The organism is Micromonospora violae (genome assembly GCF_004217135.1).
Classification (GTDB): Bacteria; Actinomycetota; Actinomycetes; order Mycobacteriales; family Micromonosporaceae; genus Micromonospora; species Micromonospora violae.
Genome location: NZ_SHKK01000001.1, coordinates 4,696,181 through 4,922,505, shown reverse-complemented (window position 1 = coordinate 4,922,505; position 226,325 = coordinate 4,696,181). Strand labels below are relative to the sequence as shown.

216 protein-coding genes, 4 pseudogenes and 1 riboswitch (2 of these 221 running past the window's edge) are annotated in these 226,325 nt (G+C 70.9%); of the genes and pseudogenes, 133 read left to right on the top strand and 87 right to left on the bottom strand.

Features of this window, described 5'->3' with window-relative positions; translation table 11 throughout:
* From rplV to truA, 27 genes are all read left to right on the top strand, one after another.
* Positions 1-439: the 3' portion of a 50S ribosomal protein L22 gene (rplV, locus tag EV382_RS21950; RefSeq protein ID WP_007465297.1), read on the top strand. It extends 20 nt beyond the left edge of the window; the window shows 439 of its 459 coding nt (coding positions 21-459); its start codon lies off the left edge, out of view; it ends in the stop codon at positions 437-439.
* Positions 439-1,308, top strand: a complete 870-nt coding sequence (gene rpsC / locus EV382_RS21945) for a 30S ribosomal protein S3 (RefSeq protein ID WP_091402401.1) — start codon at positions 439-441, stop codon at positions 1,306-1,308. Before rplV ends, rpsC begins: the two co-directional genes overlap by 1 nt.
* 3 nt (positions 1,309-1,311) lie before the next feature.
* Positions 1,312-1,737 carry a 50S ribosomal protein L16 gene (gene rplP / locus EV382_RS21940; RefSeq protein ID WP_007465292.1) on the top strand — a complete coding sequence of 142 codons (426 nt, stop codon included), beginning with the start codon at positions 1,312-1,314 and terminating at the stop codon, positions 1,735-1,737.
* Entirely contained in the window at positions 1,737-1,973 is a 237-nt protein-coding gene (gene rpmC / locus EV382_RS21935; protein WP_007465283.1) for a 50S ribosomal protein L29, read from the top strand. The genes rplP and rpmC overlap by 1 nt, the downstream gene beginning before the upstream one ends.
* Positions 1,970-2,248 carry a 30S ribosomal protein S17 gene (rpsQ, locus tag EV382_RS21930; RefSeq protein WP_030329894.1) on the top strand — a complete coding sequence of 93 codons (279 nt, stop codon included), beginning with the start codon at positions 1,970-1,972 and terminating at the stop codon, positions 2,246-2,248. The genes rpmC and rpsQ overlap by 4 nt, the downstream gene beginning before the upstream one ends.
* A 97-nt stretch (positions 2,249-2,345) precedes the next feature.
* A complete protein-coding gene (rplN, locus tag EV382_RS21925; protein WP_007073026.1) occupies positions 2,346-2,714 on the top strand; it encodes a 50S ribosomal protein L14 in 369 nt (122 codons plus the stop codon).
* A complete protein-coding gene (gene rplX / locus EV382_RS21920; protein ID WP_007465276.1) occupies positions 2,711-3,031 on the top strand; it encodes a 50S ribosomal protein L24 in 321 nt (106 codons plus the stop codon). The genes rplN and rplX overlap by 4 nt, the downstream gene beginning before the upstream one ends.
* Positions 3,031-3,597 carry a 50S ribosomal protein L5 gene (gene rplE, locus EV382_RS21915; protein WP_030329896.1) on the top strand — a complete coding sequence of 189 codons (567 nt, stop codon included), beginning with the start codon at positions 3,031-3,033 and terminating at the stop codon, positions 3,595-3,597. The genes rplX and rplE overlap by 1 nt, the downstream gene beginning before the upstream one ends.
* A 1-nt stretch (position 3,598) precedes the next feature.
* The gene (locus EV382_RS21910) at positions 3,599-3,784 is read left to right on the top strand and encodes a type Z 30S ribosomal protein S14 (RefSeq protein WP_007465272.1); all 186 of its coding nucleotides are present in this window, start codon (positions 3,599-3,601) and stop codon (positions 3,782-3,784) included.
* A gap of 116 nt (positions 3,785-3,900) precedes the next feature.
* Complete coding sequence (rpsH, locus tag EV382_RS21905; protein ID WP_007465270.1) at positions 3,901-4,308, top strand: 30S ribosomal protein S8; 408 nt, start codon at positions 3,901-3,903, stop codon at positions 4,306-4,308.
* A 16-nt stretch (positions 4,309-4,324) separates the two neighbouring features.
* A complete protein-coding gene (gene rplF / locus EV382_RS21900) occupies positions 4,325-4,867 on the top strand; it encodes a 50S ribosomal protein L6 (RefSeq protein ID WP_130404729.1) in 543 nt (180 codons plus the stop codon).
* On the top strand, positions 4,864-5,253 hold the full coding sequence (gene rplR, locus EV382_RS21895) for a 50S ribosomal protein L18 (RefSeq protein ID WP_091402381.1): 390 nt from the start codon (positions 4,864-4,866) through the stop codon (positions 5,251-5,253). Before rplF ends, rplR begins: the two co-directional genes overlap by 4 nt.
* A 33-nt stretch (positions 5,254-5,286) precedes the next feature.
* Positions 5,287-5,901 carry a 30S ribosomal protein S5 gene (gene rpsE, locus EV382_RS21890; protein WP_013288621.1) on the top strand — a complete coding sequence of 205 codons (615 nt, stop codon included), beginning with the start codon at positions 5,287-5,289 and terminating at the stop codon, positions 5,899-5,901.
* A complete protein-coding gene (gene rpmD, locus EV382_RS21885) occupies positions 5,901-6,083 on the top strand; it encodes a 50S ribosomal protein L30 (RefSeq protein ID WP_030329904.1) in 183 nt (60 codons plus the stop codon). Before rpsE ends, rpmD begins: the two co-directional genes overlap by 1 nt.
* A complete protein-coding gene (gene rplO, locus EV382_RS21880; RefSeq protein WP_130404727.1) occupies positions 6,083-6,526 on the top strand; it encodes a 50S ribosomal protein L15 in 444 nt (147 codons plus the stop codon). Before rpmD ends, rplO begins: the two co-directional genes overlap by 1 nt.
* A gap of 233 nt (positions 6,527-6,759) precedes the next feature.
* A complete protein-coding gene (gene secY / locus EV382_RS21875; RefSeq protein WP_130404725.1) occupies positions 6,760-8,088 on the top strand; it encodes a preprotein translocase subunit SecY in 1,329 nt (442 codons plus the stop codon).
* On the top strand, positions 8,089-8,742 hold the full coding sequence (locus EV382_RS21870) for an adenylate kinase (RefSeq protein WP_088950228.1): 654 nt from the start codon (positions 8,089-8,091) through the stop codon (positions 8,740-8,742).
* Positions 8,743-8,829: 87 nt separating this feature from the next.
* Complete coding sequence (map, locus tag EV382_RS21865; RefSeq protein ID WP_130404723.1) at positions 8,830-9,681, top strand: type I methionyl aminopeptidase; 852 nt, start codon at positions 8,830-8,832, stop codon at positions 9,679-9,681.
* A gap of 144 nt (positions 9,682-9,825) precedes the next feature.
* Positions 9,826-10,359, top strand: coding sequence for a DUF1707 SHOCT-like domain-containing protein (locus EV382_RS21860; protein WP_130409074.1), 534 nt, complete (start codon positions 9,826-9,828; stop codon positions 10,357-10,359).
* 336 nt (positions 10,360-10,695) lie between these two features.
* On the top strand, positions 10,696-10,917 hold the full coding sequence (gene infA / locus EV382_RS21855; RefSeq protein WP_007073013.1) for a translation initiation factor IF-1: 222 nt from the start codon (positions 10,696-10,698) through the stop codon (positions 10,915-10,917).
* Between the two features lie 91 nt (positions 10,918-11,008).
* Positions 11,009-11,122 (top strand): 50S ribosomal protein L36, encoded by a 114-nt coding sequence (rpmJ, locus tag EV382_RS21850; protein ID WP_012184307.1) that lies wholly within the window; start codon positions 11,009-11,011, stop codon positions 11,120-11,122.
* 261 nt (positions 11,123-11,383) lie between these two features.
* Positions 11,384-11,764, top strand: a complete 381-nt coding sequence (rpsM, locus tag EV382_RS21845; RefSeq protein ID WP_007465236.1) for a 30S ribosomal protein S13 — start codon at positions 11,384-11,386, stop codon at positions 11,762-11,764.
* 88 nt (positions 11,765-11,852) lie between these two features.
* Complete coding sequence (gene rpsK, locus EV382_RS21840; protein ID WP_007073011.1) at positions 11,853-12,260, top strand: 30S ribosomal protein S11; 408 nt, start codon at positions 11,853-11,855, stop codon at positions 12,258-12,260.
* Positions 12,261-12,273: 13 nt separating this feature from the next.
* Positions 12,274-12,900, top strand: a complete 627-nt coding sequence (gene rpsD, locus EV382_RS21835) for a 30S ribosomal protein S4 (protein ID WP_030489600.1) — start codon at positions 12,274-12,276, stop codon at positions 12,898-12,900.
* A 98-nt stretch (positions 12,901-12,998) separates the two neighbouring features.
* Positions 12,999-14,021: a DNA-directed RNA polymerase subunit alpha gene (locus EV382_RS21830; RefSeq protein ID WP_007465227.1), complete on the top strand. Its 1,023-nt coding sequence runs from the start codon at positions 12,999-13,001 to the stop codon at positions 14,019-14,021.
* Between the two features lie 34 nt (positions 14,022-14,055).
* Entirely contained in the window at positions 14,056-14,613 is a 558-nt protein-coding gene (gene rplQ, locus EV382_RS21825; RefSeq protein ID WP_130404721.1) for a 50S ribosomal protein L17, read from the top strand.
* A 68-nt stretch (positions 14,614-14,681) separates the two neighbouring features.
* Positions 14,682-15,512 carry a tRNA pseudouridine(38-40) synthase TruA gene (gene truA / locus EV382_RS21820; RefSeq protein ID WP_130404719.1) on the top strand — a complete coding sequence of 277 codons (831 nt, stop codon included), beginning with the start codon at positions 14,682-14,684 and terminating at the stop codon, positions 15,510-15,512.
* A gap of 12 nt (positions 15,513-15,524) precedes the next feature.
* Here truA and EV382_RS21815 read toward each other — a convergent pair whose 3' ends face one another.
* Positions 15,525-16,604, bottom strand: coding sequence for a hypothetical protein (locus EV382_RS21815; protein WP_244236781.1), 1,080 nt, complete (start codon positions 16,602-16,604; stop codon positions 15,525-15,527).
* A 130-nt stretch (positions 16,605-16,734) separates the two neighbouring features.
* Here EV382_RS21815 and EV382_RS21810 point away from each other — a divergent pair, with 130 nt between their 5' ends.
* Genes EV382_RS21810 through EV382_RS21795 form a run of 4 tightly spaced genes read left to right on the top strand, consistent with a single transcriptional unit; the run spans position 16,735 to position 20,858 of the window.
* The gene (locus tag EV382_RS21810) at positions 16,735-17,340 is read left to right on the top strand and encodes a class I SAM-dependent methyltransferase (RefSeq protein WP_130404715.1); all 606 of its coding nucleotides are present in this window, start codon (positions 16,735-16,737) and stop codon (positions 17,338-17,340) included.
* 41 nt (positions 17,341-17,381) lie between these two features.
* Positions 17,382-19,061 (top strand): ABC-F family ATP-binding cassette domain-containing protein, encoded by a 1,680-nt coding sequence (locus tag EV382_RS21805; protein WP_130404713.1) that lies wholly within the window; start codon positions 17,382-17,384, stop codon positions 19,059-19,061.
* Positions 19,058-19,858: a nucleotidyltransferase domain-containing protein gene (locus EV382_RS21800; RefSeq protein ID WP_130404711.1), complete on the top strand. Its 801-nt coding sequence runs from the start codon at positions 19,058-19,060 to the stop codon at positions 19,856-19,858. The genes EV382_RS21805 and EV382_RS21800 overlap by 4 nt, the downstream gene beginning before the upstream one ends.
* Before the next feature lie 37 nt (positions 19,859-19,895).
* On the top strand, positions 19,896-20,858 hold the full coding sequence (locus EV382_RS21795) for an aldo/keto reductase (protein ID WP_208758467.1): 963 nt from the start codon (positions 19,896-19,898) through the stop codon (positions 20,856-20,858).
* 418 nt (positions 20,859-21,276) lie between these two features.
* Here the strand turns inward: EV382_RS21795 and EV382_RS21790 are convergent, their stop codons facing one another.
* Together EV382_RS21790 and EV382_RS21785 are read right to left on the bottom strand one after the other, a co-directional pair.
* Positions 21,277-21,963, bottom strand: a complete 687-nt coding sequence (locus EV382_RS21790; RefSeq protein ID WP_208758466.1) for a hypothetical protein — start codon at positions 21,961-21,963, stop codon at positions 21,277-21,279.
* Between the two features lie 71 nt (positions 21,964-22,034).
* The gene (locus tag EV382_RS21785; protein ID WP_244236780.1) at positions 22,035-27,806 is read right to left on the bottom strand and encodes a ThuA domain-containing protein; all 5,772 of its coding nucleotides are present in this window, start codon (positions 27,804-27,806) and stop codon (positions 22,035-22,037) included.
* Positions 27,807-28,176: 370 nt separating this feature from the next.
* Positions 28,177-28,286: riboswitch (TPP riboswitch) on the top strand.
* On the opposite strand from EV382_RS21785, the gene thiE reads away from it, so the two are divergent.
* The 7 genes and pseudogenes from thiE (at position 28,281) to thiC (ending at position 34,343) form a co-directional block, all read left to right on the top strand.
* Positions 28,281-28,907, top strand: a complete 627-nt coding sequence (gene thiE, locus EV382_RS21780) for a thiamine phosphate synthase (protein WP_130404707.1) — start codon at positions 28,281-28,283, stop codon at positions 28,905-28,907. Its footprint overlaps the riboswitch before it by 6 nt.
* On the top strand, positions 28,901-30,064 hold the full coding sequence (gene thiO / locus EV382_RS21775; RefSeq protein ID WP_208758465.1) for a glycine oxidase ThiO: 1,164 nt from the start codon (positions 28,901-28,903) through the stop codon (positions 30,062-30,064). The genes thiE and thiO overlap by 7 nt, the downstream gene beginning before the upstream one ends.
* Positions 30,055-30,255 carry a sulfur carrier protein ThiS gene (gene thiS, locus EV382_RS21770; RefSeq protein WP_130404705.1) on the top strand — a complete coding sequence of 67 codons (201 nt, stop codon included), beginning with the start codon at positions 30,055-30,057 and terminating at the stop codon, positions 30,253-30,255. The genes thiO and thiS overlap by 10 nt, the downstream gene beginning before the upstream one ends.
* The gene (locus EV382_RS21765; protein ID WP_130404703.1) at positions 30,252-31,031 is read left to right on the top strand and encodes a thiazole synthase; all 780 of its coding nucleotides are present in this window, start codon (positions 30,252-30,254) and stop codon (positions 31,029-31,031) included. Before thiS ends, EV382_RS21765 begins: the two co-directional genes overlap by 4 nt.
* A gap of 83 nt (positions 31,032-31,114) precedes the next feature.
* A pseudogene (locus EV382_RS21760) lies at positions 31,115-31,687 on the top strand (thiamine phosphate synthase); the annotation flags it as partial.
* A 260-nt stretch (positions 31,688-31,947) separates the two neighbouring features.
* Positions 31,948-32,733, top strand: coding sequence for a bifunctional hydroxymethylpyrimidine kinase/phosphomethylpyrimidine kinase (thiD, locus tag EV382_RS21755; protein ID WP_130404701.1), 786 nt, complete (start codon positions 31,948-31,950; stop codon positions 32,731-32,733).
* Positions 32,734-32,750: 17 nt separating this feature from the next.
* The gene (gene thiC / locus EV382_RS21750; RefSeq protein WP_130404699.1) at positions 32,751-34,343 is read left to right on the top strand and encodes a phosphomethylpyrimidine synthase ThiC; all 1,593 of its coding nucleotides are present in this window, start codon (positions 32,751-32,753) and stop codon (positions 34,341-34,343) included.
* A gap of 134 nt (positions 34,344-34,477) precedes the next feature.
* Here the strand turns inward: thiC and EV382_RS21745 are convergent, their stop codons facing one another.
* The 4 genes from EV382_RS21745 to EV382_RS21730 all read right to left on the bottom strand — a co-directional run bounded on the left by EV382_RS21745 (position 34,478) and on the right by EV382_RS21730 (position 39,483).
* Positions 34,478-37,363, bottom strand: a complete 2,886-nt coding sequence (locus EV382_RS21745; protein ID WP_130404697.1) for a hypothetical protein — start codon at positions 37,361-37,363, stop codon at positions 34,478-34,480.
* A 76-nt stretch (positions 37,364-37,439) separates the two neighbouring features.
* Positions 37,440-37,748, bottom strand: a complete 309-nt coding sequence (locus EV382_RS21740) for a cupin domain-containing protein (RefSeq protein WP_130404695.1) — start codon at positions 37,746-37,748, stop codon at positions 37,440-37,442.
* Positions 37,745-38,695, bottom strand: a complete 951-nt coding sequence (locus EV382_RS21735) for an LLM class F420-dependent oxidoreductase (RefSeq protein ID WP_130404693.1) — start codon at positions 38,693-38,695, stop codon at positions 37,745-37,747. Before EV382_RS21735 ends, EV382_RS21740 begins: the two co-directional genes overlap by 4 nt.
* A 2-nt stretch (positions 38,696-38,697) precedes the next feature.
* A complete protein-coding gene (locus tag EV382_RS21730; protein ID WP_130404691.1) occupies positions 38,698-39,483 on the bottom strand; it encodes an ABC transporter ATP-binding protein in 786 nt (261 codons plus the stop codon).
* Between the two features lie 268 nt (positions 39,484-39,751).
* Here EV382_RS21730 and EV382_RS21725 point away from each other — a divergent pair, with 268 nt between their 5' ends.
* Together EV382_RS21725 and EV382_RS21720 are read left to right on the top strand one after the other, a co-directional pair.
* Positions 39,752-40,780: an ABC transporter substrate-binding protein gene (locus EV382_RS21725; protein ID WP_130404689.1), complete on the top strand. Its 1,029-nt coding sequence runs from the start codon at positions 39,752-39,754 to the stop codon at positions 40,778-40,780.
* Positions 40,781-40,883: 103 nt separating this feature from the next.
* Positions 40,884-41,741, top strand: coding sequence for an ABC transporter permease (locus tag EV382_RS21720; protein WP_130404687.1), 858 nt, complete (start codon positions 40,884-40,886; stop codon positions 41,739-41,741).
* Between the two features lie 230 nt (positions 41,742-41,971).
* Here EV382_RS21720 and EV382_RS21715 read toward each other — a convergent pair whose 3' ends face one another.
* Positions 41,972-43,150 (bottom strand): ABC transporter substrate-binding protein, encoded by a 1,179-nt coding sequence (locus EV382_RS21715; protein ID WP_130404685.1) that lies wholly within the window; start codon positions 43,148-43,150, stop codon positions 41,972-41,974.
* Between the two features lie 444 nt (positions 43,151-43,594).
* Between EV382_RS21715 and EV382_RS21710 the strand changes: the two genes are divergently transcribed.
* The 4 genes and pseudogenes from EV382_RS21710 (at position 43,595) to EV382_RS21695 (ending at position 48,184) form a co-directional block, all read left to right on the top strand.
* Positions 43,595-46,723 (top strand): sensor histidine kinase, encoded by a 3,129-nt coding sequence (locus EV382_RS21710; protein ID WP_130404683.1) that lies wholly within the window; start codon positions 43,595-43,597, stop codon positions 46,721-46,723.
* Positions 46,720-47,127, top strand: a complete 408-nt coding sequence (locus tag EV382_RS21705; RefSeq protein ID WP_030329975.1) for a roadblock/LC7 domain-containing protein — start codon at positions 46,720-46,722, stop codon at positions 47,125-47,127. Before EV382_RS21710 ends, EV382_RS21705 begins: the two co-directional genes overlap by 4 nt.
* Before the next feature lie 89 nt (positions 47,128-47,216).
* Positions 47,217-47,579 carry a DUF742 domain-containing protein gene (locus tag EV382_RS21700; protein WP_130404681.1) on the top strand — a complete coding sequence of 121 codons (363 nt, stop codon included), beginning with the start codon at positions 47,217-47,219 and terminating at the stop codon, positions 47,577-47,579.
* Positions 47,560-48,184, top strand: a pseudogene (locus EV382_RS21695) (GTP-binding protein). Before EV382_RS21700 ends, EV382_RS21695 begins: the two are co-directional and overlap by 20 nt.
* A 44-nt stretch (positions 48,185-48,228) precedes the next feature.
* Here the strand turns inward: EV382_RS21695 and EV382_RS21690 are convergent.
* The 7 genes from EV382_RS21690 to EV382_RS21660 all read right to left on the bottom strand — a co-directional run bounded on the left by EV382_RS21690 (position 48,229) and on the right by EV382_RS21660 (position 56,573).
* Entirely contained in the window at positions 48,229-49,317 is a 1,089-nt protein-coding gene (locus EV382_RS21690; RefSeq protein WP_130404676.1) for a uroporphyrinogen-III synthase, read from the bottom strand.
* A complete protein-coding gene (gene nirD, locus EV382_RS21685; RefSeq protein ID WP_130404674.1) occupies positions 49,317-49,664 on the bottom strand; it encodes a nitrite reductase small subunit NirD in 348 nt (115 codons plus the stop codon). The genes EV382_RS21690 and nirD overlap by 1 nt, the downstream gene beginning before the upstream one ends.
* Positions 49,661-52,183 (bottom strand): nitrite reductase large subunit NirB, encoded by a 2,523-nt coding sequence (nirB, locus tag EV382_RS21680; RefSeq protein WP_130404672.1) that lies wholly within the window; start codon positions 52,181-52,183, stop codon positions 49,661-49,663. Before nirB ends, nirD begins: the two co-directional genes overlap by 4 nt.
* Positions 52,180-53,619: an FAD-dependent oxidoreductase gene (locus EV382_RS21675; RefSeq protein ID WP_130404670.1), complete on the bottom strand. Its 1,440-nt coding sequence runs from the start codon at positions 53,617-53,619 to the stop codon at positions 52,180-52,182. Before EV382_RS21675 ends, nirB begins: the two co-directional genes overlap by 4 nt.
* Positions 53,616-55,820: a molybdopterin oxidoreductase family protein gene (locus tag EV382_RS21670; protein WP_130404668.1), complete on the bottom strand. Its 2,205-nt coding sequence runs from the start codon at positions 55,818-55,820 to the stop codon at positions 53,616-53,618. The genes EV382_RS21675 and EV382_RS21670 overlap by 4 nt, the downstream gene beginning before the upstream one ends.
* Positions 55,821-56,025: 205 nt before the next feature.
* The gene (locus EV382_RS21665) at positions 56,026-56,301 is read right to left on the bottom strand and encodes a hypothetical protein (RefSeq protein ID WP_130404666.1); all 276 of its coding nucleotides are present in this window, start codon (positions 56,299-56,301) and stop codon (positions 56,026-56,028) included.
* Positions 56,298-56,573, bottom strand: coding sequence for a hypothetical protein (locus EV382_RS21660; protein WP_130404664.1), 276 nt, complete (start codon positions 56,571-56,573; stop codon positions 56,298-56,300). Before EV382_RS21660 ends, EV382_RS21665 begins: the two co-directional genes overlap by 4 nt.
* Before the next feature lie 489 nt (positions 56,574-57,062).
* On the opposite strand from EV382_RS21660, the gene EV382_RS21650 reads away from it, so the two are divergent.
* The 9 genes from EV382_RS21650 to glmM all read left to right on the top strand — a co-directional run bounded on the left by EV382_RS21650 (position 57,063) and on the right by glmM (position 63,637).
* Complete coding sequence (locus tag EV382_RS21650) at positions 57,063-57,830, top strand: helix-turn-helix domain-containing protein (RefSeq protein WP_130404660.1); 768 nt, start codon at positions 57,063-57,065, stop codon at positions 57,828-57,830.
* Entirely contained in the window at positions 57,821-58,021 is a 201-nt protein-coding gene (locus tag EV382_RS21645; protein WP_130404658.1) for a DUF397 domain-containing protein, read from the top strand. Before EV382_RS21650 ends, EV382_RS21645 begins: the two co-directional genes overlap by 10 nt.
* Positions 58,022-58,157: 136 nt before the next feature.
* On the top strand, positions 58,158-58,853 hold the full coding sequence (locus EV382_RS21640; protein ID WP_130404656.1) for a class I SAM-dependent methyltransferase: 696 nt from the start codon (positions 58,158-58,160) through the stop codon (positions 58,851-58,853).
* A gap of 89 nt (positions 58,854-58,942) precedes the next feature.
* On the top strand, positions 58,943-59,200 hold the full coding sequence (locus EV382_RS21635) for a DUF6364 family protein (protein ID WP_130404654.1): 258 nt from the start codon (positions 58,943-58,945) through the stop codon (positions 59,198-59,200).
* Complete coding sequence (locus tag EV382_RS21630; RefSeq protein WP_130404652.1) at positions 59,190-59,483, top strand: hypothetical protein; 294 nt, start codon at positions 59,190-59,192, stop codon at positions 59,481-59,483. Before EV382_RS21635 ends, EV382_RS21630 begins: the two co-directional genes overlap by 11 nt.
* 151 nt (positions 59,484-59,634) lie before the next feature.
* Positions 59,635-61,017 (top strand): MFS transporter, encoded by a 1,383-nt coding sequence (locus EV382_RS21625; protein WP_130404650.1) that lies wholly within the window; start codon positions 59,635-59,637, stop codon positions 61,015-61,017.
* A 209-nt stretch (positions 61,018-61,226) separates the two neighbouring features.
* Positions 61,227-61,670, top strand: a complete 444-nt coding sequence (gene rplM / locus EV382_RS21620; RefSeq protein ID WP_007465158.1) for a 50S ribosomal protein L13 — start codon at positions 61,227-61,229, stop codon at positions 61,668-61,670.
* A 20-nt stretch (positions 61,671-61,690) separates the two neighbouring features.
* Positions 61,691-62,164 carry a 30S ribosomal protein S9 gene (rpsI, locus tag EV382_RS21615; protein WP_130404648.1) on the top strand — a complete coding sequence of 158 codons (474 nt, stop codon included), beginning with the start codon at positions 61,691-61,693 and terminating at the stop codon, positions 62,162-62,164.
* 117 nt (positions 62,165-62,281) lie between these two features.
* A complete protein-coding gene (glmM, locus tag EV382_RS21610) occupies positions 62,282-63,637 on the top strand; it encodes a phosphoglucosamine mutase (protein ID WP_130404646.1) in 1,356 nt (451 codons plus the stop codon).
* Between the two features lie 14 nt (positions 63,638-63,651).
* On the opposite strand, the gene EV382_RS21605 is transcribed toward glmM, so the two are convergent.
* A complete protein-coding gene (locus tag EV382_RS21605) occupies positions 63,652-66,480 on the bottom strand; it encodes an FtsX-like permease family protein (protein WP_130404644.1) in 2,829 nt (942 codons plus the stop codon).
* Between the two features lie 92 nt (positions 66,481-66,572).
* On the opposite strand from EV382_RS21605, the gene EV382_RS21600 reads away from it, so the two are divergent.
* Positions 66,573-67,205 carry a PadR family transcriptional regulator gene (locus EV382_RS21600; protein WP_165435842.1) on the top strand — a complete coding sequence of 211 codons (633 nt, stop codon included), beginning with the start codon at positions 66,573-66,575 and terminating at the stop codon, positions 67,203-67,205.
* Positions 67,206-67,255: 50 nt separating this feature from the next.
* On the opposite strand, the gene EV382_RS21595 is transcribed toward EV382_RS21600, so the two are convergent.
* Both EV382_RS21595 and EV382_RS21590 read right to left on the bottom strand, forming a co-directional pair.
* Complete coding sequence (locus EV382_RS21595) at positions 67,256-68,002, bottom strand: ABC transporter ATP-binding protein (protein WP_130404640.1); 747 nt, start codon at positions 68,000-68,002, stop codon at positions 67,256-67,258.
* 6 nt (positions 68,003-68,008) lie between these two features.
* On the bottom strand, positions 68,009-70,834 hold the full coding sequence (locus EV382_RS21590) for an ABC transporter permease (RefSeq protein ID WP_165435841.1): 2,826 nt from the start codon (positions 70,832-70,834) through the stop codon (positions 68,009-68,011).
* A gap of 73 nt (positions 70,835-70,907) precedes the next feature.
* Here EV382_RS21590 and EV382_RS21585 point away from each other — a divergent pair, with 73 nt between their 5' ends.
* A complete protein-coding gene (locus EV382_RS21585) occupies positions 70,908-71,540 on the top strand; it encodes a PadR family transcriptional regulator (protein ID WP_130404636.1) in 633 nt (210 codons plus the stop codon).
* Here the strand turns inward: EV382_RS21585 and EV382_RS21580 are convergent.
* Positions 71,506-72,699 carry a pyridoxal phosphate-dependent aminotransferase gene (locus tag EV382_RS21580; RefSeq protein WP_130404634.1) on the bottom strand — a complete coding sequence of 398 codons (1,194 nt, stop codon included), beginning with the start codon at positions 72,697-72,699 and terminating at the stop codon, positions 71,506-71,508. The genes EV382_RS21585 and EV382_RS21580 overlap by 35 nt on opposite strands.
* Before the next feature lie 43 nt (positions 72,700-72,742).
* Positions 72,743-73,315: a hypothetical protein gene (locus EV382_RS32870; RefSeq protein WP_165435840.1), complete on the bottom strand. Its 573-nt coding sequence runs from the start codon at positions 73,313-73,315 to the stop codon at positions 72,743-72,745.
* A gap of 443 nt (positions 73,316-73,758) precedes the next feature.
* On the opposite strand from EV382_RS32870, the gene glmS reads away from it, so the two are divergent.
* A complete protein-coding gene (gene glmS, locus EV382_RS21575) occupies positions 73,759-75,672 on the top strand; it encodes a glutamine--fructose-6-phosphate transaminase (isomerizing) (RefSeq protein ID WP_130404632.1) in 1,914 nt (637 codons plus the stop codon).
* A gap of 59 nt (positions 75,673-75,731) precedes the next feature.
* Here the strand turns inward: glmS and EV382_RS21570 are convergent, their stop codons facing one another.
* Positions 75,732-77,345: an alpha/beta hydrolase gene (locus EV382_RS21570; RefSeq protein WP_130404630.1), complete on the bottom strand. Its 1,614-nt coding sequence runs from the start codon at positions 77,343-77,345 to the stop codon at positions 75,732-75,734.
* Positions 77,342-77,638 carry a hypothetical protein gene (locus EV382_RS21565; protein WP_130404628.1) on the bottom strand — a complete coding sequence of 99 codons (297 nt, stop codon included), beginning with the start codon at positions 77,636-77,638 and terminating at the stop codon, positions 77,342-77,344. Before EV382_RS21565 ends, EV382_RS21570 begins: the two co-directional genes overlap by 4 nt.
* On the opposite strand from EV382_RS21565, the gene EV382_RS32865 reads away from it, so the two are divergent.
* The 7 genes from EV382_RS32865 to ung all read left to right on the top strand — a co-directional run bounded on the left by EV382_RS32865 (position 77,637) and on the right by ung (position 83,261).
* Positions 77,637-77,780, top strand: coding sequence for a hypothetical protein (locus EV382_RS32865; protein ID WP_165435839.1), 144 nt, complete (start codon positions 77,637-77,639; stop codon positions 77,778-77,780). The two genes, EV382_RS21565 and EV382_RS32865, sit on opposite strands and share 2 nt — an antisense overlap.
* Positions 77,781-77,812: 32 nt before the next feature.
* On the top strand, positions 77,813-78,181 hold the full coding sequence (locus EV382_RS21560) for a holo-ACP synthase (protein ID WP_130404626.1): 369 nt from the start codon (positions 77,813-77,815) through the stop codon (positions 78,179-78,181).
* 55 nt (positions 78,182-78,236) lie between these two features.
* Complete coding sequence (locus EV382_RS21555; protein ID WP_130404624.1) at positions 78,237-79,706, top strand: NAD(P)H-hydrate dehydratase; 1,470 nt, start codon at positions 78,237-78,239, stop codon at positions 79,704-79,706.
* 90 nt (positions 79,707-79,796) lie between these two features.
* The gene (alr, locus tag EV382_RS21550; RefSeq protein WP_130404622.1) at positions 79,797-80,915 is read left to right on the top strand and encodes an alanine racemase; all 1,119 of its coding nucleotides are present in this window, start codon (positions 79,797-79,799) and stop codon (positions 80,913-80,915) included.
* Positions 80,912-82,015 carry an alpha/beta fold hydrolase gene (locus tag EV382_RS21545; RefSeq protein ID WP_130404620.1) on the top strand — a complete coding sequence of 368 codons (1,104 nt, stop codon included), beginning with the start codon at positions 80,912-80,914 and terminating at the stop codon, positions 82,013-82,015. Before alr ends, EV382_RS21545 begins: the two co-directional genes overlap by 4 nt.
* The gene (gene tsaE, locus EV382_RS21540) at positions 82,012-82,494 is read left to right on the top strand and encodes a tRNA (adenosine(37)-N6)-threonylcarbamoyltransferase complex ATPase subunit type 1 TsaE (RefSeq protein WP_130404618.1); all 483 of its coding nucleotides are present in this window, start codon (positions 82,012-82,014) and stop codon (positions 82,492-82,494) included. Before EV382_RS21545 ends, tsaE begins: the two co-directional genes overlap by 4 nt.
* A gap of 65 nt (positions 82,495-82,559) precedes the next feature.
* Positions 82,560-83,261 (top strand): uracil-DNA glycosylase, encoded by a 702-nt coding sequence (gene ung / locus EV382_RS21535; protein WP_130404616.1) that lies wholly within the window; start codon positions 82,560-82,562, stop codon positions 83,259-83,261.
* Positions 83,262-83,314: 53 nt separating this feature from the next.
* On the opposite strand, the gene EV382_RS21530 is transcribed toward ung, so the two are convergent.
* Positions 83,315-84,019 carry a helix-turn-helix domain-containing protein gene (locus EV382_RS21530; protein ID WP_130404614.1) on the bottom strand — a complete coding sequence of 235 codons (705 nt, stop codon included), beginning with the start codon at positions 84,017-84,019 and terminating at the stop codon, positions 83,315-83,317.
* 532 nt (positions 84,020-84,551) lie between these two features.
* Between EV382_RS21530 and tsaB the strand changes: the two genes are divergently transcribed.
* Genes tsaB through EV382_RS21505 form a run of 4 tightly spaced genes read left to right on the top strand, consistent with a single transcriptional unit; the run spans position 84,552 to position 87,013 of the window.
* A complete protein-coding gene (gene tsaB, locus EV382_RS21520) occupies positions 84,552-85,229 on the top strand; it encodes a tRNA (adenosine(37)-N6)-threonylcarbamoyltransferase complex dimerization subunit type 1 TsaB (protein ID WP_130404612.1) in 678 nt (225 codons plus the stop codon).
* Positions 85,226-85,708: a ribosomal protein S18-alanine N-acetyltransferase gene (gene rimI / locus EV382_RS21515; protein ID WP_130404610.1), complete on the top strand. Its 483-nt coding sequence runs from the start codon at positions 85,226-85,228 to the stop codon at positions 85,706-85,708. The genes tsaB and rimI overlap by 4 nt, the downstream gene beginning before the upstream one ends.
* Positions 85,701-86,747 carry a tRNA (adenosine(37)-N6)-threonylcarbamoyltransferase complex transferase subunit TsaD gene (gene tsaD / locus EV382_RS21510; RefSeq protein WP_130404608.1) on the top strand — a complete coding sequence of 349 codons (1,047 nt, stop codon included), beginning with the start codon at positions 85,701-85,703 and terminating at the stop codon, positions 86,745-86,747. The genes rimI and tsaD overlap by 8 nt, the downstream gene beginning before the upstream one ends.
* Positions 86,748-86,758: 11 nt before the next feature.
* Positions 86,759-87,013 carry a hypothetical protein gene (locus EV382_RS21505; protein WP_053660576.1) on the top strand — a complete coding sequence of 85 codons (255 nt, stop codon included), beginning with the start codon at positions 86,759-86,761 and terminating at the stop codon, positions 87,011-87,013.
* Positions 87,014-87,045: 32 nt separating this feature from the next.
* On the opposite strand, the gene EV382_RS21500 is transcribed toward EV382_RS21505, so the two are convergent.
* The 8 genes from EV382_RS21500 to EV382_RS21465 all read right to left on the bottom strand — a co-directional run bounded on the left by EV382_RS21500 (position 87,046) and on the right by EV382_RS21465 (position 94,614).
* Complete coding sequence (locus EV382_RS21500) at positions 87,046-87,786, bottom strand: DUF4142 domain-containing protein (protein ID WP_130404606.1); 741 nt, start codon at positions 87,784-87,786, stop codon at positions 87,046-87,048.
* A gap of 125 nt (positions 87,787-87,911) precedes the next feature.
* Positions 87,912-88,208, bottom strand: a complete 297-nt coding sequence (locus EV382_RS21495; RefSeq protein WP_130404604.1) for a DUF1707 SHOCT-like domain-containing protein — start codon at positions 88,206-88,208, stop codon at positions 87,912-87,914.
* 19 nt (positions 88,209-88,227) lie between these two features.
* Positions 88,228-89,409 (bottom strand): ROK family protein, encoded by a 1,182-nt coding sequence (locus tag EV382_RS21490; protein ID WP_130404602.1) that lies wholly within the window; start codon positions 89,407-89,409, stop codon positions 88,228-88,230.
* A gap of 22 nt (positions 89,410-89,431) precedes the next feature.
* On the bottom strand, positions 89,432-90,694 hold the full coding sequence (locus EV382_RS21485; RefSeq protein WP_130404599.1) for a sugar ABC transporter permease: 1,263 nt from the start codon (positions 90,692-90,694) through the stop codon (positions 89,432-89,434).
* On the bottom strand, positions 90,691-91,509 hold the full coding sequence (locus EV382_RS21480) for an ATP-binding cassette domain-containing protein (RefSeq protein WP_130404597.1): 819 nt from the start codon (positions 91,507-91,509) through the stop codon (positions 90,691-90,693). The genes EV382_RS21485 and EV382_RS21480 overlap by 4 nt, the downstream gene beginning before the upstream one ends.
* 115 nt (positions 91,510-91,624) lie before the next feature.
* Positions 91,625-92,713, bottom strand: a complete 1,089-nt coding sequence (locus tag EV382_RS21475) for a sugar ABC transporter substrate-binding protein (protein WP_130404595.1) — start codon at positions 92,711-92,713, stop codon at positions 91,625-91,627.
* Positions 92,714-92,892: 179 nt separating this feature from the next.
* Entirely contained in the window at positions 92,893-93,372 is a 480-nt protein-coding gene (ybaK, locus tag EV382_RS21470) for a Cys-tRNA(Pro) deacylase (RefSeq protein WP_130404593.1), read from the bottom strand.
* Positions 93,373-93,432: 60 nt separating this feature from the next.
* Positions 93,433-94,614: a THUMP-like domain-containing protein gene (locus EV382_RS21465; protein WP_130404591.1), complete on the bottom strand. Its 1,182-nt coding sequence runs from the start codon at positions 94,612-94,614 to the stop codon at positions 93,433-93,435.
* A gap of 259 nt (positions 94,615-94,873) precedes the next feature.
* Here EV382_RS21465 and groES point away from each other — a divergent pair, with 259 nt between their 5' ends.
* From groES to EV382_RS21450, 3 genes are all read left to right on the top strand, one after another.
* Positions 94,874-95,188: a co-chaperone GroES gene (gene groES, locus EV382_RS21460; RefSeq protein ID WP_130404589.1), complete on the top strand. Its 315-nt coding sequence runs from the start codon at positions 94,874-94,876 to the stop codon at positions 95,186-95,188.
* 70 nt (positions 95,189-95,258) lie between these two features.
* Complete coding sequence (groL, locus tag EV382_RS21455) at positions 95,259-96,899, top strand: chaperonin GroEL (RefSeq protein ID WP_130404587.1); 1,641 nt, start codon at positions 95,259-95,261, stop codon at positions 96,897-96,899.
* A gap of 134 nt (positions 96,900-97,033) precedes the next feature.
* Positions 97,034-98,743, top strand: a complete 1,710-nt coding sequence (locus EV382_RS21450) for a molybdopterin-dependent oxidoreductase (protein WP_130404585.1) — start codon at positions 97,034-97,036, stop codon at positions 98,741-98,743.
* Between the two features lie 648 nt (positions 98,744-99,391).
* On the opposite strand, the gene EV382_RS21445 is transcribed toward EV382_RS21450, so the two are convergent.
* Together EV382_RS21445 and EV382_RS21440 are read right to left on the bottom strand one after the other, a co-directional pair.
* Entirely contained in the window at positions 99,392-99,955 is a 564-nt protein-coding gene (locus EV382_RS21445; protein WP_130404583.1) for a hypothetical protein, read from the bottom strand.
* A 1,030-nt stretch (positions 99,956-100,985) separates the two neighbouring features.
* Positions 100,986-101,369, bottom strand: a complete 384-nt coding sequence (locus EV382_RS21440; protein WP_091406539.1) for a WhiB family transcriptional regulator — start codon at positions 101,367-101,369, stop codon at positions 100,986-100,988.
* Between the two features lie 253 nt (positions 101,370-101,622).
* Between EV382_RS21440 and EV382_RS21435 the strand changes: the two genes are divergently transcribed.
* A complete protein-coding gene (locus EV382_RS21435; RefSeq protein ID WP_130404581.1) occupies positions 101,623-102,438 on the top strand; it encodes a helix-turn-helix transcriptional regulator in 816 nt (271 codons plus the stop codon).
* A gap of 85 nt (positions 102,439-102,523) precedes the next feature.
* Here the strand turns inward: EV382_RS21435 and EV382_RS21430 are convergent, their stop codons facing one another.
* Positions 102,524-102,943, bottom strand: coding sequence for a DUF5319 domain-containing protein (locus EV382_RS21430; RefSeq protein WP_130404579.1), 420 nt, complete (start codon positions 102,941-102,943; stop codon positions 102,524-102,526).
* A gap of 185 nt (positions 102,944-103,128) precedes the next feature.
* Here EV382_RS21430 and guaB point away from each other — a divergent pair, with 185 nt between their 5' ends.
* The 4 genes from guaB to EV382_RS21410 all read left to right on the top strand — a co-directional run bounded on the left by guaB (position 103,129) and on the right by EV382_RS21410 (position 108,985).
* Positions 103,129-104,691 (top strand): IMP dehydrogenase, encoded by a 1,563-nt coding sequence (guaB, locus tag EV382_RS21425; protein WP_130404577.1) that lies wholly within the window; start codon positions 103,129-103,131, stop codon positions 104,689-104,691.
* A 30-nt stretch (positions 104,692-104,721) separates the two neighbouring features.
* A complete protein-coding gene (locus EV382_RS21420; RefSeq protein WP_130404575.1) occupies positions 104,722-105,840 on the top strand; it encodes a GuaB3 family IMP dehydrogenase-related protein in 1,119 nt (372 codons plus the stop codon).
* Between the two features lie 173 nt (positions 105,841-106,013).
* On the top strand, positions 106,014-107,420 hold the full coding sequence (locus tag EV382_RS21415) for a M1 family metallopeptidase (protein WP_130404573.1): 1,407 nt from the start codon (positions 106,014-106,016) through the stop codon (positions 107,418-107,420).
* Between the two features lie 110 nt (positions 107,421-107,530).
* Positions 107,531-108,985: a M1 family metallopeptidase gene (locus EV382_RS21410; RefSeq protein WP_130404571.1), complete on the top strand. Its 1,455-nt coding sequence runs from the start codon at positions 107,531-107,533 to the stop codon at positions 108,983-108,985.
* A gap of 7 nt (positions 108,986-108,992) precedes the next feature.
* Here the strand turns inward: EV382_RS21410 and EV382_RS21405 are convergent, their stop codons facing one another.
* Entirely contained in the window at positions 108,993-110,111 is a 1,119-nt protein-coding gene (locus EV382_RS21405) for an LCP family protein (protein WP_130404569.1), read from the bottom strand.
* Positions 110,112-110,256: 145 nt separating this feature from the next.
* Between EV382_RS21405 and EV382_RS21400 the strand changes: the two genes are divergently transcribed.
* Complete coding sequence (locus EV382_RS21400) at positions 110,257-111,954, top strand: FAD-dependent oxidoreductase (RefSeq protein ID WP_130404567.1); 1,698 nt, start codon at positions 110,257-110,259, stop codon at positions 111,952-111,954.
* Positions 111,955-112,020: 66 nt separating this feature from the next.
* On the top strand, positions 112,021-113,577 hold the full coding sequence (gene guaA / locus EV382_RS21395; protein WP_130404565.1) for a glutamine-hydrolyzing GMP synthase: 1,557 nt from the start codon (positions 112,021-112,023) through the stop codon (positions 113,575-113,577).
* A 7-nt stretch (positions 113,578-113,584) separates the two neighbouring features.
* On the opposite strand, the gene EV382_RS21390 is transcribed toward guaA, so the two are convergent.
* Positions 113,585-113,953 carry a PspC domain-containing protein gene (locus tag EV382_RS21390; protein WP_130404563.1) on the bottom strand — a complete coding sequence of 123 codons (369 nt, stop codon included), beginning with the start codon at positions 113,951-113,953 and terminating at the stop codon, positions 113,585-113,587.
* 143 nt (positions 113,954-114,096) lie between these two features.
* Here EV382_RS21390 and EV382_RS21385 point away from each other — a divergent pair, with 143 nt between their 5' ends.
* The 3 genes from EV382_RS21385 (at position 114,097) to EV382_RS21375 (ending at position 117,584) form a co-directional block, all read left to right on the top strand.
* On the top strand, positions 114,097-115,047 hold the full coding sequence (locus tag EV382_RS21385) for an NUDIX hydrolase (protein ID WP_130404561.1): 951 nt from the start codon (positions 114,097-114,099) through the stop codon (positions 115,045-115,047).
* A 290-nt stretch (positions 115,048-115,337) separates the two neighbouring features.
* On the top strand, positions 115,338-116,288 hold the full coding sequence (locus EV382_RS21380; RefSeq protein WP_425271917.1) for an NUDIX hydrolase: 951 nt from the start codon (positions 115,338-115,340) through the stop codon (positions 116,286-116,288).
* Between the two features lie 345 nt (positions 116,289-116,633).
* Positions 116,634-117,584: a CDP-alcohol phosphatidyltransferase family protein gene (locus EV382_RS21375; protein ID WP_130404559.1), complete on the top strand. Its 951-nt coding sequence runs from the start codon at positions 116,634-116,636 to the stop codon at positions 117,582-117,584.
* A 57-nt stretch (positions 117,585-117,641) separates the two neighbouring features.
* On the opposite strand, the gene EV382_RS21370 is transcribed toward EV382_RS21375, so the two are convergent.
* From EV382_RS21370 to EV382_RS21360, 3 genes and pseudogenes are all read right to left on the bottom strand, one after another.
* Positions 117,642-118,895: a phosphatidylserine decarboxylase gene (locus EV382_RS21370; protein ID WP_130404557.1), complete on the bottom strand. Its 1,254-nt coding sequence runs from the start codon at positions 118,893-118,895 to the stop codon at positions 117,642-117,644.
* Positions 118,896-119,462: 567 nt separating this feature from the next.
* A pseudogene (locus EV382_RS21365) lies at positions 119,463-119,702 on the bottom strand (hypothetical protein); the annotation flags it as partial.
* Positions 119,699-121,498 (bottom strand): PspC domain-containing protein, encoded by a 1,800-nt coding sequence (locus EV382_RS21360; RefSeq protein ID WP_130404555.1) that lies wholly within the window; start codon positions 121,496-121,498, stop codon positions 119,699-119,701. The gene EV382_RS21360 and the pseudogene EV382_RS21365, both read right to left, overlap by 4 nt.
* A gap of 183 nt (positions 121,499-121,681) precedes the next feature.
* Here EV382_RS21360 and EV382_RS21355 point away from each other — a divergent pair, with 183 nt between their 5' ends.
* The 7 genes from EV382_RS21355 to EV382_RS21325 all read left to right on the top strand — a co-directional run bounded on the left by EV382_RS21355 (position 121,682) and on the right by EV382_RS21325 (position 129,919).
* Complete coding sequence (locus EV382_RS21355; protein ID WP_130404553.1) at positions 121,682-122,920, top strand: PspC domain-containing protein; 1,239 nt, start codon at positions 121,682-121,684, stop codon at positions 122,918-122,920.
* A gap of 2 nt (positions 122,921-122,922) precedes the next feature.
* Entirely contained in the window at positions 122,923-123,609 is a 687-nt protein-coding gene (locus EV382_RS21350) for a response regulator (protein ID WP_130409065.1), read from the top strand.
* Positions 123,610-124,185: 576 nt separating this feature from the next.
* Positions 124,186-125,823: a peptide ABC transporter substrate-binding protein gene (locus tag EV382_RS21345; RefSeq protein ID WP_130404551.1), complete on the top strand. Its 1,638-nt coding sequence runs from the start codon at positions 124,186-124,188 to the stop codon at positions 125,821-125,823.
* 148 nt (positions 125,824-125,971) lie between these two features.
* Positions 125,972-126,898 (top strand): ABC transporter permease, encoded by a 927-nt coding sequence (locus EV382_RS21340; protein WP_130404549.1) that lies wholly within the window; start codon positions 125,972-125,974, stop codon positions 126,896-126,898.
* Positions 126,891-127,859 carry an ABC transporter permease gene (locus EV382_RS21335; RefSeq protein WP_130404547.1) on the top strand — a complete coding sequence of 323 codons (969 nt, stop codon included), beginning with the start codon at positions 126,891-126,893 and terminating at the stop codon, positions 127,857-127,859. The genes EV382_RS21340 and EV382_RS21335 overlap by 8 nt, the downstream gene beginning before the upstream one ends.
* Positions 127,860-127,884: 25 nt before the next feature.
* Positions 127,885-128,913 carry an ABC transporter ATP-binding protein gene (locus EV382_RS21330; RefSeq protein WP_130409063.1) on the top strand — a complete coding sequence of 343 codons (1,029 nt, stop codon included), beginning with the start codon at positions 127,885-127,887 and terminating at the stop codon, positions 128,911-128,913.
* Positions 128,906-129,919: an ABC transporter ATP-binding protein gene (locus EV382_RS21325; protein ID WP_130404545.1), complete on the top strand. Its 1,014-nt coding sequence runs from the start codon at positions 128,906-128,908 to the stop codon at positions 129,917-129,919. The genes EV382_RS21330 and EV382_RS21325 overlap by 8 nt, the downstream gene beginning before the upstream one ends.
* A gap of 141 nt (positions 129,920-130,060) precedes the next feature.
* Here EV382_RS21325 and EV382_RS21320 read toward each other — a convergent pair whose 3' ends face one another.
* Complete coding sequence (locus tag EV382_RS21320) at positions 130,061-130,450, bottom strand: chorismate mutase (RefSeq protein WP_130404543.1); 390 nt, start codon at positions 130,448-130,450, stop codon at positions 130,061-130,063.
* 323 nt (positions 130,451-130,773) lie between these two features.
* Here EV382_RS21320 and pcrA point away from each other — a divergent pair, with 323 nt between their 5' ends.
* A complete protein-coding gene (gene pcrA, locus EV382_RS21315; protein ID WP_130404541.1) occupies positions 130,774-133,215 on the top strand; it encodes a DNA helicase PcrA in 2,442 nt (813 codons plus the stop codon).
* 78 nt (positions 133,216-133,293) lie between these two features.
* On the opposite strand, the gene EV382_RS21310 is transcribed toward pcrA, so the two are convergent.
* A complete protein-coding gene (locus EV382_RS21310) occupies positions 133,294-134,052 on the bottom strand; it encodes a M23 family metallopeptidase (RefSeq protein WP_130404539.1) in 759 nt (252 codons plus the stop codon).
* 273 nt (positions 134,053-134,325) lie between these two features.
* Complete coding sequence (locus EV382_RS21305; RefSeq protein WP_130404537.1) at positions 134,326-135,033, bottom strand: M23 family metallopeptidase; 708 nt, start codon at positions 135,031-135,033, stop codon at positions 134,326-134,328.
* A 472-nt stretch (positions 135,034-135,505) separates the two neighbouring features.
* Between EV382_RS21305 and icmB the strand changes: the two genes are divergently transcribed.
* The 3 genes from icmB to sucD all read left to right on the top strand — a co-directional run bounded on the left by icmB (position 135,506) and on the right by sucD (position 138,398).
* Positions 135,506-135,910, top strand: a complete 405-nt coding sequence (icmB, locus tag EV382_RS21300) for a coenzyme B12-dependent isobutyryl CoA mutase small subunit (RefSeq protein WP_130404535.1) — start codon at positions 135,506-135,508, stop codon at positions 135,908-135,910.
* A 419-nt stretch (positions 135,911-136,329) separates the two neighbouring features.
* Positions 136,330-137,508 carry an ADP-forming succinate--CoA ligase subunit beta gene (gene sucC / locus EV382_RS21295; RefSeq protein WP_130404533.1) on the top strand — a complete coding sequence of 393 codons (1,179 nt, stop codon included), beginning with the start codon at positions 136,330-136,332 and terminating at the stop codon, positions 137,506-137,508.
* A gap of 2 nt (positions 137,509-137,510) precedes the next feature.
* On the top strand, positions 137,511-138,398 hold the full coding sequence (sucD, locus tag EV382_RS21290; RefSeq protein ID WP_130404531.1) for a succinate--CoA ligase subunit alpha: 888 nt from the start codon (positions 137,511-137,513) through the stop codon (positions 138,396-138,398).
* 72 nt (positions 138,399-138,470) lie between these two features.
* On the opposite strand, the gene EV382_RS21285 is transcribed toward sucD, so the two are convergent.
* Positions 138,471-138,734 carry a DUF4190 domain-containing protein gene (locus EV382_RS21285; protein WP_130404529.1) on the bottom strand — a complete coding sequence of 88 codons (264 nt, stop codon included), beginning with the start codon at positions 138,732-138,734 and terminating at the stop codon, positions 138,471-138,473.
* 201 nt (positions 138,735-138,935) lie between these two features.
* Between EV382_RS21285 and EV382_RS21280 the strand changes: the two genes are divergently transcribed.
* Entirely contained in the window at positions 138,936-140,240 is a 1,305-nt protein-coding gene (locus EV382_RS21280; RefSeq protein ID WP_130404527.1) for a cell division protein PerM, read from the top strand.
* Between the two features lie 54 nt (positions 140,241-140,294).
* On the opposite strand, the gene EV382_RS21275 is transcribed toward EV382_RS21280, so the two are convergent.
* Together EV382_RS21275 and EV382_RS21270 are read right to left on the bottom strand one after the other, a co-directional pair.
* Positions 140,295-140,822 carry a DUF4190 domain-containing protein gene (locus EV382_RS21275; RefSeq protein ID WP_130404525.1) on the bottom strand — a complete coding sequence of 176 codons (528 nt, stop codon included), beginning with the start codon at positions 140,820-140,822 and terminating at the stop codon, positions 140,295-140,297.
* 25 nt (positions 140,823-140,847) lie between these two features.
* Complete coding sequence (locus EV382_RS21270; protein WP_130404523.1) at positions 140,848-141,042, bottom strand: hypothetical protein; 195 nt, start codon at positions 141,040-141,042, stop codon at positions 140,848-140,850.
* A 68-nt stretch (positions 141,043-141,110) separates the two neighbouring features.
* Between EV382_RS21270 and purN the strand changes: the two genes are divergently transcribed.
* Positions 141,111-141,731, top strand: a complete 621-nt coding sequence (gene purN / locus EV382_RS21265; RefSeq protein ID WP_130404521.1) for a phosphoribosylglycinamide formyltransferase — start codon at positions 141,111-141,113, stop codon at positions 141,729-141,731.
* A complete protein-coding gene (gene purH, locus EV382_RS21260) occupies positions 141,728-143,299 on the top strand; it encodes a bifunctional phosphoribosylaminoimidazolecarboxamide formyltransferase/IMP cyclohydrolase (protein WP_130404519.1) in 1,572 nt (523 codons plus the stop codon). The genes purN and purH overlap by 4 nt, the downstream gene beginning before the upstream one ends.
* A gap of 171 nt (positions 143,300-143,470) precedes the next feature.
* Here the strand turns inward: purH and EV382_RS21255 are convergent, their stop codons facing one another.
* The 5 genes from EV382_RS21255 to EV382_RS21235 form a co-directional block, all read right to left on the bottom strand.
* On the bottom strand, positions 143,471-144,505 hold the full coding sequence (locus EV382_RS21255; RefSeq protein ID WP_130404517.1) for an ABC transporter ATP-binding protein: 1,035 nt from the start codon (positions 144,503-144,505) through the stop codon (positions 143,471-143,473).
* Positions 144,486-145,517 (bottom strand): ABC transporter ATP-binding protein, encoded by a 1,032-nt coding sequence (locus EV382_RS21250; protein ID WP_130404515.1) that lies wholly within the window; start codon positions 145,515-145,517, stop codon positions 144,486-144,488. Before EV382_RS21250 ends, EV382_RS21255 begins: the two co-directional genes overlap by 20 nt.
* Before the next feature lie 70 nt (positions 145,518-145,587).
* Positions 145,588-146,544, bottom strand: a complete 957-nt coding sequence (locus tag EV382_RS21245) for an ABC transporter permease (protein ID WP_130404513.1) — start codon at positions 146,542-146,544, stop codon at positions 145,588-145,590.
* Between the two features lie 6 nt (positions 146,545-146,550).
* Complete coding sequence (locus EV382_RS21240; RefSeq protein WP_130404511.1) at positions 146,551-147,489, bottom strand: ABC transporter permease; 939 nt, start codon at positions 147,487-147,489, stop codon at positions 146,551-146,553.
* 197 nt (positions 147,490-147,686) lie between these two features.
* A complete protein-coding gene (locus tag EV382_RS21235; protein ID WP_130404509.1) occupies positions 147,687-149,288 on the bottom strand; it encodes a peptide ABC transporter substrate-binding protein in 1,602 nt (533 codons plus the stop codon).
* Between the two features lie 484 nt (positions 149,289-149,772).
* Here EV382_RS21235 and EV382_RS21230 point away from each other — a divergent pair, with 484 nt between their 5' ends.
* Both EV382_RS21230 and EV382_RS21225 read left to right on the top strand, forming a co-directional pair.
* Positions 149,773-150,633, top strand: a complete 861-nt coding sequence (locus tag EV382_RS21230; protein WP_130404507.1) for a bifunctional methylenetetrahydrofolate dehydrogenase/methenyltetrahydrofolate cyclohydrolase — start codon at positions 149,773-149,775, stop codon at positions 150,631-150,633.
* 126 nt (positions 150,634-150,759) lie between these two features.
* On the top strand, positions 150,760-151,710 hold the full coding sequence (locus EV382_RS21225; RefSeq protein WP_130404505.1) for a malate dehydrogenase: 951 nt from the start codon (positions 150,760-150,762) through the stop codon (positions 151,708-151,710).
* A 155-nt stretch (positions 151,711-151,865) separates the two neighbouring features.
* Here EV382_RS21225 and EV382_RS21220 read toward each other — a convergent pair whose 3' ends face one another.
* Entirely contained in the window at positions 151,866-152,015 is a 150-nt protein-coding gene (locus tag EV382_RS21220; RefSeq protein ID WP_244236778.1) for a hypothetical protein, read from the bottom strand.
* A 137-nt stretch (positions 152,016-152,152) separates the two neighbouring features.
* Between EV382_RS21220 and EV382_RS21215 the strand changes: the two genes are divergently transcribed.
* Complete coding sequence (locus EV382_RS21215) at positions 152,153-153,370, top strand: NADP-dependent isocitrate dehydrogenase (protein WP_130404503.1); 1,218 nt, start codon at positions 152,153-152,155, stop codon at positions 153,368-153,370.
* Between the two features lie 283 nt (positions 153,371-153,653).
* Here EV382_RS21215 and galT read toward each other — a convergent pair whose 3' ends face one another.
* From galT to EV382_RS21195, 4 genes are all read right to left on the bottom strand, one after another.
* Entirely contained in the window at positions 153,654-154,730 is a 1,077-nt protein-coding gene (gene galT, locus EV382_RS21210) for a galactose-1-phosphate uridylyltransferase (protein ID WP_130404501.1), read from the bottom strand.
* Positions 154,727-155,551 (bottom strand): DeoR/GlpR family DNA-binding transcription regulator, encoded by an 825-nt coding sequence (locus EV382_RS21205; protein WP_130404499.1) that lies wholly within the window; start codon positions 155,549-155,551, stop codon positions 154,727-154,729. Before EV382_RS21205 ends, galT begins: the two co-directional genes overlap by 4 nt.
* A gap of 112 nt (positions 155,552-155,663) precedes the next feature.
* Positions 155,664-157,193 (bottom strand): adenylyl-sulfate kinase, encoded by a 1,530-nt coding sequence (cysC, locus tag EV382_RS21200; protein WP_130404497.1) that lies wholly within the window; start codon positions 157,191-157,193, stop codon positions 155,664-155,666.
* Between the two features lie 88 nt (positions 157,194-157,281).
* On the bottom strand, positions 157,282-158,787 hold the full coding sequence (locus EV382_RS21195) for a glycosyltransferase family 2 protein (RefSeq protein ID WP_244236777.1): 1,506 nt from the start codon (positions 158,785-158,787) through the stop codon (positions 157,282-157,284).
* A gap of 248 nt (positions 158,788-159,035) precedes the next feature.
* Here EV382_RS21195 and EV382_RS21190 point away from each other — a divergent pair, with 248 nt between their 5' ends.
* The 5 genes from EV382_RS21190 to EV382_RS21170 all read left to right on the top strand — a co-directional run bounded on the left by EV382_RS21190 (position 159,036) and on the right by EV382_RS21170 (position 163,208).
* On the top strand, positions 159,036-159,950 hold the full coding sequence (locus EV382_RS21190; RefSeq protein ID WP_130404495.1) for an ABC transporter ATP-binding protein: 915 nt from the start codon (positions 159,036-159,038) through the stop codon (positions 159,948-159,950).
* The gene (locus EV382_RS21185; RefSeq protein WP_130404493.1) at positions 159,943-160,848 is read left to right on the top strand and encodes an ABC transporter permease; all 906 of its coding nucleotides are present in this window, start codon (positions 159,943-159,945) and stop codon (positions 160,846-160,848) included. Before EV382_RS21190 ends, EV382_RS21185 begins: the two co-directional genes overlap by 8 nt.
* Entirely contained in the window at positions 160,848-161,759 is a 912-nt protein-coding gene (locus EV382_RS21180; RefSeq protein WP_130404491.1) for an ABC transporter ATP-binding protein, read from the top strand. The genes EV382_RS21185 and EV382_RS21180 overlap by 1 nt, the downstream gene beginning before the upstream one ends.
* On the top strand, positions 161,760-162,470 hold the full coding sequence (locus EV382_RS21175) for an ABC transporter permease subunit (RefSeq protein WP_130404489.1): 711 nt from the start codon (positions 161,760-161,762) through the stop codon (positions 162,468-162,470).
* Between the two features lie 93 nt (positions 162,471-162,563).
* A complete protein-coding gene (locus tag EV382_RS21170) occupies positions 162,564-163,208 on the top strand; it encodes a hypothetical protein (RefSeq protein WP_130404487.1) in 645 nt (214 codons plus the stop codon).
* Between the two features lie 44 nt (positions 163,209-163,252).
* Here EV382_RS21170 and valS read toward each other — a convergent pair whose 3' ends face one another.
* From valS to EV382_RS21130, 8 genes are all read right to left on the bottom strand, one after another.
* On the bottom strand, positions 163,253-165,817 hold the full coding sequence (valS, locus tag EV382_RS21165) for a valine--tRNA ligase (protein WP_130404485.1): 2,565 nt from the start codon (positions 165,815-165,817) through the stop codon (positions 163,253-163,255).
* 82 nt (positions 165,818-165,899) lie between these two features.
* Positions 165,900-167,780 (bottom strand): ABC transporter ATP-binding protein, encoded by a 1,881-nt coding sequence (locus tag EV382_RS21160; protein WP_130404483.1) that lies wholly within the window; start codon positions 167,778-167,780, stop codon positions 165,900-165,902.
* A complete protein-coding gene (locus EV382_RS21155; protein ID WP_130404481.1) occupies positions 167,777-169,633 on the bottom strand; it encodes an ABC transporter ATP-binding protein in 1,857 nt (618 codons plus the stop codon). Before EV382_RS21155 ends, EV382_RS21160 begins: the two co-directional genes overlap by 4 nt.
* Positions 169,634-169,670: 37 nt before the next feature.
* A complete protein-coding gene (locus EV382_RS21150; RefSeq protein ID WP_130404479.1) occupies positions 169,671-170,180 on the bottom strand; it encodes a methylated-DNA--[protein]-cysteine S-methyltransferase in 510 nt (169 codons plus the stop codon).
* The gene (locus tag EV382_RS21145) at positions 170,177-171,685 is read right to left on the bottom strand and encodes a DNA-3-methyladenine glycosylase 2 family protein (RefSeq protein WP_130404477.1); all 1,509 of its coding nucleotides are present in this window, start codon (positions 171,683-171,685) and stop codon (positions 170,177-170,179) included. Before EV382_RS21145 ends, EV382_RS21150 begins: the two co-directional genes overlap by 4 nt.
* 78 nt (positions 171,686-171,763) lie before the next feature.
* Positions 171,764-173,215 (bottom strand): FAD-binding oxidoreductase, encoded by a 1,452-nt coding sequence (locus tag EV382_RS21140; RefSeq protein ID WP_130404475.1) that lies wholly within the window; start codon positions 173,213-173,215, stop codon positions 171,764-171,766.
* 189 nt (positions 173,216-173,404) lie between these two features.
* A complete protein-coding gene (locus tag EV382_RS21135; protein ID WP_130404473.1) occupies positions 173,405-173,857 on the bottom strand; it encodes a hypothetical protein in 453 nt (150 codons plus the stop codon).
* Entirely contained in the window at positions 173,854-174,363 is a 510-nt protein-coding gene (locus EV382_RS21130) for a SigE family RNA polymerase sigma factor (protein ID WP_130404471.1), read from the bottom strand. Before EV382_RS21130 ends, EV382_RS21135 begins: the two co-directional genes overlap by 4 nt.
* Before the next feature lie 139 nt (positions 174,364-174,502).
* Here EV382_RS21130 and EV382_RS21125 point away from each other — a divergent pair, with 139 nt between their 5' ends.
* The 3 genes from EV382_RS21125 (at position 174,503) to ychF (ending at position 177,114) form a co-directional block, all read left to right on the top strand.
* Positions 174,503-175,006, top strand: a complete 504-nt coding sequence (locus EV382_RS21125) for a hypothetical protein (RefSeq protein WP_244236776.1) — start codon at positions 174,503-174,505, stop codon at positions 175,004-175,006.
* A 122-nt stretch (positions 175,007-175,128) separates the two neighbouring features.
* Entirely contained in the window at positions 175,129-175,863 is a 735-nt protein-coding gene (locus EV382_RS21120; RefSeq protein ID WP_130404469.1) for a Type 1 glutamine amidotransferase-like domain-containing protein, read from the top strand.
* 165 nt (positions 175,864-176,028) lie between these two features.
* Complete coding sequence (ychF, locus tag EV382_RS21115) at positions 176,029-177,114, top strand: redox-regulated ATPase YchF (RefSeq protein WP_130404467.1); 1,086 nt, start codon at positions 176,029-176,031, stop codon at positions 177,112-177,114.
* Between the two features lie 33 nt (positions 177,115-177,147).
* Here the strand turns inward: ychF and EV382_RS21110 are convergent.
* Together EV382_RS21110 and EV382_RS21105 are read right to left on the bottom strand one after the other, a co-directional pair.
* Positions 177,148-177,449, bottom strand: a pseudogene (locus EV382_RS21110) (aquaporin); the annotation flags it as partial.
* Complete coding sequence (locus EV382_RS21105) at positions 177,446-177,820, bottom strand: ArsR/SmtB family transcription factor (protein ID WP_130404465.1); 375 nt, start codon at positions 177,818-177,820, stop codon at positions 177,446-177,448. The gene EV382_RS21105 and the pseudogene EV382_RS21110, both read right to left, overlap by 4 nt.
* An 81-nt stretch (positions 177,821-177,901) precedes the next feature.
* Between EV382_RS21105 and EV382_RS21100 the strand changes: the two genes are divergently transcribed.
* The 4 genes from EV382_RS21100 (at position 177,902) to EV382_RS21085 (ending at position 180,585) form a co-directional block, all read left to right on the top strand.
* Entirely contained in the window at positions 177,902-178,360 is a 459-nt protein-coding gene (locus EV382_RS21100) for an ArsI/CadI family heavy metal resistance metalloenzyme (RefSeq protein WP_130404463.1), read from the top strand.
* A gap of 120 nt (positions 178,361-178,480) precedes the next feature.
* A complete protein-coding gene (locus tag EV382_RS21095) occupies positions 178,481-179,191 on the top strand; it encodes a hypothetical protein (RefSeq protein ID WP_130404461.1) in 711 nt (236 codons plus the stop codon).
* A 227-nt stretch (positions 179,192-179,418) separates the two neighbouring features.
* The gene (locus EV382_RS21090) at positions 179,419-180,189 is read left to right on the top strand and encodes a class I SAM-dependent methyltransferase (protein WP_130404459.1); all 771 of its coding nucleotides are present in this window, start codon (positions 179,419-179,421) and stop codon (positions 180,187-180,189) included.
* Positions 180,190-180,228: 39 nt separating this feature from the next.
* A complete protein-coding gene (locus EV382_RS21085; protein WP_208758464.1) occupies positions 180,229-180,585 on the top strand; it encodes an HflX GTPase family protein in 357 nt (118 codons plus the stop codon).
* A gap of 11 nt (positions 180,586-180,596) precedes the next feature.
* Here EV382_RS21085 and EV382_RS21080 read toward each other — a convergent pair whose 3' ends face one another.
* From EV382_RS21080 to EV382_RS21065, 4 genes are all read right to left on the bottom strand, one after another.
* On the bottom strand, positions 180,597-180,971 hold the full coding sequence (locus EV382_RS21080) for a VOC family protein (RefSeq protein WP_130404457.1): 375 nt from the start codon (positions 180,969-180,971) through the stop codon (positions 180,597-180,599).
* 252 nt (positions 180,972-181,223) lie between these two features.
* Entirely contained in the window at positions 181,224-181,955 is a 732-nt protein-coding gene (locus EV382_RS21075) for a class I SAM-dependent methyltransferase (RefSeq protein WP_130404455.1), read from the bottom strand.
* Positions 181,956-182,175: 220 nt separating this feature from the next.
* Positions 182,176-182,538: a PH domain-containing protein gene (locus tag EV382_RS21070; RefSeq protein ID WP_030337500.1), complete on the bottom strand. Its 363-nt coding sequence runs from the start codon at positions 182,536-182,538 to the stop codon at positions 182,176-182,178.
* 81 nt (positions 182,539-182,619) lie between these two features.
* Positions 182,620-183,504 carry a LysR family transcriptional regulator gene (locus EV382_RS21065; RefSeq protein ID WP_130404453.1) on the bottom strand — a complete coding sequence of 295 codons (885 nt, stop codon included), beginning with the start codon at positions 183,502-183,504 and terminating at the stop codon, positions 182,620-182,622.
* 113 nt (positions 183,505-183,617) lie between these two features.
* Here EV382_RS21065 and EV382_RS21060 point away from each other — a divergent pair, with 113 nt between their 5' ends.
* The gene (locus EV382_RS21060; protein ID WP_130404451.1) at positions 183,618-183,971 is read left to right on the top strand and encodes a DUF1801 domain-containing protein; all 354 of its coding nucleotides are present in this window, start codon (positions 183,618-183,620) and stop codon (positions 183,969-183,971) included.
* Positions 183,968-184,384 carry a VOC family protein gene (locus EV382_RS21055; RefSeq protein ID WP_130404449.1) on the top strand — a complete coding sequence of 139 codons (417 nt, stop codon included), beginning with the start codon at positions 183,968-183,970 and terminating at the stop codon, positions 184,382-184,384. Before EV382_RS21060 ends, EV382_RS21055 begins: the two co-directional genes overlap by 4 nt.
* Here EV382_RS21055 and EV382_RS21050 read toward each other — a convergent pair.
* A complete protein-coding gene (locus EV382_RS21050; protein ID WP_124773755.1) occupies positions 184,371-184,679 on the bottom strand; it encodes a 4a-hydroxytetrahydrobiopterin dehydratase in 309 nt (102 codons plus the stop codon). The genes EV382_RS21055 and EV382_RS21050 overlap by 14 nt on opposite strands.
* A gap of 183 nt (positions 184,680-184,862) precedes the next feature.
* On the opposite strand from EV382_RS21050, the gene EV382_RS21045 reads away from it, so the two are divergent.
* Positions 184,863-185,321 carry a (deoxy)nucleoside triphosphate pyrophosphohydrolase gene (locus EV382_RS21045; RefSeq protein ID WP_130404443.1) on the top strand — a complete coding sequence of 153 codons (459 nt, stop codon included), beginning with the start codon at positions 184,863-184,865 and terminating at the stop codon, positions 185,319-185,321.
* Between the two features lie 114 nt (positions 185,322-185,435).
* On the opposite strand, the gene EV382_RS21040 is transcribed toward EV382_RS21045, so the two are convergent.
* The 6 genes from EV382_RS21040 to EV382_RS21015 all read right to left on the bottom strand — a co-directional run bounded on the left by EV382_RS21040 (position 185,436) and on the right by EV382_RS21015 (position 192,900).
* Entirely contained in the window at positions 185,436-186,497 is a 1,062-nt protein-coding gene (locus tag EV382_RS21040) for a succinate dehydrogenase/fumarate reductase iron-sulfur subunit (protein WP_130404441.1), read from the bottom strand.
* Positions 186,494-188,422, bottom strand: coding sequence for a fumarate reductase/succinate dehydrogenase flavoprotein subunit (locus EV382_RS21035; protein ID WP_130404439.1), 1,929 nt, complete (start codon positions 188,420-188,422; stop codon positions 186,494-186,496). The genes EV382_RS21040 and EV382_RS21035 overlap by 4 nt, the downstream gene beginning before the upstream one ends.
* Before the next feature lie 12 nt (positions 188,423-188,434).
* Complete coding sequence (locus EV382_RS21030) at positions 188,435-189,241, bottom strand: hypothetical protein (RefSeq protein WP_130404437.1); 807 nt, start codon at positions 189,239-189,241, stop codon at positions 188,435-188,437.
* Positions 189,242-189,488: 247 nt separating this feature from the next.
* Positions 189,489-190,886, bottom strand: coding sequence for a TldD/PmbA family protein (locus EV382_RS21025; RefSeq protein ID WP_130404435.1), 1,398 nt, complete (start codon positions 190,884-190,886; stop codon positions 189,489-189,491).
* The gene (locus tag EV382_RS21020; protein WP_130404433.1) at positions 190,883-192,319 is read right to left on the bottom strand and encodes a TldD/PmbA family protein; all 1,437 of its coding nucleotides are present in this window, start codon (positions 192,317-192,319) and stop codon (positions 190,883-190,885) included. The genes EV382_RS21025 and EV382_RS21020 overlap by 4 nt, the downstream gene beginning before the upstream one ends.
* Before the next feature lie 32 nt (positions 192,320-192,351).
* Positions 192,352-192,900: a Uma2 family endonuclease gene (locus tag EV382_RS21015; RefSeq protein ID WP_130404431.1), complete on the bottom strand. Its 549-nt coding sequence runs from the start codon at positions 192,898-192,900 to the stop codon at positions 192,352-192,354.
* 278 nt (positions 192,901-193,178) lie between these two features.
* Between EV382_RS21015 and EV382_RS21010 the strand changes: the two genes are divergently transcribed.
* The 5 genes from EV382_RS21010 (at position 193,179) to EV382_RS20990 (ending at position 199,130) form a co-directional block, all read left to right on the top strand.
* On the top strand, positions 193,179-194,234 hold the full coding sequence (locus EV382_RS21010; protein WP_165435935.1) for an ABC transporter ATP-binding protein: 1,056 nt from the start codon (positions 193,179-193,181) through the stop codon (positions 194,232-194,234).
* Positions 194,231-195,241 carry an ABC transporter ATP-binding protein gene (locus EV382_RS21005; RefSeq protein ID WP_130404427.1) on the top strand — a complete coding sequence of 337 codons (1,011 nt, stop codon included), beginning with the start codon at positions 194,231-194,233 and terminating at the stop codon, positions 195,239-195,241. Before EV382_RS21010 ends, EV382_RS21005 begins: the two co-directional genes overlap by 4 nt.
* Entirely contained in the window at positions 195,238-196,245 is a 1,008-nt protein-coding gene (locus EV382_RS21000) for an ABC transporter permease (protein WP_130404425.1), read from the top strand. Before EV382_RS21005 ends, EV382_RS21000 begins: the two co-directional genes overlap by 4 nt.
* Before the next feature lie 10 nt (positions 196,246-196,255).
* The gene (locus EV382_RS20995; protein ID WP_130404423.1) at positions 196,256-197,242 is read left to right on the top strand and encodes an ABC transporter permease; all 987 of its coding nucleotides are present in this window, start codon (positions 196,256-196,258) and stop codon (positions 197,240-197,242) included.
* A gap of 145 nt (positions 197,243-197,387) precedes the next feature.
* A complete protein-coding gene (locus tag EV382_RS20990) occupies positions 197,388-199,130 on the top strand; it encodes an ABC transporter substrate-binding protein (RefSeq protein WP_130404421.1) in 1,743 nt (580 codons plus the stop codon).
* Positions 199,131-199,391: 261 nt separating this feature from the next.
* Here the strand turns inward: EV382_RS20990 and EV382_RS20985 are convergent, their stop codons facing one another.
* Positions 199,392-200,795 (bottom strand): serine/threonine-protein kinase, encoded by a 1,404-nt coding sequence (locus tag EV382_RS20985; protein WP_165435838.1) that lies wholly within the window; start codon positions 200,793-200,795, stop codon positions 199,392-199,394.
* Between the two features lie 242 nt (positions 200,796-201,037).
* A complete protein-coding gene (locus EV382_RS20980; RefSeq protein ID WP_425271914.1) occupies positions 201,038-201,781 on the bottom strand; it encodes a helix-turn-helix domain-containing protein in 744 nt (247 codons plus the stop codon).
* 153 nt (positions 201,782-201,934) lie between these two features.
* On the opposite strand from EV382_RS20980, the gene EV382_RS33560 reads away from it, so the two are divergent.
* Together EV382_RS33560 and EV382_RS20975 are read left to right on the top strand one after the other, a co-directional pair.
* The gene (locus tag EV382_RS33560; protein WP_244236775.1) at positions 201,935-202,099 is read left to right on the top strand and encodes a hypothetical protein; all 165 of its coding nucleotides are present in this window, start codon (positions 201,935-201,937) and stop codon (positions 202,097-202,099) included.
* 22 nt (positions 202,100-202,121) lie between these two features.
* Entirely contained in the window at positions 202,122-203,273 is a 1,152-nt protein-coding gene (locus EV382_RS20975) for a helix-turn-helix domain-containing protein (RefSeq protein ID WP_244236774.1), read from the top strand.
* A 115-nt stretch (positions 203,274-203,388) separates the two neighbouring features.
* Here EV382_RS20975 and EV382_RS20970 read toward each other — a convergent pair whose 3' ends face one another.
* Both EV382_RS20970 and EV382_RS20965 read right to left on the bottom strand, forming a co-directional pair.
* Positions 203,389-203,814, bottom strand: a complete 426-nt coding sequence (locus EV382_RS20970) for an SRPBCC family protein (protein ID WP_130404413.1) — start codon at positions 203,812-203,814, stop codon at positions 203,389-203,391.
* An 18-nt stretch (positions 203,815-203,832) separates the two neighbouring features.
* The gene (locus EV382_RS20965; protein WP_130404411.1) at positions 203,833-204,843 is read right to left on the bottom strand and encodes an aldo/keto reductase; all 1,011 of its coding nucleotides are present in this window, start codon (positions 204,841-204,843) and stop codon (positions 203,833-203,835) included.
* A gap of 138 nt (positions 204,844-204,981) precedes the next feature.
* Here EV382_RS20965 and EV382_RS20960 point away from each other — a divergent pair, with 138 nt between their 5' ends.
* Positions 204,982-205,881 (top strand): LysR substrate-binding domain-containing protein, encoded by a 900-nt coding sequence (locus EV382_RS20960; protein WP_130404409.1) that lies wholly within the window; start codon positions 204,982-204,984, stop codon positions 205,879-205,881.
* Positions 205,882-205,977: 96 nt separating this feature from the next.
* Positions 205,978-206,847 (top strand): AraC family transcriptional regulator, encoded by an 870-nt coding sequence (locus EV382_RS20955; RefSeq protein ID WP_130404407.1) that lies wholly within the window; start codon positions 205,978-205,980, stop codon positions 206,845-206,847.
* A gap of 34 nt (positions 206,848-206,881) precedes the next feature.
* Here the strand turns inward: EV382_RS20955 and EV382_RS20950 are convergent, their stop codons facing one another.
* On the bottom strand, positions 206,882-207,616 hold the full coding sequence (locus tag EV382_RS20950) for a VOC family protein (RefSeq protein ID WP_130404405.1): 735 nt from the start codon (positions 207,614-207,616) through the stop codon (positions 206,882-206,884).
* Positions 207,617-207,642: 26 nt separating this feature from the next.
* Between EV382_RS20950 and EV382_RS33835 the strand changes: the two genes are divergently transcribed.
* The gene (locus EV382_RS33835; RefSeq protein ID WP_341870172.1) at positions 207,643-207,879 is read left to right on the top strand and encodes an AAA family ATPase; all 237 of its coding nucleotides are present in this window, start codon (positions 207,643-207,645) and stop codon (positions 207,877-207,879) included.
* Here EV382_RS33835 and tnpB read toward each other — a convergent pair.
* Positions 207,816-209,195 carry an IS607 family element RNA-guided endonuclease TnpB gene (gene tnpB / locus EV382_RS20940; RefSeq protein ID WP_130404403.1) on the bottom strand — a complete coding sequence of 460 codons (1,380 nt, stop codon included), beginning with the start codon at positions 209,193-209,195 and terminating at the stop codon, positions 207,816-207,818. The two genes, EV382_RS33835 and tnpB, sit on opposite strands and share 64 nt — an antisense overlap.
* Entirely contained in the window at positions 209,192-209,470 is a 279-nt protein-coding gene (locus tag EV382_RS20935; protein ID WP_130404401.1) for a recombinase family protein, read from the bottom strand. The genes tnpB and EV382_RS20935 overlap by 4 nt, the downstream gene beginning before the upstream one ends.
* Positions 209,471-209,510: 40 nt before the next feature.
* Between EV382_RS20935 and EV382_RS20930 the strand changes: the two genes are divergently transcribed.
* A complete protein-coding gene (locus tag EV382_RS20930; RefSeq protein ID WP_130409057.1) occupies positions 209,511-209,933 on the top strand; it encodes an AAA family ATPase in 423 nt (140 codons plus the stop codon).
* A gap of 136 nt (positions 209,934-210,069) precedes the next feature.
* Complete coding sequence (locus tag EV382_RS20925; protein ID WP_425271997.1) at positions 210,070-210,438, top strand: nuclear transport factor 2 family protein; 369 nt, start codon at positions 210,070-210,072, stop codon at positions 210,436-210,438.
* Between the two features lie 9 nt (positions 210,439-210,447).
* On the opposite strand, the gene EV382_RS20920 is transcribed toward EV382_RS20925, so the two are convergent.
* Positions 210,448-212,592 (bottom strand): S9 family peptidase, encoded by a 2,145-nt coding sequence (locus EV382_RS20920; protein WP_130404397.1) that lies wholly within the window; start codon positions 212,590-212,592, stop codon positions 210,448-210,450.
* 86 nt (positions 212,593-212,678) lie between these two features.
* Here EV382_RS20920 and mshB point away from each other — a divergent pair, with 86 nt between their 5' ends.
* The 3 genes from mshB (at position 212,679) to EV382_RS20905 (ending at position 214,641) form a co-directional block, all read left to right on the top strand.
* Positions 212,679-213,605 (top strand): N-acetyl-1-D-myo-inositol-2-amino-2-deoxy-alpha-D-glucopyranoside deacetylase, encoded by a 927-nt coding sequence (gene mshB, locus EV382_RS20915; protein ID WP_130404395.1) that lies wholly within the window; start codon positions 212,679-212,681, stop codon positions 213,603-213,605.
* A 17-nt stretch (positions 213,606-213,622) separates the two neighbouring features.
* A complete protein-coding gene (locus tag EV382_RS20910; protein WP_130409055.1) occupies positions 213,623-214,060 on the top strand; it encodes a hypothetical protein in 438 nt (145 codons plus the stop codon).
* A 116-nt stretch (positions 214,061-214,176) separates the two neighbouring features.
* Positions 214,177-214,641 carry a hypothetical protein gene (locus EV382_RS20905; protein ID WP_130404393.1) on the top strand — a complete coding sequence of 155 codons (465 nt, stop codon included), beginning with the start codon at positions 214,177-214,179 and terminating at the stop codon, positions 214,639-214,641.
* 567 nt (positions 214,642-215,208) lie between these two features.
* Here the strand turns inward: EV382_RS20905 and EV382_RS20900 are convergent.
* A complete protein-coding gene (locus EV382_RS20900) occupies positions 215,209-216,372 on the bottom strand; it encodes a GNAT family N-acetyltransferase (RefSeq protein ID WP_130404391.1) in 1,164 nt (387 codons plus the stop codon).
* 79 nt (positions 216,373-216,451) lie between these two features.
* On the opposite strand from EV382_RS20900, the gene fdxA reads away from it, so the two are divergent.
* Both fdxA and dapC read left to right on the top strand, forming a co-directional pair.
* The gene (gene fdxA / locus EV382_RS20895; RefSeq protein WP_007464872.1) at positions 216,452-216,778 is read left to right on the top strand and encodes a ferredoxin; all 327 of its coding nucleotides are present in this window, start codon (positions 216,452-216,454) and stop codon (positions 216,776-216,778) included.
* Positions 216,775-217,878: a succinyldiaminopimelate transaminase gene (gene dapC, locus EV382_RS20890; protein ID WP_165435933.1), complete on the top strand. Its 1,104-nt coding sequence runs from the start codon at positions 216,775-216,777 to the stop codon at positions 217,876-217,878. Before fdxA ends, dapC begins: the two co-directional genes overlap by 4 nt.
* Positions 217,879-217,923: 45 nt before the next feature.
* On the opposite strand, the gene EV382_RS20885 is transcribed toward dapC, so the two are convergent.
* Positions 217,924-219,765, bottom strand: a complete 1,842-nt coding sequence (locus EV382_RS20885) for a M48 family metallopeptidase (RefSeq protein WP_130404387.1) — start codon at positions 219,763-219,765, stop codon at positions 217,924-217,926.
* 227 nt (positions 219,766-219,992) lie between these two features.
* On the opposite strand from EV382_RS20885, the gene EV382_RS20880 reads away from it, so the two are divergent.
* The 3 genes from EV382_RS20880 to EV382_RS20870 are packed head-to-tail and all read left to right on the top strand — an operon-like array spanning position 219,993 to position 222,316.
* Complete coding sequence (locus EV382_RS20880) at positions 219,993-221,012, top strand: prephenate dehydrogenase (RefSeq protein ID WP_130404385.1); 1,020 nt, start codon at positions 219,993-219,995, stop codon at positions 221,010-221,012.
* A gap of 9 nt (positions 221,013-221,021) precedes the next feature.
* On the top strand, positions 221,022-221,669 hold the full coding sequence (locus tag EV382_RS20875; RefSeq protein WP_130404383.1) for an SIMPL domain-containing protein: 648 nt from the start codon (positions 221,022-221,024) through the stop codon (positions 221,667-221,669).
* Positions 221,669-222,316 carry a nucleoside/nucleotide kinase family protein gene (locus EV382_RS20870; protein WP_130404381.1) on the top strand — a complete coding sequence of 216 codons (648 nt, stop codon included), beginning with the start codon at positions 221,669-221,671 and terminating at the stop codon, positions 222,314-222,316. Before EV382_RS20875 ends, EV382_RS20870 begins: the two co-directional genes overlap by 1 nt.
* Here EV382_RS20870 and EV382_RS20865 read toward each other — a convergent pair.
* Positions 222,313-222,849 carry a sugar O-acetyltransferase gene (locus tag EV382_RS20865; RefSeq protein WP_208758642.1) on the bottom strand — a complete coding sequence of 179 codons (537 nt, stop codon included), beginning with the start codon at positions 222,847-222,849 and terminating at the stop codon, positions 222,313-222,315. The genes EV382_RS20870 and EV382_RS20865 overlap by 4 nt on opposite strands.
* A 116-nt stretch (positions 222,850-222,965) precedes the next feature.
* On the opposite strand from EV382_RS20865, the gene EV382_RS20860 reads away from it, so the two are divergent.
* A protein-coding gene (locus EV382_RS20860) for a S8 family serine peptidase (RefSeq protein WP_130409051.1) crosses the window boundary here: on the top strand, positions 222,966-226,325 show its 5' portion. Its footprint extends 39 nt past the window's final position; the window shows 3,360 of its 3,399 coding nt (coding positions 1-3,360); the start codon lies at positions 222,966-222,968; its stop codon lies off the right edge, out of view.

Below are 226,325 nucleotides of genomic sequence, written 5' to 3'. Positions count from 1 at the left end.
TCCGGTGCTTCCGGGCGCGCGGGCGGTTGCGCGGCACGTGCGCATCTCGCCGATGAAGGCGCGCCGGGTGGTCAACCTCGTCCGCGGCCTGCCCGCGAAGGAGGCGCTCACGGTGCTGCAGTTCGCGCCGCAGGCTGCGAGCGAGCAGGTGTACAAGGTGCTCGCTAGCGCGATCGCCAACGCGGAGAACAACGAGCGGCTGGACCCCGACGCGCTGCTCGTCAGCGAGGCCTTCGTGGACGAGGGCCCGACGATGAAGCGGTTCCAGCCGCGGGCGCAGGGTCGGGCGTACCGAATCCGCAAGCGCACCTGCCACATCACCGTGGCGGTCGAAGCGGTCGCGCCGGCAGCGCCGAGGAAGGCCGCGGCGAAGAAGGCCGCCCCGGCCACGGAGGCCGCACCGGCCGAAGCGCAGAGCAAGACGGAGGACGCCGAGTAATGGGTCAGAAGGTTCACCCCACTGGGTTCCGGCTCGGCATCTCGACCGACTGGAAGTCACGCTGGTTCGCGGACAAGCTCTACAAGGACTACATCGGCGAGGATGTCAAGATCCGCCGCATGATGTCCAAGGGCCTCGAGCGTGCCGGGATTTCCAAGGTCGACATCGAGCGCACCCGCGACCGGGTCCGCGTCGACATCCACACCGCCCGGCCGGGCATTGTCATCGGCCGTAAGGGTGCGGAGGCCGACCGGATCCGCGGCGAGCTGGAGAAGCTCACCGGCAAGCAGGTTCAGCTGAACATCATCGAGGTGAAGAACCCCGAGTCGGACGCTCAGCTGGTCGCGCAGGGCGTGGCCGAGCAGCTGTCCAGCCGGGTCAGCTTCCGTCGGGCGATGCGCAAGGCCATGCAGTCGGCGATGAAGAACCCGGTCTGCAAGGGCATCCGGGTTCAGGTTTCGGGTCGCCTCGGCGGCGCCGAGATGAGCCGCACCGAGTTCTACCGTGAGGGCCGGGTTCCGCTGCACACGCTGCGGGCCAACATCGAGTACGGCTTCTTCGAGGCCCGTACCACGTTCGGTCGGATCGGTGTGAAGGTCTGGATCTACAAGGGCGACGCCGTCCCGGGCCGGGAGGCTCCGGCCGAGGCCGGTCCGTCCCGCCCGCGTCGTGGTGAGCGCGGCGACCGTCCCGAGCGTCCGCGCCGTGGCCGGTCGGGTTCGTCCGGCACCACGGCTGGTGGCACCGAGGCCGGCCGGGCTGCTGCGACCACCATCGCGCAGCAGGCCGAGACGCCGAGCGGCGAGCCGGTCGACAGCGCAGCTGTCGCCGCCACTGCTGCTCCGGCAGAAACGCAGCAGGAGGGCTGACAGATGCTGATGCCGCGCAAGCCCCCGAAGGGCTTCCGCAAGCCGCACCACCCGGACCGCAGTGGCGCGTCCAAGGGTGGTAACCGGGTGGTGTTCGGCGAGTTCGGGATCCAGGCTCTCGAGCCGGCGTACGTGACGAACCGGCAGATCGAGTCGGCACGTATCGCGATGACTCGCCACATCAAGCGTGGTGGCAAGGTCTGGATCACGATCTTCCCGGACCAGGCCCTCACCAAGAAGCCTGCCGAGACCCGGATGGGTTCCGGCAAGGGTTCGCCCGAGTGGTGGGTCGCCAACGTCAAGCCGGGGCGGGTTCTCTTCGAGATGTCCTTCCCCAACGAGCAGATCGCGCGAGAGGCCATGCGTCGCGCGATCCACAAGCTCCCGATGAAGTGCCGCATTGTTACGCGCGAAGTGGGTGAATCCTGATGGCAGCGGGCGTTAAGGCGACCGAGCTGCGTGAGCTCTCCGAGGAGGAGCTGGTCACGAAGCTGCGGGAGGCCAAGGCGGAGCTGTTCAACCTCCGCGTGCAGGCCGCAACCGGGCAGCTGGACAACAACCGGCGGTTGCAGGTCATCCGTCGGGAGATCGCCCGGATCTACACGATCATGCGCGAGCGCGAGCTGGGGCTCTCGGCCGCGCCGACTGAGGTGACTGCATCATGACCGAAGAGACCGCCACCGCCGCCGCGCGGTCCCGCCGCAAGGTCCGTGAGGGCCTGGTGGTCAGCGACAAGATGGACAAGACCGTCGTGGTCGAGGTCGAGGACCGGGTTCGGCACGCGCTGTACGGCAAGATCATGCGTCGTACGAGCAAGCTGAAGGTGCACGACGAGCAGAACGCCGCTGGCACCGGTGACCGGGTTCTCATCATGGAGACCCGGCCGCTGAGCGCCACCAAGCGTTGGCGGATCGTGGAGATCCTGGAAAAGGCCAAGTAGCGAAGGCTCGAGCTCGCCCGGCGTTGCGTCGGGCGTTGGTTCCGCCAGGCTCCGGCCGCTACGGCGGCCGGAGAACCGGCAGACATAGGAGATAGACGTGATTCAGCAGGAGTCGCGACTGCGCGTCGCCGACAACACGGGTGCTCGGGAGATCCTGTGCATCCGGGTTCTCGGTGGCTCGGGTCGGCGCTACGCGAGCATCGGCGACGTCATCGTGGCCACGGTCAAGGACGCCATCCCGGGTGCCGGTGTGAAGAAGGGCGACGTCGTCAAGGCGGTCGTCGTTCGCACGGCCAAGGAGAAGCGCCGTCCGGATGGCTCGTACATCCGCTTCGACGAGAACGCCGCCGTCATCATCAAGGACGGCGGGGACCCGCGTGGAACCCGTATCTTCGGCCCGGTGGGCCGGGAGCTGCGGGACAAGCGGTTCATGAAGATTATTTCCCTCGCGCCGGAGGTGTTGTGACCGTGAAGGTCAAGAAGGGCGACACGGTCGTCGTCATCGCCGGCAAGGACAAGGGTGCCAAGGGCAAGGTCATTGCGGCCTACCCGCGGCAGGACAAGGTCCTGGTCGAGGGCGTGAACCGGGTCAAGAAGCACACCCGCATCAGCACCACCCAGCGTGGCGCCAAGACCGGCGGCATCGTCACTCAGGAGGCCCCGATCCACGTCTCGAACGTGCAGGTCCTGGACTCCGACGGCAAGCCGACCCGCGTCGGTTACCGGATCGACGACAACGGCCAGAAGGTCCGCATCGCGCGTAGCACCGGTAAGGACCTGTGATGACCACGGCTACCGAAAAGACCCTGCCGCGCCTCAAGGAGCGGTACCGCAACGAGATCGTGGCCCAGCTGCGTGAGCAGCACAGCTACGGCAACCCCATGCAGGTGCCGCGGCTGGTCAAGATCGTCGTCAACATGGGTGTCGGCGAGGCTGCTCGCGACGCCAAGCTGATCGATGGTGCGGTCCGCGACCTCGCCACGATCACCGGCCAGAAGCCGCAGGTGCGGCGGGCGACCAAGTCCATCGCGCAGTTCAAGCTCCGCGAGGGCATGCCGATCGGCGCGAAGGTCACCCTTCGTGGCGACCGGATGTGGGAGTTCCTGGACCGGCTGCTCTCCATCGCGCTGCCGCGTATCCGCGACTTCCGCGGCTTGGACGGGCGCAAGCTGGACGGGCACGGCAACTACACGTTCGGTCTGACCGAGCAGTCGGTGTTCCACGAGATCGACCAGGACAAGATCGATCGGCAGCGGGGCATGGACATCACGGTGGTTACGACCGCCACGACCGACGACGAGGGCCGGGCGCTGCTCAAGCTCCTGGGCTTCCCGTTCAAGGAGAACTGAGATGGCCAAGAAGGCGCTGATCATCAAGGCGGCCGCGAAGCCGAAGTTCTCGGTTCGCGCGTACACCCGCTGCCAGCGGTGCGGGCGTCCGAAGGCGGTCTACCGCAAGTTCGGGCTCTGCCGGGTCTGCATCCGGGAGATGGCTCACCGCGGTGAGCTGCCGGGCGTGTCCAAGGCTTCCTGGTAAGGGCGACCGCGTCCCGGCCGTCGGCTGGGAACTCCTGCACCGATTAGGTATTGCTCTTCGCCGTAGGCCCGGGGCTGATGCCCCGGGAACCCCGGCGAGAAAGGCTGACGAAATCCATGACGATGACCGACCCGATCGCAGACATGCTCACGCGTCTGCGTAACGCCAACCAGGCGTACCACGATCAGGTGAAGATGCCCTACTCCAAGATCAAGGCGAACATCGCCGAGGTCTTGAAGGCCGAGGGTTACATCGCCACCTGGTCGGTCGAGGAGCCCGAGGAGGGCGCCGTCGGCAAGCGACTGGTCGTCGAGCTGAAGTACGGCCAGAACCGCGAGCGGAGCCTGGCCGGCATCAAGCGCGTGTCCAAGCCCGGTCTCCGGGTGTACGCCAAGTCGGACGGGCTCCCACGGGTGCTCGGTGGGCTGGGCGTGGCGATCATTTCGACGTCCCAGGGGCTGCTGACCGACCGGCAGGCCCGCAAGCGGAGTGTTGGCGGGGAAGTCCTCGCCTTCGTCTGGTAACGGGAGACAGGTAGAAATGTCGCGAATTGGACGTAAGTCGATCCCGGTACCAGCCGGCGTCGATATCACGATCGACGGGCAAACCGTCAAGGTCAAGGGGCCCAAGGGCCAGCTTGAGCACACCCTCGCCGAGCCGATCACGATCGAGCGGGCCGAGGATGGGCAGCTGAGCGTCAACCGGCCGAACGACGAGCGCAAGGCCAAGGAACTCCACGGCCTGAGCCGTACGCTGATCGCCAACATGATCGTCGGGGTCACCGAGGGCTACCGCAAGAGCCTGGAGATCGCCGGCACCGGTTACCGGGTCACCGCCAAGGGTTCGGACCTCGAGTTCGCGCTCGGGTTCTCGCACCCGGTGGTCGTGTCCGCCCCGGCGGGCATCACCTTCACGGTGGAGCGGCCGACCCTGTTCCACGTGGCTGGCATCGACAAGCAGCAGGTCGGTGAGATCGCCGCCAACATCCGGAAGATCCGCCCGCCGGAGCCCTACAAGGGCAAGGGCGTCAAGTACCAGGGCGAGGTCATCCGCCGCAAGGCTGGAAAGGCAGGTAAGAAGTGAGCGCCACGCTGCTCAAGCGCCGCCGCGGTGTCGCCGCCAAGCGCGCCGTTGGGCGTGCGCGTCGACACTTCCGCGTCCGCAAGAACGTCAGCGGTACGGCCGAGCGTCCGCGCCTGGTCGTCACCCGCTCGCTGCGGCACATGGTCGCCCAGGTCGTCGACGACACCAAGGGTCACACCCTGGCGTCGGCGTCGACCCTGGACGCCTCGCTGCGCGGTGCGGAGGGCGACAAGAGCGCCCTGGCTGGCAAGGTGGGCGCGCTGCTCGCCGAGCGGGCCAAGGCCGCCGGCGTCTCCAAGGTCGTCTTCGACCGCGGTGGCAACCGGTACGCGGGGCGAGTCGCCGCGCTTGCCGACGCCGCCCGCGAAGCCGGGCTCGAGTTCTAACAACCCCGTCACGAGAGAGAAGGAAGGCTGCTGATGCCAGGTCAACAGCGCCGTGGCGGCGGGTCCGGTGGCAACGAGGGTGGTCGCCGCGACAACCGCCGTGAGGGCGGCCGCGGAAACGCGCCCGTCGAGAAGACCCCGCACCTTGAGCGGGTCGTCGCGATCAACCGCGTCGCCAAGGTCGTGAAGGGTGGTCGTCGCTTCAGCTTCACCGCCCTGGTGATCGTGGGCGACGGCGACGGCACGGTCGGCGTGGGCTACGGAAAGGCCAAGGAGGTGCCCGCGGCCATCGCCAAGGGTGTCGAGGAGGCCAAGAAGCACTTCTTCAAGGTCCCGCGGATCGGTCAGTCGATTCCGCACCCGGTGACGGGTGAGGACGCTGCCGGTGTGGTGCTGCTCAAGCCGGCCTCGGCCGGTACGGGTGTCATCGCCGGTGGACCGGTGCGTGCCGTGCTGGAGTGCGCCGGGATCCACGACGTGCTCTCCAAGAGCCTCGGCTCGTCGAACCCGATCAACATCGTGCACGCCACCGTGGCGGCCCTGAAGGGGCTTGAGTCCCCCGAGCAGGTCGCGGCGCGTCGTGGTCTGCCGGTGGAGGACGTCGCGCCGGCCGCCATGCTGGCGTCGCGGGCGGGGGTGGCGTCCTGATGGCACGCCTGAAGGTCACCCAGCTCCGGTCCGGTATCGGGACCAAGCAGAACCAGCGTGATTCGCTGCGTTCGCTCGGTCTCAAGCGGATCAACGACGTGGTGGTCAAGGAGGACCGGCCCGAGATCCGCGGCATGATCTTCACGGTCAACCACCTCGTGAAGGTCGAGGAGGTCGAGTAATGACGATCAAGGTGCACCACCTGCGCCCGGCGCCCGGTTCCAAGACCGCGAAGACCCGTGTGGGTCGCGGTGAGGGTTCCAAGGGCAAGACCGCTGGTCGCGGTACCAAGGGTTCCAAGGCCCGCAAGAACATCTCGGCGGCGTTCGAGGGTGGGCAGATGCCCATCCACATGCGCCTGCCGAAGATGAAGGGCTTCAAGAACAAGTTCAAGGTGGTCTTCCAGGTGGTCAACCTGGACCGACTCGCTGAGCTGTTCCCGAACGGTGGCCAGGTCGGCCCGCTGGAGCTGGTTGAGTCCGGCGCGGTCCGCAAGGGTCACCCGATCAAGGTCCTCGGCACCGGGGACCTCGGCGGTGTGGCGCTCCAGGTGTCTGCGCACGCGTTCAGTGCGTCGGCCAAGGAGAAGATCGCCGCTGCCGGTGGCTCCGCCACCGAGCTGTAAGGCGTACGAACCATGGCGCTCGTCCAGTTGAGAACAACTGGCGGGCGCCATGGTCTGCCTGGGGCCTGAGCGCCCGGTAACATCGGAATCGATTTATGTAGTCGGGCGCATCTGCCCGGACCGGGGTGAGGCTGTTAGAGTCCCATCCCAGCCATGGAATGCGGGCACTCGCCCGTGATCCACCCCGACCCGCCAGGGATCACCGGCGGCCCGCCTCGCGCAGGAGGAAGAAGTTGCTGTCCGCCTTTCTCAGTGCGTTCCGTACGCCTGACCTGCGCAAGAAGCTGCTGTTCACAGTAGGCATCATTGCGGTCTACCGGCTGGGTGCAACGCTCCCCAGCCCGGGCGTCTCGTACGGCAACGTGCAGAAGTGCCTCGACACCATCCAGGGTGACACCACCGGGGTGGTGAACCTTCTCAACCTCTTCTCCGGCGGAGCGCTGCTCCAGCTCTCGGTCTTCGCGCTGGGCATCATGCCCTACATCACCGCGTCGATCATCCTGCAGCTGCTGACCGTCGTGATCCCGCGCCTGGAGCAGCTCCGCAAGGAGGGCCAGGCCGGTCAGGCGAAGATCACCCAGTACACGCGCTACCTGACCCTCGGCCTCGGTGTGCTGCAGGCGTCGGCGTTCGTGGCCCTGGCCCGCTCGGGCCAGCTGTTCCAGAACCGCTGCGACCAGTTCCCGATCATCCCGACGGGCACCGGCATCCCGGACTGGCTGACGCTGTCCATCCTGGTGATGACGATGACCGCCGGCACCGGCATGGTCATGTGGCTCGGTGAGCTGATCACCGACCGTGGCGTCGGCAACGGCATGTCCGTCCTGATCTTCACCTCGATCGCGGCGCGGCTGCCCAGCGAGGGTTGGCAGATCAAGACCAGCAAGGGCTGGGACATGTTCGCCCTGGTCATCGTGCTGGTCCTGGTGGTCATCACCGCGGTCACCTTCATCGAGCAGGCGCAGCGCCGGATCCCGGTGCAGTACGCCAAGCGGATGATCGGCCGGCGGATGTACGGCGGCACCTCGACCTACATCCCGCTCAAGGTGAACCAGGCGGGTGTGATCCCGGTCATCTTCGGCTCGTCGCTGCTCTACCTGCCGCAGCTGGCGCTGCAGTTCTTCGACCAGACCGACCCGGGCAAGACGCAGGCGTGGATCCAGAACAACCTGGTCAACCCGAGCAGCCCGATCTACATCTCGGTCTACTTCCTGCTGATCATCTTCTTCACGTACTTCTACGTCTCGATCACGTTCAACCCGACCGAGGTCGCGGACAACATGAAGAAGTACGGCGGGTTCGTGCCGGGCATCCGGCCGGGCAAGCCGACCGCCGACTACCTGGACTTCATCCTCAGCCGGATCACCCTGCCGGGCGCGATCTACCTGGGTGTCATCTCGATCCTGCCGAACTTCTTCTTCATCTGGCTGGACAACCAGCAGTACCAGAACTTCCCGTTCGGCGGCACCGCTGTGCTCATCATGGTCGGCGTCGGTCTGGAGACCGTGAAGCAGATCGAGAGCCAACTCATGCAGCGGAACTACGAAGGGTTCCTGCGGTAGATGAGACTCGTTCTGGTTGGCCCGCCGGGCGCGGGCAAGGGCACGCAGGCCGAGTTCATCGCCGCGCACCTCTCGGTGCCGAAGATTTCGACCGGAGACATCTTCCGGTCGAACGTCACCCAGGGCACGCCGCTCGGTGTCGAGGCGAAGCGGTACATGGACGCGGGCGAGCTGGTTCCGGACGAGGTCACCATCAACATGGTCCGGGACCGGCTGGCCGAGCCCGACGCCAGCGAGGGTTTCCTGCTCGACGGCTTCCCGCGGACGACTCCGCAGGCGGCCGCTCTGGACAAGCTCCTCGCCGATCTGGGCACCGCCCTGGATCTGGTCCTGGAGCTGGTCGTCGACGACGACGAGGTGATCCGGCGGCTCTCCGGTCGGCGTACCTGCCGGGGCTGCGGCAAGATCTGGCACGTCGAGTTCGACGCCACCACCCGGCCGGGGATCTGCGACAGGTGCGGCGCCGAGCTGTTCCAGCGCGACGATGACAAGCCGGAGACGATCGCCACGCGGCTTCGCGAGTACAGCGAGAAGACCGCACCCCTGGTCGACTACTACGGCGCTCAGGGCAAGCTGGTCGGGATCGACGCCACCGGCCCGGTGGAGGACGTCACCACCCGGGCCATCGACGCGCTGCGGTCGTACGGCGGCTGAGGTCCCGCCGGGCCACGGCGGATAGAGTGCGAACAGCGGGGTACGCGTTATGTGCCCCGCTGAACGGCCACGAAAGGTAATCGCTCCATGCGTCGTCCCCAGCTGGACATCCAGCTGAAGAGCCCTGACCAGATCGAGAAGATGCGCGCCGCCGGGTTGGTGGTGGCCGAGGCGCTTCGCCGGATGCGGGAGGCTGTCGCCCCCGGCGTGAGCACCGCCGATCTGGATGCCATCGCCGAGGCGACCATCCGCGAGGCGGGTGCCGTTCCGTCGTTCAAGGGCTACCACGGTTTCCCGGCGTCGATCTGCTCCTCCGTCAACGAGCAGATCGTGCATGCCATCCCGTCGCCGAAGCAGGTGCTCCAGGACGGTGACCTGATCTCCATCGACTGCGGCGCGGTGCTGAACGGCTGGCACGGCGACTCCGCGATCACGGTCGGGGTCGGCGACGTCGACCCGGCGCTGCTGAAGATGGCCGAGGTCGCCGAGGACGCGATGTGGGCCGGCATCGCCGCCGCGGCGCGCGGCGCGGCCAGCGGCAAGGGCCGCCTCACCGACATCTCGCACGCGGTGGAGACCGCCGTCCGCAAGGGTGGTCGGTACGGCATCGTCGACGGTTACGGCGGGCACGGCATCGGCACCGAGATGCACCAGGACCCGCATGTGCTCAACCACGGTCGGCCGGGCAAGGGTCCGCGACTGGTCCCCGGAATGGCGCTGGCCATCGAACCGATGATCACGATGGCGTCCCCGCGTACCGTCGAATTGGCCGACGGCTGGACGGTCGTCACCCGGGACGGCTCGAGGGCCGCGCACGTTGAGCACTCGATGGCGCTGCTGCCGGACGGGGTCTGGGTGCTCACCGCGTTCGACGGGGGCCGGGCCCGGCTGGGCGATCTGGTCACCGCACGCCAACCAGCCACCTCCAAAACCCCCTAACCCCCGCCACTCCCCGTTGATCATGAAGTTGTTGCGCTGACACGCCGGTCACGCTGGCGACAACTTCATGATCGACCGAGCCTTGGGGGCGGGCGGAAGTGGCGCGGCGGTGGCATGCTTGCCGGCATGGACGGGCGGGACGGGATGCGAGCCTCGGACTCGGACCGCTCGGCGGTCGCCGACCGGCTGCGGGTCGCACTGAACGAGGGTCGGCTGGATCTGCACGAGTACGACGAGCGGTTGCAACGGGCCTACGCGGCCCGCACCTACGCCGACCTTGAGGTTCTGCTCACGGATCTGCCGCCGGTGACGCCCGCGCAGCGGTCGGGCCTGGCGCCGGCCGCCGCGTCGACGGTGAGCCTGCCGGGCGACGAGGCCGGTCAGGTCCCCGTCCGGGGTGTCACCGCCCGCTGGTTGGCCGAGGTGTGGTCCCCGTACCTGCGGGTGATCGCCATCGTGGTGACCATCTGGGCGGTCACGTCGTTGCTCAGCCAGGACCTGCTGTACTTCTGGCCGGCCTGGGTGGCGGGGCCCTGGGGCGCGGTGCTGGTGGTCCGCACGGTAACGGGGTTGGCCGGGGCGGAGCCCCGACGCGAGGCCATCAGGCGCCAGCGCCGCCGCGAGCGTAAGCGGACAAAACGTGCCCTCAACCCCAACGACCCCCCATCCGGCCTCTAACCCCACCCACCCCAGTCCCCGGAACCCCCACCCGACCCGTTGATCATGAAGTTACTGCCGTCAGTGCCGGCGTGTCCTGGCCATAACTTCATGATCAACGAGGGCCAGGGGTGGGGGTGTGGAGGGGTTGGTTGAGTTGGGGGGTGGTCGGTTTGGCGGGGGAGTGCAGGCCGGCGTACACTTTCAGATCGGCGCACAGCGTCCACTCCGGCATGCCCACCCTGCGCTTCGGTGGGAGCTGGAGCCGCGGCTGGCGCGGGCTTCTGATTCTGATCAGATTTCCGTGTAAGACGTTGTGGGCCGCCCGGAGCAATCGACGTCAGGACAGCGGAGGACATGCCGAAAAAAGACGGAGCCATTGAGATCGAGGGTCGGGTCATCGAGCCCCTGCCGAACGCCATGTTCCGGGTGGAGCTCGCGAACGGCCACAAGGTGCTCGCTCACATCAGCGGGAAGATGCGGCAGCACTACATCCGCATCCTTCCTGAGGACCGGGTCGTCGTCGAACTTTCGCCGTACGACCTGACCCGCGGGCGCATCGTCTACCGCTACAAGTAGTCCTGACGACGGCCGGGAAGTCCCGTGTCCGTCTTCGACGTCCGGTGTCGCGCCTCGCGCGTCTCCGGGCCAGATGGGAAGTAAGGCAACCGTGAAGGTCAAGCCGAGCGTCAAGAGGATCTGCAACAAGTGCCGGGTTATCCGCCGGCACGGCCGGGTCATGGTCATCTGCACCGACCCGCGCCACAAGCAGCGCCAGGGCTGACTCAGCCCTTCCGGCCACGGCCGGATGGCGTTGGTCCACGCAGATCCCCAGCGACACACACATCACACATGCTCGTCCCAGCCGCGAGCGGTACGCCAGACGTACCTCTGCGTGGCTGACCCCCGGTCGGAGGCCGGGGCCCGCTCGGGCAGCGACCGATCCCGGTCGCCGGCGCTCACCGCGTCGGAAGGACGGGACGGCCGGTAGCGGGGTGGGACGGGTCCACACCTCCGCCACACATTACGAGGAGTACGCCCGCACATGGCACGTCTAGTCGGCGTGGATCTCCCCCGCGAGAAGCGGATGGAGATCGCGCTCACCTACATCTTCGGGGTCGGTCGCACCCGCGCCCTGGAGACACTCGCCGCCACCGGCATCTCGCCGGACAAGCGCGCTCGGGACCTCACGGACGAGGAGCTCGTGCAGCTCCGCGACCACATCGAGGGCAACTACAAGGTTGAAGGCGACCTGCGCCGCGAGGTCGCCGCTGACATCCGCCGCAAGGTTGAGATCGGCTGCTACGCCGGCATCCGGCACCGCCGGGGCCTGCCCGTGCGTGGCCAGCGGACCAAGACCAACGCACGGACCCGCAAGGGCCCGAAGCGGACCGTCGCCGGCAAGAAGAAGCCCGGCAAGAAGTAAGACGTAGACCGGAATACGGGTCTGGGTCCGCCGAGCTAGGCCAGGCCGCAACCTGTATCGGGAAGTCAACTAGGAGCGCAGAAGACTTATGCCACCGAAGGCTCGTGCCGGAGCCGCTGTCAAGAAGGTCCGGCGCAAGGAACGCAAGAACGTCGCCCACGGGCAGGCGCACATCAAGAGCACGTTCAACAACACCATCGTGTCCATCACGGACCCGACCGGTGCGGTTATCTCCTGGGCCTCCGCCGGCCAGGTTGGCTTCAAGGGCTCGCGTAAGTCGACTCCGTTCGCCGCGCAGCTGGCCGCCGAGGCCGCCGCGCGTCGCGCCATGGAGCACGGCATGCGCAAGGTCGACGTGTTCGTCAAGGGTCCCGGTTCCGGCCGGGAGACCGCCATCCGTTCGCTGCAGGCCGTGGGCCTCGAGGTCGGGCAGATCTCCGACGTCACCCCGCAGCCGCACAACGGGTGCCGTCCGCCGAAGCGTCGCCGGGTCTGAGAGGTAGAGAGAGATGGCTCGTTACACCGGTGCAGACTGCCGCCGTTGCCGGCGGGAGAAGATGAAGCTGTTCCTCAAGGGCAGCAAGTGCGATGGTCCGAAGTGCCCGTTCGAGTCCCGGCCGTTCCCGCCCGGGCAGCACGGCCGCGGCCGCACCAAGGAGACGGAGTACCTGCTCCAGCTCCGTGAGAAGCAGAAGGCCCGCCGGGTTTACGGCGTGCTGGAGAAGCAGTTCCGCGGTTACTACGAGGAAGCCGTTGGCAAGCAGGCCAAGACCGGTGAGGTCCTCCTGCAGATCCTCGAGTCGCGGCTGGACAACGTCGTTTACCGGGCCGGCTACGCCCACTCGCGGGACATGGCCCGCCAGCTGGTCAAGCACGGTCACTTCACGGTGAACGGCAAGAAGGTCGACATCCCGTCGTACCGCGTCAAGGAGCACGACATCATCGAGGTTCGGGGCAAGAGCAAGGAGCTCACCCCGTTCATCGTCGCGCAGGCTCAGGCCGGCTCGAAGACGGTTCCGGCGTGGCTTGAGGCCATCCCGAGCCAGATGAAGGTGCTCGTGCACTCCCTCCCGGCCCGGCAGGTCATCGACACGCAGGTCCAGGAGCAGCTGATCGTCGAGCTCTACTCCAAGTAGTCCGAGCTCGTTCGGTGGTCCGCCCTTCGGGGCGGGCCACCGGAACAGTTTGTGTCGTGGGCGTCAAATAGCGGGCGCCCCGGAAGAGAAGAGAAAAGATGCTCATCAGCCAGCGACCCTCCCTCTCCGAGGAGTCGATCAACGAGACCCGGTCGCGGTTCGCCATCGAGCCGCTCGAGCCGGGCTTCGGCTACACCCTGGGTAACTCGCTGCGGCGCACGCTGCTGTCGTCGATCCCGGGCGCGGCCGTCACCTCGATCAAGATCGACGGTGTGCTGCACGAGTTCACCACGATCCCCGGTGTCAAGGAGGACGTGGTCGAGCTCGTCATGAACATCAAGGAGCTGTGCGTCAGCTCCGAGCACGACGAGCCGGTCAGCATGTACCTGCGTAAGCAGGGCCCGGGCGACGTCACCGCGGGCGACATCCAGCCGCCGGCCGGCGTCTCGGTGCACAACCCGGACCTGAAGCTCGCCACCCTGAACGGCAAGGGCCGGCTCGACATGGAGCTGACCGTCGAGCGGGGTCGCGGCTACGTGACGGCGGCGCAGAACAAGCAGTCCGGCGCCGAGATCGGCCGCATCCCGGTCGACTCGATCTACTCGCCGGTGCTGAAGGTGACCTACCGCGTCGAGGCGACCCGCGTCGAGCAGCGCACCGACTTCGACCGGCTGATCATCGACGTCGAGACCAAGCCGTCGATGGGTCCGCGCACCGCGCTGGCCTCCGCCGGTTCGACGCTCGTGGAGCTGTTCGGGCTTGCCCGGGAGCTGGACGAGACCGCCGAGGGCATCGACATCGGGCCGTCCCCGCAGGACGCCCAGCTGGCGGCGGACCTCGCTCTGCCGATCGAGGAGTTGGACCTCACCGTCCGCTCCTACAACTGCCTCAAGCGCGAGGGCATCAACTCCGTTGGTGAGCTCATCGGGCGTACCGAGGCCGACCTCCTCGACATTCGCAACTTCGGTCAGAAGTCGATCGACGAGGTCAAGATGAAGCTCGCCGGGATGGGTCTCGGGCTGAAGGACTCGGCTCCGAACTTCGACCCGGCGCACGTCGTGGACACCTTCGGCGAGGCCGACTACGACACCGACGACTACCGCGAGACCGAGCAGCTCTAGTCCGCGCTGCCGCCACAACTGAGGAGCACCAAAAATGCCCACGCCCACCAAGGGCCCCCGCCTCGGCGGCAGCCCCTCGCACGAGCGGCTGATGCTGGCCAACCTGGCGACCGCGCTGTTCCAGCACGGGAAGATCCAGACCACCGAGACGAAGGCCCGGCGGTTGCGCCCGCTGGCCGAGCAGCTCATCACCAAGGCCAAGCGCGGTGACCTCGCCTCGCGGCGTCGGGTGCTGGGTGTCGTCAAGGACAAGGACGTCGTGTACGCCCTGTTCGACCAGATCGCGCCCCGGTACTCCAACCGCCCCGGCGGTTACACCCGGATCGTGAAGACCGGTCCGCGCAAGGGTGACAACGCTCCGATGGCCATCATCGAGCTGGTGGAGGAGCTTCAGGTCGCCGAGCCGAAGGTGAACAAGAAGACCGCCGCCCGCAAGGCCGCGCAGCAGGACAAGGTCGAGGCGCTCGCCCCGGCCGACGAGGCCCCGCAGTCGGCCCCGGCCGACCAGGACTCCGAGGCGCCGGTGTCGGTGTCCGGTGACACCGCCGCCGCCCGCGAGGACAGCGACGAGGCCACCGAGAACAAGGCCTGATCGAAGGGCATTCTCGGGCCCGGCACCCCCCTGGGGTGCCGGGCCCGACCCGTAACAGGAGGTACGAGGTGGACGAGCGGATCCGGCTACGGCTGGACGTCTCGTACGACGGCACCGGCTTCTCCGGCTGGGCTGCCCAGCCGACCCGTCGTACCGTCGCGGGGGTGCTCGTCGAGACCCTGGACCTGGTCCTCGGCGCCGGTACGGCCACCGGGCTGACCGTGGCCGGGCGGACCGACGCGGGGGTGCACGCCACGGGGCAGGTGTGTCATGTGGACCTGCCGGTCGAGGTGTGGCGACAGCACGAGGGGCGGCTGCTGCGTCGCCTGGCCCGGCTGCTCCCGACCGACGTGCGGGTACGGGCGATGACCGAGGTGCCGGCCGACTTCGACGCCCGGTTCTCGGCTACCTTCCGGCGCTACGAGTACCGGGTCACCGATGCGCCCTTCGGTGCCGAGCCGCTGCGCCGGCACGAGGTGCTGGCCTGGCCGAAACCGTTGGACCTGGCCGCGTTGAATGCGGCCGCGACCGGGCTGGTGGGGGAGCACGACTTCGCCGCGTACTGCCGGCGCAAGGAACACGCGACGACGCTGCGCGAGGTGACCCGACTGGACTGGCGTCGCGACCCGGACGGCATCCTGGTCGCCACCGTGCAGGCCGACGCGTTCTGCCAGGCGATGGTGCGCAGCCTGGTGGGGGCCATGCTGGTGGCCGGGGACGGCCGTCGCCCGGTCGAGTGGCCGGGCACCCTGCTCAGCCAGCGGGAGCGGTCCAGCGAGGTGACTGTGGCCCCCGCGCACGGGCTGACCCTGGTCGCCGTCGGCTACCCGGCCGATCCGGGCGAGTACGCCCACCGCGCCACCCTCACCCGCCGGTTGCGGGTCCCGATCGAGGGTTGACCGCCCGCCGGGTCAGTCGCCCGGCAGGCCGTCGTCCTGGTTCGCGTTATTGCCGGTCGGGCCCGCTGTCGGTTGTGCGGCGGTGCCACCGTCGGCCCGGCTCTGGAGCACGCCCCGGCTGAGGTGCAGCTCGATCATGTCGAACAGGATCTCGCGGACCTTGGCGTCACCCGCCTTGATCACCACCCCGTCCTCGCGGACCACCAGGGCGTACGCCAGGTAGTGGCCCCGGACCTGCCAGCCGACGCGGGCCGGAGCGCTGGCCAGGACCTCGGTGCCGTCGACGTCGTCGGCGGTGAGGCCACGGAACCGGCCCTGCCGCTCGTCGAGAACCTGCCGGAGCCGGTCCCGGGCTCGTTCCGCGCTGACCTTGTCGGTGAGGTTGAACAGGCCGGTGGTGACCAGGTGGTCGCCGTCGGGCGTACTCAGCGTGGCTCGGACGACCTGGTTGCAGCCGAGCCGGACCAGCAGGTCGGCCACCTCGTCGGTGGCGGCAACGGCGCAGCTTCCGCTGGACTGGGTCTTGAGCACCTGATAGCTCGGCTGTCCGTCGGTGAGCTTCAACTCCTTGCCGGGGAAGAGTTCCTTGGCGGTGAGCGGGGCCTGGTCGGTGTCCCGGGAGTCGAGGGCCAGCCGTTCCGACGTGTGCGTTGTGGGTGCGGCGTTCGGCTGGTATGTCGGGTTGGTCTGCGGCTGTTCGTTGCGGTCGATGAGAAACGCGGCGGCACCGAGACCGCAGAGGGCGAGCAGCACGAGGACGGCCGCGCCGCCGATGAGGACCTGCCACAGTCGGCCGCCGCTGCGCCGGGTGGGCGGCTCCGCGGGCGTCGCCGAGGAGTAGATCTGGCTGTGGGGTGGGGCGGGCGGGATGTCGGCCCGGGTCGGCGCGGGCTGCGGAACGTCGATCCGAGTCGGCGGTGGCTGCGACGACGGCAGCGAGAGCTGGTTCGGCCGGGGCAGCGACGGCGTGGGGAAGCGTGACGGAGAGGGCCCGGCCGGTGGGGGCGGACCGGCGCCGAGCGCCGACAGATCGGACCCGGGCTCCGGGTACTCCTCGAAAGCGTCCTCATCGGACTGGTACCGATACACCATGTCGCCCAGAGTAGGAGCCATTGTCCCTTTAGGGGGTAATTTCGGGTAATTGTACGTGCGGGTCGCGCCAGGTCCCCGGGGAAGAGGATCGCCCCGACGATCACCCGCAGGCCGATGCGAGAATTGCCAGGTGACCGGCGACCACTACTTCACCGCTCAGCCCACCAGCGACGCCCCGGCGCGCGAGGTCGAGTTCTCCGTCGCCGACCGCGACTACCGGCTCGCCTCGGCCGGCGGGGTCTTCTCCGCCAGCCGACTCGACCCGGGCACCGCCGTGCTCCTGCGCAAGGCTGAGCTGCCCGCCGCCGACACCGGCGGCGACCTGCTCGACCTCGGCTGCGGATTCGGGCCGATCAGCTGCGTGCTGGCCGACCTCGCCCCCGCCAGCACAATCTGGGCCGTCGACGTCAACGCCCGGGCCCGCGAGCTGACCGCCGCCAACGCGGTCCGGGTCGGCGCCGCCGACCGGGTCCGGGTCAGCGCACCGGACGACGTTCCGGACGACGTCCGCTTCGCCCAACTCTGGTCCAACCCACCCATCCGGATCGGCAAGGACGGGCTGCACGACCTGCTGCTGCGCTGGCTGCCCCGACTCGCCCCCGACGGCGTCGGCTGGCTGGTCGTCGCCCGGCACCTCGGCGGCGACTCGCTGCAACGCTGGCTCACCGAGCAGAGCTGGCAGGTCGAACGGTACGCCAGCCAGAAGGGCTTCCGCGTGCTGCGCGTCACCCGGTAATTGGATGTACCCCCCGCCCCTGACTGGGGCAGGATCCCGGCGTGGGATACGTGGACGTGGCAGCGGTCGGGCACATCCTGCCCGACGGTCGGGAACTCTTCGCCGACGTGTCGTTCCGGGTCGGGGAGGGCAGCAAGGTCGCCCTGGTCGGCCCCAACGGCGCGGGAAAGACGACGCTGCTGAGGATGGTCGCCGGTGACCTGCCGGTGCGCACCGGCGTCGTCGCACGCGCCGGCGGGCTGGGCGTGATGCGCCAGTTCATCGGCATGATCGGCGACGAGTCGACCCTCGCCGACCTGGCGCTGTCGCTGGCCCCGCCGGCGCTGCGCGACGCAGGCCGGCGGCTCGGCGAGACCGAGGCGGCCATGCGGGCCGCCGAGGCGCGCGGCAAGTTCAGCAACGCCGCGGGCAAGGCCCAGCTGGCGTACGCCGATGCGCTCGGCGCGTGGGGCGAGGTCGGCGGGTACGACGCCGAGGTGCTCTTCGACACCGTCGCGACAATCGTGCTCGGCCAACCCTGGGACGCCGTCCGGGACCGGCCGGTGCGGACCCTCTCCGGGGGCCAGCAGAAGCGCTTCGCCCTGGAGCTGCTGCTGCGCGGCCCGGACGAGGTGCTGCTGCTCGACGAACCGGACAACTTCCTCGACGTGCCCGGCAAACGCTGGCTGGAGGCGCGACTGCGCGAGTCGACGAAGTCGGTGCTCTACGTCTCGCACGACCGCGAACTGCTGGCCCAGAGCGCCGACCGGGTGGTCGCCGTCGAGGGCGGCAGCGCCTGGGTGCACCCGGGCGGCTTCGCCAGCTGGCACGAGGCGCGGGTGGCCCGGCACGCCCGCCTCGACGAGCTGCGTCGGCGCTGGGACGAGGAGCACCAGAAGCTGCGCGAGCTGATGCTGATGTACAAGCAGAAGGCGGCGTACAACGACGGGTTGGCCTCCCGTTACCAGGCCGCCCAGACCCGGTTGCGCAAGTTCGAGGAGGCCGGGCCGCCGCCCGTACCGCCGAAGGACCAGGACATCCGGATGCGGCTCAGCGGCGGGCGGACCGGCAAGCGCGCGGTCGTCTGCGAGCAGCTGGAGCTGGACGGCCTGACCTTCCCCTTCGACCTGGAGATCTGGTACGGCGACCGGGTGGCGGTGCTCGGTGCCAACGGCACCGGCAAGTCGCACTTCCTGCGGCTGCTGGCCCGCGGCGGCACCGACCCGGACCCGGCGAACGGGCCGGTCGACGGCGCGGGCGCGCTCGCTCCGGTGGCACACGACGGCACCGCCCGGCTCGGTGCCCGGGTCCGTCCCGGGCACTTCTCGCAGACCCACGACCGGCCGGAACTGATGGGCAAGACGCTGGTCGAGATCCTCTGGCGGGGCGACGACCACCGCACCGGGATGGACCGGCACGCGGCGATGGGCGTGCTCAGTCGCTACGAGCTGGCCGCGCAGGGCGACCAGCGCTTCGGCACGCTCTCCGGCGGGCAGCAGGCCCGATTCCTGGTGCTGCTGCTGGAGTTGTCCGGGGCGACCCTGCTGCTGCTCGACGAGCCCACCGACAACCTCGACCTGGCCAGCGCGGAAGCTCTCGAAGCGGGCCTGAACGCCTTCGAGGGGACGGTGATCGCGGTCACCCACGACCGGTGGTTCACCCGCTCCTTCGACCGGTTCGTGCTGTTCCGAGGCGACAACGAGGTGGTGGAGACCCCGGAACCGGTCTGGGACGTCGGGTGATCCCCGTCGACCTGCCCGATCGGCTGTGCGCCGTCCGGGGGGTGGTCGCCGTGGCGCTCGGTGGTAGCCGGGCGCGCGGTGAACACCGTCCCGACTCCGACTGGGACCTGGGCCTGTACTACCGGGGTGAGCTGGACCTGCCGGCGCTGCGTGCGGTCGCCGCGACGGTCGCCGACGACACCGACGTCGCGCTCACCGCCCCCGGCGGTTGGGGCCCCTGGGTCGACGGGGGCGGTTGGTTGCGGATCGGCGGGGTCGCCGTGGACTGGATCTACCGGGACCTAGACCGGGTGCAGCGCGTCTGGACTGACTGTCAGGCCGGCCGGTACGAGGTCGGGGTGCAGGCCGGGCACCCGCTCGGGTTCTACTCGTCCGCCTACGTCGGGGAGGTGGCGTTGTGCCAGGTGCTGGCGGACCCGACCGGCCAGCTGACCCGCCTGCGGGACCAGACCCGGGACTATCCGCCCGCGCTGGCCGACACGCTGGTGGCCGGCGGCTGGGAGGCCGGGTTTCTGCTGGCCGGAGCGGCCAAGGCCGCCATCGGCGGGGACAGCGGATACGTCGCCGGGTGCCTGTTCCGGGTGGTCGGGGTGCTCGCCCAGGTGCTGCACGCCCGCGCGGGCCGGTGGCTTGTCAACGAGAAGGGGATGATCGCCGCCGCGGGGCGGCTGCCCGGGGCCCCACCACACTTCGAGCAGCGGGCGCAGGCTCTGCTCAGCGCCGTCGGCCGTAGCCCCGCCGAGCTGACCGCAACCCTGGGCGCCGCCCGTGAGCTGGTCACCGAGGTGGTCGGTTGAGCCGCCGCCGGAGTGGCCCGCACCCGACCGGCATAGGGTGGATCTCGTGACTGACATGACCTATCGCCGGCTGGGCGACTCCGGGCTCGTGGTGTCCGTGGTCGGCATCGGCTGCAACAACTTCGGCCGCAAGCTCGACCTCGACGGCACCCGGGCGGTGGTGGACGCGGCCCTGGACGCCGGGATCACCCTGTTCGACACCGCCGACATCTACGGCGAGCCGCAGGGCGGCTCCGAGGAGCTGCTCGGGCAGGCGCTCAAGGGACGCCGCGACGACGTGGTGGTGGCCACCAAGTTCGGCATGGACATGAACGGCCTGAACGGGCCGGACTTCGGGGCCCGCGGTTCGCGGCGCTACATCGCCCGCGCGGTGGAGGCGTCGCTGCGTCGGCTCGGCACCGACCACATTGACCTGTACCAGATGCACGAGCCCGACCCGGGCACCCCGATCGACGAGACCCTCGCGGCCCTGGACGACCTGGTCCGGGACGGCAAGGTGCGCTACCTGGGCAACTCCAACTTCGCCGGCTGGCAGATCGCCGACGCGGACTGGGTCGCCTCGTCCAACGGCCGGTCCCGCTTCATCAGCGCGCAGAACCACTACAGCCTGGTGGAGCGTTCGGTGGAGGCCGAGGTGATTCCGGCGTGTGAGCGGTTCGGCCTCGGCATGCTGCCGTTCTTCCCGCTCGCCAACGGGCTGCTCACCGGCAAGTACAAGCGCGAGGCTCAGCCGCCGGCCGGCAGCCGACTCTCCGGTGGTGGCCGGTACGCGGAGCGGCTCGCCGCAGCCGACTGGGACACCATCGAGGCGATCGAGGCGTACGCGGCCGAGCGGGGTCTGACCATGCTCCAGGTGGCGATCGGTGGGCTGGCCGCCCAGCCGGCGGTGACCTCGGTGATCGCCGGTGCCACCACGCCCGAGCAGGTGCGTGCCAACGCCGCCGCTGGCACCTGGGAGCCCAGCGACGACGATCTGGCGGCGCTGCGCGCCATCCTCTGAGCAGAGCGGCTGGGCTCGGTGCGGCCGGGCTCGGTCCGGCTGGGCTCGGTCCAGCCTGGCTCGGTGCGGTGCGGTGCGGTGCGGTGCGGTGCGGTGCGGTGCGGTGCGGTGCGGCCGACGCGGCGCCTTGATCGACTCGTGTTCCTGAAAGTCGGGGTGACCTGGGGCCGGGGAAGGCGCGGTTTCAGGAAAGTCGAGTCGATCATGCCGGGCGGGGCAGCCAGGTGACGCCAGCGAGGGCTGGCGGTGACCGACCAACCCCGGTCTGGTGGGTGAGATGACGACGGGCCGGGCCGCTGGTTGCGGCCCGGCCCGTTTCGCCGTCAGTGTCGGTCAGGCGGCCGCTCCGGCGAGATCATCGTGGTCCGTCGGTGCGGCGCGATCTTCGTGGTCCGTCGGTGCGACGGGATCGTCTTCGTCAGTCGGTGCGGCGGCGGCCGAACAGCATGGCCACCCCCATCGCCGCGGCCACCAGGACGAGACCGGCCGCCGCGAACGGCCACCAGTCGGCACCTGCACCGCCTGCCCCGTCCGTCGGCTTGGTCACCGCGACCGGCTCGGGAGCGGGCGGCGTCTGGGCCGCTCGGGCCTGCACCGTGGCGGTGGCCTCGCCCTGCAGGGGAGCGGGGGACTTCACCGTCACCTTCCACGTGCCGGCCGAGAGCACCGGCCCACTGCTGTAGAAACCGTGCCCCTCAGGCTGCGGCTCCAACTGCACCGGCCCGATCCGCTGCCCGTCCGGGCCGGTGGCGGTGAGGACCAACCGCACCACCTGCTCCAGCCGGCGGCCGTCGGGGTGGGTGGCCTGGATGGTGACGCCCTCGGCCCCGTCGCCGGCCACCGTGAGTTTGAGCTTGTCGGCCTGCGCCGCCGGGGCGGCCTGCGCCGCCGGGGCGGCCTGCGCCGCCGGGGCGGCCTGCGCCGCCGGGGCGGCCTGCGCCGCCGGGGCGGCCTGCGCCGCCGGGGCGGCCTGCGCCGCCGGGGCGGCCTGCGCCGCCGGGGCGGCCTGCGCCGCCGGGGCGGCCTGCGCCGCCGGGGCGGCGGCGAACAGGGTCAGTGCCAGTCCGACGAACACGGCGGCGAACGCCTTGCGGATGACCGTCACGGACATCTCCTCCCTACCGATGAGGGAGGCCCCTCCCCAGCGCCGTAGCGCCGGGGAGGGGCCTCGTCGGATCAGAGCTGGCGACCGGGTGCCAGCCGGGTGGCATCGCCACCGAGCCGCCCGGCACCCTTGACCGAGTCGCCGTCGTTCGCCTTGACCCCGGCCTTGCTGGCCGTGCCGCCGAGCCGAACGATCATGGCGTCGGCGTCCCGGATCAGGACGTCCCGGATCTCCGCCTCAGTCACCAACGTGGTGTCGGAGGCGAGCGTCCGGAACGCGGTCAGCTGCCGGACCGCCGCCTTGTCGTCGCCGGCCGCCTCGGACGCCCGGACGTTGTCGAGCTTGTTCGACAACTGCCGGTGCGCCTTGGTCGAGAGCCGCCCCGTTGCCTTGAACCGGTCCAGCAGACTCTGCATGTCCCGGAACGAGGTGGTGACGAAGAACCGGACCGTCGAGGTGGTCTCGTTGCCCGCCTTGTCGGTCGCGGTCACGGTCAGCTCGTGCAGGCCGAGCGACAGGTCGTACATGGCCTGCAGCGTGCCGCTGGCGTACGCCTGACCGTCGAGCTTGCCGACCACGCTCGCGATGCCCGAGGTCGGGTCGACGGCCTGCCACGACACCCGGACGTCCTGGCTGTCGCCGTAGAGCTGACCGTCGGCGAGCCCGGACACCAGCAGCGTCGGCTTGGTGCCGTCGATGCGCACCACCGCCGACTTCAGCGTCTCGGCGTTGCCGGCCTTGTCCGTCGAGCGGAACAGCAGCTCGTGCTCCCCGTCACCGGTCACCTCGACCGGCGTCGAGTACGGCGTCCACGTGCCACCGTCCAGCGACCACTCCACCGTGTTGACGCCGGAACCGGCGTCGGTCGCGGCCAGCACCACCGGGATCGTCCCGTTGTGCCAGCCGGCGTCGTTCGCCGGAGCGAACGTCGCCGAGGTCACCGGCGCGGTGGCGTCGATCTTGACCGAGACGGTCTTCGTCGCCTCCACGTTGCCGGCCTTGTCCGTCGAGCGGAACCGAAGCTCGTGCTCGCCGTCCCCGCTGACCGCCACCGCAGCGGTGTACGCCGTCCAGGTGGTGGCGTCGTCCAGCTGATACTCCGTGCTGGCGAGGCCGCTACCGCCCTCGTCGGCGCCGGTGAGCGTGATCGTCACCGGCTCGGTGTGCCACCCCTCGGTCGGGGTGCCGGAAACCGCCGCCGTGGTCACCGGTGCGGTCTCGTCGGCCACCTCCGTGCTGAGCCGGAAGTAGTCGAACGCGGCCGTCTTCGACGCCGTCTGGTTGGCGCCGAGGGTGAACAACCCGACCTTCGGGGTGGCCCCGACCGCGCTGTTGGTCAACGACTCCAACGCGGTCCAGGTCGTCCCGTCGGCCGAGTACGACGCCGTGAACGTGTCGCCGGTGCGAGCCAACCGCAGGAACCACTCGGCGGTGGTCAGTCCGGTCACCTCCGGCTGCGGGTTCTGCACCGCCCCGGCGATCTCGCTGCGGAACTCGATCCGCCGCGTCACCGCCGAGCCGGCCTGGTTGTCCGCGATGAAGTCGAACTTCAGGTAGTTGTCGTCGTCGGCCTGCACGAGCAGACCGGCCTGCTGGTACTGCTCGTTCAGCAGGCTGCCGTCGACCTTCGTCTCCAGGGTCCAGTCGCCCGACGGCGCGGTCTGGAGGATGAAGTTCTTCGGCCCGGTGTTGTCGGTGCCGTAGATGTCACCGTTGGGCACGTCGATGCGCAGCGCGCCACCGGTGACCCGGTAACCGGTCGGGTCCTCCCGAAGGATCGCGTCCCACCGGCACTTGTCCAGCGTGTCACCGTTGAACTCGTCCGACGGGTCGACCGGGCCGGCCGGGGCGTCCGGCGTGACCTGGAACGAATCGAAGGCCGCGTTGACGACCGGTGCCTCGGTGCCGCCGTTGAGGGCGAAGACCCCGATGCGCGGGTTGGTGATGCCGGCGAGCGCGGCCGAACGGCCGACCGCGGTGAAGGTCTGCCCGTCGGCCGAGACGCCGGCGGTCAGGTTCGTCCCGTCGCTGGTGACCCGCAGGTACACGGTGTCACCCGCCGGAGCGGCGATCCTGTCGGCAGCCTCGTTGCGCGGCGTGGCGGCGGTCTCCCGGATGAACTCCACCGACCGGCTGCCGTTGTACAGCAGGTCCAGCTTGGCGTAGTTGTCGTCGTCGCCGTACACCAGCAGACCTGCCTGCTGGTAGTTGGCCGTCACCGGGAGCGTGACCTTGGTGGTCATCTCCCAGGCGCCGGTCGGGGCCGCCTGGAGCACCAGGTTCGTGGCGTCGTTGCGAGCGCCGTAGAGGTCACCCACGGCAGTGGGCAGCAGGAGCGCGCCGCCACTGAGCGAATAGAGCTGGTTCTCGCGGATGACGCTGGTCCAACGCTCCTTGTCGAGGCTGTTGCCGTTGAAGTCGTCCGAACGCGCCCCGAAGCAGGACGTGTCCGGAGCGTCGACCCGCACCGGCACGGTGGCGTACGCCTTGGCGCCCTTGCTGTCGGTCACCGTGAGGGTGGCCGTGAAGAGGCCCGGGCTGGTGTAGGTGTGGCTGGCGTCCAACGTGGTCGCCGTGCCTCCGTCACCGAAGTCCCAGGCGTACGTCAGCGGGGTGTCGCCATCGGCGTCGGTGGCCGTGCCGTCGAACTCGACGGTGACCGGTGCGGTGCCGGTGGCCGGGGTGGCCGTGGCGCTGACCACCGGCGGCGCGTTCTCGGTGACACCGCGGCCGATGAAGTCCATCCAGTTGACGTTGAACAGCGAACCCGTTCCGCCGTTCGGATCACGGGCCAGGAAGTACAGCGAGCCGCTCGCAGCACCGGTGACCGGGGCGCTCACGTCCGTGTACGTCTGCCACGCGCCGGTCGACGGTACGACGGCCGTGGCGACCACCGGTCCGTCAACCGCACCCGCACGGACCTCGATCCGACCGCCAGTGGTGGCCGAGGCGGCCCGGAACCGGATCTCGGTGATGTTGGTCAGGTCCGCCGGGGCGACCGACCACCAGTCACCGTCCTCGATGAAGGCGATGTTCTGGCCGCCACCGGCGCTGTCGGCGCCGGCTTCCCGCTGCACGCCGGGGTCTCCGCCGCCGGTGCTCACCGGGGCACGCCCGGTGGCGGTGAAGTACTCGGCCTGCTTCTGCTTCGGCTGGAGCACCTCGATGTGCCGGCCGGTCAGCGCGCCGGACCCGCCGGCGCCACCCTCGTCGGTGTAGGTGGCCTCGAAGACCGCGAAGACGTTCGCCTCGGCGCCGTGCCCGGAGGCGAGCGACGTCTGCACGGTGCCGGTGCAGCCGGTGTGCTGCTCCAGCGGGTGGGCGTGCTCGTCGTGACCGAGCAGCACCTGGAGCTGCACCTTGTCACAGTCGATCTGCCCGTCCTCGGGGTCGGTCACCTTGATCGAGTAACGGACCTGGTCGCCCCAGTTGAAGAAGCCGCCGTCCGGTGGGAACTCGATGGAGACCGTCGGCGCGGTGTTGCCCACGGTCACCGGCACGTTGGCCACCGCGGTACGACCCTTGGGGTTGGTGACGGTGAGCTGGGCGGTGTAGTTGCCCGCCGTGGCGTAGGTGTGCGTCGGGTTGGCCTCGGTCGAGGTCTGCCCGTCGCCGAACGTCCAGGCGTAGGTGAGCGTGCCACCGTCCGGGTCCCGGGAGCCGGTGCTGGAGAACGTGACAGCCAGCGGCGCCGGGCCCGAGGTCGGGTTGGCGGACGCCACCGCGATCGGCGCACGGTCACCGGCGGTGTAGTCGATCCGGTAGACGCCGGAGTTGTCGTTGTTGCCGCCGAAGCCGCTGCCCCACTCGATCAGGTACAGCGCGCCGTCCGGACCGAACTCGAAGTCCATCGGGCGGATCATGCTCATGCCGGTGAGCAGCTGGTTGATGTCCACCAACGACTTGCCGTCGGGGGTCACCTGCATGGTGTACATCTTGTTCTGGTTCCACTCGCCGAGCAGAGCCTTACCGTCGTAGTACGCCGGCCACTTCCGGTTGGAGTTGAGGTCGGCGTCGTAGCGGTAGACCGGGCCGCCCATCGGGGCGCCACCGCCGCCGATCTCCGGGTAACGCGCGTCACCGGCGTACCCGTAGTCGACGGTCGCCGGGACCACCGGCGGGAGGTTGGTCAGGCCGGTGTTGTTGGGCGAGTTGTTCACCGGCGCGGCGCAGTCGAACTTCGGGCCGCTCGGACCGGACGGGAACGTGTAGTCGTTGTACGCCTCGTTCGTGCCCGTGCAGTACGGCCAGCCGTAGTTGCCCGGGGTGACGATGTTCCACTCGACCAGACCGCGGGGGCCGCGGTTCGGGTTGTCCGAGTTGGCGTCCGGCCCGTAGTCCCCGACGTACAGGGTGTTGGTCTTCGGGTCGGTGCCGATCCGGAACGGGTTGCGGAAGCCCATCGCGTAGATCTCGGGACGGGTCTTCTCGGTGCCCGGCGCGAAGAGGTTGCCGTCCGGGATGGTGTACGTCCCGTCGTCCTCGGGGTGGATCCGGATCACCTTGCCGCGCAGGTCGTTGGTGTTGGCGGAGGTGCGCTGCGCGTCGTAGTCCTGGCGACCCGACCGCTCGTCGATCGGCGAGTACGAGTTCGACTCGAACGGGTTGGTGTTGTCGCCGGTGGCCAGGTAGAGGTTGCCCTCGCCGTCGAAGGTCATGCTGCCGCCCGCGTGGCAGCAGGTGTTGCGCTGGGTGTCGACCCGCAGCACCTGCTTCTCGCTGGCCGGGCTGATGGTGTCGCCGGTCACCGTGAATCGGGACAGCAGGTTGCGGGTGACCCCGTCGTTCGGGGCGTAGTACAGGTACACCCAGTTGTTCGTGGCGAAGTCCGGGTCGAGCCGGATGCCGATGAGGCCGTCCTCGTTACCGGTGAAGACGTCCAGGTCGATGGCGGTGACGGTGTTGCCGGTGTCCGGCTTCACGATCTGCACGCGACCGTCGCGCTCGATGTAGAAGACCCGCCCGTCGGGGGCGATGTCCAACTCCATCGGGTTGCTGGTGTTGCTGTCCAGCGTGACCTTCTCGAAGTTGGAGGTCTTCGAGGCGCCACAGTCGGCGTTCTCGACGCCCGCCGCGGTCCGGATGCCGCCGAGCAGGTGGGAGAGGAACTGGGGCTCGGCGTACGACTCCCGGGTGTGCCCCAGACCGGTGTACCAGGAGCGGCCACCGTCGTAGTCCTGACACCAGGCGACCGGGTGGTCCGCACCCATCGCGCCAGCGCCGGGGGTGTAGCTCTTCTCGTCCAGGCTGGCCAGCACGTGGACGTCCGGCCGGGGGTTGCTCTGGTAGTTGTACCACTCGTCGAACCGCGACCAGCGGTCCGGCAGTTCGGCGGTGGACGGGTGGGCGTGGTCCTCCACCTTGACCGTGGCCGTCTGGTTCTGCGGGTGGTTGGCGAAGTACGCGCCGACCAGGTCGCCGTACCAGGGCCAGTTGTACTCGGTGTCCGACGCGGCGTGGATGCCGACGTAACCGCCGCCGGCCTTCACGTAGCGCTCGAACGCCGCCTGCTGGTCGGCGTTGAGCACGTCACCGGTGGTGGAGAGCCAGATCACCGCCTTGTACTTCGCCAGGTTGGCGTCGTTGAATGCGGCGCCGTCCTCGGAGTTGTCCACGGTGAATCCGTTGGCGGCACCGAGCTGCTGGATGGCGGCGATGCCGGTGGGGATGGAGTCGTGCCGGAAGCCGGCGGTCTTGGAGAAGACGAGGACGGAGAAGGGATCGGCTGCGGCCTGTGCCGCCTTCGGGGCCACCTGGCTGACCGGGGCTGCCGCCTGGGCATCCCGGGCGGGGGCCTGGGCGGCCGCCTGGGCAGGCGCGCCGAACAGGGTTGTCGAGGCCATGGCCAGGGAAACTAGGGTTGCGGTGATGGGTACGCGGGCACGACGAGAACGGGACACGCCGCCTCCTGTGTCGTAGTGACAGAGATCGCGGGAGTCGGCTCGCCGAATGCCGTCCCTGATGGAGCCGGTGGATCACACCGTGCCAGGGTGCCCCCACCGACATTTTGTCGAATCGCTGAACAAATTAATTCGGCTGGCTCGATGTCGGGCAAGATGCAGACGGGTAACGGTTCTGCAACGGTGGGCGACATTCCGAACAGGACCACATGAAGTGCCCCATGGATCTTGCTCGTTTTTTGCCCGGCCGGTCCGCCGGCCGTCGCCCACCCCGCGCCTTGGCAGGCCGGCGGATCTGTCGTACGGTGACACGCAAGTAACCCACGGGAGCCCGGTGTACCGGGCTGAGAGGGGGGCTGACAGCCCCCGACCGTCGAACCTGATCCGGGTAATGCCGGCGCAGGGAGGAGCGTTGCCGTGCCGTCCCTGGCTCGATTGCATCTCATCACCGACACCCGACCCGGTCGCGACCCACTCAGCGTGGTGCGCGCCGCCCTCACCGTGGCCGGAGCCGACCTGGTGGTGCAGGTCCGGGTCGAGGACTCCGCCACCGACCGCGAGGCGTACGACCTGACCCGGAGGGTGCTGGCGCTCTGCGCGCCGTACCGGGCGACCTGCCTGGTCAACGACCGGTTGCACGTGGCGCTGGCGGTCGGCGCCGCCGGCGGGCACGTCGGCGCCGACGACCTGCCGGTCGCCGCCGCCCGCCGGGTGCTCGGCCCCACCGCCGTGCTCGGCGCCACCGCCCGCGCGCCGGGCACGGCGAACGAGGCCGTCGCGGCGGGAGCCAGCTACCTCGGCGTCGGGCCGTGCCACCACACCGGCACCAAGACCGGCCTACCCGATCCCATCGGACCCGCCGGGGTGCGCGCCGTCGTCGACGCCGTGGACGTTCCGGTCATCGCGATCGGCGGCGTCACCGCCGCCCGGGTGCCGGCGCTGCGGGCCGCCGGGGCGTACGGGGTGGCGGTGGTCGGTGCCGTCTCCACCGCCGCCGACCCGGCACGGGCCACCGCCGCGCTGATCGAGGCCCTGACGTGCTGACCGGCCGGTCCCCGTCAGCGCCGTCGAGCGACCGGGTCCGGCCGGACGTGGCAGTGGTGGGAGCGGGGCCGATCGGGCTCGCGATCGCCTGGCGGTGCGCCCTGCGCGGGCTGCGGGTGGTGGTGCACGATCCGGCACCCGGCTCGGGGGCGTCGGCGGTGGCCGCCGGCATGCTCTCGCCGGTCGCCGAGGCGTACTTCGGGGAGCGGCAACTGACCGAGTTGCTGCTGGCGTCCGCCGCCCGCTGGCCGGCGTTCGCCGCCGAGCTGACCGAGACGACCGGCATCGACATCGGCTACCGCACCGAGGGCACCCTGCTGGTCGGGCTCACCGGCGACGACCTGGCCGAGGCGCGCCGGCTCTGGGCGTACCAGCAGGGGTTGGGGCTGCCCGTGACGCCGCTGCGCCCCAGCGAGCTGCGCGACCGCGAACCGGCGCTCGCCCCACGGGTGCGCGGCGGTGCGATCGCGCCCACCGACCACCAGGTCGACCCCCGACTGCTGGTGCCGGCACTGCGCGCGGCCGCGCGGCGGGCCGGCGCGGTGCTCGTCGCGCAGTCGGTCCGACGGCTGTCCGAGGTGGATGCCGAGGTCACCGTGGTCGCCACCGGCTGCGGGGCCGCCGCGCTCACCGGCCTGCCGGTGCGACCGGTGAAGGGCCAGATCCTCCGACTCCGCGCGCCCGACGGCGTCGCGCCGGGCTTCCGGCACGTGATCCGGGGGTACGCCGACGGCGAGCCCATCTACCTGGTGCCCCGCGTCGACGGCGAGGTCGTGCTCGGCGCGACGGTCGAGGAACGCTCGGACACCACGGTCACCGTCGGCGCGGTCCAGCGGCTGCTCCGCGCCGGGATCGACCTGCTGCCCGAACTGGCTGAGTACGACCTGGTCGAGGCGGTCGCCGGGCTGCGCCCGGGCACCCCGGACAACACGCCGATCGTCGGGCCGCTGCCCGACCGGCCGAACGTCCTGGCCGCCACCGGCCATCACCGGCACGGCATCGTGCTCACCCCGATCACCGCCGACCTGATCGCCGATCTGGTGCTCGGCGGCGTACCCGATCCGCTGCTCACGCCGTTGCGGGCCGACCGCTTCGACCTGGCCGGTGTCGCGGTGGGCGGACCTGAACCGACGATGGAGGGGGACCGGTGGAGTTGACGGTGAACGGGGCCGGGCGCAGCGTCCCCGCTGGGGCCTCGGTGGCGGACCTGGTCCGCGACATCGTGGCGCACCCACGTGGGGTGGCGGTCGCGGTCAACGGCGAGGTGGTGCCCCGGACCGGCTGGCCGGCCCGGGCGCTGCGCGACGGTGACCGCGTCGAGGTGCTCACCGCGGCGCAGGGCGGGTGAGCGGCGTGCCGTTCGAACTGGGCGGGGAGACCTTCACCTCACGGCTGATCCTCGGCACCGGCGGCGCCGCGAACCTGCACGTGTTGGAGCAGGCGATCCGGGCTTCCGGGACCGAGCTGGTCACCCTGGCACTGCGCCGGGTGGGCACGGCACCGGGTTCCACCGGTGGGCTGCTGGAGCTGCTGGACCGGTGCGGCGTACGCCTGCTGCCCAACACCGCCGGCTGTCACACCGCGACCGAGGCGGTGAAGGTGGCCCGGCTGGCCCGGGACGCGTTCGACACCGACTGGGTCAAGCTGGAGGTGATCGGCGACGAGCGGACGCTGCTGCCCGACGGGGTGGAGCTGCTCCGCGCCGCCGAGGAGTTGGTCTCCGACGGCTTCACCGTGCTGCCGTACACCAGCGACGACCCGGTGCTCGCCCGCCGCCTCGCCGACGTGGGCTGTGCCGCGGTGATGCCGGCCGGCTCGCCGATCGGGTCGGGGCTCGGCGTCGGCAACCCGCACCACATTCGACTCATCCGGCAGGGTGTGGACGTGCCGGTGATCCTCGACGCCGGCATCGGCACCGCGTCCGACGCGGCGCTGGCCATGGAGCTGGGCTGTGACGGGGTGCTGCTGGCGAGCGCGGTCACCCGCGCCGCCGACCCGGTGGCGATGGCCACCGCGATGCGGTACGCGGTCGAGGCGGGCCGGCTGGCCGCCGGCGCCGGGCGGATCGCCCGCCGGTTCCACGCGCTCGCCTCCACCCCCGACGAGGGTCGACCCGAGCTGTGACCCCCGGCCGCGCCCACCCCGCACCCCACCCGGCAGCAGATCTTGGAAGCAATCTGCCCCTGGAGGGGCCCATTCCTTCCAAGATCCCGGCGGGGGTTGTCGTGTTGACCGATCGGCTGGTCGCTCGCGGTCGGCTTGAGCGGGTTGTGGCGGGGGCCGTGGCCGGGGGAGTGCGCTGGGTGGTGTTGCGGGAGAAGGACCTGCCCCGCGCCGAACGGGCCGCCGTCGCCGCCGACCTGCGCGCGATCCTCGCCGACGTCGACGGGACCCTCATCGTGGCCGGCCCCGACCCGCTCGGCGGTGACGCCGTGCACCTGCCCGCCGCCGGCCCGTACCCGCCGCCGACCCACCCGCTGGTCGGCCGCTCCTGCCACGACCACACCGAGCTGACCCGCCTCACCACCGAGCACTACGCCACCATCTCCCCAATCTGGCCCACAAGAACGAAACCGGGCTACGGCCCACCCCTGGGCATTGCAGGGCTGGGCAGCCTGGTTCGGACCAGTCAGGTTCCCGTGCTGGCCCTCGGCGGAGTCGAGACCCCGGAGCAGGTAACCGCCTGCGTCCAAGCAGGAGCCACCGGCGTAGCAGTCCTGGGCGCACTCATGCGAGCAGAAGACCCCACCGAAACAGCGGCGAGTCTGACCAGCGCTTATGCCAAGGCGGTCACCCCCAAGCTCGTTAAAGCCGGCGCGGAGTCAGCCAGGTCCCCACGATCGGGGCTGCGGCCGACCGTGCCCATGCAGGGATCAAGCCTGACCGCCCGGAGTGGGCACGGTCGGCCGCAGCCCCCAACCGGAACCAGAAACGGCCCGCCGCAGCCCCCAACCGGAACCAGAAACGGCCCGCCGCAGCCCCCAACCGCAACCAGAAACGGCCCGCCGCAGCCCCCAACCGCAACCAAAGGCGACGGAAAATGACCCCGCGCACCATCCTCACCATCGCCGGCTCGGACTCCGGCGCAGGTGCCGGTATCCAGGCCGACCTCAAGGTCTTCGCCGCGCTGGGCGCGTACGGCACCAGCGTCCTCACGGCCGTCACCGCGCAGAACACCCGAGGTGTCGACGCGGTGCTGCCGCTGCCGCCGCGCACGGTCACGGAGCAGTTGGACAGTGTGCTCACCGACTTCGCCGTCTGCGCGGTGAAGACGGGGATGCTGGGCACCCCGGCGATCGCGGACGTGGTGGCGGACGCGGCTCGGGACGGCCGGCTGCCTCAGCTCGTCGTCGACCCGGTGCTGGTCGCCACGAGTGGTCACCGGCTCGGCGTGGTGGGCGCGGTGGAGCGGCTGCTGCCGTACGCCAGGGTGGCGACCCCGAACTGCGCGGAGGCCGCGGCGATCACCGGACGCCCGGTGGACGACGTGGCCGCGATGGTCGTGGCCGCCGAGGCCCTGGTGGCCGGCGGCCCGGAGTACGTGGTGGTCACGGGCGGTGACCTCGACGGGGGTGAAGCGGTCGACGTGCTGCACGGCGGCGGCGTCACCACCCTGTTGCGCGCACCCCGGGTGGCGACCCGGCACACCCACGGCACCGGGTGCTCGTTCTCGGCGGCGATCGCGGTGCGGCTCGGTCTGGGTGATCCGGTGCCGGCTGCGGTGGGGGCCGCAAAGGAATACGTGCTCCGTGCGCTGACCGGCGCGCGGGGCTGGGAGCTGGGCGCGGGGCGCGGGCCGTTGAACCACTTCGGCTGGTCCGCTTGATCACCAAGGAGGCTGTCATGCACGCACGAGGCAAGGTGTACGTCGAGGGTTCCCGGCCGGATGTCCGGGTGCCGTTCGCGGAGGTGGGGCTGACCGGAGATTTGCCGCCGGTGCGGCTCTACGACACGTCCGGCCCCGGTTCGGACCCGGAGGTGGGGCTGCCGCCGCTGCGTGGGCCGTGGATCGCCGAGCGGGGTGACGTGGCACCGGTGCGGGGTGCGGGCACGCCGCTGGCCGGGCTGGACGGTCGCCGGCCCACCCAGCTCGCGTACGCGCGGGCCGGTGTGGTGACGCCGGAGATGGAGTTCGTGGCGATCCGGGAGAACGTCGACCCGGAACTCGTGCGGGCTGAGATCGCCGCCGGTCGGGCGGTGCTCCCGCTCAACGTGAACCACCCGGAGTGCGAGCCGGCGATCATCGGTAAGGCGTTCCTGGTCAAGGTGAACGCCAACATCGGCACCTCCGCGGTCAGCTCGTCGGTCGCGGAGGAGGTGGAGAAGCTGACCTGGGCCACCCGCTGGGGTGCGGACACCGTGATGGACCTGTCCACGGGCAAGCGGATCCACGAGACCCGTGAGGCGATCGTGCGGAACTCGCCGGTGCCGATCGGGACGGTGCCGATCTACCAGGCGTTGGAGAAGGTCGGCGGCGACCCGGTGAAGTTGAGCTGGGAGGTGTTCCGGGAGACCGTGATCGAGCAGGCCGAGCAGGGCGTGGACTACATGACGGTGCACGCCGGGGTGCTCCTGCCGTACGTGCCGCTGGCCGTGGACCGGGTGACCGGAATCGTGTCCCGAGGCGGTTCGATCATGGCGGCGTGGTGCCTGGCGCATCACGAGGAGAACTTCCTCTACACCAACTTCGAGGAGCTCTGCGCGCTGCTCGCGCGCTACGACGTGACGTTCTCCCTCGGCGACGGGCTGCGCCCCGGTTCGATCGCCGACGCCAACGACGAGGCGCAGTTCGCCGAGCTGCGCACGCTTGGTGAGCTGACGAAGATCGCCTGGGCGCACGACGTCCAGGTGATGATCGAAGGGCCTGGCCACGTGCCGATGCACAAGATCAAGGAGAACGTGGACCTGCAGCAGGAGTGGTGCCACGAGGCGCCGTTCTACACGCTCGGTCCGCTGACCACCGACATCGCACCCGCGTACGACCACATCACCTCGGCGATCGGCGCCGCGATGATCGGCATGTTCGGCACGGCGATGCTCTGCTACGTCACGCCGAAGGAGCACCTCGGCCTGCCGGACCGGGACGACGTGAAGGCGGGCGTCATCGCGTACAAGATCGCGGCGCACGCGGCGGACCTGGCCAAGGGACACCCCGGCGCGCAGGCCTGGGACGACGCCCTGTCGAAGGCGCGGTTCGAGTTCCGTTGGGAGGACCAGTTCAACCTCTCGCTGGACCCGGAGACGGCGCGCTCGTACCACGACGCGACCCTGCCGGCCGAGCCGGCGAAGACCGCGCACTTCTGCTCGATGTGCGGCCCGAAGTTCTGCTCCATGAAGATCACCCAAGAGCTCAAGGAGTACGCGGCGCGCGGCATGAAGGACAAGTCGGAGGAGTTCGTCTCCGGCGGCGGACGGGTCTATCTGCCGCTCGCCTGACCGCGCGGGTGACCCTGCGGCGATCGACTCGGGTTCATTGAAGTCGGGGTGTCCGGGCGGGCGGTTCAGCCCGGTTTCCGTGAACCCGAGTCGATCAGCCGGTCGGTGTCTGCGGGCGGCGTGCGGCGGCCGGGTCAGTCGCGGTGGTGGCGACCGGTGGAACGCAACGACCGTCGGCCGTTCTCCCGCTCGGGCTCGTTGTCCGACACCGGCTTGCTCAGGCCGGCGACCCAGTCGACGAACTCCTCGTCCTGGGTCGCCAGCGGCTCCGCGTCGTCTGACGTCTTCGGGCTCTCCTCGTCGGCGCGGGAACGGTTGCGGCGGAACAGCCCGCCGAGCCGCCCGCGCCGGGAGGGCTGCTCCGCCACCTTCGGCGGCGTCGATATGACCTCGGTAGCCGCCACCTCACCGGTGCCGCTGTCGCTGGCGGTGCTGTCGCTGGTGGTGCTGGCGGCGGCGGGCGCGCCCATCGTGCCGGGAGAGCCCGGCGAGCCCGGGGGCTCGGCCGCAGGGGTGGTCGGGCTGGCTTCGGCCGCCGTGGAGCTGTCCTGCGATCGCGTCGACCGGGCGCGCCGAGACGTGTCGAAGGCGTTCCAGGTGCCGGCCTGGCTCAGGTCCGGCAACGAGGGACGATGCCGGGGCCGGGGCGTCGACCCGCTCGGCTCGCCCGAACCGCTCGACCCCTCCGATGCCGTCGGCCCCGGCTCGGCGGCGTGCGGTGGCACAGCCCACGTCGAGGTGACCGGCCACGCCGACGGCGCGGGCGTCCACAGGTCCGCGTCCGAGTCGCCGGCGGCGCTGACCCCGAACAACCCGGCGGTGGGCACGCCCTCGACGGCAGAACGTGCGCTGTCGGTGCCACCAGCCCCGGCCGTTGCGGAATCGCTGGTCGAGGAGGTCGCGCCGGTCGGCGCTGCGCTGCTGTCCAGGCCAGCCTTCGGAACGTCCGGGCCAGCCTTGGGAACGTGCGGGGCAGCAGCGGCCTCCGCGCCGGAATGGCCGGTCGAGGTGGGTAGCGCCGGCGTCCGCTTCGCGCCAGTCGTGGTGGCCGGCGCTGGAGTCACGCCGGTCGGTGCCTCGGTGGTTTCGGCGGGTGTGCTCGGGGACTCCGGGTCGGCCGGCACCTGCGTCGCCTCGCTTGCGGCGGTCGCCGGTGCTCGCTTCGCGGCGGTGCCGGCTGCTGCCGTACCCGAGGCGACCTCGGTCGTCGGGCCGGACCGCTTGCCCCGGCCGGGTGCCGGGGCGTCGGTGGCCGCGTCGGGGCCGGTGCTGCTGCCGGCGGACCTGGCCGACCGGCTGCCCTTCCTTGCGGGGCCGGTGGGCGTCTCGTCAGTGGTGGCCGCTGATTCGGTGGCCCCCGCGTCGGTGGTTGCCGAACCGGCAGGGGAAGTGTCGTCAGCCGGCTCGGAGGCGGTGGCGTCCGGATTGGCTTTCGACTTACGGGTCCGGCGCGGCCTGATCGTCCGCGGAGCTTCGGGCGTAGCGTGGCCGGCCGCCTCCGTGCCGGTCGCGCCGGCCGCCTCCGTGCCGCTGGTGCCGTTGTCCGCACCGCCGCCCGTGCCGCTGTCCGTGCTGGTCGGGGCGGCGGTGGTCCCGGCCGTACGGCCGGTGTCGGAGCTGGTCGCGTCCGAGCTGGTCGTGCCGGTCGCCGTGCTGCCGATCGGCTCGTCGACCGCTCGGTCATCCGTCGCGGCTGCGGCGTCGACGCGACCGGCCGCGGCGCTGGTCGGGGTGGCGTCGGTGCGGTCGCTGACGTCGGCGCGGTGGCTGACGTCAGCGCTGGTTGAGGGCTCGGTCGTGGCCGGGACATCATCTCGGCGCGCCGAGGACGTCTGCCCGGCGGCGGTGAACTCACCGGTCGGCGCGGTCAGCCAGGCCGCGGGCTGGGCCGGGGCGGCGGGAGTCGGACCGTGCTGGCCACTCGCGGTGGTCTCCGGCCAGTCCCAGTGGGCCGGGACGGTGCGTACGCCATCGGGCTCGCCAACTGCCCGCGGACCCGCCACGACGCCGCCACGCTGCGCGCCGGTGGACAGTGCGGCGTTGGCCGACTCGGAGTCGGTGCGCTCGGCGGTGTCCCGGTCGTCCCCCGACGCGGCGCTGGGCAGCGCCGGGCCGGCGGGCAGCGGCCGCAGAATGGCGGTGGGCTCGATCGTCTGCGGATCGGCGGCACGGGTGACCGGCCAGCGCAGCAGCGCGGCGGCGGCCGCGCCGAGCGCCCCGGCGAGGATCGCGATCAACGCGCCGTAGTAGGGGGTGGCCTGGTATCGGTCCACCGCGTCGCCCGGACCGGCGGTCAGGTAGGCGAACGCCACCAGCACCGGACCGGCCACCCCGGTGGCCCCACTGACCAGTGGTGGCTGGCCCCGCCAGCGAGCCAGCCCGGCAGTTGCCGCGCCGGCCAGCAGCGCCACGGTCGGGAGTAGGAGCAGCGCCAACCGTTGGGCGGCGGCGTCGTCGAGCCAGCTCGGCTCCAGGACGCCGAGCCGGACGGTCGGCAGTGGGCCGGCCGTGCCGAGCGACGGCAGGACGGAGATCAGCGCCAGCAGCCAGACCGCGCCGGCCACGGCGGCCATGTTCCAGCCCAGTTCGGGCCGGAGCAGGACGGCGATCGCCGCGCCCGCCCCGATCACCGCACCGACCACGGCGCAGATGCCCACCGCCCAGACCGGGTCAACGGAGATCAGCTCCGCGGCGCGGGCGGGTTGCATGCAGAGCGGGGCGATGACGGTGGCGCCGAGCGCCGCCGCGCCACCGACCGCCAACTGCCGGCTGGTGCTGGCCGCCGGGGCGTCGCGGTGAGCGAGGCGTCCGGTCAGGACGGCGCCGGCGACGGCGGCGTTCGCGGCGAACCAGCCCACCCAGACGAGTTGGGCCGGCCACTGGTTGACGGTCGTGCCGGTGAATGCGCCGGTCAGGCGGACGATGCCGAAACCGTACGCGACGCCGAGCTGGCCGGCTCCGGCCAGCACGCTCACCCCGAGCGCCGTGAGCAGCAGTCTGCCCCAGGTCCGAAAGGCCATGTCCGGCACGTTACGCACCTGGTACACCCGATAGCCACCGGCGCGCCGCACGGCGCGCCGGTGGCTATCGGCGGGCCTACTTGAGCTCGACCAGCCGGGCCAGGTAAGTCGTATCCCCGACATTGGTGAGCATGTGCACCGCGCCCGGGTCCCGGTAGACCACTCCGCCGGTGGGCTCGTCGGCGTCGATCCGGGTCCCGTCGACGGTCTGTATGACGTTCTTGGCCCCCTCGACCGCCACCACCAGGTAGGGGTGGTCGTGCCGGTGCAGCGGTTGCCCCTCGCCGGGCTCGAGGCGGATGTGCCAGACACGGACCCGGTCGTTCTCGTACACGATCTCCTGACCCACCGGTCCGAGTTCGGTTCCGTCGATCACGTTGGTCATCGTGCTCCGTCCAGTTGGGGCAGCACCTCGGCGGCGATCAGCTCAAGGTGGTCGAGATCATCGAAGTCGATCAGGCGGAGGTGCACCCGGGTGGTGCCGATCGCGGCGAACTCACCGAGGCGCTGCACGAGCTGCGCGGGGGAGCCGACCACCGGGTCCTCCGGTGGCAGGGCGCTCTTCACGTGCAGGGGGGCGGCCCGACGCTGGGCCTCCGCGTCGGTCCGGCCGATGGCGACGACGATCCCGGCGGAGAGCACCAACGGCTCGCGCCCGGACTCCGTGCGGCCCGCGCGCTCACACGCCTCGCGCACCCGGTCGTACGCCTCGGCGGTGGCGGCCACGGACTTGAACGGCATGTTGAACTCGCTGGCGTACCGGGCGGCCAGTTCGGGTGTGCGCTTGGGGCCGCGCCCGCCCACGATGATCGGCGGCCCGGGCACCTGCACCGGCTTGGGCAGGGCGGGGGCGTCGACCAGTTGGTAGTGGTCGCCGGTGAAGCTGTAGGTCTGCCCGGGTGGGGTCGCCCACAACCCGGTGATCACCTCAAGCTGCTCGGCCAGCCGGTCGAAGCGCTCGCCGACCGCCGGGAACGGGATGCCGTACGAGGTGTGCTCGCGCTCGTACCAGCCGGCACCGATGCCCAGGTCGACCCGGCCGCCACTCATCTGGTCGACCTGCGCGACCATCACCGCGAGGGGGCCGGGCAGGCGGAACGTGGCCGACGTCACCAGGGTGCCGAGCCGGATCCGTTCGGTCTCCCGGGCCAGCGCGGCGAGGGTCAGCCAGGCGTCCGTCGGGCCGGGCAGGCCCTGGTCGGCGCCCATCGACTGGTAGTGGTCAGCGCGGAGGAAGCCCTCGTAGCCGCAGGCCTCGACCAGCCGGGCGAACCGGAGCTGCGTGTCGTAGCTGGCGCCGCGGTTCGGCTCGGTGAAGACCGACACCCGCATGGTCAGTGTCCTTCCGGGCCGGTGGGTACCGGCTGCTCGCGTTCCATCAGCAGTTCGTGCAGGTCCGCACTGACCTGGGCGACGTCGGCCAGGTGGGCGTTGCGGCCCAGGGTGCGGGGCCGGGGGATGGTCACGTCGACGACCTTGCGGATGCGGCCCGGGCGGGGGCTCAGCACGACCACCCGGTCGGCGAGCAGCACCGCCTCGTCGATCGAGTGGGTGACGAAGACGATGGTCGGCTTGTTCTCCATGTGCACCCGCTGGAGTTCGCCGGACAGTTCCTCGCGGGTGAGCGCGTCCAGCGCGGAGAACGGCTCGTCCATCAGCATCACGCGGGGCTCGCCGATCAACGACCGGCACAGTGATACCCGCTGCTGCATGCCGCCGGAGAGCTCGTGCGGCAGCCGCTTCTCGAAGCCGGCCAAGCCGGCCACGTCGAGCAGTTGCCGGGCCCGCTCCCGGTGCTTGGCGCGGCTCCAGCCGAAGATCTCCACCGGGAGCAGGACGTTGTCCAGCACGGTGCGCCAGGGCAGCAGCGCCGGCTTCTGGAACAGCATGGCGATGTCCTGGCGCGGGCGGGTGATCGGCGTGCCGTCGACGGTGATCTCACCGGCGGTCAGCGGGAGCAGCCCGGCGATCAGCCGCAGCAGGGTGGACTTGCCGCAGCCGGAGCGGCCGAGCACGGCCACGAACTCGCCCTCGGCGACGTCGAGGTCGATGCCGCGCAGCGCTTCCACCCGGCCGGACCGGCCCTCGAAGGTGCGGGACACCCCGGACAGTCGGATCATCTCCGGCGCACCTCCGCTGAGTCGACGGTCAGGAATCCGACAAAGGCTAGCTGGCCCGTCGAGGTATGACACCGCCTGGGGTCGTCGTCAGGTTGTTTCCGTTCCGCAACCCGATGCACCTGGCGTCACAACTGTGGGTTTCTCGTACGCTGTGCCCGCGAAGAGTCCCCTCACGACGGCGGCGTCCGGCTTCCGCCCCTCCCGCCGGCCCGTCAATAACCCCCTCCGGTGGCCTGCCGGCCCCGGTCGGAAAGGACATGGTGCACTGATGAGAAGGTTGACCCGTACGGTCGCTACGGCCGCGCTGGCCACCGCCCTCGCCCTTGTCTCCGCCTGCAGCAGCGGGTCGGATTCGGCCGACGCCAAGGGCGGCGACAGCAAGACGCTGGAGAAGGTGACCTACCTCACCTCGTTCGGCAACTTCGGCCGTGACTCCTACGCCTGGGTGGCGAAGGACAAGGGCTTCTTCAAGGAAGCCGGCTTCGACGTCGAGATCAAGGCCGGCCAGGGCACCGGTGGCGTCATCCAGACCGTCGTCGGCGGCCAGGCCGACTTCGGCCCGATCGACCTCACCGGCGGTCTGCTCCAGCTCGGCAACGGCCAGGCGAAGGACTTCACCGCGGTCGCCGCGATCCAGCAGCGCACCATGGCGGCCATCGCCACCGTCGAGGGCAAGAACATCAGCTCGCCGAAGGACCTGGAGGGCAAGAAGCTCGCCGACACCCCCGGGTCCGTGGTCCGCAACCTCTTCCCGACGTACGCCCGGCTCGCCGGCGTGGACGTGAACAAGGTGACCTGGGTCAACGGTGAGGCGCAGAACCTGATCGGCACCCTGGCCGCCGGTTCGGTGGACGGCATCGGTCAGTTCGTCGTCGGTCAGCCCACCATCGAGGGCGTGGCCAAGAAGAAGGCTGTCATGCTGCCGTACAGCAACGTGATGCAGGACCTCTACGGCAACGTGCTGATCACCTCCTCGAAGATCGCCAAGGAGAAGCCCGAGATGGTGAAGCGGTTCACCGCGGCGCTGCTCAAGGGCCTCGAGTACAGCCTGGCGAACTCCAAGGAGGCCGCCGAGATCCTGAAGAAGAACGTCGACGCCACCAACCCGGTCTCCGCCGCCGCCGAGCTGGACCTGATGGCCGCGTACGTCCGCTCCGGCAACACCGGCACCGCGATCGGCACCCTGGACAGCGGTCGGGTCGCCAAGAGCATCGCCATCCTGCAGGGCGCCGGCGCGCTGAAGCAGAACATCACCCCCGAGCAGATCATCGACTTCAGCCTCGCGCCGAAGGCCTGATCGTCCGGTCGTCATCAGGGGGTACGTCCCGCCGCACCCGGTGGGGCGTACCCCCGTCGCCCGTCGGCCCCCGGCGGGCCGTGGGATTTCGAGGAGGACAGAGATGACCGACGTCCGGTCAGCGGACCCGGCGGTGGCGGAGCCTTCGCCCCCGAGTGCCAGCCCCGACGCGGGGCGCACGGGTCGAGGTGCCGGTCTCCGGGCCGGGGCCGATACGGTGCTGCCCGCGGTCGGCCTCCTGGTCGCGTTGGCGGTGTGGTGGTTGACCGCCCGGCTGGAGCTGATCCACCCCGCAGCTCTGCCCCCACCCGGCGAGGTGCTCACCGCGTTCGTCGACAAGCCGGCCCAGTTGCTGGAGCACACCTGGGACACCATGCTGGAGATCCTGACCGGGTTCGCCCTCTCGGTGGCCGCCGGTGTCCTGATCGGACTCTCCCTGGCCAGCTCCCGCACGGTCGAGCGGATGTTCACGCCGTTGCTGGTCGCGGTGAACGCGGTGCCGAAGATCACGTTGGGCCCGCTGCTGGTGGTGGCGCTCGGCTGGGGTCAGAAGCCGATCCTGACCATGGTCTTCCTGCTCTGCTTCTTCCCGATCGTGCTCTCCACCGCGACCGGGCTGACCACCACGCCGGCTGACCTGGCCGAACTGGTGCGTTCCTGGAACGCCTCCCGTTGGCAGGCGTTCCGGAAGGTGCGTTTCCCGGCCGCCCTGCCGCAGATCTTCGTCGGGCTCAAGGTGGGCATGCCGCTGGCCGCGATCGGCGCGGTGATCGGTGAGTTCCAGGCCGGCGAGAGCGGCCTCGGTTACGTCATCACGCAGTACGCCGGCATCGGCGACACCGCCACCGCCTGGGCGGCGATCATGCTGGTGGCGCTGGTGAGCATCCTGCTCTACTCGGCGCTCGTGCTGATCGAGCGGATCGCCCTGCCGTGGGTGAGAGAAACCACCAGCAGTCGCTGAAGGCAGACCACCAGCAGGCCAAGATCAACCCCAGGAAACGCAAAGGGCCGGCCCCCCCGATAGGAGGCCGGCCCTTGTGCGTCGAAGCCGCAGGCGAGCTGGGTGTGGCCGACCGTGCCCGGCGGAGGGATCAAGCCTGACCGCCCGGAGCCGGGCACGGTCGGCCACACCCCCCACCCGGCACCCCGACAAACCCGCCGGACCAGCGAGCCACACGAGGCCCAGAGCCGTTACCCCGCCAACCGCCAGCGACCATTGCGGGCGACCAGCGTGGTGAGCGCCTGCGGCATCAGACCGCTGTGGTTGTCCGGCGTGATGCGGATCGGGCCGGACAGGCCGTCCATCTGGGACGTCTCCAGCACGTCCCGAAGGCCGTCGCGGTTGACCTTTCCGGCCTCGCCACCGGCGCGCAGTTCGGCGTCGGCGATCAGCTGGACGGCGTCCGCCGCGAAGGACGAGGACCCGTTGTAGCCACCGAAGCGGGCCGTGTAGTCCTGGAACCACTGCCGCCGCGCCGCCTTGGCCGGCGTGGTCGCGATAACGTCATCGATCACCATCGTCTGCGTGAAGATCAGCGTGGCCTTCTCGGTCGCCTTGGCCGCCGAGCCGAGGAAGAGTTCCCCGGCGGCCCCCGCGTCGAAGTAGATCGACCCCCGGAAGGTGGTCTGCTGGGCGCTGGTGGCGGCCAGCGTGGCCTGCTCCGGCGGGGTCCAGAAGACCATCGCGTCGGGCTTGCCCGACGCTAGCTGCTGCACCTGCTGGCTGACATCGGTGTCGGTGGTCTTGACCCGCTGCTGGCGGAGCGAGATGTCGGCCTTGTCCAGCTCGCTCTTGAGCGCGCTCGTGCCCTCCCGGCCGTAGTCGTCGTCGCTGACCAGCATCCCCACCTTGCGGATGTTGTTGCGGCGCAGTTCGGTGGTGAGTGCCGCGGCGCTGTCCGCGGCGTTGGGGCCCAGCTTGAACACGTAGCGCCGTTCGGCGACCGGGCTGGCGATCGAGCCGGAAGCGGCGAGCGCAATGGTGGGAATCCGCTTCTCGTTGATGGTCCCCACAGCACCGAGCGCGCATTCGTTGCAGCCGCCCATGATGATGGCGCTGACCCGAGAATCGCTGCTGAAGTCGGCGATGTTGCGAAGCGACTCGGCGGCGTCGGAACGGTTGTCCTTGACCAACAGATCGATCTTCCGGCCGTTCAGCGCTCCGGAGGAGTTCAACTGCTCGACCTTGAGTTTCAGGGCCCGCTGGTATGTCTGACCGACCAGGGCCGAGGCCCCGGAGAGTTCGAGATCGGCGGCGATCACGATCGGACTCGTGTCCTTCTCCGCTCCGCCGAACTGGCAGCCGGTGAGCGTGGTGGCCACTACGGCCGATGCGAGCGCCGCGATGGTCGCGGAGCGGATGGGGCTCAACTCAGTCCTCCAGGTGCGGGCGCGGGCGCTGCCCGGTCACCGCCGCTAATCCGTCCTCAGTGGAGGACGGGATCTCCTCTGCCGTACGGTGTGCGCGAAGCCTGCAAAACCTTGCCAATGGCCGGCGCTGTGGTCAAGCGCGGACCCCGGCTGCATTTTCGGGACGGCCATCCCACATGCTGGGGTAACGCAATGTTTGCAAAAGCTCACTTTGCACACACGCGTGACCACTCTGGAGTTACATGCCCTGATCAGGGGCTTGCGGAAATGAAGGTATCAGTTGACCGGAACACGGGATGCGCTCCGTCCGACCGTTTCCTACCTCACTGCGGCTTCCCAAACAGGATCTTCTCTGATGAAATCGCGGCCGTGCCGCGCGTGGTCCCCTCCGCTTACGGCATGGCTCGGCGGCTCAGGCGGGGAAGAAACGACGGAGGCGATGTCGTGAGCACCGGACCGACGAACCTGCCCGCGCTCGGCGACAGCGGTCGGCGTACGCGCCAACGGATGCCGAGACTGCGTGACGCTCGGATCCGGTCGAAGTTGGCGCTGATTCTGGTCGTCCCGGTGGCGGCGGTGATCGCGCTGGCCACGGTCCGGCTGATCTCCGTCGGCGAGGGTGCCTTCGACGCCACCCGGGCCCGGTCGCTGACGGCCCTCTCCATCGACGTCAGCGCCCTCACCCAGGACCTCCACGCCGAACGGATGGCCGCGGCCGCGTACCTGGCCAGCCCGCAGCAGTCCGCCGACGCGTACAACCTGCGGGTCCGCCAGACGCAGCAGCGGGTGGACGAGTACCGCGCTGAGCGGGGCCGGATCGGCGAGGTGCCGGCCGCCCTGCGGACCCGGCTGGTCGCCATCGACGACCACCTGGCCACCCTGGACGGCACCCGACAGGAGGTGCTGGACCGCCGGCAGATGGCGGTCGCCGAAGCGGTGCTCCGCTACGGGGTCATCCTCACCGACCTGGTCTCGTACGGCGACGGCCTGGCCCAGCTGCCCGGCGACGAGAGCCTGGCGGACAGCCGCCGCGCGGTCTCCGCCTTCGCCCGCGCCAAGGCCGCCGTCGCCGAGGAAGAGGCCGTCGCCTTCACCGCGCTGATCGCCGGCCAGCTCGACTCGGAGCAGTTCTCCTCGTTCGTGGCAACGTTGACCGGTCAGCAGGAGGCCCTGGTCGCGTTCTCGCTCGCCGCCGATCCGGTGCAGCGCGCCCTCGTCGACAGCACCGTCTCCGGCGACGCGGTCGGCCTGTCCGACCGGGTGGCCAACGACATCACCCGCTCGGTCGGGCAGCGCCCGCTGGTCAGCGCGCAGGACGCCACCGCGGCCATCGGCGCCGTGAACGACCTGATGCGCTGGGCTGAGATCCAACTACAGGACCGACTGCTCCAGCAGGCCGACCAGGCGCGCTCGGACGTCATCCGGCAGGCTGCGATCGAGTCGATCCTGGTGCTGCTGACCCTGATCATCGCGGTGACGCTGGCCGTGGTGCTGGCCCGCTCGCTCAACCACTCGCTGCGCCGGCTGCGCGAGGGCGCTCTCTCGGTGGCCAACCACGACCTGCCCGACGCGGTGCAGCGACTGCAGAACATGGGCAGCGTGGGTGACGGCGGCGTGGACGAGATCGTCCGACAGGTCCGGGACCCCATCCAGCTCAACACCCGCGACGAGGTCGGTCAGGTGGCGCTGGCCTTCAACGTCGTACACCGGGAGGCGGTGCGGGTCGCCGCCGAGCAGGCGGCGCTACGTACCAGCGTCTCGGCGATGTTCCTCAACCTGGCCCGCCGCAGTCAGACCCTGGTCGACCGGATGATCGGCGAGCTGGACGCGATCGAGCGCGGCGAGGAGGACCCGAAGCGGCTCGCGCAGCTCTTCGAACTGGACCACCTCGCCACCCGAATGCGCCGCAACGACGAGAACCTGCTGGTCCTGGCCGGCGCCGACTCCGCCGTACCGCGTCGCGACGACGCGCTGGTGGTGGACGTGCTGCGCGCCGCCCAGTCCGAGGTGGAGCTGTACAACCGCATCGAGTTCGGCACTGTCGACACCGACATCTCGGTGGCCGCGCACGCGGTCAACGACGTGGTGCGCCTCGTCGCCGAGCTCCTCGACAACGCCACGCGGTTCTCTCCGCCGAACACCACGGTGGTCGCCGACGGTCGCCGGATCCGCGACTACGTCCTGATCCAGATCGAGGACCGCGGGCTCGGCCTCACCGACGAGCAGCTCGACTCGCTCAACCGGCGACTGGCCGCCCCGCCGAGCGTCGACGTCGCCGCGTTCCGGCTGATGGGTCTGGCCGTGGTGAGTCGGCTCGCCTCCCGCTACGGCATCCGGGTGGAGTTGCGCCGCAACGTCGAGGGCGGCACCGTCGCCCAGGTGACGCTGCCCGCCGCCACCGTGGTGCTGCCCACCAACCGTGGCCGCGAGCAGGCGCTCACCCGGCCGCGTCAGCCGATGGCCGTGGAGCAGACGCCGCTCACGCCGGTCGGTCACGCCGAGCAGTTCGCCGGTGCCGCCACGTCGGCGGCGACGCTGCCCGACCAGTGGCGGACCAGCACGCCGGCACCCGCCCCGTGGCAGTCGCCGCTGGACTCGCGCGACACCACCCCCGCCGTGCAGGCGGGTGGTTACACCGGGCCGCGCTCGACCATGCCACCCGCACCCGCACCCGCACCCGCGGCCCCGGCCCCGGCTGCCCCGCTCCCGCCGGCGCAGCCGACCTACAACAGTGCGGCGGGCGCCTCACTGGGCAGCCCGACCGTGGCCTACCCGACCGTCGACCCGCTACCTCGGCGTGGTTCCGCCACTGATGGCGCCGATGCGCTCGGCGTCCAGGGCCTCCCGGTCGGGCCGGTCGCCGGCCCGGGCGCGGTGGCACCGCCGGCCGCACCGTCGGTGCCCGCCGTCCCGGTCAGCACCCGGCCCGACTTCCCCGCCGAGGCGCCGATCTTCCGGGAGATGGAGGCGGTCTGGTTCCGGTCGCACGGTGACGACGCCACCGCGATCTTCACCCGGCCCAACTTCGACGAACCGCCAGCGCCCGCCGCCGCCGACGCCGGGCTGCGCCCCGGCAACGGCGGCCGGCCGAGCGCCGCGTCCGTGCCGGCCGCACCGCCGGCCCGACCGAAACTGCCGACCCGCACCCCGGGCAACGCCAACACCGACGGTACGACCACCGCGCGCGCCGGGGACCTCGGCGGCAGCACCGACGGGTACGGCGCGGCGCCGTCGGCACCGCCGTCGTACTCCCCACCCCCGGCCGCCCGGCCGGCTCCGGCCGCACCCGCCGCCGACCCGAATGCCTGGCGTACGGCGGCGGACGAGGGTTGGTCCCGGGCCAGCAGGGCTGCCGAACCGGCCCCCGCCGGGACCACCCGTTCCGGACTGCCCAAGCGGGTGCCGCAGGCACAACTCGTGCCCGGTGGCATCGAACCGAAGAGCGGCCGGGACCGCAGCCGGCGGACCCCGGATGAAGTACGTGGTCTGCTGTCGGCCTACCACCGTGGCGTGCAGCGCGGTCGGACGGCCGGAACGGACCTGAACAGCACCTCGACCAAGGAGAGCCGATGAACAGGCCAGCTGCCATGCAGGACATGGGTTGGCTGCTCACCAACTTCGCCGACAGCGTGGCCGGTATCGCCCACGTGGTGGCGGTGTCCGCCGACGGGCTGTTGCTTGCGTCCTCCCGGGATCTGCCGGCGGACCGGGCGGACCAGCTCGCCGCGATCACCTCCGGGGTGGTGAGCCTGACCGAGGGCGCGGCCCGGATGTTCAGCGCGGGCGGGGTGTTGCAGACAGTCATCGAGATGGACAGCGGGTACCTCTTCCTGATGTCGATCAGCGACGGTTCCTCGATGGCCGTGCTGGCCGCGCGCAGCTGCGACGTGGGCCAGGTGGGCTACGAGATGGCGCTGCTGGTCGAGCGGGTGGGTGCCGCGCTGGTGCCGCTGCCGCGCGACGCGGTGCGCTCGTAGCACCGGAGGGCGGCGCTCGCACCGAGCGCCGGACCAGGGACGCGAGTCGGCACCGGCCGGCTCGGTAGGGGACGAGGAGGTGATCGGGGATGGACCAACGACGTGACCCGCGTGGCGCGCTGGTACGTCCGTACGCGGTCACCCGTGGCCGTACTGAACCCCGGCAGGACATCGCCCTTGAGGCCGTCCTCACCGCCTCGCCCACCCAGGTCGCCGAGTCCCGCTTCGCCGGGCATGACAAGCACCGCATCGCCACGGTCTGTGAGGGCCGAGCGCAATCGCTGGCGGAGATCGCCGCGTACACCCGGATGCCGCTGGGCGTCGCCCGGGTGTTGGTCGCCGACATGGTGGCCGAGAGCCTGCTGACGTTACACACTGCTGCTCCCGCCGAGGGGTTCGAGGAGCGGATGGAACTGCTTGGAAGGGTGCTAAGTGGACTTCGCAGGCTATGACCCCGCAGGGGGGGCGGCCGAACCGGGGAATCGTCTCCGCGAAGATCGTCGTCGCGGGCGGCTTCGGCGTTGGCAAGACGACACTGGTCGGGGCGATCTCCGAGATCACACCGCTGACCACCGAGGCGTTGATGACCGCGGCGGGCGTCGGCATCGACGATCCGTCCAAGGTGCCGGGCAAGGAGACCACCACGGTCGCCATGGACTTCGGCCGAATCACCATGGCCCAGGACCTGATCCTGTACCTCTTCGGTACCCCCGGTCAGACCCGGTTCTGGTTCATGTGGGACGAGATCATCCGCGGTGCGGTGGGTGCCGCCGTGCTGGTGGACACGCGCCGGATCACCGACGCGTTCGCCCCGCTGGACTACTTCGAGAACCGCAACCTGCCGTACGTGGTGGCGCTGAACAAGTTCGACGGCGCTCCCCAGTACGAGGCGGAGGAGGTCCGCGAGGCGCTGGCCATCTCGCCGCAGGTGCCGCTGGTGATGACCGACGCCCGGCAGCGGGACTCGGTCAAGCAGGTGCTGGTGACGGTGGTCGAGCACGCCATGCTCCGGCTCCAGTCCGAGCACGGGCGGGGCTTCCCCACGCCGGTCGGCTGAACCGTCGCGTCACGGCCGGCGCGTGACGCCCGGCCGTGACGCGTTCAGTCGACCCGCAGCCGGTAGCCGCGCTTCACCACGGTCTGCACCACGCGGGGCGCGCGCAACCCGGCCCGGAGCCGGGCGACGGCCATCTCCACGGCGTGCTCATCCGCGCCCCGAGGCAGCGTCCGCAGCAACGCGGTGCGGGACAGCACCCGACCCGGGGACTGGGCCAGCGCCCGTAGCACCGCCATCGGCGCGGGCGCGAGGGGCCGCAGCTCACCGTCGATCACCGCGGCGTGCCCGCGCAGGGTGAGCAGGTGCCCACCGGCCTTGAACGTCACGGTCCGGCGGGGCAGTTCGTCGACGATGGTCCGCACCAGCGCGCCCAACCGGGCCCGACCGGGCGCGCTCACCGGCACCCCGCGTCGCAGCAGCGGTTCGGCGGTCACCGCGCCGACACAGCTGGCCAGCACATCACTGCGCAACGCGGACAGCACCGCTTCGCTGCGGTCCCCGGCGGCCCGCAGCAACGCCTCGGCCGCCGGCGCCGACGTGAACGTCACCGCGTCCACCAGCCGGCCGGCGATCAGGTCGATCAACCGGTGCAGCGGTGCCGGGTCGGTCGGCGGTGCCCAGCGGTAGACCGGCACCTCGATGACCGTGGCGCCCGCCGCCTCCAGCGCGAGCGTGCAGTCGGGCTGCCGCTCCCCGTGCAGCTGCATGGCGATCACCTGCCCGGCCACGCCGCGCCGGCGCAGGTGATCGACCACCTCGTCGCAGCTCTCCGAGGCGGGCGACCACTGGTCGTGCAGTCCGGCCGCCCGGATCGCGCCGCGTGCCTTCGGACCCCGCGCCACCACGTACGAGCCGGCCAGCACGGAGCGCAGCGGCTCGGCCAGCCCCCAGCCCTCAGCCGCCTCCAGCCAGCCGCGCATGCCGATGCCGGTGTTGGCCATCAGGATGTCCGGCGGCTGGTCGAGGCAGGCGCGGGTCGCCTCGCGCAGCTCGGTGTCGTCGGAGAGCGGCACGATCCGCAACGCCGGGGCGAGCACCACCCGGGCACCCCGTCGTTCGAGCAGCGCGGCCAACTCGTCGCGCCGCCGGTCGGCGGTCACCCCGATGGTGAAGCCCGCCAGTTCTTCGCGCATCAACCCTCCTGTCGCAGCCGCACCTCGACCAGCCCGTTGCGGCACCGCGCGTCGTGGCGGGCCACCGCCACCCCGGGCAGGTCGAGGCAGTGCCCGCTGCGCAGGTCGTACACCTGCTTGTGCAGCGGTGAGGCGACCGTCGGCACCCCACCCCGGCTGCCGACGATGCCGCGCGACAGCACGTACGCCCCGGAGACCGGGTCGCGGTTGTCGATCGCGAACAGCCCGTCGGCGGTCCGGAACAGGGCTATCTGGACGCCGTCGACCAGGGCGGCGACACCCCGGTCCGGTTCCAACCGGTCGAGACGGCAGACAGTGGTCCAGGTCAGCGTCAGGGTCTGGGTCATCGCCGTACCTCCGGTAGGCCGAGAGTGACGGGTTGCGGACGGTGACCGCCGGGCGGACCGTCAGCGCGTACGGGAACGGGTTGGCCGCGTTCCCGGGTGAAGGTGATCGACGGGTCCGGCACGTCAGGGGCGTTGACGAAGGACGTGTAGCGGCGCAACCGGTCCGGGTCGTCCAGGACGTCGCGCCACTCGTCGGAGTACGACGACACGTGCCGGGCCATCGCCGCGTCGAGGTCCGCGCAGAGCCCGAGCGAGTCGTCCACGATCACCGAGCGCAGGTGATCCAGGCCGCCGTCCATCGCCTCGATCCAGCCGGCGGTGCGTTGCAGCCGGTCGGCGGTGCGGATGTAATAAATTAAAAATCTATCGATTAGTCGAATCAGGGTTTCTGTTGACAAATCAGTGGCGAACAGGTCGGCGTGCCGGGGCCGGAAGCCCCCGTTGCCGCCGACGTAGAGGTTCCAGCCGGTCTCGGTGGCGATGATGCCGAAGTCCTTGCTGCGCGCCTCCGCGCATTCCCGAGCGCAACCGGAGACCGCCGACTTGAGCTTGTGCGGTGCCCGCAGCCCGCGATACCGCAGCTCCAGCGCGACGGCCAGCCCCACCGAGTCCTGCACCCCGTACCGGCACCACGTCTCGCCCACGCACGACTTCACCGTGCGCAGCGCCTTGCCGTACGCGTGACCGGATTCGAAGCCGGCGTCCACCAGCCGCCGCCAGATCTGCGGCAGCTGCTCCACCCGTGCCCCGAACAGGTCGATCCGCTGCCCGCCGGTGATCTTCGTGTAGAGCTGGAAGTCCCGGGCCACCTCACCGATCACGATCAGCTTCTCCGGGGTGATCTCGCCGCCCGGTATCCGGGGCACCACCGAGTAGCTGCCGTCGCGTTGCAGGTTGGCCAGGAAGTGGTCATTGGTGTCCTGCAACGACGCCTGTTCGCCGTCGAGCACGTGCCCGCTGCCCAGCGAGGCGAGGATGGACGCCACCACCGGCTTGCAGATGTCGCAGCCACGGCCCTGACCGTGTTCGGCGACCAGCCGGGAGAAGGTGCGGATGCCGCGTACCCGGACGATCTCGAACAGCTCCCGCCGGCTGACGTCGAAGTGTTCGCAGAGCGCGCTGGACTGGGCCACCCCGGCCGCGTCCAGGAGCTGCTTCAGCATCGGCACGCAGGAGCCGCAGCTGGTGCCGGCCCGGGTGCACGCCTTCAACGCCGCCACATCCGCGCAGCCGTCGGCGATGGCGGCATCCACATCACCCCGGGTCACCGCATTGCACGAGCAGACCTGCGCGGTGGCGGGCAACGCCCCAGCGTCCGCGCCGCCACCGTCGGGAGCGAGTAGTGCCAGCGGTGCCGCCGGCAGCGGGCCGCCCACGCTGGCGCGCAGCGTCGGGTACGCGCTGGCGTCACCGACCAGCACCCCGCCGAGCAGGGTGTGCGCGTCGTCGGAGAGGACCAGCTTCGCGTAGACCCGGGTGGCGGGGTCGGTGAACGTGACGTCCAGGCAGCCCTCGGTCGCGCCGTGGGCGTCGCCGAACGAGGCCACGTCGACGCCGAGCAGCTTGAGTTTGGTGGCGGTGTCCGCGCCCGGGAAGGTCGCCGCGCCACCGACCAGCCGGTCGGCCACCACCTCGGCTGTCGCGTACCCCGGCGCGACCAGACCGTGACAGGTGCCGTCGACCGCCGCGCACTCGCCGACAGCCCAGATCCGCTCGTCGGCGGTACGGCACGTCGCGTCGACCAGCACCCCGCCGCGTGGACCCAGCGGCAGATCGGCATCCCGGGCCAACTGGTCGCGGGGCCGGATGCCGGCGGCCACCACCACCAGGTCGGCGTCGATGGCGGTGCCGTCGGAGAGTTCCAGGGCGTCCACGGCGCCGTCCGGGCCCGAACGGATCGCGGTGGTCGCCACCCCGAGATGGGTGCGTACGCCCAGATCGTCGACGTAGCGGCGAAGCATCGCGCCGCCGGCCTGGTCCACCTGCACCGGCATCAACCGGGGGGCGAACTCGACCACGTCGGTGCTCAGCCCCAGCAGTCGCAGGGCGTTCGCGGCCTCCAGACCGAGCAGCCCGCCACCGATCACCGCGCCGGCCCGCCGACCCTGGGCGTACGCCCGGATCGCGGCCAGGTCGTCCAGCGTCCGGTAGACGAAAACCCCGGGCAGCTCCGCGCCGGCCACCGGCGGCACGAACGGGTACGACCCGGTGGCCAGCACCAGCGCGTCGTAGCGGTACTCGCCGACGGCGGTGGTCACCACCTGACGGTCCCGGTCGATGGCCGTGGCCGGCTCACCGAGTCGCAGCCGCACCCCGTCGTGCGGTGTGTACAGGTTGAGTTCGCTCTCACTCACCCCGTCGAAGTACGCCGACAGCCGCACCCGGTCGTACGCCGGACGTCCCTCCTCAGCCAGCACGGTCACCCGCCAGCTGCCCTGTGGGTCACGGGCGTGCAGCGCGTCCACGAAACGCTGCCCGACCATGCCGTTGCCGATGACGATCAGGTCGCCGCCGCTCATCGCGTCACCTCCACCGATTCCGCCTGGCTCAGCCAGTCGACGATGCCGCTCACCGCGTCCCGGCATCCGCCGCATCCGGTGCCGGCCCGGGTCGCGGCCACCACCGCATCGACCGTCCGGGCCCCGGAACGCCAGTTTCTGACCAGTGCGCCCTTGCTCACCGTGTTGCACTGGCAGACCGTGGCCGCGTCCGGCATCAACGCCGGTGAGGCGGCCGGGGTCGCGCCGACCGCGCCGAGTGCCCGGCCCAGCAGCAGCGCCCGCCGGTCACTCGGCACCGGCTGACCACGGTCGAAGAGTTGGATCACCGTGCCGACCGCCGGGTTGTCGCCGAGCAGGATCGCGCCGATCAGCCGCTCGTCCCGGATCCGCAACCGGGCGTACGTGCCGCGGGCCGGGTCGGCGAAGGTCAGCTCCTCGCCAGGCCCGCCACCGGCCGCGTCCCCCATCGAGGCCAGGTCGATCCCGGCGGCCTTCAGCCGGGTCACCACCGGTCGGGGCCGGTACCGGGCCAGTGGGTCCGTACCGGTCAGCACGTCGGCGAGCACCTTGGCCTGGGCCCAGGCGGGCGCGACCAGCCCGGTGAGCACACCGTCGTGCTCCGCGCAGTCGCCGATCGCCGAGATGGACCGGTCGTTGGTGCGCAGCCGGTCGTCCACCACCACGCCGCGGCGCACCGTCAGACCGGCGGCCTGCGCGAGGGCGGTGTCCGGGCGTACGCCGCAGGAGAGCACCAGCAGGTCGGCCCGGATCGATCGGCCGTCGGCCAGGTCGAGGCGGACGCCGTTGGCGTCGGCGGCCACGCCGGTCGCCGACACCCCCAGCTCGACGGTGATGCCGAAACCGGTGAGCGTGCCCGCGAGCACCGCGCTGGCCGCCGGGTCGAGTTGCCGTTCCATCAGGTGTTCGCTCGGGTGCACGACGGTGGTGGCCAACCCGCGCGCGGCCAGCCCCCGGGCGGCTTCCAGGCCGAGCAGCCCGCCGCCGAGCACCAGGGCGCTTCGCGCGCCCTCCGCGGTGGCGAGGATCCGCCGGCAGTCGTCCAGGGTCCGGAAGGGAACCACCCGCTCCGGCAGCGCCGCCGGGTCGAGGCCGGGCAGCGGTGGCACCACCGCGCGGGCACCGGTGGCCAGCACCAGGTGGTCGTAGCCGATGCGTTCGCCGTCGTCCGTGCGGACCTCCCGCGCGGACCGGTCGATGGCGGTCACCGGTACGCCGCTGCGCAGGTCGACGCCGTGCCCGGCGGCCTCGGTCAGCTCCACGTCGGGCTCGTCGATCCGGCCGGCCAGCAGGGTGGAGAGCATGATCCGGTTGTACGCGCGGTGCGGCTCGGCCCCGAGCACGGTGACCTTCCGGTCGCCCTCGCGGGCATGCAGTTCGCCCGCGAGGCGAGCGCCCGCCATCCCGTTGCCGACGATGACCACCCGGGCCGTCATGCCTTCTCCACCCGGACCGCGCAGATCTTGAATTCGGGCATCCCGGAGATCGGGTCCACCGCGTCGTTGGTCACCGAGTTGGCGCGACCGGCCCCCGCGTAGTGGAACGGGGCGAACACGGTGTCCGGTCGGATCCCGGCGCTGAGCCGGGCCGGGGCGCTGAACTCACCTCGGCGTGAGGTGACCCGTACCGGGTCGCCGTCGTCGATGCCCAGCCGGGTGGCCAGGTCGGGGTGCAGTTCGACGAACGCCTCCGGGGCGGCGCGCCGCAGCGCGGCCACCCGCCGGGTCTGGGTGCCCGACTGGTACTGGGCCAGCACCCGACCGGTGGTGAAATGCAGCGGGTACGTGGCGCACACCTCCTCGGCGGCGGGCCGATGGTCGACGGCGTGGAACCGGGCGCGGCCGTCCGGGGTGGCGAACCGGTCGGCGAAGAGTCGCGGAGTGTCCGGCCCGTCCTCGGTCGGGCAGGGCCAGTAGACCCCGTCGTTGGCGTCGATCCGGTCCCAGCTGATGCCGGCGTAGTCGGCGGCCCCACCAGCGGACGCGCGGCGCAGCTCGGCGAACACGGCAGCCGGGGCGGCCGGGAACCGGGCCGCCGCGACGGCCTCCGGTCGCGTGCCGGCTGGTCCGGTGCTGGTTGGTTCGGTGCCGGGCGGTCGCGCGGCGGGTGGTTGGGTGGCGGGCGTCTCGGCGGTCGCCAGCCGCGCCGCCAGGTCGGCGATGATGGCGAGGTCGGTCCGGACGCCCGGCGGGGGCGGCCGTAGCGCGCGCCGACGCAGCACCCGACCTTCCAGGTTGGTCATGGTGCCGTCCTCCTCGGCCCACTGCGCGGTGGGCAGCACCACGTCCGCCAGCGCGGCCGTCTCGGACAGCAGGAGGTCGGCGACGACCAGCAGGTCGAGGTCGCGCAGCCGGCCCTCGATCCGGGCCGCCCGGGGTGCCGAGACCACCGGGTTCGACCCGAACACCAGCAGCGCGCGCGGACCGCCCGGGGTGCCGAGCGAGTCGAGCAGTTGGTAGGCGGGCACTCCCGGGCCGGGCAGCTCGTCGGCCGGCACACCCCAGACCCCGGCGACGTGTTCCCGGGCCGCCGGGTCGTCGATCCGCCGGTAGCCGGGGAGTTGGTCGGCCTTCTGCCCGTGTTCCCGGCCGCCCTGGCCGTTGCCCTGGCCGGTGAGGCAGCCGTACCCCGAGCCGTCCCGACCGGGCAGGCCGAGGGCGAGGGCGAGGTTGACGTACCCGGTGACCGTGTCCACCCCCTTGGCGTGCTGCTCGGCACCGCGCGCGGTCAGGATGATCACGCGACCGCCGGTGCCCAGCGCGCGGGCGGTCGCCTCCAGGTCGGCCACCGGCACCCCGGAGAGTTGTTCGGCACGGGCCGGCCACCAGGCGGCGACGCCACGGCGGACCGCGTCGAATCCGCTGGTGCGGTCGGCCACATAGGCCCGGTCGACCCACCCCTCGGTGAGGGCGATGTGCAGCAGCGCGTTCGCTACCGCGAGGTCGGTGCCGGGCAGCGGTTGCAGGTGCAGGTCGGCCTGGCGGGCGGTGGCGGTGACCCGGGGGTCGACGACGATCAGTTGGCCGCCGTTGCGGCGCTGCTCGGTGAGCCAGCGCACCAGCGGCGGCATGGTCTCCGCCGGGTTCGCCCCCACCAGCAGCAGGGTGTCGGCCCGGCCCAGGTCGGCGAGGGGGAACGGCAGCCCGCGGTCGATGCCGAAGGCGCGCATCCCGGCGGCCGCCGCCGAGGACATGCAGAACCGTCCGTTGTAGTCGATGTGCCGGGTGCGCAGCCCGATCCGGGCGAACTTCCCCAGCGCGTACGCCTTCTCGTTGGTCAGGCCGCCACCGCCGAAGACGGCGACCGCGTCCCGGCCGGCGTCGTCCTGAACTGCGCGGATGCCGGCGACCACCCTCTCGAGCGCGGTGTCCCAACTCGCCGGGAGCAGTGCGCCGGTGGCCGGGTCGCGCACCAGCGGGGTGGTCAGTCGCTCCGGGTGGTCGAGCAGTTCGGCGGCGGTCCACCCCTTCTGGCAGAGCCCGCCCCGGTTGGTGGGGAACTGGCGCGGGAGGACCGTCACCCCTGCGTCGTCCTCGCGCAGCGTCATCCCGCACTGCAGTGCGCAGTACGGGCAGTGCGTCGCCACTTCTCGGGGCGTCAGCCCCGGTGGAGTTGCCGACCGTGCACCGTCTGTCATGTCGGGAAAGCGTGCCGCCGGGCGGTTTCCGGTCCGGGTCCCTTCTGTTTCGGTCCTGTCAAGTGGGGCTCACACCGCACCGGGGCAGCGAGCGCGTTGGAGGGTGCGAGTCGGAGCCTTTGGAGCTGAATCGCTGACGACATCGGCGGTTGACTTGTTTGCGACATCAGCTCTGAAGGGCAGCGCACTTCCTCCTTGCGGGCGGTCAGCGCAGATCGGCCCGGCGTGGTCGGCGGGTGAGAGACAGCCAGCCCAGGAAACGGGCGTGCAGTGCTCGCGGGTCAGGACGAAGGCCCAGGGAGTACAGGTCGTCGATCGCGTCCTGCATGGTCGCCGCCAGGTAGAACGCCAGGGCGATCGAATGGCCGTAGAACTCGGTCGCGAGGTGCAGTTGAGCCGCCGAACACGGCCAGGGAGCGGCGCAGTTACGGCAGAGCCACGCCGGGCGCATCGGCTGGTGCGGACGAGGACGTCTGGTCATCCGACCCGCACCGGAGGGCGCTTGACGGGCCTGCGGGTGGTTGAGCGCGGGGCGGGCGGGTCCGGCCAGATCAGGCCCGCGGGCATCACGAACAGTGACCGGCGCGCGACTGCGTCGCCATTCGCGGCCAATTCGTAGGCGTCAATCCACAGCCACCCGTCGTACGTCGGCCAGTCCAGTACGCGAATCACGCGGACGAAGATCGGGCGGAAGAATTGCACACTCGCGGTGCGGGTCAGGTGCAGGACCTCACCCGTGCGCGGTGTCCGCACCGACCCGCTCGCGCGTTCACCGATCCGTCGCCGGGAGTGCGGGCGAGCCGGTTCGCCGCCCGCTGAGGAACGGCCCCCGGTGCCCAGGGCACGCCCGACGACGGCGGCCCGGCCGGTCATCGGCCTCGGTTCGGGCCTCGGTTCGGGCTTCGCTTCGGGCTTCGCTTCGGGCTTCGCTTCGGGCTTCGCTTCGGGCTTCGGATCGGGCGGCTTGTCCGGCACGGTGCTCCCCCTAGTCGTCCTGGGAAGGGGCCGCCTTTGCTGCTCGCCGCTCGAGATCTTGGACAGTTTCCGTTAGCCCGCCGAGCTAACGGAAACTGTCCAAGATCTACCCGGTGGGGCGAGGGCGGCCCCGGTACGAACGCGACCGCCGGGTTCGAGTCCCTACCGGCCGCGCCATCTGCCGGTTACATTGCCGAGAGCGATGGGATCAGTACACGACGTAGCTCTATTCCCAGGGACGTTCGGGACGTTCGTCTTGGAGGCGGGATGAATCATGCACTTCAGGCGGCCATGGCTGAAGCTGGCGAGACAGCCGAAAGCCTGGCAGCTCAGACGGGGGTGGATCCGAAGACGGCAGCGCGGTGGATAAGCCCGGGACGCGTGCCGCAGCCCCGTCGGCGCGCAAAGCTGGCCGCGCTCCTCGGGAGGGACGTTGGGGACCTCTGGCCGGATGTCCTCAAACGACGTGAGCCGCAATGGCTGCGCGAGTGGGTCGACTGGGAACGCGAAGCCCTTGCAATCCGCTGGTTCGAGCACACCTGGGTGCCCGGTCTTTTGCAGACTGAGTCGTATGCGCGGGCGACGTTGGCCGGCGAAGCGTTGACGATGGGCGAAGTCGACGATGTGGTCGCCTCCCGCATCGACCGGCAGGCCATCCTCCGCCGTGAACGCCCGCCCCTGCTGGTCGCGGTCGTGCACGAACTAGTCCTGTACCAGTCGGCATACGGCGACCGGTTGCTGATGCGTGAGCAGGTTGCCCATCTCGCCGCGTGCGCGGTTCTGCCCATGGTGCAGGTGCTCGTGGTGCCGCAGGACGTCGGGATGTATCCGGGCCTTGGTGGGGGCTTCATCGTGGCCGAGCTGCCCGACGGCGAGCAGGTCGCGCATATTGACAGCCAGGTGCGAGCGCAGATCGTGAATGGAACTGCGGACGTTGTTACGCTGAATCGCAGATGGGAACGCATCAGGAGCGAAGCCCTTTCCCGTCAACAGTCCCTCGACCTGATCAGGAAAGCAGCGGGATCATGGACCTGACCGGCGCACAGTGGCGTAAGAGCACGAAGAGCGGAAACAACGGAGGCTCGTGTGTCGAGGTTGCTGACAACATCCCTGGCGTTGTCCTCGTTCGTGACACCAAAGACCGCGACGGCGGGACGCTGACCTTCGAGCCGGCGGCATGGTCCGGCTTCGTCGACCTGGCGAAGTCAATCGGCCCCATCGGCTAACCAACGCAGCACGCACAGCCCTCGGTGTCCTGGATATCTCAGGAAGCCGGGGGCCTTTCGTGTGTTCGGGGTGCGCGGCTTTGACGCGGCAGCGCCTATAATATGGGAAATCTGTCTCAAATTATGGGAGGCTGCGATGGGCGTGACTGACGTCTTCGACGCGGTGGCCGGCACGTACGACGAGGCGCGGCGTCGGCTCATACCCTGCTTCGACAGCTTCTACGGCACCGCCGTCGCAGTGGCCGCGCCGCCGCTGCGGGCCGCGCTCGCCGCCGGGCGTACCCCGGAGGTGTTGGATCTGGGAGCGGGCACCGGGCTGCTCTCGCTGCTGCTCGCCGCGGCGGTGCCCGGAGTGCGGCTGACCCTGGTGGACGGCGCGCCGGCGATGCTCGCCCGGGCCAGCGAGCAGTTGGACGCCCGGGGTGTGCCGCACCGGACGGTCCGGGCCGACCTGGCCGACGAGTTGCCGCCCGGCCGGTACGACGCGGTGGTCAGCGCACTGGCGATCCACCACCTGGACGACGCCGGCAAGCGCGCGCTGTACGGGCGGGCCGCCGCCGTGCTGGCACCGGGCGGGGTGTTCGTCAACGCCGAACAGGTCGCCGGCCCGACCCCGGTGCTGGACCGGCGGTATGACGAGGTGTGGCTGGAGCGGATTGCCGAGCTGGGCGCGTCTCCCGACGAGATCGCGGGTGCCCAGGAGCGGATGCGCCACGACCTTCCGGCGACCGTGGCCGACCAGTGCCGGTGGCTCGCCGAGGCGGGCCTGGTCGACGTCGACTGCTACTTCAAGGAGTGGCGCTTCGCGGTGTTCGGCGGCCGGGTCGGGTAAACCCGGTGGAATGTGCGTTTCGTCGCCGGGGGAGGAGTCGGTGAGCGCGGGGATGACTGTCGGTCACACCGCTGGGTAATCTGCTCGGCATGACTGCCAAGGTGACTCTCTCGTTCACCGACGAGACGATCGAGGAGGCGCGGCGGTTCGCCAAGCGCGAAGGGCTGTCGCTCTCCGCGTGGATGGACCAGGCCGCCCGGGAGAAGGCGCTGCGCGAGGTCTTCACCGCGCATGCCGCCGCCGTGGGTCGCGCCAGCCTTGATCTGGAGTCCGCCGCTCTCGCCGACGCCCGCGAGGCGGGCATGGTCAACGACCTGTTCTCCGGCGGACGGCCGCGTGCTGCGTAGGGGTGAGATCTGGCGCATCGAGGGCGCCCGGGAACGCCTCGGTCTCGTGATCAGTTCGGACGTCTACAACTCCACCGACGTGCCCATCGTGATCGTGGCCGAGGTGGTGGAGGAGTCGCTGCTGCGAGACTCGCCGCTCGCCGTGTCGATGGGCCGGTACGTGGTGATGCCCGACCGGATCTCCTCACCCATGAAGAAGTGGTTCACCGGGTGCGTGGACGTCGCCGACACCGACACCATGCTCCGGGTCGGCCGCGCCCTGCGCATCCTCCAACAGCTCTGACCCGCCGGCCGCGCCGGCAGCTCTGGCGTGCTCACCACCGTCGCTGGCCGGTGGTGCGATAGCCGTTTCCGGCCCGACCCGCGACGGGCACTGCCAGGTAACCGGGCGTTCCTAGCGTTCGTCCTCGTCACATCGACGAGGAGGAGCCGCCGTGAGCACGCTCACCAGCACCGCAGTCACCGCCGAGCCGCCCGCCGTCACCGGCCGCCGGCAACCGCTGCACGACTGGCGCCCCGAGGACCCGGACTTCTGGGCGGCCGGCGGCGAATCGATCGCCCGGCGCAACCTCTGGGTCTCGATCTTCGCGGAGCACGTCGGCTTCTCGGTGTGGAGTCTCTGGTCGGTCACCGTGCTCTTCCTCGGCCCGGCGTACGGCATCGACCCGGCTGGGAAGTTCCTGCTCACCGCCGTGCCGGCCGCGTTGGGCGCGGTGCTGCGGCTGCCGTACACGCTGGCGGTGGCCCGCTTCGGCGGACGACGCTGGACGATCATCAGCGCACTGCTGTTGCTGGTGCCCGCCGTGCCGATGACGGTGCTGCTGGAACCGGGGGTGTCCTACTCCACCCTGATGGTCCTCGCCTGCCTCACCGGGGTCGGCGGCGGCAACTTCGCCTCCTCGATGGCGAACATCAACCTGTTCTATCCGCAACACCTCAAGGGGCGGGCGCTCGGGCTCAACGCTGGTGGCGGCAACCTGGGCGTACCCGCCGTGCAACTGGTCGGCCTGGCGGTCCTCGCCACCGCGGGCGCCGCGTACCCCCGGTTGGTGCCGGCGGTCTACCTGCCGCTGATCGTGCTGGCCGCGCTGGCGGCGGCCCGCTGGTTGGACACCGTGCCCGGGGCGCGCAACGAGCCGGGCGCGTTGCGCGCGGCGGCCCGTGACCCGCACACCTGGGTGATGTCGCTGCTCTACATCGGCACCTTCGGCTCGTTCATCGGCTTCGGTTTCGCCTTCGGCCAGGTGCTTCAGCTCCAGTTCGCCGAGCGGTTCCCCACCGCGGTCGACGCCGCCTGGTTGACTTTCCTGGGCCCACTGGTCGGCTCGCTGATCCGCCCGTTGGGCGGGCACCTCGCCGACCGGCTGGGTGGGGCCCGGGTGACGTTCTGGAACTTCGTGGCGATGGCGGCCGGCGCGAGCACGGTGCTGTACGCGGCCCGGGAGCGCTCCTTCGGGCTCTACCTGGCCGGGTTCATCGCTCTCTTCGTTTTCTCCGGCATCGGCAACGGCTCCACGTACAAGATGATCCCGGCGATCTTCCGGGCGCGGGCGGCGGACGCCGTGGCCACCGGCCAGCGTGATCCGGAGGCCGCCGCGCGGTGGGCGCGACGGATGACCGGCGCGTTGATCGGCATCGCGGGGGCGATCGGCGCCTTCGGTGGGGTGATGGTCAACATCGCGTTCCGCCAGTCGTTCCTGAGCTCGGGTAACGCCGACGCCGCCTACCTGGCCTTTATCGGCTGGTACGCGTTGTGCTTCGCGATCACCTGGGTCGTCTACCGTCGGCCGAGGGCGGGTCGGCTCGCTGGCGTGTGAGCCGGGTCACCCCCGGCGCGTCGCCGCGCGGCACCGTACCCCCGTTTTGACCTGCGGTCGGGGCGGCGGGTATCGTTGCCTGCTGTTGTACGACATCCAGAGGCGTGCCCCATCAGGTACGCTTGGTCGTTCGTGCGCGCTGGTCCGGCCTGCTAACTCTGGTCACCTCGGCGCGCGACCCCAGACCGACGACGAGACAAGGTAGACCTGTGCGTACGTACAGCCCGAAGCCGGGTGAGATCGAGCGTCAGTGGCACGTCATCGACGCCTCTGATGTCGTGCTGGGCCGCCTGGCCACCCACGCCGCCACGTTGCTGCGTGGTAAGCACAAGCCGACTTTCGCGCCGCACGTCGACACGGGCGACTTCGTCGTCATCGTGAACGCGGGCAAGGTTGCGTTGACCGGCAACAAGCGCCAGACCAAGGTCGCTTACCGCCACTCCGGTTACCCGGGTGGTCTGAAGCAGGTCGGCTACGACGAGCTGCTGACCAAGCGTCCCGAGCGGGCCATCGAGCTGGCTGTGAAGGGGATGCTCCCGCACAACAAGCTCGGCCGTCAGCTGATCAAGAAGCTGAAGGTCTACGCCGGTGCCGAGCACCCGCACCTCGCGCAGCAGCCGGTGCCGTTCGAGATCAAGCAGATCGCGCAGTGAGCGCGGGCGAAGGAAGCAGCATGACCGACATCATCGAGACCGAGGTCGCCCCGGAAGCCCCCGAGGCCACCGAGGCGCCGGCGCCCGTTGCCCGCGCGCCTCGTGGTGACCGGCCGATCCAGACCGTGGGCCGCCGCAAGGAGGCCATCGTCCGGGTCCGTATCGTCCCGGGCACCGGCAAGATCACCTGCAACGGTCGCGACCTTGAGTCGTACTTCCCGAGCAAGGTGCACCAGCAGCTCATCAAGGACCCGCTGGTCACCGCCGAGAAGCCCGAGCAGTTCGACGTCATCGCCAACCTGCGTGGCGGCGGCACCACCGGCCAGGCCGGTGCGCTGCGGCTGGCCATCGCCCGCGCGCTGATCGTCAACGAGCCGGACGACCGCCCGGCCCTGAAGAAGGCCGGCTTCCTCACCCGTGACGCCCGGGTCAAGGAGAGCAAGAAGTACGGCCTCAAGAAGGCCCGTAAGGCTCCCCAGTACTCGAAGCGCTGATCTTTCCCAGCGCGTTGTACTTCTGACGGACGGCCGGTCCGCCTCCCCACTGCGGGGAGGTGGGTCGGCCGTTCCGCTTTCTCCTCACAGGCAGTGCTCATTCGGAGGTTGGCGGGTATGGGTCGGTTGTTCGGCACGGACGGCGTACGCGGGCGGGCAAACGCGGACCTCACCCCGGAGTTGGCGCTGGCGCTCGCGGTGGCCGCCGCGCACACGCTCGCCGAGACGGACCGCAGCCATCCGCCGCTCGCCGTCGTCGGCCGGGACACCCGCGCCAGCGGCGAGATGCTGGAGGCCGCCGTTGTCGCTGGTCTGACCAGCGCCGGCGCGAACGTGGTGCGGGTCGGCGTGCTGCCCACCCCCGCGGTGGCGTTCCTCACCGCCGAAGCCAAAGCCGACCTGGGTGTGATGCTCTCCGCATCGCACAACCCGATGCCGGACAACGGCATCAAGCTCTTCGCCGCCGGTGGGCACAAGTTGCCCGACGAGATCGAGATGCAGATCGAGGCGGCCGTCGAGACGAACGCCACCACCGCCTGGGACCGCCCGATCGGCGCGGGTGTCGGCCGCGTGCACGACCTGCTCGACGGCGCCGACCACTACGTCCAGCACCTGGTGGGCACCATCCCGCACCGGCTCGACGGGATCAAGGTCGTGGTCGACTGCGCCAACGGCGCTGCCGCCGAGGTCGCCCCCGTCGCCTACCGGGAGGCCGGCGCGGAGGTCATCGCCATCCACGCCGAGCCCGACGGGCTGAACATCAACGACGACTGTGGCTCCAACCACATCGAGGCGCTGCGCGAGGCCGTGGTCGAGCACGGCGCGCACCTGGGCATCGCCCACGACGGCGACGCCGACCGCTGCCTGGCGGTCACCGCCGACGGCGACGAGGTGGACGGCGACCAGATCATGGCGATCCTCGCGCTGGCCATGCGGGACGCCGGCACGCTCACCCAGGACACCCTGGTGGCGACCGTGATGAGCAACCTCGGGCTACGGCTCGCGATGTCCGCGCAGGGCATCCGCCTGATCGAGACCAAGGTCGGCGACCGGTACGTGCTGGAGGAGCTGCGCGCCTCCGGGCTGGCGCTCGGCGGTGAGCAGAGCGGCCACATCGTCATGCCCGCCCATGCCACCACCGGCGACGGGGTGCTCACCGGTCTGCACCTGATGGCGCGGATGGCGGCCACCGGGCAGTCCCTCGCCGAGTTGGCCTCGGTGGTCACCAAGCTGCCCCAGGTGCTCATCAACGTGCCGGTCGGCGACCGCACCATCGGTGCCGCCGCGCCGGCCGTGCGCGCCGAGGTCGAGCGGGCCGAGGCGGAGCTCGGGGAGACCGGTCGGGTGCTGCTGCGCCCGTCGGGCACCGAGCCGCTGGTTCGGGTGATGGTCGAGGCGGCCACCGAGGCGACCGCCCGCGAGGTCGCCGAGCGGATCGCGGAGCTGGTCCGCACCGCGAGCCCGGTCGCCTGAGGTCACCTCCCTCGTCACTCCTCCGCGAGTAGCCGTGCGGTCGGGAGCCGGCGCAGCAACGCGGCCGGCACCAGCGCCGCCAGACAGGTGAGCAGCACCCCGCCGAGCGCCACGGCGGCAGCGACCATGATCAGGGCGGTCGGCAGACCACCGACCAGCCAGGCGGCCCCGGCGAGCCCGAGCCCCGCGCCGGCCACCGCCCCGAGCGTGCCGATGAGGAGCCCTTCGTAACCCACCAGGCGGCTCAGCTCGGTGTCCGTCCAGCCGACAGCACGCAGCGTGGACAACTCGGCGGCGCGGTCCCGGACGTTCAGGTACAGCACGTCGGCGACGGCACCCGCGCCCAGCACGACAGTGACGACTGCGGCCAGGGTGTCCGCGCCCCGTACGTTCAGTGAGACGGCGTCGCCGAGCAGATTGCCGACGATCGCGCCACGGAAGGCGTAGGCAGCGGCGCTGACCAGGGTCAACGCGGTCAGCCCGATGGCGAGCGCTCCGGCCCCGAGCAGGGTGCGCCCGGGGGTGCGGACCAGGTTGACCAGGGCCATCCCGAACAGGTTGCGGGGCCGCCGCACCCACCGGGCCGGGGCGACCATGGGCCGCAGCGCGGCGGCCGGGTGCGCGCCCGCAGCCCGCAGCGCTGGGACCACGCCCGCCACCAGCGCCAGCAGCAGAGCCACCGGTACGGCGAGCGCTGCCTGATACCAGCTGATCTCGATGCCCAGCGCGGCGGCCAGGGGCAACGCCAGCCCGAGGGCCAGCAGACCGGCGGCGAGCCCCAGCGCGGCCACCTCGCCGAGGACCAGCGCCGCGATCCGCCGGGCTGACCAGCCCAGGCAGGCGAGTACCGCCAGTTCGGGGCGGCGGTCCCGGACGGCGGCGGAGACCGCGTTGCCGAGGAACAGCGCGCAGACCACCAACACCAGCCCGAACAGAACGAGGCTCTTACGGTCGACCGCCTTGGTGATGACCGAGGCGATCCCGAGTGCGGACCACGGTTCGGCCAGCCGCAGGTCGGGCCGGCCCAACGAACCCGCAGGCAGCTCGATGGTCTGCGGGGCGGGGGACGAGCCGATGGTGAGATCGACGTCCAGCCCGGTCGTGTCGGCGATCCGCTCGGCGATGAGTCGGACCCGCTCGGCGGACCGTTCGGTGTAGCCGGCGACGTCGGCGACCCGGATCCGGATCGCGCTGATCGGCGCCGTCCGGGTGGGGCTGGGGCTGCCCTCCATCAGCTTCGGCACCGCCGCCAGGCTGGTGAGCAGCAGGGGCGGCGCGGAGACGTAGCCGGCCGGGTTGCCGCTCGGTTCCAACGGCTGGCCGCCCAGGGCCTGGCGGCTGCGCTCGTCCGCGCCGTCGAGGCGTGGCGGCTCGTACGTCTCCAGCGGCAGCCGGGACAGGTCGCTGAAGCCGCTCAACTTCTCGGGATCGAAGATGCCGACGGTCCGCCAGTTCCGAACCTGGTCGATTGTTGCGCCTGTCGGCTGCATGGGGACCGAGGTCAGCGGGCGGAAGCCGGTGTCGTCGGCCGACCACGGACGTCCGTTGAAGTTGTACATGTTCTCGGTGCCGAAGGTCTTGGCCGCCAACGGCGCTCGGGTGACTGCGCGGAGGGTGCCGTCGGGGAGTCGGTCGTACTCCGGGGCACCCGCTTGAAAGATCGTCTGCAACTCGCCCCAGCAGCAGCCGGTCGGGGAGATCCCCGCGGCCAGCAGGTCGAGGTACCCGTCGGCGAGCGCGTACTCCTCGGTCCCGACCTTGACCCCGGTGGCGCCGGACAGCGCCTGCTCCAGGTCGGGGATGCTCAGCCCGGCGGGGCGCGCCTGCGGCAGCCGGGTGAGGGCGGACCGCACGGTGGCGTCCAGGTAGGGGCGGCTGGTGCTCAACACCGGGATGGACCGCTCGGGCACATGCATGGGGAGATGGGTGTCGATGGCCGTGTCGTCGGGTCGCAGAGCGCGGCCCTCGATCACCGCGTCGTCGAGGCCGACGAGCCGCTGCTCCGCGTCGGGGTCGACGGCGGCCAGCAGGAACGGCACCGTCACCCGGTAGGTGGCCACCAGTTGGTCGGTGGCGACGCGCTCGGCGCGACCGGACAGCCAGCGGTTCTGTTCAAAACGTCCATCGGGCAACAGTCGAACGGTGTCGACGCTCCAGTTCTCCCGTTCGGAGGTCCATCCATCGTCCGACGACCTCCCGATCGTGTGTGGGTTGCAGATCGGCTGGGTCCGCCCGTCCGGAAGCACCTCCCGTGGGACATCCCCGCACTGCAGGTCGTACGGGTACATCCGGCCGTCCGAGTACGGGATCGAGGAGGCGTTCGGGTCGCCCCCCTCGGGGTAGAGCAGCGGGCGCTTGGTCACGTACACGTAGCGTGGACGGCTCGGGGCCGTGGAGAGCCCTCGTTCGGCGGTGAAGGTGGGGTCGACCCGGATGACCTGCTGGTCCAGGGAACGATCGACCGCGTCGGTCAGGTCGAACCGGACCGACACGGACGAGGTCGAGTAGCCCAGCATGGCGATCGGCGCGGCCACGTCAACGCCGGCGACCTGTTTCACCTGCTCGTACTGCGCGGGAGTGATGCCGCCGAAGAGGCCGGAGAGGTAGTTCGGGCGAACCAGTCCACGTTCGACCTCCAGCGGCGTGCGTGCCCCGTGGGGACGGACGAGGATGTCGTAGGCGGCCCGGGTGTCGCGTTCGACCGCGCCGGTGACCTCGAGGCGGGAGGTGGTGGTGGCGCCGGTCAGGACGACGAAGCCGGTGGTCGCCACCAGCACGCCCGTCAGCAGCGCCGCCGACCGACCAGCACGGCCGCGTAGCTGCGCCCAGATGAACCCGAGCATGTTGTGCCTCCCCGTGTGCTTCCCACACTCTGCGCGTTACATTGTCACAATGCAAGGCCTGACCCGGTCGGTCAGTGGGATCGGAGGAGACAGTGGCGATCCAGCACGCGGTCCTCGCGTTACTCGTGCGCGGCCCAAGCTACGGCGATGAGTTGAAGAGCGCCTTCGAGGCCGCCGCCGGTCCACAGTGGGGGCCACTCGACATCGGCTACCTGTACCAGATCCTCGATCGGCTCTCCCGGGACAGCCTGGTCGTCGCCGAGCGGCAGGCCCAGCAGGTCAAACCCGACCGGGTGGTCTACCAGATCACTCCCGCCGGGCGGGCCGAACTCGGCCGCTGGCTCGACGAGCTGAGCCCACGCAGTGGCGGCTTCCGGGACGACTTCTTCCGCAAAGTCACCGCGGCGGCCCGATCGGGTTCCGCGCAGACCGCCCGCACCGTGCTCAGCAACCAACGCGGCTATCTGCTTCGGGAGTTGCGCAATCTCGACGGGTTGCGCCGCCAGGCAGCCGACGCGGTGGTGGGGCTGCTGCTCGCCGCAGCGAGCCGGCACGTCGAGGCGGACCTCGCCTTCGTCAACGATGCCGAGGCGGTGTCATCCGCCGACGGCGGCGCGTTGCTCGCCACCCTGGCGGTCACACCGTCGGAGGCCGGGTCGTCCGCTGTCGACGCATCCTCGCCCCCATCGGCGGACGGCACCGGCCCGGCCCACGCCGCCGGCTGACCCCGCCGGTCAGCGACGCTCGGCCATACCGCGCAGTCGGCTGACCGGCGTCACAACCGCAGTTGGGTCGCCCGTCCGTACGTGTCGGCTGGGTCTTCGCCGTCGGTGAGGTCGAGGTCCTCGGCCACGCGTCCGTCGGTCAGTCGGACCAGTCGGTCGCAGCGGGCGGCGATGGCTTGTTCGTGGGTGGCGAGCAGGATAGTCATGCCGTGCTGGTCGCGGAGGTCGAGCAGCAGGTCGAGGATCTGGCTGCCGGTGGTGGAGTCGAGGTTGCCGGTGGGTTCGTCGGCCAGCAGTAGGCCCGGCGCGCCCATCAGTGCGCGGGCGATGGCGACCCGTTGCTGCTGGCCGCCGGAGAGCTGCGCGGGTAGGGCGCGCTCCCGCCCGGTGAGGCCGACCGCGTCGAGTAGTTCGCGGGCTCGGGTGGTGTGGTCGGTGCGGCCCCGGCGGGGGAGGACGGGCGCGATCACGTTGTCCAGGACGGTGAGCGCGGGCAGCAGGTGGTAGCGCTGGAACACGAATCCGACCCGTTGCCGGTAGCGGGCCAGCGCGGCCCGACGCAGCGAGGTGATCTCCACGTCGTCGACCGTGACGGTGCCGCTGTCGGCCTGCTCGATCGCACCGATCAGGTGCAGCAGTGTCGACTTGCCCGACCCACTCGGCCCGGTCAGCGCCACCACCGACCCGGCCGCGATCTCCAACGACACGTCGTCGACCGCGGTCAGTTGGTCCGCGCCGGCGCCGAATCGTCGGGTCAGGTGGTCGACCGAGATCGCGCTACCGATCTGCTCGCTCATGAACTGCTACTCCTCTGCCAGAAGTCGGGCGGGTCGTAGGCGCGGCAACAGGGCGGTGGGCACCAGCGCGGCGGCGGCGCTCACCAGCGCGCCCGCCAGCGCGACCAGCGCGGCCACCAAAAGCAGCACGCCGGGAAGGGCGCCGATCAGCCAACCCGCGCTGGCCAGGCCAATCGCAGCGCCGGTCGTCGAGCCGACAAGCCCCAGCGCCAGCCCTTCGTAGCCGACGAGCCGGCCGAGTTCGGCGTCCGTCCAGCCGATCGCCCGCAGGGTGGCCAACTCGGCGGCCCGGTCACGGATGTTCAGGTAGAGCACGTCCGCCACCGCGGCGGCACCGAGCAGCACGGTGGCCGCGGCGGCCACGGTGTCCGCGCCGCGCACGCTCAGTGAGACCACGTCGCCGAGCAGACTGCCGACGATCGCGCCCCGGAACGCCCACGCTGCGGCGGTGACCAGCGTCAGCGCGGCCACCCCGATCGCCAGCGCTCCGGCGCCGAGGAACGTGCGCCCGGGGGTGCGGGCCAGATTCACCAGCGCCAACCCGAAGAGGGTGCGTGGCCGGCGTACCCAGCCGGCGGGAGCGACGATCGGGCGGAGGGCGGCGGCCGGGTGGGTGCGCGCGGCCCGCAGCGCCGGCACCAGGCCCGCGGCCACCGCGAGCAGCAGGGCGACGGGTACGGCCAGGGCGGCGCGCCGCCAGTCGACGTCGATGCCAAGCGCGATGCCCAGCGGAATCGCGAGGACCAGCGCGAGCAGACCGGCGACGAGCCCGAGCAGGGCGACCTCGCCCAGGATCAGCGCCGCGATGCGGCGGACCGGCCAGCCGAGACAGGAGAGCACCGCCAGTTCGGAGCGCCGGTCGCGGACGGCGGCGCTGACCGCGTTGCCGAGGAAGAGGACGCAGACCACCAGGACCAGCACAAAGAGCACCATGCTCTTGCGGTCCACCGCCTGGGTGATGACCGATGCCACGCCGAGTGCCGACCAGTTCTCGGTCAGCCGCAGCATCGGCCGGCCGAACGAGCCGGCGGGCAGCTCCACGGTCTGCGGCGCCCCCGACGAGCCGAGTGTGATGTCGACGTCCAGTCCGGTGCGTGCCGCGATCTGCTCGGCGACCAGTCGGACCTGCTCGGCCGACCGCTCGCTGTAGCCGCCCACGTCGGCCACCCGTACCCGGATCGCGCTGATCGGGGCCTTGGCCTGTGACCCGCCGCCACCCGTCAGGAGTTTCGGCACGCTGCCGAGGTTGGTGAGGAGCAGCGGCGGCGCGGAGAGATAACCGGCCGGATTGCCGCTGGGGGTCAGCGGCTGACCGCCGAGCGCTGCCCGGCTGCGGTCGTCGGCACCCTCTGCCGTCGGTGCCTGGTAGGTCTCCAGCGGCAGTTGGCCGAGGTCACTGAACCCGGCCAGCCGGCCCGGATCGAAGACGCCGACGGCTCGCCAGAAGCGATTGGGGGTGCTCGCGCCGGTGGGTAGCGGCAGCGCCCGGATCGATCGGGAACCGGTGTCGTCGGCGAGCCAGGGTCGGGGCAGCGGGTTGAACGTCTCCATCCTGCCGTACACCTGGGGGTCGCCGGGCGGTTGTGGGCGGGCCCGCAGGCTGCCGTCGGGTAGCTGGTCGTACTGCACCTCGGCCGACTGAACGACCGTCTGAAGTTGGCCGCGGCAGCACCCGGCCTGGAGAAGCTCCTCGGCGAGCATCGCCCCGTGCCCGGCGGTGAGGTCGTACCGACCGGACCCGGCGGGAGTGCCCGCGGGGCGGCTCAACGTCTCCTCCAGGTCGATCACCTCCACCCCTGCGGGGCTGATCGCGAGCCGGCTGAACCTGGCCGTCAGCGACACGTCGATGAAGGGTCGGTTGGTGACGAGGACCGGGATCTGGTGGTAATCCACTGTGCCCCCGCGATTGACGGCGACCGTGTCGTCGGTGCGGATGGATCGACCCGTGACCACGGCGTCGTCGAGTCCGACGAGTTGTTCCTCGGCAGCTGGGTCCACAGCGGCCAGGAGGAACGGCACGGTCAGGTCGTACGCCATCACCAGGCGGTCGCTGGGTGCCGAGGTGTTGTCCCGGTCGGTAGCGAGGACGGAGGAGTCGGCTTGGAACCGGCCGTCGGGCCGCAGGTGGACGGCGTGCAGGGACCAGTCCTCGCGCTCGGAGTAGGTGCCCGGGTTGCCCAGCAGCGCGTATCCCGGATCGCAGATGGGGAGGCTGCGCCCGTTCGGCTGCACCTCACGGGGGACCGGCCCGCAGGTGTCCGACGCGGGGTAGGACCGCCCATCGGAGTACGGCACGGCGGCACTGTCGAAGCCCTGTTCGATCCGGGGGTAGATCAACGGCTTCGTGGTCACGTACACGTACCGGGGTTTGCCTGGTGCGCTGGAGAGACCGCGTTCGGCGTGAAAGGTCGGGTCGACCCGGATGACCTGCTGGTCCAGCGAGCGGTCGACGGCCTCGGTCAGGTCGATCGGCGTCGGCAGCAGAGTGGTGGAATAGCCGAGCATCGCGATCGGGGCCGCCACCTCGATGCCGGGGACCTGCTTCACCTGCTCGTACTGCTCGGTGGTGATGCCGCCGAAGAGCCCGGAGAGATAGTTGGGGCGGACCAGCCCGCGCTCGGCCTCCAGCGGCGTGCGGGTCCCGTGCGGACGCACCAGGATCTCGTAGGCCACCTGGGTGTTGCGCTCGACGGTGCCAATGACGTCCAGGTGAGAGGTGGTGGTGGCGCCAGTCAGGACCACGAAGCCGGTGGTGGCCACCAGCACGCCGGCCAACAACGCCACCGACCGCCCCGCACGACCGCGCAGCTGCCTCCAGATGAAGCCAAGCATCGCGCCTCCCCGTGTGCTGGCTCCCACTCTGCGCGATACATTGTGACAATGCAAGACCCGTACCGGAGGTGACATGGCGATCCAGCACGCTGTCCTCGCGCTGCTCACTGGTGGCCCCAGCCACGGCTACCAGCTCAAGAGCGCGTTCGAGGCCGCCGTCGGCCCACAGTGGGGCCCGTTGAACATCGGTCACCTCTACCAGATCCTCGACCGGCTCTCCCGGGACGAGTTGGTCGTCGCCGAACGGCAACCGCAGCCGATCAAACCGGATCGGGTGGTCTACGAGATCACCCCTGCCGGCCGCGCGGAGTTGGCCCGGTGGCTGGCCGAGCCGAGCCCCCGCAGCGGCGGATTCCGGGACGACTTCTTCCTCAAGGTCACCGCCGCCGCCCGGTCAGGCTCCGCGGCGACGGTTCGCGCGGTGCTGAGCAACCAGCGTGGGCACCTGCTGCGCGAACTGCGCAACCTGGACGGCCTGCGGCGTGCCGCCGAGGACCCGGTGGTCGGGTTGCTGCTCACCGCGGCCAGCCGGCACGTGACCGCGGACCTGTCGTTCGTGGACGACGCCGAGTCGGCGCTGCTCGGTGACGAAGGCCAACTGCTCGCCCGACTCGCGGCGGCGGTGGCGGATCAGTCGGCTACCGACCCGGAGCCGATCGACTCTGGGCGGGTCAGCGGCTCGGGGCCAGAGCGCGCAGCCGGGTGACCGCCTCGCTCAGCACCTCGGGACGCTTGCAGAAGGCGAACCGGACCAGCCGCCGCCCCGCGTCGGTGTCGTCGTAGAAGACCTGCGTGGGCACCGCCACCACACCGCAGCGCTCCGGCAGCGACCAGCAGAACTCCACCCCGTCCCGGCCACCGAGAGCGGTGATGTCGGCGGTGACGAAGTATGTCCCCTCCGAGTCGAGCACGTCGAAACCGGCGTCGGTGAGACCACCGACGAGCTGGTCACGCCGCTGCTGGAGGCTGTCCCGGAAGCCGGTGTAGTAGTCGTCCGGCAGGGCCAGCGCCACGGCCACCGCCGGTTGCAGTGGCGCGGCGTTGACGTAGGTGAGGAACTGCTTCACCCGCAGCACCGCCGAGACCAGCGCCGCCGGGCCGCTCGCCCAGCCGACCTTCCACCCCGTGCAGGAGAACGTCTTGCCGGCCGACGAGATGCGCAGCGTCCGCTCCCACATCCCGGGCAGGCTGGCCAGCGACACGTGTGGGCTCGCCGCGTCGGTGAAGACCAGGTGCTCGTACACCTCGTCGGTGACCGCGTACGTGCCGAACTCCTGGCACAACTCGGCGATCTGCGCCAACTCGGCCGGGGTGAAGACCTTGCCGGTCGGATTGTGCGGTGAGTTGAGCAGCACCAGCCGGGTGCGGGGGCCGAACGCCGCGCGCAGCGCTGCCGGGTCGAAGGCGTACCGACCGTCGGCCGATGGGCGCAGCGTCACTGGCCGGCGGACCGCGCCGGCCAGTGCGATCGAGGCGGCGTACGAGTCGTAGTACGGCTCGAAGCAGACCACTTCGTCGCCCGGTTCGCAGAGGGCGAGGATGCTCGCGGCCACCGCCTCGGTCGCGCCGGCCGTGATCACGATCTCGCTGTCCGGGTCGTACGCCAGGTCGTGGAACCGCCGCTGATGGGCGGCGACCGCCGCACGCAGGGCGGGGATCCCCGGGCCGGGCGGGTACTGGTTCTGCCCGCCACGCAGCGCCTCGGCGGCGGCGGCCAGCATCTCCGGCGGACCGTCGGTGTCGGGAAACCCCTGGCCGAGGTTGACCGCGCCGGTGCGCACGGCGAGGGCGGACATCTCGGCGAAGATCGTCGTGCCGAACGGCCGCATCCGGGCCACCAGCGGGTCGACATCGGTGCTCGTCATCACCCGCGCCAGCCTACGGCCACCCACTGCCCGAGCCCTAGCGTCACCTGGCTCTCACCGTCGACCCCGATGCTGGTTCGTCGGGAACGACCCAGGGCTCCTCGGAGAACGAGTCCTGACTGCCGTCGTCGAGCAGCAGGCTGCCCGCGCAGAGGCAGCCGCAGACGGCCAGCACCAGCGCCACGAAGACGGCGATGACGATCCCGACCGCCCGGCCGCTGTGCGTGGTCGGAGCGCCGCCGGCCTGGGGAGGGCCGGGGTAGGCGTACGGCGGCGGATAACCGGGCGGGGGCGGATACCCGGGCGGGGGCGGATACCCGGGCGGGGGCGACCACCCGCCGGGCGGCCCGGTGGGCGTGGGCCAGCCGGTGGGCGTGGGCCAGCCGGTGGGCGGCAACCCGGTTGGCTGCGGCCAGGTGGCGGCCGGCGGGTAGGTCGGCGGCTCGCCGCTGGGCGCGGGGCCCTCGTCGGGCGTGGGCCAGCCGGGTGACGGTGGCCCGGCGGGCGTCGACTCGGAGGCATCGGGTGGCGAGGGCGGCGTCCCGGGCGCGGCGGGCGGTTGGGGCGTCCACTGGGTCGCCGGCGGCGGCGGTGCCCACGGCGCGGACGGTGGCACCGGCGTCCACGGTGCTGGTGTCCACGGTGCCTGTGGTGCCCAGGGTTGGCCCGGGGCCAGTGGGTCGGGTGGCGGGAACTGAGCCGCCGGCGGTGCTGCCGGATCTGCGGCCGGAGAGCCCGCGCCCGGGGGCCCCGACGCGTTGCCGGCTGGCGGGTCCGGTGGGGGAGCGGGGGACGGATCGGGCGGGGGCGCGTCGGACATGGCTGCTCCGGGCGGGAGTGGGTATGGGACGAACGAGCCGTGGAGCGGCACGCCGAACCCGCCGAGAGACTGTCGTACCCGAAGGCGTGCCGCAACCCCCTCGTCCCCGGCGGACCCGAGGTGGGCCGCGTAGGTCGTCCCGGTTTGCGGCCCGCCGGCCCTCGATCGCTCAGATTCCGTGATTGATAACCCGACTTTCGAGCACACATCATGAGTGAAACTGGGTTAGGCTGCGGGCCATGTGTGGAATCGTGGGATACGCGGGCGCACGCCCCGCACTCGGCATCGTCCTCGACGGGCTGCGGCGGCTGGAGTACCGCGGCTACGACTCGGCAGGCGTCGCGATCGTCTGCGAGGATCAGCTGCTGACCGAGAAGAAGGCCGGCAAGCTGGCCAACCTGGAGAAGGTGCTGTCCGAGCGGGCCGCCGACGACCCGACCTCCTGCGCGGCCAGCCCGATCGGCATCGGTGACGGCACCACCGGCATCGGGCACACCCGGTGGGCCACCCACGGCGGCCCGACCGACCGCAACGCCCACCCACACGTCGCCGCCGACGGGCGGGTCGCGGTGATCCACAACGGCATCATCGAGAACTTCGCCAAGCTCCGCGCCGAGCTGGAGGCCGACGGCGTCCAGTTCAGCAGCGACACCGACACCGAGTGCGCCGCGCACCTGCTCGCCGCCGCACTGGCCGAGCTGCGCGCGGCCGGCCAGCCGGACAGCCCGCAGCTGCTCTCCGCCGCCATGCGGGTGGTCTGCCAACGGCTGGAGGGCGCGTTCACCCTGCTCGCTGTGGACGCCGCCGTGCCCGGTGCGGTCGTCGGCGCCCGCCGCAACTCGCCGCTGGTGGTCGGCCGGGGCGACGGGGAGAACTACCTGGCCAGCGACGTTGCCGCGTTCATCGAGCACACCCGGGAAGCGGTCGAGCTGGGCCAGGACCAGATCGTGCTGATCACCAGCGACACCATCGAGATCACCGACTTCGAGGGCCAGCCCGCCGCCGGCAAGGACTTCCACATCGACTGGGACTCCTCTGCCGCGGAGAAGGGCGGCTACGACTGGTTCATGCTCAAGGAGATCGAGGAGCAGCCGCAGGCCATCGCCGACACGCTGCTCGGCCGGCTCACCGAGAGCGGAGAGATCGCCCTCGACGAGGTCCGCCTCAGCGACCAGGATCTGCGCGACGTCGACAAGATCTTCATCGTGGCCTGCGGCACGGCGTACCACGCCGGCCTGGTCGCCAAGTACGCCATCGAGCACTGGACCCGGATCCCGTGCGAGGTGGAGCTGGCCAGCGAGTTCCGCTACCGCGACCCGGTGCTCGACCGGTCCACGCTGATCGTGGTCATCTCGCAGTCCGGCGAGACGATGGACACCCTGATGGCGCTGCGCCACGCCAAGGACCAGAAGGCCCGGGTGCTGGCGGTCTGCAACACCAACGGCTCGACCATCCCGCGCGAATCCGACGCCGTGCTCTACACCCACGGTGGGCCGGAGATCGCCGTCGCCTCCACCAAGGCGTTCCTCACCCAGGTCGTCGCCTGCTATCTGATCGGCCTGCACCTGGCCCAGGTGCGCGGGATCAAGTTCGCCGACGAGGTGGGCGCGGTGGTCGCGCAGTTGCAGGAGATTCCCGGCAAGCTGCGCGAGCTGCTCGACCGGATCGAGCCCGTCCGCGAGCTGGCCCGGGAGCTGAAGTCCGAGCCGACGGTGCTGTTCATCGGCCGGCACGTCGGCTACCCGGTGGCCCTGGAAGGTGCGCTGAAGCTCAAGGAGTTGGCGTACATGCACGCCGAGGGCTTCGCGGCCGGTGAGCTGAAGCACGGCCCGATCGCCCTGATCGACAAGGGCACCCCGGTGATCTGCGTGGTGCCTTCGCCGGTCGGCCGGGGCATGCTGCACGACAAGGTCGTCTCCAACATCCAGGAGGTCCGGGCCCGTGGCGCGCGGACCATCGTCATCGCGGAGGAGGGCGACCAGGCCGTCGTCCGGTACGCCGACCACCTGATCTACGTGCCGCGGACGCCCACCCTGTTGGCCCCGCTCGTCACGACCGTGCCGTTGCAGGTGCTCGCCGCCGAAATCGCCGACGCCCGGGGGCACGACGTGGACCAGCCCCGCAACCTGGCCAAGTCGGTCACCGTCGAGTAACCACCGTTCACCTCCCGGAACCCCGGTCACCGCACCCCACGGCGGCCGGGGTTCCGTCGTCACAGCGGGCGGCCCAGCACGACCCGGGCCATCCCGTCCAACGCCGGGTTTCCCGCCTCCCAGTAGCCGGTGTGCCCACCGCGACCACTCGGGAACACCCGCCCACCGAAACCGGGGTCGGCCGGGTCGTGACCGAACCACAGCTCGTGCCCCGTGCGACCGGGCCAGCCCAGCACCGCGGCGAGCGGTGCCGCGCCGAACAGGGCCCGTCGCCCCAGCTCGTCCACGGGCCGAGCCGCCCGGATCACGTCGTCGGGAGCGCTGCTCGCCCAGACCTCCCCCGGTGGCACGCCCAACTCGGCGGCGTGCGACGTGCCCACACCGGGCGAACCCACGAAGATCAGCGCGTCGGCGGCGAGCCCGTGCTCCCGGGCCGCCACACCCACCACCAGCGACCCGTAGCTGTGCCCGAGCACGGTCTGCCGGGCCGGTGGCCCGTCGTGGCTGACGCGCAGCCCCTCCTGGAAGCGGTGCAAGGCCGGGCCGGCGTCCCGGGCCTGACCCGCCGAAGCGGCCTCGGTCAGCAGATCCGGGGCGTCGTAGTCCAACCAGAGCACCGCCGCGCTGCGCTCACCCGGGGCGAGCGCCGCGCACCGGCCCAGCACCCGGGCCGCCCTGCCCAGCTCGCCGGGGGCGTCGTCCAGGCCGGCGGTCATCCCCGGCACATAGGTCAACACCCGGTCGGCGTGGTCCGGGTCGCCGAGCGCCACCACCGCCCGCCCCTCACCGGCCGGATCCAACCCGAGCAGGTACGCGCGCGGCGCACCGCCGGACGTCAGCCGCTCGACCAGCGCGTCCAGGCCGGCCAACCGTCCGGACACCCCGTGCAGCCGGATCGCCGCGAGCGGCCCCGGCGGCACCCGGGACAACAGCCGACGCCGCTCGGCCAGCAACTCCGCCCGCCAGCCGTCGAGCCGCAACCGATTGGCCTGGTCGCGGGCGGCCGCCGGCAGCCCATCCAACCGGCCGACCAGGGCCGGCTCACGGCCGATCAACCACCGTCGCTGCGCCGGGGTCAACCCGGACCACCAGGCGCTCACCAGCGCGGGCGCGGCACCCGGGGCCGGTCGGCCCGGCGGCGGTGGGGACGCCCAGCCGGTGTCGGCGGCCCGGGCCAGCTCAGCCAACCGGTCGGCGGCGACCCGGTCGGCCGCCGCCGCCCCGTCGAGCGCGGCCCCCAGGGCCGCGGCCACCCCAGCCGCCGCCATCGCCGCCGCTGCCACACCTGCCCGGTCGGTGGGCCGGACCCGGGCGGGATCGAGGTGCACCCGGCCCGAGCGGTCCACCAGCAGGCCGGCCGCATCGGCCTGCGCGACCGCCTCGGTGAGCCGTGCCTTCGCCCCGGCCAGCCGACCGGCCAACTCGGCCAGCACCTGGTCGACCTCGATCAGCGCGGGTGCGACCGACGCCAGCTCGTCACGGAGACCGGCGAGCCGGGTGTCCGCCGCCGTGGCTGCCCCGCCCGACCAACCGCCCCGCAACCGCCCTCCGCTGGTCCGCAGCCCGTCGACGCGCCGGTCGAGCGGCCCGCTCAAACCCGCCCACGCCGCACCGGCGGTCCGCCACCCGTCCGGGTCGACAGCCCACAGCTGTCGGTAGCCGACGCCGCTCACCGGGGCAGCGCGGCGAACCGGTCGGCGGCCCGGTCGTCCACCGTCTCGTACGCCTCGGCAGATGCCCGAACCCCGTCGGAGGCCGCCGCGACCCGGGCGCCCAGCCGGCAGAACCAGGCGTGCCCGGCCGCCTCCAACCCGGCCAGGGCCGCGCCCGCTCGCCAGTCGGGCGCCGCCACCACCAGCCCGGGAGACCCCGCGAGGCCAACCGCCAACCGGCGCGCCTCGTCGTCGAGCAGGACGGCCACCGCCCGCAACTCCTCCGGCCGGACGGCTAACGGCTCGTCGGTCATGACCACACCCCCGTGGACGATCGGCATCGACGCGCTGACGCTAAGCGCGTACCAGCAGGTGCGGGATGCCATGTGGACAGCCGACGTCGCCGCGTACCCCGGGCTGTCCACAGGCGTTGCCCAGCGCGAGCCCGACGGCTAATCTGCGGCCCGCACCGCCGGTAGGGTGGTGTGGTGATCGTCGCTGTCGGCATCGACGTCGTCCTGGTCGACCGGTTCGCCCGGGCCCTGGCACGGACGCCGCTGCTCGCCGGCCGGCTCTTCACCGAGGCCGAGCGGCACACCCGCGCCGGCAACCCGCGCTCGCCCGAGTCGCTCGCCGCCCGGTTCGCCGCCAAGGAGGCGGTGGCCAAGGCGCTCGGCGCCCCGGCCGGGCTGAACTGGCACGACTGCGAGATCGTGGCCGACCCGGATGGCCGCCCCTGGCTGGCGGTCTCCGGCACGGTCGCGGCGGCAGCCGAGGCGCGCGGGGTCAACCACTGGCATCTCTCGTTGTCGCACGACGGCGGGATCGCGTCGGCGATGGTGGTCGCGGAACGATGACGTCGGCCGGGCGGGCCGATGCGGTCCGCCCGCGAACGGAATGGGACACGGTGGCATGAGAGCGGTGTGGCGGGTGGCCGACGTACGGGCGGCCGAGGCGGGGTTGATGGCCACGCTGCCGGAGGGGACGCTGATGCAGCGGGCCGCCGCCGGCCTGGCCCGCCGTGCCGCGCTTCTGCTCGCCGAGCGGGGCGGTGTCTACGGGGCTCGGGTGCTGCTGCTGGTCGGCTCCGGCGACAACGGCGGCGACGCGCTGTACGCGGGGGAACGGCTGGCCCGCCGAGGCGTCCACGTGTCCGCCCTGCTGCTCACCCCCGGGCGGGCACACGCCGCCGGTCTGGCCGCGCTGCGCGCCGCCGGCGGCCGGCTGGTGCCGGATCCGGCCGGCCCCGTCGACCTGGTCCTCGACGGGATCGTCGGCATCGGCGGCACCGGCGGGCTACGGGCGAACGCGGACGAGCTGGTCCAGCGCCTCGGTGACCTGCGCGGCAGCGACGGACAGCGGGCCACCGTGCTGGCGGTCGACGTGCCCAGCGGGGTCGCTGTCGACACCGGTCACGTGCCGCTGTCCGCGTCCGGCCGGCCCACCGCGGTCCGCGCCGACGTGACGGTGACCTTCGGCGCGCTGAAGCCCGCCCTGGTGGTCGGGCCGGCCGCCGCGCTGGCCGGGCAGGTCGAGCTGGTCGACATCGGGTTGCGGCCGTGGCTGCGCGGCACCCCGGCGATGCGGGTCACCGAGTGGTCCGACCTGGTCGACTGGTGGCCCGAACTGGGCCCGGCATCGGAGAAGTACACCCGCGGGGTGGTGGGGGTGGCGACCGGCTCGGCGACCTACCCCGGTGCGGCGGTGCTCTCCGTGGGCGGCGCGCTGGCCGGGCCGACCGGTCTGGTCCGTTACGCCGGCAGCGCCCGCGCCGAGGTGCTGCACCAGCACCCCTCGGTGATCGCCAGTGATCGGGTCGCCGACGCGGGCCGGGTGCAGGCCTGGGTCTGCGGCTCCGGGCTGGGCACCGGTGCCGACGCGGCGGCCGAGCTGCGTGCCGTACTGGCCGCCCCGGTGCCGGTGGTGCTCGACGCCGACGCGCTGACCCTGCTGGTGGACGGCTCGCTCGCCGACCGGTTGCGGGGTCGGGACGCGCCGATCGTGGTCACCCCGCACGACCGGGAGTTCACCCGTCTCTGCGGGGAGGAGCCGGGCGCCGACCGGGTCGGCTCCGCGCTGCGACTGGCCGCCTGGATGAACGCGGTGGTGCTGCTCAAGGGCGATCGCACGGTGATCGGCACGCCGGACGGTCGGGCGTACGTCAACCCGACCGGAACCCCGGCGCTGGCCACCGGCGGCACCGGCGACGTGTTGGCCGGGCTGCTCGGCTCGCTGCTGGCCGCCGGGGTGCCCGCCGACCGGGCCGCGGCGTCGGCCGCGTACCTGCATGGGCTCGCCGGGCGGGAGGCGGCCCGGGGCGGGCCGGTGACCGCGCCCGACGTGGCGACCGCGTTGCGCCCGGTGCTGGCCCGGTTGGGCTGATCGGGTCGGCTCCTGGCGCGGTGACCGGATTGCCACGTCGGCACGTGCGTCGCCGCCCGCGGTGATCACGGCGGAAAGTAGGCTGGGTGCATGTGGCAGGCCGAGGTACGCGTCGATCTTGACGCCATCCGCGAGAACGTGAGCAAGCTCCGCTCCGGCACCACCGCCGAGTTGATGGCGGTGGTGAAGGCCGACGGGTACGGCCACGGCATGCTTCCGGCCGCCCGCGCTGCGCTCGACGCCGGCGCGAACTGGCTCGGTGTCTGCACCCTCGACGAGGCGCTCACCCTGCGCCGGTCCGGGGTGACCGTGCCGGTGCTGGCCTGGCTGCTCGCACCCGGGTTGCCGCTGCACGAGGGGGTCAGCGCCGGGGTGGACCTGGGCACGGCCAGCCTGGCGCAACTGGACGAGATGATCGAGGCGAGTCGCCTCGCCGGGCGTCCCGCCCGTCTGCACCTCAAGATCGATACGGGGTTGTCCCGGGGCGGCGCGACCGTCGCCGACTGGCCCGCGCTGCTCGACGCCGCCGCGAAGGCGCAGGCCGACGGCCTGGTCGAGGTGGTCGGCGTGTGGAGCCACTTCGTGTACGCGGACTCGCCCGGCCACCCCACCACCGACCGTCAACTGGCCGTCTTCCACGAAGGGCTGGCCATGGTCGAGCGGGCCGGGCTACGACCGCGCTGGAGACACCTGGCGAACTCGGCCGCCACCCTCACCCGCCCGGACACCCACTTCGACCTGGTCCGCCCCGGCCTGTCGATCTACGGGCTCTCCCCGGTGGCCGGCGAGACGTACGGGCTGCGGCCGGCGATGACCGCCCGCGCCCGGGTGATGCTCACCAAGCGGGTGCCCGCCGGCACCGGCGTCTCCTACGGGCACGCCTACACGACGGAAGCCGCCGCGAACCTGGCCGTGGTGCCACTCGGGTACGCCGACGGGGTGCCCCGGCACGCGTCCAACACCGGCCCGGTGCAGCTCGGCGGCGTACGCCGGACGATCTCCGGGCGGGTCTGCATGGACCAGTTCGTGCTCGACTGCGGCGACGACCCGGTGGCCGACGGCGACGTGGCGACGCTCTTCGGCAGCGGCGTCGACGGCGAACCGACCGCGGACGACTGGGCCGACGCGGTCGGCACGATCAACTACGAGATCGTCACCCGGTTCGGCGGCACGCGGGTGCCCCGGGTCTACGACGGCGACCGGCCATGAGTTACCGCATTCCGCGTCCCCGGACGGCCGCGGGTCGGGTCGCGGGGATCGTCGGCGCGGCGGTGGGGGTGGCCGCCGCGGGTCTGGCGGCCGGGGTCGCGACCGAACGGACCCTGGTCCGCCGGCTCAAGGCCGACCCGGCCGACCGCTACGCGCACGAGACGTTCGACAATCAGCGGTACGACGAGGCGTTCCGCCTCGAGTTGCCGGACGGCACGGACATCCACGTCGAAGTCGTCGAGCCGACCCGGCCGGCGCCGGGGCACCCGACGGTGGTGCTGGTGCACGGCTTCTGCCTGGACATGGGGACGTTCCACTTCCAGCGCCAGATGCTCGCCGCCCGCGGTGACTACCGGATCGTGGCGTACGACCAGCCCGGTCACGGCCGGTCCGGCCGGCTGGAGACCGGCGAGTACGACCTCACCGTGCTCGGCCAGACGCTGCGCCAGGTCATCGACCGGACCGCGCCGGACGGGCCGCTGGTGCTGGTCGGCCATTCGATGGGTGGCATGACCATCATGGCGTTCGCCGAGTTGTTCCCGGAGTTGTTCGGTGACCGGGTGGTGGGCACGGTGCTGATGGCCACGTCGGGCGGGCTCGTCGCGGAGACCAAGCTGGTCGCGCCCGCGCTGCTCGGCCGGGTCGGTGGCCCGGTGCTGTACATGGTCAGCAACGCCACCCGCTACGGCGGGCCGGTGATCGACAAGGCCCGCAAGTCGACGTCGAACGTGGCCTGGCTGTTGACCCGCAAGTACGGCTTCGGCACCCGCAAGCCCAGCCCGTCGCTGGTGTCCTACGTGGAGACGATGAACTCCCGGACGTCGGCCGATACGGTGACCCGCTACCTGCGCACCCTGGCGACCCACTCGCGCTTCCCGGCGCTGGCGGCGCTGGCGGCGACTCCGGTGCTGGTGGTCGTCGGCGACAAGGACATGATCACTCCGGTGACGCACTCCGAGGAGATCGTCCGCCGGGTGCCGCATGCCGAGTTCGTGAAGATCAAGGACAGCGGTCACGTGGTCATGTTGGAGCACGCGGACGAGGTCAACGCCGCCCTGGCGCGGTTCCTGGAGTCATTGCAGAGCGTGGAGGAACGGTGAGTCACGTCGTCAAGCTGCCGACCGTCGAGGACACTCGGGACTTCGGCCGGCGGCTGGCCGGGCTGTTGCGCCCCGGCGACCTGGTGCTGCTGACCGGTCCGTTGGGCGCCGGTAAGACCGCGCTCACCCAGGGCATCGGTGCTGGGCTCGGTGTCCTCGGGGACATCACTTCGCCGACCTTCGTGATCGCCCGGGTGCACCGCCCCGATCCGACCCGAGGCGGCCGGGCGGCACTGGTGCACGCCGACGCGTACCGGTTGGGTGCCGCCACCGACCCGCGCGCGGAGATCGACGACCTGGACCTCGACGCGTCGGTGGACGACTCGGTAACCGTGGTGGAGTGGGGCGAGGGCCTGGTGGAGCAGCTGGTGGACGCGCACCTGCGGGTTCGCATCGACCGCCGCGACGACGACACCCGCATCGTCGAACTGGACCCGGTCGGCGGCGACTGGGCCCGGCGGCTCGCCGACCTGGGCTAGTTCGGCTGGTGTCGTACCCGGTGCCTAGAGTGCGGGGGACCGACCCGCGCTGTGAGAGGTTGCCAATGCCCGACGACGTTCCCGCCCTGGATCTGCTGGCCCTGCTGCCGGAGCAGTGGCGTGCCGTGCTCACCCCGCACCTCGACCCGGCACGCACCGCCGCGCTGGGCGAGTTCGTCTCACGGGAGTACGCGACGCAGACCGTCTTCCCGCCCCTGGAGGATCTGTTCTCGGCATACCGGCTCTGCCCACCGCAGGGCACCCGGGTGCTGATCCTCGGGCAGGATCCCTACCACCGGGCCGGGCAGGCACATGGGTTGAGCTTCAGCGTCCGCGACGGTGTGACGGTGCCGCCGTCGTTGCGCAACGTCTTCAAGGAGTTGGGCGAGGACGTGGGCGTCCCGAAGCCGCGCAGCGGCAACCTCGACGGTTGGGCCGCCCAGGGTGTGCTGCTGCTCAACGCGGTGCTGACCGTCCGTCAGGCCACCCCGGGCTCGCACGCCAACGCCGGTTGGGAAGAGTTCACCGACGCGACCATCCGAGCCCTCGACGCGGCACCCGAGCGGGTGGTCTTCCTGCTCTGGGGTGGCTACGCCCGTAAGAAGGCGGCGCTGGTCACCAATCCGCAGCACGTGGTGCTGGAGGCGGGCCACCCCAGCCCGATGAACCCGCGCGGTTTCCTCGGCAGTCGTCCGTTCAGCGCCGCCAACAAGGCACTCGCCGACGCCGGCCTGCCCACCATCGACTGGGAGCGCACCGCAGGCTGAGCGGGCGCACTGCCGGCTTAGCCGGTGCACGGCGGGTTCGACCGGCAGTTGGGTCAGCGGTCGCTGGCCAACTGCTGGTCCCGGTAGCGGCGCAACAACTCGGCGGCGCGCGGCTCGCTCAGTTCCAGTTCGACAAGTGGCACCACCTGGTAACTCCGCCCGCCGTGGCGTACCTCGATCGTCTCGGGTAGCTCGTCGCACATCGTGGCCCTGATCTCCCCGTACCGGGTCGACCACAGGTGTTCGCCGGGCTCCTCGGGCTCCAACCAGACTCCACCGAACTCACCCCAGCGGGCGTTCCACCGCTGGCCGTAGTTCGTCTCCAGCCAGCGGGTGAACGGTTTGCTGTCCTGCCAGCGCAGGGCGATCTCCAGCGCGTCGACCGGCACCGGTGCGCCCTGCAACAGTGCTGCGGCGCATCCGGTGATCACCTGCGGGAAGTCGGTGAGCCGGTCCAGCAGCCGATCCAGGCAAAGCGCGTCTATCCGCTCGGCGATCGGCCGGGCGGCCAGGTCGTCGATCTGGGTGTCGAGGTGCGCGTCCAACGGCTCGACCCCGATGACCAACTGCACGTCCATCGCGGCAAACAGCCGCTCCAGCACCGGGATGGTCGGGGCTCGCTCACCGCGTTCGAACCGGGCCACCGCTGCCTGGTCGACACCGGCCAGCGCGGCCAACTGACGCTGGTTCAGGTCGCGTAGGTGTCGTTGATGCCGCACGGCAGCGCCGAGAAGGGTGACGAGGCGAGTCGATGACATCCCGGCATGGTGGACCTGAGGGCGAGATGCCTGCGGTCCCGTTGCGGCAAATCGGGGACTCATGCTGGGCCGAAGCCCCACCTAGCCGCCGGAGCCCTCGGCGCAGGGCCGCCCGGCCGCCGTAGCCCCTCGGCGCGGCCGGGCCGCCGCCACAGCCCTTCGGCGCGGCCGAACCCACCCCACAGCCCCTCCGCGCAGCCGGGCCCGCCGCCTAGCCCGGACGAGCGGTGGCGCCACATTCCCCGATGAGCCTGATGTCTGTGAGTCATCACGATGACTCACAGACATCAGGCTCATCGGCGTAAGGCCCACCATCCGCCGGCGGCGTCCATCGTGCTGGCCATGCCCGGGGCTCCCGGAGGGCGGGATGGGCTACGGCGGGGCTCCGGCGGTGGGGCGGCTCTGCGGCGGGGCGAGGGCCGTGGGCGGTGGTGGGGCGGGGCGTGACCGGGGCGTGGGGGCGGGGCGTGACTGCGGCGCGGGGGCGGGGCGTGACCGGGGCGTGGGGCGGAGGCGGCTAGGCTGACTTACCGTGCTCGTACTCGTGGTGGACAGCTCGACCCCTGCGGTCACCGCGGCGCTGATGGACGTCTCGGCAGACGGCGTGGCGTCGCGGGCCCAGCGGTGCACGGTCGATGCCCGCGCGCACGGTGAGTTGCTCGCGCCCCAGGTGGATGCGGTCCTCGCCGACGCTGACGCGCGCCCGCGTGACCTGACCGCCATCGTCGCCGGGCTCGGCCCGGGGCCGTTCACCGGGCTGCGGGTCGGCCTGGTCACGGCCGCGACCATGGGTCAGGTGCTCGGCATCCCCACCTACGGCGTCTGCTCGCTCGACGCCATCGGCTACCCGGCTGCGTCCGGCGCGCCGGTGTTGGCTGCCAGCGATGCCCGGCGCAAGGAGCTCTACTGGGCCGTCTACGACGGTGCCGGCGAGCGGATCGTCGGGCCCGAGGTGTCCGCGCCGGCGGTGGCCGCCGCGCGCGCCCGCGAACTGGGCGCGGCGATCGCGGTCGGCGACGGTGCGCACCGGTACGCCGAGGTCCTGGACCTCCCCGTCCGGGTCGAGCCGCGCTATCCGGACGCGACCGTGCTGGCCCTGCTCGCCGCCGAGCGGATCCGGGCGGGCGCGTCCGGTGAGCGGCTCACCCCGCTCTACCTGCGCCGCCCCGACGCGGTGGCGGCGACCGGCCGCAAACCGGTCCTGCCGTGACAGCGGTACGGCTCGAACCGTTCCGCTGGTGGCACATCGTCGACGTGCTGCCGATCGAGGCGGACCTGTTCGGCGCCGAGCAGTGGTCGCCGGCCATGTTCTGGAGCGAACTCGCCAACGGGCACCACTACCGGGTCGCCGTCGACGCGGACGGTTCGGTGCTCGGCTACGCCGGGCTCGCCGGTGTGCCGCCGGACGAGGTCTGGGTGCAGAACATCGCGGTCCGCCGGGACGCCCAGCGGCGCGGCGTGGGCCGCGCCCTGCTGGAGGAACTGCTCGCCGAGGGGGACCGGCGCGGCGCCCGAAGCACCCTGCTGGAGGTGGCCGTGGACAACGCCGCCGCCCAGCGGCTCTACGCGACGTACGGGTTCGAACCGATCGGGGTACGGCGCGGCTACTACCAACCGAGCAACACCGACGCGCTGGTCATGCGGCGCGACACCGAGCCGACCGGGGACGGACCACACGACCATGGCTGACGAACCACTGATCCTGGGTATCGAGACCTCCTGCGACGAGACCGGCGTCGGCATCGTGCGGGGGCACACCCTGCTGGCCGACGCGCTCGCCTCCAGCGTCGAGGAGCACGCCCGGTTCGGGGGTGTGGTGCCGGAGGTGGCCAGCCGGGCGCACCTGGAGGCCATCGTGCCGACCATGGACCGGGCCCTGACCGAGGCCGGCGTCACGCTGGCCGACATCGACGCGATCGCGGTCACCTCCGGGCCTGGGCTGGCCGGTGCGCTGCTGGTCGGCGTCGCCGCCGCGAAGGGGTACGCGCTCGCCGCCGAGAAACCCGTCTACGGCGTCAACCACCTCGCCGCCCACGTCGCGGTGGACACCCTCGAACACGGCCCACTGCCCGAACCCGCCATCGCCCTGCTGGTCTCCGGCGGCCACTCGTCCCTCCTGCTCGTCGACGACCTGGCCCGCGGTGTCACCCCGCTGGGCGCCACCATCGACGACGCGGCCGGGGAAGCCTTCGACAAGGTCGCCCGGCTGCTCGGGTTGCCGTTCCCGGGCGGTCCGCCCATCGACCGCGAAGCCCGGGCCGGCGATGCCACCGCGATCGGCTTCCCCCGCGGCCTGACCGCCGCGAAGGATCTCGCCGCGCACCGGTACGACTTCTCCTTCTCCGGGCTGAAGACCGCGGTGGCCCGGTGGGTCGAGGCCCGTCAGCGTGCCGGCGAGCCGGTGCCGGTGGCGGACGTGGCCGCGTCCTTCCAGGAGGCGGTCTGTGACGTCCTGACCAGCAAGGCGCTCGCCGCCTGCCGCGCGCAGGGCATCGAGACCCTGGTCATCGGCGGGGGAGTGGCGGCGAACTCGCGGTTGCGGGCGCTGGCCGAGCAGCGGGCCGAGAAGTACGGCATCCGGGTCCGGGTACCCCGGCCGAAACTGTGCACCGACAACGGGGCGATGGTGGCCGCGCTCGGTTCGCACCTGGTCGCCGCCGGGGTCGCTCCGAGCCGGCTGGACCTGCCAGCCGACTCGGCGCTGCCGTTGACCACGGTCAGTGTGTGACGGGGGCGGACATGATCGTGCGGATGTGGGAGGCGCGGGCCGAGGCGTACGGGGTCGCCGACCTGATCACCTGGGTGTGCGACACCGCCCTGCCCGAGTTGGAGCATGACCCGCTCCACGTCTCCAGTGAGGTCTTCTCCTCCACCGACCACCGTGTGGTGGTCATCTCCAAGTGGCGCAGCAACCCGCGCCCCCTGCCGGACCCGCCCGCCCTGTTGGTGGCCCGCGCCCCGCACTCCTGGGACTTCACCCAGGTCGACCGGTGACGCGAGCCGCCAACCACTGCCGCCGCTGACCGTCAGCTGCGGCGCAACATCCGGTACGTGGCGATCCCGCCCGTGCCCAGCGCGGCGAGGAAGACCAGCCAGACGACGGTGCTGCTGACCCCGACCTGCGGGCCGGTGTTTGCGGAGGCGGCGGCCAGCAGCCCGTCCTCACCCGGGGCGGGCAGCGCGGCCGGCGGCAACTCCGGCCAGCGGACCAGGCCGGTGCTCTCCAGCATCTGCATGTGGTGCTGGACGAATCCGTTGGCGTCCTCGCAGAGCTTGCGGACGGTGGCGTCCCGGGTGCTGGCCCGTACCGCCCCGATCACCGGGAAGATCTTGCCGTGGGCGACCCGGAGCCGGGTGACGAAGATCTGGTCGAAGCGGGCGCCGGACGCCTTCTGCATCTCGGCCAGCCAGCCCTTCTGCTCGGCCGTCGGCTCGGAGGGGATGGTCGCGCCGAGTTTGTTGGCCGCCTCCACGACGAGTTCGTCGAGCTTCTGGTGCTCGGTCGCGATGCCGGCGCCGATCTCCCGGACCTTCGCCGACTGTCCCTTCTCGGCGGCCATCTGGCCGGCTGGCATCTCCCACAGTCCGGCCAGCCGTACCCCGTTGAGCAGTGTCATGTCGGCGGCGTTGAGCTGTTGACCGCCGGCGGGCGCGGCGACGGCCACTCCGGGCAGGACACCGACCCCCGCGATGATCGCGATGAGCAGCAACGCCGCTCGGTGGGTCCGGGTGCCCAGTCGGCGATGGGCGGAGCTGAGCGGTGCCATGTCTGTGGTGCCTCCTCGGTCCGGACCGGAACGCGTCTGGACCGGGCAGCCGTAACCTGCCGGTTGCCCGTCCGCCCACTGGTACGGACTGATCGCGTGATCAGTTCATCGCAGCGCGACCCGGATCAGCGGGTGACGGCGAGCAGGCCGCCGAGCAGCAGCAGGGTGAGCGCCGCGGCGGCGAACACCATCAGCAACTCCTGACGCCCGCGCGCGACCGGGCCGGCGTCGACGACCGGGGCCGGCAGGGCGGGGAGGTCGCGGGTCAGCGCGGCCAGGTCACCGAGGGTGCGGGCCGTCCACACCGCCCCCGCCCGTTCGGAGAACTCGTCCAGCGTCAGCCGGCCCGCCGCGGTGTGCTGATGCAGCACGGCGACCACCCGGTTGCGGTCGTCGTCGGAGGCGCGCAGCTCGACATCCACGCCGGACAGCGTACGCGGGTCAGCCCACGTCGAGGGGGTCGGCGAGGAGCCGTTCAAAGGCCAGCTCGGCGGCACCGATCAGCGGCGCGTCCGCACCCAGTTTCGGGGTACGCAACCGGACGTGTTCCAGGCAGGCACCGAGTGCGTTGGAGTTGAGTCGGCTGCGGATCTGGGCCGCCGCCGCCAGGTAGAGGTCACGCATGGTGCCACCGAAGATGACCATCTCGGGGTTGAAGACGTTCACCAGGTTGGCCACCCCGAAGCCGAGCCAGTCGCCGGCCTGTCGGACCGCCGTCTGGGCCCGTGCATCTCCCCGGTCGGCGGCGTCGAAGACCTCCAGCAGCGCGTCGCGGCCCCGGGCGTCGGAGCGTCCGGCGGCGCGCAGGAGGCCGTGCTCACCGATCTCGGTCTCCCAGCAGCCCCGTGCGCCGCACTCGCAGGGCCTGCCGTCGCGGACCACCTTCATGTGGCCAACTTCGCCGCCGTACCCGCCGTGCCCGGTCAGCCGACGCCCTCCGGCGATGATGCCGGCACCCACGCCGACGTCGCCGTACAGGTAGAGAACGTTGTCGCAACCCGCCGCCACACCCCGTGCGTGTTCGGCGAACGCGGCGACGTCGGCCACGTTGCCCACGGTGATGGGCACGTCGATGCCCAACTCGTCGGCGAGGGCCGCGCCGATCGGCTCGTCCACCCAACCGGTGGCGGGGCCGAGTCGGACCAGGCCGTCGTCCCGGCGGACCATGCCGCAGACCGCGACGCCGGCACCGACGCAGATCGCGTCCGGCGGCACCAACTGCTGCATCTCCTTGACCGCGCCGGCCAGCAGCGGCGCGGCCTCCGCGGCCAGCAGGCCGCGTGGCCGGTCCAGATCCCGGCGGTCCAGGACCGCGCCGCCCAGCCCGACGCGTGCGGCGCGCAGCCGGTCGACCTCAATGGAGTACGCGTACGCGTAGACCCGGGCCGACTCGGGCCGGACGACAAGTGACGGTCGTCCGGCCCGGCCGGTCTCCTTCGGTGCCCCCTCACTGACCAGCCCCACTGCGGACAGGTCGGCGGTGAGCGCGCCGATGGTGCTGCGGTTGAGCCCGAGCGTGGTGGTCAGTTCGGCACGCGTGGTCGCCCCGTGGACGTGCACGTGCCGCAGCAGGGCCCCGAGGTTCTGCCGTCGGACGTCATCCTGGCTCGGTCCTGGGCGCATGCTGGTGCTACCTCCCGCGCGGTCAGCGGGTGCCGGTGGCTGCCGCGCGGCGGCGGGAGAGCGCGTCGACGCTGGCGGCCAGCAGCAGCACGACGCCGGTGACCACGTACTTGACTCCCGCGCTGTACCCCATCAGGCCCATTCCGTTTTCGATGACCGCGACCACCGCGCCGCCGAGCACGGCGTCGAGGACGCGACCCTTGCCACCGAAGAGGCTGGTGCCGCCGATCACCGCTGCGCCGACCGCGTAGAGCAGTACGTTACTGCCCCCGGTGTTCGGGTCGACCGAGTTGGCCCGGCTGGCCGCCACGATGCCACCGATGGCGGCCATCGACGAGCAGATCATGAAGACCGAGATGCGGATCCGGTCGACCTCGATGCCGGCCCGGCGGGCCGCTTCCCGGTTGCCGCCCACGGCGTAGATGTGCCGGCCGTAGCTGGTGCGTTGGAGCACGAAGGTCCCGATGACCAGCAGCACCGCGATGATGGGGACCACGATCGGCACACCCTTGAGCGACGTGATCAGGACGTTGCGGCTGCGCTCCAGGTTGAGCACGTACACCGCCGTGCCGAGGATGACGGCGAGCCCGCCGATCCGCAGCGCCACCACCGCGATCGGGTCGGTGATGAGGCCGCGGGCCACCCGGTTTCGGTGACGCAGCAACTGCACCGCCGCGTAACCGACGACCGCGACGGCGGTCAGCGCCCAGCCCAGCGTGGGGGCGAGGTTGCGGTTGGCGATGGCGACCAGCACCTCGTCGCGTACGGAGATGTTGGTGCCTTCCTTGACCAGCAGCAGCACGACGCCCTGGAAGGCGAGGAAACCGGCGAGGGTGACCACGAAGGACGGAATGCCGATCTTCGCGACGAGCATGCCGAGCGCGGTGCCGATGACCACACCGGTGGCGACCGCGGCGAGCACGGCGACCCACCAGGGGTAGCCGAGGACGGTGACCACATTGGCCAGTACCGCCGCGCAGACGCCGCTGGCGAAGCCGGCGGAGAGGTCGATCTCGCCGAGGAGCAGCACGAAGACCAGGCCCATCGCGATCAGCGTGACCGCCGCGCCCTGGGTGAAGAGGTTGGCGAAGTTGCCGGCGGAGAGGAACGACGACGGCCGCATGATCGCGAAGACGGTGCAGAGCACGATCAGGCCGAGTACGGCCGGCAACGCCCCGACGTCGCCACCGCGTACCCGACTCAGGTAGTTGCGGACGTGGCCCCCGACGGTCGGTGCCGGTGTGACGGCCGCGGGACCGTCCTTCCGCACGGCGGTGGTGGTCATCGGGCGCCTCCTGAGATCGAGTCGGCCGGCTGCGGGCCGTCGCCGTTGCTGCCCGGGTCGGCGGCGATGCCGAGCCCGCCCGAGCGCCCGGCGGTGATCAGCTCGACCACCTGCGCGTGGGTGATGTCGGTGGTCTTCACCTGGGCGACCATCTGGCCGAGGTACAGCGCGGCGATCCGGTCGGAGACGGCGAAGACGTCGTTCATGTTGTGCGAGATGAGCACCACGGCCAGGCCGTTGTCGGCGAGACGGCGGACCAGTTCGAGCACCTGGGCGGTCTGTGCCACACCGAGTGCCGCGGTCGGCTCGTCCAGGATGACCAGTTTGCTGTTCCACAGCACCGCCTTGGCGATGGCCACGGTCTGGCGCTGACCACCGGAGAGGCTGGACACGTGTTGGCGCAGCGAGGTGACGGTGCGGATGGACAGCCCTGCCAGGGTTTCGGCGGCCAGTTGTTCCATGGTCGGCTCGTCGAGGACGACGCCGCTGCGCTTCTCCCGGCCGAGGAACATGTTCTGCACGATGTCCAGGTTGTCGCAGAGCGCGAGGTCCTGGTAGACGACCTCGATGCCGAGCGCGGCGGCGTCGCGGGGGCTGCCGATGTGCACCGGTTCACCGTTGAACAGGAACTCGCCGGCATCGGTGGGGTGGATGCCACTGATGCACTTCACCAGGGTCGACTTGCCGGCGCCGTTGTCACCGACCAGTGCGGTCACTTCGCCTGGGTGGACGGTCAGGGCGACGTCGCGGAGCACCTGGACGGGACCGAAGCTCTTGTCGATCCCGCGGAGTTCCAGCAGGGGGGTCGCGGACACGGGGGTCTCCTTCTTAAGGGAGTGTCGGGGCCCGTCCGGCGGGCGCCGCCCGGCACGGGAGAGGTGCTCCCGTGCCGGGCGGCGGTTGTCGTCCCGGCGGGTACTGCGGCGTCGGTCAGCTGATGCCGGCGTCGGCGCAGAGCTTGGCGTACGCCCCCGCGCAGACCTCTTCCTTGGTCACGTAGCCGTCGGCGATGACGTCCTTGACGTTCTCCTTGTAGATGGCCTTCGGGGTGAGCAGCACCGCAGGGACGTCGCGGTCGCCGTCCTTGACCGTCTGGCCGGTTTCCTTCTTCTCGCCCTTGGCGAGCGCGATGGCCAGGTCGGAGGCGGCCTTGGCCTCTTCCCGGACCGCCTTGTAGACGGTCATGCACTGGTCGCCGGCGAGGATGTTCTGCAGGCCCTCGGTGCTGGCGTCCTGCCCGGTCACCGGCACCTTGCCGTTGAGCTTGTTCTTCTTCAGGATCGAGATGGCCGCGTTGCCGAGACCGTCGTTGGCGGCCAGCACGCCGTCGATCTTGCCGTTGGCCTTGGTGAGCTGCTGCTCGAAGATCGTCGCGGCCTGCGCGTTGTCCCACGCCGGCACCGCGTCCTCGGGGCCCTTGACGTACTCCTTGGAGTCGAACTTCGGCTTGAGCACCGAGTCGTAGCCGGCCTTGAACAGGGTGGCGTTGTTGTCGGTGGGGGAGCCGTTCAGGTACGCCACGACGGGGTTCTTGGCGCCCTTCTCGGTGAGGCACTTCGACAGGCCCTCGCCCTGGAGCTTGCCGACGGTCTCGTTGTCGAAGCTGACGTAGTACTGGGCGGAGCCGCCGAGGGTGAGCCGGTCGTAGTCGATGGTGGCGACGCCCTGCGACTTGGCCTTGTCGAGCACGGCCTTGCCGGTGCCGGAGTCCAGGTTGACGATCATCAGAACGGTGACGCCGCCGGTGATCATCTGGTCGGCGATGGTCTGGAAGGCGGTCTTGTCGTTCTGGGCGTTCTGGATGTCGGCCTGGACGCCGGCGGCCTTGAACGCCTCCTCCAGGAATCGACGGTCCGCGGTCTCCCAGCGGACGGATGACTTGCTGTCCGGGAGGATCACGCCGATCTTGGGGGTCTTGGCGGAGCCGGTCGAACCAGGGTCGGAGTCTTCGCTGCAAGCGGTCAAGCCACCGGTCGTGAGCAGACCCACGGCGGCGATGGTGAGGAGCCCCTTACGCATGTGCAGGGTCCTTTCGGAGGTGGGGGAGGTGTTGTTTTGTTGCGTCCGGCAACGTATTTCGCGTCACACCGGCTCCACAAGACCGCGCAGGTGCCAAGTTTGTTGGGGGCGATAACAATTCAGCAACGCGACTGTTACTCCGCGGGTATCCCACGGAGCAATCGACGTAACGAAGGTCGTCAGTGGGTCTGCAACGGCGCGGTGCGGGCGTCGGTCAACGCCACCAGATCCGCCGCGGCCAGTTCGAGTTGCAGACCGCGCCGACCAGCCGAGACGTAGATCGTCGGGAGATCCAGCGCGGATTCGTCCAGCACCGTGGGCAGCCGCCGGCGCTGCCCGAGCGGACTGATCCCCCCGCGCACGTAGCCGGTGGCCCGCTCGGCGACCGCCCGGTCGGCCAGCGCCGCCCGCTTGCCGCCAACCGCTGCCGCGAGCGCCTTCAGATCCAACTCACCGGTGACCGGAACGACCGCCACGGTGAGTGCGCCGTCGACCTCGGTCACCAGCGACTTGAACACACGCTCCGGCGCCACGCCGAGCGCCACCGCCACCAACGCGCCGTAGTTCGGGGCGTCCGGCGCCACCCGGTACGGATGGGTGCGATGCGCGATCCCGCGCTTAACCAACAGTGCCGTCGCCGGCGTGCCCTGTCCCGCCACAGCGACGAGGCTAGTCGACCGGCTGGCCGGGACGCGTTACCCGACGGGCCGGCCGACGCGTTACTCGACCGGCTGGCCGATCAGCACCGTCGGTGCGCCGTCGACCCGGGTGAGCACGAGGCTCGCCGCCGCGTCCCCGGCCAGCCGCAGGTCCCGCCGGAGCTGCTCCGGGGTGAGCGCCGAACCCCGCTTGAGGATCTCCACCCGGCCCACGCCGCGCTCGCGCAGCAACGCCCGCAGGCGCTTGAGCGAGAACGGCAGCACGTCGGTGATCTCCAGACAGCGCGCGAACGGGGTACGGATCGGATGGTCGGCGTAGAGGTAGGCGATGCTCGGATCGCCCAGGGTGGCGTCCAAATCGGTGGCCAGTTCGGCGACGAGGTGCGCGCGGACCACCGCCGGGTCCGGGTCGTACAGGTAGCGGCGCGGCGGCCCGACCGGCGCCTCGGCGGCACCCGAGCCGGTGAGCTGGTGGATCCCGGTGCGGAACACGCTGGCCCGGCGGGGCACCTCCGCCAGCGCGCCGCACCAGAGCGCCGCCTCGACCAGGTCGCCGTCCACGCCGACCCACTCCGCTTCCGCGCCGGCCGGGATGAGCGCGTGATCCAGGCCGGGGGCCACCTTCACCACGGTGTGCGGCACCCGCTCGGCCAACCCGGTGACGAAGTCCCACGGTGGCGAGTAGGCGCGCGGGTCGAAGATCCGCCGCCCGGTGCCGGTCGTGCGACGGGCCGGGTCGCAGAAGACCCCGTCGACCCGGGACACGTCGAACCTGGTCGCGTCGCCGCACTCCACCGTGAACAGCTCGGCCAAGCCGGCCGCCTCGGCGTTGGCGGCGGCCATCGCGGCGGTCACCGGGTCGGCCTCCACCCCGTACACCCGGATGCCGGCGCGGGCGGCGGCCAGCGCGTCGGCCCCGAGCCCGCACCCGAGGTCGGCCAGGGTGCGCACTCCGGCCGCGGACAACCTGGCGGCCCGCCGGTCGGCGACCACCCGGCGGGTGGCCTGCTCCAGGCCGGGGCGGGTGAGGAACATCCCGGCGGCGGCCGGACCGAACTTGCCCACCGCCCGGTGGCGCAGCTCGGCCTGGGTGAGGGCCGCCGCGGCCAGCGACGGCGGCACCCCGGCCGCGCGCAACGCCGACGCCGCGGCCAGTGGATCACCGCCGGCCAGCCCGGCCGCCGCCGTGAGCGCGGCCGACCCCTCAGGGGTACGCAGCGCCGCCAGCTGTTCGAGATCCACCTGGCCATTGTCCCGGTCGAGCCCAAAATCCTGCCTGGCGGGGCGCGACGCGCTGGCACTCTCCTTGACGGAGTGCTAGCCACGGAATAACCTGCGATTAGCACTCTCACCCTGAGGGTGCCAGCTTCCGGGTCTCACGACCCGGGTGCGCACGCCAGGCGGACCGGCACCCGCGACGACGGCACCGCCCGGTGGCATGAGGCAGATTGACGCTGGTCAGCCCCGCTGGTCAGCAACGAAACCAGTACCCCAGGAGGGTATGCCCGTGACTACCGCGACCAAGGTTGCGATCAAGCCGCTCGAGGACCGCATCGTGGTCCAGGCGAACGAGGCTGAGACCACCACGGCGTCGGGCATCGTGATCCCCGACACCGCCAAGGAGAAGCCGCAGGAGGGCACCGTCCTCGCTGTGGGCCCGGGGCGCGTCGACGACAACGGCAACCGGGTTCCGGTTGACGTGAAGGTCGGCGACACCGTCCTTTACTCGAAGTACGGCGGCACCGAGGTCAAGTACGCCGGCGAGGAGTACCTGGTGCTCTCCGCCCGCGACGTCCTCGCGGTCATCGAGAAGTAAGCAACCGATCAGTTCCATTGCCCCGGTCCGGCTCGCCGGGCCGGGGCAATGGCGCTTCGAAGGGACATTGATGGCGAAGATCCTGAGCTTCTCGGACGACGCCCGACACCTGCTGGAGCACGGTGTCAACACCCTCGCGGACGCGGTCAAGGTCACCCTCGGCCCGCGCGGGCGCAACGTCGTCCTGGACAAGAAATTCGGTGCGCCGACGATCACCAACGATGGTGTGACCATCGCCAAGGAGATCGAGCTCACCAACCCGTACGAGAACCTTGGCGCGCAGCTGGTCAAGGAGGTGGCGACCAAGACCAACGACGTCGCCGGCGACGGGACCACCACCGCGACCGTGCTGGCCCAGGCGATGGTGCGCGAGGGCCTGCGCAACGTCACCGCCGGGACCAACCCGGCCGGCCTCAAGCGGGGCATCGACGCGGCGGCCGTCAAGGTCTCCGAGGCGCTGCTCGGCCGGGCCGCCGAGGTCACCAGCAAGGAGTCGATCGCCAACGTGGCGACGATCTCCGCGCAGGACTCCACGATCGGCGATCTGATCGCCGAGGCGATGGAGCGGGTCGGCCGCGACGGTGTCATCACCGTCGAGGAAGGCTCGATGCTCACCACCGAACTGGACGTGACCGAGGGTCTCCAGTTCGACAAGGGCTTCATCTCGCCGAACTTCGTCACCGACCTGGAGAGCCAGGAGTCCGTCCTTGAGGACGCGTACGTCCTGGTCACCACCCAGAAGATCTCGGCGATCGAGGAGCTGCTGCCGCTGCTGGAGAAGGTCCTGCAGAACAGCAAGCCCCTGCTGATCATCGCCGAGGACGTGGACGGCCAGGCGCTCTCCACCCTGGTGGTCAACTCGCTGCGCAAGACCCTCAAGGTCTGCGCGGTCAAGGCTCCGGGCTTCGGTGACCGGCGCAAGGCGATGCTCCAGGACATCGCGATCTCCACGGGCGCCGAGCTGGTCGCCTCGGAGCTGGGCTACAAGCTCGACCAGGTCGGCCTGGAGGTGCTCGGCACCGCCCGGCGCGTCGTGGTCGACAAGGAGAACACCACGATCGTCGACGGCGGTGGCCAGAAGGCCGAAGTCGCCGACCGGGTGGCCCAGATCCGCAAGGAGATCGAGGCCTCCGACTCCGAGTGGGACCGGGAGAAGCTGGCCGAGCGGCTGGCGAAGCTCTCCGGTGGCATCGCCGTCATCAAGGCCGGCGCCGCCACCGAGGTCGAGATGAAGGAGCGCAAGCACCGCATCGAGGACGCCATCGCGGCGACCAAGGCCGCGGTCGAGGAGGGCACCGTGCCCGGCGGCGGCGCCGCCCTGGTGCAGATCCTCTCGGTGCTCGACGACGACCTGGGCTTCACCGGTGACGAGAAGGTCGGCGTCTCGGTCGTGCGCAAGGCGCTCGTCGAGCCGCTGCGCTGGATCGCCCAGAACGCCGGCCACGACGGCTACGTCGTGACGCAGAAGGTCGCCGACCTCGACTGGGGCAACGGCCTCGACGCCGCCAAGGGCGAGTACGTCGACCTGGTCAAGTCCGGCATCATCGACCCGGTGAAGGTGACCCGCAACGCGGTCACCAACGCCGCCTCGATCGCCGGTCTGCTGCTCACCACGGAGAGCCTCGTGGTGGACAAGCCGGAGCAGGCCGAGCCGGCCGCCGCCGGCGGGCACGGCCACGGCCACGGTCACCAGCACGGCCCGGGCTTCTGATCCGGTAGCGACACCAAGGGGCACACCGTCGTACGGCGGTGTGCCCCTTGTCGTTCTCCGCGGGTCCGCACTGAGGTCTTACCGAACGCTGACGTTGTTGGCGGCCGGGCAAGATGATCGCGCACACTGGGCCGATGAGCACCACGTCACGGCGGTACGGCGCGTTGGCCGGAATCACCGCCGCCGCCGTCGCGATCGGGATCGCCGAACCGGTCGCGGTGTTGACCGGCCCCCGGTCGGCGCCCCTGGTCGCGGTCGGCGGGGTCGTCGTCGACGCCGTCCCCGAGTCGCTGAAGCAACTCGCCATCGACATCTTCGGCACCGCCGACAAGATCGCGCTGCTGGTCGGCACGGCCGTACTGCTCGGAGGCTTCGCCGCGCTCCTCGGCGTACTCGCAATTCGCCGGCTGGCACTCGGCCTGGCCGGCATTGCCGTGTTCGGCGCCATCGGTGTGGCCGCCGCGGTGACCCGTTCCGGCGCGGACCTCGCCGACGCGCTGCCATCCCTGGTCGGCGCGAGCCTCGGCGCACTGGTGCTCTGGCTGTTCATCGCCGGACCGTTCGAGCTGAACCCCTGGTCCTGGTCACCACCCACGCCGAACATCGCTCCGGCGTCGTCTGGCGGACCGGTTTCGTCCGGCGCTGCGGTGTCAGCATCGTCCGCTGGGCCGGCTTCGCCCGCCGGGCCGGTGCCGGTGTCTCCCGCTGGGCCGGTGCCGGTTGCCCCTGCCAGGCCGGCAGGGGCGGTCGAGCCGGTCGGGCCTGCGGGCGTGGACCCGGAGTCGCGGCGGCGGTTCCTCACCGGGAGCGGGGCCCTGCTCGGCACGGCCGTGGTGGCCGGTCTCGGCGGGCGCTGGCTGGCGGGTCGGCGCGGCGTGTCCGCAGCCCGGGACGCGATCCGCCTGCCCGCGCCGGTCGCCCCCGCGCCAGCCGTGCCGGCCGGCGCGAACCTCGCGCTGACCCAGCTCGCGCCGTACGTCACCCCGAACTTCGGGTTCTACCGGATCGACACCGCGCTGGTGGTGCCGCAGGTCGACCCGGACACCTGGCGGCTGCGGATCCACGGGCGGGTTGGTCAGGAGCGCACCTACAGCTACGCCGACCTGCTGGCCCGACCGCTGGTCGAGCGGTACGTCACACTGGCCTGCGTCTCCAACGAGGTGGGCGGGGACCTGATCGGCAATGCCCGCTGGCTCGGCGTACCCCTGCGTGAACTGCTCGACGAGGTGGAACCCGACGACGACGCCGACCAGGTCGTTGGTCGGTCGGTCGACGGCTGGACCTGCGGCACCCCCACCGCCGTGCTGCGCGACGGACGAGACGCCCTGCTGGCCGTCGGGATGAACGGTGAGCCGCTGCCCGTCGAGCACGGCTTCCCGGTCCGGATGGTGGTGCCGGGCCTCTACGGCTACGTGTCGGCCTGCAAATGGGTGACCGAGCTGGAGTTGACCCGGTTCGCTGACTTCGACGCGTACTGGGTGCCGCGCGGCTGGTCCGCCCAAGGGCCGATCAAAACCCAGTCGAGGATCGACACCCCCCGCAGGCGCAACCGACTGACCGCCGGGCCGGTGACCGTCGCCGGCGTAGCCTGGGCGCAGCACCGGGGCATCAGCCAAGTCGAGGTACGCGTCGACGACGGCCAGTGGCAGGAAGCCGTGCTGGCCCCGACCGTCTCCGTGGACACCTGGGTGCAATGGTCCTGGCGCTGGGACGCCACGCCGGGCGAGCACCAGCTCCAGGTCCGAGCGACGGACGCGACCGGTGCAACCCAAACCGAGCGTACGCAGGACGTCGCCCCGGACGGCGCCACCGGCTGGCACACGGTCACCGTCACCGTCCGCTGAGCCTGCCGCAGCGTCGCGCCCGGGTTTTCGGCGGCCGGCGGTCGCGCCCCGCTCATCGGGTCGTTAGGCGGCGTCTGCGCCGTGGTCCGCGGGGCCGGTAGGCGGCGTCTGCACGTGGTCTGTGGGTTCGGTCGGCTGTGTCGGCGGGGTGGTCCGTGGGTCAGTGCGACTGTCCGTCGAGTCGACGAACCAACTGACTGAGCGGCGGTAATCAGCTCATGAACGTAGATCTTGGACACTTTCCGTTCTGCCGCCAGAACGGAAAGTGTCCAAGATCTACAGATAGCCACCGCCCAAACCGCCCGCCCCGCGCCCGCGGGGATCGGGCACCGCTGCCCGGGCAAGACATCGGGCATTGCGCCTCGGACCGCGTGACCGCGACGCGTGACCGCGACGCGTGACCGCGACGCGTGACCGCGACGCGTGACCGCGACGCGTGACCGCGACGCGTGACCGCGACGCGTGACCGCGACGCGTGACCGCGACGCGTGACCGCGACGCGTGACCGCGACGCGTGCCGGCGGCGCCGGACGCGGAAGTGCCGCTGGCCGGCACCCCGGGTTGCGGGTGCCGGCCAGCGGTCGGTGTCCTGCTGTGCTGCTGTCGTGCGGTGGTGCCATCGTGCGGGTGGTGCGGTGGTGTTGTGGGTCAGCTGTTCCAGTGCTGGGTGACGAGGTCGGTGGCCTGCTGCTCCCACTGGGCGTAGGCGTCCGGGTAGGCCGAGACCTGTACGGTCTGCGCGGCCTGGGTCAGGGGCATGTCCTGCCACCCGTCGACCTGCTTGAGGCCCTTGAGGAACGCGGTGGTGGCGTACTCAGGGTTGGTGATCTGCTCCGGGGTGCCCCAACCACTGGACGGGCGCTGCTGGAACAGGCCCAGCGAGTCGTGGTCGTTCATGTCACCCAGGTGACCCAGGTTCTCCAGCTTCGACTCCTGCAGGCTCGTCGCGATGGAGATGACCGCGGCCCGCTCGGGCATACCGGCCTTCTTCGTGGCGGCGATGATCGCCTTCACGTTGGCGGTCTGCTCGTCGTTGAGGGCGATGTGGGACTGGTCGCCCTGCGGCTTCGGTGCCGACTGCACGGCCATAGCGACCGGCTTGGCGTCCACGGTCGGGGTGGCGGCGTGGGCGGCAATCGGGCCGGCGAAGACACCACCGGCGAACGCGAGACCAGCAACGGACAGCACGCTCTTACGGATGATCGTGTTCATGAGGGGTAGCTCCTTCGGGGGTAGGAACACCCGAACCACCAAGGGGGGGCGGCGGCAGGGGTGTGAGCACCTCGTCCGGCGCTGCACAAACAAGAGGGAAAGTCTTGGGGGGTGACGCCCCGCTGGGCGTCAGGGGTCGGCGACCTCACGGGCGGAGGGCTCGTGGCGCCGGGTCCCTGTGTAACGACCAGCCGGCGGGGGTCATTCCCGGAGGTTGGCCCACCTGCCAGGCACCCTCATCGAGGCGGTGCGGTCGGTCGTGGGGACTGCAACGACCGGGCGGCCGAGGTCATTCCCGGGGCGGCCCACCCGCCGGCACCCTCATCGGGGTGCGGTTGGTCGTGGGGACTGCAACGACCGGGCGGCCGGGGTCATTCCCGGGGGTTGGACCACCTGCCGGGCACCCTCGTCGAGGCGGTGCGGTTGGTCGTGGGGACTTCAACGACCGGGCGGAGGCTGGCATTCCAACCAGCCGGGACCGGCGTCCCGCACTCGTGAGGGGCGGCGGTGGTGCTGCGAGCGTCAGGGTGTGTAACGACCCCGGGCCCGCCACGATTCCGGCCCACGGGTGCACCCGACCACACCCCACAACCACCCGCCACCGGACAAACCACCCACACCACGTCAGGCCGACGGCGTCACATCGGCCCTCACTTGGGTGATCCACTCGGGTTCATGGAAACCGGGGGATCCGGGACGCCGGGACACCCCGACTTCATGAAACCCGAGTCGATCAAGAAGTTTGATCACAGCTCGACGTGTCGGACTCGCGATAAATGTGGCAAACCGCCCACCAGGCGACCCGAGCGGACCTCCGCGCGCGGTGCCCTGCGTCGGCTGGCATGGAACGCGCGAAACCGCGCCTCCAGGTGGGGGCGCGGTTTCGCGGATGTGGGTCCGCCCGGCCGATCAGGACTTCCGCGTCGAACGGCGCGTGCAGTCGAACGGCGCGTGCAGTCGAACGGCGCGTGCAGTCGAACGGCGCGTGCAGTCGAACGGCGCGTACAGCGGTGGCCGGGGCTGGTGAAGGTCAGGCGACGTTGCGTTGGGCCGGGACGGTGGACTTGTGCGGCCGGCCCAGGCGGGCCTCCAGCCGGGCGACGTCGACTCGGGCGTGGCGGCGGTCTGCCAGGTCCTCCCAGCCGACGGCGAGCAGTCGCAGGCGTTCCGACTCGCTGAAGCCGCCCCACACGCCGTACGGTTCGCGTACGGACAGTGCGTGGGCTGCGCACTCGGCGCGTACCGGGCAGGCGCGGCAGACTGACTTGGCGGCGGATTCGCGGCGCAACCGGGACGACCCACGCTCGCCGTCAGGGTGGAAGAACTGGGCGCTGTCGCGTCCTCGGCAGGCACCGAGTCGCTGCCAGTCCCAGAGATCGACGATGGGTCCGGGCAGTCTACGTACGTTCGACATCAGCACCCCTCCTCCCGCGCGGCTCCGCGAGAATCCTTATGGCCGGCGTCCGGGCGGCGGGCCGCGCAGGCGCACCGTTCCCGGCCTGGATCTCCCGGTACCCGCACTGTTGCCAACTCACACGTCTGTGATCGAAAACGTCCGGGAAATTGCGGCTTTTGCCCCATCTGTCGGAAAAGTTCGAAGGATTGCCGGGAACCCCCTCCCCAGCCGACCGCGTCATGGTCTGCTCGTTGGCGGAGAGGAGACCACAGTGCGTACCGTTCTTGTGTGCGTTCGGACACCACTCGCGGCCCAGCACCTTACTTCTGCTGCCGCGCGGCTGGGGTTGTCCGCGATCGTTCGTACCGCCGTCTCTGATCCCGAGGTGATGCTGCGGCTGGCCGAGCGACCGGCCGACGTGGTGCTGGCCGACACGGCCCTCACCCGGCCGGACAGCGCCGGCTTCGTCCGCCGGGTGTTGGCGCGTGCGCCGCAGGCGGCGGTGCTGCTGCTCGGCACCGAGGAGTCCGAGGCGGCGGCGGCCACCATCAGCGCTGGTGCCCGGGGGTTGATCCAGAACGTCGACCATGACCTGACCAGCGCGGTGGCGAAGGCTCTCCTGCTGCTGACCGCGCCCGGCCGAGCCTCCCGGCAGCGGATCACCGATCCGGCCCGCGATGCCGCGGCGGTGGGTGGCTCCGGTCGTTCCGGGCCGTCGCCGCGTGGCTCTGGTGAACCCGGCTGGGCGGCCTCGACCGCTGACGGGCCGGCCGGTCTGGCGTCGGTGCCGGTGCAGCGCGGTGACGACGAGGCGGAGGCGGGCACCGGCGAGCCGGCGGCGCAGTCGGACCCGGGCCGTCCCGCCCCGAACACCCGACCCAGTCGGGCGTCGATCGGCCTCACTGAGCGTGAGCTTCAGGTGCTACTCGGCATGGCCGAGGGCAAGAGCAACGCGGAGATCGGCCGGGAGCTGTTCGTCTCGGAGGACACCGTCAAGACGCACGCCCGCCGGCTGTTCCGCAAGCTTGGCGCCCGGGACCGGGCACACGCGGTGGCGGCGGGGTTCCGGGCCGGCCTGGTCGCCTGACGTACGCGCGGCGCGGCAGCACGGCAAGACCCACTGGGGTACGGCGGCGAGCCACCCACCGCGAGGCCGCGCGGCGCGGCCGGTGTCACTTGGCGGCGGTCGGGGCGCCCGGTTCGTCTTCGGTGCCCTCGGACAGGGTGTCGTGCACGCCGTCGGCGTACCCCCGGGCGTAGTCCCAGGTCACATAGTGGTCCGGGTCGGGGTCGTACGCGGGCTCGTGCACCCGGGGCCGACCGGAGTTGAGCAGGTGGCGCAGGTTGCCGCGGAGCAGGTCCCAGTCGAAGTAGTGCGGCTCCCGACAGTCCTCGCATTCGATCACCAGCCCGCGGACCCCGATGGGGGCCAGTAGAGCCTGGTAGATCTCCAGGTCGGCGAGGTCTTCCAGCACATCCTGCCGCTCGACGTCGGTCAGCGGATCCGGCGTCGGGTCATCGCCCGGGTCGTCCAGACCCGCGGTCGGATCGGCCGGGTCGCCGTTGAACGGGTCGATGGGCTCGTCGTGCACCCCCTCACCGTAGACCCAACGCGGCGCGAACGTCCGCCCCCCGGCCTCCGTGCCGGCCGGCCTGCCACGGACAGGTCGCCCAGCTCACTGGGTACGATGAGGCGACGTGCTAGCACCGTGGCGCGCTCCGGTGCCCGCGCGCGCCACCTCGCTGAAGCCCATCCGAGCAGCTCAGGGGAGCAATCGTGGAAATTTCGCCCAGCACCGATCTTCCGGCCGGCGTCGAGCACGCCGACCTGGGCGGCCACCTGCCCGAGTTGCCGGCTGGCTCCGCCCGGGTGGTTCCGCTCGGTCTCACCTTCGATGACGTGTTGCTTCAGCCGGGCGAGTCGGACGTGGTTCCCAGCCGGGTCAACACCCGGACGAAGCTCACCCGCAACATCGAGTTGTCCATTCCGCTGCTGTCCAGCGCGATGGACACGGTGACCGAGGCCCGGATGGCGATCGCCATGGCCCGTCAGGGTGGCATCGGCGTGTTGCACCGCAACCTCTCTCTGGAGGATCAGGCGCTCCAGGTCGACCTGGTCAAGCGCTCCGAGTCCGGCATGATCACCAACCCGGTGACCGCCAGCCCGAACGACACCCTGCGTGAGGTCGACGAGCTGTGCGGGCGTTACCGCATCTCCGGTGTTCCGGTGGTGGACGGCGACGGCCAGTTGGTCGGCATCGTCACCAACCGGGACATGCGCTTCGTCTCCGAGCCGAGCACTCCGGTCCGCGAGATCATGACCCGCACCCCGTTGATCACCGCACCGGTCGGGGTGAGCAAGGACGACGCCCTGGCGCTGCTGCGTCAGCACAAGGTCGAGAAGCTGCCGATCGTCGACGACTCGGGTCGGCTGCGCGGTCTGATCACCGTCAAGGACTTCACCAAGAGCGAGCAGTACCCGGACGCCAGCAAGGACGACGCCGGTCGCCTGCGGGTCGCCGCTGCCATCGGCGTGGGCGAGGACGCCTACAAGCGGGCCCGTGCCCTGGTCGACGCCGGCGTCGACGTGCTGATCGTGGACACCGCGCACGGTCACCAGCGGGCTGTGCTGGACATGGTCCGCCGGCTCAAGGCCGACGTCACTGTCGACATCATGGGCGGCAACGTGGCCACGTACGCCGGCGCGAAGGCGCTTGTCGACGCGGGTGCCGACGGCGTCAAGGTGGGTGTGGGGCCGGGCGCGATCTGCACCACCCGGATCGTCGCCGGGGTCGGCGTGCCGCAGGTGACCGCGATCATGGAGGCGGCCCGGGCCGCCCGCCCGGCCGGCGTGCCGGTGATCGGCGACGGCGGCATCCAGTATTCCGGCGACATCGCCAAGGCCCTGGTGGCCGGCGCCGACACGGTGATGCTCGGCAGCCTGCTGGCCGGCTGCGAGGAGAGCCCCGGCGAGCTGATCTTCGTGAACGGCAAGCAGTTCAAGACGTACCGCGGGATGGGGTCGCTCGGCGCGATGCAGTCCCGGGGCCAGGCCAAGTCGTACAGCAAGGACCGCTACTTCCAGCAGGACGTGCTCAGCGACGACAAGCTGGTCCCCGAGGGCGTGGAGGGTCAGGTGCCGTACCGGGGGCCGCTCTCCCGGGTGGCCCACCAGTTGGTCGGCGGTCTGCGTCTGGCCATGGGGTACGCCGGTGCGGAGAACATCCCCGATCTGCACCGCCGGGGCCAGCTCATCCGGATCACCGCGGCTGGCCTGAAGGAGAGCCACCCGCACGACATCCAGATGACCGTCGAGGCGCCCAACTACCACACCCGCTGACCCACCACCCCCAACCACCTGGAGTCCCCCATGCGTGACGTGGTCGAGATCGGGCTGGGCAAGACCGCGCAGCGCGGCTACCACCTGGACGACATCGCCATCGTGCCGAGCCGCCGCACCCGGGACGTCGATGACGTCTCGACGTCGTGGCAGCTCGACGCGTACCCGTTCGGCATTCCGTGCGTCGGCCACCCCTCCGACGCCACCATGAGCCCGTCGTCGGCGGTGCGTCTCGGTCAGCTCGGCGGCCTCGGCGTGCTCAACGTCGAGGGGCTGTGGACCCGCTACGAGAACCCGACGAAGGTGCTGGACGAGCTGGCCGGCCTCGACGAGGACGCCCGCGCGACCAAGCGGCTCCAAGAGGTGTACGCCGAGCCGATCCGCCCGGATCTGATCGCGGAGCGGGTCCGCGAGCTGCGCGCCGGCGGTGGCACGGTGGCGGTGCGGGTCTCCCCGCAGCACACCCTCGCGCTGGCACCGGTGATCCTGGACGCCGGGGTGGACATCCTGGTCATCCAGGGCACCATCGTCTCGGCCGAGCACGTGTCGACCACCGACGAGCCGTTGAACCTCAAGGAGTTCATCGCCGACCTGGACCTGCCGGTGATCGTCGGTGGTTGCACGGACTACAAGACGGCGCTGCACCTGATGCGTACCGGCGCGGCCGGCGTGATCGTGGGCATCGGTGGCGACGAGTGGTCGACCACCGAGTCGGTGCTGGGCATCCGGGTGCCGATGGCCACGGCGATCGCTGACGCCGCGGCGGCCCGCCGTGACTACCTGGACGAGACCGGCGGCCGGTACGTGCACCTGATCGCCGACGGTGACATCCAGACCTCGGGCGACATCGCCAAGGCGCTCGGCTGTGGCGCGGACGCGGTGATGCTCGGTGAGCCGCTGTCGCTCTGCGATGAGGCCCCCGCCGGTGGTGCCTGGTGGCACTCGGCGGCGAGCCACCCGTCGTTGCCCCGGGGTGCCTTCGAGGTCTCGGGTGAGCCGCTCGGGTCGATGGAGCAGCTGCTCTTCGGGCCGGCGGACGAGGCCGACGGTCAGCTCAACCTGTTCGGTGGGCTGCGCCGGGCGATGGCCAAGTGCGGTTACCGCGACCTGAAGGAGTTCCAGAAGGTCGGTCTGGTCCTGGACCGCTGACCGACCCGTCAGACGCCGGAAGGCCGGCCCCGCGCTGCTGCGGGGCCGGCCTTCGTCGCGTTCAGCCGGGGCCGGACCGAGTTACTGATACTCACCGCATGGCCGGCGATGCTGACTACGCTCGTCCTGACCGGACGGCCGCCACCGGCCGCATTGCCGCAGGAGGGGTACGCATGGTCCTGACCGGACGGAGACTCCGCGTCGCCGCCACGCTGGCCGGCGTGCTCGGGCTGGTCGCCGCCGGTTGTACGGGTGACGACCGCGACGGCTTCCGGCCCGGTGCGGCCGACGTCGGCGACCCGTACGTGCCGGGGCACGGTAACGGCGGCTACGACGTCTCGCACTACGGCCTCGACGTCCGCTACGACCCGTCGACCGACCAGCTGACCGGTCGAGCCGTCATCACGGCCACCGCCACCCAGAACCTGTCCCGGTTCAATCTGGACCTCTCCGGCCTGGAGGTCCGCACCGTCACCGTGGGCGACGCGACGGCCGACCACCGGCGCGGCGACGGCGAGTTGGTGGTGACGCCCCGCGGCGGCCTGCCGCGCGGTCAGCAGTTCACCGTGACGGTCGAGTACGCGGGCGTGCCCACGGCCGTCGACGACGGGGCGCTGGGCAGCGGCGGTTTCCTGCACACCGCCGACGGGGCCGTGGCGCTCGGCCAACCCGATTCTGCTGCCACCTGGTTCCCGGTGAACGACCACCCGTCGGACAAGGCCACCTACGACCTGGCGGTGACCGTCCCGGACGGCCTGGCCGCGCTGAGCAACGGCGTACCCGGGCCGAAGAGCAGCGCCGACGGCTGGACCACCTGGCGCTGGTCGGAGCGCGCACCGATGGCCAGTTACCTGAGCACGCTCGTGATCGGTGACTACCGGGTGGTGACCGGCACCCACGCCGGTCGGCCGATGGTCACGGCGGTGGCCGCGAGCCTTCCGGCCAGCGGCGGCGCGGCCACGTCGCTGGCCCGCACCGGCGCGATCGTCGACTTCCTGGCCAGCCGCTTCGGCCCGTACCCGTTCGACTCGTACGGGGGGATCGTGGTCGCCGACGACCGGATCTCCTACGCGCTGGAGACCCAGTCCCGGCCGGTCTACGGGCCTGCCTTCTTCTCCGACGACCGGCCGAACCCGAGCGTCGTCGCGCACGAACTGGCGCACCAGTGGTTCGGCGACAGCGTGTCGCTGACCCGGTGGAGTGACATCTGGCTCAACGAGGGCTTCGCCAGTTACGCCGAGTGGCTGTGGGAGGAGCACGACGGCGGCCGGACCGCCCAGCGCAACTTCGAGATTCAGTACGCGGCGACCGACTGGACGCAGCCGTCGGTCGAGCCGGGCCGGGAGCAGATGTTCGGCACGGCCGTCTACAAGCGGGGGGCGCTCGCCGTACACGCGTTGCGCCGGACCGTCGGTGACGACGTCTTCTTCCGCATCCTGCGCACCTGGACCACCGAGCGGGCGGCGGGCAACGCGACCACCGAGGACCTCGTCGCGCTCGCCGAGCGGGTCGCCGGACGGCACCTGCGTCCGCTCTTCGACGCCTGGTTGGTGGGCGGGTCGGCCCCCACACTGCCGTGACCCGGCCGGCTCGGCCGATCGATATGCTGCCGCCTGCGAGCGGCGGGTGAGTGGTCGTTCGCGCGGAGCGGCGGAGGCCGTGACCGGTCACCGTGCGGAAAGGGTGTGGGATGCGGGGGACGCGGCACAGACTGCGCAGGGGTGCCGGCCTGCTGGTGACCGGTGCGCTCGCACTGTCCGGATGCGACTCGGCGGCCCCGGCGACGGCGCTACCGAGCGCGTCCCCCACACCGTCGCGGACGTTCACGGCGGGCGCCGACGGGGTCGGCGACGCCTACTTCCCGACGTACGGCAACGGCGGCTACGACGTCGGGCGGTACACGGTGAAGGTGCGCTACGACCCGGCCAAGGACCAGTTGACGGGTACGACCACAGTGCGGGCCACCGCCACGGCCGACCTGTCGACGTTCAACCTCGACCTGGCCGGCCTGACCGTCAGCGCGGTCACCGTGGACGGCGCACCGGCGACCCACCGCCGCAAGCGCAACGAGTTGGTGATCAAACCGGCGTCCGGCCTGATCAACGGCAACGGGTTCGTCGTCGAGATCACCTACGCGGGTAAGCCGAAACCGTTGCAGAACGAGGCGCTCGGTGACGGCGGCTTCCGGCACACCACCGACGGTGCCATCGCGCTGGGGCAGCCCGAGTCGGCCAGCACCTGGTTCCCGGTCAACGACCACCCGTCGGACAAGGCGGCCTACGACTTCGAGGTCACCGTCCCGGACGGGCTGACCGCGGTCAGCAACGGCGTTCCCGGCGGGAAGACCAGCTCGGGCGGGTGGACCACCTGGAAGTGGTCGGAGAAGTCGCCGATGGCCAGTTACCTGAGCACGCTGGTGATCGGCAAGTTCCGGATCACCACCGGTGAGCACAAGGGCCGCCCGGTCTACAGCGCGGTCACCACCACCCTGGCCGAGGGGAACGCGGACGCGTCCATCGCGCAGACCACCGTGGTGGCCGACTACCTGGAGAGTGTGTTCGGGCCGTACCCGTTCGACGCGTACGGCGGTGTGGTGATCTCCGACAGCCGGATATCCTACGCGCTGGAGACGCAGAGCCGGCCGGTCTACGCGGCGAGCTTCTTCCGGCAGGGCGAGAACACCGAGGTCGTCGCCCACGAGCTGGCCCACCAGTGGTTCGGCGACAGCGTCGCGTTGGCCACCTGGGAGGACATCTGGCTCAACGAGGGCTTCGCGACGTACGCGGAGTGGCTCTGGGCCGAGCACACCAAGGCGTACACCGCCAAGGAGGCGTTCAACCGCCGGTACGCCGAGGTGTCCGCACAGGTGTGGAGGACACCGCCGGGCAAGCCGGGCGTGGACAAGCTGTTCAGCGAGTCGGTCTACCAGCGCGGCGGGATGACCCTGCACGCCCTGCGGGTGGCCGTCGGTGACAAGGCGTTCTTCGAGATCGTCAAGACGTGGGCGGCGGAGAAGCGCGACGGCACCGCCACCACGGCCGAGTTCGTGGCCCTGGCCGAGCGGATCTCCGGCAAGCAGCTCGACGCGCTCTTCGACGACTGGCTCTACGGCACCGAGAAGCCCGCCCTGCCCAAGCGGCTCTGAGCTGCGGTCAGTTCTTGACCACCAGCTTGGGGTGGGCGGCCAGGTACGCGTCGGCGCGGCCGGCACGCAGCTCGGTGAGGAACTTCCGACCCTCGGTGGTCAGCTGTTCGCCCCGGTAGGCGCTGCCCTTGCCGACGCCGGAACCGGGCAGCCCGACCAGCGTGAAACGGTTCTCCGGCAGGCCACTCAGGGCGTACGCGATATTGACGATCCGTCGTCCGCCCACATAGACCAGCGTGTCGCCCAGCGCGGAGACGACCTGGTCGACCCGCTCCGGTTGCCGGGCCAGGCCCTCGTCCAGGATCTTGCGGGTCATCGCCCGGATCAGCTGCTGCTGGTGACGTTGCCGGGCGTAGTCGCCGCCGGTGATGTAGCGCTGCCGCGAGTAGTCCAGCGCCTGCCAGCCGTTGAGGTGCCGTTGGCCCTTCTCGTAGACCTGCTGCGGCCCGATGTAGCCGCCCGGCCCGCTCTCCCGGTACTTGCCGTCCGGTCGGCGGTGCCGCGACTCGACCCGCTGGTCGACGTAGATGTCCACCCCGCCCAGGGCGTCGACCAGCCGGTCGAACCCGTTGAACGTGAGCACCGCGCCCGCGTCGATGCGCAGCCCGGTGTAACCGCTGACCGTGCTGCGCAGCAGCTCGTACCCCTGGGCTGTGCTCGGTTGTTTGGGTTTGCCCGGCACCCGGCTACCGAAGCTCATCGCGTGCGTGAGTTTGGTCTTGCCGCCCTTGTAGCCGGCCTTCGGGAACGCCGGGATGTCCACCACCAGGTCGCGGGGGAGCGAGAAGAGGTACGCCCGATCCAACCCCTTGGGTACGTGCAGCACCAGCACGGCGTCCGAGTGCGGCTCCCAGCCGGGCACGCTGACCCGGGTGTCCACACCGACCAGCAGCAGGTTGAGCGGGCCGGTGATGTCCGCGCCCGGTGGCGGACCGCTGGGGCTCGGGGTCGGCGTACCGACCGGTGACGGGGTCGACGAGCCGGCCACCGGAGCGCCGCCCGGCTTGTCGTCGCCGGTCAGTCGGGTGACCACCACCGAGCCGGCCGCGATCAGCGCGACGACGGCGAGGGCCGTCAACCCCAGCAGCAGCCACCGTCGGCGCGGCGCCATCGAGCCGAGAACCATCCTGGTTTCCTTCCACCCGTCCGGTGAACAACGCTCCGACGGGTGCTCCGGGTTGCGGCCGGGAGGCGCCGGGTCGGTCGGCCGGAGCATGATCGCGCGAAAAGTGCCGCTGGCGCGAGCGCTACTCGCGAGTAATGATGCCTCCATGCGGTACGACGTGGTCGTCATCGGATCCGGCTTCGGTGGCAGCGTCACCGCGCTCCGACTGGCCGAGAAGGGTTACTCGGTCGCGGTGCTGGAAGCCGGCCGCCGCTTCGCCGACGACGAGTTCCCGCAGACGTCGTGGCGGTTCCGCCGTTTCCTCTGGGCGCCCAAGCTGGGCTGCTACGGCATCCAACGGCTCACCCTGCTCCGCCCGGCCGACCGACGCTCCGGCGGCGGGGTGCTGGTGCTCTCCGGGGCCGGGGTGGGTGGCGGCTCGCTGGTCTACGCGAACACTCTCTACGAACCACTGCCGGCCTTCTACGACGACCCACAGTGGCGCGACATCACCGACTGGCGCGACGAGTTGGCCCGCCACTACGACCAGGCGAAACGGATGCTCGGCGTCACCACGTACCCGGTGGACACCGGCGCGGACCGGGCCATGCGCGCGGTGGCCGAGCGGATGGGAGTGGGGCACACCTTCCACGCCACCCCGGTGGGCGTGCACATCGGCCGGCCCGGCCAACGGGTCGCCGACCCGTACTTCGGCGGTGCCGGCCCGGAACGCACCGGCTGCCTGCACTGCGGCTCGTGCATGACCGGCTGCCGACACGGGGCGAAGAACACGCTGGTCAAGAACTACCTCTGGCTCGCGGAACGGCTCGGGGTCACGGTCCGCCCGCTGACCACGGTGACCGCGGTCCGGCCCGCCGACGGCGGCGGGTACCAGGTGCACACCGAACGCACCGGCGCCTGGCTGCGCACCGGTCGGCAGGTCATCCACGCCGACCAGGTGGTCTTCGCCGCCGGGGCGCTCGGCACCCAGCGGCTCCTGCACGCGATGCGGGCCGACGCGGCGCTACCCGGGCTCTCACCCCGCCTCGGCGAGCTGACCCGGACCAACTCGGAGGCGATCCTCGGTGCCTCGGTGCCCCGCCAACGGGCCCGCTCCGAGCGGTTGGACTACACCGAGGGGGTGGCCATCACCAGCTCGTTCCACCCCGACCCGCAGACACACATCGAGCCGGTCCGCTACGGGCGGGGCTCCAACGCGATGGGGCTGCTCCAGTCGCTGCTGGTCGACGGCGGCCCGCACCGGGTGCGCCGCTGGCTCGGCAGCATCGTGCGGCAGCCCGGGTTGGCCGCGCGGATGCTGTCGGTACGCGGCTGGTCGGAACGGACAGTGATCGCCCTGGTCATGCAGTCCGCCGACAACTCGCTGACCACCCGGTGGCGGCGTGGCCCGCTCGGCCGCAGGTTGGTCACCGGCCCGGGCCACGGCACGCCCAGCCCGACCTGGATCCCGGCCGGCAACACCGCGGCCCGAATGCTCGCCGACGAGATCGGCGGCACCCCCGGCGGCTCGGTCACCGAACCCTTCGACATCCCGGTGACCGCGCACATCCTGGGCGGAGCGGTCATCGGGGCCACCCCGGCCGACGGGGTGATCGACCCCTGGCACCGGGTGTACGGGCACCCGGGGCTGCACGTCGTCGACGGCGCCGCCATCTCGGCGAACCTGGGCGTGAACCCGTCCCTGACGATCACCGCCCAGGCGGAACGGGCGACGTCCTTCTGGCCCAACAAGGGCGAGCAGGACCCCCGCCCACCCCTTGCCTCCCCGTACCGCCGGCTCGCCCCCGTGCCCCCGCACCACCCGGCCGTCCCGGCGGACGCCCCGGGAGCGCTGCGTCAGTGAGTCTCGTCGGCCCACCCGGCGAGCCGGTGCCGGGAGCGGTGGTGACTGTGGGTAGGCTTCGTGCACATGAGCCTGCCTCGCCCTGTCCTCGTGGTGGACTTCGGAGCCCAGTACGCCCAGCTCATCGCCCGCCGGGTCCGTGAGGCGAAGGTCTACTCCGAGATCGTGCCGCACTCGATGCCGATCGCCGAGATGCTGGCGAAGAACCCCGCCGCGATCATCCTGTCCGGTGGTCCGGCCAGCGTCTACGCTCCGGACGCGCCGCAGATCGACGCGGGCGTGTTCAGCGCTGACGTGCCGGTCTTCGGCATCTGCTACGGCTTCCAGGCGATGGCCCAGGCGCTCGGCGGCACGGTCACGAAGACCGGTAACCGTGAGTACGGCGGCACCCCGCTGCGCCCCCGCCTCCTCGACCCCGGTGTGCTGCTGCGGGACCTGCCGGCGGACCTGCCGGTCTGGATGAGCCACGGCGACTGCGTCACCGAGGCCCCCGAGGGCTTCACGGTGACCGCCGAGTCGGCGGGCGCACCGGTCGCCGCATTCGAGGACCTGGCCGGGCGTCGGGCCGGCGTGCAGTTCCACCCGGAGGTGGGGCACACCGCGCACGGTCAGGAGATGCTGACCCGCTTCCTCTACGACATCGCCGGCATCGAGCCGACCTGGACGCCCGAGAACATCATCGACGAGCAGGTCGCCCGGATCCGCGCCCAGATCGGCGACAAGGAGGTCATCTGCGGCCTGTCCGGCGGGGTGGACTCGGCGGTCGCCGCGGCGCTCGTGCACAAGGCGGTCGGTGACCAGCTCACCTGCGTCTTCGTCGATCACGGTCTGCTGCGTGCCGGGGAGGCCGAGCAGGTCGAGAAGGACTACGTGGCCGCCACCGGGATCAAGCTGAAGGTGGTCGACGCCGCCGACCGGTTCCTCGGCGCGCTCGCCGGGGTGACCGACCCGGAGCAGAAGCGCAAGATCATCGGCCGCGAGTTCATCCGGGTCTTCGAGGCCGCGGCCCGCGAGATCGCCGCGCACGGCGACGTCGAGTTCCTCGTCCAGGGCACCCTCTACCCCGACGTGGTGGAGTCCGGCGGCGGCACCGGCACCGCCAACATCAAGAGCCACCACAACGTGGGCGGCCTCCCGGAGGACCTGAAGTTCGCGCTGGTCGAGCCGCTGCGCACCCTGTTCAAGGACGAGGTCCGCACGCTCGGCCTCCAACTCGGCCTGCCCGAGGCGATGGTCTGGCGGCACCCGTTCCCCGGCCCCGGCCTCGCCATCCGGATCATCGGCGCGGTCGACCAGGAACGCCTCGACCTGCTCCGCCAGGCCGACCTGATCGCCCGCGAGGAGCTGACCGCCGCCGGCCTCGACCGGGGTGTCTGGCAGTTCCCGGTGGTGCTCCTCGCCGACGTTCGCAGCGTCGGCGTGCAGGGAGACGGGCGCAGCTACGGGCACCCCGTGGTGCTGCGCCCGGTCTCCAGCGAGGACGCGATGACCGCCGACTGGTCCCGGCTGCCCTACGACGTGGTGGCCCGGATCTCCACCCGGATCACCAACGAGGTCGCCGAGGTCAACCGGGTGGTCCTGGACGTCACCAGCAAGCCGCCGGGCACCATCGAGTGGGAGTGAGCGGCGCTCAGCCCACCGGCGGCGTGCTGGACGGGGTCGTCGGCGGGTAGGGCGCCGTCGGCGCGTACCCCTGCGGTGGTCCGCCGGGCGCGGGCCCGGCGGTGGGCGGCGGGCCGTTCTGCGGCGCGACGCCCGCGGCGTGCGGCCAGGCCGGCGCGCCGGTGGGCTCCTCCGGCATCAGGAACCACATGATCGGGTACGCGAACAGCGCGAGCCCGCCGGTGAGCAGACCGGTGACCGCGAAGATCACCCGGACCAGGGTGGGGTCGACGGCGAAGTAGCGGCCGACGCCACTGGCAACCCCCGCGACCATGCGGTCGGTGGTGGGTCGCCGAAGCTGCTTGTACGGGGCGTGAGGAGCGGTGGTGGATGTCATACCCCCACGGTCCGCGCTGCTGCCCGGCCTGCCCTCGGTGACCGCCCGGATCATTACCCTGACCAATCCCTGAGCGGGGTCAGACAGTCAGGAATCCGACTCTTTTCCGTTCCGGTAACGCGGCCCGGGGAGAATTTGCTTCCGTGACCACCTTGCTCAAGCCGCTCCGCAGGATCGCGGCATACGCAGTTTGTGCTGATTCAAGCGGCCGAGTCTTGCTGGTCCGCGCCTCGGAGCGCTCCGGCACTCCCGGCGCGTGGTCGCTGCCCGGTGGGGCGGTCGACCACGGCGAGGACCCGAACCACACGGTCGTTCGCGAAACCGCCGCCGAGACCGGCCTCTCCGTCGCCGTCTCCGACCTCGCCGACGTCCTCGCCGACATGCGGGCGCTCCCCGACCGGGGCATCACCATCCACACCGACCGGCTGATCTACCGGGTGGCGGTCCGTGGCGGCACCCTCGCGGACCGGGCCGGCGAACGCCCCACCGACCTGGCCCGGTGGTACACCCTCGACGAAGCGCGCGAGCTGCCGCTGCGCTCGTTCACCGCACGCGCCCTCGGGCTGCCCGCGTCCTCCACCGACGTGGTGCCCGACGAGGCACCCGAGTTCCCCTCCTTCTATGCCGTGCCCGGCCCCGACGGGCTGCACCGGGCCCAGCGTTTCGCCGCGTACGCGGTCTGCACCGACCCCGCCGGTCGGGTTCTGCTCACCCGGGTCTCCGACGGCTACCCCGGCGCCGGCTGCTGGCACCTGCCCGGCGGCGGCACCGACTACGGCGAGCAGCCCGGCGCGGCCCTCATCCGGGAACTGGTCGAGGAGACCGGGCAGACCGGCCGCCTCGTCGAACTGCTCGGCGTCGCCAGCCACCGCGACGCCGCCTCGCTCGGCCCCGAGGGCTACCCCATCGACTGGCACGGCGTACGCGCCTTCTACCGCGTCGTCGTCGACAAGCCCAACCCGCTGACCGTCGCCGACGTGGGCGGCTCCACCTGTGAGGCCCGCTGGTTCGGTCGCGACGAACTCGCCGCGCTCCCCACCCACCGCCTCACCGAGGTGACCGCCGAAGCGGTACACGCAGCCCGCCTGGCCTGACCCCGACCAGTCCGCGCGAGGCGCGGCTGGTCCGGCGGGCCGCTTCTGCGAGGGCTCTCCAGGCTTGATCGACTCGGGTTTCTTGAAACCGCGGTATCCCCGTGCCTGGGATGCCGCGCCTTTCATGAACCCGAGTTGATCAACGTCCGTCTGCCGGCTCGCCAGCCTGCGGTTTCCGGTGCGCCACCTTGCGTTGATCATGAAGTTACTGTCGGAAGGCGAGATGGAGGGCGGTAACTTCATGATCAACGGGCCGGGGCGCGAGGCGGGGGTGGGTGAAGGTGCAATTGATGCGGCGGGTCGCTACCTATGGGCTTCTGTGGGACGCGGATCGGGTCTTGCTGGTTCGGGACGGGACGGAGGGTGAGTTCCCGGGAGCCTGGCGGCTGCCGGGCGGTGCCGTCGGACATGCCGAGCACCCGGAGCGCGCCGTGGTCCGCGAGGTCGCCGACCAGACCGGGTTGGTGGTGGCGGTGGCGCGGCTACTCGCGGTAGTTGCCGATGTGGCCACCTTCCCGGAGGAGCCGGTCGCGCTGCACACCGACCGCCTGTTGTTCGAGGTCACTACGCGCGACGGCGCGAGCCCCGAGGGTGCGCCGCCCGAGAGCGGGGGGCCCGAGGGTGCGCGGCCCGGGAGCGGTGACGGCGCGTCTGGCCTGGTGGATGAGGTCTGCTGGTTCTCCCTCGCGGAGGTGGCGCAGGTGCCGCTGACCCCGTTCACCGCCGAGGCGCTCGGCCTGCCGGTGACGCCGCTGCCGTCCGGGACGCGCCGGTCGCGGGGACTGTTCCCGCCACCGCACCCTGACCGCCGGCTGCGCTTCGGGGCGTACGGGCTGGTCACTGATCCTGCTGGGCGGATCCTGCTCACCCAGATCGCGGAGGGCTACCCGGGGGCCGGCCTGTGGCATCTGCCGGGCGGTGGCACTGATCACGGTGAACAGCCGGCCACCGGCCTGCTTCGGGAGTTGGTCGAGGAGGGTGGCCAGGTGGGCCGGGTGGTGGAGCTTCTGGGCGTCAACAATCTGCACAATCCTGCCGCGCTGGGCCCGGAGGGTCGGCCGCTGGACTGGCATGGCGTACGGGTGATCTATCGGGTGCTGGTGGACGTACCCACTGAGGCGGTGGTCACCGAGTCGGCGGGAGGGTCGACGGCGCGGGCGGCGTGGTTCACCCGGGCTGAGGCGGTTGACCTGCCGTTGAGCGACGTCGCTGCGGTGGCAATCGGACAGAGTGGCCGATAGCACCCGGCTCGATGAGCCGACTTGGTGACCCTCCGGTACAGTCAAAGGCGGGAATGATGGAGGAAACGGGCGATGAGGCCCGGGATGGGAACAAGCGAGCGGTTCGAGCGGTTTAGGCCAGATATAAGTACCGCCGGCAGCTATCGCCAAGCCACGTTCCCCTATGCGATGGTGTACTCCGCAAAACGGCTGCCGGGCCATGCAAGGTCCGACACGAGACAGCCGGGCACCCGCCGAGTGGCGGCCAGCAGATCCGGTGATGGAGGAAACGTGCCGAGAGCCCCATGGCGCCGGCGTCGTACTACTGACAGTCCGCGCCCCGCAGGGCGTCGCTGGGCGGGCCGGTTGCGCCGCAGCAGCACGTTCGCCCGCCAGGTGCTGTTGGTCCGGGTCGGTCGCCGCGACGGTGACCTGCACCCGACCGACCTGGCCCCGACCGAGCACAGGTACGCCGACCGGCAGCGCCGCCGCTACGGCCTGGACCGGCTCAGCCGGCCCACACTGCGGGTGGACCCGACACTGGGCCTGGACCGAGCCGCCATCGACGCGGTCGTGCCGGTCAGCCCGGCGATGCCGCCGATGGCGCAGGCCGATGAGGCCCGCTCGATCCCGCTGCTCCCCGGCGAGCGCACCATCGCGCGCCGGATGAAGTTCGGCCTGGTCAACGCCTGCACGCTGGCCAGCCTGATGCTCGGCATGCTGGCCATCTTCCTGGCCATGCAGGGCGAGGTGCGCACCGCCGCGCTCTGCCTGATCGCCTGCGTCGGTTTCGACGGTCTGGACGGCGCGCTGGCTCGACGGCTCGGTGTGGCCAGCCCGTTCGGCGCGCAGATGGACTCACTGGCCGACATGTGCTCGTTCGGTCTCGCCGCGCCGGTCGTGGTCTACGCCTCGCTCGCCGGCTCCGTCTCCACGGCCGCGGCGGCGGTGGCGTGCGCCCTGGTCGCGGCGTGTGCCGCGATCCGGCTGGCGCGCTTCAACGTCTCGCCGAAGGACGGCCGGTTCTTCTGCGGGGTGCCCACCACCATGGCGGCCGCGGTGCTCGCCGTGACCGTGGCGATCGGCCTGCCGGTGCCCGGTGACGTTCTGGTCGCCGGGGTGGCGCTGCTGGCCTTCGCGATGGTGTCGAGCTTCCCGTACGCCAAGCTCGCCCGCCTGGTGAAGCTGCCGCCGTGGGTCTGGTTGGCTCCGGTGATCGGCGCGCTGGTCGACGTCCGGCTGACGTTCGCCCTGATCGTGGTGGGTTACCTGGTCAGCGGGCCGGTTCTCTGGCTGCGGCAGCGCCGTACCGTCTGATCTGAGCAGACGAAACGGGGCGCCGCGGACAGCGGCGCCCCGTTTCGCGTTCGTGGGTCAGCGCCAGCGCGCGATGACCGTGGACCCACCGACCACCTTGTCGCCCGGCCCGACCAGCGGGTCCGCGGCCTCGGCGGGGAGGTAGACGTCGGTGCGGGAGCCGAACCGGATCAGCCCGAAGCGTTCGCCCTTGGCCAGCAGCGCGCCGATCGGCGCGCGCTGCACGATCCGGCGGGCGATCAGCCCGGTCCGCTGCGCGACCACCACCGTGCCGCGGGCGGTGTCCAGCACGGTGTACGCCGCGACGTTGTGCTCGGCGTCCGGCTTCATGGCGTTGACGAAGCCGCCGTCGGCGACGAAGTAGTCCACCACCTTGCCGGCGACCGGGGCGCGGTTGACGTGCACGTCCAGCACCGACAGGAACACCGCGATCCGCAGCCACTCACCGTCGCCGAAGCGCTCGTCGTGCAGCCGCTGCACCGACAGGACCTTGCCGTCCGCGCTGGCGACCACGGCGCTCGGGTCCTCCGGCACGTCCCGTTCCGGGTCCCGGAAGAACGCGGCGACCGGCCCGGCGGCCAGGGCCGGCAGGAGCCACAGCTTGGACGACGGGCGCGCCACCCGGGCCAGCGCCGCGAGGCCCAGCGCGATGCCCGCCGCCGCCACGCCGTTGGAGTCGATGTGCATGCCCCGGGTCAGCGGCACGCTCGACGGCCGGTACGCGGGGGCCAGGCTGTCGGCGGTGGCCGGACTGGCCGGGGTGAACCGCAGTCGGTAGACCCGCACCGGTGGCGAGTTGCGCAGCACCAGGTCGGCGCCGACGCCGTACAGGGCGTCCTGTCGGGCCAGTTCGGCGGCGGCACCCTCGGTCCGGCCGGGCGTGGCGTCGGTGGCCACGCTCAGCACCGCCCCGTCGGTCAGGTATTTGGCCAGGCCCTCGATGCTGCTGCGGGTCGCCTCGGCGGTGCCGGTGAACACCTCGCCGGCGATGACGACCGCAGCGGCCTCGGCCTCGGCGAGTGAGTCGACGACGCTCACCCGGTCGGCGACCCAGCGGCCCTGGGCGGTGACGTGCTCGCGCAGCGCCGCAGCGCCGGACGGCTCGGCGGGCACCACGGTGAGCCGGTCACCGGGGAGCAGCGCCTCGACCGCCGCGGCCAGTACCGCGGAGTCCGGGTTCACCCCGACGAGCAGGGCGGCCTTTGCGTCGTTGATCCGGGCCAGCTCGGCGATGAGGGTACGGGCGGCTCGCTCGCCGATGCGGACCGGACCGGACCGGCCGGTGGTACGCACGGCGGAGGACTGGGTCATGTCGGGCGGGCTCCTGACGGGGGTAGAGACGGGAATCGCGGCGGGACCACCATGGGCGGGAACGGGCCGGCCGGCGGAGGCGAGATCTCCACCGGCCAGCATATGCGTCCGTCCGCGCCGGCCGCACCGCCGTGGGGATGCGGTGGACCGGCGCGGCCCAGGTGACCCAGGTCAGGCTTCCCGGCGTGGAGCGTCCCGCTCGTCGCCCGGCTGGTCGCCGACGGGCTCGGTCGGCGGCTCCGACCGCGGCTCGGTTGGCGGCTCGGTCGGCGGCTCGGTCGGCGGATGTGCCAGCCAGGCCGGGTGGATCACATCGGTGGTCGGCGCATCCTCCGCCCGCACCTCGGTGGTCGGCGTCTTGACCGTCGGGTCCGAGGAGAGTGCCGCTCCCGAGGGCGGTGTGGGGTCGAAGGTGAGCGTCGGGTCCGTGGTGCGGGTCGGGTCCGCTGCGGGAGCGTCCCAGGTGGACCGTTCGGCTTCCCAGGCCGGCAGAGCCGCGCCGGAGGTCGACGTGGCGGCGCCGGAGACCGGCGCGGGCGTCCCGGAGATGGGTGCGCCGGAGACGGACGTGCCGGAGACCGGAGCGACGGCCTCGGCCTCGGCGGTCGGCTTCGGTTGGTTCGACCGACCCGAGCGCAGCGCGCCGACGAGCCCGAAGACCCCGATCAGGATGAGCGCGCTGGCCAGGAACCAGCCGACCGGTGGCAGCGCGAGCCCGAGGAGTTGGGCGAGCAGCCACCAGGCGGAGAGCGCCAGGAACACGAGCCCGAAGGCGAACGACACCAGATCCGTGCGGTGAGCCTTCACCGGGTCACCTCCAGGTTGCCGGCATTGACATGGATGTAGAGGCGCAGGGTCCCGCCACCGGGCCCGTCGGCGCCGACGTCGGTGGACTCCCGCAGGCGGCCGTCCAGCCCGCCGGAGCGGTTGCCGAAGATGTTGGCGTCACCCGCGTTGACGTCGGCCACGGTGGTGACGTCCACGTTCGGCGGCACGACCACGGTCGCCTGGCCGAAGTTGACGGCCACTGTCACCTGGGCGTCCCGTTTCGCGAAGTCGAGCCCGCGCAGGTCGAGCACGGCGTCACCGAAGCTGTTCTCGTACCGGTCCGCCAGGTCGCGGTGGTCGGTGGGCGCCCAGGTCACCGCGCCGTCGACCCCGCGAATCCGGTCGTAGGACTCGGCGACGGTCGCCGTGCCCAGCGCCGCAGCGGTCACCACACCGAGCGCGATGAGCCAGCGGGCCCGCCCGAACCAGGTGCCGACCAGCAGCCCCAGGGCGATGGTGGCCAGTGCGGCCGCGAAGTACGCCGAGGCGCCGATGGGGAAGACGTCCAGCAAATCGAGCAGGGCGACCAGCCCGAGCACCAGGAAGATCAGCGAGAACGTCACCGCGCCGAGCGGCGACCGCTCCTTGGGTCGCTTCGGCGGCTTGGGCGGCTTGGGCGCGGGAGGCGCGGCCGGGGTCGGCGAAGCGTACGGGCCGTGCGGTGCGAACGGGGGGCGGTAACCGGAGGGCGGCGGGGCGGTCGGATAGCCGGCCGGGGCCGCAGGTGTGCTGCTCACCGGTGCCGACGGCCAGCCGGCGCTGGGCATGGCGGTGCTCGGCCAGCCGGGCTGGGTAACCGTCGGGCCGGCTGGTTGCCCGCTCATCGGGCCCACCCCGGACACCGGCGGCGTCCCGGTGGACGGCAGCGGACCGCTGGTCGGCGGCGCGTCGTACGCCGGGGTGGTGACGGTGGGCGCCGCCCCCGTCGACGCGGTGGCGTACCCCGGATCGGTGCCGAACATCGGCGGCGTCGCCGCCGGGCCGGTCGACGGCGCGGCGCCGTACGACGGCGCGGGCCAGGCCACCGGCGGGACCGGGCCGGCCGGGTTGCCGGGCGGTGCGGCGGGCGGCGGACCACCCGGGGTGCCGGGCCGCGGGTTGCGGCCGTCCCGGTTGAGCAGGAGCGCGCCGGCGACCAGGATGGCCGCGCCGAGCAGCACCGCGCGGAAGGCGTCGGTGACGATGTACGCGAAGCTGGCTGCGGCCAGGATGCTCAAGACGATCACCGTGACCGGCGACATGCTGGAGCGACCGCGTCCGAGCATGGACTCGACGGGGGACGCGGTGTCGCCCTCGTTCGGGATGATCAGCCAGGCGGCGACGTACACCAGGATGCCGATGCCCCCGAAGAAGCCGAGCACCGCGAGCAGCACCCGCCAGAGCACCGGATCGGTGTTGGTGGCGCGGCCGATCGCGGCGCAGACGCCGGCCAGGTATCGGCCCTCGCGCGGTCGGACCAGCCCGTACCGTGAGGTGAAGCCGGTGCCGCCCAGCGGCGGTGGCGGCGCGGACGGGCCGGGGCCGCCCGGCCCGGGTGGCGTGCCGCCCGGGCCATAGCCGGTGCCCGCCGCGAACCCTGGGCCCGGGCTGTAGCCCGCGCCGGGCGACCCGTAGCCGCCCGTCGGACCGCCGGGCGCGGTGGCGTCGGTGCCAGCGTGCGGCCCGAACGTGCTGGGCTCGGTCCATTCGCTGGGTGTGGTGGTGGGCGGGGGCGGTGCTGAACCGCCCGGCTGTGCCGACCCCGGTCGGGGCGGCGGGGCAGCGTCCTCGGTCATGCTTCGATCCTGCTGCCCGGTCCACCCGAACTGCCTCAGGACCCGACCCTGACCCCACCCTGAGATCCGGCGGCCGGAATGTCGGGGGCGTCCCCGTGGTCATGGACGCCGCAGCGTGTGACGATCGAGTCACCCACCTCGACCTGCCCGCCACCATCATCCAGGGAGCTTCCGATCAGCACCGTGACCCCGCCCGCGCGCCTCTACCGCGCCCCGGAGCACCGGATGGCCGCCGGCGTCGCCGCCGGTATCGCCGACCATCTCGGCATCTCGGTGCTGCGGGTGCGCGTCGCGTTCATGGTTCTGCTCGGGCTGAGCGGGCTCGGTCTGCTGCTCTACGCGGCCTTCTGGGCCGTGGTGCCGCTGCGACCCGGAAACACCGCGGTGCCGCCCCGACGGGACGTCGCCCAGCTCCTGCCGTTCGTGGGGATCGGGCTCGGTGTCCTGTTGATCCAGGTGATGGTCTTCGACTCGGTCGGCGCGGCGGGCACCGCCGGTTGGTTGGTGGCCATCATCGCGGTCGGCGCCGGGGTCATCTGGCACCAGTCCGCGCCCGAGCGGCGGCGACAGTGGGGCGACACGATGCCGGTGCCCTGGCTCGGCGCGGTCGTCGAGGAGAGCGACCGGCGGGCTTTCGTGCTCCGGTTCATCGGCGGGGGCGTGCTGGTCGCGGTCGGCATCATCGGTGTCGCGGCCGTCTACTCGCCAGCTCAGAACTTCGACGCGGTGATCAACGGCGTGATCTTCGCGCTGGTCGGGCTGGCCGGCGTCGGCGTGGTCGCCGCGCCGGTGCTCTGGCGGACGTACAGCCAGCTCCGCTCGGAGCGCGAGGGCCGCATCCGCGAGCAGGAGCGGGCCGAGTTGGCCGCCATGGTGCACGACCAGGTGCTGCACACGTTGGCCCTGATCCAGCGCAACGCCGGCGACGTCAAGACGGTGCAGCGGCTGGCCCGAGGGCAGGAGCGGTCGCTGCGCAACTGGCTCTACAAGCCGACCGCCTCGCCGAGTGAGCGCTTCGCGGCCGCGCTGGAGCAGGCCGCGGCCGAGGTCGAGGACACCTTCGCCATCAGCGTGGAGACGGTGGTGGTGGGAGACCGCGAGACCGACGAGAAGGTCGGCGCCCTGGTCGCGGCCGCGCGGGAGGCGTTGGTGAACGCGGCCCGGCACGCTGGCGTGCAGACCGTGTCGCTCTACGCCGAGGTGGAACCGGATCAGGTCAGCGTCTTCGTCCGGGACCGGGGAAAGGGCTTCGATCCCGATACGGTGGAGGACCACCGGCACGGCGTACGCGGCTCGATCATCGGGCGCATGAAGCGGCACGGCGGACGGGCCGAAATCCGGTCCGGCCCGGGGGAGGGGACCGAGGTCCGGTTGATCCTGCCGATCTCCCGGGACTCGTCCGCAGCGGAGAGGAACAGATGACCATGGCCGAGCAGTCGACCGAGCGCCTCGACCCGGCGGATGCCCGCCCCGAGCGGCTGCGGGTGTTCCTGGTGGACGACCACGCCATGTTCCGGGCCGGGGTGCGTGCGGAGTTGGGCGCTCACGTCGAGGTGGTGGGCGAGGCGAGCACGGTGGCCGAGGCGGTCACCCGGATCGCCGCTGTCGGCCCGGACGTGGTGCTGCTCGACGTGCACATGCCCGACGGCGGCGGTCGTGCGGTGCTGGAGGCGATGCGGCGTACGCACCCACAGGTCAAGTTCCTGGCGTTGAGCGTCTCCGACGCGGCGGAGGACGTGATCGGGCTGATCCGTGCCGGTGCCCGGGGGTACGTCACCAAGACCATCTCGCCGGACGAGTTGGCTGCCGCGATCCGTCGGGTGGCCGACGGGGACGCGGTGTTCAGCCCACGGCTGGCCGGGTTCGTGCTGGACGCCTTCGCGGCCCGACCGGACGCGCCGGTGGCCGACCCGGAGCTGGACCAGCTCACCAACCGTGAGCGGGAGGTGTTGCGGCTGCTGGCCCGGGGGTACGCGTACAAGGAGATCGCCAAGGAGCTGTTCATCTCCATCAAGACGGTGGAGACGCACGTGTCGAACGTGCTGCGCAAGCTTCAGATGTCCAACCGCTACGAACTCTCCCGTTGGGCGGCGGACCGCCGGCTCGTGTGACGGGGTCACCGCCGGCGAGATCAGAAAACTGTCCCGCGCGCCCTCGTACGCCCAGCCGGTGATCGTGCCCGGGTTGGCCCAGCCGCCCTCATCCGGATGGGTCGAAACATGAGTGGTGACGCGCGTCGCACCGAGGTGGGGTGCCCCCGGCGCTTGCGCACGGGCCGAGGCTGGGTCTTCGGGCGGTGCAACGTATTTCCTGCTCAATGCTGCCCGCGTCGACCGTTTTATGATCATTTTTCAAGTATCGGCAACGTGGCGGGCAACTAACGGCTTGATAACGGCACCTTCACGGAAGCGGCCAGTGGGTGTCACAGTGGCAGCACCTCACCATCGGTGTGTGGCACTCCGTACGCCCACCACCACGTTTCTGCCGATCACGGCGGTCCGTGGCGGTGTCGGTTGCGTCGTGTCGCGCCTCGTTGGCGGGGGAGCCCGGCGGATCGGAACATCAGGGGTGTCTCCAACTTCCCTGTGGTCCCGGCGACCCGCGCCCCGGGGTGGTCGGGCGGTGTCACCCCCAAACGTGCGTGAAACCCACGACGGAACCTGGTCAGAAAGAGGAGGCCCCTCGGAATGAGAGTCTCGAAGCGGGCGACGAGCGCGATCGCGCTCAGCGCGGCTGCCGCGCTTGTCGCGAGCGGTTGCTCGAGCGGCGGTGACGGCGATACTGCCGACAGCGCGGATGGCTCGATCGTCGTTCACGGTGTCCAGCCGGAGAACCCGCTGGTCCCGTCGAACACCACGGAGACCGGTGGCGGCAAGATCGTCGACTGGTTGTGGACCGGCCTGGTCGAGTACCCGAACGACGGTGGGGCCCCGCGTAACGCGCTGGCGGAGTCCATCAACACCACGGACTCCAAGGTCTTCACGATCAAGATCAAGGCCGGTACCAAGTTCCACGACGGTACCGAGGTGAAGTCGAAGAACTTCGTCGACGCCTGGAACTGGGCCGCCTACTCGCCGAACGGCGCGCAGAACGGCACCTTCTTCTCGGACATCGAGGGCTTCGACAAGACCTACACCTCGGACCCGGACGGCCCGGACGGCCCGAAGAAGGCCCCGCCGCCGTCGGCCGAGAAGCTGTCCGGCCTGAAGGTCATCGACGAGCAGACCTTCGAGGTCACCCTGGCGGCGCCGACCGCGGTCTTCCCGACCAAGCTCGGCTACAGCGCCTTCATGCCGCTGCCGGACGCGTTCTTCACCCAGAAGCCCGAGGAGTTCGGTCGCAAGCCGATCGGTAACGGCCCGGTGAAGTTCGTGTCGTGGGCCGACAACGACCTGATCAAGCTGACCCGCTTCGACGACTACAATCTTCGCGACAAGATGAAGATCAAGGACGTCGACGTCAAGCTCTACCAGGACGACAACGCCGCCTACGCCGACCTGCTGGCCAACAACCTCGACTTCATGGAGGTTGTTCCCACCTCGGCGCTCGCCGGTGACAAGTGGAAGACCGACCTCGGTGACCGGGGCCGCTCGACCGTCACGCCGTCGACCGCGTTCATCGCGTTCCCGATCTACGACAAGCGCTTCAAGGACCCGAAGCTGCGTCGTGCCGTGTCGCTGTCGATCAACCGGCAGGAGATCTCCGACAAGATCTTCTTCGGTACCCGCAAGCCGGCCGACAGCTGGGCGAACCCGCTGACCCCGGGCGCCAAGCCGGGCAACTGCACCGCCTGCAAGTTCGACCCGGAGACGGCCAAGACGCTGCTCGCCGAGGCCGGTGGCTTCACCGGTGAGATGGTCTTCTACTACAACGCGGACTCCGCCCACAAGGACTGGATGGACGCCGTCGCCCAGCAGGTCAAGACCAACCTCGGCATCAACGCCCGGGCCGAGGGTGTGCCGACCTTCGCGGTGTTCCGCCAGAACGTCAACGCGTACAAGATGACCGGCCCGTACCGGGCTGCCTGGCAGCAGGACTACCCGGACGTCGAGAACTGGGTGAACCCGCTGTTCGTCACGAACGGTTCCTCGAACGACGGTCTGTACAGCAACCCCGAGGTCGACGCCCTGGCCAAGCAGGCCAGCGGTGCGCCGAGCCTGGAGGCCTCGCACGAGGCGTTCGCCAAGGCCGTCGAGAAGGTCGACCAGGACGTTCCGAGCATCCCGGTCTACTTCTACGGCCAGCAGTCCGGCCACTCGGAGAAGATCAAGAAGCTCGAGCTGAACAACGTCGGCGAGATCGACATCACCTCGGTCGAGCTCTGATCCGAACGGTCTGACCCCGGGTCGGGCTCGCCACATCCGGTGAGCCCGACCCGGGGCCGTTCCGCGATTGGGTGTTACAACACTCCACTCGCACGTTGTCACCACCGTGTCGGCCGTCCGACGCGCCCCCTGTCTGGAGGACCACCCCATGGGCCGTTATCTGTTGAGACGGCTGCTCCAACTCGTGCCGGTCTTCATCGGTACGACGTTCCTGATCTACTGGCTCGTCTGGGCCGTCCCGGGCGATCCGTTCGCCGGCAAGTGCGGTGAGCGTCGCTGCCCGGACCAGTACATCGCCTTCATGACCGAGAAGTACCACCTCGACCAGAACGTCTTCGTGCAGTACGCCAACTACATGAAGAACCTGCTCCAGGGCGACTTCGGTCAGACGTTCCAGCAACGCGAGATCAGCGACATCATCGCGACCGCGTACCCGAACACGATCAAGCTGGCCGTCGTGGCGCTCGCCATCGAGGCGATCATCGGCCTCGGCGCCGGCGTGCTGAGCGGTCTGCGGCGTAACGGCTTCATCGACAACCTGGTCCTGGTCTCCACCCTCTTCCTGATCGCGCTGCCGGTCTTCGTGGTCGGCTTCGTGCTGCAGTGGCTGCTGGGTGTGCAGTGGGGCATCATCAAGCCGACCGTCTCCTCCGAGATGCGGTGGTCCGAGCTGATCGTGCCGGGCTTCGTGCTGGGCAGCGCGTCAGTGGCGTACATCGCCCGGGTGGCACGAACGAGCATCGCCGAGAACCGTCGCGCGGACTACGTACGCACGGCGATCGCCAAGGGCCTGCCGATGCGCCGCGTGGTGGGTGTGCACCTGCTGCGCAACTCGCTCATCCCGGTGGTGACCCTGCTCGGCACCGACCTCGGTGCCCTGATGGGCGGCGCCATCGTCACCGAGGGAATCTTCGGCATCAACGGAATCGGCCGCCAGGTCTTCCGGGCGATCATCACCAAGGAAAGCGCCACGGTGGTAGGCATCGTGGTCGTCCTGGTGCTGGTCTATCTCGTGATGAACCTGCTGGTTGACCTGCTCTACGCCGCCCTGGACCCGAGGATCCGTTATGAGTGACCCGAGTACCGCATCAATCGTCAGCACCCCTGGCGCACAACCGACCGACTCCGCCGCCCCCGCCACCGCGGGCCAGCCGCAGAGCAACGAGAAGCCGCGCGGTCTGCTCGGCGACGCCTGGCGGGACCTGCGGCGCAAGCCGCTGTTCTGGATCTCGGCCACGCTGATCATGATTTTCCTGCTGATGGCGGCCTTCCCGACGCTGTTCGCCCCGGGCGACGCGGTCAACGGCTCGCTGTCCCGCAGTCTCGATAAGCCGTCCGCCAATGGCTGGTTCGGCTACGACGTGCAGGGCCGCGACGTCTACGCCCGGGTCATCTACGGCGCACGGGCCTCTATCGTGGTCGCCGTGCTCTCCGTGGTGGGCACGCTGCTCATCGGCGGAACCATGGGCATCATCGCCGGCTACCGCGGTGGTTGGGTGGACGCGCTGCTCAGCCGAATCGCCGACGTCTTCTTCGGTCTGCCGTTCGTGCTCGGCGCGATCGTCATCCTGACCACCTTCAACGGGTCGGGCTCCGGCAACAGCAAGGCCCAGATCATGGGCCTGGTGATCGCGTCACTGATCGTGCTGAGCTGGCCGGTCGTGATGCGGCTGATGCGCTCCTCGGTGCTCGCCACCAAGGAGGCCGACTACATCGTGGCGGCCCGCGCGCTGGGTGCCGGCACCGGCCGGATCGTCCTCAAGCACCTGCTGCCGAACTGCCTGGCCCCGCTGCTGGTCTACGGCACGATCATGGTCGGCTCGTTCATCGGCGCCGAGGCCACCCTGTCCTTCCTGGGCGTCGGCCTGAAGTCGCCGGTGGTGTCCTGGGGCATCATGATCAGTGATGGGCAGAATTTCGTCCGGGTCGCGCCAGGGCTGGTGTTCTTCCCCGCCGCGTTCCTCGTCACCGCAGTGCTGAGCTTCGTGATGCTCGGTGAGTCGGTCCGCGAGGCCCTCGATCCGAAACTCCGCTAGGGGAGATCCAGTGTCCGACATTCTCGTGTCCGAGCAGTCTGCGCCGGGATCCGGCGGGTCCGGGCGTCCCTCCGGCCGGCTGCTCGAGGTCGACGACCTGCGGGTGGAGTTCCGTACCCGGGACGGCGTCGCAAAGGTCATCAACGGGGTCACGTACCACGTCGACGCGGGGGAGACCCTCGCCGTGCTCGGCGAGTCCGGCTCCGGTAAGAGCGTCACGGCGCAGACCATCATGGGCATCCTCGACACGCCGCCCGGCTTCGTCACCGGTGGGCAGGTCCGCTTCCACGGCAAGGACATGCTGCGCATGTCCGACGAGGAGCGCCGCCGCATCCGCGGCGAGGGCATCGCGATGATCTTCCAGGACGCGCTCTCCGCGCTGAACCCCGTCTTCACCGTCGGGTTCCAGATTGCCGAGCAGTTCCGGGTCCGGCGGGGCATGGGCCGCGCGGAGGCCAAGAAGCGCGCGATCGACATGCTCGACCAGGTCAAGATCCCGAACGCCAAGGGTCGGTTCAACAACTACCCGCACCAGTTCTCCGGCGGTATGCGGCAGCGCGCGATGATCGCGATGTCGCTGGCGCTCGACCCGGAGGTGCTGATCGCGGACGAGCCGACCACCGCCCTCGACGTGACCGTGCAGGCCCAGATCATGGATCTGCTGGCCGAGCTTCAGCGCGAGCGGCAGATGGGCATGATCCTGATCACCCACGACCTCGGTGTGGTCGCCGACGTCGCGGACCGGATCGCGGTCATGTACGCGGGTCGGATCGTCGAGGAAGCGAACGTGTACGACCTGTACGCCAAGCCGGCGCACCCGTACACGTTGGGTCTGATCGACTCGATCCCGCGGATGGACGAGAAGGGGCAGCAGCTCCGGACGATCAAGGGCCTCCCGCCGAACCTGATGAACATTCCGACGGGCTGCCCGTTCAACCCGCGCTGCCCCATGGCTCAGCCGGTGTGTCGGGAGAAGCTCCCGCCGCTGCTGCAGGTGGGCACTGCCCGGGCCAGCGCCTGCCACTTCGCCGAGGAGCTGGTGAACCGTGTCTGAGAACATCCTCGAGGTCCGTGACCTGGTCAAGCACTACCCCGTGACGCAGGGTGTGGTGTTCAAGAAGACCGTCGGTCAGGTCAAGGCGGTCGACGGGGTCTCGTTCGATCTGCGTGCCGGTGAGACGCTCGGCGTGGTCGGCGAGTCCGGCTGCGGCAAGTCGACCCTCGCCCGGGTGCTGATGAACCTGGAGAAGCCGACCGAAGGCAGCGTCGTCTACAAGGGTCAGGACATCTCCAAGCTGTCCGGTGGGGCGCTGCGTCGCCTGCGCCGGCAGATCCAGCTGGTCATGCAGGACCCGTACACCTCGCTGAACCCGCGAATGACCGTGGGTGACCTGCTCGGTGAGCCGTTCGAGATCCACCCGGAGGTCGCGCCGAAGGGCAGCCGCCGGGCCAAGGTCAGGGAGCTGCTCGACCTGGTCGGGCTCAACCCGGAGCACATCAACCGGTACCCGCACCAGTTCTCCGGCGGTCAGCGTCAGCGCATCGGCATCGCCCGCGCGCTCGCGCTGCGGCCCGAGATCATCGTCTGTGACGAGCCGGTGTCGGCGCTGGACGTCTCCATCCAGGCCCAGGTCATGAACCTGCTGGAGCAGTTGCAGGGCGAGTTCGGGCTCTCGTACGTCTTCATCGCGCACGACCTGTCGGTGGTTCGCCACCTCTCGGACCGCGTCGCGGTGATGTACCTCGGCAAGATCGTCGAGATCGGCACCGAGGACGAGATCTACGAGCGGCCGACCCACCCGTACACCCAGGCTCTGCTGTCCGCGGTGCCGGTGCCGGACCCGACGCAGCGGAACAACAAGGCGATCATCCGGCTCACGGGTGACGTGCCGTCGCCGATCAGCCCGCCCTCGGGTTGCCGGTTCCGGACCCGGTGCTGGAAGGCACAGGACGTCTGCGCCGAGCAGATGCCGTTGCTGGAGATCCGGCAGGGCTCGGACCACCCGAGCGCCTGCCACTTCGCGGAGAAGCGCGAGATCGTCGCCACCCACGAGGCGTGAGTCACCGAAACCGCCTGCCGCCGTCAGCACGACGGCGGCAGGCGGTTTTCGTTGTCCGGGACCGGATCGGCCGCCTGCGACGCGCAGGAGCGCACGCCGTGTCTCAGCGGGCCGGGTGAGTCACCTGCGGGCCGGTGCGGCTCACAGCGGGCCGCGGCCCGCGCGGAGCAGCAGCAGGGCCAGTTGGGTGCCGTCGGCGCCGAGCGCGACCCGGAACCGCTCCAGGATCTCCCGTTCGCGGGAGAGCACTAAACGGGTTCCGCCGGACGCCATCCGGGTCGCCCCGACCTCCTGGGACAACGCGGCCCGCTCCTGCCAGAGCGTGATCAACGCGTGGTCGATCTCATCGATCCGTTCCCTGATCTGCACGATCCGCGCGGCGGCGACCGGCTCCGCGGTGCCGGTCTGCTGCTCGGCCGGCTCGGCGTCGACACCTGCCGGCGTCGTGGCCTCCGCCGCCTCGGCCTCCTGCGCCGCGGACTGCCCCGGTCGGATCGGGCTGCCGCTCTGCTCCATCACGTCTGTCATCATCGGGTACCTCTCGCACTGTGGTGCCCGGTGCCCGGAACCTGGGACGGAAAAAGCCCCGGACTCCAGGAGCCCGGGGCTTTAGCAGGTCTGAATCGATCAGGCGCGACCTACGGCAGCCGGACTCCCGGTGCCATAGTAAAAGTAGTAGCGCGCAGCGATCACGCCGTCGAGTATGCCCACGTCGCTGCCGGGTGCGCAAGCATTCCGCGTCGCGGAGGGCAGCTTTCTCACCGGTGGGCGTACGCGGTGGTGCACGCCGTCGGGCACGAGCTGCTGAGCGCCAGCGGCGCAGTGTCCGACCGGCGGCATAGACTTGTCGGGCGATGCATCCTCTCTTCGACATCCCCGCGTCCCCGCCTGCGCCGGAGTCCGCGCCGGCCCGCCCGTACCGACCCGGGGCGGCCACCGCGCGCCTCGATCCGCAGCAGCTGCTCGACGGGCTGAACGGGCCGCAGCGCGACGCCGTCAGCCATGCCGGCTCACCGTTGCTGATCGTGGCCGGCGCCGGGTCCGGCAAGACCAGGGTGCTCACGCACCGGATCGCCTACCTGCTCGCCGCTCGGGACGTGCACCCTGGTGAGATCATCGCGATCACCTTCACCAACAAGGCCGCCGGCGAGATGAAGGAACGCGTCGCCGCGCTGGTCGGTCCCCGGGCCCGCCTCATGTGGGTGTCGACGTTCCACTCGGCCTGTGTACGGATCCTGCGTGCCGAGCACGAGCACGCCGGCCTCAAGTCGACGTTCTCGATCTACGACGCGGACGACTCCCGCCGGCTGATGCAGTTGGTGACCCGCGAGCTGGATCTCGACCCGAAGCGCTACCCGGCGCGGGGGTTGGCGGCCCAGGTCTCCAACCTGAAGAACGAGCTGGTCGATCCGGAGCAGTTCGCGGCGCGGGCCACCGGGCCCAACGAGCGGGCCCTCGCCGAGGCGTACACGCTCTACCAGCGTCGGCTGCGGGAGGCCCACGCACTGGACTTCGACGACCTGATCATGACCACGGTGCACCTGCTCCAGTCCCACCCGCACGTCGCGGAGAGCTACCGCCGGCGGTTCCGGCACGTGCTGGTGGACGAATACCAGGACACCAACCACGCCCAGTACGTCCTGATCAAGGAGCTGGTCTCCGGCACCGACGGGCTGGAGCCCGCCGAGCTGTGCGTCGTCGGCGACGCCGACCAGTCGATCTACGCGTTCCGGGGCGCGACGATCCGCAACATCCTGGAGTTCGAACGGGACTTCACCGACGCCCGGACGATCCTGCTGGAGCAGAACTACCGCTCCACCCAGACCATTCTCAACGCGGCCAACGCGGTGATCGACCGCAACACCTCCCGGAAACCCAAGCGGCTGTGGAGCGAGGCCGGCGCCGGTGAGCAGATCGTCGGCTATGTGGCCGACACCGAGCACGCCGAGGCCGACTGGGTGGCCCGGGAGATCGACCGGCTGGTGGACGCCGACGAGACCCGCCCCGGCGACGTCGCGGTCTTCTACCGCACCAATGCCCAGTCCCGCGTCTTCGAGGAGGTGTTCATCCGCGTCGGCCTGCCCTACAAGGTGGTCGGCGGGGTGCGCTTCTACGAGCGCAAGGAGGTCCGCGACGCCCTCGCGTACCTGCGTTCGGTGGTCAACGACGACGACACGGTGAGCCTGCGGCGGGTGCTCAACACCCCGCGCCGGGGGATCGGCGACCGCGCCGAGGCGTGCGTCGAGGCGCTCTCCAGCCGCGACCGGATCTCCTTCGGCGCGGCCCTGCGCCGGGCCCGGGAGGCGCCGGGCATCTCCAGCCGGGCGGCGAACGGCATCGCCGACTTCGTGGCGCTGCTCGACGGCGCCCGCGAGCTGGCCGAGACCGGCACCCCGGAGGAAGTGCTGGAGGCGCTGCTGACCCGCTCCGGTTACCTCACCGAGCTGGAGGAGAGCCTGGACCCGCAGGACGCCGGTCGGGTGGACAACCTCCAGGAACTGGTCAGTGTGGCCCGCGAGTACACCGAGCGGATCGAGGCGCTGGGCGCCGACGGGGAGCGGGCCACCCTGGCCGGCTTCCTGGAGCAGGTGGCGCTGGTCGCTGACGCCGACCAGATCCCTGCGCAACCCGGCTCGTCGCCGGACGGCGACGAGGCAGACGACGCCGCACCTCACCAGGGCGTGGTCACCCTGATGACCCTGCACACCGCCAAGGGCCTGGAATTCCCGGTGGTCTTCCTGACCGGCTTGGAGGACGGCGTCTTCCCGCACCTACGCTCGCTCGGCGACACCCGCGAGCTGGAGGAGGAGCGCCGGCTGGCGTACGTCGGCATCACCCGCGCCCGACAGCGTCTCTACCTCTCCCGGGCGGTGACCCGCTCGGCCTGGGGGCAGCCGTCCTACAACCCGCCGTCGCGCTTCCTGGAGGAGCTGCCGACCGAGTTGGTGCACTGGGAGCGCACGGAAGGGTCGTACACCTCGTGGGCTGGCGGGGGCGGCGGCGTGGGCGGTCGTGCGGACCGCGCGCCCGGCGGCCGTGGCACCTTCACCGGTGGCACACCGAAGGCGGCACAGCTGGCCCAGCGGCTCGGCGTGGACGCCAGCCGGCTCACCACGGCCAGCGAGCTGCCGCAGGGGCCGAAGGTGTCCGCCGGCGACCGGGTCAATCATCAGCGGTACGGGTTGGGTCGGGTGCTCGCCGTCGAGGGGCACGGCCCGGGTGCGCGCGCGCAGATCGACTTCGGCGACCAGACCATGTGGCTGGTGCTCCGGCACGCCCCGGTCGACAAGCTCTGACCCCGTCACACCACATCACGAAGAGTGGCCTCAGCCCCGCTGAGGCCACTCTTCGTGATGGTGCGCGCGGGGACTGCCTCAGCAGCCCAGGTCGACGCCGCGCGCCCGCATGAACGGGGCGGGGTCGATCTGGTTCCACATGCCCTGGTGCACCTCGAAGTGCAGGTGCGGGCCGGTGGCATCGCCGGTGGCGCCCTCGTAGCCGATGACCTGGCCGGCCTTGACCGCCTGGCCGACCGTGACGGCGATGCGGCTCTGGTGGGCGTAGTGGGTCAGGTAACCGTTGCCGTGGTCGATGAAGACGGAGTTGCCGTACCCGTCGGAGGCGTCGCCAGCCTTGGTCACGGTACCGGCGGCGGCGGCGCGGATCGGCGTACCGGAGGGCAGCGCCAGATCGATACCGGCGTGCAGGGTGCCCCAGCGCTGCCCGTAGCAGGAGGTGACAGTCGCGCCCGGCATCGGGTCGACCCAGGCGGGCGTGGGCTTGGTCGTCTTCTTCGGCTTCGGCTTGGCCGTCTTGGCGGAGGTCGGGCTGACGCTGACCGCCGGCGGGCTCGGTGTCGGGCTGAGCGAGGGAATGACCGGTGTGCTCGACTCGCGTATCGAGCGGTCGGCGCGGCCTGCGGCCTCGGCCCGGGACTGGGTGTCGAGGGAGACGGCGGCGGGTGCCGAATGGTCGGTGCCGTTCGTGGCGACGGCGACGCCGCCGAGGCCGAGGGCTACCAGTGCGGCGGCCCCGAGCACGATGAGGCGGTTCCGTCGGCCGGTGCGCTGCGGCGGCACGGTCTGGCTGGTGTCGGGGGTGTTCTCGTTCTGGACGGGGCTGTCTTCCTGCACGGCGGACCTTCACAGTCGAGGGGCACTTGACCTCGAAATACTGGTGTCCGGCCGAGTGGTGGCAGGCGCGGGGACCGCCCGATCGGGCGGAGAGCGGAAGACCGGATGCCCGGATATGACCGCCTGTGGGGTGCTACATCCGGAAAAGTGATCATGTTGGGGAGTGTCGCCGGCCACAGTCGCTGCTGTGACCCGGGATACATCCGCCCGGACCGCCTAACGAAAAACCGCCCGGATCGACAGATCCGGGCGGCCAACGGTCGTGACGCAACGTCAGGAGGCGGCTACCTCGCTGTAGATTGCCTCGACTTGCAGCTTGATGTCCACTCCGCGCTCCTGGAGGTAGGGCACCGGGTCGGTCGGCTGCCCCTTGACATGGATCTCCAGGTGCAGGTGCGTGCCGTACGCGTGGCCGGTCTGCCCCACCAGGCCGAGCTGGTCGCCCGCCTTGACCTGCTGGCCTTCCTTGACGCTCACCGCGGAGGAGTGGCCGTAGATGGCCTCGCTGCCGTCGGCGTGCTGGACGATCACCGCGTTGCCGTAGCCGCCGAACCAGCCGGCCTTGGTGACCAGGCCGTCGTGGATCGCCACGTAGGGCGTGCCCTCGGGGGCGACCAGGTCCACGCCGGTGTGCAGCTTGCCCCAGCGCATCCCGTACGGGGAGTTGAAGTCGTAACCCTGCAGCGGCAGCAGCCAGACCTCGGGCTCGGCGTTGTCCTTGGCGCGGCTGTCCCGGGAGGCGCGGTCGGCGTTGTCGGCACGGGCCGCGGCGTCCTGACTGGTGACCGACGCCTGCTTGAGCTCGTCGAGGACCGTCGGGCTGACGTCCTTGGCGTCCGGCAGGGCGCTCGCGCCGAGAGCCACGATGCCGGCCCCGACGAACGCGGTGGTCACGACAGCGGCGTAGCGGCTGCGGGGTGGGGTGGGTACGCGGCGGCGACCGCGATATCGATCGGGCTCAGACGACAGGCGCTGGCGCACGCACACCCTCCGTTGTCGGGGTTCCGAAGCGGCCGGTGGACGTTCCCTGAAGCTCCAGTGAACCTCCGCTGACCGCGTCGTCACCCGTCCATGGACCTGATGACAACCGTGGACACGTTAGCCAACCGTCAGGCGAGTCACAAGCTAGAGCGGAAAATTGGCGTGTCGATCTGTCCGTTTGCGTCCATTATTGTCACGCATCGCGCCGCCGAACGGTGCCCCCGTCGCTGCCCGTTCGTCGCCGAGCGTGACCGTTCCGGCGGACTCGTCCGGCTTGACTCCGAACGGCATCGGGCTGGTGTCGGCGTCGACGTCAGGGGCGTACTGGGCCGGGATCGGCGGGACCACTGCGGGTTGTCGGATGGGCGCACCGGGTAACGGCCGGTGACCGGGCCCGGATTTCCCGGGCCGGGTGCACCGGGTTACCGTTCGTTAAGGTGAAGGCTGTCAAGCCGGTGAAAGGTGTGCGCTGATGAGCTCTCGTATTCGGGTCGTCGTCGCGAAGCCCGGCCTGGACGGCCACGACCGGGGCGCGAAGGTGGTCGCGCGCGCCCTGCGGGATGCTGGGATGGAGGTCGTCTACACCGGCCTGCACCAGACACCCGAGCAGATCGTGGAAGCCGCCATCCAGGAGGACGCCGACGCGGTCGGCCTGTCCGTGCTCTCCGGCGCGCACATGACGCTCTTCCGGCGGGTGCTGGAACTGCTCGCTGAGCGGGATGCCCGCGACATCGTCGTGTTCGGCGGCGGCATCATTCCGAACGGCGACATTCCCGAGCTGGAGAAGCTGGGCGTCGCGAAGATCTTCACGCCGGGCGCCACCACCCAGGCGATCGTCGAGTGGGTCCGCGAGAACGTCGCGCAGCCGGTCTCCTGACCTGGCGCGACCTGATCTGGGCACGGGGGAGGGGCCGGACGCACCCCTCACACGTCCGGCCCCTCTATGCACGATGCCCCGCCGCCACCCCTCGACCGACAGGGCATCGGCCGTCTCCCGTCATTGCGCTGTTCAGCGCTCCGACATCTGACTCAACGACGCCCCCACGGCAGGGTTACGCAAGCCGGACAACATCGCCCGGACGGTGGATGCCGCCGGAGTCCTGGCCGGAAACCGGCCACCCGTGATGCCCGGTTGTGCATTACCGCACACCGCGCACCCGCTCGGTTGCCGGTGGTGTCGACCTCGCTAGGCTGCGGCCAATGGCCTGTTTCAAGTGATGACAGGCGTCAAACTGTTTTCTGAACGCTGGTGGCGGCGCGACGGCGCGCCGCGGAGACGGGACGGGACGCGCAATCGTGGACCTGTACGAGTACCAGGGGCGGGACCTGTTCGAGCGGCACGGTTTGCCCGTGCTCGCCGGCGGCGTCGCCACTACCCCGGAAGAGGCCCGCGCGATCGCCGAACGCCTCGGCGGCCGTGTGGTCGTCAAGGCGCAGGTAAAGGTCGGCGGCCGAGGTAAGGCCGGCGGCGTCAAGCTGGCCGAGGGCCCGGATGAGGCGGTGGCCCGGGCCACCGACATCCTCGGCATGGACATCAAGGGTCACACCGTCCACAAGGTCATGATCACGGTGACCGCCGACGTGGTCGAGGAGTACTACTTCTCGTACCTGCTCGACCGGGCGAACCGCACCTTCCTCTGCATTGCCAGCGTCGCCGGTGGCATGGACATCGAGCAGGTCGCCGCCGAGACCCCCGACAAGGTCGTGAAGGCCCCGATCGACGCCGTGAAGGGCGTGGACGAGGCCAAGGCCCGCGAGATCGTGACCGCGGCCGGCTTCCCGGCCGAGGTCGCCGACCAGGTGGTCGAGATCGCCGTCGGCCTGTGGCAGGCGTTCGTCGCCGAGGACGCCACCCTGGTCGAGGTCAACCCGCTCGCCAAGAACGGCGACGGCCGGCTGCTGCTGCTCGACGCGAAGATCAGCCTGGACGAGAACGCCGCGTTCCGGCACCCGGACCACGAGGCCCTGGTCGACCAGGCCGCGGTGGACCCGCTGGAGCAGGCCGCCAAGGCCAAGGACCTCAACTACGTCAAGCTCGACGGCGAGGTCGGCATCATCGGCAACGGCGCGGGTCTGGTCATGTCGACCCTCGACGTGGTCGCCTACGCCGGTGAGCGGCATGGCAACGTCAAGCCGGCCAACTTCCTCGACATCGGCGGCGGCGCGAGCGCCGCGGTGATGGCGAACGGGCTGGAGATCGTGCTCTCCGACCCGGCCGTGAAGAGCGTCTTCGTCAACGTCTTCGGCGGCATCACCGCCTGCGACGAGGTCGCCAACGGCATCATCCAGGCGCTGGCCCTGTTGGAGCAGCGCGGCGAGCAGGTCACCAAGCCGCTCGTCGTCCGGCTCGACGGCAACAACGCCGAGGCTGGCCGGGCGATCCTGGACAGCGCGAACAACCCGCTCGTGCAGCGGGTGGACACCATGGACGGTGCGGCCGAGCGGGCCGCCGAGCTGGCAGCTGCGGGGGTCTGATCATGGCTATCTGGCTGACCAAGGACTCGAAGGTCATCGTCCAGGGGATGACCGGTTCCGAGGGTTCCAAGCACACCCGGCGGATGCTGGCCGCCGGCACCAACGTGGTGGGTGGCGTCAACCCGCGCAAGGCGGGCCAGACTGTCGACTTCGACGGCACCGAGCTGCCGGTCTTCGCGTCCGTGGCGGACGCGATGGCCGAGACCGGGGCCGACGTCACCGTCATCTTCGTGCCGCCGCAGTTCACCAAGGCCGCCGTGGTCGAGGCGATCGACGCCGGGATCGACCTGGCCGTGGTGATCACCGAGGGCGTCCCGGTGCACGACACCGCGTCGTTCTGGGCGTACAACGTGGCGCAGGGCGAGCGGACCCGGATCATCGGGCCGAACTGCCCGGGCATCGCCTCGCCGGGCGCGTCCAACGCCGGCATCATCCCGGCCGACATCACCGGCTCCGGCCGGATCGGCCTGGTCAGCAAGAGCGGCACGCTGACCTACCAGATGATGTACGAGCTGCGCGACATCGGCTTCTCCACCTGCGTCGGCATCGGCGGTGACCCGATCATCGGGACCACCCACATCGACGCCCTCGCGGCGTTCGAGGCCGACCCGGAGACCGACGCGATCGTCATGATCGGTGAGATCGGTGGCGACGCCGAGGAGCGGGCCGCCGAGTTCATCAAGGCGAACGTCACCAAGCCGGTGGTCGGCTACATCGCCGGCTTCACCGCCCCTCCCGGCAAGACCATGGGTCACGCCGGGGCGATCATCTCCGGCTCGGCCGGCACCGCCGAGGCGAAGCAGGCGGCGCTGGAGGCCGTCGGCGTCAAGGTCGGCAAGACGCCGACCGAGACCGCGAAGCTGATGCGGGAGATCATGTCCGGCAGCTGAGCCGGTCAGGCGAGACGAAGGGGGTCGACCGCAACGGTCGACCCCCTTCGGCGTACCTGCGCCCGTCGCTGGTCAGTCGTTCCAGAACGGGTAGTTGCCGGTCACCCGCAGGATCGCCCCACCGATGATGTTGATCACGCCGAACGCCACGGCGAGGTAACCGAGCAGCGGCGACTGCCCGTACCGCCGGGCGTCGCGGATGGACAGGTAGCCGAAGACGATGCCGAAGACGCCGCAGCAGATCAGCCCCAGCACGATGCCCAGCACGCCCCAGAGGGTGGTCCGGTCGCGTCCCCGGGCCGGTGGCGGTGGGGGAGGCGGGTATGGGGTCGTCACGGCGTCCTCCGGGTGGTTCGTGGGCGATGTGCCGACCCGGATCGCTACCGGCGGGCCCGCCCCGGGTGGCGGCTACACGCGCCCCCTCTGGCCCGAGGCTAGACCGGCCCGGGTGGGCGGGACGCCGGTTCGGTGAACTCGCCGCACTCAGGAGGTGTTAACGGACTGCCACCGCCCGCGCGACGTGCCAGAGTAGAGCCGATGTCCCCCGTCACCCCTGACCGTCCCAGCCGTCCCGGTGGTGTGAGCGCCGACGACCGGCCGGTCGATCGTGCCGCGCCGGCCCGGCGGGTGCCCGCGCCTCGCGCTGGTGGGTCTCCGCGCGGGCGTGCGCCGCTGCCCGTCGCCGCCGGGGTGGCCGCCTGCTGGGCAGCCCTCACCTCCTACCTGCCCGTCGCCATCGTGCTCGGCCTGGTGCAGCTCGGCACGGACTCCACCACCCTGACCGGCACCCTGCGCACCGCGCTGGCCGGCTGGCTGCTCGGGCACCGCGTACCGATCCAGACCGAGTCCGGCCCGCTCGGGCTCGCCCCGCTCGCGCTGACCGTGCTCGCGCTCTGGCGGCTGACCCGCGCCGGCGTGCACGTCAGCCGCGCGATCGGCGCCCGCGACACCCGCTCACCGCGCCGGGCGCTGCTCGCCGCGGGCGCGGTCGGCATCGCGTACGCGCTGCTCGGCGTGCTCGCCGCGGTGCTGGTCGGCAGCGGCGGGCCGGAGGTGTCCCTGACCCGGGCGGGTGCCACGTTCGCGGTGGTCGGCGCACTCGCCGCGCTGGTCGGCGCGGTCCGGATCACCGCCGTGACCCGGCTGATCGTCACCCGGCTGCCGGGCGCGGTGCGCGACGGCGTCCGGACCGGTCTGGTGGCCGGGCTGCTCCTGCTCGGCGCGGGCGCGGGCGCGGCTGGCCTGGCGGTGGCCACCGGCGGCGGCGACGCGGCCGACATGATCGGGGCGTACCGGACCGGGGTCGCCGGGCAGGCCGGCATCACCCTGATCAGCGTGGCGTACGCGCCCAACGCGGCCGTCTGGTCGGCCAGTTACCTGCTCGGGCCGGGCTTCGCCGTCGGGACCGACACCGCGGTCCGCACCAGCGAGGTGTCGGTCGGCGCGCTGCCGGCCGTGCCGCTGCTCGCGGGCCTACCGCGCGGTCCGGTGGACGGCTTCGGCACGCTGCTGCTCGCGGTGCCGGTGCTGGCCGGGATGGTGGCCGGCTGGCTGCTCGCCCGTCGGGTGGCTCGACTCGCCGGGCCGGAGCGGGCCGGGCCGGAGCGGGCCGCGCCGCGTTGGGCCGACTTGCTGGCCCCGGCGGCGCTGGCCGGTCCGGTGGCCGGGATGGTGCTCGGCGCAGCCGCCGCGGTCTCCAGTGGGCCGCTCGGTGCCGGTCGGCTGGCCCAGGTCGGGCCGGTGAGCTGGCAGGTCGGTGCGGTGGCGGCCGGTGTCATCGCGGCCGGCGCGCTCCTCGGTGCCGCCGCCACCCGGGTGCTGACCCGCCGGCCCGCGCAGTAGACGAGCGCGGGGCGCCCCGGGCAAGCCCGGAGCGCCCCGTCGAATCCGAGCCCGTCAGGGCTGGGTGGGCAGGTTGACCTGCGCCACGACGCTCAGGATGAGCAGCAGGATGCCCAGCCCGACGCCGACCGCGCCGCAGATCAGACCGGCCTTGGCCTGGCCGGCGTTGTTGGCCTGGCCCTGGGCCACCTTCTGCTTGGCGAGGTAGCCGGTCACGATGCCGGCGATGCCGACCGGGATGCCCAGGTACAGGCAGCAGACCAGCGGGATCGACGCGATACCGAGGATCATCGACACCAGGCCGAGGGTGTTGTTCTGCCCCTGCGCCTGCGGGTACCCGGCGTTCGGGTAGGTCGGGCCGGCGCCGTACGGGGGCTGCTGCTGCTGGGCGTACGGGTCCTGGTACGGCTGCTGCTGGCCGTACGGCTGGCCCGAGGTGGGCTGCTGACCGTACGGGGCCTGCGGCGCGGCGTACGGATCGTGGGGCTGCTGGCCGTACGGGGCGGCCGGCGGCTGAGGAGCGGTCGGGTCCTGGTTGGGCTGCTGGCCGTACGGGTCCTGACCGGGGTTACCGGGCTGCATTCGAGAAGCTCCTTGGTTGGTTCCGTCAGTTGGTGCTCTTGTTTCCATCCATGATCGCGGTCAGTCCTCCCAAAGCCCAGTACAGCAACAGGACGACATATCTCCCAAAGCGCGCAAACAAGCCCTTGTCGACCCGCTTCTTGTGCCGGATCAGTGGCGGTGTGTGGGCCGGCGCGGCGTTCGGCCCGAGCGAGCGGCAGCGTACCGGGTCGATGCACATCCGCACTGTCACCATCGGCGTGCCGCCCGGCCGAAGGGTGCCCCTGACCTGCCCGATAGGGTGGCCCGGTGACCGAGCCCGCGCCTGTCGCCCGCATCGTCGTCCTCATCTCCGGCTCCGGGAGCAACCTTCAGTCGCTGCTGGAGGCCGCCGCCGACCCCGCGTACGGCGCACAGGTCGTCGCGGTCGGCGCGGACCGCGACGGCATCGCGGGCCTGGACCGGGCCGAAGCGGCAGGGGTGCCGACCTTCGTCGAGCGGGTCCGCGACCACGACACCCGGGAGGACTGGGACCGCGCCCTCACCGCGCACGTCGCGAAGCACCAACCGGACCTGGTCATCTCCGCCGGTTTCCTCAAGCTGGTCGGTCCGCACTTCCTCGCCGCCTTCGGCGACCGCTACCTGAACACGCACAACACGCTGCTGCCGGCGTTCCCCGGCATCCACGGCCCGCGTGACGCCCTCGCCTACGGCGTGAAGCTCACCGGAGCCACCCTCTTCTTCGTCGACGCCGGCATGGACACCGGGCCGATCGTCGCGCAGGTCGCGGTGCCGGTTCTGGACGACGACGACGTGGACACGCTCACCGAGCGCATCAAGGAAGCCGAGCGACGCCAGCTCGTCGAGCAGGTCGGTCGCCTGGTCCGCGAAGGCTGGACCATCACCGGAAGGAAGGTCACGGTTCCGTGAGTCCCACTCAGGACGGGCGCCGCCCGATCAGGCGGGCGCTGGTCAGCGTCTACGACAAGACCGGGCTGGTCGAGCTGGCTCAGGCCCTGCACGCCGCCGGTGTGGAGATCGTCTCCACCGGCAGCACGGCGGGGACGATCGCCGCCGCCGGGGTGCCGGTGACGCCGGTGGAGACGGTGACCGGGTTCCCCGAGGTGCTCGACGGCCGGGTGAAGACCCTGCACCCGAAGGTGCACGCGGGTCTCCTCGCCGACCTGCGCAAGGACACCCACGTCGCGCAGCTCGACGAACTGGGCGTGGCGGCCTTCGACCTGCTGGTCTCCAACCTCTACCCCTTCCAGGCGACCGTCGCCTCCGGCGCCGATGTCGAGGAGTGCGTGGAGCAGATCGACATCGGCGGTCCGGCGATGGTGCGCGCCGCCGCCAAGAACCACGCCTCGGTCGCCGTGCTCACCGACCCGACCGGCTACCCGGCGCTGATCGGCGCGCTCAGCGAGGGTGGCTTCACCCTGGCCCAGCGTCGCGCGCTGGCCGCCCGGGCGTTCGCCGACATCGCCGAGTACGACGTCGCGGTGGCCCAGTGGTGCGCCCAGGAGCTGGCACCCGCCGACGACTCTTGGCCGCAGTTCGCGGGGCTGGCGCTGCGCAAGTCGACCGCGCTGCGCTACGGCGAGAACCCGCACCAGCCCGCCGCGCTCTACACCGACCCGGACGCCCCGGCGGGGCTGGCCCAGGCCGAGCAGCTGCACGGCAAGGAGATGTCGTACAACAACTACGTCGACGCCGACGCCGCCTGGCGGGCCGCGAACGACTTCGCCGACCAGCCGGCGGTGGCGATCATCAAGCACGCCAACCCCTGCGGCATCGCGGTCGGGGCGGACGTCGCCGAGGCGCACCGCAGGGCACACGCCTGCGACCCGGTGTCGGCGTACGGCGGGGTGATCGCGGTCAACCGCCCGGTCTCGGTCGAGATGGCCCGGCAGGTGGCCGACATCTTCACCGAGGTGGTGGTCGCCCCCGGCTTCGACGAGGGCGCGGCCGAGGTGTTGCAGGCCAAGAAGAACATCCGGCTGCTGCGGGCCCCGGCCTGGACGCCGGCGCTGGTGGAGCTGCGGCAGGTGACCGGTGGCCTGCTGGCGCAGGTCGCCGACCGGGTGAACGCCCCTGGCGACGACCCGGCAACCTGGCAGTTGGCGACCGGCGAGGCCGCCGACGAGGAGCTGCTGCGTGACCTCGCGTTCGCCTGGCGGGCGGTCCGCGCGGTGAAGAGCAACGCGATCCTGCTCGCCAAGGACGGTGCCACCGTCGGGGTGGGCATGGGTCAGGTCAACCGGGTCGACTCGGCGCAGCTCGCGGTCTCCCGCGCCGGTGCCGACCGGGCCCGCGGATCGGTCGCCGCCTCGGACGCGTTCTTCCCGTTCGCTGACGGGCCGCAGATCCTGATCGACGCTGGCGTCCGCGCCATCGTGCAGCCCGGCGGCTCCATCCGCGACGAAGAGGTCATCGAAGCAGCCAAAAAGGCCAACGTAACGATGTACCTAACCGGAACCCGCCACTTCTTCCACTAACCCACCCCCCGCCCCGCCCCCGCTGCCCCGCCCCGCCCGCGTCGATCATGGAGTTGTGGTGCCCCGCAAAAGGGGTACCGGCTGATAAATCGCCCACCACAACTCCATGATCGACGGGGTGGGTCGGCGGGTCGGCGCGGGTCGGGGTCAGGGGCGGGGTCAGGGGCGGGGTCAGGCTGGGGTGGGGCGGAGTTCGGCGAAGTGGCAGGCGGACGGGTGGGGGTCGGCTGCCCTGGGGACCGTTTGGGGGTCCTGGGTGGCGCAGATGTCCTGAGCCTTCCAGCAGCGGGTGCGGAAGTGGCACCCGCTCGGCGGGTCGGCCGGGCTGGGCACGTCGCCGACGAGCCGGATCATGTTGCGCTGGTCGCGGGCCTCCGGGTCCGGCACCGGCACGGCGGAGAGCAGAGCCTGGGTGTACGGGTGGGTGGCCCGCTCGTAGATCTCGTCCTCGGTGCCGATCTCCACGATCCGGCCGAGGTACATCACCGCGACGCGGTCGGCGATGTGCCGCACCACGGACAGGTCGTGTGCGATGAAGATGTACGAGAGCCCCAGCTCGTCCTGGAGCTGCTTGAGCAGGTTGATCACCTGGGCCTGGATGGAGACGTCCAGCGCCGACACCGGCTCGTCGCAGACGATCACCTCAGGCTTGAGCGCGAGCGCGCGGGCGATGCCGATGCGCTGACGCTGCCCGCCGGAGAACTGGTGCGGGTACCGGTTGATGTGCTCCGGGTTGAGCCCGACCAGATCCAACAGTTCCTGGACCCGCTTCTCCTTGCTGCCCTTCGGTGCGGCATCCGGGTGGATCTCGAACGGCTCGCCGATGATGTCGCCGACGGTCATCCGCGGGTTCAGCGAGGTGTACGGGTCCTGCATCACCATCTGCATGTTGCGGCGCAACCGGCGCAGCTCGCCCCCGGAGGCCTTGAACAGGTCCTTGCCCTCCAGGGTGGCCCGCCCGGAGGTGGGCGTCTCCAGCCGCATCAGCAGCCGGGCGAGGGTGGACTTGCCGCAGCCGGACTCGCCGACCACACCGAGCGTCTCGCCCCGACGCAGCTCGAAGCTCACCCCGTCGACGGCCTTCACCGCTCCAATCTGCCGCTGGAACAGCACCCCCTGGGTGATCGGGAAGTGCTTCACCAGATTGTCGACGGAGAGGATGGTCTCGCCGCGGACCTTTGTCGGGTTAGCGGGCGACGCTGTCATCACGGACCTCCTGCGCGAAGTGGCAAGCGCTGGTCCGGCCGTCGCCGAGGACCAGGTCGTGCGGAAACTCGTCCACGCAGACCTGCTGCGCGTACGGGCACCGGGGGTGGAACGGGCAGCCGGACGGGATGCGCATCAGGTTCGGCGGCAACCCCTTGATCGTCGACAGTTCCTGGCCGCGGACGTCCAGGCGCGGGATCGACTCCAACAACCCCTTGGTGTACGGGTGGGCGGGCGCCCGGTACAGCGAGCGGACGTCGGCGTGCTCCACGATCCGACCGGCGTACATCACGGCGATCCGGTCGGCGACACCGGCGACCACACCCAGATCGTGGGTGATCAGGATCATCGCCATGTTGAGTTCCCGCCGCAGGTCGGCCAGCAGGTCCATGATCTGGGCCTGCACGGTCACGTCGAGCGCCGTGGTGGGCTCGTCGGCGATCAGCACCTTCGGATCCAGCGCCAACGCCATGGCGATCATGACGCGCTGCCGCATGCCGCCGGAGAACTGGTGCGGGTAGTCGCCGATCCGCTTGGCGGCACCCGGGATCTTGACCAGATCCATCAGTTCGATGGCGCGACGCCGGGCGTCGGCTCGGGACATGCCGGCGCGCTGGCGCAGCGTCTCGCCGATCTGCCAACCGACCGGGAAGACCGGGTTGAGGGCGGAGAGCGCGTCCTGGAAGATCATCGCGATCTCCTTGCCGCGTACCTGCCGGCGCTGCTCCTCGGACTGGGTGAGCAGGTCCGCACCCTGGTAGAGGATCTGGCCGGAGCGGACGAACGCGGGCGGGGTGTCGAGAATGCCCATGATCGCCTGGGCGGTGACCGACTTACCCGAGCCGGACTCGCCGAGCACCGCGAGGGTCTCGCCGGCGTCCAGGTGGTACGAGACGCCGTTGATCACGCGGGCGACGCCCTCGTTGGTGCGGAACTCGACGTGCAGGTCCCGCAGTTCCAGCAGGTGGCCGCCCTCGGGTGTGGCGGAGGCGGGCGTGGGTTGAACGGTCATGACTGTGCCTGCCTTTCGCTCGCGACTGCGGGACTCGCTTCGCTTGTTCCTCGCGCTCGCATGGGGGTTCTCACCGCAGCTTCGGGTCGAAGGCGTCCCGGATCGCGTCGCCGAGCATGATGAACGCCAGCACGGTCAGGGCCAGGAAGGTCGACGGGACGATCAACGGGGTGGCCGCCTCCCGCATGTGGATACGGCCGGTGTCGATGTCCTGCCCCCACGAGATGGTGGGCGCCTTCAGGCCGATGCCCAGGAAGGAGAGCGTCGCCTCGGCCGCGATGAACGAGCCGAGTGCGATGGTCAGCACGACGATGGCCGGGGCCAGCGAGTTGGGCAGGATGTGCCGCCACATGATCCGACCGTTGCCGGCGCCGAGCATCCGGGCCGCCGCGACGTAGTCCTGCTCCTTCGCGGTGATCACCGAGGACCGGACGACGCGGGCGGCGGTGGTCCAGCCGAGCAGCGCCAGCACGAAGACGACCGCGCCGATCCGAGCCCACTGGTTGTCACTGGACACCCGCTTGAGCAGCACGATCGCGGCCAGCAGCAGCGGGATGCCGAGCACCACGTCGATCACCCGGGAGAGCACCGCGTCGACCCAGCGGCCGAAGTAACCGGCCAACATGCCGATCACCAGGGCGATGATCCCGGTGCCGAGCGCGGCGAGCGCGCCGACCAGCAGCGACGCCCGGGTGCCGTAGACCGCCCGCGCGTACGTGTCGCAGCCCTGGAAGTCGTACCCGAAGATCGCCCCGCCGGACGGCCCGGCGTGCTGCCGGGAGAGCACGCAGTTGTTCGGGTCGTTGGCGGTGAACACCCCGGGGAACAGCGCCATCAGGGTGAGGATGACGACCAACGCCAGCGAGATCCAGAAGATCGGGTTGCGGCGCAGGTCGCGCCAGGCGTCGCCGGCCAGGCTGCGCGGCTTCTGCGCTGCGCCGACCTGGTTGGGTGCGCCCGGCTCCCCCGAGGGGCCCCGTCGCGCGGCCTGGTTCTCGGAGGCCGCCACAGTCTCAAAGTCGCTCATGCCTGCTCACTCATAGCGGATCCTCGGGTCGAGTACGGCGTACAGGACGTCCACCACCAGGTTCGAGACCAGGTAGACCACGACGAGCACGCTGACGATGCCCACCACCAGGGGGCCGTCCTCGGTGCGGATGCCGCGGAAGAGGTTGAAGCCCACGCCGGGGATGTTGAAGACACCCTCGGTGATGATCGCGCCGCTCATCAGGTTGCCCAGTTCCACACCGAGGAAGGTGACCACCGGGATCAGTGAGTTGCGCAGTACGTGGACGATGACGATGCGCCGCTTGACCAGGCCCTTGGACCGGGCGGTCCGGACGTAGTCCGCGCGCAGGTTCTCCGCCACCGAGGCCCGGGTGAGGCGTAGGGCGGTGGCCAGCGACAGCGACCCGAGCACGATGCCCGGCAGCAGGAGCGCGTAGAACGTCGGGTCGGAGCCGGCGGTGGGTGGGAAGAGCTGCCACTTGACGCCCAGGAAATACTGCGCCAGCGGCGCCAGCACGATGGTCGGGATGCCCAGCACCAGGAGGGTCAGCACCAGCGTCGAGTTGTCGAAGATGCTGGCCCGGCGGATGCCGGCGAGCACCCCGGCGGTGACACCGAAGATGATCGCCACAGCGAGCGCGATGAGCGCGAGCCGCACGGTCACTGGCCAGGCCTGCTGGAGGATGTCACCGATGCTGCGACCCGTGAGCGACTCGCCCAGGTTGCCCTGGAGCAGGTTCTTCACGTAGTCGAAGTAGCGGTAGAAGAAGCCGCCGACCCCGGTGGCGTCCAGGTGGTACTTCTCGGTCAGGTAGGCGCGTTGCGCTGGCGTGACCGGCCGTTCGCCGGCGAGCGCCTGGATCGGGTCGCCCTGCCCGGCGAATGTCAGCGCGTAGACGATCAGGGTGGTCCCGAAGAACGCCAGGACCATCTGCAGTAGGCGCCGCAGGATGTAGCGGAACATGCTTAGCAGTCTCTCCGGAAATGTGCGAAAGGGTCGCAGGACGGCATCTCTGGTCGTACCCGAAATATCCGAGACGTGCCGTCCGGCCCGGGGGAGCCGGCACCACCGACGCCGGGCCCGCTGTGGCGGCCCGGCTCCGGTGGTGCGGTCCGGGCCACCCGGGCTACGTCGCCCGGGTGGCCCGCACCATGGTCAGCTCAGTTGGCTGCTTCGATCTTGACGAGGTTGACCCGCTGGAACAGGTCCATCTCGACGTTCTTGACCTTGGACGAGTGGCCGAACACGTTCTGGCCGAACCGGAGCGGGATCACCGGCATGTCCTTGGCCAGGATGTCCTCCGCCTGCTGGTACTTGGCGATCGCCTCGTCCTGCGTCTTGGCGGAGGAACCTTCCTTGACCAGCCGGTCGAACTCCGGGTTGCTGTAGCCGTAGTAGTTCGACGCGCCGTTCGTGCTGTACAGCGGGCCGAGGTAGTCCTCCATGGTCGGGTAGTCCATGACCCAACCCATCCGGAAGGCACCCACCGGCGTCTTCTTCTCGACCTTGGTCAGCAGGTCGGCGAACTTCGGCTCGGCCACGCCGACGGCGTCGACGCCCAGGTTGGCCTTGAGCTGGTTGACCGTGGCGTCGACCCAGTCCTTGTGACCGCCGTCGCCGTTGTACGAGATGACGATCTTCGACGGACCACCGGCGGCCTGGTAGAGCTTCTTGGCCTCGGTCGGGTCGAACTGGGCGGCCTTGCCCGCGGTGTCCTCCCGGTAACCCGGCAGGATCGGCGCGACGAAGGAGCGCGCCGGCGTCTGCGAACCCTTGAAGACCGACTTGGTGATCTCGTCACGGTCGATCGCCATCGAGATGGCCTTACGGACGTCCGGGCTGCTGTAGTCCTTGTCGAACGTCGGGAACGCGAGGAACTGGAACGACGACATCGGGCTGGTCTTGTACCGGTCGCCCAGGTCGCTCGGCGCGGTGCTCAGGCTCTCGGTCGGGATCGTGGGCAGCACGTCCAGGTTGTCCGCCAGGACGTCCGCGTAGGCCGCGGTGAGCTGCTGGTAGATCCGGAACTCGATGTTCTTGACCTTGGGCTTCTCGCCCGGGAACGCGTCGTACCGCTCGACGTCGATCTTGCTGTCGTGCTGCCAGGTGCCCTTCATCTTGAAGGGACCCTGCCCGATCGGGGCCTGCTCGTAGGAGTCCTTGAGCACGCCCGGAGCCGAGAACGCGGCGTCCGGCATCGGGAAGTACGCGTTGTAGCCCAGCGTGGTCTTGAAGTCGATGTACGGCTCGGAGAGAGTCACGGTGAAGGTGAGGTCGTCGACCTTCTTCAGGCCGGACATCTCCTTGGCCTTCGGCGCCTTGCCCTGCAGGTCGGCGTAACCAGCGATCTTCTCGAAGAAGGGGTTGGTGTCCTGGCCGTTGGGGCCGTACGCGCCGTAGTTCCACGCGTTGATGTAGTTCTGGGACGTGACCTTCTCACCGTTGTGGAAGGTGAAGCCGTCCTTGATCTTGATCGTCCAGACCTTGTTGTCGGACGAGGTGATCGACTGCGCGGCGACCTCGTACGGCTTGTTCTGGGCGTCGTAGTCCACCAGCGGGCTGAACAGGCCGGAGATCACCTGCGAACCCGACGTCTCGGTGGTGTTGGTGGGAACCAGGTGCTTCGGCTCGGCGATCTGGATGCTGACCACCGAACTGTCGCTGCCGCCGGATCCACCGTCTCCGCCGCTGCCGCAGGCCGCGAGGCCCAGCGTCACCGCGAGCGGGAGGGCGGTCCAGGCGGCGAGTCTACGAACTCGCATTGAGCCTCCTCATCTCCTCACGCTGCGCAGTCAGGCCCGACGCTGGGTTTACGCTGCGCAACAAGCGGTAACGGTAGGTCGGCGATGAGCCTTCGACAACGGAGCGGTTGCGGGTGGGTAACGGTCCGGGCTCGCCTTCCTTGTCGGAAGCGGTCGGAGCTGCTACCCCAAACCGGTCTTATCGACCACCACCTGCGGATATCAGGGCGGATGGTTGGTTGATTGGGCGTGACTCGGCCAGCTCGACGCTTTCCGGGTGGGCCGTCCGGTCTCCGGGGCCCAGGCCCGTTCTGTCTGGTTCGACTGTGATCACATCCACAAAATGTGACCGAGAGTGACTAGCAACACGTCACACACCGTTACTCCGCTGGTGACTCGTCCCCAAGCCGGCCCGCCGCCCGCCGGCCAGCACATCCCGGTGCCGGCGCAACGACCCGAGCGAGGTCGTCTGAATCGCGGGTGGTGGTCGTGAGACGATCTGGTCGTGACGGCGACGCTTCTGGACGGCAAGGCAACCGCAGCGGAAATCAAGGACGAGCTGCGCATACGGGTGAAGGCGCTCGCGGAACGCGGCATCATCCCCGGGCTCGGCACCGTCCTGGTCGGGGCGGACCCGGGCAGCCAGGCGTACGTCAACGGCAAGCACCGCGACTGCGCCGAGGTGGGCATCGCCTCGATCCGCCGCGAACTGCCGGCCGACGCCACCCAGCAGCAGGTCGACGACGTACTGGCCGAGCTGAACGCCGACCCGGCGTGCCACGGCTACATCGTCCAGTTGCCGCTGCCGGCCCACCTCGACACCCAGCGGGTGCTGGAGTTGATCGACCCGGACAAGGACGCCGACGGCCTGCATCCGGTCAATTTGGGTCGGCTCGTGCTCGGTTACGACGGCCCGCTGCCGTGCACCCCGCGCGGCATCGTCGAGCTGCTCCGCCGGCACGACGTGGCGCTGCGCGGCGCGACCGTCGCGGTGGTCGGTCGGGGTAACACCGTCGGCCGGCCGCTCGGTCTGCTGCTCACTCGGCGCAGCGAGAACGCCACCGTCACCCTCTGCCACACCGGCACCCTCGACCTCGCCGCGCACACCCGCGCCGCCGACATCGTCATCGTCGCGGCCGGCGTACCGGGTCTGCTCACCGCCGAGATGATCAACCCGGGCGCGGTGGTGGTGGATGTCGGCATCACGCGTGTGATCGGCGCGGACGGCAAGGGCCGATACACCGGCGACGTGGACCCGGAGGTGGCCGAGACGGCCGGCGCGCTGGTCCCCATGCCCGGCGGTGTCGGGCCGATGACCCGGGCCATGCTGCTCACCAACGTGGTGGAGCGCGCGGAGCGCGACTGAACCGTGCGCCGGCGACTCCGGTGACGTTCGCCCCATCCCGGCGATGCCCGCCGCCCCTGGCCTGATCGGTGCCAGGATGACTGATACGGTCCGGAAAACCGACTGGTATCAGGGAGTGGGACGACCATGGGTAAGAAGGTCACTGTCGTCGGGGCTGGCTTCTACGGCTCTACCACCGCACAGCGCCTGGCCGAGTACGACGTCTTCGACACCGTAGTGATCACCGACATCGTGGAGGGCAAGCCCGCGGGCCTCGCGCTCGACCTCAACCAGTCCCGGGCCATCGAGGGCTTCGAGACCAAGGTCGTCGGCGTGACCACCGGCCCCAACGGTGAGGGCTACGAGAGCATCGAGGGCTCCGACGTCGTCGTGATCACCGCTGGTCTGCCGCGCAAGCCCGGCATGAGCCGGATGGACCTGCTGGAGACCAACGCCAAGATCGTCCGCCAGGTCGCCGAGAATGTCGCCAAGTACGCCCCGAACGCCGTCGTCATCGTGGTCTCCAACCCGCTGGACGAGATGACCGCGCTGGCCCAGATCGCCACCCAGTTCCCGAAGAACCGGGTGCTCGGTCAGGCCGGCATGCTCGACACCGCCCGGTTCAGCAACTTCGTCGCCGAGGCGCTGAACGTGCCGGTGGCCTCCGTACGCACGCTGACCCTGGGCTCGCACGGCGACACCATGGTCCCGGTTCCGTCGCAGAGCACCGTCAACGGCAAGCCGCTGCGCGACGCGATGCCGGCCGAGCAGATCGAGGAGCTGGTCGTCAAGACCCGCAACGGTGGCGCCGAGGTGGTCGCGCTGCTCAAGACCGGGTCGGCCTACTACGCCCCGTCCGCCGCCGCCGCCCGGATGGCGAAGGCCGTCGCGGAGGACTCCGGCGAGGTCATGCCGGTCTGCGCCTGGGTCGACGGCGAGTACGGCATCTCCGGTGTCTACCTCGGTGTCGAGGCCGAGATCGGCGCCGAGGGCGTCAAGCGGGTCGTCGAGACCGACCTGGACGCCGACGAGCGCGCCAGCCTCCTGGAGGCGGCCGAGGCCGTCCGCGCGAAGCAGAGCGACATCTCCAGCATGTAGTTCCCCGAACCACCCGAAGGGCGCGCCGGCTCCGCCGACGCGCCCTTCCCCCACCCCACCCCACCCCACCCCCACCCCCACCCCACCCCACCCCACCCGGTTGATCATGGGGTTAGCGGCACGCGTGGAGATCGAAAACCCCGTCAACCCCATGATCAACCGATCAGGGGGTCGCGCCGGTCGGCCTCCGCCCAGTGGGCCGCCGTGGCGTGCGGAAACGCCTCCGCGCGGGGTTGGAAGAAGGCACCCTCACCGTCGGTGAGGGCGGTGACCGTGATAGACCCGAGGGTGCGGCTCAGTGGCATCGCGTCATGATCCAGGGAGTTCCTGATCCGCGCAGCCCGGCTTTCGCCGGCCGGTCGAGGCCGGCTGGGGGCTGCCGGCCCTATTGCAGTACGCTCGTACTGCTTGAGCACGTGTCCCCCGAGAGGAGCGCCGGCCGATGGCGAAGATCAAGGTAAACAACCCGGTCGTAGAACTCGACGGCGACGAGATGACCCGGATTATCTGGAAGCAGATCCGGGAGCAGCTGATCCTGCCCTACCTCGACGTCGACCTGCACTACTACGACCTGTCGATCCAGCACCGCGACGAGACCGACGACCAGGTCACGATCGACGCCGCCAACGCCATCAAGGAGCACGGCGTCGGCGTCAAGTGCGCGACCATCACCCCGGACGAGGCCCGGGTCGAGGAGTTCGGCCTGAAGAAGATGTGGCGGTCGCCGAACGGCACGATCCGCAACATCCTCGGCGGCGTCGTCTTCCGTGAGCCGATCATCATGTCCAACGTGCCGCGGCTGGTCCCCGGCTGGACGAAGCCGATCATCATCGGCCGGCACGCCCACGGTGACCAGTACAAGGCCACCGACTTCGTCGTCCCCGGCCCGGGCACCGTGACCATCACCTACACCCCGGCCGACGGCGGCGCGCCGATGGAGATGGAGGTCGCCAACTTCCCCGGCGGCGGCATCGCCATGGGCATGTACAACTACGACGAGTCGATCCGGGACTTCGCCCGGGCGTCGTTCCGGTACGGGCTGGACCGCAACTACCCGGTCTACCTGTCCACCAAGAACACCATCCTCAAGGCGTACGACGGCCGGTTCAAGGACATCTTCGCCGAGGTGTTCGAGGCCGAGTTCAAGGACGAGTTCGCCGCCGCCGGCATCACCTACGAGCACCGGCTCATCGACGACATGGTCGCCGCCGCGCTCAAGTGGGAGGGCGGCTACGTCTGGGCCTGCAAGAACTACGACGGTGACGTGCAGTCCGACACCGTCGCGCAGGGCTTCGGCTCGCTGGGCCTGATGACCTCGGTGCTGCTCTCCCCGGATGGCCGTACCGTCGAGGCCGAGGCCGCGCACGGCACGGTCACCCGGCACTACCGGCAGTACCAGAAGGGTGAGAAGACCTCGACCAACCCGATCGCGTCGATCTACGCCTGGACCCGGGGCCTGGCCCACCGGGGCAAGCTGGACGGCACCCCGGCGGTCACCGAGTTCGCCAACACCCTGGAGCAGGTCATCGTCGACACCGTCGAGGGCGGCCAGATGACCAAGGACCTCGCGCTGCTCATCTCGCGCGACGCCCCGTGGCTGACCACCGACGAGTTCATGAACGCGCTCGACGAGAACCTGGCCCGCAAGATCGCTGCCTGATCCAGGCGTACGTCATCGGAGCCCGCCGGCACGCTGCCGGCGGGCTTCGGCGTGTCCGGCGACGCCGCGCCGGTCGGCGTCACTGCCCCCGGCGCGCCTCGTTGACCAGGATGGACGAGATGCCAGTCGAGTCCAGGAAGGTTGACCACGGTCGACCAGCGGCACCCGTGCGCCGATCAGCCAGCCTTCCCGGCTGTGCCGTGCACAGCCAGCCGTCCCTTCCCTGCGGGGGGCCCTGTCCCGGGCCCCCCGCGCCCTGTTCCCCGCAAGGGCGCGGGGCTGCTCAGGCGGCGCGCAGCAGGTCGGCGGCGCGTTCCGGGGAGATGTCGTTGATGAAGACACCCATCCCGGACTCGGAGCCCGCCAGGAACTTCAGCTTGTCCTCGGCCCGCCGGATGCTGAACAGCTGCAGGTGCAGGTGGCCCAGCTCACGGTCGATCCGTACCGGCGCCTGGTGCCAGGCCGAGATGTACGGCATCGGCATGTCGAACAGGCCGTCGAAGCGGCGCAGCAGATCCAGGTAGAGCGGCCCGAAGGCGTCCCGCTCGCTGTCGCTGAGCGCCGGGATGTCCGGCACCGGGCGGTGCGGCGCGACGTGCACCTCGAACGGCCAGCGGGCGGCCGCCGGGACGAACGCCGTCCAGTGTTCGTTCTCGGCGACCACCCGGTCACCGGTGGCGCGCTCGGCGGCCAGCACATCCGCGTACAGGTTGCTCCCGCCGGTCCGCTCGGCGTGGCGGCGCGCCGCGGCCAGCAGCGCGCGGGTGCGTGGCGTCACGAAGGGGTACGCGTAGATCTGCCCGTGCGGGTGATGCAGCGTGACGCCGATCTCGACCCCCCGGTTCTCGAAGCAGAAGATCTGCTCCACCCCGGGCAGGTCACCGAGCGCCTCGGTGCGGTCGGCGAGCGCGTCCAGCACGGTGCGTACCCGGCGTGGCGGCAGGCTGGCGAAGGAGGCGTTGTGGTCGGAGGTGAAGCAGACCACCTCGCACCGGCCGAGGCCCGGCCGGACCGGGGTGAACGGAGTGATCTCCCCGGGTTCCTCGGCCACCCGGCCGCTCAGCGACGGGAACCGGTTCTCGAAGACCACCACGTCGTAGTCGGGGGCCGGGATCTCGGTCAGGTGGTCGCCCACCGACGGGTCGAGGGGGCACTCGTTCGCCGGCGGGAGGAAGGTGCGGGTCTGCCGGTGCACGGCGACCGCCACCCACTCGTCGGTCAGCGGGTCGTAGCGCAGCTGCGACGCGGGGGGAGGCGGCGGCAGGTCCCGGCGGTCGGGCTGGTCGCGGACCGCGTCGTCGCGCTCGTCGAAGTAGATCAGCTCCCGGCCGTCGGCCAGGTCGATCGCGGTGCGCTTCACGGCGCCGTCCCCTCACTTGTCGGCGTGCGCGTCACGCGGCCCGCCCCTGTCGCCTTCACCATGATCAGTTCGCCCACCCGTTCGCCGAGTACCCGTCGCGCCGGCTCGGGCAACCGGTCGTCGCTGACCAGTACGTGGGCCGCCGCCAACTCGACGATCGACGAGATGCCCACCGTGCCCCACTTGGTGTGGTCGGCGAGCACCACCAGGTGGTCGGCCGCCGCCACCAGCGCCCGGTCGATCTCCGCCTCCATGAGGTTCGGGGTGGTGAAGCCGGCCCGCTCGGTGATGCCGTGCACGCCCAGGAAGAGCAGATCCAGGTGCAGCGACCGGACGGCCCCGACCGCGAGCGGGCCGACCAGCGCGTCCGACGGTGTGCGGACGCCGCCGGTGAGCACCACCGTCTGGTCCGGGCGGCCCCCGGCGTGCATGATCTCGGCCACCGGCAGCGAGTTGGTCACCACGGTCAGCTCGGGCACGTCCACCAGTCGGCGGGCCAGTTCGGCCGTGGTGGTCCCCGCGGAGAGCGCGACCGCCGCTCCCGGGCGGACCAGCTGAGCTGCCCGGTCGGCGATGGCCGCCTTCTCCGGCAGTTGGCGGACCGACTTGGCGTGGAAGCCCGGCTCGTCGGTTGAGCTCGGCCCGGTGAGGGTGGCGCCGCCGTGCACCTTGGCCAGTAGGCCGCGTTCGTGCAGCGCGTCCAGGTCACGCCGGATGGTCATGTCGGACACGCCCAACTCGCCTGCCAACTCGCTGACCCGGACGCCGCCGGTCGAGCGGACCCGCTCCAGGATGGCCGCCTGCCGCTGCTGAGCGAGCATCCGCCGTGCCTCCCCGGGGGTCCACGTACCCTCACGCGGTCAAACGTGTTCCAACAAAGATGAACACTAGCGCGTACGGGTCAACGGTGGAAGGAACGGGTCCCGCGGCGCCTCAGGCGGACGTGATCTTCAGCTCCACCCAGCCGGTCTCGGTCAGATGGTGCAGCACGGCCTGCACCGCGTCCGCCACGCTGACGTCGGTGGTGTCGAGCACCAGATCGGCGTCGGTCGGCTCCTCGTACGGGTCGTCGATCCCGGTCATCCCGGTGAGCAGGCCGGCCCGCGCTCGCGCGTACAGGCCCTTGCGGTCGCGCCGCTCGCACACCTCCAGCGGGGTGGCCACGTGCACCAGCACGAAACCCGCCCCGGCGGCGAGGGCCATCTCCCGGGCGGTGGCGCGCGCCGCCGCGTACGGGGCGATCGGGCAGCAGATGCCCACACCGTGGTGCCGGGCGATCTCGGCGGCCACCCAACCGATCCGCCGGACGTTGAGATCCCGGTCGGCCTTGCTGAAGCCCAGTCCGGCGGAGAGCTCCCGGCGCACCACGTCCCCGTCGAGCAGGGTCACCGTGCGGTCGCCGCTCTCCCGCAACGCGTCCGCCAGCCCCCGGGCGATCGTCGACTTACCCGAGCCGGAGAGGCCGGTCAGGAAGACCACCAGCCCGCGCTGCCGACGCGGCGGCCGGGCGCGGGCCAACTCCCGCGCCACGGCGGGCGGGGTGTGCCACTCCGGCAGCGGGAAACCCCGGTCGAGCAGGTCGTCGATCTCCGACTGGGTCAGCGCGAGCCGGCGGTTGCGCGGTGGGATGTCCTCCCGCCAACGCCACTGCCCGTCCCGGTTGTCGTAGGCGAGTTCGCGCGGCACCAGCACCCGCAGCCCGGCACCGGAGAGCATCTCCCCGGTGGAGAGCAGGTGGGTGACCCCGTACGCGGCGGAGACCCGGGCCCGTAGCAACGCGTCGCTGATCTCCTCGCGTCGGTGCGACAGCGGCACCGCGACCAGGGTGGCGGGCGGCATCCGGTCCCGTGCGGCGAAGATCGTACGGACCAGCGCCTCCGGCGGGAGCCCGTCGACGCCACCCTCACCGACCGGGATCATCACGAGCAGATGAGCGGCCAGGGTACGCGCGGCATGGGCGATCTGGGCGAGTTGCGGACGGTGCAGCGGCCGGTCGGCGATCACCCCGAGCACCCGGCCCGGAGGCAGCAGCGCACGGACCTCCTCCGGGTTACGACGCAGTCGCTGGAACGGACCGTGTCCACCGTCGCCCAGCCGCCGGACCTGGCCGCCCACCCCCGCCACGCCCTCGCGCACCGGCCAGACGTCGGCCACGTCCAGGGCGGCCGCCGGGGCGCCCTCCCCGTCGGTCAGCACGAGCGCCCGGCGGGCCGGGTCGCGCGGATCCAGGGTCTGCGCCAGCGTCGCCGGCACCTGGAGAACGACCGCCACCTGCCACGGTGTGCCGTCGGCCAGCCGGCCGCGTCGGCTGACCGAGACCAGGTCGGCGCGGGTCATGAAGCCGGTCAGAGGGGCGTACGCGCCGGTCAGCAGCAGCTCCAGATCCGCGAGCTCACCGGGACGTGGCGTGTACGCCGGTGCGTCCCGCAGCACCTCGTCGGGCAGCACCCAGCCGTTGCTCATCCACACCCCCCACTCGCTGACCGGCACACAGTTTCGCAGCCGACCGCCGATCGGTCGAGGGCGCCACTCCAGGACCCCGGCGGACGGATCAGCGCTTGACCCGCCGGCCTACCGCCGACCGCAGCCGGTTCCACACCTTCCGCTCGTCGCGGATCCGGGGTCGCGAGCCGTCCGCCCGGCAGAGGAACACCAACGGCAGTCGCGCGTCCTCGGTCCAGCCCACGTTGGTGATCCGGGCCTTGAGCATCCAACTGCCTCGGGTCCGGCCGCCGTTGAGGGCGGCGAAGTCGATCGTGGCGGTGGCCCGGTGTACGAGGTGGACGGTGCCCGGTCCGGTCGTACCGGTGATCCGCTCGGTCTGGAAGTTCAACGGAAGGAAGACCTCGATGCCGGTCTCCCGGTGCCGGGCCACCAGGTCCAGGCGGGCCTTGCGCACCTGCGCGGTGGCGTCCAGCACCTCGGGGGCGATCTCCTCCATCGGGAGCATCAGCACGTCGCGGCCATCGTCGTCGCGGAAGCCGACCGGCTCGTTCGCGGAGCGCAGCTCGGCGGCGATGGTCACCGTGACGGCGTGCTCGGCGCGCCGGAGTTCGTCGACCGTGCCGTGTGCGGCGATGCCCGCCTCCCAGAGGGCGAGCCGGCGCAGGTCCGCGACGCGGCCCCGCTCCGCCAGGTACGCCACGGCCCGCAGCAGGGGTGGTAGCCCGCCGGCGACGCCCGGGGCGAAGCGCTCCTGGATGATCTTCTGGACCTCCAGCGCGACCTGTTCCAGCCATGCCTCGGGGGCGTTCAGCAGCCGCTTGCCCCGGAGTTGGCTCAGCATCTCGTTGCGCATCCAGCGCCGGTGCAGGCGGTCCCGCAGCGGGCCCGGCTCGGTGTTGGCGTCCACCACGTCCAGCGCCTCCCGCACGCTGGCGAAGTAGCTCGACGGGTCCAACTGGGCGGCGGTGACGTTGCGCCCGTCGCGCCGCTGGATGTGGTGGTAGCAGGTGTAGTCGGACAGCACGGAGGTGCGCCGGGACAGGAAGTAGGCCCGAACGACCAGCGAGTGGTCCTCCAGCCGACGCTTGCCGCCCTCCGGGAAGCGCAGATCGTGCTCGTTGAGGAACGACCGCCGGAACAGTTTGTGGCAGGTCAGACTGTCGATCAGTGGGGAGTTCGCCAGGGTGGCGTCGAAGCGGTTCTTCCGGAACAGCTCCCGCGGTACGGGACGTCCGTACCCGGCCATCTTGCCGATCACGATGTCGGCGTCGTTCGCCTTCGCGCAGGCGTAGAGCCGCTCCAGCGCCTCGGTGGCGAACCAGTCGTCGTCGTCGGAGAAGAAGACGTACTCGCCGCGGGCCTCCTCGATGCCGAGGTTGCGCGGACGCGACGGCCAGCCGGAGTTCTCGATGTGCAGCACCTTGATGTGTGGGTGCGCGTCGGCCAGCCGGTCCAGTCGCTTGGCCGTGTCGTCGGTGGAGCCGTCGTCGACGAAGATCACCTCGAACTCGTCCGCCGGCAGGGACTGGCGCAACAGCGAGGCGACGAGCTTCTCGATGTGCGGGCCGCAGTTGTACGCCGGCACCACGACGCTCACCTTGGGGACACCCATCGCGGCTATCGATCCCTCCCACGTCGTCGGTCGACCACCGGGCGGATCGATGTCCGGTGAACGGGAGGTGAATGGTGTCACCTTGGGTGGCTCTTTTCCACTGCGGGGTTGCGGCGAACGCGGGACCGGCGGAAACGTCGCGCACGCGCCCCGGGTGCGGACCTTAGGGGTTCGGACGGGGAAGGATCAGGGGAGCGCCGGGGGCGTGCCGGAGCCCATGCTGGGCATCGACTCCCTACGCTGGGCGCGTGACACTGATCGCGACCCAGTCGCTCACCAAGACGTACGGAGGTCGGGTCACCGCGCTGGCCGACCTCACCGTCGCCGTCGAGCCCGGGATCATCGGCCTGGTGGGCGCGAACGGCGCCGGTAAATCCACGTTGATCAAGATCCTGCTCGGCCTGATCGCACCAACCAGCGGGCAGGTCTCGGTGCTCGGCATCGACCCGACCGCCGACCCGGCGGCCGTCCGCAACCGGGTCGGCTACATGCCGGAACACGACTGCCTCCCGCCGGACCTCTCCGCCGCCGAGCTGGTCACCCACCTCGGCCGGATGAGCGGCCTGCCCCGCACCGCGGCCCGCGAGCGGGCCTCGGAGGCGCTGCGGCACGTGGGGCTCTACGAGGAGCGCTACCGCCCGGTCGGCGGCTACTCGACCGGCATGAAGCAGCGCGTCAAGCTGGCCCAGGCGCTGGTGCACGACCCCGACCTGCTGCTGCTGGACGAGCCGACCAACGGCCTGGACCCAGCCGGCCGGGACGCCATGCTGGCCCTGGTGCACCGCATCGGCACCGAGTTCGGCATCTCCGTGCTGGTCTGCTCGCACCTGCTCGGCGAGGTCGAGCGGATCTGCGACACGCTGGTCGCCATCGACGGCGGCCGGCTGCTGCGCGCCGACAACATCTCCGCGATGACCTCGGCCACCGACGTGCTCGCCGTGGAGGTCAGCGAGGGCACCGAGGAACTCGCCGCCCGACTCGCCGAACTGCAACTACCGGTCGCCCGGGACGGGCGACTGCTCCTCGTGCCGCTCGCCGACGACGGCACCTACGACCTGATCCTCGGTGCGGTCGCCGAACTGGACCTGCCACTGCACCGACTGGACCAGCGCCGGCACCGGGTGGCCGAACTCTTCGCCACGAGGGAGCTCACTCATGCCTGAGCAGTCCACCGCCGCCGTGCGGCAGACGCCGGCCGGCGTCATCCACGACATCGGCTACCAGCGCTACGAGGGTGTGCGGCTGGGCCGCCGACACGTCTTCGGCGCGCTCTACCTGCACGGTCTGCGTACCGCGTTCGGGTTCGGGCGTAGCGCCAAGGCCAAGATCTTCCCGTGGCTGGTGGTCGGCATCGTCGCACTGGTGGCGGTGGCCCTGGCCGCCATCCGCAGCCAGATCGGCGAGCCGGTCGCCACGTACGCCCAGTTCGCCGACGCGATGAGCTGGTTGGTCATCTTCTTCGTCGCGGTCGTCGCCCCGGAGTTGGTCTCCCGGGACCTGCGCAGCGGTGTGCTGCCGCTGTACTTCTCCCGTCCGCTGCCCCGCTCCGACTACGCGTTGGCCAAGCTGCTGGCGCTGGTCACCGCGCTCTGGCTGCTGCTCGGCGGGCCACAACTGCTGATGTTCCTGGGTGCCGCGTTCACCACCAAGCAGGGCATGCGCGGGGTGTGGAACGAACTGCTCGACCTGCTGCCCGGGTTGCTCTACGCCGGGTTGTGGGCGGTTGTCTTCGCCTCGGTCGGCCTGCTGGTCGCGTCGCTGACCGGCAAGCGTGCCTTCGCCGCCGGTGGCGTCGTCGCCGTCTTCCTGATGACCACCCCGATCGTGGGCGTGCTGAGCATCCTGCCGTCGCACACCGCCAACGAGTTGGCCGGGCTCGCCTCCCCTTCCACGCTCGTGCAGGGGGTGGGCATCTGGTCGCTGGGTGACCTGCTCGTCGAGGGTGACCCGGGCGAGATGATGATCGGCGGGTTCGGCCCGGTCTACGCCCTGGCCGCGGTGCTGCTGATCACCGGCGCGACCGCCCTCCTGCTGGCCCGCTACCGGAAGGTCGCCTCCTGATGAGCACCTTGAACCTGACCGGGGTGTCCCGGTGGTACGGCAACGTGGTCGCGGTCAACGACATCAGCATGGCCCTGGGGTCGGGGGTGACCGGTCTGCTCGGCCCGAACGGCGCCGGCAAGACCACCCTGCTGCACATGATGGCCGGGTTCCTCGCCCCGTCGCGTGGCACGGTCACCCTCGACGACGAGCCGACCTGGCGCAACCCTGACGTCTACCGGCGGCTGGGGCTGGTCAGCGAACGGGAGGCGGTGCAGGGCTACCTCACCGCGTACGAGTTCGTGCTGGCCAGCGCGAAGCTGCACCGGCTGTCCGATCCCGCCGCCGCGGCCCGACGGGCCATCGACCTGGTGGAGCTGGAGTCGGCACAGGACCGCCGGATCAGCACGTACTCCAAAGGCATGCGCCAGCGCGCCCGGGTGGCCGCCGCGTTGGTGCACGACCCGCAGGTGCTGCTGCTCGACGAGCCGTTCAACGGGATGGACCCGCGCCAGCGGCTGCACATGATGGAGCTGCTGCACACCCTGGGCGACGCCGGCCGGACGATCCTGTTCAGCTCGCACATCCTGGAGGAGGTCGAACAGGTCTCCGGCACGGTGCAGGTGATGGTGGCCGGCCGGCTGGCCGCCTCCGGCGACTTCCGGACCATCCGCCGGTTGATGACCAACCGGCCGCACGTCTTCGCGGTGCGCTCCACGGACGACCGGGCGCTGGCCGTCGCGCTGATCGCCGAGGCGTCGGTGAGCGGGGTCGAGTTGGACCCGACCGGCCTGACCGTGCGGGCCGGCGACTACGGCGCGTTCACCCGGGCACTACCCCGGATCGCGCTGAACAAAGGCATCCGGGTGCGCCAGCTGGTGCCGTCCGACGAGTCCCTGGAGAGCGTCTTCTCCTACCTGGTGGAGGCCTAGATGTCGACCATTACCTGGATCACCGCGCGCGGGTTGTTCGGCCGACGTCGGTTCCTGCTGCTGCTACCGCTGCCACTGGTGCTGCTCGGGTTGGCCGTGCTCTGCCGGTCGCTGGGGGTGGACCCGCGCCAGTGGGCGCCGCCGGTGCTGGTCGGCCTCGGGCTGGCCGTCGTGCTGCCGGTGGTTGCGCTGATCATCGGGACGGGCGTGTTGGGTGCCGAGATCGACGACGGCACGGTGGTGCACATCCTGACCAAACCGCTGCCGCGCTGGCAGATCGTGCTGCCGAAGCTCGCGGTGGCCGCCGTGGTCACCGCGGCCACCGTCGCGGTGCCGCTCTACGTCGCGGGCGTGCTCGCCCATTCGGTACGCCTCGGTCTGGCGCTGGCCGCCGCGGCGGCGCTCGGCGCGCTGGCGTACTCGGCGTTGTTCCTCGCGCTCAGCCTCGTCACCCGGCGGCCGGTGCTGCTCGGCCTGGTCTACGTGCTGATCTGGGAGGGCTTGCTGGGCAATTTCGTCAGCGGCACCAAGGTGCTCTCCATCCAGCAGTACGTCATCGCCCTCACCGACCGGATCGCCCCCACCGGGCTGCTGGAGACGAGCGTGTCGGCGCCGCTGGCGTCGGCGATGACCGCGCTGGTCAGTGTCGGGTTCACGGTGCTCGCCATCGACCGCCTGCGCTCGTTCAGTGTGGCTGGCGAGACGAGCTGACGGCGGTGCGGAGCCCTGTTCCGGCCAGCCCCCGCCCGGCGGTAGGGCTGGCCGGATGGACCGGTCGGGCCACCCCGGGTCAGGCTGACGGGCGTGAGCGTCGAAGCGGAGCGGACGTCGTTGGCTGAGCCATACTCCCGCAGCAGCCGACCGTGGCTGACCAGCCTGGCCGTCGCCGGGCTGGCCTGCGCCACGGTCGCCACTGCGGCCCAGGGCAGCGGCCAGTTCCACTGGTGGGCGGTGTTCATCCTCATCCCGGCCGCGTTGATCGCGGCCAGTGGTGGGCCGCTGCTGGCCCGCGGCGGTGGCCGGGCGTTCGCCGGGTACATGCTCGCCTGCGTCGGCACGATGGCCTTCGCGGTCGGCGCGCTGCTGATGTTCGGCGTGATGGGGCGAGGATGGCCGCTCATGGTGGTGCTGCCCTGCCTGGCGGTCGCCGGCACCTACGGCTGGAGGGCGGCCCACCCGCTGGCCCGTGGTCTGCACCGGGCGGTGGCCCTGCTCGCGCTCACCGGCGCGCTGCTCGGCCTGACCCTGCAGCTGATCCGGGTGGATCTCATCCACCTGGAGACCGGCTGGTGGGGGGCGTTCCTGATGCTGGCCGGGGCCATCGTGCTGGGCAACGCGGGGGAGCTGACCCGACACCGGATGCCGTACCGCCTCCAGGCGATCACCCTGCTGGTGGGGCCGGCCGTGATCGCGTTCCTGCTCGGGCTGCGCTTCCTGCGCGGCTGGTGACCTGCCGGCCCGCCGCCGCCCGAGCGGGCGGCGGCGGACGCCGGTCAGAAGGCGCAGGCGATGACCAACTCCGGGGTGCGGTCCGGGAGCAGGTCGAGCTTGCCGATCCGGCCCGCCGCCCGTAGGTCGTCGGCGACCAGGGTGAGCTGCTCCAGCAGCGCCGCCGGGCCGAGCGCCTCCGCCAGGGGCACCTCCGCCTTCATCGACAGCTTCCGCTCCGACTTGGCCCGTCGCACCTGGCTCAACGCGTCACCGGCGAGCCGCAGCAGCGCCGGCTCACCCGACCCCTCGATCGTCCGGGCCACCTCGTACGTGGTCGGCCACGGGGCCCGGTGCACCGAACCGTACCGCCACCACGACCAGACCTCCTCGGTCACGTACGGCAGCACCGGGGCGAACAACCGCAGCTGCACCGACAGCGCCGAGGCCAGCGCCGCCCGTGCGGAGTCCGCCGCCGCGCCGGTGCCGTAGGCGCGCTCCTTGACCAGCTCGATGTAGTCGTCGCAGAACCGCCAGAAGAACGCCTCGGTCGCCTGCAACGCCGCCGTGTGGTCGTACGAGTCGAAGGCGGTGCTCGCCGCTGTGACCACGGTGGCCAGCTCGGCGAGCATGGCCCGGTCGAGGGGAGCGGTCGCCGGGGAGCGCAGGGCGTCCGCCGCGCCCAGCCCGAGAGCGAACTTGGACGCGTTGAGCAGTTTGGTGGCCAGTCGCCGGCCGACCTTGATCTGCGCCGGGTCGAAGGCCAGGTCCATGCCGGGTTTCCCACTGGCCGCCCAGTAGCGCACCGCGTCCGAGCCGTGCTGCTCCAACAGGGCCAGCGGGGTGACCACGTTCCCCTTGGACTTCGCCATCTTCTTGTGGTCCGGGTCGAGGATCCAGCCCGACAGCACGGTGTCCCGCCAGGGCAGCACCCCGTGTTCGAAGTGCGAACGGACCACGCTGTCGAAGAGCCAGGTGCGGATGATCTCCTGCCCCTGGGGGCGGAGGTCCATCGGGAAGACCCGGGCGAACAGGTCCGGGTCGGTCTCCCAGCCGCCGACGATGTGCGGGGTCACCGAGGACGTGGCCCAGGTGTCCAGCACGTCGGGGTCGCCGATGAAGCCGCCCGGTCGGCCGCGCTGCGGCTCCTCGTAACCGGGTGCCGGGTCGCTGGATGGATCAACCGGCAGCGCGGACTCGTCCGGCGTGAGAGGGTGGGACCAGTCCGGCTCGCCAGTGTCGTCGAGCCGGTACCACACCGGCACCGGCACCCCGAAGAAGCGTTGACGGCTGACCAGCCAGTCCCCGTTCAGGCCGCCCACCCAGTTGTCGTAGCGGTGCTTCATGTGCGCCGGCACCCAGTGCAGTTGCTCGCCCCGCCTCAACAGGGTGGCGCGCAGCGCCTCGTCCCGGCCGCCGTTGCGCAGATACCACTGTCGAGTCGAGACGATCTCCAGTGGCCGGTCGCCCCGCTCGTAGAACTTGACCGGGTGGGTGATCGGGCGTGGCTCGCCGATCAGGTCACCGGCGTCGGCCAGCATCCCGACGATCTCCCGGCGGGCGCCGTTGACGGTCTGCCCGGCCAGCGCCGCGTACGGCTGCGCCGGCACCCCGTGCGGCGGCTCGGGGAGCAGCCGGCCGTCCCGGCCGATCACCACCCGGGTGTCCAGGCCCAGCTCACGCCACCAGGTCACATCGGTCAGGTCACCGAACGTGCAGACCATCGCGACGCCGGTGCCCTTGCCCGGGTCGGCGAGCGAATGGGCGTACACCGGCACCTCGACGTCGAACAGCGGGCTACGCACGGTGCCACCGACCAGGTCGGCGTACCGCTCGTCGTCGGGGTGGCAGACCAGCGCCACGCAGGCCGGTAACAGCTCGGGTCGGGTGGTGTCGATGAGCACCTCACGCCCACCGGGTGCGGTGAACCGCAACCGGTGGTAGGCGCCGGGGCGCTCCCGGTCCTCCAACTCCGCCTGGGCGACCGCGGTGGCGAAGCCGACGTCCCAGAGCGTCGGCGCCTCCGACTGGTACGCCTCGCCGCGGCGCAGGTTGCGGACGAACGCCCGCTGGCTGGCGGTCCGGGCGATCCGGCCGATCGTCGTGTACGTCAGGGACCAGTCCACCGACAGCCCGAGCCGACGCCACAGCGCCTCGAAAGCCTGCTCGTCGGTGACCGTCAACCGTTCGCACAGTTCAATGAAGTTGCGCCGGGAGATCGGGGTGGGGTCGCGGCGGGCCGCGTCGTCGACCGGCGCCGCCGGTGGCCGCCACACCGGGTCGTACGGCAGTGCCGGATCGCAGCGCACCCCGTACACGTTCTGCGCCCGACGCTCGGTGGGCAGACCGTTGTCGTCCCAGCCCATCGGATAGAAGACGGCCTTGCCGCGCATCCGCTGGTACCGCGCGGTGGTGTCGGTGTGGGTGTACGAGAAGACGTGCCCCATGTGCAACTCGCCCGATACGGTCGGCGGCGGGGTGTCGATCGAGAACACGTCGCCGCGCTGCTTCGAGCGGTCGAACGCGTACGTGCCTTCCTCCTGCCAGCGGCGTGCCCAGCTCTCCTCGAGCCCGTCCAGGGTGGGACGCTCGGGAACGCCGGCGCGGGCCGTCCTCGCCGTATCGGTCATCCTGTGATCGTAGGCACCTCCCGGGTGCGGGGCGACGTAGTTGCGGCCGAACACACCGGCACCGCCCGGGGCGGCGGCCCTGCTAGATCAGCGAGTCGCGCCACTGGCGGTGCAGGGCGGCGTACCGGCCGTCGGCCTCGGCCAGCACGGCCGGTGGGCCGTCCTCGACGACCGTTCCGCCGTCGAGGACGAGCACCCGGTCGGCGGTCTCCACGGTGGACAGTCGATGGGCGATCACCAGGGCGGTCCGGTCGCGCAGGATGGTGCCGAGCGCCCGCTGCACCAGACGTTCCGTCGGCACGTCCAGCGACGACGTCGCCTCGTCCAGGATGAGCACGGTCGGGTCGGCGAGGAACGCGCGGGCGAACGCGACCAGCTGCCGCTGCCCGGCGGAGAGCCGGCCGCCGCGTCGGTGCACCTGGGTGGCGTACCCCTCGGGTAGGGCGGCGATGAAGTCGTGCGCGCCGATCGCCCGCGCGGCGGCCTGGACGGCGGCGTCGTCGGCCCCCGGGCGGCCGAACCGGATGTTCTCCGCGACGGTCCCGCTGAACAGGTGGTTCTCCTGTGTCACCAGCACCACCGCGCGGCGCAGGTCGGCGTCGCGGACGTCGCGCAGGTCGACCCCGTCCAACCGGACGGTGCCGGTGTCGGGGTCGTGGAACCGGGCGACCAGCTTGGCGATCGTCGACTTGCCCGCCCCGGTGGGCCCGATCAACGCCACGGTCTGCCCGGCCGGCACGGTCAACTCCAGCCCGCAGAGGATCGGGGTGTCGGCCCGGTAGCCGAAGCTGACCGACCGGAACAGCAGCTCACCACGGCCGGGCCCGGTCGGCAGCGGGGTGGGCCGGGCCGGTTCGGCGACACCCGGTCGTTCGTCGAGCACCCCGGCCAGCTTCTCCAGCGCGGCGGTGGCCGACTGCAACGAGTTGTAGAACTGGCTCAGCTCCTGCATCGGCTCGAAGAAGCGGCGCAGGTAGAGCAGGAACGCGGCGAGCACACCGATCTCGGTCTGCCCGCCGAGCACCCGCCAACCGCCGTAGCAGAGCACCACCGCCACGGTGACGTTGCCGATCAGCTTGATCGCCGGCGAGTACCTGGCGATCAGCCGGAACGCGTGCAGGCTGCTTCGTCGGTAGTCGTCGCCGAGCGCCACGAAGATCCGTTGGTTACGGGGTTCCCGGCGGAACGCCTGCACCGCACGGATGCCCCGCATCGACTCGACGAAGTGCACGATGACCAGCGCGACCGCGTCCCGGGTCCGCCGGTACGCGCTGGCCGACGACCGGGCGAACCAGCGGGAGAGCCAGAGCAGGAAGGGGAAGGCGAACAGCGTCACGGCGGCCAGCGGCAGGTCCAACCAGAGCAGGATGGCCGCCACCGACAGGATCGAGAGCCCGGCCAGCACCAGGCTGTCGATCCCCCCGTCGACCAGCTCGGCGATCGAGTCCAGGTCGCTGGTGAGCCGGGAGACCATCCGGCCGGACGTGTACCGCTCGTGGAAGCCCACCGACAGCCGCAGGAAGTGCCCGAACACCCGCTGCCGCAGGTCGAGCAGGACGGCCTGGCCGATCCGGGCGGAGAGGGTGAGGAAGCCGCGGCGGGCCGCGTACTCGGTCACCGAGGCCACCGCGAACGCCCCGGCGACGGTGATCAGCGGGCCGGCGTCTCCGGCGCGCAACGGCGCGATGGCCCGGTCGATGCCGACCATGACCAGGTACGGGCCGGCCATCGCGGCGCCGTTCTGGGCCAGCAGCAGGGTGACCGCCGCGGCGAGTCGCCCCCGGTGCGACCGGAGCAGGTCGCCCAGCAGGGTACGGCTGAGCCGGCGCAGCCGGGCCACCGCCTCAGGGCTGGTGTCCTCAGCTCGACTGCGGTCGGCCTCCGGGTCGGTGGCGGTTCCGCGCCAGCGGGTGAGCTCGGGCTCCTCTTCGGGAGGTGGGTCGGCCTGCTTCGGCACGCTCACGAGCGCACCAGCCCCCACCCGTCCGAAGGGGACGGGCTGGGCCCGGTGGCGCCGGCCGGCGGTGGATGCCCGGTGGGCGGTTCGGCGGCGAGCAGCGCCCGGTACGCCGGGACGGTGGCCAGCAGGTCGGAGTGCCGGCCGGTCGCGGTGATCCGTCCGTCCTCCAGCAGGGCGACCCGGTCGGCCAGCGCGATCGTCGACGGCCGGTGCACCACCAGCAGCGCGGTGCTGTCGCGCAGGACCCGGCGAAGCGCCGCTTCGACCAGGGCCTCGGTGTGCACGTCGAGGGCGGAGAGCGGGTCGTCCAGCACCAGCACCGCCGGTCGGCCGAGCACGGCCCGCGCCAACGCGAGCCGTTGCCGTTGCCCACCGGAGAGGGACAACCCCTGCTCGCCGACCCGGGTGGCCAACCCCCACGGCAGGTCGTACGCGAAGTCGGCCTGGGCCAGCGCGAGGGCCGCGCGGATCTCGTCGTCACCGGCGTCCGGGCGACCCAGGGTGAGGTTCTCCCGCACCGACATGGAGAAGAGCGTGGGCTCCTCGAACGCCACTCCGACCAGCCGGCGCAGCGAGGCCAACCGAATCTCGCGGAGGTCGTGCCCGTCCAGGGTGATGCGGCCGGCGCTCACCTCGTGCAGCCGGGGCACCAGGGAGAGCATCGTGCTCTTACCGGAGCCGGTGGCACCGACCAGGGCCAGCGTCTCGCCCGGCTCGATGGTCAGGTCGATCTCGCGCAGCACGGCGCCGTTGGCACGTGGGTAGCGGAACGCGACCCGCTCGAAGCGCAGTCGGCCGCGCACCGCGTCGCGGGGCAACGCGACCGCGCCGGGGGAGTCCACGATCTCCGGTGGGGTGTCCAGCACCTCCTGGATCCGGTCGGCGGCGGTGGCCGCCTCCTGGCCGTTGGCGATGATCCAACCCAGCGACTGCACCGGCCAGATGAGCATCAGTTGGAGGCTGACGAACGCGACCAGCTCGCCGATGGTGAGCGCGCCCTGCGCGACGGCGGTCGCCCCCGCCACCAGCACCACGCCCAGGGTCACGTTGGGCACCAGGTCGAGCAGCGCCGAGGTGTCGGCGAGCAGCCGTCCCTTGCCGACGCCGGTGTCGTGCAGTCGCCGGGCCGCACCGGCGAAGCGGGCGGCCAGTTCGGGGCCCCGCCCGTACGCCTTCATGGTGCGCAGGCCCTGCGCGGTCTCCTCGACCAGCGTCGCCACGTCGCCCTGCTGATCCTGCATCCGGCGCGACGCCGCGTGGTAGTGCCGCCCGAACCGGCGACTGATCAGCAGCAGCGGCACCGCGCTCGCCGCGACCAGCACCCCGAGCGCCGGGTGCAGGTTGATCAGCAGCAGCACCACGACCACGTACGTGGTCAGGTTGAGCACCAGGAAGAACACGCCGAAGGAGAGGAACCGGCGGATCACCGACAGGTCGCTGGTGATCCGGGAGAGCAGCTGGCCGGACTGCCAGCGGTCGTGGAAGCTCGTCGGCAACCGTTGCAGGTGGGCGTAGACGTCGGCGCGCAACGCCGCCTCCATGCCCACCGCCGAGGACGACTGCACCCACCGGCGGATGAAGATGAGCACCGCCTCGACGACACCGAGCAGCAGCGCCAGGCCGCCGAGCTGGAGCAGCCCGCCCGGTTCGTGTCGGGCCACCGGCCCGTCCACGACCCGCTGCACCACCAGCGGTACGGCGATCCCGGCCGCGGTGCCGGCCAGCCCGGCGACGAGCAGCCAGACGAATTCGGCGGCGTACGGGCGCAGGTATCGGCGGAGCCGCCAGAGGTTGTGCACGGGACGGGTGCCCGCGGCGGCCCGGGCGGCCGGGTCGCCGTCGCTCTCCACAGGCACTACCAGACGGTAGCGTCAATGCGTGTCGATGCTTCTGTCAGCTTGCTGTCACGCGCCGCTCATGACCGAGAAGCCACGTCTTCACCTCCAGCCCCCAGCGGTAGCCGCCGAGGGTGCCGTCGGTGCGGAGCACCCGGTGGCAGGGTACGAAAAGGGCCGCCGCGTTCCGGGCGCAGGCCGCTGCGGCGGCCCGCACCGCCGGTGGCCGACCGGCCAGCGCGGCGTACCCGGTGTAGGTGACCGGGCTTCCCGCCGGCACCTCGCGCAGCACCTGCCAGGCGTGCGCCATGAACTCTCCGCCGGTGTGCTGACGGACCGGCACGTCGTCGATGGCGGCGAGGTCACCGTCCAGGTAGGAGCGGACGGCCGCGCTGGCCGGGCCGAGGTCGGCCCGCTCCCGCAGCGGCGCCCGCAGGGCGGGGTGGACCAGGGGCAGCAGCGCCGCCGGGTCCGGGGTGAAGCCGGCCGCCCGGACCTCACCGTCGGGGCCGGCGAGGATGCTCAACGGGCCGGCCGGTGTGGTCAGGACGGTGCTGTCGATGTTCATGCCGCTCTCCAGAGTCGCATCGTGGCGTAGGACCGCCAGGGACGCCAACGTTCGGCGTACCGGTCGAGGGTTTGGGGGGTGTGGGGCAGGCCGAGCGCGGCGGCGCCGCGCCGGACCGCGAGGTCGGAGCTGAGCAGCACGTCCGGGTCGCCGAAGGCGCGCATGGCCAGGTAGTTGGCGGTCCAGGGGCCGACGCCGGGCAGCGCGAGCAGTTGCCGAACGGCCTCCCTCCGATCCACCCCAGGGGCAAGATCGACAGACCCGTCCACCACGGCCCGAGCCAACCCCCGCAAGGCCTCCCGCCGCCCAGCCGGCATCCCAAACCCCGAATCCGGCACCCCCAGGAGCTCCTCCGCCCCCAAAAACCCCCGCAGCCCACCCCCACCCCCTGCCTCATTCCCTGCCCCATTCCGTTGATCATGGAGTTGGCCTGGGGTTTGATCTCCGTCGACCTGGTCAACCTCATGATCAACTCGGTGGGCGAGGAGGCGGGCGAGGGTTGTTCTGGCGGAGGTTATGGAGACCTGTTGGTTGATGATGGCGCGGACGGCCTGCTCGAAGCCGTCGACCGCGCGGGGGACGCGGATGCCGGGTTCGGCGGTGACCGCCGGGGCCAACGCCGGGTCGGCGGCGAGCGTGCCGTCGATCGCCGCCGGGTCCGCGTCCAGGTCGAGCAACCGGCGACAGCGGGCCACCGCGGGCGCCAGGTCGCGCAGGTCGGCGAGCCGCAACGTCGCCGCCACGTGCCCGTCCGCCGGGGTCAGCGCCACCTGGCTGGTGCCGTGCGGCAACCGCAGACCCCGGCGGTACGTCCCGTCGCGGACCTCCTCCACGCCGGGCAACGCCCGCACCGCGAGGAAGTCCAGCAGCGCCCGGGCGTGCAGCGGCGGGCGGTACGCCAGCCGGAGCGCGATGGTCCCCGCCCCGGCCGGTGCCTGCCGGCGGCCAGCGGCCGTGCGCAGGTCAGACGGGGCGCTCGCGTACACCTCGCGAAGCGTGTCGTTGAACTGCCGCACGCTGCCGAAGCCGGCGGCGAACGCGATCTCGGCCATCGCGAGGTCGGTCGTCTCGATCAGGATCCGGGCGGTCTGGGCGCGCTGGGCCCGTGCCAGCGCGAGCGGCCCCGCGCCCATCTCGGCGCTCAGCATCCGGTGCAGGTGCCGCTCGGTGTAACCCAGCCGGGAGGCCAGCCCCGGTACGCCGTCCCGGTCCACGACCCCGTCGGCGATCAGCCGCATCGCGCGACCGACCACGTCCGCCCGGACGTCCCAGAGCGGGGAGCCGGGCGCGGCGTCCGGCCGGCAGCGGCGGCAGGCGCGCAGCCCAGCGCCCTGCGCGGCGGCGGCGGATGGGAAGAACCGGACGTTCTTCCGCTTGGGTGTGATCGCCGGGCAGGACGGCCGGCAGTAGATGCCGGTGGACGTCACGCCGGTGTAGAACCAGCCGTCGAACCGCTGGTCACGGCTGTCCACGGCCCGGTAACACCGCTCGAAGTCCAGCTCCATGTCACCGATGATGCCCCGCTCGACGGGTCATCGGCTGGCGGGAATCGGACCTGGGTGTGCCGGCGCGCAGAGGCCCGGTCACCGGGGGCGGCGTCGACGCCGGTGCGGCTGACCAGATCCGGTGGGCTGGCCGGCGCGGTTCGGCTGGGCAGCGCGGTTCGGCTGGGTGGTGCGGTTGGGTTGGGTGGTGCGGTGCGGTTGGGCGGCGCGGTTCGGCTGACCGGTCAGCAGGGCCGACCGGAACACGCCGTCCGGGTCGTACCGCTTCCACAGCCGTCGGACCCGGGCCCCGGTCTCGCCCGGGTAGATCCGGGCGAACGCGGCCGGGTCCGGCCGGCTCTCGAAGTTGACGTACGCGCCGTCGGCCCGCGCGCCGATGGCCCGCCACGCGGCGTTCAACGCGGCGTCGGCCTGCGGCGGAAACACCGAGGCCACGATCAGGGTGTCCTGGTGACGATGCGGGTACGCGGTCGCGTCGGAAGCGACGTCGTTGACCGCCCCACCCAACGAGCGGAGTTGGATCACCGCGCGCCCCGGCCCGGTCACCGCTCGCGTCACGGCCCGCGCCCTGGCGTCGTCCAGCCCCGTGAACAGGCCGTTGGTGGTCGTGCCGCGCTGCTGCCCGACGTTGGGGTTGAGGTGCGCGGTCGGCACCAACGTCGGGTACGGGAGCAGGTCGGTCCGGTGTTCGAGCACCTTGCCGATGGCGAGCAGCGGCTCGACCGCCGGTCGGGCCCGGCGCAGGCTCTCGGCGGCGACCACGGCGGTGATGGACATGAGCACCGACCGGCCCTCCGCGAACACCACGGCGGCCGCGGACAACTCCCGTGGCGCCTGCGCGAGGTAGCTCGTCCACTCTCGGATGGTGCGACCGTCCGGGTGCGCCTCGACGACCAGTTGCGCGACAGCGACGTTGCGCTGCTCGACCGCCTCGATCTCGAAGGCCACCACGATCCCCGCGCCGGCCCCAGCCCCTCGGACCAGCCAGAACAGCTCCGGCTCGTGGTCGGCGTCGGCGCGTACCAGGGTCCCGTCCGCCAGCACCACCTCGACGGCGCGGACGCGGTCGATGGTGAGGCCGTGGGCCCGGACCAACCAGCCGACGCCGCCGCCGGTGGCCAGGCCGCCGACGCCGACGCCGCCGTAGTCACCCGAGCTGATCACCAGGCCGTACGGGGCCAACGCCTTGGCGACGTTCGCCCAGCGGGCGCCGGCCTCGACCCGGACCAGCCCGGCCCGCTCGTTGATCACCTGAACCCGGTTGAGCATGGACAGGTCGATGACCACCCCGCCGTTGTTGGACGAGGCCCCGGAGAAGCCGTGCCCGCCGCTGCGGACCGCGATGGGCAGCCGCTGCTCCCGCGCGTAGCGGAGCGCGTCGACCACCTGCGCGGTGGTCTTCGGCAGCAGGACGGCGGCCGGCGACGCCGATCTGGTGTACGTCGAGCGCAGGTGCGCGTACCGGCGGTCGCCGGGTGTGACGAGCTGCCCCCGGAGCGAGTCGGGCACCCGGGCCAGGGCCGGGCTCATCGTTGCCCCCGCAGCTCGTACCTCGGGTGTCCGGAGTCGGTCATGGCCCAAGAATGAGCGGGCAGGCCGGCCTCGACAAATCTGGCGGACCGGTGGGGCCCTGCCCGCTGTGACGCACGGGACCGGCGGTGACAGTGGGACGGTCGGTCCGGTCGGCGCGAGGAAAGCGCCGACCGGACCGGTCCTAACTCACCGCAACGGGCTCGGCGAGACCGTCGGCCGGCCTGGTGTGCCGGGCGGGCCCACCGGAGTCAACGGGCTCGGCGAAACAGTCGGCCGGCCTGGTACGCCGGGCGGGCCCAGCGGATCGCCCGGGTTCGCCCGTCCACCACCGGGGCTGGGCACGACCGCGGGCGACGCCGTGGGCTCGGACGGGACGGGTGCCGACGGGCTGGGCACGGCCGCCGGTCCGGCCGGACTGGGCACGGCCGGTGGCAGCCCGTCCGAGCCGGTCGCGGCCAGCGCGAGCGGAGTGGCGATCAGGATCGCCGCCAGGGTGCTCGCCGCACCCACCGCCACCGTGGCGCGGCGTCTGTTGCGGACCCGGCGTTCCGCGCGGCTCAACTGGTCATGCACGATCGGTGCCTCCTCGGCCAGGTCGGTGAGGGTGGAGCGGATGAGGTGCTCGAAGGGCTCGGTCATCGCCGTACCTCCAGCATGTCGATGTCCGGCAGCAGGTCGCGCAGTCGCCGTACCGCTCGGTGGGTACGGCTGCGTACGGTGCCGACCGAGCAGCCCAGCAACTCGGCCACCCGGGCTTCGGGCAGGTCCTCGTAGTAGCGAAGGACCACCACCGCCCGCTGCGTCGGTGGCAGGTGACGGAGCGCGGCACGCATCGCCAGCCGTACGTCGGTGCAGCCGCTCGGGTCGCCGCCGACCGGTTCGTCCGCCGGCTTGAGCGGTGTCTCCCGCCATCGGCGAAGTCGCCGCCACCAGCTGATCTGCTCGCGGTACATCACCGCCCGCAGATAGCCCTCGGGATCGGCGTGCCGAATGGTTCCCCACTTCGGGATGGTCCGCGCCAACGCCGACTGGAACAGGTCCTCGGCGGCGTTGCGGTCCCCGGTCAACAGGTACGCGACCCGCATCAGCGCCGGTGTCCGGCTGCCGACGAACTCGGCCAGCCGTGCGCGTTCGTCCTCGTCCACCCACCACCCCCGTTTCGTTGTCACTGATACAGACGCCCCAGGCCATCGTCGCTATCCACGATCGGTGGGGTTTTTCGGCCCGAAAGTGTCGGTCGTGCCGGGTAGCGTCCGGCCACCAACTGAAGAAGGGGTGCGGCGAATGACGAGCGTGGCGGGTTGGGTGGCGGCGTCGACACCGGGTGCGTTTCCGCCGTTGCCGCGCGCGGTGGCGCAGTCTTTCTACCGCCGGATGCGGGCCGTCGCGCCGGCGGCTGGCGGTGCCATCGAACGGGACCGGGCAGGCGATCCCGCGCAGAGCTTCCCCGACACCGCCTGTGGGCGGTTGGCCGGCTCACTCGACGACGCGGGCCTGCGGGCGCTCGGGATGTGGACGCACCACTGGTGCATGCGCTTCTACGACGACGACACTCGGGTGGGCCGGCGGTTGATCCGCGAGATCGCCGCGCGGCCAGGGCTGGGCTGGACGGCCGACGAGGTTCGCTGGATGCTGCGTGAGTCACTCTCGGCGGGCCCGGCCGCCGCCGACCGGTTCACCCTGCCCCGTGCAGCCGCGGCGCAGCTGCCGGCGGCCGACCGTCCGGCCCTGGGGGATTGGCCCGAGGTCGTGGTGCCCCGCCAACGGCGCCCCGACCAATCTCGTTGATCATGGAGGCTGGCGGGCGGTCTGTCCGCCGCCCACGAATGGCGAAGCGGCCCCGCACCGAGCGGGCGGGTGACCGACTGCGGCAGGATGGACGCCGCACCGCCCAACGGAAGGACGTCCCGATGCCCGCCAGCGAACCGACCATCATCGCCACCAGCATGGGCTTCTTCCGGGGCGACCGTGGCCCCTACGACCTGCGCCCCAGCCCGGTCTTCGAGCTGGCCGCCGAGTTGGCCGACGCCGGCTCGCAGCCGCGGGTCTGCTACCTCGGGCAGGCCGTCGGTGACCAGCCCACGTCACTGACCGCCGTCTACGGCGCGTTCGCCGACACCCGGTTCCGGCTGTCCCACCTCGCCCTGTTCCCGATGCCGAACGTCGAGGACGTCCGTGCGCACCTGCTCGCCCAGGACGTGATCTGGGTCGGCGGCGGCAGCGTGGCCAACCTGGTCGCGGTGTGGCGGGTGCACGGGCTCGACGAGATCCTGCACGAGTGCTGGCAGGCCGGCGTGGTGCTGGCCGGCGTGTCCGCCGGCTCGATCTGCTGGCATGTCGGCGGCGCCACCGACAGCTTCGGCCCCCGGCTGCGCGGCTTCACCGACGGCCTCGCATGGCTGCCGTACGGCAACGGGGTGCACTACGACAGCGAGGGCCAGCGCCGCCCGCTCATGCACGAGCTGGTCGGCGACGGAACACTGCCCACCAGCCACTGCACCGACGACGGCGTCGGCCTGGTCTACCGGGGCACCCGCCTGGTCGAGGCAATCGCGGACCGCGAGGGCGTCTCGGCGTACGAGGTCAGCCGGGGCGCGGACGGCAGCGTCCGGGAGGCGGTCATCGCTCCTCGCCTGCTCGGCTGAGCCTCACCCCTCCTCGACCGCCGTCAACCCCATCCAGTAGCTGCGGAGATCAACGCCGGAGCCGGTCGCACCGAACGGGCTGTGCGCGACGGCCGGTCACCTGCTCGGCGTGGAATCGGAGCCGGCTGGACCGGCCCGACCGGGACCGGCGTAAGCTGGCCCGTCGTGAGTCTCACCATCGGCATCGTCGGCCTGCCCAACGTCGGCAAGAGCACGCTTTTCAACGCGTTGACCAAGAACGACGTGCTGGCGGCGAACTACCCGTTCGCCACCATCGAGCCCAACGTCGGCGTGGTCGGGCTGCCCGACGACCGGTTGGACAAGCTGGCCGAGATCTTCTCCTCGCAGAAGGTGCTGCCCGCGCCGGTGTCATTCGTCGACATCGCCGGCCTGGTCCGAGGTGCGTCGAAGGGGCAGGGACGGGGCAACGCCTTCCTGGCCAACATCCGGGACGCCTCGGCGATCTGCCAGGTCGTCCGGGCCTTCTCCGACCCGAACGTGGTGCACGTCGACGGCAAGGTCTCCCCGGCCGACGACATCGAGACGATCAACACCGAGCTGATCCTCGCCGACCTGCAGACCCTGGACAAGGCGCTGCCCCGGCTGGAGAAAGAGGCCAAGCTCCGCAAGGACCGCCTGGCCGCGGTCGCCGCCGCGAAGGCCGCGATCGAGGTGCTCGACGGCGGCACCACCCTCTACTCCGGGGCCGCCGCCGCCAAGATCGAGCTGGAGCACCTGCGCGAGCTGCACCTGCTCACCACCAAGCCCTTCCTGTACGTCTTCAACGTCGACGAGGCCGAGCTGGCCAACGAGACGTTCCTCGACGAACTGCGCGCCCTGGTCGCCCCCGCCGAGGCCATCTTCATGGACGCCAAGATCGAATCTGAGCTGGTGGACCTGCCCGAGGAGGAGGCCCGCGAGCTGCTGGAGTCGATCGGGCAGAACGAGCCCGGCCTCAACCAGCTCGTCCGGGTCGGCTTCCGTACCCTCGGCCTCCAGACGTACCTCACGGCCGGCCCGAAGGAAGCGCGCGCCTGGACCGTCCCGATCGGCGCCACCGCGCCGGAGGCCGCGGGCGTCATCCACAGCGACTTCCAGCGCGGCTTCATCAAGGCCGAGGTGGTCTCCTTCCAAGACCTGGTCGAGCACGGTTCGATGGCGGCGGCCAAGGCGGCGGGCAAGGTCCGCATCGAGGGCAAGGAGTACGTCATGCAGGACGGCGACGTGGTGGAGTTCCGCTTCAACGTCTGAATTCGGCCCGTTCCCGCAGGTCGGTCGGGGCACGACGACGGCGTCGGCGGTGTAGGCGGCGAGGTCCCGCCCGGTCAGGCCGGTGCCGGAGCGGCGGCCGAGCCACCAGTCGACGGCTGAGACGACCGGGTTGAAGTGTGTGCCGGACACCGGGCCGAAGGTCAGGATCAGCGCGCCGAGGCCAGGGCGGTGGCGATCGCGTTTTCCAGGAGTTGGAGACCGACGTCGGTGGGGGAGAGCCGGGCGGCGGCGATCCCGGAGCCGACGACGGCGGCGACCAGCAGGGCGGTGCCAGCGAACTCCGCCGAGGCTCGCCGGGGCAGGGCAAGGCTCACGCGGTACTGGTGGCGGCCGGGGCGGCGGAGATGTCCAGGAGCGCGCCGAGTTGTCGGAACGCTTCTGGCTTCACCCGGTACCAGACCCAGGTGCCGCGCCGTTCCGAGTCGACCAGGCCCGCCTCGCGCAGAACCTTGAGGTGGTGGGAGATGGTCGGCCCGGACAGGTCGAACGCCGGGGTCAGGTCGCAGACGCACATCTCCGGCACCGAGGCGATCATCGACATCAGTCGTAGCCGGATCGGATCCCCGAGGGCCTTGAACAGCGGTGCGACCATCGCGGCCTGCGCGGCGTCCATGGGGCGGACCGCGAGCGGGGGGCAGCAGGCGACCGCCACGAGGTCCACTACCGGCAGCTCTTGTTTCGACATGCATCTACCTTGACCGGAATCGAAGCAGGGTGCAATGTAAGTAAGTCTTGCTTCGATAAGCATCTAGACAAGGAGATGGCCGTGTCCCGTGTCCAGCTCGCTCTGCGCGTATCCGACCTCGAAGGCTCCGTGGCCTTCTACGCCAAGTTGTTCGGCGTCGAGCCGGCCAAACGCCGCCCCGGCTACGCCAACTTCGCCGTTGAGAATCCGCCGCTCAAGCTCGTGCTCCTGGAGGGTGAGGCCGGCCAGCCCACCGTGATGGACCACCTCGGCGTCGAGGTCGCCAGCACCGCCGACGTCAACGCCGCCACCGAGCGCCTCACCGACTCCGGTCTCATCACGCTGGAAGAGAACAACACCGAGTGCTGCTACGCCCTCCAGGACAAGGTGTGGGTGCACGGCCCCGGCAACGAGCCATGGGAGGTCTACACCGTCAAGGCCGACTCCCCGCAGTTGGACAAGGCGACCGAGAGCGGCTGCTGCACCCCGGCCGCCGACAAGGACCCGGCCACCAGTGGGGCCGCATCGAGCTGCTGCTGATCGTTGTGCCCTTGCGCGCCCGCCTCGGTTCACAAGGCGGGCGCGCAGTAGGGCGGGTCATCGGCGGACGAGACGGCGGGGCGCGCCGTTATGGCTGCATCGAGGCTGGATACTCTCGGCATGAACCAGATCTGGCCGGTTCTTCTCGTCGCCGCGCTTGGTGTTACCGGTACCCTCGGGGCCGCTATTTCGACCCAGTTCCTTACCACTCGCCGCGAGGACCGTCGGTGGAACCTGGAGCGCGAACGAGAGCAGGAACGCTGGGAGCGGGAGCGCCAAGACCGAGCGGCGCAGTGGCAGCGAGAGGATGAGCTTCGGCACCGCGAGTCCCGCGAAGAGACCTACAAACAGTTCATGCAGACCATCTGGAACTGGGGTCGAAAAGCGGCTGACGTCAGGCAGATGATCGAGGCCGGAGAGGGTCATCTGTTCATGGTGGATACGGATGAACTCTACGATGCCAGCGTAAAAGCCGTGGGCATCATGGCGGAACTGGAGCTTTCGGCCTCCGCGCCTGTCCGAGACTCCGCTCGTGAATGCTGCGACCTCATGTCGAGGTTCGTCTCCGAAGTGGATGCCGTACTTCCCATCACGGAAGGAGCGGATGGACTTGACGTGCCTGTCAGGCTTCACGACAGCTACAAGGTTGTTGCCAGAAAGACCGTTGAATTGATGCGCGCCGATCGCGGCCTCATGTCCCTGGCCGCAATCGATCCGCATGTGCTGCCCGATGCCCGGCCTGGTTCGCCAGCGCCGTTCCGGCAGGGGGATCGGTTCAAGCGCTTTCAGTTGGTTGGCCTGGGCAGGGCGAGGGCCCGCCCCCAATCGTGAGCCTGTGAGCCGACGGCCGGTGCCCAGGACGATCAGCGACAGCTGCCAATCGGCGATGTCCATCACCTGGACGGCGTTCGTCACCGACCCAGATCTGCACCGCGCTGCCGGCCGCCAGGCAGAAGGCCGAGCGCGTAGACGGGTAGCGGACGCGCCACCAGCTTCGCAGGATCTGCGCGGTGGCGATGGTGGCAGTCGATGTCGACGAGTGGCGGTACGTTGACCGCATGACGGAACAGTTGCTCCGATCGTCGTTCGGCGCGGCGGCGACCGCGTACGCGGAACACCGCCCGGATTACGCGCAGGCCGCGGTGCGGTGGGCGCTGGAGCCCGCGCCGGGTCTACGCGTGCTCGATCTGGGCGCCGGTACCGGCAAGCTGTCGGCGACGCTGGTCGCGGTGGGCGCGGAGGTCGTGGCTGTCGAGCCTGACCCGGCGATGCTCGCCGAGCTGCGCCGTGCGGTGCCGACCGTCCGTGCCCTGCCGGGCAGCGCCGAGGCGATCCCGTTGCCGGACGGGTCCGTCGATGCCGTACTCGCTGGCAACGCCCTGCACTGGTTCGACATGGCGGTCGCGGGGGCGGAGATCGCCCGGGTCCTCGCACCCGGTGGTGTCCTGGCCGGTCTGTGGAACATCATGGACGACCGGATCGACTGGGTTGCCGGGCTCGAACGGGTCAGTGGAAGTGCGGCCATCGGCCCCCGTGACACGTTGAGCAGTTGGCGTGCCGCGACGGCGGACATGCTCGTGTCGAGCACCGGCCTCGTTGCCCGGTTCGGGTCGGCGGAGCAGGTCGAGTTCCCGCACGGGCAGCGCCGTACCGCCGACTCGCTCGTCGCGACGCTCGCGACGCGGGCCGGGATGCTGGTCATGCCGCAAGAGGAGCGAGCGGACACCCTCGGCCGGATCCGCGACTTCCTCGGGAGCAGGTCCGAAACCGCGCACGGCGAGTTCACCCTGCCGATGCTGACCGGCGTGCTGCGCGCCCGCCGGCGCTGATCGGTCAGCGACCCGGTGAGCCGACATCGCGTCGGGGCGTTGAACGCCCTGCTGGCAGGTGCCGAGGTGGCGTTGGTGGGCCTGTTCTCGGCAAAGGACAAGGAGTTTGTCAGCAAGCTCAACCTGCTGGCCAGTCTGGTGGAAGCCCACGGCGGCCAGGTGGTGAGCCGGCAGGTGCAGCGGCGGGGTGTCTCATCCGGTGGCGCAGGCAGGATGGGCGACCCGTTCTCGCGGCGGACGTTGCTCAGCCCTGGTAGGGCCCGCGAAGTCGCCGACGACTGCCGGCGGCGCGGGGTGGGCGTTGCCATCTTCGCGAACCCCTTGACCGACCACCAGCGGGCCGTCCTCATGGAGATGTTCGGCTGTCTCGTTCTGAGTGGCGACGACCTCCGATAAATCAGCGGGTCCTACTGCTCGGCCCAGGCGCCCAGCTCGTTGCCGCTGGGGTCGGTGAAGTGGAACCGCCGACCGCCGGGGAACTCGTACGGACCGTTCACCACCTGGCCGCCGGCTTCCTTCACGGCCTGCACGGACCGGTCCAGATCGCTGGAGTAGAGCAGCACCAGCGGGCCGCCCGCGCGGACTTCCCGGTCCAGACGGAGGCCGCCGACCTCGGGCGCGGAGTCGCCGTGCGGGTTGCGGATGCCGGCGTACCCCGGCCCGTAGTCGTTGAACTGCCAACCGAACGCGTCCGCGTAGAAGCGCTTGGCCACGGCGAGGTCGGTCACCGTGAACTCGATGTAGTCGATGGCGTGGTGCCGCTGCGGCGATGACTCAGACATGTGCGCATCGTGCACCCCGGGTACGACGAAACTGCGACACGCAACGAAAGGGCAGTCGCTGCTCGTCACCTTCGACCTGATCCCACCGGCACGGGGACGCAGATCCGGATGACCGACAGGGCCAGGACTAGCTGGGATGGCTCGTCTGCCCATGGCGGCGTCTCACCTTTCCAGCGGCGGGAGATCGGCTCGGGTTCCTTGAAGTCGGGGCGATGACACCTCGACTTTCCGGAACCCGAGTCGATCAAACCGCTACTCCGTTCGGTAGACGGAGATGTGCGACGGGCTGTCGGCCTGGAACGGTCGGCGGTGCCAGTCGGCGTACCGCTGGGTGAGCCGGAGCCCGGCCTGCTGCGCCATCTCGTCGATCTGGTGCGGCCAGGCGTACCGCATGGCGAACGGCTTCAGGTGCACACCGTCCGCGTCGAACGTGATCGTCTGCCGGATGAACCGCTGCGCCGGCCGGTCGTACTTGTGCAGCCGGATCGTCGCGGAGTCCTCGGTCACGGCATGTACCTGCACCTGCTCGTGGCGGTCGAAGTCGCGCGGGTCGGGTACGAACGTCTCGATGACGAACGCGCCGCCGGGCGACAGCCGCCGGGCGACGTTGCGGAAACAGTCCGCCTGCCGCTCGGCATCCACCAGGTTGAACAGGGTGTTGAAGACCAGGTACGCGAGCCGGAACTCGCCCGGCACCGGTACGTCCGCCATGTCGGCGACGACCACCGGGATCCGGTCGCCACCGGGTTTCGCCCGCAGCTGCGCGAGCATCTCCTCGGACGCTTCGACACCGTGCACGGCGAGGCCGCGTTCGGCCAGCGGAAGCGCGACCCGGCCGGTGCCGATCGCCAGTTCAAGAACCGGGCCGCCGTCGGCCAGGTCGGCCAGAAAGTCCACGGCGGGGGCCGGGTCGGGGTTTCCCGGGCCGTCGTAGTCGGCGGCCCAGAGCCGGCCGAAGAGGCCGGGATCGTCGAAGACCGACATCAGCGGCCTCCGCGGTGGGGATCAGTGGCGCGAAGCGCCAGGGGAACAGTCCTGCTCACGAAGTCTCGATTCCTCAGGTCGGATGACGGTGGGTTCGGGGGACCTCGTCGTGTTGGGCATGGTGGCTGCTCCCTTCGCGCGGCTGTCGACCGAGGACACCAGAGACGCCGCGGGCCCGGCAAGGCAATTACGCCAGCCGGGCCCACGACGGGACGTGCCGTCAGGAGATGTGGTGCAGGATCACGTTGTGTACGTGGTGGCTCTTCTGCGCGCCACGGAACTCCACCTCGTAGGTGTGCGTGCCGACGTGGATGGCGATGGCGCCGGTGGAGAAGAACGACCCACCCCACGACTTGTTGCTGACCACGCTCACGCTGGTGATCTTCGAGTACGGGATGCTGGTGATCGCGAACCGCTTCCCGACGAAGGAGCGGTCCTGGATGATCACGCGGCGGTCGGTCAGCCCGATGAACCCGGTGCCGGTGCCGACAGCGTCGTAGACGGCGATGATCTGCTCGCCTTCGAGGAGGCCACTCTCGATCTGCTGGACCTGCTCTTTGCGGTCGTACGCGATGTTCGCCATGCGACCCAGGCTAGAAAACCGGTGCCACCGTGCCCACCCGGCAAAGGTCGTCCGGGCGGTGGTGACGAAACTCGGCGTGTCTCATCGGGGGTTCGCGTCGGTCGCGGCGCGGACGAACTCGCGTACCCGGGTCGTGGTGTTGCTGGGCAGCCAGACCGGCCCTCGTTCGATGGGCGGCGCGTCGTGGATGGGCACGTACGCCACGTCGGGGCGCGGGTAGTAGCGCCGCGTGTGCTCGCCCACCGGAAGGACGCCCCGGCCCAGCGCGACCAGGGACAGCATCTCGGAGAAGGTGTTCCCGGCGGGTCCCTTCGGCACCGGTCGACCGGCCGGGGTGCGCTCCGGGGTGCGGTCCCGTTTGAACTCGGCCGAGGTCACGGTCGGGTACTGCACCACCGGGTGGTCGGCGAGCACCTCCAGTGACACCGACCGTTCCCGGCTGAGCGGGTGACCCGCCGGCACCGCCAGCATCCGATCCTCGGAGAGCAGCGCCGGGCCGGTGGCCATCCCGTCGAACGGGTACGAGGCGATCAACACGTCCGTGGAGCCGTCGAGCAGCCCGGAACGGGTGGTGGACAACTGTGCCTCGTGCACCTCCACCCGGCAGTCGGGATGCCGTTCACCGAACAGGGCCACCGCCCGCAGCAGCACCGGCGCGGTCCACTCGCCGAGGAACGCCACCCGTAGCGTCCCGGTCACGCCCCGGGCGGCGTCGATCGCCCGGCGGACGGCCTCGTCCATCCCGGCGACCAGCGGGGCGAGCTCGTCGGCGAGCTGCCGGCCGATCGGGGTGAGCCGGACGACCCGGCTGGTACGTGCGAACAGCGGTGCGCCGATCCGGCGCTCCAGCTTCTTCACGATGTGGCTGACCCGCCCGGTGCTCACGGTCAACCGCTCGGCGGTACGCCCGAAGTGCAGTTCCTCCGCGAGCGTCAGGAACGTCTCGACCTCGTACCGCTCCAGCACGTTGTTCCCATCGTTGACCTGTGGGCAACGATCGTAGCGGCATCAGGTCTTGGTCGGCGTCCCTCGTCCGGGGATCGTGAACCGGCAGGAAACATCGAGCGAAAGGCCCTGACGTGAGCATTGACGACTACCTGGCTGGCCTGCCCGGCCCACTGCGCGAGATTGGCGAGAAGCTGACGCCGATCATCGCGGCGGCCCTGCCCGGGGCGACCGGCGCGATGTGGCACGGGCACCCCGTCTGGAGCCTGGGCGCCCGGCCCGGCCAGCGCCCGGTCTGCCTGATCAAGGGGTACGGGTCGTACGTCACCTTCGGGCTGTGGCGGGGGCAGGAGATCGCCGACCCGTCGGGGCGGCTCGTGCCCGGCGCGCGGGCGATGGCGGCGGTGACGTTGCGCGAGGTCGCTGACGTCGACCCGGCGCTGTTCAGCGGCTGGCTGCGTGCGGCGGCGAACCTGGAGGCGGCGTGAGCACGGTACGCGTCACGGGTTTCGACCACCTGGTGCTGACCGTCGCCGACGTGGAACGGTCCTTGGAGTTCTACTGCGGCCGGCTCGGGCTGGCGCCGGTACGGGTCGACGAGTGGCGTGCGGGAACCGTCCCGTTCCCGTCCGTGCGGATCAGCCCCGGCAGCATCATCGACCTCGTCCGAGGCGAGTCGCAGGGCACGAACGTGGACCACTTCTGCCTGGTCGTGGCACCACTGGACTGGGCGCAGGTGATCGAGTCGGGAGTCTTCACGGTGCTGACCGGGCCGGTCAGCCGGTTCGGCGCCCGCGGTTCGGCGACCTCGATCTACGTGCGGGACCCGGACGGCAACTCGGTGGAGCTGCGCTGGTACCCGCAGGACGTTGGGTCGGATTCGATCGTCAGTCCTCGGTGACCGCCCGGTACGCGTCCTCGATGCGGGCGGCCAACAGGACCTCGCCCTCGGTCAGGGGCTCGCCGCTGCCGTGCCCGACCCGGATCTGGGTGCTGTCGGCCCGGCGGCTGATCTCGGGTCGCAGATGCAGCGCGTCCGCGACGACCTTGACCCGCTCGGTCAGTGCGGCGTGTTGGGTATCGTCGATCACGAGCGTCCGTCGGATCTGCTCGCCCTCGCGCGTCCAACCAGATAGCAAGGTCAACGCGTCGGAAAGGTAGTCGTGCTTGGCCCTGCTGTTGAACAGCACGCGCATCACCGCACCCCCCAAGCGCCGTTGCCGGCTTGTGGCCAAGTCGTCGCCATCCCGTGTCTTGTCGGTGTCCCCTAGTCTCTCGCTGCTCGGAGGGGGTGTCCACGCCCACACTTCCGTGTCTTACTGGCCTAGCGGACGGCTACGGTACCCAAACCGCCGATTGATCTGGCACCCTGGACGCCCGTGCGGACCGAACGGGCGAATGGTGGCGGGCAGGTCGAACGACGGGATCTGAAGGTGATCGTCGGCGCGGCGATCATCCGGGATGGGAAGGTGCTCGCCTGCGCGCGTTCCGCCCCACCCGAGGTAGCGGGCATGTGGGAGTTTCCGGGCGGAAAGGTCGAGCCGGGGGAGGCCGAGACCGACGCGTTGGTCCGGGAGTGCGCCGAGGAGTTGGCCGTACGCGTCGAGATCGGCGACCGGGTCGGCCGCAACGTACGGATGGCGCACGGCCGCTCGGTGCTCAAGGTGTACGCGGCCCGCCTGCTCGGCGGCGACCAGCCGCAGGCGCTGGAGCACGAGGCGCTCCGCTGGCTCAGCGCCGACGAGCTGGACTCGGTCACCTGGCTCCCGGCCGACGCCCCCATCGTGGCCGCCCTCCGCCCCCTCCTCAAGGATCCCCGGATGCCACCGCCCGGTTGATCATGAGGTTGACGGGCTCATGGCGCGCGAAATCACCCGCCAACCTCATGATCAACGCTGGAATGGGGGCGGGGGCCGTGGCTATTGCCACGGCCCCCGTTGTTGTTCGGGTGGTTAGTGCTTGTCCTGATCCGGGTGAGCGAAGTTGAGGTGCTCCGGAGGCAGCGGGAAGGTCACGTCGTCACCGAACGGCGACGGCGCGGCGGCCCGGTCGAAGGTGAGCTCGGTCAGCGGCAGCTTGCCCCGGTCGTCGACCGCCGGAGCGGTCGGGTGCGGCACCTCCCGGTCCCAGTTGACGCCGCTCTGCGCCTGCACCTCGGCCCGCGAATCGTGGGAGCCACCCGCGTGCGAGTGCAACCCACCCCGGGCGGAGCCCGACGTCGCCGAGCCCTGACGGGCGGTGGTCACGCTGGTCTGGGGCGTCTCGCCCCGACGGAAGATCTTGCTACCAAGCCACACAAGGGGATCGTACCTGCGGTCGACGACCCGTTCCTTCATGGGGATGATCCCGTTGTCTGTGATCTTGATGTGTTCGGGGCAGACCTCGGTGCAGCACTTGGTGATGTTGCAGAAACCGAGGCCCTGTTCGGCCTGTGCGTACTCCTTGCGGTCGGTCCGGGCGTCCAGCGGGTGCATGTCCAGCTCGGCCGCCCGGATGAAGTACCGCGGCCCGGAGAACGCCTGCTTGTTCTCGTCGTGGTCACGGATCACGTGGCAGACCGTCTGGCACAGGAAGCACTCGATGCACTTGCGGAACTCCTGCGAGCGCTCGACGTCGACCTGCTGCATCCGGTAGTCGCCCGGGGCCACGTCCGCCGGAGGGGCGAACGCCGGGGTCTCCCGGGCCTTCTCGTAGTTGAACGAGACGTCGGTGACCAGGTCCCGGATGACCGGGAACGTACGCAGCGGGGTGACCGTGACGGTCTCGTCCTCGCTGAACGTCGACATCCGCGTCATGCACCCCAGCCGCGGCTTGCCGTTGATCTCCATGGAGCAGGAGCCGCACTTGCCGGCCTTGCAGTTCCACCGGCAGGCCAGGTCGGGCGCGTCGGTGGCCTGCAGACGGTGGATGACGTCGAGGACGACCTCGCCCTCGTTCACCTCCACCATGTAGTCCTGGAGGTCACCGCCGGTCTCGTCGCCCCGCCAGATCCGGAACTGACGCTTCGCGCTCATCGGTTGTCCGCCTCTCCAGCGTCGGCGACGAGGGCGTCGAAGTCGGCGAGCTCCTCGTCGGTGAGGTACTTGGCCAACTCGGCCCGGTCGAAGAGGCCGATCAGTTCCGGCCGCATCTTCGGCAGCGGCTTACGGGTCAGCCGTACGGTGTCGCCGTCCAGGGAGCAGACCAGGTTCACCTGCCGCCACTTCGGCTCCATCGCCGGGTAGTCCTCCCGGGTGTGCCCGCCGCGCGACTCCTGCCGCTCCAGCGCCGCCTTCGCGGTGCACTCCGAGACCACCAGCATGTTGCGCAGGTCCAAGGCCAGGTGCCAGCCCGGGTTGTAGCGTCGGCCGCCGGCCGCGCTCACCTTCGCCACCCGTTCGCGCAGCTCGGCGAGCCGGACCAACGCGTCGGCCAGCTCACCCTCCCGGCGGATGATGCCCACCAGATCCCCCATCACCGACTGGAGATCCTGCTGAAGGGTGTACGGGCTCTCGCCGGTGTCCCGTTGCAGCGGGGCGAGGGCCGTCTCCACGGCGGCTTCGACCGCGTCCACGGCCACCTTCGGCCGGGCGTCCAGGCCGTCGGCGTAGCTGGCCGCGTGCCCACCCGCCCGCTTACCGAAGACCAGCAGGTCGGACAGGGAGTTTCCGCCGAGTCGGTTGGAGCCGTGCATGCCGCCGGAGACCTCACCGGCGGCGAACAGCCCGCGTACGTGGCCGAAGGCGGCACCCGAGTCGGGGTCCACCTCGACGCCGCCCATCACGTAGTGGCAGGTCGGACCGACCTCCATCGGCTCGCTCGTGATGTCGACGTCGGCCAGTTCCTTGAACTGGTGGTACATCGACGGCAGCCGCCGGCGGATCTCGTCGGACGACCGCCGGCTCGCGATGTCCAGGAAGACACCACCGGCGGGGGAGCCCCGGCCGGCCTTGACCTCGCTGTTGATCGCGCGGGCCACCTCGTCGCGGGGCAGCAGCTCCGGCGGACGCCGGTTGTTGTCCGGGTCGGTGTACCAGCGGTCCGCCTCCTCCTCGGTCTCCGCGTACTGCTTGCGGAAGACGTCGGGGACGTAGTCGAACATGAACCGCTTGCCGTCGGAGTTCTTCAGGACGCCGCCGTCACCGCGCACCGACTCGGTGACCAGGATGCCCTTCACCGACGGCGGCCAGACCATGCCGGTCGGGTGGAACTGGAGGAACTCCATGTTGATCAGCGTCGCCCCGGCGCGCAGCGCCAACGCGTGCCCGTCCCCGGTGTACTCCCAGGAATTCGAGGTGACCTTGTAGGAGCGTCCGACACCGCCGGTGGCCAGCACGACCGCCGGCGCCTCGAAGAGGATGAACTCGCCCGACTCGCGGTAGTAGCCGAACGCGCCGGCCACCCGGTCACCGTCGAGCAGCAGCTCGGTGATGGTGGTCTCGGAGAACACCCGGATCCGGGCGTCGTACGAGCCGAACTCCCGCTGGTCCTCCTGCTGAAGCGAGACGATCTTCTGCTGGAGGGTGCGGATCAGCTCCAGACCGGTCCGGTCGCCCACGTGCGCCAGCCGCGGGTACTCGTGGCCACCGAAGTTGCGCTGCGAGATCTTGCCGTCCTTGGTGCGGTCGAAGAGCGCACCGTACGTCTCCAGCTCCCAGATCCGTTGCGGCGACTCCTTCGCGTGCAGCTCGGCCATCCGGAAGTTGTTCAGGAACTTGCCGCCGCGCATGGTGTCGCGGAAGTGCACCTGCCAGCTGTCCCGGCTGTTCACGTTGCCCATCGCGGCGGCCGCGCCACCCTCGGCCATCACCGTGTGCGCCTTGCCGAACAGCGACTTGGAGATGATCGCGGTCTTCTTGCCGGCCAACCGGGCCTCGATCGCCGCGCGCAGACCGGCGCCGCCGGCCCCGATGACGACGACGTCGTAGTGGTGTCGTTCGATGCGAGTGGTTGTGGTCATGTCAGGGGCCCTTTAGTTGATGAACCGCAGGTCGGAGAACCACCCGGCCGCGAGCGCCATGATGTAGAAGTCGGCCAGCGCCAGGGTGCCGAGGGTGATCCAGGCGAGCTGCATGTGCCGGACGTTCAACGCGGAGACGAACGTCCACGCCCGGTACCGCACCGGGTGCTTGGAGAAGTGCTTGAGCCGGCCGCCGATGATGTGCCGGCAGGAGTGGCAGGAGATGGTGTACGCCCACAGCATCACCACGTTGACCACCAGGATGATGTTGCCCAGCCCGAAGCCGAAGCCCTTCGGCGAGTGGAAGGCGAGAATCGCGTCCCAGGTGTTGATCAGCGAGATGATCGCGGCGGCGTAGAAGAAGTAGCGGTGCAGGTTCTGGCCCAGCAGCGGGAAGCGGGTCTCACCGCCGTACTCCTTGTGCCCGTCCGGGACGGCGCAGGCCGGCGGCGACAGCCAGAACGACCGGTAGTACGCCTTGCGGTAGTAGTAGCAGGTGAGCCGGAACAGCAGCAGGAACGGCAGGGTCAGCGCGGCGTCCGGGATGATCCACCAGCCGGGCAGGAACCGGCCGAAGTGCGAGGCCGCCTCGACGCACCGGTCGGTCACACACGGGGAGTAGAACGGCGTCAGGTAGTGGTACGCGTCCACCCAGTAGTTGTCATGCTGGAAGACCCGGACCGTCGCGTACACCACCCAGGCGCCGAGCCCGATCACCGTGATCAGCGGGGCGAGCCACCATCGGTCGGTACGCAACGTCTTCGCCGCGATGGCGGCGCGCGCCCGCGCCCCCCTCGGCCTCGTTGCCGTTGAAGTCATTCGAGTCGTCTCCTCGACGGGCCCGTACGGGCGGGCTGGTCTCTTCCCGGTCGGCACGCGGACCGGCGAACCCGCACCCGCTGCCACGTCATGCGCACACCAACGACCACGCCGGATCGACCGACGCAGCTAAGTGACACACGTTACGCCGATCTCTGCGAGCCGTCCGCGCAAGGGACCGTCCCGTGTGTCTGGCCTGCGGAAAAGCCCCCGACACGCCGGTCGGGGGGCCACGTCGTCGGGATCGTCAGCCGGAGGCGCCTCCGGTGAAGTGCCACGAGGCCAACCGCAGCGAGGGGGCCGCCCACCAGGCACCGTCCACCCGCTCCGGTTGGCGTACCGCCCGCGCGCCCAACCCGAGCACGGCCCCCGGCCCGAGCGCCCGCGGGTACGACTCGGTGAACCGCAGGTCACGGACCGCCCGGACGACGGTGCCGTCCTCGATCAGCCAGACGCCGTTGCGGGTCAGCCCGGTGACGACCAGGCTCTTCGGGTCGAGCACCCGCGTGTACCAGAGGTCGGTGACCAGCAGCCCTCGGCGTACGCCGGCCACCAACGCGGCGGTGTCCACGTCGACGACCGCCCCCGCCGCCGCGCCCGTGGTGCTCCGGCCCGTCGCACTGGCCGGGCCCGCCGCCGCGCCGGACAGCCGCAGATTGCGGGCCATCGGACCCCAGGTGGCACCGCCCGCGACCGCGTGCCCGGTGGACTCCGTGCCCGCCTCGGCGGCCGTCCGCCGATCGTGCGCCACCGCCCGGGTGGTGCCCGCCTCGACCAATGTCAGCGCCCGCCGACCGGTGCCCTCCGCGTCGAACGGCAACCCGGACCCGCCCAGCGGGTCGTCCACCAGGGTCACCGCCCGGTCGAACTGTGCCGCGCCCGGCTCGGCGAACGACTGCCGCTCGGCGTACCGCTTGCCGTTGAAGCCGTACCAGGACAGGTTCTGCAGGAGGTCCGCCACGGCGGCCGGCTCGAACACCACCTCGTAGTGCCCCGGCGGCAACTCGACCGGGTCCGCCGCCGCCTGCGCCTTCGCGGCCGCCTGCGCGCCCAACTCGGCGCCGTCGAGGTCGGACAGCCGGTCAGCGCTGCGCCGGGCCACCCCGTCCGCGCCGTCGCGGCGCGCGATGCCGTCCATCGCCGCCTCCACCGAGCGGCCGTACGCCGAGTGCCCGGCCGAGTTGGCGAACGCCGACGAGCGGTGCGCGGTGCGGCAGTAACCGGCGGTGCTCAGACCCCCGGCGGCGGCCACGAACGCCCCCACCCGGTCGGCCCGCTGATCCGGCTCGGCGTGCGCGGTGGCCTCGTCGACCGGCGGCGCGTCCGGCGTGGGCGTGGGCGGGGTCAGCCCTGGCCAACCCGGGTCGGGCGGGCAGAGCCGCGCCGCGGTCAGGGTGCGCTCCACCAGGGCGACCAACCCGTCGGCGGTGACCACGCTGCCGCCGCCAGTGGCCGTCCGACCGTCCACGTTCACCCGCAGGCGAACCCCGACGGTCGACTCGGAGACGTTCTGGTGGATGCCCGAGTTGGCGAACCGGGTCAGCGCCAGGTCCGCCCGCGTCACCACCGCCTCGGCCTGCGCGCCCGGCCCGCCAAGCCGGCGCACCAGCTCGACAACCTGCCCCGCCAACTCCAGTTCCGTCATGCCGACACTCCCACCCGGACGTTGCGGAACCGGGCCGGCGCTGCCGGGTGGCCGGTGTGCCCGATCTGGCCGGGTTGGCCCTTGCCGCAGTTGGGCGTCCCCCAGGAGATCGTCTCGTTGGAGAGCATGTCCATCGAGCGCCAGAACAGTGGGCCGATCCCGGTGTACGTGGGGTTACGCAGCATCCGCCCCCGCCGCCCCTTCTTGATCTCCCAGCCGACCTCACAACCGAACTGGAAGTTCAGCCGCTTGTCGTCGATCGACCAGGATCGGTTGAGGTCCATCAGCACGCCGTCGTCGGTGGCCGCGATGATCTCGTCCAGCGTGTGCGGGCCGGGTTCCAGGCCGACGTTCGTCATCCGCACCATCGGCAGCCGGGCCCACCCGTCGGCCCGTACGCTGCCGCCGTAGTCGAGGCTGGCCATGGCGGCGGAATCCCGGCCGGCGAGCACACCCACCCAGCGGCCGTCGCGAACTGCGTCCCGCTTGACCGCCGGGGAGCCCTCGTCGTCGAACCCGAAGCTGCCCAGCGCACCCGGGATCGTCGGGTCGATGGTGATGTTCATCAGCTCGGACCCGTAGCGCAGCGAGCCGAGCTGGGCCAGGTCCAGCCAGGACGTGCCGGCGAACGCCGCCTCCCAGCCGAGGATCCGGTCCAGTTCGATGGCGTGCCCCACCGACTCGTGGATCTGCAGGGCCAACTGCTCGCCGCCGAGAATCAGATCCGTCTCGCCGGCCGGGCACTGCGGCGCGGTGAGCAGCGCCCGGGACTCCTCGGCGATCTGCGCGGCGTGCGCGGCCAGATCCAGCGACTCGACCAGCTCCCACCCGGTGGTGCCGTACTGCCCGCGGTAGCTGGGCCAGGACCGGCGCTGCGTCTCGCCGTCACCGATGGAGGTGGCCGAGATGCCGCCGCCGCACTCGCGGATGCGCTGGTCGATGCGGTGGCCCTCGCTGGAGACGAACCACTTCGCGGTGTCCCAGATCTGGTACAGGCCCTCGGCCAGGTCGGCGCCGTGCTTGGTCATCGTGCGGGTCGCGTCGACCAGCAGATCGCCCTTGTCGGACAGGGGCACCCCGAGCGGGTCGACCTGGCAGCCGGAGGCCCAGCTCGCGGTGACCGCCTGGACCGGCACCAGGTCGACCGGAGGACCCGGCACCCGCGCGCTCGCCATGGCGGTCCGGGTCGCGCGCCGGCCGGCGTCGCGGGCTGCGGCGTCGGACAGATCGGGTACGGCGTGGAAGCCCCAACTCGCCCCGACCAGTGCTCGGACACCGAGCCCGATGCTCTCGTCCTGGGTCAGCTCCTCCACGTCACCGTTGCGGGCGGTCATCGACTCGTAGCGGCGGTGCATCACCCGGGCGTCGGCGTACCGGGCGCCCGCGTCGAGGGCGGCCTGGACGGCGGCGGTGGCCGCGTCGAACTCGGTCATGGACCGACCCTAGGCCAGCCGACCGACACCCGTCAGGGGACGAGGTCCTCCGGCCGGATAGTGGCCCGCACCGGCTCGGTCAGTTCCAGAACCTCACCGCGCTTCGTCGTTGCTCTCTCCACGTAGTGACCACCCTGCCGCTGGTAAAGGCGCATGGCACCCGTCCCCTGCTCCACCAGCAGATACCACTCAATGCCCGCTGCGGCGTAGTAATGCATCTTGAGGACCTTGTCGGTGGAGGCGTTGCTCGGCGAGATGATCTCGCAGACCAGTCGCACATCAGCCGACTCGATGTTGGGCTGATCGAGATCGATTGCGGTGGTTACGACGAGATCAGGAATCGGTATTCGACCTGGCCGGAGACGGACGTTCACCGCCTCCAACAGCTCAAGGTTGGCTGCCTCCGCAGCTCTTTCCAGGATATTGCCGAGCTTGCGGGAGATTCGTTGATGCCGTGGGGTGGGTCCTGGGGTCACGTGGAGGCTCCAGTCGAAGAGTTCGACGCGATCCTGCGTCTCGCCGAGGGCGAGGAACTCCTCTTCGGTCCACGGACCTTCGTGATCGAACACCGCCGCGGTCATGGGTCACCTCCACCTCGGGCCCCGGGCATCCTCTGCTGATTGCTCGTCCAATGATCGCACTTGACGTGCGATCAGAGCCATGAACGGGCGTGGATGGCGAGGTGGCGGGGGTGCGGGGCCGATGCTGACTCGTTACGCTCGGGCCCGCTGACACGTGCCGACTTTGTAGCTTACTTTCACCCTCGGGACTTTCCTGTAAGTTCTCTTCGTCACTGAGGGAGGTGGCCGTGGACAGCTCGGAATCCTCGGCGTCCGGCGAACCGGACGACCGTCCCGTCGTGCCGGCCCAGCGCTCCGACCAGGACGCCTACCTGCGGGTACGTGACCTGCGGGTCCGGTTCGACACCGAGGACGGCGTGGTGCGCGCGGTCGACGGGGTGTCGTTCGCCGTCGAGCGGGGCCGCACCCTCGGCATCGTCGGTGAGTCCGGCTCCGGCAAGAGCGTCACCTCGCTGGCCATCCTCGGCCTGCACGACCCGAAACGGACCACCATCACCGGGGAGATCTCGGTGGGCGGCCGGCAGGTGGTCGGTCTCGGAGACGATGAGGTACGCCGGCTGCGCGGCCGCGACATGGCGATGATCTTCCAGGACCCGCTGTCGGCGCTGCACCCGTACTACACGGTGGGCCGGCAGATCGCCGAGGCGTACCGGGTGCATCACCCCAAGGTCAGCCGGCGCGCGGCCCGTCAGCGGGCGATCGACATGTTGGACCGGGTCGGCATTCCGCAGCCGGCACGCCGCTTCGACCAGTACCCGCACGAGTTCTCCGGCGGCATGCGCCAGCGGGCGATGATCGCGATGTCCCTGGTCAACGACCCGGCGCTGCTGATCGCCGACGAGCCGACCACCGCGCTGGACGTCACCGTCCAGGCGCAGATCCTGGACCTGCTCGCCGACCTCCAGTCCGAGTTCCACTCCGCGATCATCCTGATCACCCACGACCTCGGCGTGGTCGGCCAGGTCGCCGACGACGTGCTGGTCATGTACGGCGGGCGCGCCGTCGAGCGGGGCAGCGTCGAGCAGGTGCTCCGTGCGCCGCAGCATCCGTACACCTGGGGGTTGCTCTCCAGCGTGCCGTCGCTGCACGGCGACGCCGACGCGGACCTGGTGCCCATCCCCGGCAACCCACCCAGCCTGATCAATCTGCCGTCCGGCTGCGCCTTCCACCCGCGCTGCCGGTACGCGGACCGTGCCGGCGACCGGTCCGCCACCGAGGTCCCCGAGCTGCGCCCGGCCGGCGCGGACGGCCACCTGGTCGCCTGTCACCTCAGCGCGGCGGACCGTGCCACGTTCTACGCCGAGGACATCGCACGAGTGGGGGTGGCCCTGTGACGGACGAACCACTGCTGCGGGTACGCGGGCTGAGCAAGCACTTCCCGGTACGTCAGGGGCTGCGCGCCACCGGTCTGGTGCGGGCGGTCGACGGGCTCGACTTCGACGTGCGCCCGGGCGAGACGCTCGGCCTGGTGGGGGAGTCGGGCTGCGGCAAGACCACCACCGGCCGGATGCTGGTGCGGCTGCTGGAGCCGACGAGCGGCAGCATCGAGTTCGACGGGCGGGACATCACGCACGCCGGCCGCCGCGAGCTGCGCCCGCTGCGCCAGGAACTTCAGATCATCTTCCAGGACCCGTACGCCTCGCTGAACCCTCGGCACACCGTGGGCCGGATCGTGGCGATGCCGCTGCAGGTCAACGGGATCAAGCCGCCGGGCGGGATCAAGGCCCGGGTGCAGGAGTTGCTGGAGCTGGTCGGGCTGAACCCGGAGCACTACAACCGGTACCCGCACGAGTTCTCCGGCGGGCAACGTCAGCGCATCGGCATCGCCCGCGCGTTGGCCCTGCGGCCGAAGCTGATCGTCGCGGACGAGCCGGTGAGCGCGCTGGACGTGTCGATCCAGGCGCAGGTCGTCAACCTGCTGCGTGACCTGCAACGTGAGCTCGGCCTGGCGTTCGTGTTCATCGCGCACGACCTGGCCGTGGTGCGGCACTTCTGCCAGCGGGTCGCCGTCATGTACCTGGGTCGGATCGTGGAGATCGGCGACCGGGAGGACATCTACGAGCGCCCGCAGCACCCGTACACCAGGGCGTTGCTCTCGGCGATCCCGGACGTCACCCAGCTCGGCCCGGCGGGTCGGATCCGGCTGACCGGTGACGTGCCCACTCCGCTCGACCCGCCGTCGGGTTGCCGGTTCCGCACCCGGTGCTGGAAGGCGCAGGACATCTGCGCCACCGAGGAGCCCGCGCTGGTTCCGCGCGACGGCGGCAACCAGGCCACCGCGTGTCACTTCCCCGAGTCTGCGGAGTCGGCCACCCAGGTCTTCGAGGAGGTGTCGTCGTGAGCCTGTCCCCGGTGGAGGGCGTGGCGCTGGCCGAGATCGAGTCCGGCACGGACGCGGGCGGACCGGCCGCGAAGGGCGTCGTCGGCCGCTCGCCCGGTCAGCTGGCCTGGTTGCGGCTGCGCCGCGACCGGACGGCGATGGTCAGCGGCGTACTCCTGGTCTTCTTCATGGTGTTGGGGTTGGCCGCCCCGCTGATCGAGATGGTCTACGGGATCGGCCCGCGGGAGCAGTTCCAGAACCTGCTGGACGGCTTCGGCATGCCGCTGGGCTACGCCGGCGGGGTCACCGGCGAGCACTGGTTCGGTCTGGAGCCGGGGTTGGGTCGGGACATCTTCATCCGGCTGATCTACGGGCTGCGGACCTCGCTGTTCATCGCGTTCGCGGCGGCCCTGATCACGGCGACGATCGGGGTTGTGCTGGGCGCGCTCGCCGGTTACCTGGGCGGCTGGCTCGACGCGGTGATCAACTGGATCACCGACCTGACCCTGGCCATGCCGTTCCTCATCATCGCGCTGGCCCTCACGCCCACCATCACGCTGCGCTTCTACGGCGAGCGGGGGCAGGTGTCGTCCGCCTTCGGGGTGGGGGTGCTGATCGCCGTCTTCGCCATCTTCGGCTGGACCAGCACCGCCCGGCTGGTCCGCGGGCAGGTGATCGCGCTGCGCGAGCGGGAGTTCGTGGAGGCGGCCAAGGCCAGCGGTGCCGGGCTGGGGCACATGCTCTTCCGGCAGTTGCTGCCGAACATCTGGGCACCGATCCTGGTGTCGTTCTCCCTGGCGGTGCCGCAGTTCATCACCAGCGAGGCGGCGCTGTCGTTCATCGGCGTCGGCCTCAGCGACGAGACGCCGAGCTTCGGCCGAATGATCTACCGCAGTCTGGACTTCCTCCAGACCGACCCGGCGTACGTGTTCTTCCCGGGCATCACGATCTTCGCGCTGGTGTTCGCCTTCAACCTCTTCGGCGACGCGTTGCGGGACGCGCTCGACCCGAAGTCGTCCCGGTAGGGGTCAAATCATGGCGCGATTTCTGCTCAAGCGACTTTTCTCCGCCACGCTGACCCTCTTCGCGGTGAGCGTGTTGACCTTCCTGATGTTCTTCGCGCTGCCGCGCGACCCGGTCAGCAGCATCTGCTCGAAGAACTGCAACCCGGAGCGGCTGGAGCGGGTCCGCGACGACCTGGGCCTGAACGACCCGCTGATCAGCCAGTACGCCGGTTACATGAAGGGCATCGTGACCGGTCGGGACCTGGGCAGCGCCCAGGGTGGCCGGTGCGACGCGCCCTGCCTGGGCTGGTCGTACGTCACCAACGAGGCCGTCTCGGACACCATCGCCCGGGTGCTGCCGGTGACGCTGAGCATCGTGATCCCGGCGGCCGTCCTCTGGTTGCTGCTCGGGGTGGGGCTCGGCATGGTGTCCGCGCTGCGTCGGGGCACCTGGCTGGACCGGCTGGCCATCGGTTTCTCGTTGACCGGCGCGTCGTTGCAGCTGTACTTCGTGGGCGCGGTGCTGCTGCTGGTGTTCGTCTACAACCTGCGGCTGCTGCCGGTGCCGAGCTACACCTCGATATTCGACAACCCGGCGAAGTGGGCCAGTGGGTTGGTGCTCGCCTGGGTGGCGTTGGCCTTCCTCTTCTCGGCCATCTACGCCCGGTTGTCCCGGGCGCAGATGTTGGAGACGTTGTCGGAGGACTTCGTCCGGACCGCGCGGGCCAAGGGCCTGGCCAAACCCAAGGTGTACGGGCGGCACGCGCTGCGCGCGGCGATCACTCCGGTGGTGACGATCGCCGGGTTGGACGTGGGCGGGGCGCTGGGCGGGACGGTGATCACCGAGACGACGTTCGGCATTCAAGGGCTGGGGCGTACGGCGGTGGACGCGGTGCGCTCGGGTGACCTGCCCACCATCATGGCCACCGTGCTGATCGCCGCGGTCTTCGTGGTGCTGGCGAACGTGCTGGTGGACCTGCTCTACGCGGCCATCGACCCACGGGTGCGGCTGCGTTGAGCCGTCGGTGACCAGGGCACGGTTGCTGGCGAAATTTATCGACAACTGTTACATAAATCGTAGGTTTTCTTCCTTACGATCCTCGGGACGTCGGTGGTTCTCGCCCCGACGAAACCGCACGGCACATGGGTGAAGGGGGTACTTCATGCGACCACGCGTGGCGGTTGCCGCAGGCGGCGCGATCGCTCTGGTTGTGGCATTGGGTGCGTGCTCGAAGAACACGGGCGAGGGCACCACGGTGAACACCGACCGGCAGCAGACCGGGGTCATCGCGACCGACCCCAAGGACTCGCAGGGCCCGGCGGCCGAGGTGAGCGGCGCGGTGAAGGGCGGCACCTTCACCATCATCCGGGAGTCGCCGATCTCCCACCTGGACCCGCAGCGGACGTACTCGTTCGCCGGTCTGATGGCCAGCCCGCTCTTCGCCCGCTACCTGACCACCTGGAAGGACGACGGCAAGGGCGGCCTGGTCCTGGTGGGCGACCTGGCGGAGACGCCGGGCAAGAACGTCAACAACGACTGCAAGGTCTGGGAATTCACGATCAAGGACGGGGTGAAGTTCGAGGACGGCCGCCCGATCACCTCCAAGGAGATCGCGTACGGCATCGCCCGCTCCTTCGACCCGGACATCTCCGGCGGCCCGACCTACGTCCAGGAGTGGCTGGCCGACAGCCCGCAGTTCGACACCAAGTGGGACTTCAAGAAGAACAAGACGTCGCTGCCGCCCGGCCTGAGCACGCCGGACGCGAAGACGCTGCGCTTCGAGTTCGCGAAGCCCCGCTGTGACCTGCCGTTCGCGGTCTCGCTGCCGACCACCGCGCCGCTGCCCGCCGACAAGGACACCGGCGTCGACCTGGACAAGCAGCCGTTCTCGTCGGGTCCGTACAAGATCGCCAAGAACCAGGTCGGTGTGCAGCTGACCCTGGACCGCAACCCCAACTGGGACCCGGCCACCGACCCGGTGCGGCACCAGTACCCGGACCAGTTCGTCTGGACCTTCGGCCCCACCGCGGACGCGGCCAACAACCGGGTGATCGCCGACAACGGCGCCGACCAGAGCGCGCTCGCCTTCAACGCCGTGCCCGCCTCGCTGGTCGCCAAGGTGGTCGGTGACGCCACGCTGAAGTCGCGCAGCATCCTGTCGCCGACGCCGAGCGCCAACCAACTCGTCATCAACAACCAGCGGGTCAAGGACCTGAAGGTCCGCCAGGCGCTCAACTACGCCATCGACCGCGAAGGCATGATCAAGGCGCTCGGTGGTCAGACCGTCGCCGCGCCGCTGACCACGCTCATGCCGCCGGCCACCATCGGCTACAAGGCGTACGAGGCGTACCCGGCCGGACCGAACGGTGACGTCGCCAAGGCCAAGGAACTGCTCGGCGGTCAGACGCCCGAGCTGGTCCTCGGTGTCGCCGACAACTCGACCGAGCAGCAGCAGGGCGCCCAGCTCAAGGCCAATCTGGAGCGTGCCGGCTTCAAGATCACGCTGCGGAACATCTCGGACGACGCCAAGCTCGACGAGATCAAGAAGAAGGACAACCCCTGGGACCTGTACATCGGTAACTGGGCGGCGGACTGGCCGAGCGGGGCCTCGATCCTGCCGGTGCTCTACGACGGTCGCACCATCAAGGCCGAGGGCAACAGCAACCAGTCCTACTTCAACGACCCGACGATCAACGCCGAGATGGACCGCATCCTGGCGCTGGCCCCGGCCGAGCAGGGCCCGGAGTGGGCCAAGCTCGACGAGCGGATCATGAAGGAGTACGCGCCGGTGGTGCCGCTCTACGTCGACGTGGCCTACAACGTGCACGGCTCCAAGGCCGGCGGGGTCTTCATCTCCAGCGTCTTCGGCTACCCGTCGTTCGTGAACGCGCACGTCAAGCCGTAAATCACACCGCAGACCAGAAGGGTCCCCAACCGACAACGTCGTCGGGAGGGGACCCTTCTGTTTCGCCGGGCGATGCGTCCCGGCAAGTGCCAATCTTCAATCCATAAGCCTGAGCGAGGCGAAGGTCTTGTTCGTCAAGCCGGACGACTTTGTTGCTGACATGTATAAGATCATGTTGAATGACAGCGAACCAACCGATATCCTTCGACTGCGTCCTCCGGATATCCGCTTTCGGCGTGCGTGGAGCGTGCGGGACACGTATTAGAGGCCGATTGCCGCATTGAACATGTCGAGGATCAGATCAGGAGTCGCTACCTCTTTCATGATCTGAAACCTGTCGGGTGCCGTGAAGTTACTGCCGTCCCAACTGATTGACGACGGAGGTGCCCCCACCCCGCCCATGCGACTCATCGAGGTATGGACAGTCGCGAACCTGACGATTATCCACCGTGGTGCATCGTCCTGCCAGACGCATACCAGGTTTGCCGGACTAACTCCTGCCCCGAAATCCCCTTCTCGCATGGCAACAAGGCTTCCCACCAGGAGAAGTGGCGTGAGCGGCGATTTGGGCTCCTCCAGCGTCAGCATAAGGCGGAAGTCACCGACGATGAAGTAGGGGTAGCCGCGCGACCCTTCCTCGCCAGTAGTTACCTCCGGGTCGAAATCCGTCAGCGTGCTGACAACAGAATTCCATAGATACTGTAAAGCCTGGCGGGCATGTTGTTGTTGTTCATGATGAACTCTGATGGCGTTGATCCGAGTCTCGTTCTCCATCCGGAGCTCTGCTCCGAAGGCGCGCATGCGCTGCACGCCAATCTGCCAATCGGCGGTCATTGGCCGAGGGGTTAGAGCGTCCACTACTCGCCGGGCATCCGGTGGCCGAGAGGCCGGCTCCTTGGAGAGCAAATCGAGAATTAGGGCACGGAGTGAAGCGTCAACTGAGGCCGGGAGAGTTGGGGCGACCGTCAAGTGCTGATGCCGAAAATCAGGCCCTGGAAACGCCTTTTCTCCGGTCACAAGCTCGTAGCCGACGCAACCGAGAGCATAGAGGTCGCTCGCCACGCGCTCCACCGTGCCGATTGAGAATAGTTCCGGCGCGCGGTACTCCAAGGTGCCTCCGCCTCGAAAGGTGTGGGAAGCGGTCGCCGCAGCCATGGCCCGCGAGATTCCGAAGTCGGCCAGATGCCAGCGACCGTCGATTTCTAGGATGTTTGGTGGCTTGATGTCACGATGGACGACGCCAGCTGCGGCAAGTTCTCGCATGCCCTTGGCAAGATGTCTCAGGATGTCGATTGCTTCGGGTGTTGCGAGCGGGGCCCGCTGTCCTATCAGCTCAGCAAGGTTCCGGCGAGCGAGCGGCATTACGAAGATTAATTCGTTTGTGCCCCTCGCCAAGTCGAGGAGCGGAACTAGATGACCGTCCGACTCCGTCGGAAGCTGCCGCCAGACCTCGACCTCGCGCTCGGCTAGTGCCCTGTCCGCAGGAGATCCGGCGCGGAATTTGACGACCTTGACGGCAACGCTCCTTGTGTCGTCGGTCGTGCCGCGGTAGACCGTTCCGTAGCTGCCGGGGTCTCCGACACGGTCGGATTCGTCATAGTGGTAGATCCTTCCGGATTCCGCCTCAAATTCGCTCAAGAAGCCCTCACATGTTCTCTGTGTCATCTCGTCACTCTTAAATGACCTTAGCGAATCTACCCGCTTACTTAAGGGCCCGACTGGCCCGAAGGAGTTCCAATGCTCGACCACGGACAATAGCCCGTGTAGCTCCCGTAGAAACTGATTCAACATGAATCATGAGCGTGCGACTGGCGTCCTAGCCCGCTGCCGGCCGGCAGCACATTGGAGCAGCCTTGATTGACGTGAGGCTGCCGCGCAGCGGCCCGTGGGCGAATTGGCGAAGTGTCCTATTCGGGCAACCTGTTGTACTGGTCGAGCGTCGCCTTGGACGTGGAAGCGTCCCGGAAGGTCAGCTCCCACGGGCCGGTGTTGACGTCCATGTCCTTGCCGAACCCGACCCATTTCCCGGCCATCCGTCGGCCAGTGGGCTCCACCAGTAGTTGGATCGCACCGTGGTACCGGGCTCCCCGGTAGTAGCCAATGGGATCGGTTTGCTCGACCCAGGTACCGGTGACCACGGCACCGTCCACGGTGAGATCCAATGACAGCGACGATGCCGCCGAGCCGGGCAGGCTCCGCACGGTTAGCCGGTCGCCGTGCTGGAGTACTACCACGAAGTGCTGACCGGCGAAGGAATCTCCTCGGCCGCTGGAGTGGTATTGGTAGCGGCTGAGCCAGACGCCCTCGTGCGACCCGTGAACTGCAAGGGGCTTGGGCGTTGGCGTGGCGAGGCTGGATAGGGGCGAGGTCAGGTCGTGGCCGCCGCGTTGGTCGTCGACGGCTTGGCCCTCGGGTATCGCGGCGAAGCCGAGCAGCGAGATTGGCAGACCGGTGACGACCTCCAACGCGCGGGCGTACACGGGCCGTGGTGCGGCGATCGCGCCTGACTCCCACCGTTGGACGAGTCTCTTGTTGGCGTCGTTGGGCTCGCCGACTCGGAGGCCGGCGGCTTGGAGCGCGCGGGCGAAGTCGTCCTGGCTCATGCGCATCCCGGTGCGGACCGCGCGTAGGGCGGTGTTCGGGGCATTCATGTTCGCCACAATAGCTGTGTGTCGCCTTAATGTCGCCTGTTGTGTGCCCGTGATGTCGTACTCTGTGCCGTCGCGCCTGACGACAGCTCGGCGGCATTGTGGACCTCACGCGACGGCTGATCCTGCCGAAGCGCCCCCGTAGCGGAGGTGATGATGCCTAGTTCTGACGATGAGCCGGTCAGCAGAGGCGAGCAGATCGACGCCGCCGAACGGGAGGAAGCCAAACGCCGGTTGCTCGCGCAGGCCGAGGCGGAGCGGATACCGGCGGACGAGACGACTCGGGCGGTGCCTGATCGGCGGTGGCGTGGTGAGCCGTGATCCGGTACCGATAGGTCGGCGGGTGGCTTATCTGCGGGTGCGGCGGAGGTTGTCGCAGCAGTCGTTCGCGGATCGGTTGGGGAAGTCGAAGAGCTGGGTGGACAAGGTCGAGCGTGGTGTTCGTTCCCTGGAGCGGGTGTCGACCATCCGGGAGATCGCGGCGGTGCTTCGGGTCGATCCCGCAGCCCTGCTTGGCCGGGACGTCCAGCCTGCTGGGGTGGTCGAGCGGCGTGAGGGTGTCGCGCGGATTCGAGCTGCGCTGTCGGCGTACCCGATGGTTCTTGGTCGCCCGACGGGCCGGGAGGTGATGTCGCCCGATCGGTTGGCTCGGGAGGTGCGGCAGGTGTGGATGACCTACCAACACGCGCGGTACCCGCGTCTGGTCGAGCTGCTACCCGCGTTGGTGACTGAGGTTCACCGCGCCTACGCGCAGGACCCGGAGGCCGGACGAGCCGCGCTGGTGGAGGCGTATCGGGTGACGGCGGCTCTCTTGGTCAAGCTGGGGGAGGGGAGCCTCGCATGGTTGGCCGCTGACCGGGCGATGTCCGCTGCCGCCGGTGACCGGGTGTTGCTGGCCTGCGCGGCGGTGCAGCTCGGCCAGGTGCTGCGGGGATCGTGGCGGGCAGGGGCGGTGATGCTGGCCGCCGCGCACCAGATCGGCCCAACTGACACCGGGCGATCGCCGGAGGAGTTGTCTCTGTGCGGTTCCCTGCTCGTGCAGGCCGCCCTGATCGCGGCGAGGGCGGGTGATGACCGGGCGGCCGGAAACCTGCTGGATGAGGCAGCCGAGCTGGCCGCTCGGGTGGGCGACGGGCATGACCATCACCGGACGACGTTCGGGCCGTCCGCCGTTGAGCTGGCGCGGGTCACCGCCGCTGTGGAGCTGGGTGACGGGCCTCGGGCGGTCGCCTGGCACGAGGAGGCGGTCGGGCGGGACGGGTGGCGGTGGCTGCCGGTCGAGTACCGAGCCGCGCATCTGATCGACGCGGCGCGCGCCTACCTGCAGACGAACGACCCCGCCAACGCGGCACGGGTCCTGTTGCGGGCTGAACGCACCGCACCCGCCGAGGTTCGCCACCGGCCAGCCGCACGGGAGGTGGTCGCCCAGGTCGCCCGCGACCCGGACGCTCCAGCGACGATCACCCAGCTCGCCGTCAACCTCGGGATCGTGTAGCCCACCCCAGGTGGGTGCGGATCACACCGCAGACCAGAAGGGTCCCCAACCGACAACGTCGTCGGGAGGGGACCCTTCTGTTCCTGCGGGGCATCTCGACGAGATCCCTCGCCGGTCAGGCGGCAGCCGTGGTGAGGGTCTGGTGCAGTGCTGCCAGGCCATCCCGGTAGATGCCGCGGAACAGGGTGGTGGCCTCTTCGTCGCTGACGCCAACCGGCGTGAAGGTGCCGGACCACTGCACGCGAGCCCCGTCCTCTCCGGGCACCTCGTGCACGGTGATGGTGGAGAGGTAGTCGGTGATGGGGAATGGCGCCTGGAGGATCGAGTAGCTGTAGCTGCGGGCCCCGTTGTCGAAGGCTTCGAGGCGCTCGACGATGACGCCGCCCTCCTCATTCTTGAGGGTGCGCACGCGTCCACCCTCGCTGAGTTCGCTGCTGGGGATGTACGGCAGCCAGTCGGGGAGCGAGTCGAAGCCGCCGATGAGCTGCCAGGTGCGTTCGGGCGTAACGGGGATGTCGATGAACTCGGTGGCGGTGGCCACGGGATCCTCCTCAGAACGTCAGGCGGCAGGGATGGGCGCGGTGTCGGCGATCAACTTCTGCTCGCGCAGGGCCGTCCAGAAGGCGGCCGGCACCGTTTCGCTGAGGGCGGCCACGTCTTCCGCGATGCGGCTGGGCTTCGTGGCGCCGGGGATCGCGGCGACCGTGGCCGGGTGGGCGAGGGAGAACTGCAGCGCGGCGGCCTTGATGCTGACCCCGTGTCGCGCGGCGATTGCCTTGATCCGCTCCACCTTGTCGATGATGGCCGCGGGTGCCTTCTGGTATTCGAAGTGCGTGCCGCCAGCGAGGATCCCCGAGCTGTACGGGCCACCGACGACGATGTCCACGTTCTGCGCCGAGGCGGACGGCAGCAGGCGCTGCAGGGCCCGGTCGTGGTCGAGGAGCGTGTAACGGCCGGCGAGGAGGAAGGCGTCGGGTATCGGCTCGTCGAGATCGAGGGTGAGTTCCAGCGGCTCGACGCGGTTGACGCCCAGGCCCCAGGCCTTGATGACGCCCTCGTCGCGCAGCTTCTGCAGGACGCGGAAGGCGCCCGTGCGGGCCGCCTCGTAGGCGGCCAGCCATTCGTCACCGTAGAAGTCCTGAGCGACGTCGTGCACCCACACGATGTCGAGGCGGTCGGTGTTGAGGCGCTTGAGGCTGTCCTCGATCGAGCGCAGGGTGGCCTCGGCGGTGTAATCATTGATCATCTTGTTCGGGCGGCCGTGCTCGAAGAGGCCACCCTTCTCGCCGAGGTCGCGGGCGGTGGTGTCCTCGATGTCGTCGAGGATGACGCGGCCGACCTTGGTGCTGAGGACGTACTCGTCGCGCGGGTGCTGGGACAGCACGTCGCCGAGGCGGATCTCGGAGAGACCCGCGCCGTAGAAGGGTGCGGTGTCGAAGTAGCGGATGCCCTGGTCCCACGCGGCCTGGACAGTGGCCGCCGCCTCCTCGTCGGGGATGGCGCGGAACATGTTGCCGAGCGGTGCGGTGCCGAACCCGAGCGGGCTGGGAAGAAGAGACTTGATCGTCATGAAATAACCCTCTTGATGTTTGCTATGCCGAATGAGAACGAATGTGCGATTGACCGGTCTTGCGTGGTCAACGTTAGGATCCAGTCATGAGACTGTCCAAGACTTACTTGGACTCAGTTGAGTCCTCCCAGGTCCGACATGCTTGACCTGCGACAACTCCGGTACTTCGTGGCCGTCGCCGAGGCCGAGCACGTCGGACGTGCTGCCGAACAGCTGCACATCTCCCAGTCGCCGCTCAGCCGGCAGATCGCCCAGCTCGAGAAGAACCTGGGCCTCACCCTCTTCGAGCGCAGCCAGCAGCGCATCCGGCTGACCTCCGACGGCCGTGTCTTCCTGACCGAGGCCCGCGCTCTGCTGCGCCACGCGGCCCGGCTGGAGAACCTCGGCCGCCGGCTCGGTCGCGGCGAGGAGGGCGGCCTGTGCATCGGGTACGTGGCCAACGCCATGCACACCGGCGTCCTGCCCACTGCCCTTCGCGCCCTACGTGAGGAGCGCCCCGGCATCCATGTCGCGCTGTACGACCAGGAGTCCGCTGAGCAGTTCGAAGGACTGCGTCAGCGCAGCCTGGACATCGCGCTGGTCCGCACACCGCCGCCCGAGGGCGACCCGGATCTGTTGGCGGCCCCGCTGCTTCAGGACCCGCTGCTGCTGGTGCTGCCGGCGACTCATCCCCTCGCCGAGCAGGAGGAGTTGACGCCCGATGACCTGAACGGGCAGCCGTGGATCGCGGTGGGTGACTCACAGGACCCGGCCTGGCGGGACGCGTTCGTCGCGTCGTGCGTGGCCGCCGGCTTCACGCCGGACATCGGCCTCAACGCGGCCGATCCGCTCACCGCGTTGGGCCTGGTCGCCTCCGGTCTCGGCCTCGCGCTCGTGCAGCGGAGCATGGTGCGTGGCACGACCGAGGGCATCATGGTGCGGGAAATTCCCTGGTACGGCGGGTCCGTGCAGCTGTGGGCCGCTTGGCACCGGGTCGACCTTCGGCCCGTGGTGGCATCGTTCCGCGAAACCGTCCTCGGGGAACAGCGCGCTGACTGAACCGTTCGGGAGTCCGGACACCTGATCGGATCGGACCGCTACGGTCGGGCGCGCGGTAGGGCCCCTCGGCCAGGCTTGACGTCGAAAGGAGGCCTCATGATCGCGGCACTCAACCGGCTGGTCGACCTACTCGAAGAGCACCTCACCGAGGAGTTCGACGTCGACGAAGTGGCCAGGGCCCTCGGCACCACCGAGTACCACCTGCGCCGGATGTTCTCGTCGTTGGCCGGCATGCCGCTGTCCGAGTACGTGCGCCGACGCCGCATGACCGTCGCCGCCGCCGACATCGTTCGAGGCGAGGACGATCTGCTGAGCATCGCCGTCCGACACGGATACGGCTCGACCGAGGCGTTCGGGCGTGCCTTCCGGGCGGTCCACGGTGCCAGCCCCGGTGACGTACGCCGCGACGGAGGCCCCCTTCGCACACAACCGCAGCTCAGGTTCCGCCTGACCGTCGAAGGGAGTATCCCCATGGACACCCGCATCGTCGACCGCCCCACGTTCCGGCTGGTCGGACACGCGGCCCGGGTTCCACTCGTCCACCACGGCATCAACCCGCACATCCAGCAGCACATCACCGGACTGCCACCGCAGGAGCACCTCCGGCTGAAGGCTCTCAGCGACACCGAGCCCGCCGGGCTGCTACAGGTCAGCGACGACGTCGACGCCGAGGCCACCGAGGGCAGCGAGCTGACCTACCTGCACGGGGTCGCGGTGTCCCGAGACACGCCGGTCCCCGACGACCTCGACGCCATCGAGGTGCCGGCCGGCCAGTGGGCGGTGTTCCGCACCGCCGGGCCTCACCCGCAGGCCCTGCAGAAGACCTGGGCGGCGACCGCGACCGAGTGGTTCCCGTCCAACCCGTGGCGACTGCGGCCGGGCCCCTCGCTGGTTGCCATCCTCGACCGGGCGGAGGACTTCAGCACCGCGACCTGCGAACTGTGGCTGCCCATCGAGCCAGCGTGACGGACCCGGGCGTACCCGCCCGGTGATCCTGTGGTCAGGCTGGAGTGAGCAGGCAGAACTCGTTGCCCTCCGGGTCGGCGAGAACCGTCCAATGCACAGCGCCGCCCAGGTCGATGACGGTGGCGCCGAGAGACTCCAGCCTGGCCGCCTCCGCCTTCAGGTCGTCGCCCGGGTACGGACGCACGTCGAGGTGGACGCGGTTCCACACGGTCTTCACATCGGGCGTGCGGACGAAATGCAGATAGGGGCCGACGTCCTTGGCGGAGCGCAGCACCGCGTCGTGGTCGGTCACCCGGTGCAGGGTCCAGTCAGTGGCCTCGCTCCAGAAACGGGCCATGGCGCGCGGATCCGCGCAGTCGACCACCACCCTGGCGATCGGTCCGGTGTCGCGGATCGGCTCCTGCCAGTCCAGCACGCAGAACTCGTTGCCCTCCGGGTCGGCCATGACCGTCCACGGAACGTCGCCCTGGCCCACATCGGCGAGGGTCGCGCCGAGACCCTTCAGGCGCGTGACCAGCTCCGCGTGATGGGCCGCCGAGGTGGTGGCGAGGTCGACGTGCACACGGTTCTTGACGGTCTTGGATTCCGGGGAGGCGACGAGGTCGATGCAGACGGCGGCGGGGTCGGGGTAGACGAAGCCCTCGGGTTCGAGGTTGGTCACGCTCGGCCCCTCGCTGGAGAGCTCCCAGCCGAGCACCTGCGCCCAGAAACCGCCGAGCGCGGCGTCGTCCCGAGCCTTCATGTTGATCTGAACCAGCCTCGTTGCCATGCCGTGGATGCTAACGGTGGACAGGCATGACCGGGGCACCCGTTTTGATCTCCCGGAGGCAGGGAATGGTGACGCGACCAACGCTGTTCCTGACCGTGGGCCTGCCGTGCACCGGCAAGACCACAGCCGCTCGCCGTATCGAAGCCGAGCACAATGCCCTGCGTCTGACGAAGGACGAATGGGTGAAGGCCGTTACCTCTCAGTGCGCTTTAGCGAGCACACGGTTGGTAGTCCTGCCTTGCGGCGGGACGGTCCCGGTCTGACCGGCGGATGCCGTGCCGGGTTCACGCTTCGTCGCCACCTGCCCGCGTACGCGGGTCTTCTGGTCGGCTCCACGTGCTGCCACCGGGCCACTCCCGGCGGTGTCGAACTCGGCCGCGAGGGCGGCCAGGTTCAAGGAGGCGTTGCGGTCCCGGTCGATGACCAGACCGCACGCCTGGCAGGTGTATTCGCGCTCGGACAGGGCCAGCTTGGTTTTCACCGTGCCGCAACCCGAGCAGGTCTTGGAGGACGGATACCAGCGGTCGGCCAGCAGCAGCCGGCCGCCGTTCCACCCGGTCTTGTACGCCAGTTGGCGACGGATCTCCGCGAACCCGGCGTCGGCGACGCACCGGGCCAGCTTGCGGTTGGCCAGCATCCCGGCCACGTTGAGGTCTTCGACCACGATGGTGGCGTGCTCACGCGCGAGCCGGGTGGTGAGCTTGTGCAGCCCGTCGCGGCGCAGATGAGCGACCCGGGCGTGCGCACGACCGAGCCGCGCAGCTGCCCGCTCCCACCGCTTCGACGGCCGTCTTGCGGTACGCCGGTCCGGGCCGGTCTTGCGTGACAGCGCCCGGCCCAACGAGCGCATGCGTCGCTGCGCGGCGGCTAGGTGGCGCGGGTTGTCGACCAACTCGCCAGTGGACAACACCGCAAGGTGCGTGATCCCGACGTCCACGCCAACGACCGACCGCGGCCGGGCAGGGGCGCCCTCGGCCCGTTCGACCTCGACGGTGAACGACACGTGCCAGCGTCCGCCGCCGCGCCGCACGGTCGCGGACATGATCCGGGCGGTGCCGTTGTCCAAACGCCGGGCGAGTTTGCGGGCCGACTCGTGCAGCTTCAACCGACCCAGCCTCGGCAGCACCACGTGCATGCGGTCGGGTTCGACCCGGATCGCCCCGGTGGTGAACCGCACGGATGGTGCAGTGCGGCGGCGGGACTTGAACCGGGGAAACCTGACCGGTCGCCCGGCCCGTGCGCCCCTGCGGGAGTCGGCCCAATTCTTCACGCCGCGCGCGAGGGCTTCCAAGCCGGTGTTGAACGCCTCCTTCGACACCTCACCCCACCACGGCGCAACCCCGGGCTTAGCGGCGTTCCACGCCTTGCGTAGACCAGCGAGGGACCATGACAGCGACGGCGTCAACGCCTCGTCCGGCACGCCGTAGGATCGCTCGGCGGTCCGCTGGTCCATGACCGCCTTGACCTTCACGAGCGCCCAGTTAAACGCGACCCGAGCCGCCCCAGCATGCGCGAGCACGTCACGTTCCTGGCCCGGGGTGAGGTCGAGGGCGAACCGGTACGCCTGGATCGTCTTCACACCCGAGCCTCGGCGGCGGCTTCGACTACGCGGCGGGCGCGGTTCGCGGCGGCGCGACGACCGGACAGGCGGGCGCACAGCGAGGCCACGCCGAGCTTCTGGCCGGTGACCCACACGGACACCCGGGCGACCTGACGGTCCAGATCCGCCTTCTGATCGGCCGACGACACCCGGGCATACACCACGGTCCGCCCGGCCTCGGCCGCCGTTCCAGTGACCGGATCTCCGACCATGACCAGGCGGCCGATCCGGTAGGTGGGCACGACGCCAACCATGCCGACCAGTGAGCACAACTGACGACCGACACGCCGGCAGCTGTCAGCCCTCTACGGGCACGAGAATCCGCCATCGGCTCAGGGCGTCATCGAAGGGCGGCTCATCGAGATCGGCCTGCGGGCCCTCGAACTCGGCAACAACGTGGTGATCGACTACGGCCTGTGGAGTCGAGACGAGCGCTCCGCGCTGCGGCAGGCGGCAGCCGACCTCGGTGCGACGGTAGAGCTGCGCTACTTCGAACTCACCCCTGCCGAGCAGCGCCGACGGCTCGATCAACGCCAGGCCGAAGCGCCACACACGACGTGGCCCATGTCCGACGAGGAACTCGCCGAGTGGGCTGCCATCATCGACGTCCCGACGCCAGGCGAACTCGCCGGCACCGAACCCATTGACGACCCACCGGCCGGTTTCGCGACATGGAACCAGTGGCGTACGCACCGCTGGCCGCCGTCGGTGTCCTGACACCATGCCGGCGTGACTGGAGGCGGGCCCCGCTAACGGAAAGTGTCCAAGATTCACGAAAGCAGCGCGCGCCAGCGACGAGCACCCCGAGGTGTCGGTGGTGAGGGCTAGGGTCCGGGCCGTGGATGACACCTCGATGGCCCGGCAGGCCGCGCACGCCTACGTCGATCTTCTGGAGCGCCGCGACTGGTCCGGGTTGGCCGCCCTGCTCACCGATGATGTGGTCTACGAGATGCCGCAGACCCGGGAGCGCATCCGTGGCAAGGACGCCTTCCTGCGGTTCAACACCGAGTACCCGGGCGACTGGCACCTCCACCCGATACGGGTGATCGCCGATGGCCGCCTCGCCGCCCTGTTGCTCGACGGTCGGGTGGGCGTCGAGCACCAGGACGCGTGCGTCTGGCTGGAGCTCTCCGAAGATGGGCTGATCAGCAAAATCGTTGACTACTGGCCCGAGCCGTACGAGCCGCCGCCGGGCCGGGAACACCTCGTGGAACGGTGGTGACTGCGGGGTTCACCGCAGATGGGTACGGAGGAATTCGAGCTCCAGGGGGAGTAGCCGCTCGGCGGTGCCGTTCGCGGCCATGTGGGTGGCCCCGGTCAGCGGCAGCACGGCGTGCGGGCGGCCCGAGCTCAGCAGCGCCGCCGACAACCGCAGCGTGTGCGCGGCCACCACGTTGTCGTCGGCCAGCCCGTGCACCAGCAGCAACGGGCGGGCCTGGTCCGGCCCGGTGACCGGCTCGGCGGCCAACTCGACCAGCGAGTGGTGCGCGTAAAGGTCCAGGCCGTCTTCCGGCAACCCCAGATAACGCTCGGTGTACGCGGTGTCGTACAACGCCCAGTCGCTCACCGGTGCGCCCGCGATGCCGCACTTGAACAGCTCCGGGTGGCGGAGCACGGCCAACCCGGCCAGCCACCCCCCGAACGACCAGCCGCGCACCGCCACCCGTTCCAGGTCCAGATCGGGGTGCTTGCCGGCGAGCGCGGTCAGCGCGTCGATCTGGTCGGCGAGGATCACGTCGGCGACCCGCCGGTGGATCGCCTTCTCGAACGACGGCGCCACGCCCGGCGTACCCCGGTTGTCGATGGTGACCACCGCGAACCCGGCGTCGGCCCACCACTGCCGCTCCAACCACGCGGCCCGCGCCGCCACGACCTCCTGGTGCCCCGGGCCGCCGTAGATGTCCAGCAGCACCGGCAGCCGCCGCCCCGTCACGTGGTTGTCCGGGTAGAGCACCGCCGCCGGCAGCCGCCGATCGGTCACCCGTTCCAGCAGCGGCAGCGGAGAGTACGGCGGGGTGGCGGCGAACGACCGCAGCTCGGCGATCTCCTGATCGCCGCGACGAACCGTCCAGTGCACCCCGGCATGATCGAGAGAGGCGACGCCGACGGCGAGGACGTCCCCGCCGACCGCCGCCGTGTACCACCCGGAATCGGTGGTGAGCCGGCGCGCGTCCACCCCACCGCCGATGGTGGTGCGGACCCGGAACAGGTGCCGCTCGCTCGGCTCGCCGTCGCTCGCCTCCACCAGCAGGTCGGCCGGGCCCGCGACCGCCGGCAGCCGACCGACCACCCGCCGCACGTACAGCGACGGCGGGGTGAGCAGGGTGCCGTCGGCGAACAGGCAGCGGGCGTCGTACCCGTCGTGGGCCAACTCCCCGCCGACCAGTACCCGGCCGTCCGGCAGGTGCGCGGGAGTGCCGGCGATCGGCTCGACCCACCGCGGGTCGGCCAGTTCGGCGTGCACCTGCGTCTCACCCGTCCGTGGGTCCACCGCCAGCACCAGCCCGTGCTGCTGTGAGCGGCGCAGCACCGTGATCAACGGGCTGCCCTCACCCCAGCTGACCCCGGTCAGGTACGGGTACGTCTCCCGGTCCCAGTGCACGTCGACCCAGCCGTCGTCCAGGTCCAGCAGATGCAGGCTGACCTCCGCGTTCGGCCCACCAGCCCGGGGGTACGCGACGGCCGTCGGCGGGCTCGCCGGCTCCGCCGGGTCGTGCAGGTGCCAGCGCTCCAGGCGCGACTCGTCGACCCGGGCGGCGAGCACCGACCGACCGTCCGGCGCCCACCAGTACCCCCGGAACCGGCCGAACTCCTCCGCCGCGATGTGCTCGGCCAACCCCCAGCTCACCCCGGCGTCCTCGCCGGCCAACAGGGTGTCGGTGCCGTCCGGGTCGATCACCCGCAGCTCGCCCCGACGCACACCGTCGGCCGCGTCCGTCACGTACGCCAGCCGCTGCCCGCTCGGGTCCGGACGAGGGTCCAGCACCGGGCCGACCGCCGCCACCTCCACCACGTCACCGTGCACCAGGTCAGCCCGGAACAACCGCCCGGCCAGCGCGAACACCGCAACCCGACCGGCCGAGTCCAACGCGTACGAGCCGATGCCGGCGGCACTGAGCCGCAGCCGTTCGCGCAGCGCGCGTTCACCGGGGGTGAGGGACCGGACGTCGCCGCCCTCGCCCAGCAGGGTCGCCGGGTCGGCGACCAGCCGCTCCTCGCCGGTGCCCACGTCCAGTAACCAGAGCGCGTCCGCCGGATCCTCGGGGCCGGCGGAGCGCAGGAAGATCACCCGGGAGCCGTCCTCAGCCACCGAGACATCGCGTGGCGCGCCGTGGCTGAACCGGCGGGTGCGGGCGGCCAGCTCCGGAAAGTCCACACGCCAAATCGTAGAGCGGGAGCGGAGGTGATGTGGCCGACCTGGGCGGACGCGTCAGCGTTGGCCGGGCCGAACCGCCAGTTAGAGTGACCGTCGTGACGATGCTGCCCGACCGCCGCCTGCTGCTGGTCCACGCGCACCCCGACGACGAGTCGATCGGCACCGGCTCGACGATGGCCCACTACGCCGCCGCCGGGGCGCACGTCACGCTGGTGACCTGCACGCTCGGCGAGGAGGGCGAGATCCATGTGCCCGCGCTGGCCCAGCTCGCCGCCGCCGAAGCCGACCAGCTCGGCGGGTACCGGGTGGCCGAACTGGCCGCCGCGTGCGCCGCGCTCGGCGTCAGCGACCACCGCTTCCTCGGCGGCGCCGGGCGCTACCGCGACTCCGGGATGATGGGGCTCGCGACCAACGAGCACCCCCGGGCCTTCTGGCAGGCCGACCTCGACGAGGCCGCCGGGCATCTCGTGGAGATCATGCGAGAGGTACGCCCGCAGGTGCTCATCACGTACGACCCGAACGGCTTCTACGGTCACCCCGACCACATCCAGGCGCACCGGGTGGCCATGCGCGCCGTCGAGCTGGCCGCCGCCGAGGGCTGCGCCCCACTCAAGGTCTACTGGACGGCCCTGCCGCTGAGCGTCCTGGAGGCCGGCATGACGCACTTCGCCGAGTCCTCCGACAACCCGTTCGCCGGCATCGAGGACATCGCCGACCTGCCCTTCGGCACCCCGGACGACCAGATCGCCGCCCGGATCGACGGCACCGACCAGCACTCGGCCAAGGAGGCCGCCATGCGGGCGCACGCCACCCAGATCCCGGCCAACTCCTGGCTCTACTCGATCGCGGGCAACTTCGGCGGCGAGTTCATGGGCGTGGAGTTCTTCACCCTCGCGGTCGGCGAGAAGGGGCCGGGCGTCGGGCCGTACGGCTGGGAGGACGACCTCTTCGCCGGCCTCCCCCCGGAGACCGCCCCGGACCGTTCCCCGGTCGCGGCGGCGGGTCTGCGGTGACCCTGCCGGCCACACCGATGACGGTCCTCGACGATCAGGAAGCTCCGCCGCCGGCGGGGCCACCACCGCGCCTGCTGGACCTGGGCATCCGGCTGGTCGGCGCGGTCGTCGTGGTCGTCGCCGGAGTGGTGACCGGCGTGCTGGAGCTGCTGCTCGCCACAGCCCGCGTCGGCGGGCAACTGATCGGCGTGTCGGTGCTCTTCGCCATCGGTGCCAACATCGTGTTGAGCTGGTTCGCGTACGAGGCGGTCGGCCGCCGCTGGGCGGTGGCGCTACCGGCGGTGCCGTGGTTCGCGCTGATGGCGGTCGCCGCCATCCGCACCAGCGAGGGCGACCTGTTGCTGGCCGGCGACAACTGGGTGGGGCTGGCCATGATCGTGGCCGGTGCGATGACCTTCGCGGTGATGGGCTTCCGGCAGATCCTCGCCCCGCAGTCGCCCATGCTCGGCGGCTGACCCCGGGTCGCTTCCCGGTTATGTCCGGCTGATGACGCCTCCCAGGTAGGGGTGGTAAATATTCCTGCCAGGAATACGAACCCCTTCGACGGGGCGTACGGCAGGAGGGTCCGACGATGGACAAGCGGTGGCGTGACATCGGGGTACTCGTAGCAGCGCTGTTCGCGGTCAACGTGCTCGCCCGACTGATCACCCGGTTCGGCTTCGACACGGACGACACCGCCGCTGACCGGGTATCACTGGTGATGTTCACGGTGATCGGGGTGACCCTCGCCGTGGTCGCCTTCCGCTGGGGTCGTCGCCGGCCACTGGCGGACTGGGCCGCCGACATGGCGCTCGTGGTGCCGGTGGCGATGCTGCTGACCGTACTGGTCGGGCCCTTGCTGGTCGGTCACAACCCGTTCGCCGGCGGTGCGGCGACGTTCTTCGCCCAGATCTGGCTCTACCTGCTCGCCACCGGTGCTGGGCTGCTGATCGGCTACCTGGTGCTCACCGCGCTCGGCCGCGACTACCGCTCCCAGCAGCTCAAGCGGTTCGCCGAGGCCAAGGCCGCCAAGCCCCGCCGAGTCGTCCGCCGCTGACCACCCGCTGAGCCCTCGGCCGGGCCGTAGGTGTGGCCCCCCGGTCTGTCCGGGCCGTAGGTGTGGCCCGTCGTCCGTCCGGGCCGTAGGTGTGGCCCGTCGTCCGGGCCTTACGTGCGGTCGACTGTGAACGCCCCTTGATCGACTCGGTTTTCTTGAAGTCGGGGTGTCCTGGGCGCGGGGATACCGCGACCTCCTGAAAGCCGAGTCGATCAAGGCTTCGGGCCATGTTCGTGAGTGCGGTCGGGTGTGTTGGCGGGGTCGCGCATGTTCGGCGCTTCAGCCCGGTGCTCGTGCTTGATCGACTCGGTTTTCTTGAAGTCGGGGTGTCCTGGGCGCCGGGATACCGCGACTTCCTGAAAACCGAGTCGATCACGGCGACGAGGCCGCCCCGGCCAGGGCCGGACCGGCCGGAGTAGCGCCGCGCCGCGCAGGGCCGCGCCGCGCCGGGCCGCGCCGCGCCGGGCCGCGCCGGGCCGCGCCGGGCCGCGCCGGGCCGGGCCGGGCCGCGCCGGGCCGGGCCGCGCCGGGCAGGGCCGCGCAGAGCAGGGCCGCGCCGGGCCGGGGTCAGGTTGGGGCGACCCGAGTCAGGTAGGTGTGATGGGTGACGAGGCCAAGACTCTGGTAGAGCGTGACCGCTGCCGTGTTGCGCTGCTCGACCTGGAGGAACGCGTGCGTCGCGCCAGCGGAGGCGCCCCAGGTCGCCAGTTCGTGGATCACCCGGCCGGCGAACCCTTGTCGGCGGGCCGCCGGTAGGACTTCGATCAGGCTGAGGCCCAGCCAGCGCCCCTGGCCGGTCACCGTGCCGCGGCCGATGGCCGCCAGGGTGCCGTCGGCGTACACGTGGGCGAAGCGGACCTGGTCCACCGCGGTGAGGACGTGCCAGGCGGCGTCCGGCAGGCCGCCCTTGCGGCCGGCGGCGATGGCCAGCCACTCGTCGCTCGGCGCGGTGGCCAGCTCGACGATCGCGCCGCCCTGCCCGTCGCCCGTCGCGCCGCCCTGCCCGTCGCCCGTCGCGCCGGCCTGCCCGTCGGCCGCCGCGCCGCCCTGCTCGTCGGCCGCCGCGCCGCCCTGCTCGTCGGCCGCCGCGCCGCCCTGCCCGCCGACCACCCCGCCGCCCTGCTCGTCGGCCGCCGCGCCGGCCACTCCGTCGCCGCGCCCGTTACCCCGCCCGCCGGCCAACCCGCCGGCCGAGGTTGACGTCAGCACGGGTAGCGGCGCGGTCTGCACCAGTACTGGTGGGCGGGTGCCCCAGCCGCGGGCGTCCAGTTCGGCGCCGACCGGTGCGGCGAGCGGCAGCGGCGTGTTGATCAACGCGGGTTGGCCCAGCTCGGCGTACCAGCGTTCCACCGCGTCGACGGCGGCGGCCAGCGGTCGGTCCGGGTCGCCGATCGGCAGTGCCGAGTTGGCGCGCCCGGTCCATCCCTCGGCCGACCGGAGCAGCCAGTCCCCGAGTCGGCCCCGTGTCGGTGCCGGCCAGGCCTCGTCGGCGGCCCGCTCCAGGGCCACGACGGCGGCGGCGGTGGGCCGACGGGTGGGTGGTACGCGTTTGGCGCGGTGGACCTGCGCCACCGGGACCCGTAACTGCCCCTGCGCGGTGGCCAGCGTGAGATGAGTCTCGCTCAGCTCGACCAGCTCGCCGAGGGCATCGGAAAATTGTGGCCGGCCTTCGCGAATCCCCACAATACGGCGGACCACGATTCGGTGTCCCACATCCTGCTGTCGGAGCACGATCGACCCCCTCCCCGGCGAGATACTAGGCTCTTACCGTCGCGGGAGATCGCGGCGAGTCTTGCGGAGGAGAAGACCGGTGACCTACATCATCGCCGAGCCGTGCGTGGATGTGCTCGACAAGGCATGCATCGAGGAGTGCCCGGTCGACTGCATTTACGAGGGCAATCGGATGCTCTACATCCACCCCGACGAGTGCGTCGACTGTGGTGCCTGTGAGCCCGTCTGCCCCGTGGAGGCGATCTTCTACGAGGACGACGTCCCGGAGCAGTGGAAGGACTACACCGGCGCGAACTACGAGTTCTTCGAGGACCTGGGCTCGCCCGGTGGCGCCTCGAAGATCGGCAAGGTGGAGAAGGACGCCACCTTCGTCGCCGCGCAGCCGCCACGCGGCGAGGGGCACTGAACCGGCCCGCGCCGGTCTCGTCGCGGCTGCCCGAGTTCACCTGGGACACCCTGGACGCCGCGGCCACGCTGGCCGCGGCGCATCCCGAGGGCCTGATCAACCTCTCCATGGGTACGCCGGTCGACCCGGTGCCCGAGGTGATCCGGCGGGCGTTGGCTGACGCGTCCGATGCTCCCGGTTACCCGCTGACCGCCGGCACCCCGGCGTTGCGGGCCGCGATCGCGGCGTGGGTGTCCCGAGCCTGCGGCGCAGGCGTCGACGGTCTCGGTGTGCTGCCGACCATCGGTTCGAAGGAGCTGGTGGCCTGGTTGCCGACGCTGCTCGGCATCGGCCCGGGTGACGTGGTGGTGGTGCCGTCGATCGCGTACCCCACCTACGAGGACGGTGCCCGGCTGGCCGGCGCCACCGTCGTCCGTACCGATTCGCTGACGTCGGTCGGGCCGACCTCGCGGGTTCGGTTGGTCTGGGTGAACTCGCCCGGCAACCCGACCGGCCGGGTGCTGCCCGCGGCGCACCTGCGCAAGGTGGTCGACTGGGCCCGCGAACGTGGCGCGGTGGTCGCGAGTGACGAGTGCTACCTGCCGTTGGGCTGGTCGGCGGAGCCGGTTTCGGTGCTGTCGCCGCAGGTCAGCGGGGGCAGCTATGCCGGTGTGCTGGCTCTGCACTCACTCTCCAAGCGGTCCAACCTCGCCGGTTACCGGGCCGGTTTCGTGGCCGGCGACCCGGCGCTCGTCGCCGAGCTGCTCAAGGTTCGCAAGCACGCGGGCATGATCGTGCCCGCTCCGGTGCAGGCGGCCATGGTGGCCGCGTTGCAGGACGAGCGGCACGCCGAGGAGCAGCGGGAGCGTTACCGCGCCCGGCGGGAGGTGCTCACCGCGGCGTTCACCGGTGCCGGGTTCACCGTCGAGCACTCCGAGGCGGGTCTCTACCTCTGGCTGACCAGGGGTGAGGACTGCTGGCAGACGGTCGACTGGCTGGCCCGTCGGGGCATCCTGGTCGCCGCTGGCGTCTTCTACGGCCCGACGGCCGGGAAGTACGTCCGGGTCGCGCTGACCGAGTCTGACGAGCACATCGCCAGCGTCGCCGCCCGCCTCGCCTGATCGCGGTCCGGGCGGTCGATCCGGTAGGTCGACCGCCCGCACGCGTCAGTCGCCGATCTGGCCGAAGACCCGCAGCAGGGTCTTCCGGCTCTGCTTCTCCAGCAGTTCGCTGGAGTACAGCTCCTGGATGGCGAGCACCCGGCCGTCGTGCATGGTCAGCTCCGCCTTCAGCGGTATCTCCCGCGTGACGTCCACGGAGACGATCTCCTCGTACGGCAGGAACGTGTGCCGGGCGGCCAGCTCCGCGATCGGCACCGAGGTGACCAACTCGCCGAGCCGCTTCTCGCCCTGACTGGCCTTGCCGGGGTCGGCGACCAGGACCAGCCCTCGGTCGAGGACGAGGACGTCGTGCTCCGTACCGTCGATCTTGATGTTGGCCAGCGCGCCGATCAGGTCGGCGTCCCGCCCGGAGACCCGGTCCTCCACCACCGTCGCGCCGGCGGGGTCGATGCCCAACTCGGTGAGGCGGGCCAGCGCCACGTCCAGGGTCTGCGGCGCGACGGCCAGCTTGGCGATCTCGGCGAGGTCCCACGGTTGCCCCTCCGGCCCGACGAACTGGGCCGGACCGGACCAGGAGAGCTGCCAGTGGGCCCGACCGGAGCGGACGGCTGCGTTGTCGAGCAGCATCTCCATCGTTCCGGCGAACCGGGCGGCGGCCTCCTCGCCGGTGGCGTCGCCGAAGAACTGTTCGGCGAACTCGCCCAACCGACCGGAGCGCACCAGGTCCAGCACCGTCGTGAGGCCCGGCCCGCTGACGCCGGCGAAACGCCCCACCGCCCGGTAGACGCTGTCCGCCTGCTGTTGCACCCCGGCCGCGATCGCCGCGGCGATGAACTGCGGCCAGGGCAGCAGCTGACGGTGGCCGTGGTCGACCACGATGCCCTGCAACTGCCGACCGGCGGTGTCGATGTCGGCGAGCAGCAGCGCGGCGGGCCGGTCGTCGGACGTGGCCGCTCCCGCCGGCAGACCCGCCATCGCGGCCACCCGGACGCCGATCGGCGGGTGGGTGTCCCACCGTGACGGCTTCCGGTCGGGGGTGTTCTCCCGCAGCTGGTCGATCTCGTCCTGCCGGCCGCGCAGCAGGTGGCCGAAGCCGCCGAAGAGGTCGTCCGGCGCCAGCTCGGCGGACCAGCCCGGCTCGACGTACCGGCGCATGAAGAAGCCCCAGGCCGCGTCGAGCGCCGGCAGGGCACGCAGCGCGGAGGCCGCGGCGTCCGGCCCGGCCAGCAGTACGGAGGACCGGTCGGCCTCCAGCTCCTGCCGGCGGGACGCGGCGTTGTCCACGATCAGGTAGAGCCGGGCGTAACCCTTGAAGACCCAGCCGATCGGGTTGCGGGGGCTGATCCGGTTCAGCGTCTCCGCGATTGCCAGCCGACCCCGGTACGCCACCGCGCCGAGGCGGGTGTGCTTGCCGGAGTAGTGGCCCAGCTCGTGTGCCAGCACCGAGCGTAACTGGTCCATCCGCAACGCCTGGAGCAGCGGCAGGCCGACGTACAGGGTGCGTCGTCCACCAATCAGGCCGAGCAGTTGGCTCTGCTCGGCGACCGCGGCGTTCACCTCGGGCACCAGCCGGATCTCGTCCGGGGCGCGGGTGTCGACGGCGGTTGCCAGCTCGCGGACGGCAGCCCACAGGCCCGGGGCTTCCCGTTCGGTGAGGATCAGGCCCGGGGCCGGCTCGTTCTTCGCGCGCATCGCCCGCCAGAGCCCGACGGCCACCGCGCCCAGCGCGACGACCAGGGGCAGCAGCACCTTGCCGGTGACGAGGCCGTTGGTGTGACTGAACAGCCAGACCCCGAGCGCGGCGACGGCGGCGAGCTGGAGGAGCGCGACGACGTAGAAGCCGATCAACATGACCACCGAGGCGAGCGCCCGGTATGTCGCGGACATTTCGTTTCCCTCCGCTGTGTGCCCGCATCGGAGCGGCGGGCGGCGGTGCGGACCGTACGACGTCGGTTCTGAAGTGGACAACCCCTTTCGGGTCGGCCTCGTCAAGATCTACGGTCAGCCCGATCGATGCAGCGGGCGGGGGCCGGCGGGCCCGAACGATATCCTCGGCCCGGACCTGGTCGGGGCCGTGCGGTCCCGTACCCCAGCAGGAACGTCGAGGTGTGCGGATGGTGGACGAACCGGGCGCGCGGGTGCGGGCGGCGGTGGTCGGCACCGGCCTGATCGGTGGCTCGGTGCTGCTCCGGATGTACGCCGCCGGCGTCGACGTGATCGGGTGGGACCCCGACCCGGCGACCCGGCGGGAGACCCGCCAAGTGGGCGTGCCCGCGCCGGACCGGCTGGTCGACGCGGTGGCCGACCGGGACGTGGTCTTCCTGTGCGGGCCGTTGCCCACCCTGCCGGCGACGTTGGTCGAGGTGGCGGCGATGACCGGTGAGCACTGCGTGTTGACCGACGTCGGTAGCACCAAGGAGCAGGTGGCGGCGTTCGCCGCCGCGCAGGGGCTGACCCATCGGTTCGTGCCCGGGCACCCGATGGCGGGCACCGACCGGGCTGGCTTGACGGCCGCGCGGTCGGACCTGCTCGTTGGTGCGGCGTGGGTGCTCTGTCCGGCGCCCGGGCCGGCCACCAGCGCGTTCCGCTGGTTGGCCGAGCTGTTGGTGCGGCTCTTCGAGGCCCGGGTGGTGCCGATGTCCGCCACGGAGCACGACTCGGCTGCCGCGCTCGCCTCGCACGTGCCGCACCTGCTGGCCGGCGCGCTGGCCGGGGCGGTGCAGCGCGCATCGCTGCGTGACGCGATACTCGCGCTCGCCGCCGGCAGCTTCTCCGACGGCACCCGGGTCGCCGGAACCCCGGCCGAGCGGACCGCCAACATGCTGCTCGGCAACCGGGACCGGGTGCTGGGTGAGCTGGCCGAGGTCACCGCGTTCCTGGACGACCTGGCCGCCGCGCTGCGCACCGACGACGCTGCGGCGCTCACCGCGCGGTACGCCGAGGCGCGGGCCGCCCGCGCGGCGCTGCGCGACCGGCGTTTCGATGCGTACGACCGCGAGTTCCCGACCGGCGGTGACCACGCCGCCGAGGTGTCCTGGCTGCGTGAGCTGGGGGTGGCCGGGGGTCACCTGACCGGCCTGCACGTCGGGGCGGACACGGTCTCCTACGCGGCGCGCCGGCCCGTGGCTGACTAGGCTGAGGGCATGGCGGTGGACAGTCCGGTGGTGCAGGTGCGCGGTGAGGCGTACCGGGAGGTGCCGCCCGAGCTGGCCCGGTTCGCGGTCACCGCGACAGCCCGCGACCGGGACCGGGAGACGACGCTGACCCGGTTGGCCGAGCGGGCCGCCGCGGTTCGGGTGCTGTTGGACGGCTCCGGGCCGGCGGTGGCCCGGCGGGAGACCGGTGATCTGCGGGTGCGACCGGAGACCCGACGCTCGGGTGAGCGGGTGGTCGCCTGGCACGGCAGTGTCACCACCACGGTCACCGTCACCGACTTCACCGCGCTGGCTGAGCTGATGTTGCGGCTCGCCGACCAGGACCAGGTCGAGGTGGCCGGCCCGTGGTGGGAGCTTCGCCCGGACAGCCCCGCCCATCGTGCGGCCCGGCACGACGCGATCAGCGACGCGCTGCTGCGGGCCCGGGAGTACGCGGAGGCGCTGGGCGCGCGGGTCACCTCGTTGATCGAGTTGGCGGACGCGGGTCCTGCCGACCGGCCGATGTTCGCCCGTGCGGCCTTCGTCGGTGGGGGCGCGGGCGGTGCTGCACCGGAGCTTGAGCTGGACCCGCAGCCGCAGCCTGTGCAGGCGGCGGTGCAGGCGCGGTTCACCATCAGCGACCCGGTTCTGGGCTGATGCCGCCGGCCCGGGTGGTGTCCGCCGACGAGTTGGTGGCGCGCGCGAGGGCGCTTGCCGAGGCTGGCCCGCGACAACTGCTCGGCATCGCCGGTGCGCCGGGCGCCGGGAAGTCCACCCTGGCGGAGCAGATCGTCGCCGAGGTGGGTTCGGCCGCCTGCCTGGTGCCGATGGACGGTTTTCACCTGGCGCAGGCGCAGCTGGTCCGGCTGGGTCGCGCCGACCGCAAGGGCGCGGTGGACACCTTCGACGCCAATGGCTATGTCTCGCTGCTGCGCCGGTTGCGCCGGTTGGAGCCGACGTCGGTGTACGCGCCGGAGTTCCGCCGGGAGTTGGAGGAGCCGGTGGCCGGCGCGATCGAGGTGCAGCCGTCGGTTCGGCTGGTGGTGACCGAGGGCAACTACCTGCTGTTGCCGGATTTCCCCTGGCAGGAGATTCGGGCGCTGCTGCACGAGGCGTGGTTTCTCGACCTGGACGCCGAGGTGCGGCACCGCCGGCTGACCGCCCGGCACGAGGCGTTCGGTCGGTCGCCGGAGCAGGCGCGGGCGTGGGCGCTGGGCAGCGACGAGTCGAACGCCGCAGTGATCGCCCCGAGCGCCGAGCGGGCTGACCTGGTGGTTCGCCTGTCGGAGCCCCCGCCACCCTAGTCGAGTTCGCGGACCGGCCGGGCCGGGTTGCCGACCGCCACCACGTTGGCGGGCAGGTCCCGGGTGACCACCGCGCCCGCGCCGACGACGGTGTTCGCGCCGATCGTGACGCCGGCCAGCACGATCGCGCCGCCGCCGAGCCACACGTTGTCGCCGATGGTGATCGGCTTGGCCGCCTCCCACTTGTCCCGTCGCGGGCCGGGCTCGACCGGATGCGTCGGGGTGAGCAGTTGTACGTTCGGGCCGACCTGGACGTCCGCGCCGAGGGTGATCCGAGCGACGTCGAGGAAGACCGCGTTGTAGTTGATGAAGCTGCGCGGGCCGATCCGGATCTGCCAGCCGTAGTCGCAGTGGAACGGTGGGCGGATCCAGGTGTCCTCGCCCAGTTCGCCGAGGAGTTCGCGCAGTGCCGCGATTCGGGCCGGGGGGTCGGCCGCGGGACTGGTGTTGAAGCGTTCCATCAGCCGGGCGGCCCGGTCCAGGTCGGCGATGATCTCGGGATCGTCGGCGATGTATGGCTCACCGGCGAGCATTCTGTCCTTCATGGAGGTCACCGCCCGATCATGCCGGCGCGGGTCGACGTCCCGTGGCAAGTCCGTCATCTTTTGGACTTCTTTTTGCATACTCAGTATGCAATTCTGGGTTGTCAATGCGACTCCTATATATCAAGACGATTGACCAGGAGGATCCGTTGCACCAGGGAAGAAGATTGGCCGCCCTCGGCCTCGTGTTAGCGCTGGCGTTCTCCGCGCCGACCCCCGCCTCAGCCGCGACCGCCGCACCCGCGCCGCCGGGCGGCACCGACCACCAGAGTGCTCCGGGTGGGTCCACCGCCAACCGCTCGACCACCGTCACGTTGATCACCGGTGACCGGGTCACCGTCACCGCTTCCGGTGCCTCGGCGCAGCCCGGCGCCGGCCGCGAGGACGTGCGGTTCCTGGTCCAGCGTGAGCGCGGACGACTCTCGGTGACGCCGACGGACGCGCTGCCGTTGCTGCGCTCGGGCCGGGTGGACCGGCGACTCTTCGACATCACCGGGCTGATCGAGGCAGGTTACGACGACGCCCACCGGAACACCTTGCCGCTGCTGGTGGCGTACGGCTCGACGGGGACCGCCCGGCGGGCCCAGGCCGCGCTTCCCGGCACGCGGGTGACCCGCGACCTGCCGGTGATTGGCGGTGCCGCCCTGGCCGCCGGCAAATCCTCCCTGGGCTCGGTCTGGGCGACGGTCACCACCGGCTCCAGCGCGGCCCGGCTCGACGCGGCGGGGGGCGTCGAGCGGATCTGGCTGGACGGCCGTCGACGGGTGACCCTCGACCACAGCGTGCCGCAGATCGGCGCGCCCACCGCCTGGGCCGCCGGGTTCACCGGCGCCGGTGTGTCCGTCGCGGTGCTGGACACCGGCATCGACGCGACGCACCCGGACCTGGCTGGCAAGGTGGCCGAGGCACGCAACTTCACCGAGGTGACCGACGGTCGGGACATGGTCGGCCACGGCACCCACGTGGCCTCGACCATCGCCGGTTCCGGCGCGGCCTCCGACGGGAAGTACCGGGGCGTGGCTCCGGACGCGACACTGCTCGACGGCAAGGTCTGTGAGGACACCGGCTGCACCGACTCGGCGATCCTCGCCGGCATGCAGTGGGCCGCGGTGGAGAAGAAGGCCGCCGTGGTCAACATGAGCCTCGGCGGCTGGGACACCCCCGAGGTGGACCCGCTGGAGGAGGCGGTGCAGACGTTGACCGCGCAGACCGGCACGCTCTTCGTCCTCGCCGCCGGCAACGACGGCCTCGACGGCTCGGTCGGCTCCCCGGCCAGCGCCGACGCCGGGCTCGCCGTGGGCGCGGTGGACCGCGACGACGAGTTGGCCGAGTTCTCCAGCCGCGGCCCCCGGGTCGGCGACGACGCGCTGAAGCCGGACATCACCGCGCCCGGCGTCGACATCGTGGCCGCACGGTCCGCCACCGGCTTCATCGGCGATCCGGTGGGGGACCGCTACGTCTCGATGTCCGGCACCTCGATGGCCACGCCACACGTGGCCGGGTCGGCCGCGCTGCTGGCCCAGCAGCACCCGGGCTGGCGGGCCGACCAGCTCAAGGCCACCCTGATGGCAGCCGCCAAGCCGCATCCGGAGCAGACCGCCTACCAGCAGGGCGCCGGGCGGGTGGACGTCGCGCATGCGATCACCCAGCAGCTCACCACCGACCCGGTGAGCGTCTCATTCGGGCGTACGCTCTGGCCGCACGGTGACGATGCCCCGATCACCCGCACGGTGACCTGGCGAAACGATGGTCCGGCCCCGGTCACCGTGGACCTGAGTATCGAGGGCGCCGGCCCCGGCGGCCGGGCGTTGCCGGCCGGCCTGTTCGAGTTGGGCGCCAACCAGCTCACCGTGCCGGCGGGCAGCACGGCCGCCACGACCGTCACCACGAACACCCGACTCGGCGACGCCGACGGTTACTGGACCGGGCGGATCGTGGCCCGCTCCGGGTCGACCGTCGCGGTCACCCCGCTGGCCGTGCACCGCGAGGTGGAGAGCTACACGCTGACCGTGGAGCACCTGAACCGCGCCGGCGCGCGTACCGCGGACCACTGGACCCTCCTGCTCGGGATGGACACCTTCAGTTCGTGGGACCTGGTCAGTTCCGACGGGGTGGCCACCGCGCGGCTGCCCAAGGGGCAGTACGGCCTGAGCAGCCTCGTCTTCGAGCCCGGACCGGAGGATGAGCAGCGTGGGATGTCCATGTTGGCGCAGCCCGTACTGACCATGGAGGAGGACACCCGGATCGTGGTGGACGCCCGCCGGACCAAGCCGGTGCGGACCACCGTTCCGGACCGGAACGCCGTCCCGGAGTTGATCGACATCAGCGGCAACTTCAACGCCGACGACGGCAGCGGATACACCGTCGGACTCTGGGCGGAGACGTTCACCGGCCTGACCAGCGGCCCGCTCGGCAAGCGGGTCTCCGCCGACCAGTTCGTCGCCACCGTCAGCAGCCAGTGGACCAAGCCGGGCGAGGCCGACAGCCCGTACCTGTACGCGCTGGCCGAAGCGGTCCCCGGCCGGATGCCCACCGGGATGGTCCGCGACTACGCCCGACGGGACCTGGCCACCGTCGTGCACCGCTTCGGCGGTGGCTACGCGGGCCTGGCGGCCGAGCGGATCGTGTACCCCGTGCTGGAGTACAACGTCGGCGCCGCCGCCCTGATCCTGCCCACCACGGTGCCCGGCCAGCGGGTCGAGTACTACAACACCAGGGGCGTGAAGTGGGAATCCCAGATCCTCTTCGGAGAGCTGGACGAGGACGGCTGGTTGAACGCGAAGGCCGTGCTCCTCTCCACGCCCACCGCGTACCGGGCCGGGCGGACGGTGCAGGAGATCTGGAACCAGGCCCCGTACGGGCCGTCCTTCCCGAACGCGCGCTGGCCGCACCAGAGCGTCACCCGGGTCGGCGACACCATCATGGTCGACATGCCCATGTTCAGCGACGCGGCCGGGCACCCGGGCGGTTCGCTGAACGACAGCGAGCAGACCAGGCTCTGGCGCGGCGGCAAACTGGTCGGCGAGAGCGAGTACGGCGGCAACGGAAAGTTCACCGTGCCCCCGGGCGCAGCGAACTACCGGCTCGTCACGTCGGCGAAGCGCAGCTTCACCGACCTGAGCACCGAGGTGGAGTCCAGCTGGACCTTCCGTTCCCGGCACGTCGCCGGTGACACGCCGGCCCACCTGCCGCTGATGGCGGTGCGCTTCACGCCGCCGCTGAGCCTCGACGGCAGCGCTCCGGCCGGGCGGAGCTTCGAGGTCCCGGTGCAGGTGCCGAGGCAGCCCGGCGCGGTCGGGTCGCGGGTGACCACGCTGACCGTGGACGTCTCCTACAACGGTGGCAAGACCTGGCAGACCGCGCAGGTGCGCAAGGGCGGGCACGGGTGGACGGCCACGGTCCGACACCCCGCCGGGCCCGGTTACGCGTCGCTGCGGGCCACCGCTCGGGACGCCGCCGGCAACACG

Coding starts and splice junctions, on each gene's coding strand:
- EV382_RS21145 (WP_130404477.1), bottom strand. CDS start 171,685: ATGGAGCTGGACTTCGAGCGGTGTTACCGGGCCGTGGACAGCCGTGAC.
- EV382_RS21735 (WP_130404693.1), bottom strand. CDS start 38,695: ATGCGGGTGTCGGTCTTCACCGAGCCGAACCGCGGCGCCAGCTACGAC.
- EV382_RS21640 (WP_130404656.1), top strand. CDS start 58,158: ATGGGCGTGACTGACGTCTTCGACGCGGTGGCCGGCACGTACGACGAG.
- thiD (WP_130404701.1), top strand. CDS start 31,948: ATGACCCCGCGCACCATCCTCACCATCGCCGGCTCGGACTCCGGCGCA.
- EV382_RS21910 (WP_007465272.1), top strand. CDS start 3,599: ATGGCCAAGAAGGCGCTGATCATCAAGGCGGCCGCGAAGCCGAAGTTC.
- rplF (WP_130404729.1), top strand. CDS start 4,325: ATGTCGCGAATTGGACGTAAGTCGATCCCGGTACCAGCCGGCGTCGAT.
- ung (WP_130404616.1), top strand. CDS start 82,560: ATGCCCGACGACGTTCCCGCCCTGGATCTGCTGGCCCTGCTGCCGGAG.
- EV382_RS21545 (WP_130404620.1), top strand. CDS start 80,912: ATGAGTTACCGCATTCCGCGTCCCCGGACGGCCGCGGGTCGGGTCGCG.
- EV382_RS21500 (WP_130404606.1), bottom strand. CDS start 87,786: ATGGCACCGCTCAGCTCCGCCCATCGCCGACTGGGCACCCGGACCCAC.
- groES (WP_130404589.1), top strand. CDS start 94,874: ATGCCCGTGACTACCGCGACCAAGGTTGCGATCAAGCCGCTCGAGGAC.
- EV382_RS21080 (WP_130404457.1), bottom strand. CDS start 180,971: ATGTCTGAGTCATCGCCGCAGCGGCACCACGCCATCGACTACATCGAG.
- EV382_RS21815 (WP_244236781.1), bottom strand. CDS start 16,604: ATGGTGTATCGGTACCAGTCCGATGAGGACGCTTTCGAGGAGTACCCG.
- EV382_RS21335 (WP_130404547.1), top strand. CDS start 126,891: ATGAGTGACCCGAGTACCGCATCAATCGTCAGCACCCCTGGCGCACAA.
- rplO (WP_130404727.1), top strand. CDS start 6,083: ATGACGATCAAGGTGCACCACCTGCGCCCGGCGCCCGGTTCCAAGACC.
- EV382_RS21785 (WP_244236780.1), bottom strand. CDS start 27,806: ATGGCCTCGACAACCCTGTTCGGCGCGCCTGCCCAGGCGGCCGCCCAG.
- EV382_RS20980 (WP_425271914.1), bottom strand. CDS start 201,781: ATGAATGCCCCGAACACCGCCCTACGCGCGGTCCGCACCGGGATGCGC.
- guaA (WP_130404565.1), top strand. CDS start 112,021: ATGAGCCTGCCTCGCCCTGTCCTCGTGGTGGACTTCGGAGCCCAGTAC.
- EV382_RS20985 (WP_165435838.1), bottom strand. CDS start 200,795: ATGACACAGAGAACATGTGAGGGCTTCTTGAGCGAATTTGAGGCGGAA.
- EV382_RS21070 (WP_030337500.1), bottom strand. CDS start 182,538: ATGGCGAACATCGCGTACGACCGCAAAGAGCAGGTCCAGCAGATCGAG.
- EV382_RS20955 (WP_130404407.1), top strand. CDS start 205,978: ATGATCGCGGCACTCAACCGGCTGGTCGACCTACTCGAAGAGCACCTC.
- EV382_RS21700 (WP_130404681.1), top strand. CDS start 47,217: ATGGACCAACGACGTGACCCGCGTGGCGCGCTGGTACGTCCGTACGCG.
- EV382_RS21420 (WP_130404575.1), top strand. CDS start 104,722: ATGCGTGACGTGGTCGAGATCGGGCTGGGCAAGACCGCGCAGCGCGGC.
- EV382_RS21450 (WP_130404585.1), top strand. CDS start 97,034: ATGAGCACCACGTCACGGCGGTACGGCGCGTTGGCCGGAATCACCGCC.
- EV382_RS21720 (WP_130404687.1), top strand. CDS start 40,884: ATGACCGACGTCCGGTCAGCGGACCCGGCGGTGGCGGAGCCTTCGCCC.
- EV382_RS20990 (WP_130404421.1), top strand. CDS start 197,388: ATGCGACCACGCGTGGCGGTTGCCGCAGGCGGCGCGATCGCTCTGGTT.
- EV382_RS21350 (WP_130409065.1), top strand. CDS start 122,923: ATGGCCGAGCAGTCGACCGAGCGCCTCGACCCGGCGGATGCCCGCCCC.
- glmS (WP_130404632.1), top strand. CDS start 73,759: ATGTGTGGAATCGTGGGATACGCGGGCGCACGCCCCGCACTCGGCATC.
- rpmD (WP_030329904.1), top strand. CDS start 5,901: ATGGCACGCCTGAAGGTCACCCAGCTCCGGTCCGGTATCGGGACCAAG.
- EV382_RS21530 (WP_130404614.1), bottom strand. CDS start 84,019: ATGTCATCGACTCGCCTCGTCACCCTTCTCGGCGCTGCCGTGCGGCAT.
- EV382_RS21215 (WP_130404503.1), top strand. CDS start 152,153: ATGGCGAAGATCAAGGTAAACAACCCGGTCGTAGAACTCGACGGCGAC.
- EV382_RS21135 (WP_130404473.1), bottom strand. CDS start 173,857: ATGACCGAGCCCTTCGAGCACCTCATCCGCTCCACCCTCACCGACCTG.
- EV382_RS20870 (WP_130404381.1), top strand. CDS start 221,669: ATGCCGCCGGCCCGGGTGGTGTCCGCCGACGAGTTGGTGGCGCGCGCG.
- EV382_RS20960 (WP_130404409.1), top strand. CDS start 204,982: ATGCTTGACCTGCGACAACTCCGGTACTTCGTGGCCGTCGCCGAGGCC.
- EV382_RS21595 (WP_130404640.1), bottom strand. CDS start 68,002: ATGAGCGAGCAGATCGGTAGCGCGATCTCGGTCGACCACCTGACCCGA.
- EV382_RS21740 (WP_130404695.1), bottom strand. CDS start 37,748: ATGACCAACGTGATCGACGGAACCGAACTCGGACCGGTGGGTCAGGAG.
- rpsQ (WP_030329894.1), top strand. CDS start 1,970: ATGACCGAAGAGACCGCCACCGCCGCCGCGCGGTCCCGCCGCAAGGTC.
- EV382_RS21125 (WP_244236776.1), top strand. CDS start 174,503: ATGACGAGCGTGGCGGGTTGGGTGGCGGCGTCGACACCGGGTGCGTTT.
- EV382_RS20905 (WP_130404393.1), top strand. CDS start 214,177: ATGGACAAGCGGTGGCGTGACATCGGGGTACTCGTAGCAGCGCTGTTC.
- EV382_RS21650 (WP_130404660.1), top strand. CDS start 57,063: ATGAATCATGCACTTCAGGCGGCCATGGCTGAAGCTGGCGAGACAGCC.
- rpsE (WP_013288621.1), top strand. CDS start 5,287: ATGCCAGGTCAACAGCGCCGTGGCGGCGGGTCCGGTGGCAACGAGGGT.
- EV382_RS20965 (WP_130404411.1), bottom strand. CDS start 204,843: ATGACGATCAAGTCTCTTCTTCCCAGCCCGCTCGGGTTCGGCACCGCA.
- rpsI (WP_130404648.1), top strand. CDS start 61,691: ATGACCGACATCATCGAGACCGAGGTCGCCCCGGAAGCCCCCGAGGCC.
- EV382_RS21670 (WP_130404668.1), bottom strand. CDS start 55,820: ATGACAGACGGTGCACGGTCGGCAACTCCACCGGGGCTGACGCCCCGA.
- EV382_RS21235 (WP_130404509.1), bottom strand. CDS start 149,288: ATGCGAGTTCGTAGACTCGCCGCCTGGACCGCCCTCCCGCTCGCGGTG.
- EV382_RS21075 (WP_130404455.1), bottom strand. CDS start 181,955: ATGTCGGTCTTCGACGATCCCGGCCTCTTCGGCCGGCTCTGGGCCGCC.
- EV382_RS21105 (WP_130404465.1), bottom strand. CDS start 177,820: ATGTCGAAACAAGAGCTGCCGGTAGTGGACCTCGTGGCGGTCGCCTGC.
- EV382_RS21280 (WP_130404527.1), top strand. CDS start 138,936: ATGTCCCCCGTCACCCCTGACCGTCCCAGCCGTCCCGGTGGTGTGAGC.
- EV382_RS20865 (WP_208758642.1), bottom strand. CDS start 222,849: ATGCTCGCCGGTGAGCCATACATCGCCGACGATCCCGAGATCATCGCC.
- EV382_RS21410 (WP_130404571.1), top strand. CDS start 107,531: ATGCGGGGGACGCGGCACAGACTGCGCAGGGGTGCCGGCCTGCTGGTG.
- rpsH (WP_007465270.1), top strand. CDS start 3,901: ATGACGATGACCGACCCGATCGCAGACATGCTCACGCGTCTGCGTAAC.
- EV382_RS21040 (WP_130404441.1), bottom strand. CDS start 186,497: ATGAGCGCGAAGCGTCAGTTCCGGATCTGGCGGGGCGACGAGACCGGC.
- EV382_RS21400 (WP_130404567.1), top strand. CDS start 110,257: ATGCGGTACGACGTGGTCGTCATCGGATCCGGCTTCGGTGGCAGCGTC.
- EV382_RS21405 (WP_130404569.1), bottom strand. CDS start 110,111: ATGGTTCTCGGCTCGATGGCGCCGCGCCGACGGTGGCTGCTGCTGGGG.
- EV382_RS21490 (WP_130404602.1), bottom strand. CDS start 89,409: ATGCGCCCAGGACCGAGCCAGGATGACGTCCGACGGCAGAACCTCGGG.
- EV382_RS21860 (WP_130409074.1), top strand. CDS start 9,826: ATGCGAGCCTCGGACTCGGACCGCTCGGCGGTCGCCGACCGGCTGCGG.
- EV382_RS21185 (WP_130404493.1), top strand. CDS start 159,943: ATGCCTGAGCAGTCCACCGCCGCCGTGCGGCAGACGCCGGCCGGCGTC.
- rplP (WP_007465292.1), top strand. CDS start 1,312: ATGCTGATGCCGCGCAAGCCCCCGAAGGGCTTCCGCAAGCCGCACCAC.
- EV382_RS20950 (WP_130404405.1), bottom strand. CDS start 207,616: ATGGCAACGAGGCTGGTTCAGATCAACATGAAGGCTCGGGACGACGCC.
- nirB (WP_130404672.1), bottom strand. CDS start 52,183: ATGAGCGGCGGCGACCTGATCGTCATCGGCAACGGCATGGTCGGGCAG.
- EV382_RS21475 (WP_130404595.1), bottom strand. CDS start 92,713: ATGCGTAAGGGGCTCCTCACCATCGCCGCCGTGGGTCTGCTCACGACC.
- EV382_RS21220 (WP_244236778.1), bottom strand. CDS start 152,015: ATGCCACTGAGCCGCACCCTCGGGTCTATCACGGTCACCGCCCTCACC.
- EV382_RS20925 (WP_425271997.1), top strand. CDS start 210,070: ATGGCCCGGCAGGCCGCGCACGCCTACGTCGATCTTCTGGAGCGCCGC.
- rpsC (WP_091402401.1), top strand. CDS start 439: ATGGGTCAGAAGGTTCACCCCACTGGGTTCCGGCTCGGCATCTCGACC.
- EV382_RS32865 (WP_165435839.1), top strand. CDS start 77,637: ATGACCACACCCCCGTGGACGATCGGCATCGACGCGCTGACGCTAAGC.
- EV382_RS21255 (WP_130404517.1), bottom strand. CDS start 144,505: ATGACAGCGTCGCCCGCTAACCCGACAAAGGTCCGCGGCGAGACCATC.
- EV382_RS21390 (WP_130404563.1), bottom strand. CDS start 113,953: ATGACATCCACCACCGCTCCTCACGCCCCGTACAAGCAGCTTCGGCGA.
- EV382_RS21090 (WP_130404459.1), top strand. CDS start 179,419: ATGACGGAACAGTTGCTCCGATCGTCGTTCGGCGCGGCGGCGACCGCG.
- EV382_RS21175 (WP_130404489.1), top strand. CDS start 161,760: ATGTCGACCATTACCTGGATCACCGCGCGCGGGTTGTTCGGCCGACGT.
- EV382_RS21440 (WP_091406539.1), bottom strand. CDS start 101,369: ATGTCGAACGTACGTAGACTGCCCGGACCCATCGTCGATCTCTGGGAC.
- EV382_RS21605 (WP_130404644.1), bottom strand. CDS start 66,480: ATGCTCGGGTTCATCTGGGCGCAGCTACGCGGCCGTGCTGGTCGGTCG.
- EV382_RS21360 (WP_130404555.1), bottom strand. CDS start 121,498: ATGACCGAGGACGCTGCCCCGCCGCCCCGACCGGGGTCGGCACAGCCG.
- EV382_RS21340 (WP_130404549.1), top strand. CDS start 125,972: ATGGGCCGTTATCTGTTGAGACGGCTGCTCCAACTCGTGCCGGTCTTC.
- EV382_RS33835 (WP_341870172.1), top strand. CDS start 207,643: ATGACCGGGGCACCCGTTTTGATCTCCCGGAGGCAGGGAATGGTGACG.
- EV382_RS21225 (WP_130404505.1), top strand. CDS start 150,760: ATGGGTAAGAAGGTCACTGTCGTCGGGGCTGGCTTCTACGGCTCTACC.
- infA (WP_007073013.1), top strand. CDS start 10,696: ATGCCGAAAAAAGACGGAGCCATTGAGATCGAGGGTCGGGTCATCGAG.
- pcrA (WP_130404541.1), top strand. CDS start 130,774: ATGCATCCTCTCTTCGACATCCCCGCGTCCCCGCCTGCGCCGGAGTCC.
- EV382_RS21140 (WP_130404475.1), bottom strand. CDS start 173,215: ATGAGCCCGGCCCTGGCCCGGGTGCCCGACTCGCTCCGGGGGCAGCTC.
- EV382_RS21565 (WP_130404628.1), bottom strand. CDS start 77,638: ATGACCGACGAGCCGTTAGCCGTCCGGCCGGAGGAGTTGCGGGCGGTG.
- thiC (WP_130404699.1), top strand. CDS start 32,751: ATGCACGCACGAGGCAAGGTGTACGTCGAGGGTTCCCGGCCGGATGTC.
- EV382_RS21320 (WP_130404543.1), bottom strand. CDS start 130,450: ATGATGACAGACGTGATGGAGCAGAGCGGCAGCCCGATCCGACCGGGG.
- EV382_RS21585 (WP_130404636.1), top strand. CDS start 70,908: ATGGCGATCCAGCACGCTGTCCTCGCGCTGCTCACTGGTGGCCCCAGC.
- EV382_RS21505 (WP_053660576.1), top strand. CDS start 86,759: ATGATCGTGCGGATGTGGGAGGCGCGGGCCGAGGCGTACGGGGTCGCC.
- EV382_RS21245 (WP_130404513.1), bottom strand. CDS start 146,544: ATGAGCGACTTTGAGACTGTGGCGGCCTCCGAGAACCAGGCCGCGCGA.
- EV382_RS21195 (WP_244236777.1), bottom strand. CDS start 158,787: ATGGGTGTCCCCAAGGTGAGCGTCGTGGTGCCGGCGTACAACTGCGGC.
- EV382_RS21025 (WP_130404435.1), bottom strand. CDS start 190,886: ATGACGGAACTGGAGTTGGCGGGGCAGGTTGTCGAGCTGGTGCGCCGG.
- EV382_RS21180 (WP_130404491.1), top strand. CDS start 160,848: ATGAGCACCTTGAACCTGACCGGGGTGTCCCGGTGGTACGGCAACGTG.
- EV382_RS20910 (WP_130409055.1), top strand. CDS start 213,623: ATGACGGTCCTCGACGATCAGGAAGCTCCGCCGCCGGCGGGGCCACCA.
- EV382_RS21345 (WP_130404551.1), top strand. CDS start 124,186: ATGAGAGTCTCGAAGCGGGCGACGAGCGCGATCGCGCTCAGCGCGGCT.
- EV382_RS21580 (WP_130404634.1), bottom strand. CDS start 72,699: ATGACGAGCACCGATGTCGACCCGCTGGTGGCCCGGATGCGGCCGTTC.
- EV382_RS21745 (WP_130404697.1), bottom strand. CDS start 37,363: ATGGCCTTTCGGACCTGGGGCAGACTGCTGCTCACGGCGCTCGGGGTG.
- EV382_RS21675 (WP_130404670.1), bottom strand. CDS start 53,619: ATGACGGCCCGGGTGGTCATCGTCGGCAACGGGATGGCGGGCGCTCGC.
- rplQ (WP_130404721.1), top strand. CDS start 14,056: ATGCCCACGCCCACCAAGGGCCCCCGCCTCGGCGGCAGCCCCTCGCAC.
- icmB (WP_130404535.1), top strand. CDS start 135,506: ATGAGCTCTCGTATTCGGGTCGTCGTCGCGAAGCCCGGCCTGGACGGC.
- EV382_RS21485 (WP_130404599.1), bottom strand. CDS start 90,694: ATGACCACCACCGCCGTGCGGAAGGACGGTCCCGCGGCCGTCACACCG.
- EV382_RS21030 (WP_130404437.1), bottom strand. CDS start 189,241: ATGACTTCAACGGCAACGAGGCCGAGGGGGGCGCGGGCGCGCGCCGCC.
- EV382_RS21830 (WP_007465227.1), top strand. CDS start 12,999: ATGCTCATCAGCCAGCGACCCTCCCTCTCCGAGGAGTCGATCAACGAG.
- EV382_RS20875 (WP_130404383.1), top strand. CDS start 221,022: ATGGCGGTGGACAGTCCGGTGGTGCAGGTGCGCGGTGAGGCGTACCGG.
- valS (WP_130404485.1), bottom strand. CDS start 165,817: ATGACCGATACGGCGAGGACGGCCCGCGCCGGCGTTCCCGAGCGTCCC.
- EV382_RS20935 (WP_130404401.1), bottom strand. CDS start 209,470: ATGGTTGGCGTCGTGCCCACCTACCGGATCGGCCGCCTGGTCATGGTC.
- glmM (WP_130404646.1), top strand. CDS start 62,282: ATGGGTCGGTTGTTCGGCACGGACGGCGTACGCGGGCGGGCAAACGCG.
- EV382_RS21020 (WP_130404433.1), bottom strand. CDS start 192,319: ATGACCGAGTTCGACGCGGCCACCGCCGCCGTCCAGGCCGCCCTCGAC.
- tsaD (WP_130404608.1), top strand. CDS start 85,701: ATGGCTGACGAACCACTGATCCTGGGTATCGAGACCTCCTGCGACGAG.
- EV382_RS21730 (WP_130404691.1), bottom strand. CDS start 39,483: ATGATCCGACTGTCCGGGGTGTCCCGCACCTTCGAGGGCCGGTCCGGC.
- EV382_RS21380 (WP_425271917.1), top strand. CDS start 115,338: ATGCGGCGGGTCGCTACCTATGGGCTTCTGTGGGACGCGGATCGGGTC.
- EV382_RS21015 (WP_130404431.1), bottom strand. CDS start 192,900: ATGACCGCGGCGGTGTTCGATCACGAAGGTCCGTGGACCGAAGAGGAG.
- EV382_RS21690 (WP_130404676.1), bottom strand. CDS start 49,317: ATGCGCGAAGAACTGGCGGGCTTCACCATCGGGGTGACCGCCGACCGG.
- EV382_RS21555 (WP_130404624.1), top strand. CDS start 78,237: ATGAGAGCGGTGTGGCGGGTGGCCGACGTACGGGCGGCCGAGGCGGGG.
- EV382_RS21270 (WP_130404523.1), bottom strand. CDS start 141,042: ATGTGCATCGACCCGGTACGCTGCCGCTCGCTCGGGCCGAACGCCGCG.
- EV382_RS21095 (WP_130404461.1), top strand. CDS start 178,481: ATGAACCAGATCTGGCCGGTTCTTCTCGTCGCCGCGCTTGGTGTTACC.
- rpsK (WP_007073011.1), top strand. CDS start 11,853: ATGCCACCGAAGGCTCGTGCCGGAGCCGCTGTCAAGAAGGTCCGGCGC.
- EV382_RS21415 (WP_130404573.1), top strand. CDS start 106,014: ATGGTCCTGACCGGACGGAGACTCCGCGTCGCCGCCACGCTGGCCGGC.
- EV382_RS20885 (WP_130404387.1), bottom strand. CDS start 219,765: ATGTCCGCGACATACCGGGCGCTCGCCTCGGTGGTCATGTTGATCGGC.
- EV382_RS21665 (WP_130404666.1), bottom strand. CDS start 56,301: ATGACCAGACGTCCTCGTCCGCACCAGCCGATGCGCCCGGCGTGGCTC.
- EV382_RS21725 (WP_130404689.1), top strand. CDS start 39,752: ATGAGAAGGTTGACCCGTACGGTCGCTACGGCCGCGCTGGCCACCGCC.
- cysC (WP_130404497.1), bottom strand. CDS start 157,193: ATGAGCAACGGCTGGGTGCTGCCCGACGAGGTGCTGCGGGACGCACCG.
- EV382_RS21050 (WP_124773755.1), bottom strand. CDS start 184,679: ATGCGCGTGCTGTTCAACAGCAGGGCCAAGCACGACTACCTTTCCGAC.
- EV382_RS21120 (WP_130404469.1), top strand. CDS start 175,129: ATGCCCGCCAGCGAACCGACCATCATCGCCACCAGCATGGGCTTCTTC.
- EV382_RS21150 (WP_130404479.1), bottom strand. CDS start 170,180: ATGAACATCGACAGCACCGTCCTGACCACACCGGCCGGCCCGTTGAGC.
- EV382_RS21035 (WP_130404439.1), bottom strand. CDS start 188,422: ATGACCACAACCACTCGCATCGAACGACACCACTACGACGTCGTCGTC.
- alr (WP_130404622.1), top strand. CDS start 79,797: ATGTGGCAGGCCGAGGTACGCGTCGATCTTGACGCCATCCGCGAGAAC.
- EV382_RS21370 (WP_130404557.1), bottom strand. CDS start 118,895: ATGACCCAGTCCTCCGCCGTGCGTACCACCGGCCGGTCCGGTCCGGTC.
- rpsD (WP_030489600.1), top strand. CDS start 12,274: ATGGCTCGTTACACCGGTGCAGACTGCCGCCGTTGCCGGCGGGAGAAG.
- rpsM (WP_007465236.1), top strand. CDS start 11,384: ATGGCACGTCTAGTCGGCGTGGATCTCCCCCGCGAGAAGCGGATGGAG.
- EV382_RS21645 (WP_130404658.1), top strand. CDS start 57,821: ATGGACCTGACCGGCGCACAGTGGCGTAAGAGCACGAAGAGCGGAAAC.
- EV382_RS33560 (WP_244236775.1), top strand. CDS start 201,935: ATGCCTAGTTCTGACGATGAGCCGGTCAGCAGAGGCGAGCAGATCGAC.
- EV382_RS21635 (WP_130404654.1), top strand. CDS start 58,943: ATGACTGCCAAGGTGACTCTCTCGTTCACCGACGAGACGATCGAGGAG.
- nirD (WP_130404674.1), bottom strand. CDS start 49,664: ATGACCCAGACCCTGACGCTGACCTGGACCACTGTCTGCCGTCTCGAC.
- sucD (WP_130404531.1), top strand. CDS start 137,511: ATGGCTATCTGGCTGACCAAGGACTCGAAGGTCATCGTCCAGGGGATG.
- EV382_RS20995 (WP_130404423.1), top strand. CDS start 196,256: ATGGCGCGATTTCTGCTCAAGCGACTTTTCTCCGCCACGCTGACCCTC.
- rpmC (WP_007465283.1), top strand. CDS start 1,737: ATGGCAGCGGGCGTTAAGGCGACCGAGCTGCGTGAGCTCTCCGAGGAG.
- EV382_RS20880 (WP_130404385.1), top strand. CDS start 219,993: ATGGTGGACGAACCGGGCGCGCGGGTGCGGGCGGCGGTGGTCGGCACC.
- rplE (WP_030329896.1), top strand. CDS start 3,031: ATGACCACGGCTACCGAAAAGACCCTGCCGCGCCTCAAGGAGCGGTAC.
- EV382_RS21870 (WP_088950228.1), top strand. CDS start 8,089: ATGAGACTCGTTCTGGTTGGCCCGCCGGGCGCGGGCAAGGGCACGCAG.
- EV382_RS21250 (WP_130404515.1), bottom strand. CDS start 145,517: ATGACCGTTCAACCCACGCCCGCCTCCGCCACACCCGAGGGCGGCCAC.
- EV382_RS21205 (WP_130404499.1), bottom strand. CDS start 155,551: ATGCTCGCTCAGCAGCGGCAGGCGGCCATCCTGGAGCGGGTCCGCTCG.
- EV382_RS21445 (WP_130404583.1), bottom strand. CDS start 99,955: ATGAACACGATCATCCGTAAGAGCGTGCTGTCCGTTGCTGGTCTCGCG.
- EV382_RS21590 (WP_165435841.1), bottom strand. CDS start 70,834: ATGCTTGGCTTCATCTGGAGGCAGCTGCGCGGTCGTGCGGGGCGGTCG.
- EV382_RS21275 (WP_130404525.1), bottom strand. CDS start 140,822: ATGCAGCCCGGTAACCCCGGTCAGGACCCGTACGGCCAGCAGCCCAAC.
- EV382_RS21240 (WP_130404511.1), bottom strand. CDS start 147,489: ATGTTCCGCTACATCCTGCGGCGCCTACTGCAGATGGTCCTGGCGTTC.
- map (WP_130404723.1), top strand. CDS start 8,830: ATGCGTCGTCCCCAGCTGGACATCCAGCTGAAGAGCCCTGACCAGATC.
- groL (WP_130404587.1), top strand. CDS start 95,259: ATGGCGAAGATCCTGAGCTTCTCGGACGACGCCCGACACCTGCTGGAG.
- EV382_RS21705 (WP_030329975.1), top strand. CDS start 46,720: ATGAACAGGCCAGCTGCCATGCAGGACATGGGTTGGCTGCTCACCAAC.